This window comes from Alloalcanivorax sp. C16-1, assembly GCF_046507805.1.
Taxonomy (GTDB): Bacteria; Pseudomonadota; Gammaproteobacteria; order Pseudomonadales; family Alcanivoracaceae; genus Alloalcanivorax.
In genome coordinates, this window is sequence record NZ_JBKFTK010000002.1 from 336,655 (window position 1) to 564,659 (window position 228,005).

At 66.2% G+C, this 228,005-nt stretch carries 203 protein-coding genes, 3 tRNA genes and 1 pseudogene (2 of these 207 only partly in view); 139 read left to right on the forward strand and 68 right to left on the reverse strand.

Features of this window, described 5'->3' with window-relative positions:
• The 7 genes from ACLD0W_RS08765 to ACLD0W_RS08795 all read left to right on the forward strand — a co-directional run.
• On the forward strand, positions 1-344 hold the 3' portion of the coding sequence (locus tag ACLD0W_RS08765; protein WP_410307103.1) for an aminopeptidase. Its footprint begins 652 nt before the window's first position; 344 of the gene's 996 nt are visible here — the last part of the coding sequence; its start codon lies beyond the left edge, outside the window; it ends in the stop codon at positions 342-344.
• Positions 345-362: 18 nt separating this feature from the next.
• Positions 363-1,202 carry a rhomboid family intramembrane serine protease gene (locus ACLD0W_RS08770; RefSeq protein WP_410307104.1) on the forward strand — a complete coding sequence of 280 codons (840 nt, stop codon included), beginning with the start codon at positions 363-365 and terminating at the stop codon, positions 1,200-1,202.
• 47 nt (positions 1,203-1,249) lie between these two features.
• The gene (locus ACLD0W_RS08775; protein WP_410307105.1) at positions 1,250-2,092 is read left to right on the forward strand and encodes a TRAP transporter TatT component family protein; all 843 of its coding nucleotides are present in this window, start codon (positions 1,250-1,252) and stop codon (positions 2,090-2,092) included.
• A 26-nt stretch (positions 2,093-2,118) separates the two neighbouring features.
• The gene (gene dctP, locus ACLD0W_RS08780; RefSeq protein WP_410307106.1) at positions 2,119-3,108 is read left to right on the forward strand and encodes a TRAP transporter substrate-binding protein DctP; all 990 of its coding nucleotides are present in this window, start codon (positions 2,119-2,121) and stop codon (positions 3,106-3,108) included.
• On the forward strand, positions 3,108-3,602 hold the full coding sequence (locus ACLD0W_RS08785; RefSeq protein ID WP_410307107.1) for a TRAP transporter small permease: 495 nt from the start codon (positions 3,108-3,110) through the stop codon (positions 3,600-3,602). Before dctP ends, ACLD0W_RS08785 begins: the two co-directional genes overlap by 1 nt.
• On the forward strand, positions 3,599-4,906 hold the full coding sequence (locus ACLD0W_RS08790) for a TRAP transporter large permease (RefSeq protein WP_410307108.1): 1,308 nt from the start codon (positions 3,599-3,601) through the stop codon (positions 4,904-4,906). The genes ACLD0W_RS08785 and ACLD0W_RS08790 overlap by 4 nt, the downstream gene beginning before the upstream one ends.
• Positions 4,907-5,027: 121 nt before the next feature.
• Positions 5,028-6,284: a branched-chain amino acid ABC transporter substrate-binding protein gene (locus tag ACLD0W_RS08795; protein WP_410307109.1), complete on the forward strand. Its 1,257-nt coding sequence runs from the start codon at positions 5,028-5,030 to the stop codon at positions 6,282-6,284.
• Positions 6,285-6,327: 43 nt separating this feature from the next.
• Here the strand turns inward: ACLD0W_RS08795 and ACLD0W_RS08800 are convergent, their stop codons facing one another.
• From ACLD0W_RS08800 to ACLD0W_RS08815, 4 genes are all read right to left on the reverse strand, one after another.
• Positions 6,328-7,107, reverse strand: coding sequence for an NYN domain-containing protein (locus ACLD0W_RS08800; protein ID WP_410307110.1), 780 nt, complete (start codon positions 7,105-7,107; stop codon positions 6,328-6,330).
• A 38-nt stretch (positions 7,108-7,145) separates the two neighbouring features.
• Positions 7,146-8,033 carry a fatty acid desaturase family protein gene (locus ACLD0W_RS08805; RefSeq protein WP_410307111.1) on the reverse strand — a complete coding sequence of 296 codons (888 nt, stop codon included), beginning with the start codon at positions 8,031-8,033 and terminating at the stop codon, positions 7,146-7,148.
• Positions 8,034-8,136: 103 nt separating this feature from the next.
• A complete protein-coding gene (locus ACLD0W_RS08810; protein WP_410307112.1) occupies positions 8,137-9,129 on the reverse strand; it encodes an AraC family transcriptional regulator ligand-binding domain-containing protein in 993 nt (330 codons plus the stop codon).
• The gene (locus tag ACLD0W_RS08815; protein ID WP_410307113.1) at positions 9,126-9,740 is read right to left on the reverse strand and encodes a TetR/AcrR family transcriptional regulator; all 615 of its coding nucleotides are present in this window, start codon (positions 9,738-9,740) and stop codon (positions 9,126-9,128) included. Before ACLD0W_RS08815 ends, ACLD0W_RS08810 begins: the two co-directional genes overlap by 4 nt.
• A gap of 95 nt (positions 9,741-9,835) precedes the next feature.
• Between ACLD0W_RS08815 and ACLD0W_RS08820 the strand changes: the two genes are divergently transcribed.
• Positions 9,836-11,047 carry an oxygenase MpaB family protein gene (locus tag ACLD0W_RS08820; RefSeq protein WP_410307114.1) on the forward strand — a complete coding sequence of 404 codons (1,212 nt, stop codon included), beginning with the start codon at positions 9,836-9,838 and terminating at the stop codon, positions 11,045-11,047.
• A 99-nt stretch (positions 11,048-11,146) separates the two neighbouring features.
• The gene (gene wrbA / locus ACLD0W_RS08825) at positions 11,147-11,746 is read left to right on the forward strand and encodes an NAD(P)H:quinone oxidoreductase (RefSeq protein WP_410307115.1); all 600 of its coding nucleotides are present in this window, start codon (positions 11,147-11,149) and stop codon (positions 11,744-11,746) included.
• A gap of 103 nt (positions 11,747-11,849) precedes the next feature.
• Here the strand turns inward: wrbA and ACLD0W_RS08830 are convergent, their stop codons facing one another.
• The gene (locus ACLD0W_RS08830; RefSeq protein ID WP_410307116.1) at positions 11,850-11,993 is read right to left on the reverse strand and encodes a hypothetical protein; all 144 of its coding nucleotides are present in this window, start codon (positions 11,991-11,993) and stop codon (positions 11,850-11,852) included.
• A 351-nt stretch (positions 11,994-12,344) separates the two neighbouring features.
• Between ACLD0W_RS08830 and ACLD0W_RS08835 the strand changes: the two genes are divergently transcribed.
• Together ACLD0W_RS08835 and ACLD0W_RS08840 are read left to right on the forward strand one after the other, a co-directional pair.
• Complete coding sequence (locus ACLD0W_RS08835; protein WP_410307117.1) at positions 12,345-12,647, forward strand: type II toxin-antitoxin system RelE/ParE family toxin; 303 nt, start codon at positions 12,345-12,347, stop codon at positions 12,645-12,647.
• The gene (locus ACLD0W_RS08840) at positions 12,640-12,930 is read left to right on the forward strand and encodes an addiction module antidote protein (protein ID WP_410307118.1); all 291 of its coding nucleotides are present in this window, start codon (positions 12,640-12,642) and stop codon (positions 12,928-12,930) included. Before ACLD0W_RS08835 ends, ACLD0W_RS08840 begins: the two co-directional genes overlap by 8 nt.
• Here ACLD0W_RS08840 and ACLD0W_RS08845 read toward each other — a convergent pair.
• Positions 12,927-13,961: a YeiH family protein gene (locus ACLD0W_RS08845; protein WP_410307119.1), complete on the reverse strand. Its 1,035-nt coding sequence runs from the start codon at positions 13,959-13,961 to the stop codon at positions 12,927-12,929. The two genes, ACLD0W_RS08840 and ACLD0W_RS08845, sit on opposite strands and share 4 nt — an antisense overlap.
• A 93-nt stretch (positions 13,962-14,054) precedes the next feature.
• Here ACLD0W_RS08845 and ACLD0W_RS08850 point away from each other — a divergent pair, with 93 nt between their 5' ends.
• Positions 14,055-14,954 carry a LysR substrate-binding domain-containing protein gene (locus tag ACLD0W_RS08850; RefSeq protein ID WP_410307120.1) on the forward strand — a complete coding sequence of 300 codons (900 nt, stop codon included), beginning with the start codon at positions 14,055-14,057 and terminating at the stop codon, positions 14,952-14,954.
• Here the strand turns inward: ACLD0W_RS08850 and ACLD0W_RS08855 are convergent.
• The gene (locus ACLD0W_RS08855; RefSeq protein WP_410307121.1) at positions 14,936-15,493 is read right to left on the reverse strand and encodes a hypothetical protein; all 558 of its coding nucleotides are present in this window, start codon (positions 15,491-15,493) and stop codon (positions 14,936-14,938) included. The genes ACLD0W_RS08850 and ACLD0W_RS08855 overlap by 19 nt on opposite strands.
• Between ACLD0W_RS08855 and ACLD0W_RS08860 the strand changes: the two genes are divergently transcribed.
• Positions 15,492-15,830: a hypothetical protein gene (locus ACLD0W_RS08860; protein WP_410307122.1), complete on the forward strand. Its 339-nt coding sequence runs from the start codon at positions 15,492-15,494 to the stop codon at positions 15,828-15,830. The genes ACLD0W_RS08855 and ACLD0W_RS08860 overlap by 2 nt on opposite strands.
• Here ACLD0W_RS08860 and acnA read toward each other — a convergent pair.
• Complete coding sequence (gene acnA / locus ACLD0W_RS08865; protein ID WP_410307123.1) at positions 15,778-18,525, reverse strand: aconitate hydratase AcnA; 2,748 nt, start codon at positions 18,523-18,525, stop codon at positions 15,778-15,780. The two genes, ACLD0W_RS08860 and acnA, sit on opposite strands and share 53 nt — an antisense overlap.
• Before the next feature lie 461 nt (positions 18,526-18,986).
• Here acnA and ACLD0W_RS08870 point away from each other — a divergent pair, with 461 nt between their 5' ends.
• From ACLD0W_RS08870 to ACLD0W_RS08880, 3 genes are read left to right on the forward strand one after another with little or no spacing between them, the layout of a single operon-like run.
• Positions 18,987-19,664, forward strand: a complete 678-nt coding sequence (locus ACLD0W_RS08870) for a hypothetical protein (protein ID WP_410307124.1) — start codon at positions 18,987-18,989, stop codon at positions 19,662-19,664.
• Positions 19,665-19,708: 44 nt separating this feature from the next.
• A complete protein-coding gene (locus tag ACLD0W_RS08875) occupies positions 19,709-20,176 on the forward strand; it encodes a PH domain-containing protein (protein WP_410307125.1) in 468 nt (155 codons plus the stop codon).
• Positions 20,166-21,638: a PH domain-containing protein gene (locus ACLD0W_RS08880; RefSeq protein ID WP_410307126.1), complete on the forward strand. Its 1,473-nt coding sequence runs from the start codon at positions 20,166-20,168 to the stop codon at positions 21,636-21,638. The genes ACLD0W_RS08875 and ACLD0W_RS08880 overlap by 11 nt, the downstream gene beginning before the upstream one ends.
• 58 nt (positions 21,639-21,696) lie before the next feature.
• Here the strand turns inward: ACLD0W_RS08880 and hpaR are convergent, their stop codons facing one another.
• Genes hpaR through ACLD0W_RS08925 form a run of 9 tightly spaced genes read right to left on the reverse strand, consistent with a single transcriptional unit; the run spans position 21,697 to position 29,622 of the window.
• Entirely contained in the window at positions 21,697-22,125 is a 429-nt protein-coding gene (hpaR, locus tag ACLD0W_RS08885; RefSeq protein ID WP_410307127.1) for a homoprotocatechuate degradation operon regulator HpaR, read from the reverse strand.
• A 38-nt stretch (positions 22,126-22,163) separates the two neighbouring features.
• Positions 22,164-23,633 carry an NAD-dependent succinate-semialdehyde dehydrogenase gene (locus ACLD0W_RS08890; RefSeq protein ID WP_410307128.1) on the reverse strand — a complete coding sequence of 490 codons (1,470 nt, stop codon included), beginning with the start codon at positions 23,631-23,633 and terminating at the stop codon, positions 22,164-22,166.
• Positions 23,634-23,676: 43 nt separating this feature from the next.
• Entirely contained in the window at positions 23,677-24,483 is an 807-nt protein-coding gene (gene hpaI / locus ACLD0W_RS08895; RefSeq protein ID WP_410307129.1) for a 4-hydroxy-2-oxoheptanedioate aldolase, read from the reverse strand.
• Positions 24,484-24,493: 10 nt separating this feature from the next.
• Positions 24,494-25,297 (reverse strand): 2-oxo-hept-4-ene-1,7-dioate hydratase, encoded by an 804-nt coding sequence (gene hpaH / locus ACLD0W_RS08900; RefSeq protein WP_410307130.1) that lies wholly within the window; start codon positions 25,295-25,297, stop codon positions 24,494-24,496.
• Positions 25,297-25,686, reverse strand: a complete 390-nt coding sequence (locus ACLD0W_RS08905) for a 5-carboxymethyl-2-hydroxymuconate Delta-isomerase (protein ID WP_410307131.1) — start codon at positions 25,684-25,686, stop codon at positions 25,297-25,299. The genes hpaH and ACLD0W_RS08905 overlap by 1 nt, the downstream gene beginning before the upstream one ends.
• A gap of 31 nt (positions 25,687-25,717) precedes the next feature.
• Positions 25,718-26,581, reverse strand: a complete 864-nt coding sequence (hpaD, locus tag ACLD0W_RS08910) for a 3,4-dihydroxyphenylacetate 2,3-dioxygenase (protein WP_410307132.1) — start codon at positions 26,579-26,581, stop codon at positions 25,718-25,720.
• Positions 26,582-26,609: 28 nt separating this feature from the next.
• Positions 26,610-28,070, reverse strand: coding sequence for a 5-carboxymethyl-2-hydroxymuconate semialdehyde dehydrogenase (hpaE, locus tag ACLD0W_RS08915; RefSeq protein WP_410307133.1), 1,461 nt, complete (start codon positions 28,068-28,070; stop codon positions 26,610-26,612).
• A 2-nt stretch (positions 28,071-28,072) separates the two neighbouring features.
• On the reverse strand, positions 28,073-28,846 hold the full coding sequence (locus tag ACLD0W_RS08920) for a fumarylacetoacetate hydrolase family protein (RefSeq protein WP_410307134.1): 774 nt from the start codon (positions 28,844-28,846) through the stop codon (positions 28,073-28,075).
• On the reverse strand, positions 28,843-29,622 hold the full coding sequence (locus ACLD0W_RS08925; protein ID WP_410307135.1) for a fumarylacetoacetate hydrolase family protein: 780 nt from the start codon (positions 29,620-29,622) through the stop codon (positions 28,843-28,845). The genes ACLD0W_RS08920 and ACLD0W_RS08925 overlap by 4 nt, the downstream gene beginning before the upstream one ends.
• A gap of 99 nt (positions 29,623-29,721) precedes the next feature.
• Between ACLD0W_RS08925 and hpaA the strand changes: the two genes are divergently transcribed.
• Entirely contained in the window at positions 29,722-30,621 is a 900-nt protein-coding gene (gene hpaA, locus ACLD0W_RS08930) for a 4-hydroxyphenylacetate catabolism regulatory protein HpaA (protein WP_410307136.1), read from the forward strand.
• Between the two features lie 4 nt (positions 30,622-30,625).
• Here the strand turns inward: hpaA and ACLD0W_RS08935 are convergent, their stop codons facing one another.
• Positions 30,626-32,512, reverse strand: coding sequence for an FAD-binding monooxygenase (locus tag ACLD0W_RS08935; protein WP_410307137.1), 1,887 nt, complete (start codon positions 32,510-32,512; stop codon positions 30,626-30,628).
• 339 nt (positions 32,513-32,851) lie between these two features.
• Here ACLD0W_RS08935 and ACLD0W_RS08940 point away from each other — a divergent pair, with 339 nt between their 5' ends.
• From ACLD0W_RS08940 to ACLD0W_RS09015, 16 genes are all read left to right on the forward strand, one after another.
• Positions 32,852-33,916, forward strand: a complete 1,065-nt coding sequence (locus ACLD0W_RS08940; protein ID WP_410307138.1) for a TRAP transporter substrate-binding protein — start codon at positions 32,852-32,854, stop codon at positions 33,914-33,916.
• Between the two features lie 29 nt (positions 33,917-33,945).
• Positions 33,946-34,416, forward strand: coding sequence for a TRAP transporter small permease (locus ACLD0W_RS08945; RefSeq protein ID WP_410307139.1), 471 nt, complete (start codon positions 33,946-33,948; stop codon positions 34,414-34,416).
• Positions 34,413-35,738, forward strand: a complete 1,326-nt coding sequence (locus tag ACLD0W_RS08950; protein WP_410307140.1) for a TRAP transporter large permease — start codon at positions 34,413-34,415, stop codon at positions 35,736-35,738. The genes ACLD0W_RS08945 and ACLD0W_RS08950 overlap by 4 nt, the downstream gene beginning before the upstream one ends.
• Positions 35,739-35,964: 226 nt before the next feature.
• Positions 35,965-36,945, forward strand: a complete 981-nt coding sequence (locus tag ACLD0W_RS08955) for a PDR/VanB family oxidoreductase (RefSeq protein WP_410307141.1) — start codon at positions 35,965-35,967, stop codon at positions 36,943-36,945.
• 29 nt (positions 36,946-36,974) lie between these two features.
• The gene (locus tag ACLD0W_RS08960; protein WP_410307142.1) at positions 36,975-38,084 is read left to right on the forward strand and encodes a Rieske 2Fe-2S domain-containing protein; all 1,110 of its coding nucleotides are present in this window, start codon (positions 36,975-36,977) and stop codon (positions 38,082-38,084) included.
• Positions 38,085-38,184: 100 nt separating this feature from the next.
• The gene (locus ACLD0W_RS08965) at positions 38,185-39,330 is read left to right on the forward strand and encodes a DcaP family trimeric outer membrane transporter (RefSeq protein ID WP_410307143.1); all 1,146 of its coding nucleotides are present in this window, start codon (positions 38,185-38,187) and stop codon (positions 39,328-39,330) included.
• 197 nt (positions 39,331-39,527) lie between these two features.
• On the forward strand, positions 39,528-41,006 hold the full coding sequence (locus ACLD0W_RS08970) for an aldehyde dehydrogenase family protein (RefSeq protein WP_410307144.1): 1,479 nt from the start codon (positions 39,528-39,530) through the stop codon (positions 41,004-41,006).
• A 22-nt stretch (positions 41,007-41,028) separates the two neighbouring features.
• Positions 41,029-41,430 carry a carboxymuconolactone decarboxylase family protein gene (locus tag ACLD0W_RS08975; RefSeq protein ID WP_410307145.1) on the forward strand — a complete coding sequence of 134 codons (402 nt, stop codon included), beginning with the start codon at positions 41,029-41,031 and terminating at the stop codon, positions 41,428-41,430.
• Positions 41,423-42,307, forward strand: coding sequence for an NAD(P)-dependent oxidoreductase (locus tag ACLD0W_RS08980; RefSeq protein WP_410307146.1), 885 nt, complete (start codon positions 41,423-41,425; stop codon positions 42,305-42,307). The genes ACLD0W_RS08975 and ACLD0W_RS08980 overlap by 8 nt, the downstream gene beginning before the upstream one ends.
• Positions 42,308-42,356: 49 nt before the next feature.
• Positions 42,357-43,364 (forward strand): TRAP transporter substrate-binding protein, encoded by a 1,008-nt coding sequence (locus ACLD0W_RS08985; RefSeq protein WP_410307147.1) that lies wholly within the window; start codon positions 42,357-42,359, stop codon positions 43,362-43,364.
• Positions 43,361-43,864, forward strand: coding sequence for a TRAP transporter small permease (locus tag ACLD0W_RS08990; RefSeq protein WP_410307148.1), 504 nt, complete (start codon positions 43,361-43,363; stop codon positions 43,862-43,864). Before ACLD0W_RS08985 ends, ACLD0W_RS08990 begins: the two co-directional genes overlap by 4 nt.
• On the forward strand, positions 43,861-45,153 hold the full coding sequence (locus ACLD0W_RS08995) for a TRAP transporter large permease (RefSeq protein WP_410307149.1): 1,293 nt from the start codon (positions 43,861-43,863) through the stop codon (positions 45,151-45,153). The genes ACLD0W_RS08990 and ACLD0W_RS08995 overlap by 4 nt, the downstream gene beginning before the upstream one ends.
• Before the next feature lie 12 nt (positions 45,154-45,165).
• A complete protein-coding gene (locus ACLD0W_RS09000) occupies positions 45,166-46,110 on the forward strand; it encodes an NAD(P)-dependent oxidoreductase (protein ID WP_410307150.1) in 945 nt (314 codons plus the stop codon).
• A 57-nt stretch (positions 46,111-46,167) separates the two neighbouring features.
• Positions 46,168-47,115 (forward strand): helix-turn-helix domain-containing protein, encoded by a 948-nt coding sequence (locus ACLD0W_RS09005; RefSeq protein WP_410307151.1) that lies wholly within the window; start codon positions 46,168-46,170, stop codon positions 47,113-47,115.
• 11 nt (positions 47,116-47,126) lie between these two features.
• On the forward strand, positions 47,127-47,438 hold the full coding sequence (locus tag ACLD0W_RS09010; protein ID WP_410307152.1) for an EthD family reductase: 312 nt from the start codon (positions 47,127-47,129) through the stop codon (positions 47,436-47,438).
• Positions 47,439-47,477: 39 nt separating this feature from the next.
• Positions 47,478-48,254: a helix-turn-helix transcriptional regulator gene (locus ACLD0W_RS09015; RefSeq protein ID WP_410307153.1), complete on the forward strand. Its 777-nt coding sequence runs from the start codon at positions 47,478-47,480 to the stop codon at positions 48,252-48,254.
• Here the strand turns inward: ACLD0W_RS09015 and ACLD0W_RS09020 are convergent.
• Positions 48,217-49,194, reverse strand: a complete 978-nt coding sequence (locus ACLD0W_RS09020) for a sterol desaturase family protein (RefSeq protein ID WP_410307154.1) — start codon at positions 49,192-49,194, stop codon at positions 48,217-48,219. The two genes, ACLD0W_RS09015 and ACLD0W_RS09020, sit on opposite strands and share 38 nt — an antisense overlap.
• Before the next feature lie 138 nt (positions 49,195-49,332).
• On the opposite strand from ACLD0W_RS09020, the gene ACLD0W_RS09025 reads away from it, so the two are divergent.
• Entirely contained in the window at positions 49,333-50,322 is a 990-nt protein-coding gene (locus ACLD0W_RS09025) for an AraC family transcriptional regulator ligand-binding domain-containing protein (RefSeq protein ID WP_410307155.1), read from the forward strand.
• 17 nt (positions 50,323-50,339) lie between these two features.
• Here the strand turns inward: ACLD0W_RS09025 and ACLD0W_RS09030 are convergent, their stop codons facing one another.
• From ACLD0W_RS09030 to ACLD0W_RS09060, 7 genes are all read right to left on the reverse strand, one after another.
• Positions 50,340-52,298, reverse strand: coding sequence for a cation:proton antiporter (locus tag ACLD0W_RS09030; protein ID WP_410307156.1), 1,959 nt, complete (start codon positions 52,296-52,298; stop codon positions 50,340-50,342).
• A 2-nt stretch (positions 52,299-52,300) separates the two neighbouring features.
• Positions 52,301-52,798 (reverse strand): DinB family protein, encoded by a 498-nt coding sequence (locus tag ACLD0W_RS09035; RefSeq protein WP_410307157.1) that lies wholly within the window; start codon positions 52,796-52,798, stop codon positions 52,301-52,303.
• A gap of 169 nt (positions 52,799-52,967) precedes the next feature.
• Positions 52,968-55,007, reverse strand: coding sequence for a bifunctional metallophosphatase/5'-nucleotidase (locus tag ACLD0W_RS09040; protein WP_410307158.1), 2,040 nt, complete (start codon positions 55,005-55,007; stop codon positions 52,968-52,970).
• A 163-nt stretch (positions 55,008-55,170) separates the two neighbouring features.
• On the reverse strand, positions 55,171-56,814 hold the full coding sequence (locus ACLD0W_RS09045) for an acetolactate synthase large subunit (protein ID WP_410307159.1): 1,644 nt from the start codon (positions 56,812-56,814) through the stop codon (positions 55,171-55,173).
• A 159-nt stretch (positions 56,815-56,973) separates the two neighbouring features.
• Positions 56,974-57,210, reverse strand: a complete 237-nt coding sequence (locus ACLD0W_RS09050) for a hypothetical protein (protein ID WP_410307160.1) — start codon at positions 57,208-57,210, stop codon at positions 56,974-56,976.
• 104 nt (positions 57,211-57,314) lie between these two features.
• Entirely contained in the window at positions 57,315-58,628 is a 1,314-nt protein-coding gene (locus tag ACLD0W_RS09055; protein WP_410307161.1) for a ribonucleotide-diphosphate reductase subunit beta, read from the reverse strand.
• A 29-nt stretch (positions 58,629-58,657) separates the two neighbouring features.
• Positions 58,658-61,567, reverse strand: a complete 2,910-nt coding sequence (locus ACLD0W_RS09060; RefSeq protein WP_410307162.1) for a ribonucleoside-diphosphate reductase subunit alpha — start codon at positions 61,565-61,567, stop codon at positions 58,658-58,660.
• 569 nt (positions 61,568-62,136) lie between these two features.
• On the opposite strand from ACLD0W_RS09060, the gene ACLD0W_RS09065 reads away from it, so the two are divergent.
• From ACLD0W_RS09065 to ACLD0W_RS09085, 5 genes are all read left to right on the forward strand, one after another.
• Entirely contained in the window at positions 62,137-62,859 is a 723-nt protein-coding gene (locus tag ACLD0W_RS09065) for a response regulator (RefSeq protein ID WP_204428400.1), read from the forward strand.
• Positions 62,860-62,881: 22 nt separating this feature from the next.
• Complete coding sequence (locus tag ACLD0W_RS09070; RefSeq protein WP_410307163.1) at positions 62,882-64,513, forward strand: ATP-binding protein; 1,632 nt, start codon at positions 62,882-62,884, stop codon at positions 64,511-64,513.
• A 39-nt stretch (positions 64,514-64,552) separates the two neighbouring features.
• Positions 64,553-66,043 (forward strand): glycerol kinase GlpK, encoded by a 1,491-nt coding sequence (gene glpK / locus ACLD0W_RS09075; RefSeq protein ID WP_410307164.1) that lies wholly within the window; start codon positions 64,553-64,555, stop codon positions 66,041-66,043.
• A gap of 164 nt (positions 66,044-66,207) precedes the next feature.
• Positions 66,208-67,305: a diguanylate cyclase gene (locus ACLD0W_RS09080; protein ID WP_410307165.1), complete on the forward strand. Its 1,098-nt coding sequence runs from the start codon at positions 66,208-66,210 to the stop codon at positions 67,303-67,305.
• Positions 67,302-68,417: a GGDEF domain-containing protein gene (locus ACLD0W_RS09085; protein ID WP_410307166.1), complete on the forward strand. Its 1,116-nt coding sequence runs from the start codon at positions 67,302-67,304 to the stop codon at positions 68,415-68,417. The genes ACLD0W_RS09080 and ACLD0W_RS09085 overlap by 4 nt, the downstream gene beginning before the upstream one ends.
• Before the next feature lie 19 nt (positions 68,418-68,436).
• Here ACLD0W_RS09085 and argF read toward each other — a convergent pair whose 3' ends face one another.
• Positions 68,437-69,345 (reverse strand): ornithine carbamoyltransferase, encoded by a 909-nt coding sequence (argF, locus tag ACLD0W_RS09090; RefSeq protein ID WP_410307167.1) that lies wholly within the window; start codon positions 69,343-69,345, stop codon positions 68,437-68,439.
• Positions 69,342-70,526 carry an aspartate aminotransferase family protein gene (locus tag ACLD0W_RS09095; protein ID WP_410307168.1) on the reverse strand — a complete coding sequence of 395 codons (1,185 nt, stop codon included), beginning with the start codon at positions 70,524-70,526 and terminating at the stop codon, positions 69,342-69,344. Before ACLD0W_RS09095 ends, argF begins: the two co-directional genes overlap by 4 nt.
• Before the next feature lie 98 nt (positions 70,527-70,624).
• On the opposite strand from ACLD0W_RS09095, the gene ACLD0W_RS09100 reads away from it, so the two are divergent.
• A complete protein-coding gene (locus tag ACLD0W_RS09100) occupies positions 70,625-72,181 on the forward strand; it encodes a hydantoinase B/oxoprolinase family protein (protein WP_410307169.1) in 1,557 nt (518 codons plus the stop codon).
• An 88-nt stretch (positions 72,182-72,269) separates the two neighbouring features.
• Positions 72,270-72,599 (forward strand): Grx4 family monothiol glutaredoxin, encoded by a 330-nt coding sequence (grxD, locus tag ACLD0W_RS09105; protein ID WP_204428385.1) that lies wholly within the window; start codon positions 72,270-72,272, stop codon positions 72,597-72,599.
• Positions 72,600-72,654: 55 nt separating this feature from the next.
• On the opposite strand, the gene rnt is transcribed toward grxD, so the two are convergent.
• Positions 72,655-73,335 (reverse strand): ribonuclease T, encoded by a 681-nt coding sequence (gene rnt / locus ACLD0W_RS09110; protein WP_410307170.1) that lies wholly within the window; start codon positions 73,333-73,335, stop codon positions 72,655-72,657.
• 156 nt (positions 73,336-73,491) lie between these two features.
• Between rnt and ACLD0W_RS09115 the strand changes: the two genes are divergently transcribed.
• From ACLD0W_RS09115 to ACLD0W_RS09135, 5 genes are all read left to right on the forward strand, one after another.
• Positions 73,492-74,715, forward strand: a complete 1,224-nt coding sequence (locus ACLD0W_RS09115; RefSeq protein ID WP_410307171.1) for an argininosuccinate synthase — start codon at positions 73,492-73,494, stop codon at positions 74,713-74,715.
• 102 nt (positions 74,716-74,817) lie between these two features.
• A complete protein-coding gene (locus ACLD0W_RS09120) occupies positions 74,818-75,252 on the forward strand; it encodes an ATP-dependent zinc protease (RefSeq protein ID WP_410307172.1) in 435 nt (144 codons plus the stop codon).
• Entirely contained in the window at positions 75,249-76,157 is a 909-nt protein-coding gene (gene rimK, locus ACLD0W_RS09125) for a 30S ribosomal protein S6--L-glutamate ligase (RefSeq protein WP_410307173.1), read from the forward strand. Before ACLD0W_RS09120 ends, rimK begins: the two co-directional genes overlap by 4 nt.
• The gene (locus ACLD0W_RS09130) at positions 76,154-77,206 is read left to right on the forward strand and encodes a succinylglutamate desuccinylase/aspartoacylase family protein (RefSeq protein WP_410307174.1); all 1,053 of its coding nucleotides are present in this window, start codon (positions 76,154-76,156) and stop codon (positions 77,204-77,206) included. Before rimK ends, ACLD0W_RS09130 begins: the two co-directional genes overlap by 4 nt.
• 29 nt (positions 77,207-77,235) lie before the next feature.
• Entirely contained in the window at positions 77,236-78,363 is a 1,128-nt protein-coding gene (locus ACLD0W_RS09135) for an App1 family protein (RefSeq protein WP_410307175.1), read from the forward strand.
• A 4-nt stretch (positions 78,364-78,367) separates the two neighbouring features.
• On the opposite strand, the gene ACLD0W_RS09140 is transcribed toward ACLD0W_RS09135, so the two are convergent.
• Both ACLD0W_RS09140 and ACLD0W_RS09145 read right to left on the reverse strand, forming a co-directional pair.
• Positions 78,368-78,760: a rhodanese-like domain-containing protein gene (locus ACLD0W_RS09140; protein ID WP_410307176.1), complete on the reverse strand. Its 393-nt coding sequence runs from the start codon at positions 78,758-78,760 to the stop codon at positions 78,368-78,370.
• Positions 78,761-78,771: 11 nt separating this feature from the next.
• Positions 78,772-80,682: an AMP-binding protein gene (locus ACLD0W_RS09145; RefSeq protein WP_410307177.1), complete on the reverse strand. Its 1,911-nt coding sequence runs from the start codon at positions 80,680-80,682 to the stop codon at positions 78,772-78,774.
• Between the two features lie 155 nt (positions 80,683-80,837).
• Between ACLD0W_RS09145 and ACLD0W_RS09150 the strand changes: the two genes are divergently transcribed.
• Positions 80,838-82,127 carry an MFS transporter gene (locus ACLD0W_RS09150; RefSeq protein WP_410307178.1) on the forward strand — a complete coding sequence of 430 codons (1,290 nt, stop codon included), beginning with the start codon at positions 80,838-80,840 and terminating at the stop codon, positions 82,125-82,127.
• 7 nt (positions 82,128-82,134) lie between these two features.
• Here the strand turns inward: ACLD0W_RS09150 and ACLD0W_RS09155 are convergent, their stop codons facing one another.
• Together ACLD0W_RS09155 and ACLD0W_RS09160 are read right to left on the reverse strand one after the other, a co-directional pair.
• The gene (locus ACLD0W_RS09155) at positions 82,135-83,595 is read right to left on the reverse strand and encodes a DEAD/DEAH box helicase (RefSeq protein ID WP_410307179.1); all 1,461 of its coding nucleotides are present in this window, start codon (positions 83,593-83,595) and stop codon (positions 82,135-82,137) included.
• 171 nt (positions 83,596-83,766) lie between these two features.
• Positions 83,767-85,728 carry a metallophosphoesterase family protein gene (locus ACLD0W_RS09160; protein WP_410307180.1) on the reverse strand — a complete coding sequence of 654 codons (1,962 nt, stop codon included), beginning with the start codon at positions 85,726-85,728 and terminating at the stop codon, positions 83,767-83,769.
• Between the two features lie 168 nt (positions 85,729-85,896).
• Between ACLD0W_RS09160 and panB the strand changes: the two genes are divergently transcribed.
• The gene (panB, locus tag ACLD0W_RS09165; RefSeq protein WP_410307181.1) at positions 85,897-86,682 is read left to right on the forward strand and encodes a 3-methyl-2-oxobutanoate hydroxymethyltransferase; all 786 of its coding nucleotides are present in this window, start codon (positions 85,897-85,899) and stop codon (positions 86,680-86,682) included.
• 15 nt (positions 86,683-86,697) lie between these two features.
• On the opposite strand, the gene recQ is transcribed toward panB, so the two are convergent.
• On the reverse strand, positions 86,698-88,860 hold the full coding sequence (gene recQ, locus ACLD0W_RS09170; protein WP_410307182.1) for a DNA helicase RecQ: 2,163 nt from the start codon (positions 88,858-88,860) through the stop codon (positions 86,698-86,700).
• Positions 88,861-88,956: 96 nt separating this feature from the next.
• On the opposite strand from recQ, the gene chrA reads away from it, so the two are divergent.
• The 4 genes from chrA to ACLD0W_RS09190 all read left to right on the forward strand — a co-directional run bounded on the left by chrA (position 88,957) and on the right by ACLD0W_RS09190 (position 93,361).
• On the forward strand, positions 88,957-90,096 hold the full coding sequence (chrA, locus tag ACLD0W_RS09175) for a chromate efflux transporter (RefSeq protein WP_410307183.1): 1,140 nt from the start codon (positions 88,957-88,959) through the stop codon (positions 90,094-90,096).
• A gap of 484 nt (positions 90,097-90,580) precedes the next feature.
• Positions 90,581-91,192, forward strand: a complete 612-nt coding sequence (locus ACLD0W_RS09180) for a TetR/AcrR family transcriptional regulator (RefSeq protein ID WP_410307184.1) — start codon at positions 90,581-90,583, stop codon at positions 91,190-91,192.
• Positions 91,189-91,662, forward strand: a complete 474-nt coding sequence (locus ACLD0W_RS09185) for a DUF4442 domain-containing protein (RefSeq protein ID WP_410307185.1) — start codon at positions 91,189-91,191, stop codon at positions 91,660-91,662. Before ACLD0W_RS09180 ends, ACLD0W_RS09185 begins: the two co-directional genes overlap by 4 nt.
• A 19-nt stretch (positions 91,663-91,681) precedes the next feature.
• Positions 91,682-93,361: an acyl-CoA dehydrogenase family protein gene (locus ACLD0W_RS09190; protein ID WP_410307186.1), complete on the forward strand. Its 1,680-nt coding sequence runs from the start codon at positions 91,682-91,684 to the stop codon at positions 93,359-93,361.
• A 40-nt stretch (positions 93,362-93,401) separates the two neighbouring features.
• On the opposite strand, the gene ACLD0W_RS09195 is transcribed toward ACLD0W_RS09190, so the two are convergent.
• Entirely contained in the window at positions 93,402-94,151 is a 750-nt protein-coding gene (locus tag ACLD0W_RS09195) for a ParA family protein (protein WP_410307187.1), read from the reverse strand.
• A gap of 142 nt (positions 94,152-94,293) precedes the next feature.
• Here ACLD0W_RS09195 and ACLD0W_RS09200 point away from each other — a divergent pair, with 142 nt between their 5' ends.
• Positions 94,294-95,313 (forward strand): DUF4062 domain-containing protein, encoded by a 1,020-nt coding sequence (locus ACLD0W_RS09200; protein ID WP_410307188.1) that lies wholly within the window; start codon positions 94,294-94,296, stop codon positions 95,311-95,313.
• Between the two features lie 2 nt (positions 95,314-95,315).
• On the opposite strand, the gene ACLD0W_RS09205 is transcribed toward ACLD0W_RS09200, so the two are convergent.
• Entirely contained in the window at positions 95,316-97,028 is a 1,713-nt protein-coding gene (locus tag ACLD0W_RS09205; RefSeq protein ID WP_410307189.1) for a proline--tRNA ligase, read from the reverse strand.
• A gap of 147 nt (positions 97,029-97,175) precedes the next feature.
• Here ACLD0W_RS09205 and ACLD0W_RS09210 point away from each other — a divergent pair, with 147 nt between their 5' ends.
• Entirely contained in the window at positions 97,176-97,595 is a 420-nt protein-coding gene (locus ACLD0W_RS09210; protein WP_410307190.1) for a PaaI family thioesterase, read from the forward strand.
• Positions 97,596-97,607: 12 nt separating this feature from the next.
• Here ACLD0W_RS09210 and ACLD0W_RS09215 read toward each other — a convergent pair whose 3' ends face one another.
• The 6 genes from ACLD0W_RS09215 to ACLD0W_RS09240 form a co-directional block, all read right to left on the reverse strand.
• Positions 97,608-101,066: a translocation/assembly module TamB domain-containing protein gene (locus tag ACLD0W_RS09215; protein ID WP_410307191.1), complete on the reverse strand. Its 3,459-nt coding sequence runs from the start codon at positions 101,064-101,066 to the stop codon at positions 97,608-97,610.
• Positions 101,067-101,080: 14 nt separating this feature from the next.
• Positions 101,081-102,835 (reverse strand): autotransporter assembly complex protein TamA, encoded by a 1,755-nt coding sequence (locus tag ACLD0W_RS09220; RefSeq protein ID WP_410307192.1) that lies wholly within the window; start codon positions 102,833-102,835, stop codon positions 101,081-101,083.
• Positions 102,836-102,940: 105 nt separating this feature from the next.
• Positions 102,941-103,492 (reverse strand): response regulator transcription factor, encoded by a 552-nt coding sequence (locus ACLD0W_RS09225; protein ID WP_410307193.1) that lies wholly within the window; start codon positions 103,490-103,492, stop codon positions 102,941-102,943.
• Complete coding sequence (locus tag ACLD0W_RS09230) at positions 103,489-104,706, reverse strand: sensor histidine kinase (protein ID WP_410307194.1); 1,218 nt, start codon at positions 104,704-104,706, stop codon at positions 103,489-103,491. Before ACLD0W_RS09230 ends, ACLD0W_RS09225 begins: the two co-directional genes overlap by 4 nt.
• A gap of 96 nt (positions 104,707-104,802) precedes the next feature.
• Positions 104,803-105,096, reverse strand: a complete 294-nt coding sequence (locus ACLD0W_RS09235; protein ID WP_410307195.1) for a PA4642 family protein — start codon at positions 105,094-105,096, stop codon at positions 104,803-104,805.
• Between the two features lie 194 nt (positions 105,097-105,290).
• Positions 105,291-105,668, reverse strand: a complete 378-nt coding sequence (locus tag ACLD0W_RS09240) for an HU family DNA-binding protein (RefSeq protein WP_204429097.1) — start codon at positions 105,666-105,668, stop codon at positions 105,291-105,293.
• A gap of 255 nt (positions 105,669-105,923) precedes the next feature.
• Here ACLD0W_RS09240 and aspS point away from each other — a divergent pair, with 255 nt between their 5' ends.
• From aspS to ACLD0W_RS09395, 31 genes are all read left to right on the forward strand, one after another.
• Positions 105,924-107,687, forward strand: coding sequence for an aspartate--tRNA ligase (gene aspS, locus ACLD0W_RS09245; RefSeq protein WP_410307196.1), 1,764 nt, complete (start codon positions 105,924-105,926; stop codon positions 107,685-107,687).
• Between the two features lie 11 nt (positions 107,688-107,698).
• Complete coding sequence (locus ACLD0W_RS09250) at positions 107,699-108,433, forward strand: YebC/PmpR family DNA-binding transcriptional regulator (RefSeq protein ID WP_410307197.1); 735 nt, start codon at positions 107,699-107,701, stop codon at positions 108,431-108,433.
• A gap of 79 nt (positions 108,434-108,512) precedes the next feature.
• The gene (ruvC, locus tag ACLD0W_RS09255) at positions 108,513-109,031 is read left to right on the forward strand and encodes a crossover junction endodeoxyribonuclease RuvC (protein WP_410307198.1); all 519 of its coding nucleotides are present in this window, start codon (positions 108,513-108,515) and stop codon (positions 109,029-109,031) included.
• Positions 109,028-109,630, forward strand: coding sequence for a Holliday junction branch migration protein RuvA (ruvA, locus tag ACLD0W_RS09260; RefSeq protein ID WP_410307199.1), 603 nt, complete (start codon positions 109,028-109,030; stop codon positions 109,628-109,630). The genes ruvC and ruvA overlap by 4 nt, the downstream gene beginning before the upstream one ends.
• 6 nt (positions 109,631-109,636) lie before the next feature.
• On the forward strand, positions 109,637-110,662 hold the full coding sequence (ruvB, locus tag ACLD0W_RS09265; protein ID WP_410307200.1) for a Holliday junction branch migration DNA helicase RuvB: 1,026 nt from the start codon (positions 109,637-109,639) through the stop codon (positions 110,660-110,662).
• Positions 110,659-111,093: a tol-pal system-associated acyl-CoA thioesterase gene (ybgC, locus tag ACLD0W_RS09270; protein WP_410307201.1), complete on the forward strand. Its 435-nt coding sequence runs from the start codon at positions 110,659-110,661 to the stop codon at positions 111,091-111,093. The genes ruvB and ybgC overlap by 4 nt, the downstream gene beginning before the upstream one ends.
• Complete coding sequence (tolQ, locus tag ACLD0W_RS09275; protein WP_410307202.1) at positions 111,094-111,783, forward strand: protein TolQ; 690 nt, start codon at positions 111,094-111,096, stop codon at positions 111,781-111,783.
• Between the two features lie 17 nt (positions 111,784-111,800).
• Entirely contained in the window at positions 111,801-112,235 is a 435-nt protein-coding gene (gene tolR / locus ACLD0W_RS09280; RefSeq protein ID WP_410307203.1) for a protein TolR, read from the forward strand.
• Positions 112,232-113,113, forward strand: coding sequence for an energy transducer TonB (locus tag ACLD0W_RS09285; RefSeq protein WP_410307204.1), 882 nt, complete (start codon positions 112,232-112,234; stop codon positions 113,111-113,113). Before tolR ends, ACLD0W_RS09285 begins: the two co-directional genes overlap by 4 nt.
• Before the next feature lie 47 nt (positions 113,114-113,160).
• Positions 113,161-114,417 carry a Tol-Pal system beta propeller repeat protein TolB gene (gene tolB / locus ACLD0W_RS09290; protein WP_410307482.1) on the forward strand — a complete coding sequence of 419 codons (1,257 nt, stop codon included), beginning with the start codon at positions 113,161-113,163 and terminating at the stop codon, positions 114,415-114,417.
• A gap of 45 nt (positions 114,418-114,462) precedes the next feature.
• Positions 114,463-115,035 carry a peptidoglycan-associated lipoprotein Pal gene (pal, locus tag ACLD0W_RS09295; protein WP_410307205.1) on the forward strand — a complete coding sequence of 191 codons (573 nt, stop codon included), beginning with the start codon at positions 114,463-114,465 and terminating at the stop codon, positions 115,033-115,035.
• A 6-nt stretch (positions 115,036-115,041) separates the two neighbouring features.
• Positions 115,042-115,830: a tol-pal system protein YbgF gene (ybgF, locus tag ACLD0W_RS09300; protein WP_410307206.1), complete on the forward strand. Its 789-nt coding sequence runs from the start codon at positions 115,042-115,044 to the stop codon at positions 115,828-115,830.
• Between the two features lie 129 nt (positions 115,831-115,959).
• Complete coding sequence (gene queE, locus ACLD0W_RS09305; RefSeq protein ID WP_410307207.1) at positions 115,960-116,601, forward strand: 7-carboxy-7-deazaguanine synthase QueE; 642 nt, start codon at positions 115,960-115,962, stop codon at positions 116,599-116,601.
• A 42-nt stretch (positions 116,602-116,643) separates the two neighbouring features.
• Complete coding sequence (gene queC, locus ACLD0W_RS09310) at positions 116,644-117,312, forward strand: 7-cyano-7-deazaguanine synthase QueC (RefSeq protein ID WP_410307208.1); 669 nt, start codon at positions 116,644-116,646, stop codon at positions 117,310-117,312.
• An 80-nt stretch (positions 117,313-117,392) separates the two neighbouring features.
• Positions 117,393-117,468, forward strand: a tRNA-Lys gene (locus ACLD0W_RS09315).
• A gap of 421 nt (positions 117,469-117,889) precedes the next feature.
• The gene (locus tag ACLD0W_RS09320; protein WP_410307209.1) at positions 117,890-119,230 is read left to right on the forward strand and encodes a CmpA/NrtA family ABC transporter substrate-binding protein; all 1,341 of its coding nucleotides are present in this window, start codon (positions 117,890-117,892) and stop codon (positions 119,228-119,230) included.
• A 23-nt stretch (positions 119,231-119,253) separates the two neighbouring features.
• Positions 119,254-120,252 carry an ABC transporter permease gene (locus ACLD0W_RS09325; RefSeq protein ID WP_410307210.1) on the forward strand — a complete coding sequence of 333 codons (999 nt, stop codon included), beginning with the start codon at positions 119,254-119,256 and terminating at the stop codon, positions 120,250-120,252.
• Between the two features lie 27 nt (positions 120,253-120,279).
• Positions 120,280-121,167, forward strand: a complete 888-nt coding sequence (locus ACLD0W_RS09330; RefSeq protein WP_410307211.1) for an ABC transporter ATP-binding protein — start codon at positions 120,280-120,282, stop codon at positions 121,165-121,167.
• Positions 121,168-121,177: 10 nt separating this feature from the next.
• Positions 121,178-122,458: an NAD(P)/FAD-dependent oxidoreductase gene (locus ACLD0W_RS09335; RefSeq protein WP_410307212.1), complete on the forward strand. Its 1,281-nt coding sequence runs from the start codon at positions 121,178-121,180 to the stop codon at positions 122,456-122,458.
• A gap of 14 nt (positions 122,459-122,472) precedes the next feature.
• Positions 122,473-125,028 carry a nitrite reductase large subunit NirB gene (nirB, locus tag ACLD0W_RS09340; protein WP_410307213.1) on the forward strand — a complete coding sequence of 852 codons (2,556 nt, stop codon included), beginning with the start codon at positions 122,473-122,475 and terminating at the stop codon, positions 125,026-125,028.
• Positions 125,029-125,046: 18 nt separating this feature from the next.
• Positions 125,047-125,403 (forward strand): nitrite reductase small subunit NirD, encoded by a 357-nt coding sequence (gene nirD, locus ACLD0W_RS09345; protein WP_410307214.1) that lies wholly within the window; start codon positions 125,047-125,049, stop codon positions 125,401-125,403.
• Between the two features lie 3 nt (positions 125,404-125,406).
• A complete protein-coding gene (locus tag ACLD0W_RS09350; protein ID WP_410307215.1) occupies positions 125,407-128,055 on the forward strand; it encodes a molybdopterin-dependent oxidoreductase in 2,649 nt (882 codons plus the stop codon).
• A 351-nt stretch (positions 128,056-128,406) separates the two neighbouring features.
• Positions 128,407-129,381 carry a YbgA family protein gene (locus tag ACLD0W_RS09355; RefSeq protein WP_410307216.1) on the forward strand — a complete coding sequence of 325 codons (975 nt, stop codon included), beginning with the start codon at positions 128,407-128,409 and terminating at the stop codon, positions 129,379-129,381.
• Between the two features lie 10 nt (positions 129,382-129,391).
• Positions 129,392-130,288: a MerR family transcriptional regulator gene (locus tag ACLD0W_RS09360; protein WP_410307217.1), complete on the forward strand. Its 897-nt coding sequence runs from the start codon at positions 129,392-129,394 to the stop codon at positions 130,286-130,288.
• Complete coding sequence (locus ACLD0W_RS09365; RefSeq protein ID WP_410307218.1) at positions 130,260-131,720, forward strand: cryptochrome/photolyase family protein; 1,461 nt, start codon at positions 130,260-130,262, stop codon at positions 131,718-131,720. The genes ACLD0W_RS09360 and ACLD0W_RS09365 overlap by 29 nt, the downstream gene beginning before the upstream one ends.
• On the forward strand, positions 131,717-132,967 hold the full coding sequence (locus ACLD0W_RS09370; protein WP_410307219.1) for an NAD(P)/FAD-dependent oxidoreductase: 1,251 nt from the start codon (positions 131,717-131,719) through the stop codon (positions 132,965-132,967). Before ACLD0W_RS09365 ends, ACLD0W_RS09370 begins: the two co-directional genes overlap by 4 nt.
• Complete coding sequence (locus ACLD0W_RS09375) at positions 132,964-133,728, forward strand: DUF1365 domain-containing protein (RefSeq protein ID WP_410307220.1); 765 nt, start codon at positions 132,964-132,966, stop codon at positions 133,726-133,728. The genes ACLD0W_RS09370 and ACLD0W_RS09375 overlap by 4 nt, the downstream gene beginning before the upstream one ends.
• Positions 133,715-134,959, forward strand: coding sequence for a class I SAM-dependent methyltransferase (locus ACLD0W_RS09380; protein WP_410307221.1), 1,245 nt, complete (start codon positions 133,715-133,717; stop codon positions 134,957-134,959). The genes ACLD0W_RS09375 and ACLD0W_RS09380 overlap by 14 nt, the downstream gene beginning before the upstream one ends.
• Before the next feature lie 147 nt (positions 134,960-135,106).
• The gene (gene nadA / locus ACLD0W_RS09385; RefSeq protein ID WP_410307222.1) at positions 135,107-136,156 is read left to right on the forward strand and encodes a quinolinate synthase NadA; all 1,050 of its coding nucleotides are present in this window, start codon (positions 135,107-135,109) and stop codon (positions 136,154-136,156) included.
• A 114-nt stretch (positions 136,157-136,270) separates the two neighbouring features.
• Positions 136,271-137,236 carry a helix-turn-helix transcriptional regulator gene (locus ACLD0W_RS09390; RefSeq protein ID WP_410307223.1) on the forward strand — a complete coding sequence of 322 codons (966 nt, stop codon included), beginning with the start codon at positions 136,271-136,273 and terminating at the stop codon, positions 137,234-137,236.
• 123 nt (positions 137,237-137,359) lie between these two features.
• A complete protein-coding gene (locus ACLD0W_RS09395; RefSeq protein ID WP_410307224.1) occupies positions 137,360-139,522 on the forward strand; it encodes a TonB-dependent siderophore receptor in 2,163 nt (720 codons plus the stop codon).
• Here the strand turns inward: ACLD0W_RS09395 and ACLD0W_RS09400 are convergent.
• A complete protein-coding gene (locus ACLD0W_RS09400) occupies positions 139,519-140,961 on the reverse strand; it encodes a M48 family metalloprotease (RefSeq protein WP_410307225.1) in 1,443 nt (480 codons plus the stop codon). The genes ACLD0W_RS09395 and ACLD0W_RS09400 overlap by 4 nt on opposite strands.
• Before the next feature lie 66 nt (positions 140,962-141,027).
• On the opposite strand from ACLD0W_RS09400, the gene ACLD0W_RS09405 reads away from it, so the two are divergent.
• Together ACLD0W_RS09405 and ACLD0W_RS09410 are read left to right on the forward strand one after the other, a co-directional pair.
• Positions 141,028-141,282, forward strand: a complete 255-nt coding sequence (locus ACLD0W_RS09405; RefSeq protein WP_204429141.1) for a sulfurtransferase TusA family protein — start codon at positions 141,028-141,030, stop codon at positions 141,280-141,282.
• A complete protein-coding gene (locus tag ACLD0W_RS09410; protein WP_410307226.1) occupies positions 141,282-142,355 on the forward strand; it encodes an AI-2E family transporter in 1,074 nt (357 codons plus the stop codon). The genes ACLD0W_RS09405 and ACLD0W_RS09410 overlap by 1 nt, the downstream gene beginning before the upstream one ends.
• A gap of 51 nt (positions 142,356-142,406) precedes the next feature.
• Here ACLD0W_RS09410 and ACLD0W_RS09415 read toward each other — a convergent pair whose 3' ends face one another.
• The 7 genes from ACLD0W_RS09415 to ACLD0W_RS09445 form a co-directional block, all read right to left on the reverse strand.
• Positions 142,407-144,236, reverse strand: a complete 1,830-nt coding sequence (locus tag ACLD0W_RS09415; protein ID WP_410307227.1) for a long-chain-acyl-CoA synthetase — start codon at positions 144,234-144,236, stop codon at positions 142,407-142,409.
• A gap of 345 nt (positions 144,237-144,581) precedes the next feature.
• A complete protein-coding gene (locus ACLD0W_RS09420) occupies positions 144,582-146,549 on the reverse strand; it encodes an acetyl/propionyl/methylcrotonyl-CoA carboxylase subunit alpha (RefSeq protein ID WP_410307228.1) in 1,968 nt (655 codons plus the stop codon).
• 19 nt (positions 146,550-146,568) lie between these two features.
• On the reverse strand, positions 146,569-147,390 hold the full coding sequence (locus ACLD0W_RS09425) for an enoyl-CoA hydratase/isomerase family protein (protein WP_410307229.1): 822 nt from the start codon (positions 147,388-147,390) through the stop codon (positions 146,569-146,571).
• Between the two features lie 23 nt (positions 147,391-147,413).
• Positions 147,414-148,571, reverse strand: a complete 1,158-nt coding sequence (locus tag ACLD0W_RS09430) for an acyl-CoA dehydrogenase family protein (RefSeq protein ID WP_410307230.1) — start codon at positions 148,569-148,571, stop codon at positions 147,414-147,416.
• A gap of 157 nt (positions 148,572-148,728) precedes the next feature.
• Positions 148,729-150,339: an acyl-CoA carboxylase subunit beta gene (locus ACLD0W_RS09435; protein ID WP_410307231.1), complete on the reverse strand. Its 1,611-nt coding sequence runs from the start codon at positions 150,337-150,339 to the stop codon at positions 148,729-148,731.
• A gap of 16 nt (positions 150,340-150,355) precedes the next feature.
• Positions 150,356-151,225, reverse strand: coding sequence for an SDR family oxidoreductase (locus tag ACLD0W_RS09440; RefSeq protein ID WP_410307232.1), 870 nt, complete (start codon positions 151,223-151,225; stop codon positions 150,356-150,358).
• A gap of 120 nt (positions 151,226-151,345) precedes the next feature.
• On the reverse strand, positions 151,346-153,127 hold the full coding sequence (locus ACLD0W_RS09445; protein WP_410307233.1) for an acyclic terpene utilization AtuA family protein: 1,782 nt from the start codon (positions 153,125-153,127) through the stop codon (positions 151,346-151,348).
• 131 nt (positions 153,128-153,258) lie between these two features.
• On the opposite strand from ACLD0W_RS09445, the gene ACLD0W_RS09450 reads away from it, so the two are divergent.
• From ACLD0W_RS09450 to ACLD0W_RS09495, 10 genes are all read left to right on the forward strand, one after another.
• The gene (locus ACLD0W_RS09450; protein WP_410307234.1) at positions 153,259-153,849 is read left to right on the forward strand and encodes a TetR/AcrR family transcriptional regulator; all 591 of its coding nucleotides are present in this window, start codon (positions 153,259-153,261) and stop codon (positions 153,847-153,849) included.
• Positions 153,846-154,046, forward strand: a complete 201-nt coding sequence (locus tag ACLD0W_RS09455; protein ID WP_410307235.1) for a hypothetical protein — start codon at positions 153,846-153,848, stop codon at positions 154,044-154,046. Before ACLD0W_RS09450 ends, ACLD0W_RS09455 begins: the two co-directional genes overlap by 4 nt.
• 87 nt (positions 154,047-154,133) lie before the next feature.
• Positions 154,134-154,209, forward strand: a tRNA-Val gene (locus ACLD0W_RS09460).
• Positions 154,210-154,245: 36 nt separating this feature from the next.
• Positions 154,246-154,322: transfer RNA gene (locus tag ACLD0W_RS09465), tRNA-Asp, on the forward strand.
• Between the two features lie 669 nt (positions 154,323-154,991).
• Positions 154,992-156,365 (forward strand): hypothetical protein, encoded by a 1,374-nt coding sequence (locus ACLD0W_RS09470; protein ID WP_410307236.1) that lies wholly within the window; start codon positions 154,992-154,994, stop codon positions 156,363-156,365.
• A 134-nt stretch (positions 156,366-156,499) separates the two neighbouring features.
• A complete protein-coding gene (locus ACLD0W_RS09475; RefSeq protein WP_410307237.1) occupies positions 156,500-157,570 on the forward strand; it encodes a cyclic nucleotide-binding domain-containing protein in 1,071 nt (356 codons plus the stop codon).
• A gap of 45 nt (positions 157,571-157,615) precedes the next feature.
• The gene (locus ACLD0W_RS09480) at positions 157,616-158,506 is read left to right on the forward strand and encodes an NAD(+) kinase (RefSeq protein ID WP_410307238.1); all 891 of its coding nucleotides are present in this window, start codon (positions 157,616-157,618) and stop codon (positions 158,504-158,506) included.
• A 132-nt stretch (positions 158,507-158,638) separates the two neighbouring features.
• Positions 158,639-158,923: a DUF1315 family protein gene (locus ACLD0W_RS09485; protein WP_410307239.1), complete on the forward strand. Its 285-nt coding sequence runs from the start codon at positions 158,639-158,641 to the stop codon at positions 158,921-158,923.
• A complete protein-coding gene (gene pepN, locus ACLD0W_RS09490) occupies positions 158,923-161,556 on the forward strand; it encodes an aminopeptidase N (protein ID WP_410307240.1) in 2,634 nt (877 codons plus the stop codon). The genes ACLD0W_RS09485 and pepN overlap by 1 nt, the downstream gene beginning before the upstream one ends.
• 105 nt (positions 161,557-161,661) lie before the next feature.
• Positions 161,662-162,666, forward strand: a complete 1,005-nt coding sequence (locus ACLD0W_RS09495) for a quinone-dependent dihydroorotate dehydrogenase (RefSeq protein WP_410307241.1) — start codon at positions 161,662-161,664, stop codon at positions 162,664-162,666.
• Positions 162,667-162,779: 113 nt separating this feature from the next.
• Here ACLD0W_RS09495 and rmf read toward each other — a convergent pair whose 3' ends face one another.
• The gene (gene rmf, locus ACLD0W_RS09500) at positions 162,780-162,980 is read right to left on the reverse strand and encodes a ribosome modulation factor (RefSeq protein ID WP_138771230.1); all 201 of its coding nucleotides are present in this window, start codon (positions 162,978-162,980) and stop codon (positions 162,780-162,782) included.
• A gap of 239 nt (positions 162,981-163,219) precedes the next feature.
• Here rmf and rlmKL point away from each other — a divergent pair, with 239 nt between their 5' ends.
• Genes rlmKL through ACLD0W_RS09515 form a run of 3 tightly spaced genes read left to right on the forward strand, consistent with a single transcriptional unit; the run spans position 163,220 to position 165,906 of the window.
• The gene (gene rlmKL / locus ACLD0W_RS09505; RefSeq protein WP_410307242.1) at positions 163,220-165,334 is read left to right on the forward strand and encodes a bifunctional 23S rRNA (guanine(2069)-N(7))-methyltransferase RlmK/23S rRNA (guanine(2445)-N(2))-methyltransferase RlmL; all 2,115 of its coding nucleotides are present in this window, start codon (positions 163,220-163,222) and stop codon (positions 165,332-165,334) included.
• On the forward strand, positions 165,321-165,566 hold the full coding sequence (locus ACLD0W_RS09510) for a glutaredoxin family protein (RefSeq protein WP_410307243.1): 246 nt from the start codon (positions 165,321-165,323) through the stop codon (positions 165,564-165,566). Before rlmKL ends, ACLD0W_RS09510 begins: the two co-directional genes overlap by 14 nt.
• A 31-nt stretch (positions 165,567-165,597) precedes the next feature.
• Positions 165,598-165,906, forward strand: a complete 309-nt coding sequence (locus ACLD0W_RS09515) for a DUF6482 family protein (RefSeq protein ID WP_410307244.1) — start codon at positions 165,598-165,600, stop codon at positions 165,904-165,906.
• Positions 165,907-165,921: 15 nt separating this feature from the next.
• On the opposite strand, the gene ACLD0W_RS09520 is transcribed toward ACLD0W_RS09515, so the two are convergent.
• The 3 genes from ACLD0W_RS09520 to lexA all read right to left on the reverse strand — a co-directional run bounded on the left by ACLD0W_RS09520 (position 165,922) and on the right by lexA (position 167,880).
• Complete coding sequence (locus tag ACLD0W_RS09520; RefSeq protein ID WP_410307245.1) at positions 165,922-166,758, reverse strand: TatD family hydrolase; 837 nt, start codon at positions 166,756-166,758, stop codon at positions 165,922-165,924.
• Positions 166,755-167,141 (reverse strand): DUF1499 domain-containing protein, encoded by a 387-nt coding sequence (locus ACLD0W_RS09525; protein ID WP_410307246.1) that lies wholly within the window; start codon positions 167,139-167,141, stop codon positions 166,755-166,757. Before ACLD0W_RS09525 ends, ACLD0W_RS09520 begins: the two co-directional genes overlap by 4 nt.
• Positions 167,142-167,265: 124 nt before the next feature.
• Positions 167,266-167,880, reverse strand: coding sequence for a transcriptional repressor LexA (gene lexA, locus ACLD0W_RS09530; protein ID WP_410307247.1), 615 nt, complete (start codon positions 167,878-167,880; stop codon positions 167,266-167,268).
• Between the two features lie 103 nt (positions 167,881-167,983).
• Between lexA and ACLD0W_RS09535 the strand changes: the two genes are divergently transcribed.
• A complete protein-coding gene (locus ACLD0W_RS09535) occupies positions 167,984-168,637 on the forward strand; it encodes a cyclic nucleotide-binding domain-containing protein (RefSeq protein ID WP_410307248.1) in 654 nt (217 codons plus the stop codon).
• 14 nt (positions 168,638-168,651) lie between these two features.
• On the opposite strand, the gene ACLD0W_RS09540 is transcribed toward ACLD0W_RS09535, so the two are convergent.
• On the reverse strand, positions 168,652-169,101 hold the full coding sequence (locus ACLD0W_RS09540; RefSeq protein ID WP_204429192.1) for a universal stress protein: 450 nt from the start codon (positions 169,099-169,101) through the stop codon (positions 168,652-168,654).
• 340 nt (positions 169,102-169,441) lie between these two features.
• Here ACLD0W_RS09540 and topA point away from each other — a divergent pair, with 340 nt between their 5' ends.
• From topA to ACLD0W_RS09585, 9 genes are all read left to right on the forward strand, one after another.
• The gene (gene topA, locus ACLD0W_RS09545; protein WP_410307249.1) at positions 169,442-172,174 is read left to right on the forward strand and encodes a type I DNA topoisomerase; all 2,733 of its coding nucleotides are present in this window, start codon (positions 169,442-169,444) and stop codon (positions 172,172-172,174) included.
• A gap of 10 nt (positions 172,175-172,184) precedes the next feature.
• The gene (locus ACLD0W_RS09550; RefSeq protein WP_410307250.1) at positions 172,185-172,712 is read left to right on the forward strand and encodes a hypothetical protein; all 528 of its coding nucleotides are present in this window, start codon (positions 172,185-172,187) and stop codon (positions 172,710-172,712) included.
• Positions 172,713-172,772: 60 nt separating this feature from the next.
• Complete coding sequence (locus ACLD0W_RS09555; protein ID WP_410307251.1) at positions 172,773-173,798, forward strand: CNNM domain-containing protein; 1,026 nt, start codon at positions 172,773-172,775, stop codon at positions 173,796-173,798.
• 96 nt (positions 173,799-173,894) lie between these two features.
• Positions 173,895-174,515, forward strand: coding sequence for a TetR/AcrR family transcriptional regulator (locus ACLD0W_RS09560; RefSeq protein WP_204429208.1), 621 nt, complete (start codon positions 173,895-173,897; stop codon positions 174,513-174,515).
• A gap of 61 nt (positions 174,516-174,576) precedes the next feature.
• Entirely contained in the window at positions 174,577-175,053 is a 477-nt protein-coding gene (locus tag ACLD0W_RS09565; RefSeq protein ID WP_410307252.1) for a L,D-transpeptidase family protein, read from the forward strand.
• 11 nt (positions 175,054-175,064) lie between these two features.
• Positions 175,065-176,087 carry a beta-N-acetylhexosaminidase gene (gene nagZ / locus ACLD0W_RS09570; RefSeq protein WP_410307253.1) on the forward strand — a complete coding sequence of 341 codons (1,023 nt, stop codon included), beginning with the start codon at positions 175,065-175,067 and terminating at the stop codon, positions 176,085-176,087.
• Positions 176,084-177,355 carry a mechanosensitive ion channel family protein gene (locus ACLD0W_RS09575; protein ID WP_410307254.1) on the forward strand — a complete coding sequence of 424 codons (1,272 nt, stop codon included), beginning with the start codon at positions 176,084-176,086 and terminating at the stop codon, positions 177,353-177,355. Before nagZ ends, ACLD0W_RS09575 begins: the two co-directional genes overlap by 4 nt.
• The gene (locus ACLD0W_RS09580; RefSeq protein ID WP_410307255.1) at positions 177,339-177,908 is read left to right on the forward strand and encodes a hypoxanthine-guanine phosphoribosyltransferase; all 570 of its coding nucleotides are present in this window, start codon (positions 177,339-177,341) and stop codon (positions 177,906-177,908) included. Before ACLD0W_RS09575 ends, ACLD0W_RS09580 begins: the two co-directional genes overlap by 17 nt.
• Before the next feature lies 1 nt (position 177,909).
• Complete coding sequence (locus ACLD0W_RS09585) at positions 177,910-178,650, forward strand: S-methyl-5'-thioinosine phosphorylase (protein WP_410307256.1); 741 nt, start codon at positions 177,910-177,912, stop codon at positions 178,648-178,650.
• 26 nt (positions 178,651-178,676) lie between these two features.
• On the opposite strand, the gene ACLD0W_RS09590 is transcribed toward ACLD0W_RS09585, so the two are convergent.
• On the reverse strand, positions 178,677-179,459 hold the full coding sequence (locus tag ACLD0W_RS09590; RefSeq protein ID WP_410307257.1) for a helix-turn-helix transcriptional regulator: 783 nt from the start codon (positions 179,457-179,459) through the stop codon (positions 178,677-178,679).
• A 163-nt stretch (positions 179,460-179,622) separates the two neighbouring features.
• On the opposite strand from ACLD0W_RS09590, the gene ACLD0W_RS09595 reads away from it, so the two are divergent.
• The 3 genes from ACLD0W_RS09595 (at position 179,623) to ACLD0W_RS09605 (ending at position 184,569) form a co-directional block, all read left to right on the forward strand.
• The gene (locus ACLD0W_RS09595; protein ID WP_410307258.1) at positions 179,623-180,858 is read left to right on the forward strand and encodes an NAD(P)/FAD-dependent oxidoreductase; all 1,236 of its coding nucleotides are present in this window, start codon (positions 179,623-179,625) and stop codon (positions 180,856-180,858) included.
• 244 nt (positions 180,859-181,102) lie between these two features.
• Complete coding sequence (locus ACLD0W_RS09600) at positions 181,103-183,571, forward strand: galactose oxidase-like domain-containing protein (RefSeq protein ID WP_410307259.1); 2,469 nt, start codon at positions 181,103-181,105, stop codon at positions 183,569-183,571.
• 26 nt (positions 183,572-183,597) lie between these two features.
• Positions 183,598-184,569, forward strand: a complete 972-nt coding sequence (locus ACLD0W_RS09605; RefSeq protein ID WP_410307260.1) for a hypothetical protein — start codon at positions 183,598-183,600, stop codon at positions 184,567-184,569.
• A 69-nt stretch (positions 184,570-184,638) separates the two neighbouring features.
• On the opposite strand, the gene mfd is transcribed toward ACLD0W_RS09605, so the two are convergent.
• A complete protein-coding gene (mfd, locus tag ACLD0W_RS09610) occupies positions 184,639-188,082 on the reverse strand; it encodes a transcription-repair coupling factor (RefSeq protein ID WP_410307261.1) in 3,444 nt (1,147 codons plus the stop codon).
• Between the two features lie 157 nt (positions 188,083-188,239).
• Between mfd and tesB the strand changes: the two genes are divergently transcribed.
• From tesB to nqrM, 10 genes are all read left to right on the forward strand, one after another.
• Positions 188,240-189,115 (forward strand): acyl-CoA thioesterase II, encoded by an 876-nt coding sequence (tesB, locus tag ACLD0W_RS09615; protein WP_410307262.1) that lies wholly within the window; start codon positions 188,240-188,242, stop codon positions 189,113-189,115.
• A gap of 127 nt (positions 189,116-189,242) precedes the next feature.
• Positions 189,243-190,697 (forward strand): glyceraldehyde-3-phosphate dehydrogenase, encoded by a 1,455-nt coding sequence (locus ACLD0W_RS09620; protein ID WP_410307263.1) that lies wholly within the window; start codon positions 189,243-189,245, stop codon positions 190,695-190,697.
• A 276-nt stretch (positions 190,698-190,973) separates the two neighbouring features.
• The gene (locus tag ACLD0W_RS09625; RefSeq protein ID WP_410307264.1) at positions 190,974-192,320 is read left to right on the forward strand and encodes a Na(+)-translocating NADH-quinone reductase subunit A; all 1,347 of its coding nucleotides are present in this window, start codon (positions 190,974-190,976) and stop codon (positions 192,318-192,320) included.
• A 1-nt stretch (position 192,321) separates the two neighbouring features.
• Positions 192,322-193,581, forward strand: a complete 1,260-nt coding sequence (locus ACLD0W_RS09630; RefSeq protein ID WP_410307265.1) for an NADH:ubiquinone reductase (Na(+)-transporting) subunit B — start codon at positions 192,322-192,324, stop codon at positions 193,579-193,581.
• Positions 193,581-194,393 (forward strand): Na(+)-translocating NADH-quinone reductase subunit C, encoded by an 813-nt coding sequence (locus ACLD0W_RS09635; protein WP_410307266.1) that lies wholly within the window; start codon positions 193,581-193,583, stop codon positions 194,391-194,393. Before ACLD0W_RS09630 ends, ACLD0W_RS09635 begins: the two co-directional genes overlap by 1 nt.
• On the forward strand, positions 194,393-195,058 hold the full coding sequence (locus ACLD0W_RS09640; RefSeq protein WP_204429242.1) for an NADH:ubiquinone reductase (Na(+)-transporting) subunit D: 666 nt from the start codon (positions 194,393-194,395) through the stop codon (positions 195,056-195,058). Before ACLD0W_RS09635 ends, ACLD0W_RS09640 begins: the two co-directional genes overlap by 1 nt.
• A 21-nt stretch (positions 195,059-195,079) precedes the next feature.
• Entirely contained in the window at positions 195,080-195,700 is a 621-nt protein-coding gene (gene nqrE, locus ACLD0W_RS09645) for an NADH:ubiquinone reductase (Na(+)-transporting) subunit E (protein ID WP_204429243.1), read from the forward strand.
• Between the two features lie 21 nt (positions 195,701-195,721).
• Entirely contained in the window at positions 195,722-196,951 is a 1,230-nt protein-coding gene (nqrF, locus tag ACLD0W_RS09650) for an NADH:ubiquinone reductase (Na(+)-transporting) subunit F (RefSeq protein ID WP_410307267.1), read from the forward strand.
• A gap of 120 nt (positions 196,952-197,071) precedes the next feature.
• Positions 197,072-198,100: an FAD:protein FMN transferase gene (locus tag ACLD0W_RS09655; protein WP_410307268.1), complete on the forward strand. Its 1,029-nt coding sequence runs from the start codon at positions 197,072-197,074 to the stop codon at positions 198,098-198,100.
• 1 nt (position 198,101) lies between these two features.
• Positions 198,102-198,338 (forward strand): (Na+)-NQR maturation NqrM, encoded by a 237-nt coding sequence (gene nqrM / locus ACLD0W_RS09660; protein WP_262730313.1) that lies wholly within the window; start codon positions 198,102-198,104, stop codon positions 198,336-198,338.
• 30 nt (positions 198,339-198,368) lie between these two features.
• Here nqrM and ACLD0W_RS09665 read toward each other — a convergent pair whose 3' ends face one another.
• Entirely contained in the window at positions 198,369-199,481 is a 1,113-nt protein-coding gene (locus ACLD0W_RS09665; RefSeq protein ID WP_410307269.1) for a GNAT family N-acetyltransferase/peptidase C39 family protein, read from the reverse strand.
• A 108-nt stretch (positions 199,482-199,589) separates the two neighbouring features.
• On the opposite strand from ACLD0W_RS09665, the gene ACLD0W_RS09670 reads away from it, so the two are divergent.
• The gene (locus tag ACLD0W_RS09670; protein ID WP_410307270.1) at positions 199,590-200,729 is read left to right on the forward strand and encodes a patatin-like phospholipase family protein; all 1,140 of its coding nucleotides are present in this window, start codon (positions 199,590-199,592) and stop codon (positions 200,727-200,729) included.
• Here the strand turns inward: ACLD0W_RS09670 and ACLD0W_RS09675 are convergent.
• Positions 200,726-201,469 carry a glycerophosphodiester phosphodiesterase gene (locus tag ACLD0W_RS09675; protein ID WP_410307271.1) on the reverse strand — a complete coding sequence of 248 codons (744 nt, stop codon included), beginning with the start codon at positions 201,467-201,469 and terminating at the stop codon, positions 200,726-200,728. The two genes, ACLD0W_RS09670 and ACLD0W_RS09675, sit on opposite strands and share 4 nt — an antisense overlap.
• Before the next feature lie 150 nt (positions 201,470-201,619).
• Here ACLD0W_RS09675 and ACLD0W_RS09680 point away from each other — a divergent pair, with 150 nt between their 5' ends.
• The 3 genes from ACLD0W_RS09680 to ACLD0W_RS09690 are packed head-to-tail and all read left to right on the forward strand — an operon-like array spanning position 201,620 to position 204,726.
• Positions 201,620-202,786: a sulfotransferase family protein gene (locus ACLD0W_RS09680; RefSeq protein ID WP_410307272.1), complete on the forward strand. Its 1,167-nt coding sequence runs from the start codon at positions 201,620-201,622 to the stop codon at positions 202,784-202,786.
• A gap of 49 nt (positions 202,787-202,835) precedes the next feature.
• A complete protein-coding gene (locus tag ACLD0W_RS09685) occupies positions 202,836-204,014 on the forward strand; it encodes a glycosyltransferase (RefSeq protein WP_410307273.1) in 1,179 nt (392 codons plus the stop codon).
• A 1-nt stretch (position 204,015) separates the two neighbouring features.
• Positions 204,016-204,726: a polysaccharide deacetylase family protein gene (locus ACLD0W_RS09690; RefSeq protein WP_410307274.1), complete on the forward strand. Its 711-nt coding sequence runs from the start codon at positions 204,016-204,018 to the stop codon at positions 204,724-204,726.
• Here the strand turns inward: ACLD0W_RS09690 and ACLD0W_RS09695 are convergent.
• Positions 204,723-204,887, reverse strand: a complete 165-nt coding sequence (locus tag ACLD0W_RS09695; protein WP_410307275.1) for a hypothetical protein — start codon at positions 204,885-204,887, stop codon at positions 204,723-204,725. The genes ACLD0W_RS09690 and ACLD0W_RS09695 overlap by 4 nt on opposite strands.
• 110 nt (positions 204,888-204,997) lie before the next feature.
• Complete coding sequence (locus tag ACLD0W_RS09700; RefSeq protein ID WP_410307276.1) at positions 204,998-205,903, reverse strand: LysR family transcriptional regulator; 906 nt, start codon at positions 205,901-205,903, stop codon at positions 204,998-205,000.
• A gap of 960 nt (positions 205,904-206,863) precedes the next feature.
• Between ACLD0W_RS09700 and ACLD0W_RS09705 the strand changes: the two genes are divergently transcribed.
• From ACLD0W_RS09705 to ACLD0W_RS09725, 5 genes and pseudogenes are all read left to right on the forward strand, one after another.
• Positions 206,864-208,144 (forward strand): OmpP1/FadL family transporter, encoded by a 1,281-nt coding sequence (locus ACLD0W_RS09705; protein WP_410307277.1) that lies wholly within the window; start codon positions 206,864-206,866, stop codon positions 208,142-208,144.
• An 89-nt stretch (positions 208,145-208,233) separates the two neighbouring features.
• Positions 208,234-209,559 carry an OmpP1/FadL family transporter gene (locus ACLD0W_RS09710; RefSeq protein WP_410307278.1) on the forward strand — a complete coding sequence of 442 codons (1,326 nt, stop codon included), beginning with the start codon at positions 208,234-208,236 and terminating at the stop codon, positions 209,557-209,559.
• A gap of 216 nt (positions 209,560-209,775) precedes the next feature.
• Positions 209,776-211,989 (forward strand): Ig-like domain-containing protein, encoded by a 2,214-nt coding sequence (locus tag ACLD0W_RS09715; protein ID WP_410307279.1) that lies wholly within the window; start codon positions 209,776-209,778, stop codon positions 211,987-211,989.
• Positions 211,990-212,488: 499 nt separating this feature from the next.
• On the forward strand, positions 212,489-216,148 hold the full coding sequence (locus ACLD0W_RS09720) for an Ig-like domain-containing protein (RefSeq protein ID WP_410307280.1): 3,660 nt from the start codon (positions 212,489-212,491) through the stop codon (positions 216,146-216,148).
• 111 nt (positions 216,149-216,259) lie between these two features.
• A pseudogene (locus tag ACLD0W_RS09725) lies at positions 216,260-216,788 on the forward strand (transposase); the annotation flags it as partial.
• A 195-nt stretch (positions 216,789-216,983) separates the two neighbouring features.
• Here the strand turns inward: ACLD0W_RS09725 and ACLD0W_RS09730 are convergent.
• The 5 genes from ACLD0W_RS09730 to ACLD0W_RS09750 all read right to left on the reverse strand — a co-directional run bounded on the left by ACLD0W_RS09730 (position 216,984) and on the right by ACLD0W_RS09750 (position 221,136).
• Entirely contained in the window at positions 216,984-217,679 is a 696-nt protein-coding gene (locus ACLD0W_RS09730) for a hypothetical protein (RefSeq protein WP_410307281.1), read from the reverse strand.
• Between the two features lie 132 nt (positions 217,680-217,811).
• Positions 217,812-218,507 carry a hypothetical protein gene (locus ACLD0W_RS09735; RefSeq protein ID WP_410307282.1) on the reverse strand — a complete coding sequence of 232 codons (696 nt, stop codon included), beginning with the start codon at positions 218,505-218,507 and terminating at the stop codon, positions 217,812-217,814.
• 133 nt (positions 218,508-218,640) lie between these two features.
• The gene (locus tag ACLD0W_RS09740; protein ID WP_410307283.1) at positions 218,641-219,336 is read right to left on the reverse strand and encodes a hypothetical protein; all 696 of its coding nucleotides are present in this window, start codon (positions 219,334-219,336) and stop codon (positions 218,641-218,643) included.
• Positions 219,337-219,642: 306 nt separating this feature from the next.
• Positions 219,643-220,389 carry a DsbC family protein gene (locus ACLD0W_RS09745; RefSeq protein WP_410307284.1) on the reverse strand — a complete coding sequence of 249 codons (747 nt, stop codon included), beginning with the start codon at positions 220,387-220,389 and terminating at the stop codon, positions 219,643-219,645.
• Between the two features lie 27 nt (positions 220,390-220,416).
• Positions 220,417-221,136 carry an FKBP-type peptidyl-prolyl cis-trans isomerase gene (locus ACLD0W_RS09750; RefSeq protein WP_410307285.1) on the reverse strand — a complete coding sequence of 240 codons (720 nt, stop codon included), beginning with the start codon at positions 221,134-221,136 and terminating at the stop codon, positions 220,417-220,419.
• Positions 221,137-221,302: 166 nt separating this feature from the next.
• Between ACLD0W_RS09750 and ACLD0W_RS09755 the strand changes: the two genes are divergently transcribed.
• Positions 221,303-222,097 carry a type II secretion system protein N gene (locus tag ACLD0W_RS09755; protein ID WP_410307286.1) on the forward strand — a complete coding sequence of 265 codons (795 nt, stop codon included), beginning with the start codon at positions 221,303-221,305 and terminating at the stop codon, positions 222,095-222,097.
• 55 nt (positions 222,098-222,152) lie between these two features.
• Here ACLD0W_RS09755 and ACLD0W_RS09760 read toward each other — a convergent pair whose 3' ends face one another.
• A complete protein-coding gene (locus ACLD0W_RS09760; protein WP_410307287.1) occupies positions 222,153-222,872 on the reverse strand; it encodes a transposase in 720 nt (239 codons plus the stop codon).
• A 788-nt stretch (positions 222,873-223,660) separates the two neighbouring features.
• Here ACLD0W_RS09760 and ACLD0W_RS09765 point away from each other — a divergent pair.
• From ACLD0W_RS09765 to ACLD0W_RS09790, 6 genes are all read left to right on the forward strand, one after another.
• Positions 223,661-224,062 carry a DUF192 domain-containing protein gene (locus ACLD0W_RS09765; RefSeq protein WP_410307288.1) on the forward strand — a complete coding sequence of 134 codons (402 nt, stop codon included), beginning with the start codon at positions 223,661-223,663 and terminating at the stop codon, positions 224,060-224,062.
• A 154-nt stretch (positions 224,063-224,216) separates the two neighbouring features.
• Positions 224,217-224,609, forward strand: a complete 393-nt coding sequence (locus ACLD0W_RS09770; RefSeq protein WP_410307289.1) for a type II toxin-antitoxin system RelE/ParE family toxin — start codon at positions 224,217-224,219, stop codon at positions 224,607-224,609.
• Complete coding sequence (locus ACLD0W_RS09775; protein ID WP_410307290.1) at positions 224,590-224,895, forward strand: helix-turn-helix domain-containing protein; 306 nt, start codon at positions 224,590-224,592, stop codon at positions 224,893-224,895. Before ACLD0W_RS09770 ends, ACLD0W_RS09775 begins: the two co-directional genes overlap by 20 nt.
• 62 nt (positions 224,896-224,957) lie before the next feature.
• Complete coding sequence (locus ACLD0W_RS09780; protein WP_410307291.1) at positions 224,958-226,394, forward strand: hypothetical protein; 1,437 nt, start codon at positions 224,958-224,960, stop codon at positions 226,392-226,394.
• A gap of 120 nt (positions 226,395-226,514) precedes the next feature.
• On the forward strand, positions 226,515-226,835 hold the full coding sequence (locus ACLD0W_RS09785) for a helix-turn-helix domain-containing protein (protein WP_410307292.1): 321 nt from the start codon (positions 226,515-226,517) through the stop codon (positions 226,833-226,835).
• A gap of 104 nt (positions 226,836-226,939) precedes the next feature.
• The gene (locus ACLD0W_RS09790; RefSeq protein ID WP_410307293.1) at positions 226,940-227,326 is read left to right on the forward strand and encodes a helix-turn-helix domain-containing protein; all 387 of its coding nucleotides are present in this window, start codon (positions 226,940-226,942) and stop codon (positions 227,324-227,326) included.
• Positions 227,327-227,344: 18 nt separating this feature from the next.
• On the opposite strand, the gene ACLD0W_RS09795 is transcribed toward ACLD0W_RS09790, so the two are convergent.
• On the reverse strand, positions 227,345-228,005 hold the 3' portion of the coding sequence (locus tag ACLD0W_RS09795) for a hypothetical protein (protein ID WP_410307294.1). The gene runs 8 nt beyond the window's last position; 661 of the gene's 669 nt are visible here — the last part of the coding sequence; its start codon lies beyond the right edge, outside the window; its stop codon occupies positions 227,345-227,347.

Below are 228,005 nucleotides of genomic sequence, written 5' to 3' on the forward strand. Positions count from 1 at the left end.
GCCAGCGGGATCGGGCCCGGGACGCCTTCCTGGAGCTGGTGGGTGAGGCCCGCGACGAGCTGGCCGGCCTGTACGCCAGCGACCTGGACCCGGCGGCCATGGCGGCGGCGAAGGCGGCGCGCATCGAGGCGCTGCGGTGGGATTTCCGCGCCCGCGCGGAGCAGGTGCCCGGCCTGGACGCCTACGCCGGCTTTTTCCAGGGCGATCTGAACAATGCCCGGCTCAACGGGGTCCATGATTATTACGGTCTGGTGGGGACCTTCCAGAAAATACTGCTAAGCTGCGGCGGGCAATGGCCCTGTTTCTGGGAGCGGGTGGAGACCCTGGCCCGCGATCGGGGATGAGGCGCGACGAGGACACGCATGCTTGAACTGGTACGTATCAACAACGCCGCCGTGGCGAAACGTCTGGCCGATGTGCTGGCCCGGCGCGGCATCCACACCCGCCTGGAAGAGGGGCAGGGCGAGTACACGCTGTTTTTGACCGACCCGGCGCGCCTCGAGGAGGCCCGTGAGCTGGCGCGGGACTTTCTGGCCGACCCGGCCGGCCGCCGCTGGCAGGACGACGCCTGGCGGGCCAGTGAGCCGGTCACCGGCCTGCCCCGCGAGAAGGTGTTTACCGGTGGCGGCTGGTTCGCCAGCCTGGGGCCGGTGACGCGCACCGGGCTGATCGCCTGCGCGCTGATCTTCCTGTCCCCCTATGTCATCGGTCCGGTGCTCTATGAGGCGCTGATGTTCCCGAACCAGCCGCAGACATTGATGAGCCAGCCGTGGCGGCTGCTTACCCCGATGCTGTTGCACTTCTCCGCGCTGCACATCATTTTCAACCTGCTGTGGTGGTGCGACCTGGGGCGCCTGATCGAGCGTTTCCAGTCCAGTTTCCAATTGCTGTGGCTCACCCTGGTGGTGGCCGCGGTGTCCAATTTCGCCCAGTACCTGGACACCGGCCCGCGTTTCGGCGGGCTGTCCGGCGTGGTCTACGGGCTGCTCGGCTATCTATGGCTGTATGGCAAGGTCAATCCGGCGGCGGGGTATCAGTTGCGCCGGGAGATTGTGCTATTGATGCTGGTCTGGCTGGTGATCTGCTATGTGGGATTGTCCGGCATCGTCGCCAACACCGCCCACCTCACCGGCCTGTTGAGCGGCGCGGCGATCGGCGCGCTGGTCGGTTTGTACCGGCGCATGCGCTACTATCGCGGCTAAAAAAAGGCGCGGCCGAAAAAAACGCGGCTGAACGGATGGAGAGACGTTTGAAGCAACGAACAAGGGCCCTGGTGGTCATGGCCGGCCTGATGCTGATTCTGCAGGGCTGCGGCCTGGCCCGGGTCGGTGACAGCCTGGGGCAGGGCGTGCGTCAGAACGGCGACCTGGACACCGTGGAGGCCGGCCTGCCCAGCTACCTGCTGATGATCGACGGCCTGATCGTCAACTGGCCGGAACGGCAATCCCTGCTGCGCACCGGCGCCGATCTGTACGGTGCCTATGCCGGTCTGTTCGTGGACGACGAGGCCCGCGCCGCGCGCCTCAATGCCCGGGCGCTGGACTACGCCCTGCGTGCCGCCTGCGTGCATCGGGACGATTACTGCCGGGCCCGCGAGATGGACGTGCCCGCCTTCGAAAGCCTGCTGGCGGAAGCCGATAACGGCGATGTGCCGGTGCTGTTCACCCTGGGCAGCGCCTGGGCCGGTTACATCCAGACTCATTCCGACGACTGGAACGCGGTGGCCGAGCTGTCCCGGGTGCGGCTGCTGATGGAGCGGGTGGTGGCGCTCGACGAGGGCTACCAGTATGGCCAGGCCTACATGTACCTGGGCGTGCTCAACAGTCTGCTGCCGGCCAGCCTGGGGGGCCAGCCGGATGCCGCCCGCGACGCCTTCCAGCGCGCCATCACGTTGTCCAACGGTGACAACCTGCTGGCCCGGGTGCTCTACGCCCAGCACTACGCGCGGCTGGTGTTCGACCGTGATCTGCACGACGAGCAGCTGCGGCGGGTGCTGGACGCCGACGTGGACGTGCCCGACCTCACCTTGCAGAATGCCTACGCCAAGCGCGAGGCGCGCCGATTGCTGGACAGCGCCGACGAGTATTTTTAGTGCTTCCCGAGCACCAGGAGAAAACCATGCTGAGAACCGCCGTGGCCATGCTGGCCCTGATGCCGATGCTGGCCCTCGCCACCACCTTGAAGATCTCCACCCTGTATCCGGACGGCACCGCCGTGGTCAAGGCGCTCAAACAGGCCGGCGACACCATCGAGCAGGACACCGACGGGCGGGTATCGCTGAAGATCTATCCCGGCGGCGTGATGGGCGACGACCAGGCGGTGCAGCGCAAGATCCGCGTCGGCCAGTTGCACGGGCAGATGGCCCAGGGCGGCGCGTTCGCCCGCTATTATCGGGACAGCCAGATTCTCAATGTGCCGCTCACCTTCAATAACTACGCGGAAGTGGACGCCGCCCGCGAGAAGTTGGACCCGCTGATCAAGCAGGGTCTCGAAGACAACGGCTGGGTCAGTTTCGGGCTGGTGGACGGCGGTTTCGCCTACATCATGTCCGGCCAGCCGGTGCGCAGCCTGGACGATCTGCGTGCCCGCAAGCTGTGGCTGCCCTCCGGCGACAGCGCCTCCGCCAACGCCGCCGCCACCCTGAATTTGTCGCCCATCGTGCTGAACATCGGCGGCGTGCTCACCTCGCTGCAGACCGGTGCCATCGACGCCTTCGCGGCGCCGCCGGTGGCGGCCCTGACGCTGCAGTGGTATTCCCGGGTCAAGTACATCACCGATCTGCCGTTGCTCTACACCTATGGGCTGCTGGCCATCGAGAAGCGGCACTTCGACCGGCTTTCCGAGGCCGACCAGAAGGTGGTGCGCCGGGTGCTGGAAGGCGCCTTCGACAAGATCGACGCGCAAAGCCGCGAGCAGAACAAGGACGCCTTCCAGGCGATCCAGAACCAGGGCCTGGAGCTGGTCAGCCCCAGCGATGAACAGCGCGCCGAGTGGAAGCGCTACGCCGACAAGGCCACCCGGCAATTGGTGGAGGACGGCCAGCTCAGTCAGGGCATGCTTGATCGCCTGCACGCTCTTCTTGAGGCCTACCGGAACAGCGGTTCCTGATGCGCCGTCTGCTGGGCTGGATCCACCGCTTCGAGGACGGCCTGATCGTTCTTGTCGTGCTGATGATGGTGGGGCTGGCGGTGGCGCAGATCGTGCTGCGTAACCTGGCCGGCACCAGCCTGGTGTGGGCGGACCCGTTGCTGCGCAACGCGGTGCTGTGGATCGGCCTGCTCGGCGCCATGATCGCGTCACGCAAGGACGAGCACATCCGCATCGACCTGGCCGCCAATTTTCTGCCCGAGCGCCTGCTGCCCTGGATCACCGGCCTGGTGGACCTGTTCACCGCCGGGATCTGTCTGCTCACCGCCTGGTACGGCCTGGGCTTCGTCATCGAGGAGCGCCAGTTCGGCGGCGTCGCCTTCGCGGGTATTCCCAGCTGGCTGCTGCAGTCGGTGATTCCGCTGGGCTTCGGCGTGATCGCTCTGCGTTATCTGATTCTGTTCGGTCTGGGACTGGTGGGCCGGCGGCCGCGCATGCGGGAGCCCACGCCATGATCCTGATCGGCGCCTTGTTGCTGGTGTTGCTGGCGCTGCTGGGCGCGCCGCTGTTCGCGGTGCTGCTGGGCGCCGCCGCCCTGGGTTTCTACGCCCTGGGTTCGCCGCTGGCGGTGCTGCACATCGACATCTATCAGCTGGCGGACTCGGTGGTGCTGATGGCGCTGCCGCTGTTCACCTTCGCCGGCTTTCTGCTCAGCGAATCGCGCACCGCCGACCGGCTGATGCGGCTCAGCCAGGCCGCCTTTGGTTGGATGCCCGGTGGCATGGCGTTCGTGGCGCTGGTGGCCTGTGCTTTCTTCACCGCCCTCACCGGCGGCTCCGGCGTCACCATCGTGGCACTCGGGGCGCTGCTGTTGCCGGCGCTGGTGAAAGCCGGTTACCCGCAGCGTTTCAGCCTGGGGCTGGTGACCTCGTCCGGCAGCCTGGGGCTGCTGCTGGTGCCGTCGGTGCCGCTGCTGATCTACGGCATCATCGCCCAGCAACTGTCCCAGCAGCTGGCCATGCCGCCGGTGGAGATCGTTGATCTGTATCTGGCCGGGGTGGGGCCGGCCGTGCTGATGGTGGTGCTGCTGTATCTGTATTGCCTGTGGGCCACCCGTGCCGGCGATGCCAACGCCGCCACCGCGGTGCCGCGCCAGCCGTTCAGCGGCGCGGAACTGCGCGCCGCCCTGTGGGATGCCCGCTGGGAGCTGCCGCTGCCGCTGGTGGTGCTGGGCGGGGTATTCTCCGGCGTTCTGGTGGTCAGCGAGGCGGCGGCGGTCACCGCGCTCTACGTATTGATCGTGGAAGTGTGGCTGTACCGGGAAATCCCGCTGCGCCGGCTGCCCGGCATCACCCGCGAGGCGATGGTCATGGTGGGCGGCATTCTGCTGATCCTGGCGGTGGCCCAGGCGTTCGCCGATTACCTGGTGTACGCCGAGGTGCCCGAGCGGTTGTTCCAGTTCATCCAGGCGCACGTGCACAGCAAAATCGCCTTTCTGATTTTGCTTAATATTCTGCTGCTGGTGCTGGGCGCGCTGCTGGATATCTTCGCCGCCCTGGTGATCATGGTGCCGCTGATCCTGCCGGTGGCGCTGCGCTACGGCATCGACCCGGTGCACCTGGGCATCATCTTCGTGGCCAACATGCAGATCGGCTACATCACCCCGCCGGTGGGCATGAACCTGTTCATCGCCAGCTACCGGTTCCGCAAATCCATCACCGAACTGTTCGCCGCCACCATTCCCTTCATGCTGGTGCTGATCGTGGCGTTGCTGGCGATCACCTATATTCCCGCCCTGAGTCTCTGGCTGGTTCGTTAGGCAGGGCGGCTCCGGCCGCCTTCGCCTTGCCCTGCGCCATCGCTGGACAGCGTGTTTCTCCTGTGCACATACTGCCGGGTATGTGGTTTCAACGATTACTATAACAACTCGGGAGAAAACCATGGAAAGAAGCCTGTGGAAAACCACGCTTAGCGCTATTGTCTGTTCGTTATTATCCGTCGGCCTGGCCCAGGCGGCTCCCGCCGACAAGGACCCGGTCACCATCGCCATTATCGATCCCCTGACCGGCCCCATGGCCGGGGTCGGGCTGCCGCTGGTGGCGCACATGAAGTTCGAGGCGGAGCGTCTCAATGCCGAAGGCGGCATGGACGGCCACCCGTTCCGCATCGTCGGGCTGGACAATAAGGTCAGCCCCCAGGAAAGCCTGGTGCAGCTGCAGAAGGCGGCGGACGACGGCATCCGCTACATCGTGCAGGGCAACGGCTCGTCGGTGGGCTCGGCGCTGATCTCCGCCATCGACAAGCACAACCGCCGTAATCCCGGCGAGGAAATGCTGTATCTCAACCACGGCGCGGTGGACCCGGTGCTCACCAATGAGCGCTGTTCGTTCTGGCAGTTCCGCTTCGATGCCGGGTCCGATATGAAGATGAACGCCCTGACCAACTGGATTCAGAATCAGAAGGACATCAAGAAGGTGTATCTGATCAACCAGGATTACAGCTTCGGCCACTCCGTCTCGCAAATGGCGCGGGACATGCTGAAGGAAAAACGTCCGGACATCGAAATCGTGGGCAATGACTTTCACCCCCTGGCCAAGGTCAAGGACTTCACCCCCTACGCCACCAAGATCAAGGCGTCCGGCGCCGATGCCATTATCAGCGGCAACTGGGGGCAGGACATGGTGCTGCTCGCCAAGACCCTGGCGGACTTCGGCGTGGACGCGCCGTTCCTGACCTATTACGCCGGCAGCCCCGGCACCGTGACCCAGGTCGGCGAACGCGGCGTGGACCACATCTATCAGATTTATGCCTATTACGGCGACACCGAGGATCCGGAAATCGGCCAGCGCCAGAAAGACATGTACGCGCAGACCGACTGGGATTATTTCCTGTTCTATCCGCGTCTGACCACGATGATGGAAATGCTTAAGAAAGCCGCCGACCAGGTGGGCAGCGTGGACCCGGTGAAGATCGCGTTCGCCATGGAGGGGCTGTCCGTGGACATGGACACCGGCACCTACACCATGCGCAAGGAAGACCATCAGGTGCAGCAGCCCATGGTGCTGTCGGTGATGAAGGACGACATGCCCTATGGCGCCGAGGGCACCGACTACAACTTCGCCAAGGTGGCGCTGATTCCCGCCGAGGAAGTGGCCATGCCCACCACCTGTAAGATGCGCCGTCCGCAGCAGGACTGACGGCCGGTCGCGGCGCGGGATGCCGGCGCCCCGGCGTCCCGTGCTAGCCGGCCTTGCCGCCGCCCTTGCGCACGTTTCTTACCCGCAGGGCGTTGTTGCCACCGCCCACCGGCGCCACCTCGAACTGTTTCGGGTAGGCGCGCAGCAGATCGCTGAGCTTCTTGAAACCATAGAGGCGGGTGTCGAAGGCCGGGTTGCGCTTGTTGATGTTCTGTCCGAGCGCTCCCAGGTGCACCCAGTCTTCCTCGTCGGCGATGTCGTCGATCACCCGGGTGATCAGTTTCAGTGGCGGTTTTTCCTGATTGCCGGCGGCGGCGGCCTGTTCCTTGCCCGCGGGCTTGCCGTCGGTACCGGCGGCCCCGGTGCCGTCGTGGTCGGCGCGCAGAATTTCCGTGTAGATGAACTTGTCGCAGGCGGCCACCAGGGGCTTCGGCGTTTTACGCTCGCCGAAGCCGTAGACGATCTGTCCGCCTTCCCGCAGCCGTGCCGCCAGCCGGGTGAAGTCACTGTCGCTGCTGACCAGGCAGAAGCCATCCAGCGCCCGGGTATACAGCAGATCCATGGCGTCGATGATCAGCGAGCTGTCGGTGGCGTTCTTGCCGGTGGTGTAGGCGAACTGCTGCACCGGCTGGATCGAGTAATCCAGCAGCACCTGCTTCCAGCCGCCCAGATTGGGCTTGGTCCAGTCGCCGTAGATGCGTTTCACGGTGGCGGTGCCGTACTTGGCGATTTCCTCGAACAGCCCCTCGACAATCGCCGGCGCCGCGTTGTCGGCGTCGATCAACACCGCCAGCTGCTGCGGGGTGTCGGTTTGGTTGGCCATGGTCGGTCCCTTGCAATGGAATCCCACCACTGTACCAGTCATCCCCGCGGTCGGGTACGCGGGCCCAGGTCGAAGGGCCCGACGATCATGTCGCCGGAGTGCGTCCGGTGAAAGGCCTCGCGGGCTTTCCAGGCCTTGCCGTAACGGTAGAACGGAATGGTCGGGTAAAGGTGATGCATCAGATGGTAGTTCTGGTACATCAGCAACGGCGTCAGCCAGGCTTCCCGGCCCATGCGCATCAGGGCGGTGTGGTGGGGGTTCTGGTCCTGACGGCCGGTGTGCGGATAGTGGGGCAGCACCATGAACACCAGGCACATAAGAAAGAACGCCAGATAGGTGGGTATCAGCCACAGCGTGAGCATGTAGAACGGGGCCCACACCCAGAGGGCGGCGATGATGGCGCCGGCCACCAGCATTTCCCGCACCACCTCGGACACCTTCAGGCCCGGCAGCCGGCCCGGGTCGCGCAGAAAATAGACCACGTAGAAGTACGGCCACAGGCCCCACAAGGGCCAGGTCCACAGGCTGCGGGCCATCCAGTGGTCCGGGTCGTTCTCCTCGTTGGCGAAGCGGTGGTGGCGCATGTGCAGCAGCCGGAACAGCCGGCCCCGGCCGAACGGCACCGCCACGAAGGTGGCCGCCGCCAGTAGCCAGTCGTTCATTTTCGGGCTGCGCGCGGCGCTGCGGTGAATCGCCTCGTGGGCCGGGGTGAACAGGGCATAGCCGGCCACGCCGTTGACCACCATGCCCACCCATAGGGGCCACAGGTGGTTCATGGTCAGTACCCAGCTGGCGGCGATGGTGCCCACGCTGCCGATCAGGATCGCCACCGTGGGCCAGGCCAGGGTGGGAGACAGTCGCAGCCGCGCCAGCTCTTGTTTTTCCCGGTTCTCTTTTTCCTGATTCTGATGGGCGTCGCTATGCATCACGGGTCTCCGCCTCGTTGCGTGGACACAGTGTTTACCAGAACCGGGGCGACGGGCAGACGCGGGAATTGCCAACAGGGGGATAAAAAGTGACAGCGGCGGTTCAGGGGCGGCGAAAGTCGCCGGGGCGGGTGCCGTACCAGCGGCGGAACGCACGCCGGAAGCTGGCCACGTCGGTGTAGCCCAGCTCCCGGGCCACCGCCGCCACCGTGTAATGGGGCAGGGCCAGCAGTTCGGCGGCCCGTTGCGCCCGGGTGCGGTCGCGCAGAGCCTGGAAGGCGGTGCCCTCGGCCTTGAGCCGGCGGATCAAGGTGCGCGGGCTGACGTGCAGGGCCTGGGCCACCGCCGCCAGGTCCGGTTCCGGCTCGTCGCGCAGCCGCGCCAGTACCTGGTCACTGAGCGAGCCGTGCCGGCGCAGCGCTTCCTGGCGGGCCTCGCACTGGCGCACCGCCATCCACAGCAGCTCCCGGTCGTGGCTGGGTACCGGCTCGTCGCCGTAATGGGCGGGCAGCGTCAACGCTACCCGGGGGGCATCGAACACCACCTGGATGCCGGCGAAGGCCTCCCGGTAGAGGTCCGCGTGGGCCGGTGCCGGATAGTTGAAATGCACCGCGCCGTCGTCGATGGGGCGGCCACGCAGCACCACATGGCAGGCAAAGGCGGAGGCCAGCGCCGACTCGGTGAGAAAACGCACCGCCTGGTCCTGGGGCCAGGCGAAATCCAACCCCAGGGTGATGGTCTCTTCGTCTTCTTCCAGATGGGTGCTGAACACCCGTGTGCGGGTGTTATTGAAGCGGGCGAACAGCACCATGGCATCGCGCAGGGTGGCGCTGACCATGGCCGCCATGCCCATGGCGCCGTGCATGGCGGGCAGCGCCCGCAGGCCGGTGCGCAGGCCCAGGCCCGGGCGCGGCGACAGATCCAGAGCATTGGCGATCAGGCGGCGGGCGCCGGGCCAGTCGATGAAACCCTCGCCCTTTTCCAGGGTGGCCGCGTCGATGCCGGTGCCTTGCAACAGGGCGGCCTGGTCGGCGGCGTCCGCGTCCAGGGTCTGGGCGATCATGCGGCAATAGGTGATGGCCAGATCCGGGCTCATGGCGTCGGCACCTCCGGGGCCGGCGGTTGCGCCAGATAGCCGGCCACCATCCGGGTCAGTTCCCGGGCCAGCGCCTGCTCGCCGATCACATCGCCCTGGCTGACGTGACGCACCATGGTGAACAGCACGCTGTTGGTGACGATGAACACACGCACCTCCAGGTTCTCGATGGGATAATCCCGGTAGTGGCGCAGAAAATACAGCCGCGACAGCTCCATGAAGTGCTGCTGCAGCAGGTCCACCACCCGGTTGGTGGGCAGCCGGTGCCAGTTGCGCACCAGCTCCAGGTAGAGCCCGTCCCGGGAGCGCAGCACCGAGAAACCAAACACGATCGAGCGGTGCACCATCTCGCCCAGGTCGCTGACCGCCATCAGCGGCAGCCGCCGCAGGCCGCCGGCGATGTCCTCGGCGAGGCGGTCCAGCAGGGCCGCGATCAGGGCGTCCTTGTCACCGAAATACTGGTACAGCGACCCCACGCTGACGCCGGCCTGTTCGGCGATGCGCGCGGTGGTGGTGTCGTCCAGGCCGTGGCGCTGAATGCACAGGCCGGTGGCCTCCACCAGCGCCTTGACCATTTCCCGGGAACGCTTCTGTTGCGGTTGTTTGCGCATGGGCCCTCGAAACGCGAATTGAATGCGAATGGATATTCGCATTAACGTTCGCCCATGGGCAAGCGCCCCCGACACGCCCGCTTCAGGAGAGCACCATGAATGCACCGGCTCCCGCCGCCCCCAGCCGGGCCAGGCCGTTTGAGAAGACCGCCACCCCCACGCCGGCCTGGCTGCGCCGTTTGCTGGGCCGCGAGCTGGCGCCCAGCCGCGATGAATATCAGGCGGCCCTGGACGATCTTTGGGCCGGCGATCCGGCCATGGATGCCCTGATCGACTGGATGTACCAGTACGGCCCCGCCCGGGCCCGGCCGCTGTTCGAGACGGCGGTGCGCCAAGGGGCGGACGCGGTGCCGGACTGCCCGGCGCCGCTGAAGGCGTTCATGGACCAGCTGGCGGCGCCGGCCTGGCTGGATCCGGCACTGGTGGACGAGGGCGCCCGCTTTATTCAGGCCACCGGCCGGACGGCGCCCTATGTGCTGCGTGACCTGGCGCTGATGGGCGGCTACCTGCTGTCCGGTTTCAATCAGTCCCTGGTGCTCACCGGCGCGCTCAGCCAGGGCACCTCCCGACGCGTGGCGGAAACCGGAAAATGGTGGATCGATTGCACCGAGGAGGGCGGTTTGCTGCCCGGCGGCGAGGGCTACCGGGGCACCCTCCATGTGCGCATGGTGCATGGTCTGGTGCGTCGTAACCTGGATCGCCGGGCGGAATGGGACCATGCCCGCTGGGGCCTGCCGCTCAACCAGGTGGACATGGCCGCCACCTATCTCGGTTTTTGCGTGGTGATGCTGGGCGGGCTGCGCAAGATGGGCATTCCGGTCACCGCCCGGGAATCCCGGGCGGTGATGCACCTGTGGAAATACGCCGGCTGGCTGATGGGCGTGGATGAGCGCTGGCTGGTGGACCGGGAGCGCGACGGCATGGTGTTGCTGCACCACGCCATGATGACCCAGAGCCGCCCGGACCACACCAGCCAGGAACTGGGCCGGGCCCTGTCCCTGGAGCCCCTGTCCCAGCATTTCCGTCACTTCGCGACGTTGCGCCGGCGCTGGGCCTATCGGCGCCATCTGAGCGTGACCCGCTATTTTCTGGACCGGGAAAAGATGCGTCAGCTGGGCCTGCCGGACGGCGTGCAACCCTGGTTTCCGCTGGTTTCCCTGGCGCCGCGCCTGGTCGGCCATGTGACATTGCGGTTCGTCCCGGGCCTGCGCCGCTGGCAGCAGCGCCGTGGCCGGCGGCTGCAGAACGCGGCCCTGGGCCACCTGTTCGGCGACCAGGAACGGGGGCTGGTACGGCCCGATCTATAAAAGAATTCGATCAATCCGTTCGGCTCACCATTCTGCCTTCACGCCGTCGTTATCGTTACAGTTTCAGACTCTGCATCGACGCTGGAGAGGAACAACGCAATGAAACGGATTCTGGTGCTGTATTACTCCATGTACGGACATATCGAGTCACTGGCGGACGCCGTGGCCGAGGGCGCCCGCGCCGTGGATGGCGTGGAAGTGACCATCAAGCGCGTGCCGGAAACCATGCCCGAGGACGCCTTCAAGGCGGCCGGCGGCAAGACCGATCAGAAAGCCCCGGAGGCCAGCCCCGGTGAGCTCAAGGATTACGACGCGGTGATCGTTGGCACGCCCACCCGCTTCGGCAATATGAGCGGCCAGATGCGCACCTTCTGGGACCAGACAGGCGGCCTGTGGGCCAACGGTGCCCTGGCCGGCAAGGTGGCGAGCGTGTTCACCTCCACCGGCACCGGCGGTGGCAAGGAAACCACCATTATCTCCACCTGGCTGACCCTGGCACACCACGGTTTCGTGCTGGTGCCCCTGGGCTACGCCGACCCGGACCAGGCGCAGATGGACATCAGTGAAGCCCACGGCGCTTCCCCGTACGGCGCCGGCACCCTGGCGGGGCCCGATGGCAGCCGCCAACCCAGCGACAAGGAATTGGCCTTGGCCCGTTACCAGGGCGAGCAGGTGGCCAAACTGACCGTGAAACTCTGAGATTTGCGCTCAATGTAACAACTGTCGCTGATGTAAGAACCGAACACGCTGATTCTTACCCCTTATACCGCCCGCCCCCCGGGCGGTTTTTTTTGCCTGCCGGTCAGCGCTCCGGCCTTGTCGGGTCGCGGGTCTCCCGCAGCTGCTGGAGACGCTGCTCGAGAGCCCGCAGTTGCGCGTCCTGCTGTTCCATCAGGGCGTCGTTGGCGGACTGCCGTTGGCGCAGCGCCTCCGCCCGTTCCCGCAAGGCCCGCTGTTCGCGGCGTACCGCCTCGACCGGTGGATCGACTTGAGCGGCGGAGGGCGTCGCCCCGGCGGCCGACGGAGGGGCGCCGTTTTGTGCCGCGCCGGTCGCCCCGGTGCACAGCCACAGAACGCACACCCACGCCGGCAAGCCGCTCCTCGATAAACCCATCTCGCCGCTCCTCGCCACTCAAAACCGCAGTCTAACGCCGGATACGACAAACCGCCTAGCCGATGGCTGACAGCCGCGCTGGTCGATGTCCGATACCGGCGGCCGCCGGAGCCGGTCAGGCTGATAGGGCGGTGCTTACCGCTTGTGTGGTTTATAAACTTCATGTAGTTTAGGGACGACAGCATGAGAGTAATGCAATCCCGGCACTTCCATCGCTGGCTCGCGCGTCTGCGTGATCCGGTGGCCAAGGGCCGGTTGGTATCGGCGATCCACCGGCTGAGCGAAGGCCTGACGGTGGACACCAAAAGGGTGGGGACGGAACTTCGTGAGCTTCGTCTGCACCATGGGCCCGGGTACCGGGTTTACTTTTACCGGAGTGATAACACTCTGATTCTGTTGCTTTGCGCTGGCCACAAAGGGTCGCAGCAACGGGATATTGCCCGCGCGGAGCGCATTCTGCGCGACTGGAGGTGCGAAGATGACTGAGCGTTTTTTGCCGTTCGATCCCGCTGAGCAACTGGCGGATCCGGTGGCCGCCGCCGCCTTTATCAACGACGCGCTGGCCACCGACGATGCCGGCTATATTGCACGGGCCATGGGCGTGGTGGCGCGGGCCCGGGGCATGACCGGGCTGGCCCGGGATACCGGTCTCTCCCGGGAGCAGCTCTATCGCTCATTGAGCGAGCGCGGCAACCCCACCCTGAAGACGGTGCTGGCGGTGCTCAAGGAGCTGGGCGTCGAGATCAACCTGGTTGAACGGCGCCGCTAACTTACCCAGCCGGCGGTCAGCGCCGTGCCCGCCACCGCCAGGATCGCCGCCCACAGCAGCGCACCCAGGGCCAATGGCCGCCAGCCGGCCTCACGCAGCAGGCTCAGGTGGGTGCCCAGACCCAGGCCGGCCATGGCCAGGGTCAGCAGGCCATCGTCCACGCTGGCCAGGGCAGGGCGCAGGGCGCCGGGGATCAGGTCCAGGCCGTTGACGGCCATCGCCAGCACGAACCAGAGCGCGAAGGGCGGCACAGGCAGTCCGGGGCAGGCCGCGCCGGCGCCTTCCCGGGTGTCGCCGCGCACCGCCAGGGCCAGCAGCATCAGCGCCGGCGCCAGCATCATCACCCGCGCCATCTTGACCAGCAGGGCGGTGTCCACCAGGGCCGGCGACATGGCCTGGGCGGCCACCAGCACCTGGGCCACCTCCTGGACGGTGGCGCCGGTGAGCAGCGCGAAGTCCGCCGGATCGCCGAACAACGCCGGCCAATGGCGGAACAGCACCGGCAGCAGCAGCATGTTGAGGGTGCCGAACACCACCACCGCGGCCACCGCCATGGCACCGTCCCGGTCGCGGCCACGCAGCACCGGTTCGGCGGCCAGCACCGCCGCCGCCCCACAGATGCCGTTGCCGGCGCCGATCAATAGGGCGGCGTTGCGCGGCATGCGGAACAGCCGTGGCCCCAACCAGCCGGCCAGCAGCAGGCTGACCAGGATCTGAAGGGCGTCCAGCACCAGCACCGCCGGCCCCAATTGGGCCACCGCGTCCAGTGGGATGCGCAGGCCGTACAGTACGATGGCGGTTTTCAGCACCGGCCCCTTGAACAGGGTCAGGGCGGGTTGGGCGCGTTGACGCCAGGGCGCCGGCAGGGGCTGGGCCACCACCAGGCCGACCAGCAACGCCAGGGCCAGGGCGCCCAGTCCCCAACGCCCGGCCAGGGGCGTGTGGGCCAGGGCCAGGCCGCCGGCACCACAGGCCAATACCAGGGCGACGAACGGCCAATCGGAACGGCGGGGCAGGACGAGGGCGGTCATGGGGGCCTCCAGAGTGGGGTGGAGACGCCACTGTGACGGCGAGGCAAGAATAAATATATTTAATAATTATAAAGATATAACTAAAATAAACTTATGAATGAGACAACGTTGCGCCAATGGCGCCTGTTCCTGGCGGTGGCGGACACCGGCAGCGTGGCCGCCGCCGCGCGCCAGGTGTCGCTGACCCAGCCGGCGGTCAGTCTGGGCCTGGGCCAATTGGAGGCACGCCTGGGCGAGCGGCTGTTCGACCGGGTCGGGCGGGGGCTGCGCCTCAACGGCGCCGGGCGCCGTTTGTTGCCGGAGGCGCGGGCGCTGCTGGAGCAGGCCGCCCGGTGCGAGTCCTTGTTCCGGGAGAGCACCCTGGAAGTCACCCTGGCCGCCACCCACACCCTGGGCAATTACTACCTGCCGCCGCTGCTGGCCGCGTTTCGCCAGCGCCACCCGGAGGCGACGGTGCGCCTGGAGGTGATCAATACGCGGCGGGCGGTGGAGCGCCTGCTGGCACTGGATACCGACATGGCGCTGGTGGAGGGGCCGGTGTCGCATCGGCTGCTGGAGGTGCGGGCCTGGCGGGACGACACCCTGGTGCGGGTGGCGTCGCCGGGCCTGGCGGCGAGGTTGAGCGGACAACCGGCGGCGCGCTGGCCCTGGGTGATGCGCGAACCCGGGTCCGGCACCCGGGCGGTGGTCGAGGCGCGTCTGGGCGAGGCGTTTCCGCCGGCGGAGCGGATCATGCAACTGGGCGCCGGCGAGGCGGTGCGGCAGGCGGTGCTGGCCGGCGCCGGGGTGGGCTATGTCAGCGAAGTGGCCGCCGCCTCGGCGCTGCGGGACGGGCGCCTGGTCAGCCTGCCCGGTGCCGGCGAGCGTTTGCGCAGACCGCTCTATCTGTTGCGTCATCGGCAACGGGAACAAAGCGCCGGCGAGCGGGCCTTGCTGGCGCTGTTGCTGGAACAGCAATCACCGTCGGCTGCGCCTCAGGGCTCCAGGCCGTAGCGGCGCAGCACATCGCGGTTGCGTTGCGCCCAACGGTCGTAGCGGCTTCGCAATTCCTCCTCATCCGGCACCGGCACGCCGACCCACTGACAGCGTTGAATGACCGCCCGTTTGAAGGCGCCGTAGCCGCCGTAGCGGCGCATGGAAAACCATTTCTTGCGCCCGCGGTTGGCGGTCACCGAGAAGTTGCCGCCCAGCGGCTTGTCCCGAAACGTCACGGTGACGCCCACCAGCCCGAAAGGATTGCCGCTCTCCGTCGATTCCCCGTCGTCGCCGGCGTACAGCATCAGCGGGCGCCGGTCGCCCATGGCGGCGCGCACCGCCGGGTCGTCCAGGGCCGCGTCGCGCCAGCGGCGGGCTTCGTGAAGGGCGGCCACGCGGCTGCCATAGCGGCGATCCCGGAACGAACGCCGCCGCTGGTGGCGGCGCCCGTGTCGATCCAGATAGGGCACGGCACACCACCAGAACTCGCCGCTGTGGTTGCGATAAATGTACAAAAAGGAATGCACATGGGGCGTTCGTCTCACGGGATCCGTCATGGCTCCGACTTCCGTCCTGATCGTTATTGTTGCTTTTATGCAACAATTGGAATCAGGGCTATTAAGGCAAAGCGACCCCGTGAAAGACTGTTCCTGCTCTATATACAAGGAAAGAGCGGTCTTTTCTCAGGTGTTTGATCGTCTTAAAAAGTCCGAGGAAAAACAAAGATATTTGTCGGATCTGAGCGAGGTTTGTTTTAAACGCAAAGGTTGGGCGGGGCGTGACGCCGGAAGGCGGGCAAAAAAAGGGGGCGCCGAAGCGCCCCTCGTCCATGGCGGTGCCTTCAGCTTTTCATCATTTGCCGCAGCACGTAATGCAGGATGCCACCGTTCTTGAAATAGGTGACTTCAGCGCCGGTGTCCAGGCGGCTGATCGCCTTCACCGTGCTTTCCTTGCCGTCCTGCTTGCGGAACACCACCTCGATCTCCTGGCCCGGTTTCAGGTCGTTGCCCAGGTTGGGGATGTCCACTTCCTCGGTGCCGTCCAGGTTCAGGGTCTTGCGGGTGGTGCCTTCCGGGAACTGCAGCGGCAGCACGCCCATGCCGATCAGGTTGGAGCGGTGAATCCGCTCGTAGCTTTCGGCAATCACCGCGCGCACCCCCAGCAGGCGGGTGCCCTTGGCGGCCCAGTCACGGCTGGAGCCGGTGCCGTATTCCTTGCCGGCCACCACCACGGTGTCCACGCCGTCGTGCTGATAGCGCATGGCGGCGCCGTAGATCGGCATTTCCTCACCACCGGGCAGGTGCTTGGTGTAGCCCCCTTCGATGTCCGGCGTCATCTCGTTGCGGATCCGGATGTTGGCGAAGGTGCCGCGCATCATCACTTCGTGGTTACCGCGCCGGGACCCGTAGGAGTTGAAGTCGATGGGCTCCACGTCGTGGCCCTGCAGGTAATGCCCGGCGGGGCTGTCGGCCTTGATGGCGCCGGCCGGCGAGATGTGGTCGGTGGTGATGGAGTCGCCCAGCAACGCCAGGATGCGGGCGTTCTTCACCGGTTGCACATCGTCCACTTGCTCGGTGAGTCCGTCGAAGAACGGCGGGTTCTGGATATAGGTGGAGTGCTCGTCCCATTCATAGGTTTTGGACTCCGGAATCGGCAGGCTCTGCCAGATTTCGTCGCCGTCGAACACGCTGGCGTATTCCTTGCTGAACATCTCGGTGTCCACCGCCACCAGGGCGTCCTGGATTTCCTTGCTGGAGGGCCACAGATCCTTCAGGTAGACCTCATTGCCGTCCTGGTCGCGGCCGATCGGCTCCTTGTCCAGGTTGATGCGCACGGTGCCGGCCAGGGCGAAGGCCACCACCAGCGGCGGTGAGGCCAGCCAGTTGGTGCGCACGCTTTGGTGAATGCGGCCCTCGAAGTTGCGGTTGCCGGACAGCACCGAGGCCACCGTGAGATCGCCCTCGGCGATGGCCTTGTCGATCTCGTCCGGCAGCGGGCCGGAGTTACCGATGCAGGTGGTGCAGCCGTAACCCACCAGGTTGTAGCCGATCTGGTTCAGGTATTCCTGCAGGCCGGCCTTGGCCAGGTAATCGGTGACCACCTTGGAGCCCGGTGCCAGGGAGGTTTTCACCCAGGGTTTGCGGGTCAGCCCTTTCTCCACCGCCTTTTTGGCCACCAGGCCGGCGGCCAGCATCACGCTGGGGTTGGAGGTGTTGGTGCAGGAGGTGATGGCGGCGATCACCACGTCGCCATGGTCGAGCTGGAAGGTCTCGCCGTCCAGGGTCACTTCCACGCCGGAGCCCGGGTCCTGGTTGCCCACCGCGGTCTGGCCGCCTTCGCCCTCGAGCTTGGCGATTTCGCTGTCGTCCTTGTTCAGCTGCTCGGTGATGATGTCGGTGATGGTCTGTTTGATGCCGGTGAGCGGCACCCGGTCCTGGGGCCGTTTCGGGCCGGCCAGACTGGGCACCACCTGGCTCAGGTCCAACTCCAGGGAGTCGCTGAAGGCCGGTTCCGGGCTGTCGTTATCGCGCCACAGGCCCTGCTGCTTGCAGTAGGCTTCCACCAGGGCGATTTCGTCCTTGGGCCGGCCGGTGAGTTCCAGGTATTCGATGGTGCGTTCGTCGATGGGGAAGAACGCACAGGTGGAGCCGAATTCCGGGGACATGTTGCCCATGGTGGCGCGGTCCGCCAGGCTCAGATCGGCGAGACCGTCGCCGTAGAATTCCACGAACTTGCCCACCACGCCGCGCTCGCGCAGCATCTCGGTGACGGTCAGTACCAGGTCGGTGGCGGTGACGCCCTCACGGAGCTTGCCGGTCATTTTGAAGCCGACCACCTCGGGAATCAGCATCGCCACCGGCTGGCCGAGCATGGCCGCCTCCGCCTCGATGCCGCCCACGCCCCAGCCGAGCACGCCCAGGCCGTTGATCATGGTGGTGTGGGAGTCGGTGCCCACCAGGGTGTCCGGGTAGGCGAAGGTCTTGCCGTCGGACTCGCTGGACCAGACGCCGCGGCCCAGGTACTCCAGGTTCACCTGGTGACAGATGCCGGTGCCCGGCGGCACCACGCGGAAATTGTCGAACGCTTTCTGGCCCCAGCGCAGGAACTGATAGCGCTCTTTATTGCGCTCGTATTCCTTTTCCACGTTCTGCTCGAACGCCTGCGGGTTGCCGAACTTGTCCACCATCACCGAGTGGTCGATGACCAGGTCCACCGGCGCCAGCGGATTGATCCGCTCCGGGTCGCCGCCGGCCTTGGCGATGGCGTCGCGCATGGCCGCCAGATCCACCACCCCGGGCACGCCGGTGAAGTCCTGCATCAGCACGCGGGCGGGGCGGTAATTGATTTCACGGTCGGAGGAACGCTTCTCCGGCCATCGCACCAGGGCCTCGATGTCCTCGGTGGTGACCGTGTCGCCGTCTTCGTGGCGGAGCAGGTTTTCGAGAAGCACTTTGAGGGTGAAGGGGAGCTTGCTGAGATCACCCCAGCCCTTGTCGGCGACGGCATTGAGATCGTGGTAATGATAGGTCTTGCCGCTCACGTCCAGGGTCTTGGCGCTGTTCAGGGTGTCCTGGCCAATCCGTGTCACTGCGCACCTCCTTACGTTGGCGAAAATCTTCGTTGGCGAAAGTCGTTCGCTTGGGGGATTACCCCATGATAGTACGCCCTTGTGGCCGGCACATGAAACGGCCGGCCCGGGGCCGCGAGTTTTACACCATTTCGCAAAAGACCCGCGATTGGGGCGTTAGGGTCTGTTCACACTACTTGCATCACGCCTGCTGGATGTCATTTTGGTCTCCAGCTAGGCGGAGGGAGCGCGGTTTGGTCATTCCAAATAAGTGACCGACAACGACGCTGGAGGCCAAAAGGGCGCCAGCCCTTCGGGTTGTGGCTAAAAACCCACCCCTCCGCGTTACTCGTCGTTCATTTGGAGTCACCAAACTTCTCTCCTCGTGCCTTGATGGGTGGGCTTTTAGCCACAACAGGCGTAATGCAAGTAGTGTGAACAGACCCTAGGCTGCGCGCCCTTCAAAGAACAAAGGAAATGTCATGTACGAATGGATTCAAGAGCACAACAAGGTGCTCAGCGTCCTGATCAGCTTCGGCACGTTGCTGATCTGGCTGGTCTATGCCCAACTGCTGTACAGCAGCTATCGCCGGCAGGTGCGCCCGCGCATCGTTATCAACCGGGGCAAGCACCGGGACCTGAACGCGCTGTGCATCATCAGTAACATGAGCGCCGAATCGGTGTTCGTGGAGCACATTCTGGCGCGCCTGGAAACCAGTGAAGGCACCGTGCTGGAGGACGTCACCGAGCTGGAGCAGGAGTACGAGCAGGGCGACGAGGAAAAAGACCAGCGCGACAGCCCCACCGCCTCCCTGCGGGACAGCACCCGCCAGGGGCCGCTGAACTCCGGCGACTTCCTGCACATTGGCTCGTTCCAGGAAGTGATCCGCCGCACCCTGCGCAACCAGCGCCTGGAACGCGGTGACGACGAGGAGCCGGTGCGGCTCAAGTCGCTGACCATTCAGGTGGTGGCGATTTACGGGTCCGACGATAAGCCCATCGGCGTGGAACGCCGCTTCCTGATCGAGCACGGCGAGGACGGGCACCGCCTGGTACCGGCCACCTGGGACAGCCGCCGCATGGCCGGTCGCCGGGATCGCCGCCGTCTGCGCAATATGATGGAAATGCTGCGCCGGGAGCAATTGGCGGGCGATCAATAATCCGCTGTAATGGGCCCTTTCGCGACGGTGACGGGGGCGCACTCATGGGGTTTGAAACGGTGGACCGGAACACGGTGTCGGTCTGGCGCCTGCAGGCCCTGGCCGGGGTGGCGGTGGCCGCCCTGGCGGCGGCGGTGGCGGTGATCGGCGTGCCGTGGCTGGCCGGTTGGCCGGTGCTCGCCCCGGTGGGGCTGCTGCTGGCGGTGGCGGTGGGCCTGGCCCTGTGGCTGCCGGCGCTGGCCCACGCCCGCCTGCGCTATCGCCTGGACGAGCACGGCCTGACCATCGAGCACGGCATTCTGTGGCGCCACCGGATCATCGTGCCGCGGGTGCGCGTTCAGCACTCCGACATCAGCCAGGGACCGCTGCAGCGTGCCTTCGGCGTCGCCACCCTGCGCCTCTACACCGCCGGCAGCCGCTTCACCGTCAACAGCCTGCCGGGCCTCGCCGACGATCAGGCGCGGGCGCTGCGCCGCCGGCTGCTCGACGAGGGCGACGGCGATGCGGTATGAAGACGGCCATCCGGTCCCCGAACAGCGCCTGCATCCGCTCAGCTGGGTCTTTTATCTGTCCGGCGGGCTGGGCGCGGCGTTGCCGGCCCTGGCCGCTCTCGCCCTGGGGGCGGAGTGGGGCGGCGGCCTGTGGGTGCTGCTGCCGCTGATCCTGATCGGCCCGCTGGCCGGCCTTTGGCATCAATGGGTGTACCGCTACGACGCCGGCCCGGACGGGCTGGTGATCCGCGAGGGGCTGATCTTCCGCAACCTGCGGCAGATCGATTACCGCCGCATCGAGAACCTGGACACCCGGCGCAATCCGTTGCACCGCCTGCTGGGCGTGGCCGATGTGAAGGTGGAGACCTCCAGCGGCGGCGGCGCCGAGGCCACCTTGCGGGTGCTGTCACTGGCGCAGGCGGCGCGTCTCAGCGAGGCGGTGTTCGCCCGCCGCCGGGCCCTGGACGTGAGCACGGACACGGACGCGGCGCCGGCCGCGCGGGCGGAGGTGTTACTGCGCCTGTCGCCCGGCGAGCTGGTCCGGATGGGGCTGATTGATAACCGCAATCTGTTCTGGTTGGGCGCGGTGATCGGCTCGGTGGTCCAGGTGCTGGGCGTGGACCTGCTGGAGCGGGTGGTGGGCCCGGCGTTGCGCGATGCCGGCCTGCGCTACGTCAGCGAACTGGGCCTGGTGCTCAAGGTGCTGCTGGTGGCCGGCACGGTGATCGGCGTGCTGCTGGTGGGCAAGGCCCTGTCGGTGCTCAGCGCCCTGGTGCGCTATCACGGCTATGTGCTCGAACAGGACGGCGCCGACCTGCGCGCCCGCCATGGCCTCTTTACCCGCCACGCGGTGACCCTGAGGCTGGCGCGGGTGCAGGTGGTGCACCAACTGGCCACGCCGCTGCACCGCCTGCTCCGCCGGGTGGCCCTGCAGGTGGATCTGGCCGGCGGCGCCGGCGACCCGGAGCACGGCGACGGCGCCCGACCGCTGGCGCCGATCTGTCCGGCGGAGCGGGCCCCGGCGCTGATCCACCGGGCGCTGCCGGGGCTGGCTCGCGACGAACCCGAGTGGCGGCCGCTGTCCGCGCGCACCCGCTACCGGCTGACCCGCCTGTGGTTGTGGTGCTGGGCGCTGCTGACCTTGCCGCCGGCGCTGTGGTGGTGGGGCTGGCCGGGACTGGCGGTGCTGCCCGTCGGGCTGCCGGTGGCGCTGCTGCACGGCCACCTGTACGCCCGCTATACGCGCTGGGCGCTGACCCCGGATCTGTTGCTGTTTCATCGTGGCTGGCTGTGGCGGCGACTGGCGGTGGTGCCGCGCAACCGCATTCAGACCGTGCGCCTGAGCCGCACCCCGTTCGACCGCCGCTACCGCATGACCGCCCTGGAGGTGGACACCGCCGGCGGCGGCCTGACCAAGCGACGGGTGCGGCTCGGCTATCTGGACCGCGACGTGGCCGCGCGCCTGGCCAGGGCACTGGTGTGAGATTCATGACGCCGCCGCCCCCGTGGGCGGGCCAAACGCAAAGCAGTGTGAACGGACCCTAGGGTTCCACGCGGCGCAGCTGTTCGAGCAGCGTCATCAGGGTCTTGTAGTTGTCGGCGCCCAGCTGTCGTTTGATGCGGCGGTATTGCTCGTGCATAGCGCCGCTCATGGTATCGAACAGGCGATGGCCGGCCTCGGTGAGGGCGACGCACAGCCGGCGCTGGTCATTGGCCGGCTTCCAGCGTTTCACGTAGCCGGTTTTCTCCAGGCGCACCAGCACGCCGGTGAGACTGGGGCGCAAGATGCAGGCGATCTCCGCCAGTTCCCGGCTCTCCAGCTGGTGGTCCGGGACCTCCTTGAGGATGCGGATCACCCGCCATTGCTGTTCGGTGAGGCCGTGCTCGTTGAGCAGCGGGCGGAAAAAGCCCATGGCGGCCTCGCGGGCCTGAAGCAGGGCCACGGTCAGGGAAGGCGTGGGTTTGGCCATGCGGTCGGAGTGCTCCTCGGATGCGGCGCGGTGACGGCTTAGGGGTCCGCCACGCACAGGTATTTCAGTTCCAGATAATCATCGATGCCGTGGCGGGAGCCTTCGCGGCCCAGCCCGGATTCCTTGATGCCGCCGAAGGGGGCCAGTTCGGTGGAAATGATACCTTCGTTGATGCCGACCATGCCATATTCCAGCGCCTCCGCCAGCCGCCAGGCGCGCCCCAGATCGCCGCTGTAGAGGTAGGCGGCCAGGCCCGAAGGCGTGTCGTTGGCCAGGGCCAGCGCCCCGGCCTCGTCCTGGAAACGGAACACCGGCGCCAGCGGCCCGAAGGTTTCTTCCCGCGCCACGCGCATGGCCGGGGTCACGCCGCTGAGCACGGTGGGCTGGAAGAAGCCGCCGCCCAACGCATGGGGGCGGCCGCCGCACAAAAGCCGTGCGCCGCCGGCCAGGGCGTCGTCCACGTGGGCACGCACCTTGTTGAGCGCGCCGGCGTGGATCAGCGGGCCCTGTTGCACGTCGTCCTCGCCGGCCGGGCCCACCTTCAGTGCCTCCACCGCCCGCGCCAGCTTGTCGCAGAAGGCGTCGTGGACACCGTCCTGGACCAGAAAGCGGTTGGTGCACACGCAGGTCTGGCCGCTGTTGCGGAACTTCGAGGCCAGGGCACCTTCAACCGCGGCGTCCAGGTTGGCGTCGTCGAACACGATAAAAGGCGCGTTACCGCCCAGCTCCAGGCTCAGTTTTTTCACCGTGTCGGCGCATTGCGCCATCAGCAGCTTGCCCACCGCCGTGGAGCCGGTGAACGATAGCTTGCGCACCCGCCGGTCGCCGGTCAGGCGACCGCCGATGGCGGCGGCATCGCGGCCGGGCACCACATTGAACACCCCGGCGGGCAGGCCGGCGCGCCGGGCCAGCTCGGCCAGGGCCAGCGCCGACAGCGGCGTTTCCGGATCCGGTTTGAGCACCAGGGTGCAGCCCGCCGCCAGGGCCGGGCCGGCCTTGCGGGTGACCATGGCGCAGGGGAAGTTCCAGGGTGTGATGGCGGCCACCACGCCCACCGGCTGCTTGAGCGTGGCCAGCCGCCGGCCCGGCCGGTCGCCGGCCAGCAGCTCGCCGTTGACGCGCTTGGCCTCCTCGGCGAACCACTCGATAAAGCCGGCGGCGTAGTCGATCTCGCCCCGGCTTTCCGCCAGCGGCTTGCCCTGTTCGCGGCTGAGCAGACGGGCCAGGTCTTCTTGGTGCTCCAGCATCAGATCGAACCAGCGGCGCAGGAGGCGCGCGCGTTCCTTGGCCGGACGTGCGCGCCAGGCGGGCAGGGCGCGCTCGGCGGCATCGATGGCGCGGTCGGTGTCGGTGGCGCCGCAGTCCGCCACCTGGATGATCAGGCTCTGGTCCGCCGGGTCGCGCACCGGGAAGCGGGCGCCGCCGTCGGCGTCGAGCCATTGGCCGTCGATACAGGCCTGGTCGCGCAGCAGGCCGGTATCGGCCAGGGCCAGGGGGGCGTGGGTCATGAAGGTTCCTTGGTTTCGAGCAGGGGCCGGATGAGAGCGCCGATCAGTAAACGGACGGGCCGGCGGGCGCGGCAGGGGCGTTGTCGCCCTTGAACTCGGCGGCCAGTCCCTTGAGCGCGCCCATCAGCAGGCTGGTGTCCACGCCCACCGCCACGAACAGGCAGCCCAGTTCCAGGTAGCGCCGCGCCAGCCGCCGGTTGGCGTTGAGAATGCCGGCGGCCTTGCCGGCCCGGCGGATGCGGGCGATGGCGTCCTCGATGGCCGCCTGCACGTCCGGGTGCGCCGGATTACCCCGGTGGCCCAGGGAGGCACTGAGATCCGCCGGCCCGATAAAGACGCCGTCCACGCCCTCCACGGCGGCGATCTGGTCCAGGTTGTCCAGGGCCTGGCGGCTTTCGATCTGCACCAGCAGGCACATCTGTTCGTCGGCCTGGTCCAGGTAGCCGGGCACGCTGTTCCAGCGTGAGGCCCGGGCGAGGGCGCTGCCCACGCCGCGCACGCCGTTCGGCGGATAGCGCATGGCCCGCACCAGCTCCCGGGCCTGGTCGGCGCTGTCCACCATCGGCACCAGCAGGGTCTGGGCGCCAATGTCCAGGTACTGCTTGATCAGGGCGGTGTCGCCCACCGGCGGGCGCAGCACCGGCCGGGCCGGGTAGGGCGCCACCGCCTGCAACTGGGCCAGCAGGGTGCGCAGGTCGTTGGGGGCGTGTTCGCCGTCCATCAGCAGCCAGTCGAAGCCGGCGTTGGCGGCCAGCTCGGCGCAGTAGGCGTCGCACAGTCCCAGCCACAGGCCGATTTGCGGGCAGCCCTCGGCGAGCGTCTGTTTGAAAGTGTTGACGGGCATGTCCATCCGTTAATCCTTAAACGAACCGGCAGGCGATGGCGCCCAGGTCGTCATAGTCCACGTGGAAGGTGTCGCCGGGGCGCACCGCCACCGGCCGGGTGAAGGAGCCGCCCAGAATCAGCTGGCCCGCTTCCAGCCCCACGTCGTAGGGCGCCAGGCGGTTGGCCAGCCAGGCCACGCCCTTGGCCGGGTGATTGAGCACCGCGGCGGCGACGCCGGATTCCTCGATCACGCCGTTGCGATAGAGAATCGCCGATACCCGGCGCAGGTCCAGGTCCATGGGCCGGATCGGCCGGCCGCCCATCACCACGCCGGCGTTGGCGGCGTTGTCGGAAATGGTGTCGAACACCTTGCGGGTGACGCCGGTTTCCTGGTCCACCTGCTGGATGCGGGCATCGATGATTTCCAGCGCCGGAATCACGTACTCGGTGGCGTCGAACACATCGAAGACGGTGCAGTTCGGGCCCTTCAGCGGCTTGCCGAGGATGAAGGCCAGCTCCACCTCCAGGCGCGGCACGATAAAGCGGTCGATGGGAATGTCGGTGCCCTCGTCGAACAGCATGTCGTCGAGCAGGGCACCGTAGTCCGGTTCGTCGATATTGGAGGACACCTGCATGGCCCGTGACGTCAGGCCGATCTTGTGGCCGATCAGCGTGCGGCCATCGGCGATTTTCCTGTCCACCCAGGCGCGCTGGATGGCGTAGGCGTCCTCGATGGTGATGTCCGGTTGCTCCAGGGAGAACTGGCGGATCTGGGTGCGTTGCCGTTCGGCGTCGTCGAGCCGTTGCACGGCCTGGCGGATAAAAGCGTCGTCGAGCATCAGCGCTCTCCGTTGAGAAAGGCGTGGATGTTGTTGTGTTTAAAATTGAGATCCGGGTCCAGCTCGGTCATCTCGAAGGACACCGCCAGCAGGCGTTTTTCCTGCAGCGGCGCGAAGTGCGCCTTGATCGCCTCGAACAGGGTTTCGGCGACTTTGTTGCGCGTTTCCAGGTCCCGGCCGCTGCCCACTTTCAGGGTCATATGCACGAAGGCATAGTCGTGGGCGCCGTCGGCGATACGGTAGGTATCGTGGCGGATCGCGCGGCTGCGAATGCCGCCCAGCGGAAACACACCGGAGTCACCGAGTACCTTATGCACGGTTTCGAACAGGGCGGGAAAGTCCGCGTCGCCTTCCAGGTTGCCGCTGTATTCGGCGATAAAATGGGGCATCGATGTTCTCCTGTTATTGCTTGCAGCTCTTTTACCAGGGCAGCGGAAAAACCGCGTTGATCTGGCCGGTGCCGGAGCTGGCGTACAGCTCGGTGAGCACTTCCACCGGCCGGTCGTAGTCCTCGCCGCCGAGCAGACCCAGCAGCATGGCGGTATCGTGCATGCCGCCCTCGCCGTAGCAGTGCTCGGCGTAATCCGGGAGCATGGCGCAGAACTCCTTGAAGCGGCCCTGCTTCCACAGTTCCACCACGCGCAGATCCATCTGACGGTCGAACTCCCGGCTCCAGTTGTGCAGGTTCTGGTCCGCCAGCCGGTCGTCGGAGAAGCGGTGCGACAGGGAGCCGGAGGCCAGCACCACCACCTTGCGGTCGCTGGCCTCGATGGCCCGGCGCACGGCGGCGCCGAAGGTGAAACTGTCCTCCAGGCGGTGCCAGGCGCACCAGGAGGCAACGGACACCACTTTCAAATGCTGCTCCGGGGGCACGTCCATGTGCATGTAGCGCATCGGCACCAGGGTGCCGTACTCCAGATGCAGGCTGGGAATATTGTGGGCGCGGGTGCGCACGTCGGCGGCGTTGGCCTGCTCGGCGATCAGTTCGCCCAGCTCCGGAGCGCCTTGGTACTGGTAGTGCATGTCCTGGATGAAGTGGGGCAGCTCGTTGCTGGTGTAGATGCCCTCGAACCGTTCACCGCAGTTGATGTGATAGCCGCTGTTGACCAGCCAGTGCACGTCGAACACCAGGGCGGTGTCGGCGCCCAGCTCGCGGGCGCGGCGGCCGATTTCCTTGTGGCCGTCGATGGCCGCCTGCCGGCACCCCTGATGGGGGCCGGGCAGTTCGGACAGATACATGGACGGCACGTGGCAGATCTTGGCGGCGAGAACGACCTCTCCCATTGTTCTTCTCCTTATCGCCGCGCCGGGGTCAGACGCCCCAGCGCGGAATGTGATGGTGGCCCATGGCGACGCACACGTTCTTCACTTCGGTGAACACTTCGAAGCTGTATTCGCCGCCCTCCCGGCCGGTGCCGGATTGTTTGATGCCGCCGAACGGCTGGCGCAGATCGCGCACGTTCTGGCTGTTGATGAACACCATGCCCGCCTCGATGCCCTGCGCCATGCGGTGGGCCTTGGCCAGGTTCTCGGTCCAGACGTAGGAGGCCAGGCCGTACTGCACGTCGTTGGCCAGCTCCAGGGCGTGGGCCTCGTCCTTGAATTTACCCAGGCACACCACCGGCCCGAAGATTTCCTCCTGGCAGATGCGCATCTTGTTGTCCACGTCGGCGAACACCGTGGGCTGGATAAACTGGCCGTTGGCGACCCGGTCGGGCAGGCCCTCGGGGCGTTCCAGCCCACCGGCCACCAGTTTGGCGCCTTCCTCGATGCCGATGCGGATGTAACCGGTGACCTTTTCGTAGTGCTGGCGGGTGATCATGGAGCCCACCTGGGTGTCCGGGTTTTGCGGGTCGCCCACTTTCAGTTTTTTGGCGCGTTCCGCGAATTTTTTCACGAACTCGTCGTAGACGCTTTCCTGAATGAAGATGCGGCTGCCGGCGGTGCAGCGTTCGCCGTTCAGGGAGAAGATGGTGAACAGGGCCGCGTCCAGGGCGCGATCCAGGTCGGCGTCCTCGAACACCAGCACCGGCGACTTTCCACCCAGTTCCATGGAGTATTTCTTCATGCCGCCGTTCTGCACGATCTTGCGGCCGGTGGCGGTGCCGCCGGTGAAGGACACGGCGCGCACATCCGGGTGGCGCACCAGGGCGTCGCCGGCGCTGGACCCATAGCCCTGAATCACATTGAACACGCCGTCGGGGATGCCCGCTTCCTTGGTCAGCTTGCCCAGTTCCGCGGCGGTCATCGGTGACAGCTCGGACATCTTGAGCACGGCGGTGTTGCCCAGGGCCAGGCAGGGGGCGGTTTTCCAGGTGGCGGTCATGAACGGCACGTTCCAGGGTGACACCAGCGCGCACACACCCACCGGTTGGTGGAGCGTGTAGTTGAGCATCTGGTCGTCCACCGGGTAGGTGTGGCCGTTCATGCGCGTGCACACTTCGGCGAAGAAGTTGAAATTGTGCGAGGCGCGCGGGATCAGCACGTTCTTGGTCTGATGAATCGGCAGGCCGGTGTCCAGGGTCTCCAGCTCGGCCAGGCGCGGCACGTTCTCGTCGATCAGTTCGCCGAGGCGGCGCATCAGGCGCGCGCGCTCCTTGGCCGGCGTATTGGCCCAGCCCGGGAACGCGGCCTTGGCGGCGGCCACCGCTTCGTTCACTTCCTTTTCGGTACCGCTGGCCACCGGGCCGATCACTTCGCCGGTGGCCGGGTTGATGTTGTCGAACGTTTCCGGGCTTTCCACTTCCCGGCCGTTAATCCAGTGCTTGATCACGATCACTGCTCCTTCGCGTTCTTGAAGAATTCACTTTCGCTGAGCATGGTGTTGCGCAGCCGACCGATGCCCTCGATCTCCACGTCCACCACGTCGCCGGGTTGCACGTCCGCCATGCCCTTGGGGGTGCCGGTGGCGATCATGTCGCCGGGCCGCAGGGTCATGAAGCCGGACAGGTATTCGATCAGGAACGGCACGTCGAAAATCATGTCCGCGGTGGTGCCTTCCTGTTTCAGTTCGCCGTTGATGTAGGTGCGCAGGGTCAGGCGGTTGGGCTCGGGCACCTGGCTCCTGTCGACGATCCAGGGACCCACCGGGGTGGTGCTGTCGCGGTTTTTCACGCGCAGGTTGGGCCGGTAGTAGTTTTCCAGGTAGTCACGGATGGCGTAGTCGTTGCACAGGGTGTAGCCGGCCACGTAATCCAGGGCGTCCTCGCGGCGGACGTTGCGCGCGGTCTTGCCGATCACCGCCACCAGTTCGCACTCGTAGTGCATGTAGTCGACGCCGTCCGGGCGCCAGCTGTAGCCGTTGTGCCCGGTGTAGGCGTTGGGCGCCTTGACGAACACCAGGGGTTCCTCGGGCGCCGATTTGAAGCTCAGCTCGGCGGCGTGGTCGGCGTAGTTCAAACCCAGGGCGAACAGGGTGCCGGTGGCCGGCGGCAGCCAGGTGACCTGATCGGCGGCCAGTGTTCGTCCGTCGGAGAGAACCACCTTGCCGTCGTCGTTGACGGTGACGTCGAGCACTTCGCCCTGGTGCTGGATGCGAGCGTGTTTCATGAGCGGTCTCCTTCCCGAGCGGTGTCTTCTTCGGTCACCCGCGACACCAGGGTGCCGACCTTGTCGATCTCCACCGCGACTTCATCGCCGGGCGCCACGTCCACGCGGCCCGCCGGCACACCCGCGATCAACACGTCGCCCTGGTTGAGGGTCATGAACTCGCTCAGTTCGGCGATCAGCCGCGCCACCGGGCGCACGAATTGGGCGGTATTGCCTTCCTGCCTGAGCTCGCCGTTGACGATCAGGCGCACGCCCAGGCCGGACGGGTCGCCCACGTCGGCGGCATCGATGACCCAGGGGCCGATCGGGCAGAAGCCGTCGCGGCACTTGGCCTTCACCGCCGGCCGGTAGTAGCTGTCCTCCGGCAGGCTGAACTCGTTGACCACGGTGTAACCGGCCACATGGGCCATGGCGTCCGCTTCGCTGACGCGGCTGGCCGCCTTGCCGATCACCACGCCCAGGGACGGCCCCGGCTGCAGGCGCTCGCCGGCGGGGCGCGCCACCGCTCCGAGATGCCCGTTACGGGTGTTCGGCGTCTTGATGAACAGCACTGGCCGGGTGGGCGGCTTTTCGTAAGGCGGCTGGTTGAAGCGGTCCAGGTGCGATTCCAGCAGGGCCCGGTCATTGAGCGCGATGCCGAACACGGTGCCGGACACCGGCGGCAGCCAGCGGGCCTGGTCCGCGGCGAGGGTGTCGCCGTCGGCCCGACGCAGCCGATCACCGTCCACGGTGACGGCCGTCGATTCGCCGTTGATTTCCACGAGGGCGTGGCGCATGGGAACTCCTGTTTGTACGTTGCCGGATTTTGTACATTAATATATTAATGAATTCAAGCAAGCGTCGTGATCGGGTATGCTGGTTCGCGGAGAGCCCTTATGAACAACAACGAACCGATTCCCAACATCAACATCGGTCAGGTCTACGACCAGCGCTACGCGGACGCCGAGGTGCACTACGACGCGCTGGGACCGATGGCGGATTTCTTCGGCCGCAATATGCCGGCCCATCGGCACGACCGTTTTTTCCAGGTGCACTTCGTCAAAAGCGGTCTGGTGCGTGTCTATCTGGACGAGCACCAGTATCACCAGCACGGGCCCATGTTCTTCCTCACCCCGCCTACCGTGACCCATGCGTTCGTGACCCAGGCGGACGCCGATGGCCATGTGCTTACCGTGCGTCAGCCGCTGGTGTGGAACCTGCTGGAGGAGAGCGGTGACCTTGCCGACCCCGCCGAAGTGCGGCCGCTGTGCGTGGCCCGCGCGCAATTGGAGCCGCACCGGCACGCCGAACTGGACCGGCTGGAACGCCTGTTCGACGCGCTCGGCGACGAAGCCGCCAGCGACGGCGCCGGCCGCGAGGTGGCGGTGCGCAGCCTGGCGCGGCTGATCTTTATCCGCCTGTTCCGATTGTCGAGCAGCGCGCTGCCGTCGCAACCGGCCCGCCACGAGGACCTGGCCTTGTTCCAGCGTTTCCAGATGCTGATCGAGGAACATCACGCCCACCATTGGACCCTGTTTCAATACGCCGAGGCCCTGGACGTCACCGAGAACCGGCTTAACGAGATCTGCCGGCGCACCGCCGGCAAACCCAGTAAGCGGTTGGTGTTCGACCGACAGATTCAGGAGGCGCGGCGGCTTCTGATTTTCACCGCCGCCTCCATCAACGAGATCGGTTACCGGCTGGGGTTCAATGACCCGGCTTACTTCTCGCGCTTCTTTACCCGCGAGGCGGGCATGACGCCGGGAAGTTACCGTCGTCGCCACCGGCGCGGCTGAACGCTCAGCCCGGGCGCCGGGTATTGCCGTCGAAGAACGCCGCCAGCTCATCCACCGCCTCGAACGGCAACACCAGGGAGACGTAATGGTCCGGGCGCACCACGATCACGGCGCCGCCACGGTCGACGCCGCGCGCCTCGAAGATGTCCCGCCTTGGATCGATGGCGTAGACCTTTTCGTAGTCGGTGAGCTGGAACGGGCCCACCCGGGGTTTGAACAGCGGTGGAATGGACGGGCCGAACTCCACGTCCGCGTGGACCTGCTGATAGATCACCTTGATGTCGAACAGGCTGTCGAGATCGGCACCGTCCGGAGTAAAGCGCACCACCGGCGAGGCGGCGTCGCTGAGCATCCATTCCGCCCACCGGTCGAGACGTTCGGCGCTGCCATCGGCGAAGGCGTAGATTCGCCAGCGGCCGTCGGCGGTGGCGTGGTGACCCAGGTGCACGTCGTTGCCGTCGCACACCCGCATCACCGGCGCCGACTTGAAGCGTTTGCCCACCGCGAAGCCGGTGGCCAGCGCCTGGTGGCGGGTGTCACCGGTGATCATTGAGGGGCGATACTCGGTCATGAAACCGGCGGGGAATTCCGCGGTTTTCACATAGAAGTCCGCCAGTTCCTTGGGATCCTCGAATTCCTCGGTGGGTTTGGCCATCAGGCTCGACCACTCGCGATCGAAATCGATCAGGTTCTGCGCCACTTCCTGACGTTCCTCGGAATAGGTGGCCAGCAGGGCCGGCGGCGCCTGGCCGGACAGCACCTGGCCCAGCTTCCAGGCGATATTCCAGCCGTCCTGCATGGACACGTTCATGCCCTGGCCGGCCTTGGCGCTGTGAGTGTGGCAGGCATCGCCGGCGATGAAGACGCGCGGCGCGACGCGGTTCTCGTCGCCGGGATCCACGTCGTCGAACTTGTCGGTGACCCGGTGGCCCACCTCGTAAACCGTGTACCAGGCGCAGTCCTTCACCTCCAGGGTATAGGGATGGAGGATGCGGTTGGCCTTGGCCACGGTGGTTTCCAGGGTGGTCTGGCGAACCTGGCGGTTGTCGTCGGCGGACACCTCGCCCAGGTCCACGTACATGCGGAACAGATGACCGCCCTCGCGGGGAATGTGCAGGATGCTGCCGCCGCTGGCGGACTGGATCGCGCACTTGGTGCGAATGTCCGGGAAGTCGGTGGTGGCGAGCACGTCCATCACGCCCCAGGCGTGATTGGCCACCTTGCCCACGTGCTGGCGGCCAATGGCCTCGCGCACCTTGCTGTGGGCGCCGTCGCAGCCGACCACGTACCTGGCGTGCACGGTGCGTTCCTGGCCTTCCCGCTCGCCGCTGACGTGGCGCAAGGTGACAGTGACCGGGTACTCGGCGCTCCGGTCGATGTGCAGCGCGACGAATTCCAGGCCGTAGTCCGGCTCAATGCGTGCCGGGGCGTGGCGGGCGAACTCGGCGAAGTAATCCAGCACCCGGGCCTGATTGACGATCAGATGCGGGAATTCGCTGATCTCGCCGCTACCGTCGTCCAGCGCCACCGAGGCGCGGGCGATATGGTCCGGGTTGTCCGGGTCCGGCGACCAGAACGCCATCTCCGTGATGCGGTAGGCCTCGGCGGTAATCCGTTCGGCGAAGCCGAAGGCCTGGAACGTTTCCACGCTGCGCGCCTGGATGCCGTCCGCCTGGCCGAGCTTCAGGCGACCCGGCCGGCGCTCCACGATGCGGGTGGTGACATGGGGGTATTTGGCCAGCTGGGCGGCGGCGATCATGCCCGCCGGTCCACTGCCCACGATCAGCACGTCGACGCGCTCGGGCAGGTCCCCGGGTCGGTCGATACCGGTGCCGGCGGCGTCCTCGACACGGGGATCGCTGGAAACATAGCCGTGGTGATGGAACTGCACTGCGACTTCTCCCTTTTTGTTTTGATGAGCGTTGTTCTGATCTGCGTTGTTCTGATGGGCGCTGTTGTGGCGATCGTGTTGGTGTGATCGCGTTGCTTTTTTTCATCATCGGTGAGCCCCGCGACCAGTCCCAGGTGTTTTCCAGAGGAAAAATTGCACTTTTCAACGGTGGTGATCGCGAATGTATACCTGCCGGGGTCGCGGCGATTTTATTCGGGCCGGCGCATTGACCGGCCGCTCGCAGGCTGTTTAGTATTCATTAACAAATTAATGGTTGCGGCACGTCGGACAGGCCACGCCGCCATCGAAAACAACAAGCAAACACAGCGAGAGGTCGCCATGAAAACACCTATAAGAAACCTCCCCCTCCGGATCGCCGGCACCGCCCTGGGCCTGATATTGGGCCTCGGCGCCGCCCACGCCGACGACAGCGTTACCCTGCGTATCGAGCACTTCCTGCCGGCCAATTCCAACGCGCAGCAGAATGTGATCGAACCCTGGTGCGAGGACATGAAGGCGGCATCGGACGGCCGCATCCAATGCGAGATCTATCCCTCCATGCAGCTCGGCGGCACCCCCGGCCAATTGGCCGATCTGGCGCGCAACGGCGTGGTGGACGTGGTGTGGACGGCGCTGGGTTATTCCGCCGGTCGCTTCCCGCGCAGCGAGGCGCTGGAGCTGCCGTTCGTGCTGCCGGCCGGCGGAGAAACCGCCAGCCGCATCATCTGGGACTATTCCACGAGCTACGCCAAGGACGATTTCAAGGACTACAAGGTGCTGGCGGTGTACAGCGACGGCGGCGGCACCCTGCACACCGCGCGCAAGGCGGTGCGTAACCTGGACGACATGAAGGGCCTGCGGGTGCGGGCTTCCACCCGGCTGGCGTCCCGCTTCCTGAGCGCGGTGGGCGCCACGCCGGTGAGCATGCCGCCCTCGCAGATCGCCGACACCCTGTCCAAGGGCGTCATCGACGGCGCCCTGGCGGTGTGGGAGGTGGTGCCGCCCACCAAGCTGGACGAAACCACTTTCCACCACACCACCACCGGGCCGGATCAGGCCACCACCACGGTGACCACCCTGGCCATGCTGATGAATCAACAGCGCTACCAGAGCCTGCCGGATGATCTGAAGAAAGTCGTTGATCAATACAGCGGCGAGGCACTCACCGTGCGTTTCGGCAAGGCCTGGGACCAGGCCATCGATCAGGTGAAAAACCGCATCGCCGCCGATGACGAACACACCATCATCACCCTGGACGACGCCGCCTATCAGGCCATGCTCAAGGCGTCACAAAGCGTGGTCGATGACTGGGTCGCCAACGACGACGGTGGCCTGGACCGCCAGGCCCTGTTCGACGGCCTGCAAAAAACGGTCAAGCAATACACCCCGGAACTGGCGCGCTGAGGCGCGCCTCCCTGCGAGCGGAGTGAACCATGGCCGGCGTTATTCTGCGTCGATTGTCGCTGGGGTTTGCCCTGGCCGGTGGCGCCATCGTGCTGGTGCTGATCGTCATGTCGCTGGTGTCACTGGTGGGGCGCAAGTTGTTTTCCGCGCCGATCCCCGGTGACATCGAAGTCCTGCAAATGGCCATCGCCGTGGCGGTGACGGCGTTCCTGCCGCTGTGCGAGATCACCGACAACCATATCCGAGTGGATCTGGTGGCCGGCTTTCTGCCGGCGCCGGTGAACCGGGCGCTGCTGGCCACCGGCCATCTGCTGTTGGCCGCGGTGGCCGCCCTGATGGGCTGGCGCACCTTTCTGCTGATGCAGAACAGCCAGGATTACGGATCCACGTCCACCATGCTGGGCGTGCCGCTGTGGTGGCCCCAGGGATTGATGGTGCCGAGCCTGGCGCTGCTTGCCCTGTGCGGGCTGTACCGGGCGGCGCGGGAGGTCAGGCCATGAGCGGCATGCAAACCGGGCTGCTGGTGCTGGCGGTGCTGATGGGCCTGCTGGCGCTGCGCGTGCACGTGGGCGTCGGCATGTTTCTGGCCGGCATTCTTTGTTATGTGCTGGTTAACCACGGCGACCTGAACGCGCTGCTGTTCACCATCAATAATCTGGTCTACGCGCGGGTCTCCGATTACGACCTGGCGGTGATTCCCCTGTTCGTTCTGATGGGGCAGTTCGCCATCCACGGCGGGTTGTCCCGGGCTCTGTTTCGCGCCGCGTCCGCGTTCATCGGCCATTGGCGCGGCGGGCTGGCGATGTCCGCCGCCGGGGCCTGCGCCGGCTTCGGCGCCATCTGCGGCTCGTCGCTGGCCACCGCCGCCACCATGAGTCAGGTGGCGCTGCCGGAACTGGAAAAACACCACTACCCCAACAAGCTGGCCGCCGGCACCATCGCCGCCGGCGGCACCCTGGGCATTCTGATTCCGCCGTCGGTGCCGTTGATCGTTTATGCGGTGCTCACCCAGGAATCCATCGGCAAGCTGTTCGTGGCGGCCATCATTCCCGGTCTGGTGGCCATGCTCGGCTACCTGATCGTGATTCGCCTGGTGGCCATGCGCACCATGCGCGACGCGCCGCGCGTCCCCAAGGCGGCCTGGAGCACGCGCCTGCGCGCGCTGGCGGAAGTGTCGCCGGTGCTGCTGGTGTTCCTGGTGGTGATCTTCGGCATCTACGGCGGCTGGGCCAACCTCACCGAAGCGGCCTCCATCGGCGCCGGCGCCTGCGGCCTGTTCGCCGTGGTGCGCGGCGGGCTGCGCGGCGAGGGTCTGGTGAAAAGCCTGATCGGCACCGCCGAGGCGTCCGCCATGATCTACCTGGTGGTGATCGGCGCCGACCTGCTCAACAGCGGCCTGGCGCTCAGCCGCCTGCCGGTGGAACTGGCGGACTGGGTGCAGGCCAGCGGCATGGCGCCGTTCGCGGTGCTGCTCTCGATCCTGGTGATCTACCTGTTGCTGGGCTGCGTGATGGATTCCCTGTCCATGATTCTGCTCACCGTGCCGATCTTCTACCCGATCGTGGTGGGCCTGCCGTTCTTCGATCTCACCCAGACCGAGATTTCCATCTGGTTCGGCATTATCGCCCTGATGGTGGTGGAGATCGGCCTGATCACACCGCCCATGGGCATGAACCTGTTTATCGTGCAGAAGTTCAGCGAGCGCACCTCCCTGGCGGCGGTGAGCCGGGGCATCGTGCCGTTCCTGGGCGCCGACCTGGTGCGCATCGCCCTGCTGGTGGCGGTGCCGGCGTTGTCGCTGATGCTGTTGACCGTGATCTGAGTCCCGCCTTTCTCTCCTTCCCGCCGATACTACTCCGTCGCGGTACCGCCTTGGGCGGCGCCGCGAGCGCGTCCCTGCGTGTTGGTCATCGGTGCATGCCTCCGCGCCGCCTTGTCCACCCTTCGGGGGACGAGGATTAATGGTCTTCCTTGCTACGGTTGAGTGAGTTGAACGGTCGCCATAGACGGCCGCTACCTATAACAACTTGATGAGCAAGGCAGTTTTCATGTCAGTGCAGGATCGCCCTTTTCATTTAACGGTGTCTCGGTTCGCCGCGGAGGCCAAGGACATCGCGTTGCTTGAGTTGCGAGATCCGGAGGGGCACTCCTTGCCGGTTTTCTCGCCGGGTGCTCATCTGGAATTGGTATTGGAGGATGGCCTGCTACGGCATTACTCGTTACTCAATTGCAGTACCGAGAGAGACCGTTACGTAGTGGCGGTCCACCTGGCGCCGCGAAGCCGAGGGGGTTCCTCATTCATTCACTCCCGGGTGCGACAGGGCGACGTGATCACCGCGCATGGCCCGCGTAATAACTTTCCATTGGACGAAGATGCGCCGGGCTACTTGTTCGTCGCCGGTGGTATTGGCGTGACACCCATCCTTTCCATGGTCCGTTGGTGTGAGCGTCAAGGTAAGCGTTGGCGGCTTCTGTATGCCTGCCGAAACCGTCAACGAGCGGCATTCTATGAAACGCTCGCTGAGATGGGCGGAGATCGCGTTCAGTTCCATTTTCAAGATGAGCAGGAGGGACGGTTGCCGGACGTGAATGCTTTTATCAAGCAGCTGCCCGATGGGCATCATCTCTACTGCTGTGGGCCTGACCCCATGATGCGCGCGGTGCGTGATCATGCCGAAGAGCTCGACATCGACAGGGTGCACTTTGAATGGTTTGAAGCGCCGGCGGCGCAAGCCGGACGGGATGAGCCCCAGGGCGACGCCAGTGGCTTTGACGTGAGGCTGATGGAGCGTGATATGACGATCCATGTGCCGCCGGATTTAAGCATTCTGGAGGCACTTGAACAACAAGGCATTGATATGCCCTACGCATGCCGCGCGGGGATCTGCCGGACCTGTGAAGTGGAGGTGTGTGGCGGGGAACCCGACCATCGCGATTTCATCCTTGATGATCAGGAGAGGGGAAGCGGAAAAACCATACTGGTGTGTGTATCAAGATCAAATACCGACACGCTCGACCTTAAGATTTAGAAAAGAACAAAGTAAAAGGAGGTAACGCCATGACTCGACCGGTACGGAACATTATTGCCAGTTCGAGAAGAGCCGCCACGGCGATGGCGGATAATAGTACGCCGTTCATCTACAACGAATGGTATGTGGCCGCCTTCGGCGAAGAGTTGGGACGAGCATTACTGGCGCGCCGTATTCTGGGCCGAAGGGTGGTGCTTTATCGCACGGAAGCGGGTCACCCGGTGGCGTTGGAGGATCGCTGTCCGCACCGCTCCTTTCCGCTCTCCGAGAGTAGCCTGGAAGGCGACACCATCGTATGTGGGTATCACGGTTTTCGTTATAACACCGAGGGGGATCTGGTCGAGGTGCCCTCGCAAAATGCCTGTCCAAAAGGCATCGGTGTGCATGCTTATCCATTGGTGGAACGCGGCCCCTTGGTCTGGATCTGGATGGGCGACCCGGATCGGCTGGATGAGAGTCGTATCCCGCATCAAGAATGGTTCGACAGTGGCGACTGGGAATATTCCACCGGTTATCTGTACCACCGTGGCAACTACGTAAGCATGCATGAAAACCTGATGGATCTGACTCATCTTTCCTATCTGCACGCGGACACCATAGGTACACCGGACTATGCGGGCGCGCCTTACGATATGGACCTTACCGAGGGTAATTACAAACTGCACCGTAGAGTGGTGCCGACCCGATTGTCGCCCGTATGGGGTAAAAGTACGGGACTGGATGGTCTGGATAGTGCCGCCAGGCTGATTACTTCGGAATTCGTATCACCAGCACTGCATCGGGTGAGTGGCACCTTTTATGATTCCGCTCTGCCTGATGGCGAGCGGCCGGAGTACCGTATTTGCACGGCGCATATTCTTACCCCGGAAACCGCGCATACCATGCACTATTTCCTGGTGCATGGTCGGGATTTCGCCACCGAAGATGAACACATCACGAAGTTTATGCATGAGCAACTGTTCGCGGCCTTTGAAGAAGATGTGGTGGGTCTTGGCAAATTGGAGGATGTACTTAAGGAGCGTGATGACAGCACCTTCGAGATATCCGTGGCCAGCGATGCTCCCGCCATTGCAACACGTACCTATCTCAAGAAGCGTGCCGAGCAGGATGCGGGGCCAGCGTTCGGTGTGAACGCATAGATTTATTCTTCTTTCTCTTTCAATGAATGCCGTTACATGAAACGGCATTTTTAATATTCATAATATTAACATGTTAATAAAACTAAGAAGAGATAATGCAATGAGTATATCAAGAATTGGCTGTTTCATTATTGGTGGTGCCGTTGCCATCAGTGCCGGTAACGCAACGGCGATTACCTTCAAAGTGCAGGATACCGAAGTGGGTATCAGCGGCTACGCACGCATGAATATGACTTATGATATTGATCAGGACCTGGGAGACGCCAACGCGGTAGGCTTTGATCTGGATACCGAAGGTGACGGTGCCGGTCCGGATTGGGATATGAGCGCGGCGCAAAGCCGGATCGGCTTTTCCACCGCGACACCCTTGCAGCGCGGTACCTTGAAGACCTTTATCGAGGGTGATTTTCTGGCGTCCGGAAACTTCCGCCTGCGTCATGCCTATGGCAGCTGGAATGGTATCCTGGCGGGCCAGACCTGGGCCAATTCCTCGCTGTTTCTGGGGCGTACACCGACCCTGGATTTTCCCAGCCTGGTCGGTTATCCGGGGCATGTGAACGAGGCCCGCCAGGCTCAGGTGCGTTATACCCGCGGCGGCCTCTCCCTGGCGGTGGAAGATCCCACCAGCGACGTCCATGGCGCTGGTTCCGGCGGACGGTTGCTGTTGGACCAGAACAACACCGATACCATGCCCGACCTGACCGCCCGCTACGAGAACACGTCGTCACGGTTCCAGTACGGTGGCAGTCTGGTATTGCGCCGCCTCACCGTGGACGACGGCACTAACTCCGACTCCACTTTCGCCTACGGTCTGGCCGGTGCCTGGCGTGTGACGATTACCGACCGCACCTCCATCCAGGGCGGTGTCAACTACGGTGATGGCCTCGGTGCCTATCTGTATCGCTCCGGCGCCCCCGGCGCGTACCTGGATGGGCTGGGTGACGTGAACAGTATCGCCGGTTACGGGGGCGCCGTTGGCCTGAGCCATCGGTTGACGCCGGAGGTTGCATTCAACGCGAGCCATGGTTTCGCCAAGGTGGACTACGACGATGCTCGGGACGATCTTGGCGCCGCCACCGTGGCGGACATGGACGAGTATCGCTCCACCACCTTCATCAACGTACTTTGGACGCCAGTGCCGCGGATAATGTTCGGCGCCGAACTGGGCGTGGTCTCCATCGAAAAGGTCGATGGCGACGACGCCACCGCGAATCGCCTGATGCTGGCGGCCCAATACTCCTTTTAACCCGAGGCGGGGTGGCGGGTGGCCCGGTCCCGCCCCCCGCTTTTTTTACTTCGATCGCCCGGCCAGCGGCGCGCCGCACCGGTTGCATGGATTGGCAATCAGATTGCACGAATCCTCAATTCGGCGGCCACCAGCTGCTGCTAGGCTTGATGGAGCTCCCCCTGCCGGGCAGAACGCAACAGAAAAAGGATGATGAGATGTCGACTAAACAACCGGATCCCGGCCCTCTCCATGAAGACATGTGGATCGATGGCACTTGGTGCCGCGCCGCAGAAGACCAGCGCTTCGCGGTGTTCAACCCGGCCACCGGTGAACCTATCGCGAATGTCAGCCGGGGTGGACCGGAGGATGTGGACCGGGCCGTGCGGGCCGCCCGTGCTGCCCTGGGAAAGGCGGACTGGCGGGGCCTGACGCCCTATCAGCGTGAACGTCTGCTCCATCGCCTGGCGGATCTGGTGGAGGCCGATGGCGAGCGCCTGGCGGCGCTGGAATCCCTCAACCAGGGCAAGTTGCTGAAGTGGTCCCGGGCCATTGAGGTGGGTGGTGGCGTGCAATGGCTGCGGTACATGGCCGGTTGGGCCACGCGCATCCAGGGCAGTACCTTCGACCTGTCGGTGCCTGCTCCGGCGGGCGTGCGGTTCCGGGGGACGACCCTCCGCGAGCCGGTGGGCGTGGTTGGCGCCATCGTACCCTGGAATTTTCCGCTCGCCATGGCGATCTGGAAAATCGCACCGGCATTGGCCTGCGGCTGCACGGTAGTGCTTAAGCCGGCGGAGGAGACACCACTGACCGCCCTGCGGCTCGCTCACCTTGCCCGCGAGGCGGGAATTCCCGACGGCGTGCTGAATGTGGTCACCGGGGACGGCGCCACCGGCGCGGCTCTGGTCCGGCATCCCGACGTGGATAAGATCACCTTTACTGGTTCCACCGAGGTAGGTCGGGAAATCGGAGCGCAATGCGGGCGGGACATTCGCCGCGTGGCGTTGGAGCTCGGTGGTAAAAGCCCGGTGGTGATCATGGACGATATGGACGTGAACGCCGCCGTGGAGGCCGCCGCCGGCTCGATTTTCTTTAACCATGGACAGGTGTGCACGGCCGGTTCCCGGCTGTATGTAGCCCGTTCTCTGTACCAGCCAGTGGTGGAGGGCCTGGCGGCGCTCGCCGAGGGCCTGTCGCTGGGCGCGGGCCTGGACGACAACGCCGATATGGGTCCGATGGTGTCCGCGGGCCACCGTGACCGGGTCCGCGAACTGATCGACACAGGCCGCGAGGAAGGCGGCGAGGTACTGGCCGGCGGGGAGCGTTATGACGGGAAAGGCTACTATGTGCGCCCGACGGTTGTGGCCAACCCGCACAACAAGCCGTTGACCCTGGTGGAAAAGGAGGTATTCGGCCCGGTGGTGGTGGCCATGCCGTTCGAGGACCTCGACCAGGCCATCGACCAGGCCAACGATTCGATGTACGGACTGGGCGCGAGCATCTGGACGCGGCGCCTGGATTACGCGCAGCGAGCCGTGGAAGGCTTTCGCGCCGGCACCGTATGGGTCAATGCCCACAATCTGGTGGATCCGGCCATGCCGTTCGGCGGAGTCAAGAGCTCGGGGATAGGGCGCGAACACGGCGAAGCCGCCATTGAGGCCTACACCGAACTGAAAAGCGTATGCATGGGCTTTTGAGCCGATTTGGAGGATGCAATCAATGTCCAAAGATGAGTATGACGCCGGGCTGGCGGTCCGCTATCGGATGTTCGGCCGCTCGGTGACCGATGAGCAGATTCAGGCGGCGGGCATGATCACGCGGCCGATTCAGGACCTGGTCACCGAGCAGTGCTTCGGTGGTACCTGGAGCCGGCCGGGCCTGGATCTGAAAACGCGCAGTTTACTGACGGTGGCGATTCTGATCGCCATGGGGCGCAGCCATGAATTGAAAATTCATCTTAAGGGCGCGGTCGCCAATGGCGCCGACGCCACGGAAATTCGCGAGTTGATTCGCCACGCGGCGATATATTGCGGCCTGCCGCCGGCGGCGGAAGCCGCCTACGTCAGCGAAGCGGTGCTGGCCGAGCTGGGCGTGGAGATGGAGGAGCCGGGCCATGACTGAATCAATCACGGTGGCCTTTATCGGCCTGGGCAATATGGGTGCTCCGATGGTGGCTAACTTGGCGCGGGCCGGCTTCGACTTGAAGCTTTTTGACGTGGATGGCGAACGTGCTCGCCGACTGGCAGAGGAACATGGCGCCGCCGTGGCCGACGGTTGGGCGAATCTGGCTGATGGCGCGCGGGTAGTGATCACGATGTTGCCTACCGGCGCCCTGGTTCGGGAGGTTCTGTTGGACACCGACGGCGGCTTGGCGCGGCATCTGGCGCCGGGCACTCGGGTGGTGGACATGAGTTCCTCGGAACCTTTGGGTACCCGCGCGCTGGGTGAACAACTGGCGCACGCCGGCGTCGCGCTCGTCGATGCACCGGTGTCGGGCGGCGTGCCGGGCGCGCAAGCCGGCACCCTGTCGATCATGGCGGGCGGCGATGACAACGATATCGAGGCGGTAATGCCCGTGTTCGAGGCACTTGGCCAGCGGGTTTTCCGGGTTGGCCCGCGGGGCGCTGGGCACGCCTGCAAGGCGCTGAATAATTACGTGGCGGCGGCCGCCTACACCGCCACCGCCGAGGCGCTGGCCATAGGCACGGCCACCGGGCTGGACGACGCCACCCTGGTCGACGTGATCAATCACTCCACCGGTCGCAGCTTCAACAGCGAAGTGGTATTCGCCAAGCAAGTGGTGCCTGGTACCTACCAAACCGGCTTCGCCTTGGGGCTACTGGCCAAGGATGTGGGGATCGCCGCGGACCTGGGCCGGGCACTGGGCGTTGACGCGCCGGTGAGCACCTGTGTACAGACGCGTTGGCGTCAGGCGGTGGAGAGCCTTGGCGCCGACTGTGATCAGTCCCGGGCACTGATGGCCTGGCACGAAGAATAGGCGTACGCGCTTTCCTTTTTCCGATAATAAGAATGCTTAGGAGAACAACATGAAACCCTTCATCAAACCGCTTCTTATCTTGATGCTTTGTCTGGCCGGTACCCTGAGTAGGGCGAGTGAAACCCTGTTCGTCTCCCAATGGCTGCCAAAGAGTCACCCTCTCTACCAGGTCATGGAGCAATGGCAACGGGATGTCTCCGCGGCCACCGAGGGCGAGCTGTCGTTCAACGTGCTGCCTCAGGCCGTGGCCGCGCCGGCCGATCATTACAACGCGATTCGCGACGGCCTGGCCGACATTTCCATCGCGGTGCTGGGCTACACGCCGGGCCGCTTTCCGCTCACCAAGCTGGTGGAAATGCCGTTCATGACGCACACCGCCGAATCCAACTCGGTGGCGTTCTACCGCCTGGCCGCGCGCACGCCGGCGATGATGAAGGAGTTTCGCGACGTCAAGGTGCTGGCGCTGTTTACCCACGGTCCCGGCGTGGTGTTCAACACCCGCAAGCCGGTGCGTACGGTGGCTGACCTGAAGGGCCTGAAGTTCCGCGTTGGCGGTGGCGTGGTCAATCAGGTGGCTCAGGCGCTCGGCGCCAACGCCTCGCTAAAGCCCGCCACCGAGTCCTATGAGCTGCTCGCCAACGGTGTCATGGACGGGGTCTGGTTGCCCTTCGAGTCCCTGTACACCTATAACCTGCAGGGCCTGATCAAGCACGCCACCAGCTTCCCCGGCGGTCTTTACACCTCCACCTTCATCATCATGATGAACAAGAATCGCTGGCGGGAGCTCAACGAGACGCAACAGCAAGCGGTGCAGGAGCTCTCTGGTGAAACCTACTCCCGGGAGCTTGGTCAGGCTTTTGATCGCATGGACCGCGATGCACGGATCAAGGCGGAGAAAGCGGGCATCAAGATTATCGACGCCCCGGAGCCGCTGGTGAAGTCGGTGCGCGACGGCGTCAAGCCATTGTTGGACGAATGGAAGGAGGTGGCCGTCGATAAGGGCATTGAGGACCCGGACGCGGTGATTGAACGCTATCGCGAAGACATCGCGCAATGAAGCGATTGCGTCATCTGGTCGGTCAGCTGAATCGTCTGCTGTTGATGATTGGCGGGCTGGCGCTGTTCGCGCTGATGGTGCTGACCTTCGCGGACGTGACGGGGCGCAAGTTTTTTCATGCTATCCCCGGCGCTCTGGAGGTCAGCGAAATGCTGATGGTTTTGGTGCTGTTCTCCGGTCTCCCGGTGGTGTCCTGGCGAGGGGAACATGTTGGTCTGGACGTAATGAATCACTTCTACCGCGGCCGGCTGGATCGAATCAGCCGGTTTTTCGCCGACATGGTCTGCACGGCGGCGCTCGGCTTCCTAGGCGTGGCCTGCGCCGGCATGGCCGCGCGCACCCTGCAGGACGGGGACGTAAGCACGCACCTCCGGCTGCCGATCGGCTGGTTTATTTCCCTGATGGCGGTAATGCTGCTTATCGCGGCGCTGGTGTCGCTGATCCGTGGTGTATTGTTGCTTCTGGATGCCGCGCCGGGCCCTGGCGAGGAGGCATCATGACCGCTTCCTTGCTGGGCTTTCTGGCGGTGTTCGCGATGATGGCGTTGCGTGTGCCCATCGCGATGGCCATGGGGGTGGTGGGCTTCGCCGGCCTGGCGCTACTGAGAAACTGGGATGTATCGGTGGTCAGCACCTTGCTGGTGATCAAGAGCACGGGCTTTTCCTACACTTTGTCGGTGATCCCGTTGTTCCTGTTGATGGGTAACATCGCTGCTCGCGCTGGCATGGCCACTGAATTGTTCGAGCTGGCGCGGGCGTTTCTAGGCCACCGTCGTGGTGGCATCGCCATGGCGACGGTGGGCGCAAGCGGTGGGTTTGGCGCGATTTGCGGTTCGTCAATCGCCACTACCGCCACCATCACCAAGGTGGCTTATCCGGAGATGCGCCGGCTGGACTATTCGCCGGCCCTGATCGCTGGCACCGTGGCGGCCGGCGGTACTCTGGGAATTTTGATTCCTCCATCCACGCTGTTGATCATCTACGGCATCCTGACCGAAACCAATATTGGCAAGTTGTTCGCCGCCGGCTTTCTGCCCGGTTTGCTCACGGTTTTCTGCCTGTGCCTGATGGTGGGCTGGCGGTGCCGTCGTGATCCGTCGGCGGCGCCGACTTCCGAGCGCTATGACTGGCGGCGTCGCTGGCGAGCCTTCGGCAAGGTGTGGGGCGTGGTGGTGCTCTTCGTACTGGTGATCGGTGGCATCTACGGGGGGCTGTTCACCGCTACCGAGGGGGCCGGCTTTGGCGCTTTCGGTACCCTGGTGCTGGCCTTGGCCCGGCGTCGCATTGGCTGGTCCGGGGTGAGTGGCGCGGTGGCGGACGCCACGCGCACAACTGCCATGCTGTTCGCGATCCTAATGGGCGCGCTGATATTCGGTAATTTCATTAATTTTACCGGCATGCCCGGCCAATTGCAGAGCTTTGTTTCCGGTTTGGCTGTCAGTCCCACGGTGGTGGTCCTGGCCATCTGCGCAATCTATATCCTGTTGGGCAGCGTGATGGAGGAACTATCCATGGTGATGCTGACCGTGCCCTTGTTCTTTCCGGTGATCGTTGGCCTGGGTCTGGATCCGTACTGGTTTGGCATCGTTATCGTGATGGTGGTGATGATCGGCATGATCAGTCCACCGGTGGGCATGAACCTGTTCGTGCTGAGTTCACTGGTGCCGGAATTGCCGGTATCCACCGTCTACCGGGGGGTGCTGCCGTTCATGGGCGCGCTGGTACTGGCCCTGCTGCTGGTGATTTTGTTTCCGGACATCGCCACTTTCCTGCCTCAATGGACAAAATGATAAGGAGTCTCCGTGTCTGAAAAAGCTGTATCCGAATCCAGCCGTATCGGCTTTGTCGGTTTGGGCGTGATGGGTGCGCCCATGGCCGCGGCACTGTCCCGGGCCGGTTTTCCGCTGGCGCTCTACGACGCCGATCCGAAGCGCGCGCCGTCGCTGTCCTTGCAGGGCGCCCTGTGTTGTGACAGTTCCGCCGAGCTGGCGAGCGCCAGCGACATCGTGGTCACCATGTTGCCCAACGGCGGCGTGGTCAGCGAGGTGGTGACCATGGATCAGGGGTTGCTGGAGGGCCTGCGCCCCGGCAGCTTGCTGCTGGATACTTCCTCGTCGGAACCCTGGCTGACTCAGCAAACCGCCGCCATCCTGACCGACGCTGGAGTCCGCATGGTGGATGCTCCGGTCTCCGGCGCGGAGTGGGGCGCCAAGGCGGCCGAACTGGTGTTCATGGTGGGCGGCGGTGACGCCGACGTGGCTCGCGTGCGGCCTTTGCTTGATGCCATGGGACGTCGTACTTTTCATCTCGGCGCGCTCGGTTGCGGCCATATCATGAAGTGCATCAACAACCTGATCACGGCGATGAATCTCACCGCCACCGCCGAGGGCCTGGTGATCGGAAAGCGATACGGGCTTGATCCAGCGGTCATGACTGATGTACTTAATGAAGCTACCGGGATGTCCTGGATCACCCGGACCCATATTCAGCAGCGGGTGGTGTCGCGTACTTTTGACGACCCTTTTAAACTGGCATTGATGTTCAAGGATGTAGGCATTGCCCTGAACATGGCCCGTGACAGCGGCGTCGAACTGCCGGCCGCTTCCCTGAACCATAAGCTCTGGCAGCGGGCCTGCGACGCCAACGAGGCCGGCGCCAGCGTCAGTCGTTTCGTGGCTTGGCTGGAGACCATGACCGACACGCCGCTGACGTCGGAACGCGACGATGACGCCCGCCCGGCTCGCTGAGGAGTCGGGCGCCACCGATCCCGGGACAGAATAATAAAATGCAATTGGAGGTCGGCAATGAACGAACTGACCGCACAGGTGAGTGTGGATGGACTGGACAGCTGGCGACGCACCATGCAGTCGCACTTCCTGCGGCTTGATTACGAGTCACCTAGGCCGCGGGAATTCCGAGCCCGGGGCGTGATCGGTCGTTTCGCGAATAGCGCGGTGGCTCGGTTGGACACCAATGCCAACCGGGTGGTGCGTCGGCCTCAGTACGTTAAGGATGCGCCGGCCGCCTATTACAAGATCTTCTGGCAGATGCGGGGGGTCAGCCGTATCCAGCAGGCCTATCGCAGCTCCACGCTGAAGGCGGGAATGTGGTCGGTTTACGACACCACCCGGGAATACAGTATTGAATCCACCGACGGCTCCAGTTTCATGGTGCTGATGGTGCCGCAACTGGAATGCGACGGCTGGATGAGCAGTGTCGACGCGGTTTGCGGCCGTGCCCTGGATGGCCGTGGCGCTCCCAATATCGTGTTGTCCTCGCTCACCGGCTTGCTGTGCGACGGCGGCCTGCAACCCTCGGCGCAGGGCGCCTTGCAGGACGCCACGGTAAAGCTGATTGAAAGCGCCCTGGATGGCGAGGCCGCTGGTGCCGGCAACAATCACAAGCCGGCGGTGGGCTCGCGTTTGCAGGAAGTGAAGGCCTTCATTATCCATCACCTGGCGGATCCACGGCTCAGCCCGGATACCGTTGCGGCGACGTTCTCCATGTCGCGACGCAGTCTTTATAACCTCTTCCTGCTGGGGCAAAGCACGCCCAGCGCCTTCATCCATCAGGAACGCATGAACCGCGCCCGGGAGCTGTTGCGCGATCCCGATCGCCGCGGTCAACCAGTCTCGTCGATCGCGGTGGAGTGTGGTTTCTTGGACCCGGCGCATTTCAGCCGCGCGTTTCGCGCCCGTTTTGGTCTGCCCCCGGGCAGCTGGCGGGACCGGTTCGCCAACTTTCAATCCTAATAGGAATCCGTATGCATAAATTCATGGTGTTGTACCCGAGACCCGACGATGAAGCGCACTTCCGGCGCTACTACGCGGAAAAGCATCTTCCACTGGCCGGCACGTTACCCGGGCTTAAACGTTATGAATGCGTCTACCCCGAAGCCATGGGGCCCCATCCGTCGCCGCATTTCTGCATTTTCGAGGGCTGGTTCGAATCCGAGCGGGCAATGCGGGATGCGCTGGATAGCGAAGTGGGCCGGACGCTTGCCGAGGACGTACCCAATTACTCCCCCAAGGGCGCGCTATTGTTGTCCGCGCCGGTGGAGCCCGCGTCCGCCTAAGCCAACGACCATGAGGGGCATCGCCCTTCGGGAGGCTTCATGACCACGGTGACCAGAATATCGGAGTCCGCGGGCGGTGACCCGCTTTCCACCCTTGCGGCGGCCATGGGCAGTGATAATTTCAGCCAGGTATTGATGGACCGGCTTGGTCATTGGGTGCTATCGCAGCATTTCAGTCTGATGCGCATGGATCAGCCGCTGCCGAGCATGCTGATGGCCGGAAGTTGTTACCATGATCGCAATCTGGTGTGGCGTTGCTGGCGGGACTACAGCCACTTCGGCTATCAGAATCACGATCCCATCCTTACTTCCGTGCAGCGTGCCGGGCTGCGAGCCAACCGATTCTATATCGGTCGGGCTTGTGCCCGGGACATTCGTTTCCGCCCCTATCGGCAAGGTATTTATGAGAATACCGGGATCGAGGAAAAGCTTTCCGGCCTGCATAGGATCGATGGAGGTGCCACGGTCCTGTTCAATCTCTACCGCCACGGCAGCGAAGGGTCATTTTCCGACCGGGAGCTGAGTGCCTTTGAGGCGCTCTGCCCGGCGCTGATGAAGATTCTGCAGGGCCACCTGGCGCTGCGGGAGGCCCGCGACGTGTTAGGGGGCGACGACCGTGAGAAGCTGCGCGCCCGCTTTCCCGAGCTCACAGGCCAGGAGCTTAATGTCTGTGTGCTGATCGCCCAGGGCATGACCTACGCGGGGGTCGCCGCCACCCTTGGAATCAAGGAATCCACGGTAAAGACCCTGCGTAATCGTGCCTTCGCCCGCATGGGCATCAATTTTCGCAATCAGATCCACGGCTTTCTACGGTGAGCCCGTCGTGCCGAGACCGGGCCAGCGGACGCCGCCACTCCGGCGGCTTCCACAGATGCTTGAGCCGCTGGCCCGGCGGGCCGCGCCGGGCCATGTCGCGGAACATGTCCCGGTATTCGTGGCACCAGTTGACGATCAGACTGCGGCTGTACACCGGGCGGGTGATACCGTATTCCACCGGCTGGTCGTCCCGTTCCTCGGTGAAGGTGCCGAACAGGCGGTCGAAGACGATAAAGACGCCGCCGTAGTTGCGGTCGATGTAGTCCGGGTTGCGGGCATGGTGCACGCGGTGGTGGCTGGGGGTGTTGAAGACCCATTCGATCCAGGGGTGCAGCCGGCCCACCAGGGTGGTGTGGATAAAGAACTGGTAGACCAGGGACAGGGCGTAGCAGACGCCGATCCACACCGGATTGAAACCGATCAGCGCCAGCGGCACATAGACCAGCCAGCCGCCGTTGAAAATGTTGGTGGCGTTCTGGCGCATGGCGGTGGAGAAGTTCATGCGTTCCGAGGAGTGATGGGTGACGTGGGCGGCCCACAACCAGCGCACCCGGTGGGAACCGCGATGGAACCAGTAGAAGCAGAAATCGGTGAGCACCCAGAGCAGGGCGGCGGTGGCCAGGTTCAGCGGAATGTCCAGCAGCCGGTGGTGGTAGGCCAGGGCGAACACCGGGAAGGAAATGATCCCGGCGAACAGCAGCTCGGTGGTCTGGTAGCCGGCGCCGAGCAGGAAGTTGCGCACGGATTCCCGGGCGTCCACGCGCACCGGGTCATGGCGCAGGCGCAGGTATTCCCACAGGAACACGCCGATGAACACCGGCGTGGCCACCACGAAGATCAGCTGCCGTTGGTCCAGGGCCAGCCACGGGGAGACCGCCTGCCAGAGGGGCGCCAGGCCGCTGTCGCGCCATACGTCCTCGAACATCGCCATCAGCGTCATAGCCGCTGCCTCCTGGGTGCCTGTTGAAGATTGAACACCGATTGTGCGGCGGAGCCGGTGTGTTGGTATTGACGAACCGCGCCTTATTTTTGACAATTCACGCCAATCTGCGAGGACGCCAACCGACAAGGACCCCTGATGGCCTCTCCCATGCGGGTCACCGGCGCCTGGGTGCAGTTGCTCAGCGACTGGCTGGACCGGGAAAATCTGCCGGCGCCGGAATTGCGCGCGGTGCTCGACAGCCGCGGGCCGGCGGACATCGTCGACCTGCCGCTGTGGCGGCGGCTGCTGGAGCAGGCGGTGGCGCTGCGGCCCGGGGTACCGGCGCCGGGGCTGGCCATCGGCGCCCTGGTGCGGCCCCGCCATGTGGGCGTGCTGGGTTACCTGACGCTGACCTGCCAGACCCTGGGCGAGGTGATGCTGGCCTACCAGCGTTACGAGAGCCTGTTCTACGGGCGGGATCTGGTCCAGGTGCAGGGCGGCGAGGCGGGTATGACCCTGCGCTGGCCCGGGGAGGCCTCCCTGGGGCCCCTGGCGGACAGCGTCTCCATCGCCGCCCTGGTGACCTTCATGCGCCGGCTGCTGGAGCAGCGTCTGGCGCCATCGCGGGTGCGTTTCGTGTTCCCGGCGCCGCCGCCGGCGGAACGGCGGGCCTATCGGGCCTTCTTCGGTTGCCCGGTGGCGTTCGACGCGCCCCACACCGAGGTGGTCTTTCCGGTGTCGTTTCTTGGCCTGGGCCTGCCGCGCAGCGACGCCGGGTCCCGGGCGCTGCTGGATCGGCAGGCCGGGGCGCTGCTGCGGGCGCTGCCGGAGTCCGACGGTTTTGATCGGGCCTTGCAGCACACCCTGGTGGCCCTGCTGCCCGAAGGGCGGGTCAGTCTGACCCGGGTGGCGGCGCGCCTGCACGTGTCGCCGCGCACGCTGCAACGGCGGTTGGCCCGGCGGCGGCTGAGCTGGCAAACGCTGCTGGACCGCACCCGCGAACAACTGGCCGGGCACTACCTGGCCGATCCGTCGCTGACGCTGGGGGAAATCGCCCTGCTGCTGGGCTACTCCGAGCACAGTGCCTTCAGCCGGGCCTACCGGGGCTGGACCGGGCGCACCCCGGCCCGGGACCGGCGGGGCTGACCGGTCGGCTTTTTTAACTACCCGCCGAGCAGTTTCTCCTCCGCCGCTTCCACCGCTTCCAGGGGGCCGTAGAGGATCAGAATGTCGCCGTCGAGCAGTACCGTGTCGTCGTCCGGGTGGGCCAGGGTACGGTCTTCCCGGCGCAGCGATTGCACCTCCACCTTGCCGCCGGCCAGGTCCAGGTCGCCCAGGCGCTTGCCGATGGCGGCGGCCTGGCCGTGCACGGTAACCGCGTGCAGCAGCCGGTAGGGGTTGCCGGCCCGGTCGGCGGTGGGCAGCGATTCGCCGTGGTAGTAGCCGCGCAGCAGCTTGTAGCGCTCGCGGCGGCTCTGGCGCAGCATCGCCAGCACCTTGCCGAACGGCGTCTCCAGCATCATCAGCGCATGGGCCACCAGCATCAGCGAGGCTTCCAGCACTTCCGGCACCACTTCCGCGGCGCCGGCGGCCAGCAGCTCGTCCAGATGGGCGTCGTCGCGGGTGCGCACCAGCACGCGCAGGTCCGGGCACAGTTGATGGACGGTGTGCAGGATGCGTTCCGCCTGGCGCGCGTCATCGAAGGTCACCACCAGCAGGCTGGCCCGATGAATGCCGGCCCGTTCAAGAATCTCCTTGCGGGTGGCGTCGCCGTAAAGAATGCGCTCGCCGGCCTGGCTGGCTTCCTGGATGCGCACCAGGTCGGTGTCGATGGCCACCGCCTGATGGTGGAAGCGATGCAGGTAGCGCATCAGGTTCTGGCCCACCCGGCCATAGCCGCACAGCAGCACATGGCCGGCGGTGGCTTCATCCACCGCCGGGGTGTCCGGTTCCTGTTCCCATTGCTTCAGCAGACGGCGGGTGAGGGTGCCGCTGTGTTCCAGCAGCGCCGGGGTCACCGCCATGGTCAGCACGGTGATCGACACCAGCACCCCGGCCTGTTCGTTGCTGATCAGATCGTGGGTGACCGCCAGGGCCATCAGCACGAAGCCGAACTCGCCGCCCTGGGCCAGCAGCACGCCGGTGCGCAGGGCGGTTTCCCGGCGTTCGCCCAGCAGCCGCAGCACCACCGTCACCACCGTCAGCTTGAGCACCATCAGCAGGCTGGCGCCGATCAGGATCCAGGGCCAGTAATCGAGGAACAGGGCCGGCGACACCAGCATCCCCACGCCCATGAAAAACAGCCCCAGCAGCAGGTCCCGGAACGGCCGGATGTCGGCCTCGATCTGATGCCGGAAATGGCTTTCGCCCAGCATCATGCCGGCCAGAAAGGCGCCCAGCGCCATGGACAGGCCCAGGGCGTGGGTGACCCAGGCGGCCAGCAGCGCCAGCAGCAGGGCGGTCATCACGAACACTTCGTCGGAGCGGGCGCGGCCGGTCTCTTCCAGGGCCCGGGGCAGCACCCATTTGCCGATCACGTAGATGCCCGCGAACAGCAGCACCGCCTTGCCCAGGGTGGCGGCGGCGGTGGCCAGGGGGTTGCCGGCGCCGGGGTCGGCCAGCACCGGCAGCAGCACCAGCAGAATCACCGCCGCCAGATCCTGGAACAGCAGCACGCCGGTGGCGGCGCGACCGTAGCCGGTGTTCACCGCGCCCCGGGTGATCAGATCGCGGATCACCATGGCGGTGGAGGAGAGCGCGAAGGCGGCGCCGCCGATCAGCGCCACCGCCGGGGTCGGCGCCAGCCACCACAACAGCGCGATCACCGGCAGGGCGGTGAGCAGCACCTGCAGCGGGCCGGCGCCGAACACCACCCGGCGCAGGGCCAGCAGGCGTGGGATGGAGAACTCCAGGCCCAGGGAGAACAGCAGAAAGACGATGCCGAACTCGGCCAGATGCTGCATGCCGGCGGTGTCGCCGACCCAGCCGAAACCGCCCGGGCCGGCGAGCACGCCGGCGCCCAGGTAGGCCAGGATCGGTGGCAGATGCAGGCGGCGAAACACCACCACGGCCAACACCGCCGTGGTCAGCAGGGTCACCACCAGAGTCAGGGAATCCTGCATGGTCAGGCTTCAGCCGGCATGAAGATCAGATCCGTGGTGCCGAAATCCCGGCCCAACTGACTGAGCGCGGCGGTGAGCTGGCCACGGTGGTGGGTCTGATGGTTGAACAGATGGGTCAGGCACAGGCGCATCGGGTAACGCCGGGCCTGGCCGGTGGAGGCGGACACATAGCTCAGTTCGCCGTCGATGCGTTGTTCGCTCAGGGCGGCGGTGTAATCGAGCAGCGCCTGATCGGTGGCGCGCCGTTGCCGCTCCAGGGTGGTGAAGTCGGCGTACAGTTCCTGGTCGAGCCGGTCCACGGGAAAGGGCTGGTCGGTGAACCGTCCCAGCCACATCCGGTCGGTGAGCAGCAGATGGTTGAGCGTGCCGTGGATGGAGGTAAAGAACAGACCGCGCGCGGCTTTGCGTTCGGTATCGTCCAGCGCCGCGCAGACCGCGTAGAGCTGACCGTTCTGCCAGCGGTTATAGCGCGCCAGCGTGTGGTAATGCGCCTGCCACATATTGGTATCCCCCGGTGATCGGACCCTTTGCGGATACTGTAATCCAACCACCCGCTGAAGCGAACGCCGGGTATTCAATCCATTGCAAACCGGGCCGGCAGGCAAGGAAAAAAAGGGCGCCTGGCGGCGCCCTTGAGGTGGGTTCGGGTTGTTGTTGTTCGAGGGCCGCTCAGGGCAGCACGGTGTCGGTGCGGTCCGCCAGGTTCTGGATGCGCAGGTCCTGGTCGGTGTCGGTTTCCGCTTCGGCGTAGGGGGCGCCGGCGTCGAAGTTGGCGATCAGGTATTCCGCCAGGGCGTCCTGCTCGGTGCCGGGGGCGGCGAAGGTCGCGGCGTTGGCCCCGGTGACGGGCTCCGATTCCAGGTCGAGGCGGTTTTCCACCGGGAAGTCGAACGGGTAACCGTCGCCGCCCAGGCCGTTGCTGGCATTTTCGGTGGCCAGGAAACCCAGGGTCACCAGCCGGAAGGTGCGGGTCGGGTCGCCTTGCAGCTCACCGTTTTGCACCACGGTGTCGATGACCGCGCCGCTGTCGTCCACCACCGTCAGATTGCGTACCCGCTCACCGGCCTGGTCGATGTCGTCGCCGTTGGCCTGGCTGCGCAGGCCCGGGCGCGCCGGGTCGAAGCTGAAGCGCAGACCCGCCACCTGCGGGAACTGGCCGGCGCTGCCTTCCACCTTGGCCACGCCGTGTTCCAGCAACTGGTACAGCTCCCGGGCGGTGACGTCGCCGATGGTCAGGCTGTTGTTGAAGCGCAGGGAGCCTTCCAGATCAAACTGGGAGATGTCGCCTTGCTGCTTGCCGGCGCCTGGGTTGGCGGCGGGCGGGTAGAACGCCAGCTCGTCCTCGGAGGTGGAACCCGGGGGATAGATGAAATAGCCAATGTCGTCGCGGATGCCGCCGCCGTTCTTGATGGAAATCCGTACGTTGGCGTCGTACTGGCGGGCCAGCCACAGGTTGGCGTCGGCGGTCAGGTTGCCCAGGTTGGTTTCCTGGGTGCGCACCTGGCTCCGGCGGCCATCCAGGTAAACGCTGGTGGCGCCGATGATGTTGCCGTCCCGTTCGGCGAGCACTTCTTCCAGGGCGGTGGCGATGGTGTCCACGTCGCTGTTGACGGTGCCTTGCAGTGCGCTGGCCATGGCGTCGTCGGCGGCGTAGGCGCCGTTGACCGAGTCGTCCAGGCGGTTGGTGAGCAGCACGCCGTTGTCGTCGAAGGCCACCACCAGGCGGCCCACGTACTTGTAGTCGCCGTCGGTGTTGACCACCAGCACCGGCTCGCCGGCGGCGGAGGTGAAGCTCAGCGGATAATCATCGGCGGCGCTGTCGCCGTCCAGCAGGCGGTCATTGTCGTCGGCGAGCAGGGTGTTGGAGCCGCCGGCGACGATGATGTCCACGCCTTCCAGCAGGGTGGCCAGTTCCTTCTCGATGCTGATGGTCTGCATGTGGGCGAGCAGGATGATCTTGTCGATGCCGTCATCGGTGAGGGCGTCCACCGCCGGTTGCAGTTCCGCGGCCAGGGCCGGTACGCCGCCGCTGCCCGGGCGCACGGTGATGTCGCCGGTGCTGGTGATGTTGCCTAGGGACGGGGTGGAGGCGCCGATCACGCCGATGCGTTGGCCGGCCACTTCCAGGGTGCCGTAGCCGGCCAGGCCGTTGGGGATGCTGTTCAGCGGCTGGCCGTTCTGCCGCACCAGGCCGCTCAGATTGGCATCGGCGCTGAAGCCCAGGTTGGCGCTCAGATAGGGGAAGCCGGCCCCCGGGTAGTTGCCCTCGGCGCCGATGATGGTGGCGAATTCCCCGGTGCCGCCGTCCAGGTCATGGTTGCCCACGGCACTGGCCTGCAGGCCCATGGCGTTGAGCATGGCGATATCGGCGCGGCCGTTGCCCGCCACCGCCACCCCGGGTACCGGGTTCATGGCGTCGTCGGCGGCGGCGAAGTAACGGGGGCCGGGAATATAGTTGTCGCCGGAGCTGAGCACCAGGGTGTGGTCCGGGTGTTCGGCGCGCAGAGCGGCGAGCACCGCGGAGAACGGCCGCACGTTCTGCAGCGCCCCGGTGGCGCCGTCCATGTCGGCGAAGTGCAGCAGCTGCAGCTGGAAGCCGCTGTCTTGCGCCGGCGGCGCCGTATCGTTGTCGTTATCGCCACCGCAGGCGGTGAGGGCGAAGGCCGCCAGCATCGCGGCGGTCAGCTTTCCGAGAGCATGGGTATTCATCGGCAAACCTTTCCATTGATGTTCGAATTGATCAGCGAACATCAGCTAAGCAGTGCCGGATGAAACAGGGGTTACCGTAATCGGTCGGAATTATGGCAGGGCGGGGAGGGTGGGGCAGGGGGGAAAAGGAGACGCCGCCCCGGACGGGACGGCGTCGCCGGGCTCACACCTTGCTGCTGAGCTCGCGGATTTCCTGGTTGAGAATGCGGTCGTTCATGGTGTAGTCCACCGGCACGTCGATCACGTGCACGCCACCGGCGGCGTAGCATTCCTCCACCATCGGCGCCAGGCCCTCGGTGCTGTCCACGCGATGCCCCTGGGCGCCGTAGGCCTTGGCGTAGGCCACGAAGTCGGGGTTGTGGAAGTCCAGGCCGAAGTCGTGGAAATCCATCTGCTTCTGTTTCCACTTGATCATGCCGTAGCCGTCGTCGCGCAGGATCAGGATCACCAGATCGAGGCGCAGGCGCACGGCGGTTTCCAGTTCCTGGGAGTTCATCATGAAGCCGCCGTCGCCGCACACCGCCATCACGCGGCGCTCCGGGTGCACCATCTTGGCGGCCATGGCCGAGGGCAGGCCGGCGCCCATGCTGGCCAGGGCGTTGTCCAGCAGCACGGTGTTGGGGTGGGTGGCCGGGTAGTTGCGGGCGAACCAGATTTTGTACATGCCGTTGTCCAGGGCGATGATGCCGTCGCTGGGCATCACCTTGCGGATCTCATGGACCAGACGTTGCGGCAGGATCGGGAAACGGTCGTCCCGGGCGCCCTCGGCGATGTGCTTCTGGAGGGCGTCGCGGACCCGGTGGAAATCGGCGAAGCCCCAGTGCTCCTGGGGTTCCAGCCGTTCCTTGAGCTGCCACAGGCTGTTGGCGATGTCGCCCACCACTTCGATCTGCGGGAAATAGACCGGGTCCACCTGGGCGGAATTGAAGTTGATGTGCACCACGGTGGCGCCGCCGGGCTGCATGAAGAACGGCGGTTTCTCCACCACGTCGTGCCCGACGTTGATGATCAGGTCGGCGGCGTCGATGGCGCGGTGCACGAAGTCGCCGTCGGACAGCGCGGTGTTGCCCAGGAAGTGGGCGCCGGTTTCGTCCACCACGCCCTTGCCCATCTGGGTGGTGATGGCCGGAATGCCCAGTTTCTCGATGAACTGGCGCAGCATCTTGCTGGTGAGCTTGCGGTTGGCGCCGGCACCCACCACGATCAGCGGCTTGCGGGCGCCGCTGATCGCTTCCACCGCGCGGCAGATGGCCTTGTCCTCGGCGATCGGCCGGCGCGTCAGGCTGGGCTCCAGCACCGGCATGGTGGAATGCTCCCGGGCGATGTCCTCGGGCAGTTCCAGGTGGGTGGCGCCGGGCCGTTCCTCCTGGGCCAGCCGGAACGCCTCGCGCACCCGGGCGGGAATGGTGTCGCCGCTGACCACGGTTTTGGTGAACTTGGTCAGCGGACGCATCATGTCGACCACGTCGATGATCTGGAACTGCCCCTGCTTGCTGGATTTGATTGGCTTCTGGCCGGTGATCATCACCATCGGCATGGCGCCGAGCTGGGCGTAGGCGGCGGCGGTCACGAAGTTGGTGGCGCCGGGGCCCAGGGTGGACAGGCAGGCGCAGGCCTTGCCGGTGAGGCGGCCGTAGGTGGCGGCCATGAAGCCGGCGGCCTGTTCGTGACGGGTGATCACCAGTTTGATGGAGCGGGAGCCGCGCAGCGCCTCCAGCAGATCCAGGTTCTCCTCGCCGGGAATCGCGAAGACGTATTCGACGCCCTCCGCCTCCAGCGCCCTGACGAACAAATCAGAAGCTTTCATGCAGCTCTCCTTACCGGCGCGCGACGGGGGCACCCGGGGCTTTCAGGTCGGTGTGTGAAGTGAGGGTACTATAACGCGCCGGCGCGGAGCGGGGATACGGAAAGTACGGACGCGCGCCGGTGACGGCGGCGTGAACAGAGCGGGGCGCGGCGGCGTGGTTCAGTGCCAGGTGCCCTCGGTGTTCTCGCATTGTTCGAGAAATTCCTCGGCGCTCATTTCGATGGTGTCTTCGTCGTCGTCATCGCCGTCGAGGTGGGCGCTGACCTGCTCCTTGAGCCGGCCGACCACGGTGGTCATCATCGCCAGGGTTTCTTCCACCTGCTCAATGGCGGAGAGCAGATCGCGGGCTTCCTCGTGGAGGTCGTTCTGGAAGTCGTCGTCTTGATACTGGCTCATGGGGCCTCCGTGAAGGGGTCCGGTTATGGTGCCAAAGGACGGCGACGGGGAAAACCCCGCCGCCGTCGCTTCGGGCACGGAAATCCGGAACCCGGTCCCAGGACTCAATCCCAGGAGAGCGCGCCGCCCACCTGGTATTCCGTAACGCGGGTTTCGAAGAAGTTCTTCTCTTTCCGCAGGTCCATGATCTCGCTCATCCAGGGGAAGGGGTTGGACACGCCCTTGAACTGCTCGGGCAGGCCCAGCTGGGTGAGCCGGCGGTTGGCGATGAACTGCAGGTACTCTTCCATCATCGCCGCGTTCATGCCGAGCACGCCGCGCGGCATGGTGTCGCGGGCGTACTGGATTTCCAGCTCGGTGCCTTCCAGGATCATCTGGGTGGCCTTGTCGCGCATGGCCTGGTCCCACAGGTGCGGGTTTTCCAGTTTGATCTGGTTGATCACGTCCACGCCGAAGTTCACGTGCATGGACTCGTCGCGCAGGATGTACTGGAACTGCTCGGCCACGCCGGTCATCTTGTTGCGGCGGCCCATGGACAGGATCTGGGTAAAGCCGCAGTAGAAGAACACGCCTTCCAGCACGCAGTAGAAGGCGATCAGGTTCTTGAGCAGCGCCTTGTCGGTTTCCACGGTGCCGGTGGTGAAGGCCGGGTCGGACAATTCGCGGGTGTACTCAATGCCCCACTGGGCCTTCTTGGCCACCGAGGGAATCTCCCGGTACATGTTGAAGATCTCGCCTTCATCCATGCCCAGGGACTCGATGCAGTACTGGTAGGCGTGGGTGTGGATCGCCTCCTCGAAGGACTGACGCAGGATGTACTGGCGGCATTCCGGGTTGGTGATCAGGCGGTAGATGGCCAGCACCAGGTTGTTCGCCACCAGCGAGTCGGCGGTGGAGAAGAAGCCCAGGTTGCGCTTGACGATGCGGCGCTCGTCCTCGGTGAGGCCGCCTTCCTTCTTCCACAGCGCCAGGTCGGCGTTCATGTTGATTTCCTGGGGCATCCAGTGGTTGGCGCAGCCGTCCAGGTATTTCTGCCAGGCCCAGTCGTACTTGAAGGGCACCAGCTGGTTGAGGTCGGCGCGACAGTTGATCATGCGCTTGTCGTCCACCTCCACCCGGCCGGCGGTGCCTTCCAGCTCGGCCACGCCCTCGGCGGCGTCCATGCGGGCCACCGCCTGCTGGGCGCGGGCCACCGCGTCGGTCAGGGCTGCTTCGGTGCTTCCTCGCAGTTCGTCGTGTCCGGGCTGTCGTTCTGCTTCTTGAGTTCCTGCATGCGCAGCACTTCCCGCTGCCGGTGCTTGAGGTGCAGGTGCCTTTTCCTCAGATACCGGCTCAGATTGCGGCGGCGTTGTGCCGGCACGGCCGTGCTGCTTGGGGGTCGGCGTCTCTTGCGCATGAAAATCGTCCCAGCTGAGCATGTGTGTCTCCTTCCGATTCGTTCAGTGCGTTACTGGCAGGCTTCGCAATCCGGGTCGTCGATGGAGCAGGCCTGGGGCACGTCCGCCGCCTGGCTGAACTCTCCGTCGGCGGCGCTCGCGCCGGCCGCGGCGGCGGGGGCTTCACCGCCGCCGGAAGACACCCGATTGAGCTTGCCGTCGTTGATGGTGGACTTCTCGGTCTGGGTGGCGCCGATGGCGCGCAGGTAATAGGTGGTCTTCAGACCCAGCAGCCAGGCCATCTTGTAGGTCACGTCCAGCTTCTTGCCGTTGGCCTCGGCGATGTACAGGTTCAGGGACTGCGCCTGGTCGATCCACTTCTGCCGGCGGCTGGCGGCTTCCACCATCCAGCGCGGTTCGATCTCGAAGGCGGTGCGGAAGCGTTCCTTCAGGTCCGCCGGCACGCGCTCGATGGGCAGCACGGAACCGTCGTAGTACTTGAGGTCGTTGACCATCACGTTGTCCCACAGGCCGCGCTCCTTGAGCGCGTTCACCAGGTACGGGTTGACCACGGTGAATTCGCCGGACAGGTTCGATTTCACGTACAGGTTCTGGTACGTGGGCTCGATGGACTGCGACACGCCGGTGATGTTGGCGATGGTGGCGGTGGGGGCGATCGCCATCACGTTGGAGTTGCGCATGCCTTTCTTGGCGCGCTCGCGCACGCTGTCCCAGTCCAGGGTCTGGCTGCGGTCCACCTTGCAGTATTCCTCGCCGCGCTGCTTGACCAGGATGTCGATGGAGTCGATCGGCAGCACGCCCTGGCTCCACAGGGAACCGTCGAAGCTCTGGTAGGCGCCGCGTTCCTCGGCCAGGTCGGCGGAGGCCTGGATGGCGAAGTAGCTGACCGCCTCCATGGACTGGTCGGCGAACGCCACCGCTTCCGTGGAGGCGTAGCTGTAGCCCTGCTTATAGAGCGCGTCCTGGAAGCCCATGATGCCCAGGCCCACCGGCCGGTGCTTCATGTTGGAACGTTCCGCCTGGGGCACGCTGTAGTAGTTGATGTCGATGACGTTATCGAGCATGCGCACCGCGGTTTTCACGGTGCTGGCCAGCTTGTCACGGTCCAGGCCGTTGTCGCCGACGTGCTGGGCCAGGTTCACGGAACCCAGGTTGCACACCGCGATCTCGTCCTTGTTGGTGTTCAGGGTGATCTCGGTGCACAGGTTGGAGGAGTGCACCACGCCCACGTGCTGCTGCGGGCTGCGCAGGTTGCACGGGTCCTTGAAGGTGAACCAGGGGTGGCCGGTTTCGAACAGCATGGAGAGCATCTTGCGCCACAGATTAGTGGCGGGCAGACGCTTGTAGAGCTTCATGCGGCCGTCGCGGGTCATCGCTTCGTATTCTTCGTAGCGCTTCTCGAACGCTTCGCCGTACAGATCGTGCAGGTCCGGCACGTCGTTGGGGCTGAACAGGGTCCAGTCCTGCTCGTTGATCACCCGCTTCATGAACAGGTCCGGAATCCAGTTGGCGGAGTTCATGTCGTGGGTACGGCGGCGATCGTCGCCGGTGTTCTTGCGCAGCTCGATGAACTCTTCGATGTCCATGTGCCAGGTTTCCAGGTAGGCACAGACCGCGCCCTTGCGCTTGCCGCCCTGGTTGACCGCCACGGCGGTGTCGTTGACCACTTTCAGGAACGGCACCACGCCCTGGGATTTGCCGTTGGTGCCCTTGATGTAGGCGCCCAGCGCGCGCACCGGGGTCCAGTCGTTGCCCAGGCCGCCGGCGAATTTGCTCAGCATGGCGTTGTCGTGGATGGCGCTGTAAATGCCGGACAGATCATCGGGCACCGTGGTCAGGTAGCAGCTGGACAGCTGCGGACGCAGGGTGCCGGCGTTGAACAGGGTCGGCGTGGAGCTCATGTAGTCGAAGCTGGAGAGCAGGTTGTAGAACTCAATGGCGCGCTCTTCGCGCTGCTCCTCACGCACCGCCAGACCCATGGCCACGCGCATGAAGAAGCACTGCGGCAGCTCGATGCGGGTGTCCTTGTGGTGAATGAAGTAGCGGTCGTAGAGGGTCTGCAGACCCAGGTAGGAAAACTGCAGGTCGCGCTTGCCGTCGATGGCGGCGCCCAGCTTGGCCAGGTCGAACTCGGCCAGTTCCGGGCTCAGCAGTTCGTACTCGATGCCTTTTTCCACGTAGGCGGCCAGCGCCTTGGCGTAGAGGTCTTCCATCTCTTCCTGGTTGGCGCGTTCGGCCACGCCCAGGTATTGCAGGGCCTCGGCGCGGATCTTGTCCATCAGCAGCCGGGCGGTGACCTGGGAGTAGTTGGGCTCCATCTCGATCATGGTGCGGGCGGTCATCACCATGGAGGTGTTGACGTCCTTGATGGAGACGCCGTCGTACAGGTTCTTGACGGTTTCGGCGATGATCTTGTCCGGGCTGACCTGTTCCAGGCCGTGGCAGGCCTCGTGCACCAGGTGCTCCAGGCGGGCCATGTCCAGCGGCGCGCGGCTGCCGTCTTCCATGGTGACGGACATGTCCACCTTGTGCTTGGGTTCGGGCAGGTCGCGGGCGCGCTCGGCGCGTTTGCGGGCCTGCTGGTCGCGGTACAGGACATAATCGCGGGCCACCTTGTGCTCGCCGTTACGCATCAGCGCCAGTTCCACCTGGTCCTGAATTTCCTCGATATGAATGGTGCCGCCGGAGGGCATGCGACGCTTGAAGGTGGCGCTGACCTGCTCGGTAAGGCGCTCCACGGTTTCGTGGATGCGCGAGCTGGCCGCCGCGGTACCGCCTTCCACGGCCAGAAAGGCCTTGGTGATGGCCACGGTGATCTTGTCGTCGTCGTAGGAGACCACCTTGCCGTTGCGCTTGATCACGCGCAGCTGGCCAGGGGCGGTGGCCGCCACGTCGCGTTCCGCATCGTCGCCGGCGTGAACGCCGGGATTGGCCTGATCACGGTTCATATCCGTCTGCATGATGCCCTCTCCGTCTGTGTGCTTTGGCTTTGCTTATGTCTGTCGGGTGCTGTTTGTCCGTTTGCCGGACGGCGTTTAGCCGTCTGGCGGGTGCTCGCGCCGCCGGTCTCCGGTCGGCGATGGCGGGGGCCGGGAATGCGGTCCGGCGGCGCAAACACCATATGTAGTATCTCGATTCGTGCTTCGCAGGTCGGGTGGGGCGGCCCTGGGCGTCCTCGGGAGCCGTAAGCGGCTGATCCGACGGCGTTTTTTCGGGGGCGGAAAAGAATCGGCCCGGCATCCCGAAAAAAGGTTCCAAAACCCAATATCTTGGGGTCGCTGCCCGATACGGCTACAAGTTATAGGTGAGACAGGCCATTTGCAACCTTTCCGGCTGGGGAAATCCTGTGGATAATTTGTGGGGTTTTGTGGGCAATCCGGGGGCCGGTCTCCGGGGCGCTTGGGCCGGCCCGGCAAACCCTATATATTGTGCCGCGCGGGCGCGCCGTTTCAGTTGCCGGGGCGCACCGGTATGCGTATAAAAGAATGCGAACGGCCCACAATACATAATTGATAAGGACAAGGACGGGATGACCACCGTGCAGGATAACCCGCCGACCATCATGATCGTGGAAGACGACGAACGTCTCGCCGATCTCACCTGTGAATATCTTCAGTCCAACGGCCTCGACGTCACCGTGGTGAGCGACGGCGAGGAAGCGATCCGCCGCATCCGTTCCGAGCAGCCGGATCTGGTGGTGCTCGACCTGATGCTGCCGGGCGCCGACGGGCTCACGGTGTGCCGTGAGGTGCGCGGCGCCTTCAAGAACCCGATCCTGATGCTGACCGCGCGCACCGACGACATGGACCAGGTGCTGGGCCTGGAAATGGGCGCCGACGACTACGTGGCCAAGCCGGTCAAGCCGCGGGTGCTGCTGGCCCGCATCCGCGCCTTGCTGCGGCGGGTGGAAACCGACAATGAGCGTGACAGTTCCCCGTCGCGCCTGGAATTCGGCGCCCTGGTGATCGACAACTCCGCCCGCGAAGTGACCCTGCGCGGCGAGTCCGTGGATCTGACCAGCGCCGAGTACGACCTGCTGTGGCTGCTGGCTTCCAACGCCGGCACGGTGCTGTCCCGGGAAACCATCTTCGAGAAGCTGCGCGGCATCCAGTACGACGGTCAGGACCGCTCCATCGACGTGCGCATCTCGCGCATCCGCCCCAAGGTGGGCGACGACCCGGAGAACCCCAAGCGCATCAAGACCGTGCGCTCCAAGGGCTACCTGTTCGTCCGGGAAATGAGCACCGGCTGATCGCCGGGGCGGAGCACCCCCTTTGAGCAGCATCTTCGTCCGTATCTACGGCGGTATCCTGGTGGCGCTGCTGATCATCGGCGCGCTCACCTATGCCGGCGTGGAGCTGGTCAACGACTACCGTTCCCTGCTGTACCGCGAGCGCATGGCCAAGGGCACCTTCTACTTGATGGCCGAGGGCTACCGGGGGCAGGACACCGCCGGCCGCCAGGCCTGGTCGCTGCACCTGAGCCGGCTGTTCGGCGCGCCGGTGGCGGTGGACGACCGCGCCGGCCTGCGACTTTCCTATCGCGAGGCGCTGCATCTGGATGAGGGCCGGGTGGTGCTGCGCGGTAACGGCGACGCGTCCACCGTGGACGTGCTCTATGCCCTGCCGGACGCGCCCCTCTACCTGCGCGCCCGTCTCAACCGCCTGTCCGAACAACAGGCCCGGGCCACCGCCCGGCTGGTGCTGGATTATCTTGGCGAGCGCGGCGGCGGCGACGCGGCCCTCGACCAACTGCGCCAGCATTTCGGTTATCCCCTGCGGCTTCAGCCGGCCTCGGAATTGCAACTGGATGGCGAACAGCGCCAGCGGCTGCTGCGTGGCGAGGCGGTGTTCAGTCTCTCCGACAGCACCAGCCGCGACGCCAGCGTGCGGGTGCTGATGCCGGTGGACGGCGGCGCCGACGCGGTGCCCCGGGTGCTGGTGCTCGGCCCCATGTACCTGTTCGATCCGTTCCCCTGGCAGCTGCTGGCCATCGCCGGCGTGCTGGCGCTGTTGCTGGTGGCGGTGTCCACCTACCTGCAGGTGCGCCCGCTGCAGACCCGCCTGCGGCGCCTGGGGCGCGCCGTGAAACGCCTGGGCGGTGGCGACCTGGCCGCCTACGCGGACGTGCGCGGTAACGACCCGATCGGCCAGGTGGCCTCCACCTTCAACGGCATGACCGCCCATATCCGGCGCCTGATCGAGGCCCAGCGGGAGATGACCCGGGCGGTGTCCCACGAGCTGCGCACGCCGGTGGCGCGGCTGCGTTTCGGCCTGGAGATGCTGGCCGACTGCGAGTCCGCCGAGGAACGCCGGGACAAACTCAACGCCCTGGACCGGGACATCGAACAGCTCGACCAGCTGATCGATGAAATCCTCACCTACGCGCGGCTGGAGGAGGGCACCCCGAACATCGACTTCCAGCCGGTCTACCTGCGCGAGATCTGCGAGCAACTGGCCGGCGAGCTGGACGGCATCCGCGGTGACATCGCCATCGAAGTGGAAGGCGACGCGGACCTGACCGTGGACGGCGATCCGCGCTATCTGCACCGCATTCTGCAGAATCTGGTCACCAACGCGCTGCGCTACGCCGCCTCGCGGGTGCGCATGACCCTGCGCGAGGAGGGCGGCTACCGGGTGCTGGACGTGGACGACGACGGCAAGGGCATTCCCGAGCATCAGCGCGAGCGGGTGTTCAAACCGTTCGCGCGGCTGGACAAGAGCCGCCACCGGGCCAGCGGCGGTTACGGCCTGGGCCTGTCCATCGTCAAGCGCATCATCGAGTGGCACGGCGGCGAGATCCGGGTGTCCGAGAGCGACTGGGGCGGCGCGCGCTTTCGTGTCATTCTGCCCCGGCATCAACGACAACAACACGTATTGGGGCGCGGCCAGGTCACGCCGGAGTAGCGTCTGCCGCGCGCCCCCTGGACTTGCAGCGGAGGCATGATGTCGTCTTTTATTCTCGCCATCGACCAGGGCACCACCAGCTCCCGGGCCATCGTGTTCGATCGCGACGGCGAAACCCTGGGCCAGGCGCAGAAGGAATTCCGGCAGCACTTTCCCCGCGACGGCTGGGTCGAGCACGACGCGGCGGAAATCTGGAACGACGCGATTACCCTGTGTCGGCAGGCGCTGCGCAACGCCGGCGTGGAGGCGTCGGACCTGGCCGCCATTGGCATCACCAATCAGCGCGAGACCACGGTGCTGTGGGACCGGCGCACCGGCGAGCCCCTGGCCCGCGCCATCGTCTGGCAGGACCGGCGCACCGCCGACACCTGCCAGCGCCTCAAGGACGACGGCCACGAAGCCCTGGTGCGCGAGCGCACCGGCCTGCTGCTGGACCCCTATTTCTCCGCCACCAAGCTGGCCTGGCTGCTGGACCATGTGGACGGCGCCCGCCAGCGGGCCCGCGACGGCGAGCTGGCGTTCGGCACCATCGATTGCTGGCTGCTCTGGAAACTGACCCACGGCCGCGTGCACGCCACCGACGCCACCAATGCGTCCCGCACGCTGCTGTTCAATATCCATACCCAGCAATGGGACGACGACCTGCTGGCGGTGTTCGACATCCCCGCCGCCCTGTTGCCGGAGGTGCGCGACAGCGCCGGGGAGTTCGGTCGCACCGACACCGCCCTGCTGGGCGCGCCGGTGCCGGTGGCCGGCATCGCCGGGGACCAGCAGGCGGCGCTGGTGGGCCAGGCCTGTTTCGAACCCGGCATGGTCAAGAGCACCTACGGCACCGGCTGCTTCATGGTGATGAACACCGGCGAGGCGGTGACCTCGGAAAACCGCCTGCTGACCACCGTCGGCTACCGGCTCAACGGCCGCACCACCTATGCGCTGGAAGGCTCGATCTTCGTCGCCGGCGCCGCCATCCAATGGCTGCGCGACGGCCTCAATCTGATCTCCCACGCCAGCGAGACCGAGGCGCTGGCGCGGCGGGTGGGCTCCGCCGGCGGCGTCTATCTGGTGCCGGCCTTCACCGGCCTGGGCGCGCCCTGGTGGGACCCCCACGCCCGCGGCGCGCTGCTGGGCCTGACCCGGGACACCGGCATCGCCGAGGTGGTCACCGCCGGTCTGGAAGCGGTCTGCTACCAATCCCGGGATCTGCTCGAGGCGATGGCCGCCGATTGCGGACAGCGGCCCACCACCCTGCGCGTGGACGGTGGCATGGTGGTCAACAACTGGCTCGGCCAGACCCTGGCCGACGTGCTCGGGGTGCGCGTGGACCGGCCCCGGGTCACCGAGACCACCGCCCTGGGCGCCGCCTACCTGGCCGGTCTGGGAGTGGGCCTGTTCGAGGACCTGGATGCGGTGGCCAGCCACTGGCAACGGGACCGGGCCTTCCAGCCGGCGCTGGACGAGAGTGAACGGGAGCGCCGTTATCGGGGCTGGCGGGACGCCGTGAAACGCGTCTGTTCGGATAACCGGTCCTGAAAAGTCGACCAAAAAATGTGAATGGCCTCACATTTTTAACTATCATTCCTTCGGGTAACCGGTGTTCTGCTGACTCATAATCCAGCTCTCCCGCCGCGCGGCGGGAGGGCAACTCCATGGCAGCACCGTTCGCGTCCGTGTCGATGGCCTGGGGGAAGGATCGTATGCGTGGTTGGCACGCCGTGCCCGGCGAACGCCAGGATCTCTATTTGCGGCGGCTTGCCTTCGCCCTGCTGGTGGGCGGCGGTGCCCATACGCTGGTCTGCTGGCTGATTTTGCAATGGGGGTTCTTCCACGGCGGCGACGTCGCCTTCGCCGCGCTGTTCCTGGTGATCTGGGGAGGGCACCTGGCGCTGCTGGGGTTCGCCGGTCTGCGCTTCAACCGGCGCCTGGAGGACCCGTCCATGACCGAGCCGCTGATGGTCTGGTCGACGGTGGCGCTGCTGCTGTCGGTGGCGTTCGTCCAGGAAGTGCGGCTGGCGGTGATGAGCTTCTTCTTCGCGATCCTCCATCAGGGCGTGTTCCGGGTACGGCGCCGGCGGGTGGCGCGGGCGGCGGCCGGCGCGGTGGCCGGCTACGCCCTGGTGCTGCTCCATCTGCAACTGAACGGCGCGCTGCCACGGCCGGTGGCGGAGTGGGGCCAGTGGCTGCTGTTCGCCCTGATCACCCTGGCCATGGTGCTGCTGGCCAGCGAGATTTCCAGCATCCGCCTGCGTTTGCGCGAGCGTAACCGCCAGCTCTCCGACCTGCTGGAGCGCATCCAGGACCTGGCGATCCGGGATGAACTCACCGGCCTCTATGCCCGCCGTCATGCCATGGAACTGCTCGACAAGGCCTGCCGTCAGGCGCGCCGGGGCGGCTTTCTGCTGGCGGTGGCGTTCGTCGACCTGGACCATTTCAAACGCATCAATGACCGCTACGGGCACCAGTTCGGCGACCGGGTGCTGGTGCGCTTCGCCGAACTCACCCACCGGTATCTGGGCGAAAAGGACATCGTGGCGCGGCTGGGCGGCGAGGAGTTTCTGCTGGTGATGCCGGTGATCGACCTGGCCCAGGCCCGCGACAGCGTCACCGGCCTGCTCGATGCGCTGCGCGCCCAGCGGTTCATGGCGGCGCCGGCGCTGGAAGTGACCGCCTCCGTGGGACTCACCGTGGTCGGCCAGAACGAAACCCCGGACCAGGTGATGGCGCGCGCCGACCACCTGCTCTACCGCGCCAAGTCCGGCGGCCGTGACCGGGTAATGACGGCGGGCCCGCCATGAAGACGCCGGACGACTGGCGCCGGGTACGGCGGCTGACCGTCAGCGAGCGGCGCCTGATGCGCCGCCACGGGCGGGCGGTGCTGTCGGTGGCGGCGCTGCACGTGCTGCTGACCCTGCTGCTGTGGTGGCTGGGGGTGCTGCAGCTGGCGCCGATCCTGCTGGTGACGGTGATCGCCGGGCTGCTGGTGCCGGGGCTGGTGTACCTGGGGTTGATTGAGCTGGGGCTCACCGCCGAGTGGCGGGAGCCGAGCCTGTCGATGCCGGCGGCGGTGATTTTGCTGGCCGCCTTTCTGACCACCGGCTTCGGCCTGGACGAGGCGCGCATCAGTGCGTTGATGCTGTTTTTCCCGCTGCTGCTGCTGGTGTCGTTCCGGCTCGGTGCCGGCGGCCTGCTGGCCCTGGCGCTGTTGGCCAGCGTCGGCTACCTGGCGATGCTGGCGCTGGCCTGGCACTACCACGGCCTGCGCCTGAGCCCGACCCTGGAGGCCCTGCAGTGGCTGGTGTTCACCCTGGTGAGCGTGAGCTTCGCGGTCACCGGCAGCGGCGTCAACGGGCTGCGCCGGCGACTGGCGGTGAAGAACCAGGCCCTGGCCGATGCCCTGGAACAGGTCCGTGATCTGGCCATCCGTGACGATCTCACCGGCCTGTTCAACCGGCGCCATATCCTGCAGGTGCTGGAACATCAGAAGGGGCTGGCCGACGGCGGCATCTATCCGTTCTCGGTGTGCTACGTGGACCTGGATTATTTCAAGGCGATCAACGACGCCTTCGGCCACGGCTGGGGGGATCGGGTGCTGCGGGACTTCGCCGATTTTGCCCTTACCGACCTGCGCGGCGGCGATTACCTGGCGCGGCTGGGCGGTGAGGAATTCATCATGGTGCTGCCGCAGAGCACCCTGGAAGGCGCGGAGCTGGCGGCGGAGCGTCTGCGTAAGGGCTGGGGGCAGCGGGATTTCCGCGCCCTCAACGGGCCGCCCACGGTGAGCCTGTCCGCCGGGGTGGCCTGTTATCGGCCGGGGGAGAGCATCGATCAGTTGATCGCCCGGGCCGACCACGCCCTCTATCTGGCCAAGAGTCAGGGGCGGGATCGGGTTTGTCGCGAAGAGCCGTAGGCGCGGCCGGGCGCCGCGCTTACTGGCCGGCCAGCAGGAATTCCAGCAGCGCTTTCTGGGCGTGCAGACGGTTTTCCGCCTGGTCCCAGACCACCGAGCGGGGGTCGTCGAGCATGTCTTGGCTGATTTCCTCGCCCCGGTGGGCGGGCAGGCAGTGCATGAACACGGCCTGCGGATCGGCCCGGTCCATCAGCGCCGGGCTGACCTGATAATCGGCGAACTGCCGGGCCCGTTCGGCCTGCTCTTCTTCCTGGCCCATGGACGCCCACACATCGGTGGACACCAGGTGGGCACCGGCCACCGCTTTCACCGGGTCCCGCTCCAGGGTTACCCGGTGGGCGAATTCCTCCATCAGCGCCGCCGGCGGATCGAACCCTTCCGGGCAGGCCACGGTGAGAGAGAAATCAAATTGCTCGGCGGCATTGATGTAGCTGGCGCACATATTGTTGCCGTCACCGATCCACACCACCTTGCGGCCCTGAATGGCGCCCCGGTGTTCCATGTAGGTCTGCATGTCGGCGAGCAGCTGGCAGGGGTGGAACTCGTCGGTGAGAGCGTTGATCACCGGCACCCGGGAATACTCGGCGAACTGCTCCACGGTGTCGTGATCGAAGGTGCGGATCATCACCGCGTCGACCATGCGCGACAGCACCCGGGCGGAATCCTCCACCGGTTCACCGCGGCCCAGCTGGGTATCCCGCGGCGACAGGAACACGCTGGCGCCGCCGAACTGGGTCATGGCCACTTCGAAGGACACCCGCGTGCGGGTGGACGACTTCTCGAAGATCATGCCCAGGGTCTTGCCACGCAACGGCTCGTGGAACTGGCCGGTGTGCAGCATGGTTTTCAGCTCCACCGCCCGTTGAATCAGATAGCCCAGTTCCTTGGGGGTCAGGTCCATCAGGGTAAGGAAGTGACGGGTGCTCATGGGCGCTCCGAATCACGGGCGAATTCGACCAGCACCCGGCTCAGGGTGTCGGCGAGAAAATCCAGTTCCTGGTCGTCGATCACCAGCGGCGGCAGCAGGCGCACCACCGAACCGGCGGTAACGTTGATCAGCAGGCCGGCCTGGCGGGCGCGGCCCACCAGGTCGCCGGCGTCGCGGTCCAGCTGGATGCCGATGATCAGACCGCGGCCGCGCACTTCCCGGACCATCGGCAGATCCGCCAGCCGCTCGCGCAGGGCGGCGCGCAGCCGCTCGCCCTTGGCGGCGACGGTGGGCACCACCTCGTGCTCCAGGGTCTCCACCACCGCCAGGGCGGTGGCGCAGCCCAGCGGGCTGCCGCCGAAGGTGCTGCCGTGGCTGCCCGGACCGAACAGCTCGGTGGCGGCGCCGGCCACCAGACAGGCGCCGATGGGAAAGCCGTTGCCCAGCCCCTTGGCGGTGGTCAGCACGTCCGGCCGCACGCCTTGTTCCAGGCAGGCGAAGTAGCCGCCGGTGCGACCGTTGCCGGTCTGGATTTCGTCCAGCATCAGCAGCCAGCCGTGGCGGTCGCAGCGCTCGCGCAGACCGGCCAGGAAGCCGTCGTCCGGCACCCGCACGCCGCCCTCGCCCTGGACCGGCTCGGCCAGCACCGCCACCACATTGGCGTCGCCGGCGGCGGCGTCCACCGCCGCCAGGTCGTTGTAAGGCAGGGTACGGAAGCCTTCCACCAGGGGCTCGAAGCCTTCCTTGACCTTGCGGTTGCCGGTGGCGGACAGGGTCGCCAGGGTACGGCCGTGGAAGCTGTTTTCCATGACCAGCACCACCGGGTGCTCGATGCCGCGACGGCGGGCGTGCAGGCGCGCCAGCTTGATGGCGGCCTCGTTGGCCTCGGCGCCGGAATTGCCGAAAAACACCTTCTCCATGCCGGCCAGGCGGCACAGCCGCTCGGCCAGGGCTTCCTGGGCCGGAATCCGGTACAGATTGGAGGTGTGCACCAGCCGGGCGGCCTGTTCGGACAGCGCCCGGGTCACCGCCGGATGGGCGTGGCCCAGGTTGCACACGGCGACGCCGGCGACGGCGTCCAGGTAGCGGTTGCCGGCCTGGTCATAAAGCCATACCCCTTCGCCGCGCTCGAAGGCGACCGGCTGCCGGGCATAGGTGGGGATCAGGAACTGCTCGCTCATTGCTTTCTCACCAAACGAAAAACGGCAGCCTTGGCTGCCGGGTGGACTGTGGATAATACTGGTGGACGGCATGTGACGCAATTGGCTCAATAGTGACCATGAACCCGATCCAACTGAGCATCTTCGCCAACCGCCTGTCCGGAATCTGCGACGAAATGGGCGCCTTGCTGCGCGCCAGCGCCCTGTCGCCGAACATCAAGGACCGGCTGGATTTTTCCTGCGCCATTTTTGACGCCGGCGGCGGGCTGTGCGCCCAGGCGGCCCATATTCCCGTGCATCTGGGGTCCATGGCCTACGCCATGGCCGACCTGGTGGAGGGCCGCCACTGGCGGCCCGGTGACCTGCTGGTGGTCAACGACCCCTATCTGGGCGGCACCCATCTGCCGGATGTGACGGTGGTGGCGCCGGTGTTCCTGGGCGAGCGCCTGGTGGCCTTCACCGTGACCCGCGCCCACCACGCCAACATCGGCGCCAACAGCCCGGGCTCCATGCCGGTATCGCGGACCCTGGACGAAGAAGGGCTGGTGATCGCGCCGCAATGGCTGAAGCGCGCCGGCGCCTGGCAGGTGCCGCTTTGCCGGCGTCTGGCCGGGCTGGCGGAGGACCCCGGGGCCGACGCGGCGCCGCTGGATGTGCCGCGCTTCGCTGACTTCGCCGCCCAGGCCAGCGCCTGCCAGGCCGGCGCCCGGCGGCTGGCGGAACTGGTCGCCGAGCGCGGCGCCGACGCCCTCGACGACGCCCTGACCGCGCTCAACGACTACGGCGAACGGCGCATGCGCCAGCGGCTGACCGATCTGGCCGACGGCGTCTATCGGTTCACCGACCTGATGGACGACGACGGCCAGGGCCAGCGGGACATTGCCATCGCCGTGACGCTCACCGTGGACGGTGACCGGGCCCATCTGGATTTCACCGGCACCGCCGCGCAGGTGGCCGGCAACATCAATTGTCCGCTGTCGGTGGCGGCGGCCGCCGCCTGGTATTGTTTCCGCTGCCTGCTGCCCGACGACGCGCCGTCCTGCGCCGGCCTGTTCCGGCCCATCACCCTGGCCGCCCCGGCGGGCAGTCTGGTCAATGCCCGGCGCCCCGGGGCGGTGGCCGCCGGCAACGTGGAAACCAGTTCGCGCATCGTCGACGTGGTACTGGGCGCCCTGGCCGGCGCGTTGCCGGCGGCGATCCCGGCGGCCAGCCAGGGCACCATGAACAATCTGGCCATGGGCGAGGGCGGTGAGCGGCCCTGGGACTACTACGAGACCATGGCCGGCGGGCAGGGCGCCCACGCCGGCGGCGATGGCCTGTCGGCGGTGCACAGCCATATGACCAACACCCTGAACACGCCCATCGAAAGCCTGGAAGAGCATTATCCGTTGCGGGTACTGCGCTATGCGCTGCGGCGCGGCAGCGGCGGGCCCGGCCGCCACCGGGGCGGCGACGGCATCGAGCGGGAACTGCAATTTCTGGCACCGGCCCGCTTCACCCTGCTCACCGAACGCCGGCGGCACCGGCCCTGGGGGCTGGACGGTGGCGGGCCCGGCGCCGCCGGTGAAAACCGGCTTAACGGCGAGACCCTGCCGCCCAAGCACGCCGGGCGGGCGGTGGCCGGCGACCGGTTGTGGCTGGCGTCCCCCGGCGGCGGAGGCTACGGGGCGATGTGAGCGGCGGGGCCTTGTAAAGGCCGCGGTGAACCCCCATTCTCTGCACACTTCACCGTTTCCGACACACATTCCGACCCAGGTGGTTTCTATGGACGATGTGATTGCGGTCATCAAGGACCAAATCGCGAAGAACCCGGTGCTGCTGTACATGAAAGGCACCCCCCAGTTTCCCCAGTGCGGTTTCTCCGCCCAGGTGGTGGAAGCCATGACCAGCGTGGGCAAGCCGTTCGCCTACGTGAACATTCTGGAAGCGCCGGAGATCCGGCAGAACCTGAAGGAATTCGCCAACTGGCCGACCTTCCCGCAGCTGTGGATCAGCGGCGAGCTGGTGGGCGGTTGCGATATCGTGATGGAGATGTACCGGTCCGGTCAGCTCAAGGAGCTGGTGGACGGCGCGGCGGTGGAAGGCGACGCCTGAGCGTCCTGTTCACCCGCCCAGCAAAAAGGCGCCGATCCGGCGCCTTTTTTTGTTCCTAATCCAGGGCGTTGGCCAGGGTCGGCGGCATGGCGCCGGCCGCTGGCGGCGGCCAGCCGCCCAGGTCGCGGAAGCGGTTGACCATGGAACAGAACAGCTCGGCGGTGCGGGTGGCGTCGTACAGCGCGGAATGGGCGTCGCGCTGATTGAAGGGGATGCCCGCCGCCTCGCAGGCCTTGGCCAGCACGGTCTGGCCGTACACCAGCCCGGCCAGGGTGGCGGTGTCGAAGCTGGAAAACGGATGAAACGGATTGCGCTTCACGTCGGTGCGTTCCGCCGCCGCGTTCAGGAAACCCTGATCGAAGAAGCTGTTGTGCCCGACCAGCACCGCCCGGTTGCAGCCGTGGTTCTTGATCGCCTTGCGCACCGGCGCGAACACGCCCTTGAGCGCGGTGTCCTCGTCCACGGCGCCGCGCAGCGGGTTGTGCGGATCGATGCCGGTGAAATCCAGCGCCGCCTGTTCGATATTGGCGCCGGGGAAGGGGTCCACATGAAAATGCACCCGGGTCGAGGGGCGCAGGTAACCGCGGGCATCGATATCCAGCAAAACCGCGGCGATTTCCAGCAGCGCGTCGGTGCGGGCATCGAAGCCGCCGGTTTCCACATCCACCACCACGGGCAGGAAGCCCCGGAACCGTAGCGCCAGGGAAGGGTGCTTGTCGCTCATGCCATCTCCCATCAAAGCGCGCTCATGCTACCCCATTCCCCGGCGCCGGGACAGGTGACGGCGGCGGACCGCCACGGGTACAATACGCGGCCCCGCGGGGCGGGCCGATCGGCGCGCCCGGCCCCGTTCGTTTTATCAGTGTTTCTCGCATCAGTTCTGGAGTGTGGCATGTCGGATATCAACAAGGTGGTGCTGGCCTATTCCGGGGGCCTGGATACCTCGGTGATCGTCAAGTGGTTGCAGGAGACCTACAACTGCGAAGTGGTGACCTTCACCGCCGACATCGGCCAGGGCGAGGAAGTGGAGCCCGCCCGCGCCAAGGCCCAGGCCATGGGCGTCAAGGAAATCTACATCGAGGACCTGCGCGAGGAGTTCGTGCGCGACTACGTGTACCCCATGTTCCGCGCCAACACGCTGTATGAAGGCGAATACCTGCTGGGCACCTCCATCGCCCGCCCGCTGATCGCCAAGCGGCTGGTGGAGATCGCCGCGGAGACCGGCGCCGACGCCATCTCCCACGGCGCCACCGGCAAGGGCAACGATCAGGTGCGCTTCGAGCTGGGCGCCTATGCGCTGGCCCCGGGCATTCAGGTGATCGCCCCCTGGCGCGAGTGGGACCTGAACTCCCGCGAGAAGCTGATGCAGTTCTGCGAGGACCACCAGATCCCGGTGGATTTCGCCGGCAAGAAGAAAAAGTCCCCGTACTCCATGGACGCCAACCTGCTGCACATCTCCTATGAAGGCGGCAACCTGGAAGATCCCTGGTGGGAAGCGGAAGAGGACATGTGGCGCTGGAGCGTGAGCCCGGAGAGCGCGCCGGATCAGCCCACCTACATCACCCTGACCTACGAAAAGGGCGATATCGTCGCCATCGACGGCGAGCGCCTGAGCCCCGCCGATGTGCTCAGCAAGCTCAACAAGCTGGCCGGCGACAACGGCATCGGCCGTCTCGATATCGTCGAGAACCGCTACGTGGGCATGAAGTCCCGGGGCTGCTACGAAACCCCCGGCGGCACCATCATGCTGCCGGCGCACCGTGCCATCGAGTCCCTGACCCTGGACCGGGAATCCGCCCACCTGAAGGATTCGGTGATGCCCAAGTACGCCGAGCTGATCTACAACGGCTACTGGTGGAGCCCGGAGCGCCTGGCGCTGCAGAAGCTGATCGACGCCACCCAGGACAACGTCAACGGCGACGTGCGCATGAAGCTGTACAAGGGCAACGCCACCGTGGTGGGCCGCCGCTCCGACAACGACAGCCTGTTCGACGCGTCCATCGCCACCTTCGAGGACGATGCCGGCGCCTACGATCAGAAGGACGCGGAGGGTTTTATCAAGCTCAACGCCCTGCGTCTGCGCATCGCCGCCAAGAACGGCCGCAAGCTGTCCTGACGCGGCCCTGACGCGGCCAGCCCCCTGAGCGTTGCGGCTAGCGCCGGCCTGGCTCCCTGTGTAGGCTGCCGGTAAGCCAAAGCAGGGAACAGGAACCCCCGGATGAATAAAACCACCGTGGGCTGGCGCGAATGGGCCAGCCTCCCGGACCTGGGTATCAAGGCCATCAAGGTGAAAGTGGACACCGGCGCGCGGACCTCCGCGCTGCACGCTTTCGAGGTCGGCAGCTTTGAACGGGACGGTCGCGAATGGATTCGCTTTCGCATCCACCCGTTTCAGGATTCCGATCAGGTGCGCGAGTGCGAGGCGCCGCTGCTGGACCGGCGGGTGGTGTCCGATTCCGGCGGCCACCGCGAGGAGCGCCCGGTGATCCGCACCCTGCTCGCCCTGGGCGGGCGCCGCTGGCCGGTGGAGATCACCCTCACCGACCGCGAAACCATGAAATTCCGCATGTTGCTTGGGCGCACCGCCATGGATCAGTTGGTGGTGCATCCCCAGGCGTCTTTTCTACTCGGCGGTAACGAGCGTCAACCATGAAGATTGCGATTCTGTCCCGGAACAAGCATCTCTATTCCACCCGCCGCATGGTGCAGGCGGGGCAGGATCTGGGGCATGAGATGCACGTCATCGACACCCTGCGCTGCTACATGAGCATGGTGTCCCACAAGCCCGAGATTCATTTCAAGGGCGAGGTGCTGGAAGGCTTCGACGCGGTGATTCCGCGGATCGGCGCCTCGATCACCCAGTACGGCACCGCGGTGCTGCGCCAGTTCGAGATGATGGGCGTGTTCCCGGTCAATGAATCGGTGGCGATCTCCCGCTCCCGGGACAAGCTGCGCTCCCTGCAGCTGCTGTCGCGCAAGGGCGTGGGCCTGCCGGTGACCGGCTTCGCCCACTCCCCGGATGATATTCCCGACCTGATCAGCATGGTCGGCGGCGCGCCGCTGGTGATCAAGATGCTGGAAGGCACCCAGGGCATCGGCGTGGTGCTGGCGGAAACCCGCAAGGCGGCGGAGTCGGTGATCGAGGCGTTCATGGGCCTGAACGTGTCGGTGATGGTGCAGGAGTACATCAAGGAAGCCGGCGGCGCCGACATCCGCTGCTTCGTGGTGGGCGGCAAGGTGATCGCCGCCATGAAACGCCAGGCGCTGCCCGGCGAGTTCCGCTCCAACCTGCACCGGGGCGGCAGCGCCAGCCTGATCCGCATTACCCCGGAAGAACGGGCCACCGCCGTGCGCGCGGCGCGCATCATGGGCCTCAACGTGGCCGGCGTGGACATCCTGCGCTCCAACCATGGGCCCCTGGTGATGGAGGTGAATTCCTCGCCGGGGCTGGAAGGGATCGAGACCGCCACCAATAAGGACGTGGCCGGCATGATGATCAAGTTCATCGAGACCAACGCCCGTCCCAACCGCACCCAGACCAAGGGAGCCAAGGGTTGAGCCGTAGCGAAAAAGTGGCGCCGTTCGAGATCAACGGCGTCACCGTGCAGCCGGGTACCCGCGCCAAGGTGGAGTTGCCGCTGGCGCAGCTCTATACCCAGACGCCGCTGAACGTGCCCATCCATGTGATTCACGGTCGCCGCCCCGGGCCGGTGTTGCTGGTCAGCGCCGCCATTCACGGCGACGAACTCAACGGCGTGGAGATCATCCGCCGGTTGCTGCGCCATTCCGCGCTCAAGCGGCTCAACGGCACCCTGCTGGCGGTGCCGGTGGTCAATGTGTTCGGCTTTATTCACAAGACCCGCTACCTGCCGGACCGCCGTGACCTGAACCGCAGCTTCCCGGGCTCCGAAACCGGCAGTCTGGGCGCGCGCATGGCCTGGCAGTTCAAGACCCAGGTGCTGGACCGGGCCACCCACGCGGTGGACCTGCACACCGGTGCCATCCACCGGGCCAATCTGCCGCAAATCCGCGCCGATCTGTCCAACGACGACACCGCCGCCATGGCCGCCGCCTTCGGCGTGCCGGTGGTGATCAACTCGGTGCTCGGCGAGGGCACCCTGCGCGAGGTGGCCGAGGCCCAGGGCATTCCGGTGATCACCTACGAAGCCGGCGAGGCGCTGCGTTTCGACGAAAGCTGCATCCGCGCCGGGGTCAAGGGCGTGCTCAACGTGATCCATCACCTGGCCATGACCGGCCCGCGCAAGACCCGCGCGCCGCTGGAGCCGCACATCGCGCGCTCGTCCAGCTGGGTGCGGGCGGAACGGGACGGCGTGTTCCTGCCCCTGGTGGCGCTGGGCGCCTGGCTCAGGAAAGGCCAGCTGATCGGCCGCATTTCCAGCCCCTTCGGCGGCGAGGACGTGCACATCGAATCCCCCTGCGCGGGCATTCTGGTGGGACGCAACAATCTGCCGCTGGTCAACGAGGGCGAGGCCCTGTACCACATCGCCCGCTTCGAGGAAGTGCGCGAGGTGGCCCAGAACCTGGAGGTGTTCACGTCGGACATCGAACGGGGCCCGGGCCTGGCCGGCGAGCCGCCGATTGCTTAGCCGTCGATGGCCGCGTTTCTGGAGTGTCGATGAATCTGCCCACCCCCCGCCGCCTTTATCACGGCCTGCGCAAGATGCTGCGCTTTCTGGCGCGGCCGGCGCGGCGTGGGGGGCATCGTGCCGGTCGCGTGATCCAGACCTACCGGGGCTACGGCTCGCGGCGCTCGGTGTTTCTCATCGGTCGGGTGTTCCGCCAGCCCGGGCTGGGGCTGAATCTGCGTGAGGGGCCGGTGGACGACGTGCTCAACATCATCCGGCGCACGGTGCGCTGGGGGGTGCATGACGCCCATCTGACCGTCACCGTGGGCGCGGTGAGCGTCGACGTGATCACCGACCGGGACGGCTATTTCCACGTCACCCTGGATGTGGAGGCCAACCGGGACTGGCCGGACCAGGCGTTCTGGCAGCAGGCGCGCCTGCGGTTGCACCCGGGGCACCGGGAGGGGGAGCAAGAGCCGGTGGAAACCAGCGCCGACATCTATATCCCGCCCCGGGACCTGGACTGCGCGGTGATCAGCGACATCGACGACACCGTCATCTACACCGGCGTGGCCAGCAAGCTGACCATGATGTACCAGCTGTTCGTGCTCAAGGCCCGCCACCGCACCGCCTTTCCCGGCGTCTCCGCCTTCTACCGGGCGCTGTTCCACGGCGACACCGGCGAGCGCCGCCGGCCCATGCTGTATGTGTCCCGCGGGCCCTGGAGCATCTATGACGTGCTCGAGGAATTCTTCCACCTGAACCGTATTCCCCACGGGCCGATCCTGTTCCTGCGCGAGTGGGGCGTGACCCTGCAGCGGCCGCTGCCGATCCGCGCCAAGGACCACAAGGCCATGCTGATCCGCCGCATGCTGGCGATCTACGATCAGGTGCCGTTCGTGCTGATCGGCGACAGTGGTCAACGGGACCCGGAGGTGTACGCCGAGCTGGTGGACGAATTCCCGGACCGCATCCGCGCCATCTACATCCGTCATGTGCACCGGGGCACCGGCCGCGACCGGGCCATCCAGGCCCTGGCCGAACGCACCGCCGCGCGCGGCTGCGATATGGTACTCACCCGGGACAGCCTGGAAATGGCCCAGCATGCCTTCCGCCATGGCTATATCGCGCGGGATGGGTTGGAGGAGGTGCGCGCCGACTGTCGTCGGCGCGGTTAACGGGTCACTGTGTTTTTTCCACGGTGCCGCCGGCCTCCCGCCACGCCTTGAACCCCCCTTCGATGTCGCACACCGGCCCGAACCCCATGTCCATCAATTGCGCGGTGGCCAGGGCGGAGCGGTGGCCCAGGGCGCAGAACAGCACGAAGCGCTGACCGCTGGCGAAGTCGGCTTTGTGGTAGGGCGAGTCCGGATCCACCCAGAATTCCAGCATGCCGCGGGGCGCGTGCAGAGCGCCGGGCAGGGTGCCCTCGCGTTTCAGTTCGCGCACATCGCGGATGTCCACGAAGCGCACCGCCGGGTCATCGGCCAGGTCGCGGGCCTGTTGCGGGGTGAGCCGCTCGATGCGGGCCTCCGCCTCGGCCACCAGATCGGCGACCTTTTTCTTGAGTGTCATCACGGACTCCTTCAGTTCGCTCGGCCCGGGCGTCGCACCAGACCTTCCTCCAGCAAAGTGCGGGCGATCTCGTCGAGAATCGCCGGGTCGTCGATGGTGGAGGGCAGCGGGAAATCCTCACCGTTGACCATTTTGCGCAGGGCCGCGCGCAGGGTCTTGCCGGAGCGGGTCTTGGGCAGGCGCTTGACGACCAGGGCCCGCCGGAAGCGCGCCACCGCGCCCACCTGCTCACGGATCAGCGCCACCAGCGCCTGCTCCACCTGTTCCGGAGTGGTATCGACGCCGTCCTTGAGCACCACCAGGCCCACCGGCACTTCGCCGCATACCTCGTCGTGCATGCCCACCACCGCCGATTCCGCCACCGCCGGGTGGGTAGCGAGGTGCTCTTCCATGACGCCGGTGGACAGCCGGTGCCCGGACACGTTGATGACGTCGTCGGTGCGTCCCATGATGTGCACGAAACCGTCCGCGTCCAGGTAGCCGCCGTCGCCGGTGTGGTAATAGCCCGGGTAGGTGTTCAGATAGGCGGCCAGGTAGCGGTCGTGGTCGTTCCACAGGGTCTGCGCGCAGCCCGGCGGCAGCGGCAGGCGCAGGGCGATGGCGCCCTCGGTGTCCGCCGGCAGCACCTCGCCGGTCTCCGGGTCCAGCACCACCACTTCATAGCCGGGCACCGCCCGGTTGGTGGAGCCGGCGCGCACCTCCGCCTCGCCGTGGCGGGTCAGCGGCGCGGTCACCGGCCAGCCGGTTTCGGTCTGCCACCAATGGTCATAGACCGGGCGCCCGGTCAGGTCGCTGAGCCACTGGTAGGTGGGGGTGTCGAGCTTCTCCCCGGCGACGAACAGATGCTTGAGGCTGGCGGTATCGTGTCGCCGGAACAGCTCGCCGTCCGGGTCTTCCTTGCGAATCGCCCGGAACGCGGTGGGCGCGGCGAACAGGCCGTTGACGCCGTGCTCCGCCACCACCCGCCAATAGGCGCCGGCGTCCGGGGTTTTCACCGGTTTGCCCTCGTAGAGCACCGTGGTGCAGCCGCCGATCAGCGGCGCATAGACGATGAACGAGTGGCCCACCACCCAGCCCACGTCGGAACAGCCCCACCAGACTTCCCCCGGCTGCATGCCGTAGATCTCGCGCAGGGCATAGAGCTGGGCCACCGCGTGGCCGCCGTTGTCGCGCACGATGCCCTTGGGTTTGCCGGTGGTGCCGGAGGTGTACATGATGTACAGCGGCTCGTCGGCGGCCAGCGGCACCGGGTCCGCCGGGGCACTGCCGTCCACCACCGAGCGCCAGTCCTGGAAGCCCAGGGCGTCCAGGTCCGCCGGCGCCTGCTCACGTTGCAGCACCAGCACCTGTTCGACCCGGTGGCTGGCCTTGTCGAGCGCGCCGCGCACCAGGGCGGTGTAGTCGATCACCCGGTCGATCTCGATGCCGCAGGAGGCGGTGAGGATGGCCTTGGGGCGGGCGTCGTCGATGCGGATCGCCAGCTCATGGGCGGCGAAGCCGCCGAACACCACCGAGTGCACCGCGCCGATGCGCGCGCAGGCGAGCATGGCGATGGCCGCCTCCGGCACCATGGGCAGGTAGATCACCACGCCGTCGCCCCGGTCCACGCCCAGGCGGCGCAGGGCGCCGGCCAGTTCCGCCACCCGGTCGCGCAGTTCGCGGAAGGTGAAACGCTGGATCCGGTCGGTCACCGGCGAGTCGTAAATCAGCGCGGTCTGGTCGCCACGGCCCTGTTCGATCTGATGGTCCAGGGCCAGGTAGCTGGTGTTCAGCTGCCCGTCGCCGAACCAGCGATGGGTGCCGTCCTCGAGGGTCTCCAGTATCCGTTCCGGGGCCCGGTACCAGGCCAGTTGGCGGGCCTGTTCCGCCCAGAACGCCGCCGGGTCCCGGCGCGCCTGGTCAAAGGCACTGCGATCGCTCATCTCCCGCTCCTTGCAGTCTTGTTGTTGTGTGGCCTTGTTTCTGGCCGCGCTGCTCCATGCAAGCATCCCGCAAAGGGTCATGCCAGTAGACCATAGTCGGCCCGGTGCCGAGAGGGTATCCTTGCCGCCCGGTTCACATTTCGAGAGCTTCACCCATGTCCCGACCGACCGCCGCGCCGGCCAATTCCACCGGCCGCATCCTGTTCGCCAGCCTGGCCGGCACCACCATCGAGTTCTTCGATTTCTATATTTACGCCACCGCCGCGGTGCTGGTGTTTCCGCCGCTGTTCTTCCCCGGCGCCGATCCGGCGGCGGGGATGCTGCAGTCCCTGGCCACCTTCGCCATCGCGTTCTTCGCGCGGCCGCTGGGCTCGGCGTTGTTCGGGCATTTCGGCGACCGGTTGGGGCGCAAGGTCACGCTGGTGGCGGCGCTGCTGACCATGGGGGTGTCCACGGTGGCCATCGGCCTGCTGCCCACCTATGCGCAGATTGGCGTGCTGGCGCCGCTGTTGCTGGCGCTTTGCCGGTTCGGGCAGGGCCTGGGGCTGGGCGGTGAATGGGGTGGGGCGGTGCTGCTCGCCACCGAGAACGCGCCGCCGGGCAAGCGCGCCTGGTTCGGCATGTTTCCACAGCTCGGCGCGCCGCTCGGGTTCCTGCTGTCCGGCGGCTGTTTCCTGATTCTCACCGAGGTGCTCAGCGACCAGCAGTTCTTCGCCTGGGGCTGGCGCATTCCGTTTCTGCTCAGCGCGCTGCTGGTGCTGGTGGGGCTGTACGTGCGGCTGAAGATCGAGGAGACGCCGGTGTTCCGCCACGCTCTGGACACCCAGGAGGAGGTCAAGGTGCCGATGGCGCGGGTGATCACCCATCACACCAAGGCGCTGGTGCTGGGCACGGTGGTGGCCATCGCCACCTTCGTGCTGTTTTATCTGACCACGGTGTTCGCGCTCACCTGGGGCACCACCGCCCTGGGCTATTCCCGGGAAACCTTCCTGGTCATCCAGTTGCTGGCGATTCTGTGCTTCGCCGCCACCATTCCGTTCGCCGCCCTGTTCGCCGACCGTCACGGCCGGCGCCGCACCCTGATCTGGGTGACCGTGGCCATCGCCGTGTTCGGGCTGCTGTTCGAGCCGCTGTTCGGTGGCGGTTCACTGGTGGGCGTGCTGCTGTTCCTGGCGCTGGGGCTGGGCTTGATGGGGATGACCTACGGGCCGCTGGGCACGGTGCTGTCGGAGTATTTCCCGACCCGGGTGCGCTACACCGGCGTGTCCCTGGCGTTCAATCTGGCGGGGATCTTCGGCGCTTCCCTGGCGCCCTACATCGCCACGGCCCTGGCCACCCGGTTCGGGTTGCAGGCGGTGGGCTATTACCTGGCCGGGGCGGCCCTGCTGACGCTGGTGGCGCTGCTGGCCACCCGGGAGACCCGCGACCAGGATTACGGGCGCTGATCGCGGCTTAGCGGGACGTGTTGCCGCCGCCGTTACCGGAGGGACGACGGCGCCGGCGGCGGCGCTGGCCGTCACCGTTGCCGGGGCGGGCGCCCTCGGTGTTGCCGCTCCTGTTGCCGTCGGCCTTGCCGGCGGCGTTGGCGCCGCCCTGACCCCGGCCACGACCGCCACCGGCGTTGCCACCACGACCGCCGCCACCGCTGTTTCCACCCCGGCCACCGCCGCCGTTGCCGCCACGACCGCCGCCGCCGTTGCCGCCGTTGCCGCCACGACCGCCGCCGCCACCGCCACGGCCGCCCATGGCCGGGGCCCGGCCCGGGCCCGTGGTGGGCAGCGGTTCGCCGGGCTGGAAGCCGTCCAGGGCGCGCCGTTCAATGGGCGTGCGGATCAGCTTCTCGATGTCGAACAGCAGCTTGCTTTCATCGGCGCTGACCAGGGACACGGCCTGGCCGCTGGCGCCGGCCCGGCCGGTACGGCCGATCCGGTGCACATAGTCTTCCGGCACATTGGGCAGGTCGAAGTTGACCACCTGGGGCAACTGTTCGATGTCCAGGCCACGGGCGGCGATGTCGGTGGCCACCAGGGCCCGCACGCTGCCGTCCTTGAAGTCCGCCAGCGCCCGGGTGCGGGCGTTCTGGCTCTTGTTGCCGTGGATCGCCGCCGCTTCGATGCCGTTGCCCACCAGTTGTTTGGCGAGCCGGTTGGCGCCGTGCTTGGTGCGCGTGAACACCAGCACCTGGAACCAGTTTTCGTCGGTGATCAGGTGGCTGAGCGCCGCCGCCTTCTGGTTCTGGTCCACCGGCACCACCCACTGGCGTACCCGCTCGGCGGTGCTGTTGCGCGGGCTCACGTCCACTTCCGCCGGGTCGTTCACCAGGCTCTTGGCCAGGGTGCGGATGTCGTTGGAGAAGGTGGCCGAGAACATCAGTGTCTGGCGCTTGGCCGGCAGCAGCCGGAGCACCTTGCGGATGTCATGGATAAAACCCATGTCGAGCATGCGGTCGGCTTCGTCCAGCACCAGGATTTCCAGGTTGTCGAAGCGCACCGCGCCCTGCTGGTGCAGGTCCAGCAGCCGGCCGGGGGTGGCCACCAGCACGTCCAGGCCGCCCTTGAGGCGGTCGATCTGCGGGTTGATGCCGACGCCGCCGAACACCACCGCCGAGCGCACGTTCAGGTGGCGGCCGTACTCGCTGACGCTCTCGCCCACCTGGGCGGCCAGCTCCCGGGTCGGGGTCAGCACCAGGGCACGGGCCTGGCGCGGCGCCCGGCGGCCGCCCTCCAGCCGCTGCAGCATGGGCAGGGTAAAGCCGGCGGTCTTGCCGGTGCCGGTCTGGGCGGCGGCCATCACGTCGCGGCCGGCCAGCACGGCGGGAATCGCCTGCGCCTGAATCGGCGACGGCTGGCTGTAGCCCTGCTCGGCGACCGCACGCAGCAGGGGTTCGGATAAACCGAGGGAAGCAAAATCCATAAAGAGGGGTATTCCGAAAACTGGAGGGGGAGGAAAGGCGGTGCAGACTAACGGATTGCGCGGCGGAGTACGAGGGGTTTTTGGTGTCGGGAGGGGGAGGTCGCGGCCAAAGCCGCTCCTACGGGGGGCGATCCCCGGGGCGTAGGAGCGACTTTAGTCGCGATAGGCGGTTTACCGGTTAATCAGGGCCAGCTCCGCGTCCTGTTGCAGCACCACCCACCAGCGGTGGCCGTGATCGGCGTCGAAGCCCACCAGGGGCTGGCCGTCACAGGTGGCCGGGCGGGTCGGCGTGCTGGTCAGCATGGCGGCGTCGAACGGTTGCTCCACCACGCAGTCGGCGCCGGCGATGGCCTGCCAGCCCTCGTCGGTGAGCCAGCCCAGGGTCAGCGCCGCCGGGTCGCGGCCCTCGGGGGCGTCGAAGGTGAGCGCGTAGGCGTCGGATACGGCGGTGGCCAGGTCCCAGCTCTTGCTGGCGGTGGCCGGCAGGGCGTGCGGCTGCTTGGTGGAGCCGTCCGGCTGACTGCCCGGCAGGCCGGTGTCCGCTTCCAGGTCCTTGGCGGCGCCGTAGGCGCTGGAGTAGGTGCCGGTCTGGTTCTGGGTGCCGCTGACGATCAGCACGTCCGAGGCGGTGTCGCCATTGGCCGCTTCCCAGCTCATGGTGACCAGTTCCTTCAGGTCGATGGTGGTTTCCGGAATGTCGAGCACGTTGGCGTCGTCGGCATTGGGCACCACCCGGTTTTCCGCGTTCAGGTTGGGCGTCCAGCTTTCGTTCATCTGGAACAGGAACTGATAGGCCAGGCGGGCCAGCTCGATGACCGAGCCGGCGCGGCTGAAGCCCGGCGTCACTTCCATGTCGCGGGTGCGGCTCTCGACCCGGTTGAAGGTGTCGTTGATGCCGCCCACCATGCGCGCCACGCTACCGTCGTGGGCCAGGCAGTCGTTGCTGATGTACTGGCTGTCCAGGTACATCACCGGTCGGGTGCCGTCCGGAATCGAGGTCGGGTAGACCAGACGCTCGCAGCGGTTGCGGGTACGGGAAAAACGATCCATCAGCTTCCATTGCGGGTCGGCCAGCTCCTTCTCGCCGTCTTCATTGGCGCCGATGGTGTGCTCGGTGTACCAGGACTGGTAATCCACCCGGTCGCCGTCGAAGCTCAATACCGAGGCGTTCACGTCGTAGGCGGTGGAGCCGTTGTCCAGGGTGTTCATCTTCTGCGACACGATGCGCTGCACCAGCTCCCGTTCGCCGTAGCGGAACTCGTAGCCCTTGTAGGAGGCATTGCCGGACATGATCTGCATGTACTGGGGCAGGCGGTAGTTACCGTCCTCCACGGTCCAGGAGGTCGGGTCCACCCAGATCGGTGCGGTGATCACCGAACGCTGGTACATGTGCTCGTGACCCTGTACCCAGATCACGTCGTATTTGGAGAAGAAGGCGCGGATGTCGTCCCACTTGTCCATCAGGTGATTGTCGCCGGCCACGCCCTCCACGATCATTTCGCGGGTCTCGCCGTACTTGGCGCCGATCAGACCGTCGTGGCTGGCGATCACCAGGTGATCGAACTCGCCCTCGTGGGCGGCCACTTCCTGTTTGATCCAGTCGAAGGCGATCGGCAGGTTGTAGTACTTGAGCAGGAAGATCATCACGTTGCCGCGCATCACGTAATAGTTCAGGTACTGCGCGCCGGCCATGTGCACCGCATCGTCGGGGATGTAGTGCTTCATGTTCTCGATCCATTCCACGGAATAGGCGTAGCTGTCCTCGTGGTTGCCCATCAGCGGCAGGAACTCGATGCCGGCGTCCCGGTAGCTCTGCGCCACCGAGGTCCATTGCTGGAATTCGCGGGTGGTGCCGTGGTCGGTGAGGTCGCCCACCGGGATCACGATGTTGGCGCCGAGCTCGGCCTCCTTGTCGAGCACCGCTTTCATCGGGTGGATGGACACATTGTCGCCGCCGCCCTGGGTATCGGGCAGCAGGCCGATGCGCACCGCGGTACGTTCCGCCGGCGGCGTGCCGCCGTTGCCGCCGCCGTTGTCGACGTTGCCGTTATCGGAATCGGACGAATCGCCGCCACAGGCGGCCAGGGCCAGCGCCATGACGATGGCGGCCGCCCCGTGAAGAGAAAGCTTCATTGTTGTTCCCCAGTAAAACCCATAAAAGAAAGGAGGAGCGCGGGCGCTCCTGAAAGCGCTCACAGCTTGCCCGGGGAAAGCGACACTTCGATCACCGCCAAATGAATTTTATTTGAAGGCGGCCCGTGCTATGAAAGAGCTCCTTGACGCCTTCAGCGAGGACGGATCATGAAGTTGCAAGCCAGCGATTTTGTCGCCCGCAAGGGCCACCAGCCGATCGCCATGCTCACCGCCTACACCTGCCCGGTGGCGCGCGCCCTGGAGCGTGCCGGCATTCCGGTGATTCTGGTGGGCGACACCGTGGGCATGGTGGAAATGGGCTTTGACAGCACCCGCCACGTCACCCTGGAACATATGGAATATCACATCGGCGCGGTGCGCCGCGGCGCGCCGGACACGCACATCGTCGGTGACCTGCCGTACCGCACCGACCGCGATCCGGACACCGCCCTGGCCAGCGCCCGGCGGCTGCTCGCCGCCGGCGCCGACAGCGTCAAACTGGAAGGGGACAAGTACGAGGTGATCCGCCATCTGGTGGCCAGCGACATTCCGGTGTGTGGCCACACCGGGCTGTTGCCGCAGACCGCCCAGGGCTTCGCCAAGGTCGGCCGCAGCGACGCGGAGGCGCAGCGGATTCGTCAGGAAGCGAAAGGCATCGAGGAGGCCGGTGCCTTCATGATGGTGATGGAACACATCCCCTATGAGCTGGCGGGCATCATCACCGCCGAGCGGGGCATCCCCACCATCGGCATCGGCGCCGGCCCGGACTGCGACGGTCAGGTGCTGGTGATCAACGATGCCCTGGGGCTGGGTGATTACTGGCCGCCGTTCTCCAAACAATACGCCGGCGCCAGCGACACGATTCTCGACGTGGCCCGGGCGTTTTCCGGGGAGGTGGCGTCGCGGGAATTCCCCAACAACATCATCAAGCTGACCGGCACCGGGCGGGGCTAACGGCGATCAAAGCCGCTAGGAGTGGGCGAGGATCGCCCGGCGCACGCAGTGCAGCACCCCGGTGGGGTAGTCGTCGCTGAGAAACTCGCGCACCTGCCGGTAGCTGAAGCTGTCGTCGCCCAGATTGGGCTGGGCCAGCAGGGCGTCCTGGATGATGCCCAGCTCCGCCGGAGGCAGGCCCAGGGCCTGTTCCAGATCCAGGCGGCCATCCGCCACCAGGTCCGCCAGGGCCCGGTAGACCTCCGCCTCGCCCAGGCCCTGGCGGCGGGCGATGGCGTCCGGGGTCATGCCGGCCCGGGCCAGGGCTTCCAGTTCGTCCTGGTCGCCGTCCGGGGCGCGGCGCGGGTCGCGTACCTCGGAGGCGCCGCCGCTGTCCCGTTCACTGGCGGCGCCCTCGTTGAGCACCGCCAGGAAGGCGTCGCCGTAGGCGTCCAGCTTGCGGTCGCCGACGCCGCTGACGGCGGCCATTTCGTGGCGGTCCCGGGGGCGCAGGGCGAGCATGTCCATCAGGGTGGCGTCGTGGAAGATCACATAGGGCGGCACCCCTTCTTCCTCGGCCAGCCGCTTGCGACAGGCACGCAGCGCTTCCCACAGGGTGCGGTCGGCATCGGCCACCTGGGGTTTGTCGCGGCGGGTGCGTTCGGTGGCCTTGGCGGTGTCCTTGCGCAGGTGCAGCACCTGCTCGCCGCGCAGGTAGGGGCGGCAGGTTTCGGTGAGCTTGAGCGCGCCGTAGCCCTCCGCGTCCACCGCCAGCAGCCCGCGTGCCACCAGTTGCCGGTAGATGGCGCGCCACTGGCCGGCGGAGAACTCGCCGCCGATGTTCCAGGTGGAAACGTGGTCGTGGCCGGCGGAGGCCACCTTGTCGCTGCGATTGCCGGTGAGCACGTCCACCAGATGGTTGACGCCGAAGCGCTGGCCGGTGCGGAACACGCAGCTCAGGGCCATCTGCGCTGCCTTGGTGGCGTCGAAGGTCTTGGGCGGGTTCAGGCAGGTGTCGCAGTTGCCGCAGGGTTTCTCCAGCTCCTCGCCGAAGTAGTGCAGCAGCGCCTGGCGGCGGCAGTGGGTCACCTCGCAGAGCCCGAGCATGGCTTCCAGCCGCTGGTTCTCGTGGCGCTTGAACTGCTCGCCGCCTTCCGACTGGGCCTGCATCTGCTTGTGGCGAATGGCGTCTTCCAGGCCATAGGCCATCCAGGCGGTGGCCGGGCTACCGTCGCGGCCGGCGCGGCCGGTTTCCTGGTAATAGGCCTCGATGCTCTTGGGCATGTCCAGGTGCGCCACGAAGCGCACGTCCGGTTTGTCGATGCCCATGCCGAACGCCACCGTGGCCACCATCACCAGCCCCTCCTCGCGCAGGAAGCGCTGCTGGTGGTGGGCGCGGGTGCGGCCGTCCAGGCCGGCGTGGTAGGGCAGGGCGGCGATGCCTTGCTGGTTGAGCCAGTCGGCGGTCTGGTCCACCTTGTTGCGCGACAGACAATAGACGATGCCGGCGTCGCCGGGGTGCTCGGTGCGCAGCAGCCGCAGCAGCTGGCGGCGGGCGCCGTCCTTGCGTTCGATCCGGTACTGAATATTGGGCCGGTCGAAGCTGGAGACGAAATGGCGCGCCTCGGTCAGGTCCAGCCGTTCGGCGATCTCGGCGCGGGTGCGCGGATCGGCGGTGGCGGTGAGGGCGATGCGCGGCACCTGGGGAAATTCCCGGTGCAGCAGCGACAGCTGCAGATAATCGCTGCGGAAATCGTGGCCCCACTGGCTCACGCAGTGGGCCTCGTCGATGGCGAACAGGGCCAGCGGCGACTGGTGCAACAGTTCCAGGGTGCGCGGCTGGATCAGCCGCTCCGGGGCCACGTACAGCAGGTCCAGCTCGCCGCGCCGCACCTGTTCCTGCAGGGCGAAGCTCTGCTCGCCGGTGAGCGTGGAATTGAGGAAGGCGGCGCGCACGCCCAGGGCGTTGAGCGCGTCCACCTGATCCTGCATCAGCGCGATCAGCGGGCTGACCACCACGCCCACGCCGTCGCGCACCAGCGACGGAATCTGATAGCACAGCGACTTGCCGCCGCCGGTGGGCATCAGCACCAGGGCGTCGCCGCCGCCGGCGACGGTGTCGATGATGGCGGCCTGCTCGCCGCGAAATTCGTGGTAGCCGAAGACGTGCTGTAAAACGGAGAGGGGATCGCGTTGCATGGCGGCGAGTATACCCGCCCGCCGCGGGCCTGACATCCGCGGGACACGAAGACGGGCTAATCTCCTACACCGTGACGAGCATTTTTGGAACCGCGTATGTGGATGGTCTTTCGGGAGTTTCTGTGGCTGGGCTGCGTCAGCTTCGGCGGGCCGGCGGCCCATGTGGGTTATTTCCACCGCCGCTTCGTCACCGGCCTGGGCTGGCTGGATGAGGCCACTTTCGCTCGTCTGATGGCGCTCACCCAGTTCCTGCCCGGGCCGGCCTCCAGCCAGTTGGGCTTCGCCATCGGACGGCACCGGGCCGGCCTGGCCGGCGCCGTGGCCGCCTTTGTCGCTTTCACCCTGCCGTCCTTTCTGCTGATGCTGGCCCTGGCGGTGTACGCCGCCCACCTGCCGGACACCGTACTGGACGGGCTGGCGCGCGGTCTGAAATGGCTGGCCGTGGTGGTGGTGGCCGACGCGGTGCTGACCCTGGGCGGCAAGTTCTGCCGGGACCGCCTGGCCCTGGCACTGGCCCTGGCCACCGCCGTGGCTCTGTGGCTGTGGCCGGGCATCGCCACCCAGCTGGGGGCGCTATTGGCGGCGGCCCTGATCGGCCAGGCTTATCGGCGGAGCGGGCAGGGCGAGCCGGCCACCGGCACCGCCACCCCGCGCCGCTGGCCGCTGCTTGCCTTCGCCCTGATCTGGGCGCTGTTGTGGCTGTTGCCGGGGGACGGGCTGGCCCGGCTGGCCGGGGAGTTCTACAGCGCCGGCGCCCTGGTGTTCGGCGGCGGCCATGTGGTGCTGCCGCTGCTGCAGGGGCTGGTGGGCGAGCGCCTGGGCGAGGACGCTTTCCTCACCGGCTACGCCGCCGCCCAGGCGGTGCCCGGGCCGATGTTCTCCCTGGCCGCCTACCTGGGTGCCCTGCTGGCGCCGGGGGCGCCCTGGCTGGGGGCGCTCACCGCCACCCTGGCGATCTTCCTGCCCGGCTTTCTGCTGGTGCTGGGCCTGGCGGATGCCTGGCAACGCCTGGCCGCCCGCCCGGCCCTGGCCGGCGCGGTCACCGGCATCAATGCCGCCGTGGTGGGGCTGCTGCTGGCGGCTTTGTACGATCCGGTATTTCGTTCGGCGGTGCACGGGGGCGTGGATCTGGTGTGGGTGGGGGTGGGGTTTTTGTTATTACGGTGGGGTCGGGTGCCGTTGGTCTGGCTGGTGGTCGGCATGGCCGGGTTCGGGTTGGTGGTTGAGTTGGTTTGAGGTCTTTCTCTCCAGAGGGGGCCGTTTCGGCGTGTTGGGCCCATCCCGGACACGCCGTGAACCCGTCCCTGGGGGCTCGTTTCAGACATCCATGTCTTCAACGGTCCGGGATGGGCCCAACACGCCGAAACGCCCGAGCGAAAGCCAGCCCCCGGTGGGGGGTAGAGGCGGCGGCTTCGTAGAGGGTGGTGAGGTTAAGATTCCCGCCAATCCGCTCTGGAGGGTTCGTTTCCCCAACCCACCCAAAGCGGCGGCGATTCACCACCGAGCGTGGGGGTAAGCGGGGCGCCTTGCCGGGCCCCTTGAGAACAGGACGTTCGAAAGGGAGCCCCCAGGGACGGGTTCACGGCGTTCCCGGCAAGGCGCCCCGCTTACCCCCACGCGCCCCTCTGGAGGGAACCACCAACCCCACCCAGACCCGCCGCTTGCCCCAAACCCGGAATGATGATTCAATCCTTCAAACATCGGAACCGGGATTCCATTCATGGCCTATCGAGAAACCGCGCAAATCAAAGCCCGCAAGGCCGCTCAGCGGGACCATCTGCTGGCCACCGCCGAGACCCTGGTGCGGGCCGGTGGGTTCGCCGCCATGACCATGCAGGCGGTGGCGGAGCGGGCCGGGGTGGGCGTGGGCACGCTGTACCGGTATTTCGACAACAAGGCGACCCTGGCCGCCGCCGTGTTCGAGGCCGCCACCGCCCGGGAAGTGGCGGCGGTGGATCAGGCGCTGGGACGGGAGGGGCCCGCCGCCGAGCGGTTGGAGCGGGCGCTGCGGGTGTTCGCCCGGCGGGCGCTGGCGGCGCCCCGGCTGGCCTGGGCGCTGATCGCCGAGCCGGTGGAACCGGAGGTGGATGCCGCGCGGCTGCGCTACCGGGCCGCCTACGCGGATCTCTACAAGCGGGTGCTGGATGAAGGGGTGGCGCGGGGCGAGCTGCCGCCCCAGTCCACCGCCCTGGGCGCGGCGGCCCTGGTGGGCGCCATCGCCGAGGCGCTGGTGGGGCCGTTGTCGGCGCCGCTGGCCGACGCCGGCCTGCCGGACCAGTTGACCGCCTTCGCGCTGCGCGCGGTGGGCGCCGAGACCGGGGGCCGGGCATGAAGAATCCGCTCAAGGCGCTGTTTTCCGGAGCCGCTGGCCTGCGCCGGGGGCTGCTGCTGTACGGGCCTTTTCTCGGCGCCGGGGTGCGCGTGGACGAACTGAGCGCGGATTTCCGGCGGGTGCGGGTATCCATGGGCATGCACTGGTACAACCGCAACTATGTGGGCACCCACTTCGGCGGCAGCCTGTACAGCATGACCGATCCCTTCTACATGCTGATGCTGATGAACAACCTGGGCCGCGACTATGTGGTCTGGGACAAGAACGCCCGCATCGACTTCGTGCGCCCGGGCAAGGGCAGGGTGTTCGCCGAGTTCGAGCTCACCGAGGCGATGCTCGATGAGGTCAAGGCCGCCACCGCCGGCGGCGACAAGTATCTGCCCACCTGGCCGGTGACGGTCGTCGATGGCGACGGCAACACCGTGGCCGAGGTGAGCAAAACCCTGTACGTACGACGCAAGCGCGCGTGACGCGCCGGAGGATGGCACCATGAACGCCAAGCACGAGGAGCTTAACGTGGACGCCCTGGCCAGCACCCATGAGGTGTTCAACCAGGCGCCGCCGCTGGAAAACTACGACGCCTTCGCCGGCGACACCGCGCTCAAGGAGGCGGTGGTGCGCGAGGGCGGCGACCGGGCGCTGGACGATCTCAGCCGTTACGGCCGCGAGACCACCCGGCCGGAGGTCATCGAATGGGGCTACCAGGCCAACGCCAACAAGCCGGAATTCGAGCCCCACGACCGTTACGGCCACCGCATCGACCGGGTCAATTACCACCCGGCCTACCACCACCTGATGAACATGGCCCTGCGCGAGGGCCTGCATTCCTCGCCCTGGACCGACCCGGGCCCCGGTGCCCATGTGGTGCGTGCCGCCAAGTACTATATGCACGCGCAGATCGAAGGCGGCCACGGCTGCCCGGTCACCATGACCTTCGCCGCCGTGCCCAGCCTGGCACTGACCCCGTCCATCGCCGAGCGCTGGCTGCCCAAGGTCACCGCCCGGGACTATGACCCGCGCAACGTCAGCCATAACGACAAGCAGGCGCTCACCATCGGCATGGGCATGACCGAGAAACAGGGCGGCTCCGACGTGCGCGCCAACACCACCCACGCCCGTCCGCTGGGCGCCGAGGGCCCCGGCCAGTTGTACGAGCTGGTGGGGCACAAGTGGTTCATGTCCGCGCCCATGTGCGACGCCTTCCTGATGCTGGCCCAGGCCCCCGGCGGGTTGAGCTGCTTCCTGGTGCCGCGCTGGCGCGACGACGGCAGCAAGAACCCGCTGCAGGTGCAGCGTCTGAAGAACAAGGTGGGCAACGTCTCCAACGCTTCCTCCGAAGTGGAGCTGCGCGGCGCCCACGGCTGGATGGTGGGCGAGGAAGGCCGTGGCGTGCCGGCCATCATCGAGATGGTGGCCATGACCCGCTTCGACTGCATGATCGGTTCGTCCTCCAGCCAGCGTCAGGTGATGGCCCAGGCGGTGCACCATGTGGCCCATCGCGCCGCCTTCGGCGAGACCCTGCTGGACCAGCCGCTGATGCGCAACGTGATCGCCGACCTGCAGCTGGAAGTGGAAGGCTCCGTGGCGATGACCTGGCGCATGGCTCGCGCCCTGGACAACCAGGACGACGAACACGAGAAGCTGTTCGCCCGGCTGGGCGCGGCGGTGGGCAAGTACTGGATCTGCAAGCGCACGCCGCACCACGCCTATGAGAGCATGGAGTGCCTGGGCGGCAACGGCGTCACCGAGAACTTCATTCTCGCCCGGCTGTACCGGGACGCGCCGATCAACGCCATCTGGGAAGGCTCCGGCAATGTGCAGGCGCTGGACCTGCTGCGCGCCATGGGCAAAAGCCCGAAGGTGCTGGACGCCTGGTTCGCGGAACTGGCCGGCGCCCAGGGCCGCGACGCGGTGCTCGACAAAGCGGTCAACGACCTCAGAAAAGCCCTGGCGGACACCGACGATCTGCCGTACCGCGCCCGGGACCTGGTGGACCGCATGGCTCTGACCATGCAGGCCGCGCAGCTGGTGAAAGCCGGTAACGACGCGGTCAGCGAAGCCTTTATCCGCGCCCGCCTGGACAGCGGCCACACCCGCAACTACGGCAGCCTGCCGCGGGGGCTGGACGTGGACACCCTGGTGCGCCGCGCCAATCCGCTGGAGATATGAAGCGGCAAGCTTGAAGCTTGCAGCCTGAAGTTTGCGGCTCCTAAAGCTTCAAGCGCTCCGCCACCTCGAACCACATGGCCCGGTAGGCCTGGGCGGCCGGGGTATAGGGCGCGATCTCGCCCACCGGCGCCTGGTGGTCGCCCATCTGCTCCACATGGGTGGCGTAGGGCACCCAGGTTTTCAGGCCATCTTTCATTTCCGGCGGCCGCTTGACCAGCATCTGCACGTGCAGATCGCGGCGCCGGTCCACCATATTGAAGAAGGGCACCACCCGCAGGTGCTTGAATTTCTTGTCGTCGAGCCAGTCCAGCACCTGCCGGAAGGCGCGCAGGGACAGATGGGTGGGAATCACCGGAACGAACAGGTAGTCCGCCGCCGCGAAGATGCTTTCCGCCAGCGGGCTGAGGGTGGGCGGGCAGTCCAACACCACCAGCTCGTAGGATTCACCGAACGGCGCGATCAGTTCCTTGAGCCGGTTCTTGGCGCCGCCGCCTTCCGCCAGTTTGACGTCGGCGTTGCGCATGCTGATGTCGGCGGGGATCACATCCAGATGGGGCCAGCGGGTCTCGCGCTTGAAGCGGCCCGCCGGCTGTTTGCCCTTGAGCAGGCCCCCGGCCTTGTAGCCCGGGCTCTGGTCGTCCACGCCCAGATAGAAGCTGGCGGCGCCCTGGGGATCCAGGTCCCAGACCAGGGTGCGATGCTTCCAGCGGGCCGCATGCCAGGCCATGTTCACGGCCGTGGTGGTTTTGCCCACCCCCCCTTTCAGATTGTAGAAGGCGATGGTCTGCATGAGATGGTTTCCGGTTTCCGCGGTCGGCTTCCGAGGCTAGCATGAAACGCGGGGTATCTCACCGGCGGCGCCTTGTGGTCGCCGTCGTCAGCCGGTTTAATAGCCGGTCCAGGGAAGCCGACCACGGGCGCGGGAGAGCGGGGTGACCGTCGACAAACGTTACCAGGTGTACATCAGCACCACCTATCCGGATATGCAGTCCGCCCGCCAGGCGCTGATGCTGCCGCTGCTGGACCTGGGACTGATGCCCATGGGAATGGATTTGCACAGCACCGAGAGTCATAACCTGATGCCCGTGGTGCAGCGCATGATCGACGACAGTGACTACTTCGTGATCCTGCTGGGCGGCCGCTACGGCACCCTGTCGCCGCTGGGCCTCAGCTACACCCACCGCGAATACATCTTCGCCGCCACCAAGCGCAAGCCGGTGGTGAGCTTTATCCACGATGACCCGCTTAATCTGCCGCCGGACCAGCGCGAGCCGTCCCGGGAGGGCCAGGTGCGCCGGGACGATTTCGCGCGGTTGCTGGAAAACAAGACGCTCAGCTTCCGCTGGCGGGACGAGAGCGATCTTGGTGCCCGGGTGGCCCAGGTGATGCCCGACATCATGCGCCAGTACCCGGCGTCGGGCTGGGTGCCGGCGGGCGCCCGGAGCGGCGCCGGCGACGCCCGTGGCCAGGCCCTGGCCCGGCGGGTGGCGGAGCTGGAAAAGGAGCGGGAGGAATGGCTGGCCGCCCAGCGCGCGCCGCTGCGTGGCCTGGCCCGGGGCAGCGATCCGCTGGGTCTGGAGTATTCCTGCAACGTCTACGAAGGCGGCGACTGCAAGATGGCCATGACCCGTTGCGAGCTGGACTGGGACCGGGTGTTCGCCTGCGTGGCGCCGCTGATGCTGAATCCGGTGTCCGAGCCGGTGATGCAGAAGGCGCTGGAGGATTACATCGCGCGCCGTGCCCTGCAGGACGTGACCAAGGATTTCCCCAAGGCCCACGCGGTGCGCAACGTGGTGCTGGCGGGCCACGCCTTCAACCAGGTGAAGGTGCACCTGCGCACCCTGGGGCTGATCACCAAGACCTCGGAGACCGACAGCCGGGGCCTGCCGCTGTGGCGGCTCACCGCCCAGGGCGACAGCACCATGAGTCAGGTGATCGCCCAGCGGCGGTAGGGCTATCCCTTCAGCTTTTCCGTCAGAAATTCCACGATCCCATCCACCGGAACGTCCGTGTTTTCCGCGTCGGCCCGGCCCTTGTATTCCAGAATGCCGTTGTCCATGCCCCGTTCGGCGATCACCACCCGGTGAGGGATGCCCAGCAGTTCGCTGTCCGCCAGCTTGACGCCCAGCCGTTCCTTCTCGCGATCGTCGAACAGCACTTCCACGCCCGCTTCGCTGAGCTGCTGGTAAAGCTGCTCGGCCAGTTCCCGTTCGCGGGGGCTTTTCTTGATGTTCACCGGCACCAGGGCGACCTGGAAGGGCGCGATGGACCGCGGCCAGATAATGCCCTTGTCGTCGTGGTTCTGCTCGATGGCGGCGGCCACCACCCGGCTGACGCCGATGCCGTAGCAGCCCATGGGCATCACCACCGCCTTGCCGTTTTCGTCCAGCACCTTGGCGCCCAGGGCTTCGGAGTACTTGGTGCCGAGCTGGAAGATGTGGCCCACCTCGATGCCGCGCTTGATGGTCAGCGTGCCTTTGCCGTCCGGGCTGGGGTCGCCCTCGCGCACCTTGCGCAGGTCGGCCACCTCGGGCAGCGCCACGTCGCGCTCCCAGTTGACGTTGAAGTGGTGCTTGCCGTCCTGGTTGGCGCCGGCGGCGAAGTCGCTCATCACCGCCACGCTGCGGTCCACCACGCAGGGAATCGGCAGCCCCACCGGACCCAGGGAGCCGGGGCCGGCGCCCACGGCGGCGCGGATCTCTTCCTCGCTGGCGAATTCCAGCGGCGCGGCCACCGCCTCTAGATGCTCCGCCTTGACGTCGTTCAGCTCGTGGTCGCCGCGCACCAGCAGCGCCACCAGCCCGCCCTCGGCGCCCTTGACCACCAGCGTCTTGACGGTCTTCTCGATGGCCAGACCAAACTGCTCCACCAGCTGTTCGATGGTTTTGGCGTCGGGGGTGTCCACGGTGTTCATTTCGGCGCCGGGGGCGGCGCGCTCGCCGGTCGGCGCCAGCGCTTCCACCAGCTCCACGTTGGCGGCGAAATCGGACTGGTCGGAGAAGGCGATGTCGTCCTCGCCGGAATCCGCCAGCACCTGGAATTCATGGCTGGCGGCGCCGCCGATGGCGCCGGTGTCGGCCTCCACCGGACGGTACTCCAGGCCCAGACGATCAAAGATGGCGCAGTAGGCGCCGTGCATGATCTCGTAGGTCCGCTGCAGCGACGCCTCGTCGATATGGAAGGAGTAAGCATCCTTCATGGTGAATTCGCGGGCACGCATGATGCCGAAGCGCGGCCGGATCTCGTCGCGGAATTTGGTCTGGATCTGATAGAAATTCACCGGCAGCTGCTTGTAGCTGTGCACCTCGTTACGCACCAGATCGGTGATCACTTCCTCGTGGGTGGGGCCCAGGCAGAAGGGATTGTGGTGGCGGTCGGTGAAGCGCAGCAGCTCGGGCCCGTAGGCCGGCGCGCGCCCGGATTCCTCCCACAGCTCCATGGGCTGCACCACCGGCATCAGCACTTCCTGGGCGCCGGCGCGGTCCATCTCCTCGCGGATGATGCGCTCCACCTTGCGCAGCACGCGCAGACCGGTGGGCAGCCAGGTGTACAGACCGGAAGCCAGTTTGCGGACCATGCCGGCGCGCAGCATCAACTGGTGGCTGATGACCACGGCGTCGGAAGGGGTTTCCTTGACGGTGCCTAGCAGGTATTGGGAGGTGCGCATGGGCGAAGCGAATCCGTATCAGTGGGTGAAAAGCAAACCGGCATTCTAGAGCAGCCATCGGCTGCAAGCCACACGCCACGGCTTGCGGCGTGCCGCCCGCCGCTTTATGTTCCGGGTTCGTTTCGGGGAGAGAACAGGAAGAGAACCATGCTGACGGCCAAACAAGTGGAAGCGCTGATCCGCGGCGGGTTGCCGGCGGCGGCGGAGCAGGGCGTGGTGGTGGAAAGCGTGGACCGCAACCGGGCGCGGGTGCGCTACCGGTTCGACCCCTCCATGGTGCGCCCCGGCGGTACCGTGTCCGGCCCCACCCTGATGAGCCTGGCGGACGCGGCCATGTACGCCGCCATCCTCGCCAATCTGGACGGCCAGGAAATGGCCGTGACCCAGAACCTGAACATCAACTTTCTTAGCAAGCCGGCCCCCGCCGACCTGATCGGCGACGCCGAGATCATCCGCCTGGGCCGGCGCTCCGCGGTGCTGGAGGTGCGCATCTACAGCGACGGCGTCGAGGCCATGGTGGCCCATGTCACCGGCACCTACGCGATCCCGGCGGCGGATCGCGGCTAACGCCGCGAAGGGTTACCGCAGCTCTTTTTCCCAGATCAGGTCGATGGCCTGTTCCTTGCTGCTGGACTGGGCTTCCAGGTGCAGGGTGCGGGTCAGGGTGTAGCGCAGCATCACCGTGGAGATGGCGTCGAACAGACCCACCGCGTAGGTCAGATAGAGCCGCTCGGAAAGCCGTTTGCCGAGCATCAGGGCGGCGTCCTCGGTTTCCCAGTCGCTGCCGATGGAGATTTCGTCCAGGCCCAGGGTATCGCCGATCTTGCGGGTCACGCCGGCGCCTTTCTGCAGACCGTACAGCGCCAGCGCCTGGGCCACCTTGGCGGCGTCGCTGTCGGAACCGCTGTTGAGCGAGCGGCCGGTGATCAGGTAGGACATGGCCTGGCTTTCCTCCACCGCCGGGTCGGAGAAAATGCGGGCGTCCGGCTGCTGCAGGGTGCCGGACAGCTGCACGCCGACCACCTGGTTTTCACTGGGAATGCGGCGGATGGCGCGAATGTCCAGGGCCGGGTTGTCCGGCGCGCCCTGGAACAGCAGCCGGCCGTTCTCGATGGCCAGATTCTGGCCGTAGGCGCGATAGCGGCCTTCCACGATCACCAGTTCACCGTCCAGCTGGGCGGGCTGGCCCGGCTGCTGGGTGACGCGCAGATTGCCGTTCAGGGTGGCGGTCAGGCCGAAGCCCTCGAAACGCACCTTGTCGCCCAGGCCCACGGACACCGCCATGGCCAGGGGCAGGCCGCTGCTCTGCTCGGCGCGGGCGTCCACCAGCACCTGGTCCTTGCTGACGGTGACCGCGCTTTCCGGCAGCTCCCGGGGCTTGAGATCGGCTTCCGGAATGTTCAGGTCGCCGGTCAGACGCAGCACGTCGCCGTCGCCCTCCAGTTTCAGATCCGGTGAAACGTACACCACCGCGTCGCGGCGGTTGGTCACTCGCAGGCGGTCGCCGGTGACGGTCAGTGACAGGGCCAGCGGCGACCGGGTGGGCGCCCAGCTTCCATCCAGATTGAGGGTGCCGTCGCCGAGGCCGGCGCGGCCCTCCAGCCGCAGGGTGCCGGTGGCGTCGCCGCGCACGCTCAGGCGTACCCGCTCGGCGGTGATGCCCAGGTCCGGCACCGTGGCGCGGCCGTCTTGCAAAGCCAGTTCGCCGCTCACCGCCGGCCGCGCCGGATTGCCGGCCAGCGTCAGGTCGCCGGTGAGCCGGCCGGCCACCTCGCCGACCCGTGGGATCAGCGGCGCCAGGTCCGCCAGGCTGGGCACGTCCACGCGGATGTCGCCGTCCATGGGCGCTTCGGCATCGAGGCCGGACGCCACCCGGGCGTGCAGTTCGCCCTGGTCCGCGATCACCAGATCCAGCTGGTTATTGAGGCGGTTGTCTTCCAGCGTGCCCTCCAGCCGCGCGTCGCTGAGACGGAAGGTGGCGGGTTCTTCCAGGGTGGTCAGGGTCAGCTCGGTGCCGTCCAGGCTCAGCCGCCACTGCCCGGAGAGGGCATTCAGGGTGCCGCCGATCCGGCCATCCCCATTCAATTCGCCGCGCAGGGCGGTGCCGTCGCCGAGCCAGGGTTCGGCCAGCGACAGGGGCAGGGCGGCGATGCTGACCTGGCCGTCCACGGCGCCGCCCCGATGGCTGCCCTCGGCGCACAGGCGCCCGCCGGCGCTGCCGGCCAGGCACAGGGTGTCCAGGCTCTGCCGGTCGGCGCCCAGCTCGAAGGGCGCCGGTTGTTGCAGTTGCCAGGTCCCGGCGCGGGGCTGGCTGAGCCGCCATTCGCGGATTTCCCCGCGCCAGCGGTTGCGGGCATCCAGGCCGGCGTTCAGCGCCAGCCGGGTATCGGCGTCGTCGGCGCGGGCGGTGAGCACCAGTTGGTGATCGCCGCGCCGGCCTTCCAGGTCCAGGGTCAGGGCGTCCACGCGGGTGACGCCGGCCTGGGTCAGATCGTCGCCGCGCAGGGCCAGGCTCATGGCCGCGTCGCCCGGTGTCAGGTTCTGGAAGCGCGCTTCCAGGGACGCCAGGTGCCAATCCTGGTAGCCCAGCGCCTGGCCCCGGGCGGTGCCGCTCAGGCGCGGGGTTTTCAGGGCGCCGCGCAGTTGCCAGTCGGCCTCCAGCTGGCCGGCGGCGGGGGCATGCCAGCGGCTCAGCCGGGCCACGCTGATCCGGCCGTCCAGGTTCCACTGCTCGCCGATGCGGCCACCGGCGCGCAGCCGGTCCTCGCCCCAGCGGCCGTCCAGGGTCACGGTCAGATCGCCGCCGGCGGGCTGGTCGGCGCGGCCGGTCAGGGTCAGCGGCGTGCCTTTCAGGCTCCCCTCCAGGCGCAGTGGATCGGCGCCCACGCTCCAGTCGTCGGCGCCGCGCCAGTGGCCCCGGGTGCGGGTGTCCAGGGCCAGATCGGCAGGCCACTCCGGCGCCACCACCGCCGGATTCAGGTGGCGGCCCCGGGCGTCCAGGTCCCAGGCGATGCCGTCGGCGTAATCCAGTTGTCCGGCCAGGGTCAGGGTCTGCTGCTCGCTGGTCATCGCCAGCCGGGTGAGCACCAGCCGTTGCAGGCCCGCCTGCCCGGCCAGTTGCAGATGGATGGGATGGCCATCGGCGGTGAGGTCGGCGGCGCCGTCCACGTCCACCGCTTCCAGATTGCCTCGGGTGGTGAGCCGGCCGGCGCCCAGGGCCACCGGTACCGGCGTCTCCACCGGCAACGCCTGGGCCGGCCAGGTATGGGTGAGGTCCAGGCTGACCTCACCGTCCCGGTAGCCCAGGTCCCCCTCGGAGTCGAGCCGGGCCGGCGCGCTCAGCCGGTGGGTCAGGTGCAGTTTTTCCGGGGTGCCGCTCAGGATCAGGCGGCCGGCGGTCTCGTGTTGCTGTTCGGCTTGCGCCGGGCGGCGCCAGTCCAGTTCGCCGTCCAGTTGATAGGGTTGTTCCAGCTGGCCGTTCAGGCTGGCCTCCAGCCGGGTGTCCTGGACCGTCAGGGCCAGGGCCGGCAGCGCCAGGTCATCGTCGGCGGCCAGATCGTCGCCGCGCACATCCTCGATCACCAGCGGCGCGTCGCCGTTCAGGGTGAACCGGCCCAGGCGCAGCTGGTCCACGCGCACGCCCAGGGGCGGCGCCAGGCGGTCGGGCAGCGCGAACGGCGGGGCGTCCGGATCGGCGGGCTCGCCGGCGGGCAGGGTCAGGGTGATGGCGTCGGCGCGCAGATGGCGCAGTTGCAGCCAGCCGTACCAGAGCTGGCGCGGGGCCGCTTCCAGATCCAGGCCGTCGATTTCCACCGCCAGGGTCTGGTCGTCGCTGCCCTGCCGGTAGCTCAGCCGGTCCACGGTCACGCCGTTGAGCAGGCTGCCCCGCCAGTTCTCCACCACCAGTTCGCCGGGCAGGTAGGGGCGGGCCCGTTCCAGCAACCAGAGGTTGCCGGCGCGGGTGCCGAGCAGGCCGAACAGGGTGCCCAGCAACAGCAGCGGGATCACCAGCAAAAGGATCAGCAGAACTCGTCTCATCCGTGCGCCGCCGCTCACAGGTCCGGCCCCATGCTCAGGTGCAGGCGCCAGTCCCGGTTTTCCTCCACGCCGCGGGCCAGATCCACCCGGATCGGACCCAGCGGCGAGCGCCAGCGCACCCCGAAGCCGGCGCTGCGCTCGATCTCGTAGTCGTCGAAATCGTTGAAGGCGTTGCCGGCGTCGCCGAACACCGCCACGCTCCAATTGTGGGTGATCGGGTAATCGTATTCCACGCTGCCCACCAGCAGGTGGCGGCCGCCGATCACGTCGCCGTCGTCGTTTTTCGGGCCCAGGGATTCGTAGGCGAAGCCGCGCACGCTGGCGTCGCCACCGGCGAAGAAACGCAGCGAGGCGGGCAGCTCGGTGACGTCGCTGACGTCGGTGAAACCGAACTCGCCGCGGGTGATAAAGCGACCCTTGAACACCGGCAAGATCAGTTTGCCCCACAGGTCGTACTGGACGAAGGTGGCCGACGAGGACAGCGCCTTGTGGGCGCCACGCACCTTGCCGCCCAGCCGCCAGCCGAAGCGCGGGTAAACCGGATCGTCGGATTTCACCCGGCTGAGCTGGAAGCCCGGGATCACCAGCTCCGCCTGGTCCACCTGGTCGGCCACTTCGTAGGTTTCCCGCAGATACTCGATGGACGGCGTGGCCACCCAGCCGGAGTCCAGCTTGACGATGTAATCGGCGCCGACGCTGAAAATTTCGCTGTCGGTGGTGTCGGTTCGTTCGTTCACGTAGCTGGTGCGCAGCTCGAGCTTTTCGTTGAGCGGGTCGCTGAGCGGAATGGTGTAGCCGGCGCCGACCCCCTGGCGCACCCCGGACAGTTCGGTCTCCGCCCGGGCCTTGTGGCCGGCGGCGTTGACGCGTCGGTTCTCGATCCCGAGCCGCACCCGCGGACCGGTGTCGGTGCTGACGCCGACCCCGGCCAGCAGCGCCCACTTGTTGCGCGGCGTGAAGTGCAGGGTGATGTCGATGGTGCGGTCGGCCTGGTCGGGCTCGCCGCGCTCCACCCGCACGGCGCTGAAATAGCCGGTGCCCAGGTAGGCCTGCTGCGCCGACAGCAGGCGCTCGTTGCTGAACGGCTCGCCGGCGGCGAAGCCCAGGTAGGCGCGCACCAGACGGTCCTTGAGCCGGGTGTCACCGGCCAGGGTCACCGAGCCGAAGTGATAGCGCGGGCCGCTGTCCAGGTACAGCACCACCCGTGCCCGGTGCCGGTCGCGGTCCACCTCGAGGCGGTGTTCGGTGAGCGCGCCCTCGGCGTAGCCGCGGTTGATCAGCAGCTGCTGCAGGGTGCGTTTGAGGGCTTCGTAGCGGTCATGGCGCAGACGTTGTCCTTCGCGCAGGCCGCTGTCGTCCACCGCCCGTTGGAACGCCGGGTCGCTGGCGGCTTCGCCCTGAATGCGGATGTCCGGCCCGGTGAGCAGCGTGGGCGGTCCCGGGTCCACGGTGAGCGCGAGCCGGAAGCAGTGGTCGTCGTCGGCGTTGGTCCAGCGCGGCGTCAACACCGGCTGATAGAACCCCAGGGCCTGCAGAGCGCTGCGCGCGTCGTCGCGGACCTGACGGCGGATCAGCGTTTGCTGGCCGGGGCCGGGCCGGCACGGGTAGCGGCTCAGGTCCACCAGGGTGCGCACATTGGCGGCCACGCCCTCGGGCAGTTCGCCTTCCAGGGTCAGTTCCGGCTGCTCGTCGGCCCGGGACGGCGAGGTAAGGGCCAGGCCCAGCAGGGTGGCGAGGGCCATCAGGGTTAACAGGCTGTGACTGCTCATTACCGCCTTTCGGGTCCCGGTCCGTTGGGAAAAGAATCGAGCCCGCATTGTCGGCAAGCGGGTCCGTCGGGGGCAACCCCAAAACGTTATTTACGGCGAGAAAGCTCAGTCGCGTTCGAAGTGTTTGGGGCTGGGCCGTTTTTTCAGCCGCCGCTGCAGGGTGCGGCGATGGATGCCAAGAGCGTCGGCGGCCCGGGAGATATTGCCCTGGTGGGCGTCAAGAACCCGTTGAATGTGCTCCCACTCCAGCCGTTGCAGCGAAGGGGGCGCGTCGGGCAGGGCTTCCAGATCGCCGGGGTCGCGGGCCAGGGCGTCGAGAATGTCGTTGGCGTCGGCGGGTTTGGTCAGGTAGTTGCGGGCGCCTCGTCGGGTGGCGGCGACGGCGGCGGCGATGCTGCCGTAGCCGGTCAGCACGATCACCCGGCACTCGGGAAAACGGGCCAGCAACGGGGCGATCAGATCGAGGCCGTTGTCGGCGCCCAGATTCTGGTCGAGCACCGCCGCGTCCAGGGCGGGCAGGGTGGCCAGCAGCCGCCGGGCGCTGGCCAGATCGGCGGCCCAGTGCACCTCACAGCCGTGGCGGGTCAGGGCGCGCTGGGTCTGGCGGCCGAGAATGTCGTCGTCTTCCAGCAGCAGCAGCGACGCGGGCACGGTCATGGGCCGGCCTCCGGGGCGGGCAGGGGTGTCGGCGATTGCCATTCAATACGAGCCTGGCTCCACTGGTGGTGGAAGTCCAGCCGCAGGGTGGCGCCCAGCACCTCCAGGGTGGCCTCCACCAGGGCCAGGCCCACGCCCAGGCCCTCGCGATCCGTGGGCCCTCGCTGGCGCGGGCCGTCGTCGCTGATCTGCAGCACCTGGCGCTGGCCATGGTCTTCGAGCCGCACCACCAGCCGTTCGGCGCCGGCGTCGATGGCGTTGTAGCCCAGGTTCGCCAGCACCCGGAACCAGTCCGGCGCCGGCGCCAGGATGCGCCTGGTGTCGCCTTCCACGGTCAGTGCCAGGGTCGGTTGCAGATGACGCAGGTGCAGACGCAGCCGCTCGCACAGGGTGCCGTAGTCGCAGCGTGGCGGCAGTTCCGCGTCGGTCTGGCGCAGCCGCTCGGCGACCCGTCGGGCCAGCGTGCCGATCTGGGTCAGATCCTCGCGGGTGGTGTCCGGCAGGCCCGGTTCCTGAAGCGCGTTGTCGGCCAGCATCACCAGGCTGCTCAGTGGCGTGTTCAACTCGTGGGCCTGGTGCGCCAGGGTGGCGGCCACCTGATAGAGCCGCTCGCGGCGGCCGGCCAGTTCCAGCAGCCGTTCCTGCTGGCGTTGCTGGTCGCGGCTCAGCGTCTGGATCACCTGGCCAAGCAAGGTGAGCACCCCGGCCAGGGCCACGAACACCACGCTCATGCCGAGGCCGTGGGTGGGGCTCAGCTCCCGGCTCAGGGCGTGCAGGGTGGAATGCGGATCCGGCGCGCTGTGCCACAGGCCCACCACCAGATAACCGGCCAGGGTCAGCGCCAGCAATCCCCAGGCCCCGCGCGACGGCTGGGTCAGGGCCGCCAGCAACAGCGGCACCAATAAATAGAAGGACAGCGGATTGGCGGCGCCGCCCAACTGCTGCACCACGATCAGCACCGCCAGCAGATCCAGCGCCAGCTCCACCCCGAGCAGGGTGCGCTGCCGGGAAGCACGCACGTTGAGCGAGCACACCGCCACCAGGCTCGGTACCAGCAAGGCGGCCAGCCCGAGCAGCACGTTGGGCGGCGGCAGCAGTTCCGGGGAAACGCGGCGCAGGGTCAACAGCGCCAGCGCCAGGCTCAGCACCAGCAGGCTGCGCAGAGCGATCAGGCGACGGCGCCAGACGCGATGGACGTTGGGGAGGGCGGTCATGGGGGCAGATTGTAGCGCGCCGGCGCGGGAAGGGATGTGGCGTTTTGCCGCAGGCCGGCGGAGCGGGGCCGCCGGCCCCGATCGCGGGAGCGCGGATCAACCGCCGGCGCGTTCCAGAATCGCCACGAACGGTTCGCTCTTGCCGTGGCCGCGCACGATCTCGAGCAGGGTGCGGCCTTCCGGGTCGGTGGCGCGGATATCGCGGCCCTGTTCCTGGAAGAACGCCACGAAGCGCTCGAAGTCCTCGGCGCGCAGGGCGCGGTAGGCCTTGAGCAGCACATGGAAATCCGGGTCCTCGCCTTGTTCCGTCGGGAAGTCCAGAAACACCTTGATTTGTTCGTCGGTCATCGGTTCGCCGATGACTTTTTGTTTGTCCTTGCGTTCAGCCATGGAAATGCCTTTGCTCCAGCCTGCGGGTCGGGCGCCGATTATAGGGGCGGTGGCGGTGGAATGACACCGGTGGGCGTGGCGGGCCGGCGGGCGTGGCGGGAAGGAAAGCGGGTGGAACGAGGCGGGGAGGGCGGCAAGGCGCCGGACCGGATGGGGCGCTCCGGGCCGGCGCGGGGGCCGGCCCGGTGGCCGGATTACTGCGCCATATCCTTGAGCTTCTTGAGCGGGCGAACCTTGACCACGGTGCGCGCCGGCTTGGCGGCGAAGGTGGTTTCCGCGCCGGTGAAGGGGTTGATGCCCTTGCGCGCCTTGGTGGCGGGTTTCTTCTGGGTCACTGCCTTGAACAGGCCCGGCAGGGTGAACTGGCCGGCGCCACGCTTCTTCAGGTGACCTTCCATGATGTCGGTCAGCTCGTCGAAGACGGCGTTGACGTCTTTCTTGGTGAGGCCGGTGGTTTCGCTGATCTGGGTGATGATCTGGGATTTGGTCATCGGGTCGGTGATGGTCTTGACCTTACGCGTGGCGGGTGCCGCTGCGGCCTTCTTCGCCGTTGCCTTTTTCTTTGCAGCCATAGGATCGCTTACCCCTTTGGTAGTACTCGTGGTTGGTGACTCGTAGTGGTCATTTCGGTGCGCATCCAGTTATATGCCAAGCAAAACCCGGGTACAAGGCGTGCAGCCCCTATTTTTTGTGTGTTTCGGCACGAATTGAGGTTTGCGCACGGGGTTAGCAGGGCCAACCGTGAATCGCTATACTAGCCGCCTTTTCAGCCACCCCCCGACGACGCGCCGGGGTGGTCTCTTCGGATACAACGACGGACAGTGGAAATGCGTAGCCATTATTGCGGTGATTTGCGGGCCTCCCACGACGGGGAAACGGTACGGCTGTGCGGTTGGGTGCACCGCCGCCGCGACCACGGCGGGGTGATCTTCCTGGACGTGCGCGACCGCACCGGCCTGGTGCAGGTGGTGTTCGATCCGGACACCGAGGACGCGTTCGCCCTGGCCGACAAAGTGCGCGGCGAGTACGTGCTGCAACTGGAAGGCCGCGTGCGCCTGCGCGACGAGGCGGTCCGCAACCCGCGCATGGCCACCGGCGACATCGAGGTGCTGGGCAAGAGCGTGACCATCCTCAACGAGGCCCAGACGCCGCCGTTCGAGCTGGACGAGTACTCCGCCGCCGGCGAGGAAGTGCGCCTCAAGTACCGCTACCTGGACCTGCGCCGTCCGGAGGCGCTGAAGCGCTTCCAGTTCCGCTCGCGGCTGACCCACGCGGTGCGCGCCCACCTGGAAGGCCAGGGGTTCATGGACGTGGAAACGCCGATCCTGACCCGCGCCACCCCGGAAGGCGCCCGCGATTATCTGGTGCCCAGCCGCACCCACGCCGGCAGCTTCTTCGCGCTGCCGCAGTCGCCGCAGCTGTTCAAGCAGTTGCTGATGGTGGCCGGCTTCGACCGCTACTACCAGATCGCCAAGTGTTTCCGTGACGAGGACCTGCGCGCCGACCGCCAGCCGGAATTCACCCAGATCGACCTGGAAGCTTCCTTCGTGGAGGAAGACGACATCATGGCGATCACCGAGGCGATGGTGAAAAGCGTGTTCAAGGACATGCTCGAGGTGGACCTGCCCGAATTCCCGCGCATGACCTACGAAGAGGCCATGCGCCGCTACGGCTCCGACAAGCCGGACCTGCGCGTGCCCCTGGAACTGATCGACATCGCCGACCTGATGGACGGGGTGGAGTTCAAGGTGTTCGCCGGCCCCGCCAAGGACCCGAAAGGCCGGGTGGTGGCCATGAACGTGCCCGGCGGCGGTGACCTGAGCCGCAAGGAAATCGACGAGTACACCAAGTTCGTCGGCATCTACGGCGCCAAGGGTCTGGCCTACATCAAGGTCAACGATCTGGCCGCCGGCGCCGAGGGCCTGCAGTCGCCGATTCTCAAGTTCCTCACCGAGGAAGCGATCCAGGGCATCCTGGCGCGCACCGGCGCCGCCGACGGCGACCTGATCTTCTTCGGCGCCGACAAGGCCAAGATCGTCAACGAAGCGATCGGCGCCCTGCGCGTCAAGGTCGGCCACGAGCGCGGCCTGGCCAAGGGCGACTGGGCGCCGCTGTGGGTGGTGGACTTCCCCATGTTCGAGGAGGAAGACGGCCGCTACTACGCGCTGCACCATCCGTTCACCATGCCCAAGTGCGACCCGGAAGAGCTCAAGAGCAACCCGGAAGGGGCGCTGTCGCGGGCCTACGACATGGTGCTCAACGGCACCGAGCTGGGCGGCGGCTCGATCCGTATCCACCGCCCGGAGATGCAGCGGGTGGTGTTCGAGGCCCTGGGCATCGGCGACCAGGAAGCGGAGGAGAAATTCGGCTTCCTGCTGGACGGCCTGAAATACGGCGCGCCGCCCCACGGTGGCCTGGCCTTCGGCCTGGACCGCATGGTGATGCTGATGACCGGCGGCGACTCGATCCGCGACGTGATCGCCTTCCCGAAAACCCAGACCGCCGCCTGCCTGATGACCGACGCCCCGTCGCCGGTGGATAATCAGCAGCTTCGGGAAGTGGGTATTCAGGTTCGCAAAGACGATAAATAAAGGGAGCGGATATGGCAGGTCACAGTAAATGGGCCAATATCAAGCACCGTAAGGCGGCCCAGGACGCCAAGCGCGGTAAGATTTTCACCAAGCTGATCCGCGAGATCACCGTGGCCGCCCGCATGGGCGGCGCCGAGATCAACGACAACCCGCGCCTGCGCGCGGCGGTGGACAAGGCGCTCGGCAACAACATGACCCGGGACACCATCGACCGGGCCATCAAGCGCGGCGCCGGCGGTGACGACACCTCCAACATGGAGGAGATCACCTACGAAGGCTACGGTAAGAACGGCGTGGCGGTGCTGGTGGAAACCATGACCGACAACGTCAACCGGACCGTCTCCGAGGTGCGCCATGCGTTCTCCAAGTTCGGCGGCAACCTGGGCACCAGCGGCTCGGTGGCCTTCCTGTTCACCAAGCGCGGCGAGTTGTTCTTCGAGCCCGGCGTGGACGAAGAGAAGCTGATGGAAGCGGCCCTGGAGGCCGGCGCCGAGGATGTGGAAGAGAACGAGGACGGCAGTTACCTGGTGATCACCGCCCCGGACCGCAGCTTCGGCGACGTGACCGACGCGCTCAAGGCGGCGGGTCTGGAAGCCGCCGACGCGGAGGTGACCATGCACCCGTCCACCCGCGCCGATCTGGACGCCGACACCGCCGAGACGGTGAGCAAGATGATCGACCTGCTGGAAGACCTGGACGACGTGCAGAACGTCTACACCAACGCCAACTGGCCGGACGACGAATAACCATCGCTCCTACTGGACATAAGAACAGCAGGCAGGTTAGATAGACCTGCCTTTTTTATATACAGGCCACAGGCGCACCATGACCATTCTGATGGGCATCGACCCCGGCTCGCGCCACACCGGCTATGGCGTGATCAGCCAGGTGGGCAATCGCACCACGGTGGTGGATTTCGGCACCATCAACACCACCGGTGCCGAGATGGCCCCCCGGTTGGGGCAGATTTTCGCCGGGCTGCGCGAGGTGCTGGCCCTGCACCGGCCGGACGAGGTGGGCATCGAAAAGGTGTTCATGGCCCGCAACCCGGATTCCGCCCTGAAACTCGGCCAGGCCCGTGGCGCCGCCATCACCGCGGTGGTGCAGGGCGGCGTGCCGGTGTTCGAGTATTCCGCCCGCCAGGTCAAGCAGGCGGTGGTGGGGCGCGGCGGCGCCGAGAAGGGGCAGGTGGCGGAAATGGTGCGTCATTTATTGAAGCTGGATAAAAGGCCGCAGGCGGACGCCGCCGACGCCCTGGCCATCGCCCTTTGCCACGCGCACATGCGGGTATCGCTGGCGCGGCTGGGCGGCGCCTCCGCGGTGCGGCGAGGACGGGTACGATGATCGGACAACTGAAAGGCACCCTGCTCGACAAGCGCCCGCCCCGACTGCTGCTCGACGTGGGCGGCGTCGGCTATGAGGTGGAAGCGCCGATGACGGTGTTCTACGACCTGCCGGAAACCGGTGGCGAGCTGCTGCTGCACACCCATTTCGTGGTGCGCGAGGACGCCCAGCTGCTGTTCGGCTTCGCCAGCCGCTATGAGCGGGAGCTGTTCCGCAGCCTGATCAAGGTCAACGGGGTGGGGCCGAAGATGGCGCTGGCGATTCTGTCCGGCATCGAGGCGGACCGGCTGGCCGCCTGCATTCGCGACCAGGACACCACCTCTCTGGTGAAGGTACCCGGCATCGGCAAGAAGACCGCCGAACGGCTGGTGATCGAGATGTCCGACCGGCTCGACAAGCTGGACGGCGCCCCGGCGGCGCTGCCCGGCCGGGTGGCCCTGGACGCCGCCCCGGACGCCCGCGCCGATGCGCTGGCGGCGTTGGAGGCGCTGGGCTACCGCAATAAGGAAGCGGCCGCCGCCGTGGCGCGGGCCGCCGAACAGGGCGACGACAGCAGCGAGGAGCTGATTCGCCGCGCCCTGCGAACTCTGGCAAGGTAAGCGTCCATGGACAACGAGCGTCTGATCACCGCCGGCGCGGCGGACCCGCGCGAGGAACAGCAGGACCGCGCCATTCGTCCGGCCAGCCTGGCGGACTACCACGGCCAGCCGAAGGTGCGCGAGCGCCTGGAGATCTTTATCGACGCCGCCCGCGGCCGTCGCGAGGCGCTCGATCACACCCTGATCTTCGGCCCGCCGGGCCTGGGCAAGACCACCCTGGCGCACATCATCGCCCGGGAAATGGGCTCGGAGCTGAAGTCCACCTCCGGCCCGGTGCTGGAAAAGGCCGGTGACCTGGCCGCCATCCTCACCAACCTGGAGGAGGGCGACGTGCTGTTCGTGGACGAGATCCACCGCCTGTCCCCGGTGGTGGAGGAGATCCTCTATCCGGCCATGGAGGATTACCAGCTCGACATCATGATCGGCGAAGGCCCCGCCGCCCGCTCCATCAAACTGGACCTGCCGCCGTTCACCCTGGTCGGCGCCACCACCCGCGCCGGCCTGCTCACCGCCCCCCTGCGTGACCGCTTCGGCATCGTCCAGCGCCTGGAGTTCTACGGCGTGGAGGACCTGTCCGGCATCGTCACCCGATCCTGCGGGATTCTCGCCATCCCCATCGACGAGGACGGCGCCCTGGAAGTGGCGCGCCGCGCCCGGGGCACCCCGCGCATCGCCAACCGGCTGCTGCGCCGGGTGCGCGACTACGCCCAGGTGAAAAGCGACGGCCGCATCAGCGGCCCGGTGGCGGAACGGGCCCTGGACATGCTGGAAGTGGACAGCCACGGCCTGGACGGCACCGACCGGCGCCTGCTCAACCTGATGATGCACAAGTTCGACGGCGGCCCGGTGGGGCTGGATTCCCTGGCGGCGGCGCTCAACGAGGACGCCGGCACCCTGGAAGAGGTGGTGGAGCCGTACCTGATCCAGCAGGGTTTCATCCAGCGCACCCCGCGCGGGCGCCTGGTCACCAACCACGCCTGGCGGCATTTCGGCCTGTCCAGCCCGGCCCGCGACGACGATTTGTTTAAATGAGTGAAAAATCTTCTCGAACTTCGGAATTTGCCCTACCGGTCCGCGTCTACATCGAAGACACTGACGCCGGTGGCATCGTCTACTACGTGAACTATTTGAAGTTCATGGAAAGGGCGAGAACCGAATATCTGCGTTCGCTGGGCTATCAGCATTACGGCCTGGCGGAAGAGAACTACCAGTTCGTCGTGCACTCCTGCCAGGTCCGCTACCGCAAGCCCGGCCGGATCGACGACGACCTGCGGGTAAGCGCCCGTTTGACGCACCTGGGCCGCGCCACGCTGATGTTCGCCCAGCAAGTGACCCGGGACGGGGAACTTTTGTGCGAGGCGGAGATCAAGGTGGCCTGTGTCAGCGCCGACGGCATCAAGCCGACGGCTTTGCCGGCGCCCTTGTATGCAACCTTCAAGGCTCAAGTCGAGGAGTTGGGGTAAATGGATGAAACGTCGTCCAGTATGTCGATCCTGTCGCTGGTCACCAATGCGGGGCCGGTGGTTCAGGTGGTCATGCTGGTGCTGCTGCTGGCATCGCTGATTTCCTGGTACATGATCGTCAACCGCTACCGCGTGCTGGGCCGTGCCCGTCGCGCGGACAAGGCGTTCGAGGAAAAATTCTGGTCCGGCGAAGACCTCTCCAGCCTTTATAACCAGGTGCGCAAGAAGCCCAATCCGGATTCCGCCAGCGAGGCGGTGTTCCGTTCCGGCTTCCAGGAATTCGTGCGGCTGTCCAAGTCCACGCGCGGCCCGGACGCCATCATGGAAGGCGCCCAGCGCGCCATGCGGGTGGCGCTGCAACGGGAACAGTCCCGGCTCACCAAGCACCTGCCGTTCCTGGCCACGGTGGGCTCCACCAGCCCCTATATCGGCCTGTTCGGTACCGTCTGGGGCATCATGAACTCCTTCCGCGCCCTGGCCAACGTGACCCAGGCCACCCTCAGCGTGGTGGCGCCGGGTATCGCCGAGGCGCTGGTGGCCACGGCCATGGGCCTGTTCGCGGCGATCCCCGCGGTGATGGCCTACAACCGGTTCGCGTCCCAGTCCGAATCCCTGTTGGGTGACTGCGAGGTGTTCGCCGAGGAGTTTTCCTCGGTGCTGCACCGCCAGGCCCATGGCCGCGACGCTTGAGCCACGGAGGCCCGCTTATGAGTGGTATACGGGTTCGCAAGCCGCGCAAGATGATGGCCGACATCAATGTGGTGCCTTACATCGACGTGATGCTGGTGCTGCTGGTGATCTTCATGGCCACCGCGCCGATGATGACCCAGGGGGTGTCCGTGGACCTGCCGCAGGCGGACAGCGCGCCGATTCTCAACAACGACGAACCGGTGATGATCACGGTGCGCGCCGACGGCAGTTACCACATCAATGTGGGCGAGGACGGCGGGCAGACCGCCTCCAGCCTGGACACCGTCAAGGGCCACGTGCTCACCATCCGCAAGCAGAAACCCAAGACCCTGTTCCTGGTGGAAGGTGACCAGAACGTGCCCTACGGCAAGGTGGTGGTGCTGATGTCCGAGCTGCAGCGGGCCGGGGTCACGAACGTGGGGCTGGTCACGGAGCCGCCGGGGCGTTCATGAGTGATCGCGGGGTTGCCGCCGGCTTCTCGGCGCTGTTGCACCTGGTGGTGCTGGGCCTGATGGTCTTCACCTGGTCCTCGGACCCGGAACTGCGCCGGCCGCCGGATATTCCGCCCCACGTGATGGCCACGGTAATGGAAGAGACCCGTCGCGCCCCGGACGCCAACACCACGCCGGCGCGGGAGGAGAAGGACCAGAAGGCCGCCCCGGAAAAGGCGCCGGAACCGAAGCCCGAGCCCAAGCCGGAGCCCAAACCCAAGCCGAAGCCGAAGCCGGAACCCAAACCGGAGCCGAAACCGAAGCCGGAGCCCAAGCCCCAGCCGAAACCGGAGCCGAAGAAAGAGTCCAAGCCCGAGCCAAAACCTGAGCCGAAGCCCGAGCCAAAACCGGAACCGAAAAAGACGGAACCGAAAAAGGCCGAGCCCGAAAAGCCGAAGCCGAAGCCGGAGAAAGCCAAGCCGGCGCCGGAGTTCGATCAGCCCAGCATGGAGGAGTTGATGGCGGAGGAAGAGCTGGAAATGGCGCGCAAGAAGCGCGACCAGGTCGCCGAGAACCCGGGCTCCGGCCCGGCGGACAGTGATGTGACCGAGGAAACCGCCAGCTACGAGGACGCCATCCGCAACGCCATCTCCCAGCGCTGGCGGATTCCCGGCAACTACCGCAACCGCAATGACCTGAGCGTGCAGGTGCGGATTCAGGTGATTCCCGGCGGCGAGGTGGTCAATGTGCAGGTGGCCAAGTCCAGCGGCTACCCGAACTTCGACGATTCGCTGGTCAACGCCGTGCAGCTGGCCAGCCCGCTGCCGGTACCGGATGGCAAACAGTTTGAGCAGTTCCGTACTTTCGTGATCGTTTTCAGTCCCAGGGATGTGCAATGATGCGAATTATCAACGCCCGAACCGTCGTCGCCCGCGCCGCCGCCGTCATGGCTCTGACCATGCTGGCGCTCAGTGCCCGCGCCGAATTGATGATCCAGATCACCGAGGGCCGCGTGGACGCGGTGCCGATCGCGGTGGTGCCCTTTGCCGGGGCCGCCGACGCCCCGGAAAACATTTCCGATATCGTGCGCGCCGACCTGCACCGCAGCGGCCAGTTCAAGACCCTGGAGCCCGGCGACATGCTCAGCCGGCCGACCAGCGCCGACCAGCTCAGCTACCGGGATTTCCGCGTCCTCAATCAGGAATACGTGGTGGTCGGCAGCATGCAGAAGACCGATTCCGGGGCCTATGAGGTGCGCTACGGGCTGTACGACGTGGCCCGGGGAAAGCAGCTGATGACCGAGAGCTACCGGCCGCCGGCGTCGCAGCTGCGGGACGTGGCCCACGCCATCTCCGACCGCATCTACGAGGAGCTCACCGGCATCCAGGGGGCGTTCTCCACCAAGATTCTGTACGTCACCTTCAACCGGGGCACCCAGAATCCGTACCAGCTTCAATACGCCGACGCCGACGGCGCCCGGGTGCGCACCATCGTGCGCAGCAAGGAGCCGATCATGAGCCCGTCCTGGTCACCGGACGGCTCCAAGATCGCCTATGTGTCGTTCGAGAAAGACGGCCTGCCGAAGATCTACGTGCACGACCTGGCCAGCGCCCAGCGCCGGGTGGTGGCCCAGTACAAGGGCATCAACGGCGCCCCGGCCTGGTCCCCGGACGGCCAGCGGCTGGCGGTGACCCTGTCCAAGGGCGGCAACCCGGACATCTACAGCCTGGACCTGAACAGCGGTGCCCTGGAACAGCTCACCGACCACTACGGCATCGACACCGAGCCGCGCTGGATGCCGGACGGCGAACACCTGGTGTTCACCTCCAGCCGCTCCGGCGGGCCGCAGATCTATGAGCTCGACATCAATGACAAGTCCACCCGCCGGGTGTCGTTCGAGGGGGCCTACAACGCCCGCCCGGACGTGACCCCCGACGGTCGTTATCTGGTTTATGTGCACCGGCGGAACGGCTCGTTCCATGTCGGTGTGCAGGACCTCCAGCGCGGTACGTTCGATATCGTCACAAAGACTGATATGGATGAATCGCCCAGTGTTGCGCCCAATGGAAGTATGATAATTTACGGGACGCAATACCGGGGTACGGGGGTCCTGCAAGCCGTGTCCATCGACGGGAGAGTGAAGGTGGAGCTTCCGTCGAAGGAAGGGGAAGTCAGGGAACCGGCCTGGTCGCCGTTCCTCTGAACGGATCTCAGAGTTCCAATACAGGAAATCAATAGGAGTTTTCGTATGCGTTCGTTCATTAATCCGTTTCTTGCCGTGATTCTTGCTGGCCTGCTGGCCGCGTGTTCCAGCACCCCCACCGAGGAAGATACCTCTTCCACGGATACCATGGGTCAGAACACCCAGACCACGCCGACCACTCCGGTCGAGCGTCCCAAGCCGTCCAAGCCGGAAACCAGCTCCATTCCGCTGACCGCGGAAAACTTCCACAACCATCCGTCCAACTATGACGGCACCACCGACACCCGGGTGATCTACTTTGCCTTCGACAGCAACACCGTACCGGCGGCCGCGTTCGAAAGCCTGCGCGCCCACGCCAAGTACCTGAAGGAAAACCCGAACGCCAAGGTGCGTCTGGAAGGTCACGCCGACGAGCGCGGTACCCGTGAGTACAACGTGGCTCTGTCCGAGCGTCGTTCCGAAGCGGTTCAGAAGTTCCTGCGCGTACAAGGCGTGAGCGCTTCCCAGCTGGAAACCGTTGCTTACGGCGAAGAGAAGCCCGCCGCTTTCGGTCACACCGAAATGGACTGGGCTAAAAACCGTCGCGTGGTACTGAACTACACCGCCGGCCGTCCGTAACCGATGATGAGCTTCAAGCAGGTATTCAAACACGCCACTCTGGCGTTCCTGCTTGCCGGCCCGGCGGTCTGCGCCCAGGCGCAGTCCACCGGGCCCCTGGTCGTGGAGGAGCGTGGCTCCTCCGGCGACCGGGGTTCGGCGAACCCCGCCACCGCCGGCCAGGGCGGTGATGAGGGCCTCTACGTGCTGATGCAGCAGATCGAGCAATACCAGGAGCAGATCCAGGGCCTGCAAGGGCAGGTGGAGGAATTGCGCCACGAGCTGGATCGCCTCAAGGCCGCCGAACGCGAGCGCTACCTGGACCTGGATACCCGTATCAACGCTCTGGTCGATCAGACCAAGAACGCACCTCAAACCGATGCCGAAGCCGGCGACGACGGTGGCAAGAACAGCGCCCCCGCCGATCCGGAAGCGGATCGCGCCGCCTATACCGCGGCCCGTGGCAAGCTGCTCGAACGGGATTTCGACGCCGCCGCCACCGCCTTCGAAAACTATCTCAAGGATTTCCCGCAGGGGCAGTTCCGCGCCCATGCGCATTTCTGGCTGGGCGAGGTTTACAGCAACCAGAAGACGCCCCAGCTGGACAAGGCCCGCCAGCAGTTCCAGACCGTGGTGGACGAATACCCCAACCACAGTCGCGCGCCGACCAGCCTCTACAAGCTGGCCAGCCTGCAGGCCCAGGCCGGCAACACCTCGGAAGCCAAGGTCACGCTGCACAAGCTGATCAAACAGTTCCCGGACGCATCCGAAGCGGAGATGGCCCAGGCCATGCTCAAGCAGCTCGGCGGTAACTGAAAATCGGATCGCGGCTGAAGCGGATCCGCTTCAGCCGCGATACGCTCCGGGCGCCCGCCGCCGCCCACCTATCATTTCCGCCGCACAGGCCCTAGAATCCCCGACCCAGTCCCCAAGCCCGGAATTACCGTGGAACTGCGCGTCACCGAAATCTTCCATTCCCTGCAGGGCGAAGCCCGCACCGTGGGCCGGCCCACCGTCTTCGTGCGCCTGACCGGCTGCCCCCAGCGTTGCGTCTGGTGTGACACCGAATACGCCTTTCAGGGCGGCGAGAAGCGCTCCCTGGACGACATTCTCGACCAGGTGGCCGAACACGGCGCCCACTACGTCACGGTCACCGGCGGCGAGCCCCTGGCCCAGCCCAACTGCCTGCCGCTGCTCACCGCCCTCTGTGATCGGGGCCACGAGGTCAGCCTGGAAACCGGCGGCGCCATGGACATCGCGCCGGTGGACGAGCGCGTCTCGGTGGTCATGGACCTGAAGGCGCCGGGCTCCGGTGAGCAGCACAACAACCGGCTGGACAACATCCCGCACCTGCGCCCCCACCACCAGGTGAAGTTCGTGCTCGCCGACCGGCGGGACTATGATTGGGCACGCTTCATGCTGGACCAGCACCAACTGGCGGCGCGCGTCTCCGACGTGCTGTTCTCGCCGGTGCACGGCCAGCTGAGCGGTGCCGACCTGGCGGACTGGATCGTCGCCGACCGTCTGCCGGTGCGCTTCCAGCTGCAACTGCACAAGCTGCTCTGGAACGACGCCCGCGGCCGCTGAGCCGATCAACGCGCGCCTACGAAGCCGAACAGGAGAATCGCCATGAACACCGCCGTGGTGCTGCTTTCCGGTGGCCTGGATTCCGCCACCTGCCTGGCCATCGCCCGCCACCAGGGCTATCGCTGCCATACCATCGCCTTCGACTATGGCCAGCGCACCCGCTCGGAGCTGGACGCCGCCGCCCGGGTCTCCAGGACGCTGGGCGCCGAATCCCACCGGGTCATCGAACTGGGCCTGGGCGCCATCGGTGGCTCGGCGCTCACCGATCACGCCATCGAGGTGCCGGAGGAGGGCGGTGACGGCATCCCGATCACCTATGTGCCGGCCCGCAATACCGTGTTCCTGTCCCTGGCCCTGGGCCTGGCCGAGGTGGTCGACGCCAGTGCCATCTACATCGGCGTCAACGCGGTGGACTACTCCGGCTATCCGGACTGCCGGCCCGAGTTCATCGACGCCTTCCAGACCCTGGCGGGGCTGGCCACCAAGGCCGGCGTGGAGGGCCACCCCATCGAGATCGCCACGCCCCTGATGCACCTGTCCAAGGCCGACATTATCCGCCGTGGCACCGAGCTGGGCCTGGACTACGGCCTCACCGTGTCCTGCTACCAGGCCGACGCCGACGGCCGCGCCTGTGGCCGCTGCGACAGCTGCCGCCTGCGTCGCCAGGGCTTCGAGGAGGCATTGATCAAAGATCCAACGATCTATCAATGATCCGGCGCCAATCGAGAAAAAATTCCGCCCTAACCCTTGTCATCCGGAAATAAATCCGTATTATTTGCGCCTCGTTCGACGGGTCGTTAGCTCAGTTGGTAGAGCAGTTGGCTTTTAACCAATTGGTCGATGGTTCGAGCCCATCACGACCCACCAAACCCCGAAAAAGCCCGCCTCCGGCGGGCTTTTTTCGTTGCGGGCCGGCCGCCGCCGGCTCACCGCGTTCCGTGGCCCTCCCTGCATGGCTCCCCGCACCGCTTCAGCGCACCACCACACCGCACGGCGCCCCGTTTTGGCGCGATCCCCTGGCCACGGGCGGCCCCGTCAACGGCGCCAGGCCGGCTCAGGGGCTGGCATGGAAATTGAATATCTCCGGTTGAGTTGATGATTCGCGGGCCGGCCGACGCAGGCGGGCCCGCTCACAAGTTGCGGTTAGAACGAGCAAAGGCGCTCACCACGGAAACGTGGTGGGCGTTTTTTTTGCCAATCGCAAAGAGCCGATTGATAGGAGAAAGCCATGTGCAAGGCCCGTTTTCGGAAACGATCCGCCCCCGGCCGGTGGTTGGCCCGGTGGCTGATGGCGGGTCTGGCGGTGCTGAGCAGCGCCGGCCTGTCCGCCGCCGAGCCGGCCATCGGCTGGCCGGAGAAGCCCCAGTTGACGCTGGGTTTCATCAAGCTCACCGACATGGCGCCGTTGGCGGTGGCCTACGAGAAAGGGTTCTTCGAGGACGAGGGGCTGTACGTCTCGCTGAAGGCCCAGGCCAACTGGAAGGTGCTTCTTGACGGGGTCATCGATGGGCGGCTCGACGGCGCCCACATGCTCGCCGGTCAGCCGCTGGCCGCCACCATCGGCTATGGCACCAGGGCGCCGATCATCACCGCGTTCAGCATGGATCTGAACGGCAACGGCATCACCGTGGCCAATTCGGTGTGGGCGGAGATGAAGAAGAACATCGAGCACCGGGACGGCAAACCGCTGCACCCGATCAGCGCCAGCGCCTTGAAACCGGTGGTCAAGGCGTACCGGGATCGCGGTGAGCCTTTCAAGATGGGCATGGTGTTCCCGGTCTCCACGCACAATTACGAGCTGCGCTACTGGCTCGCCGCCGGTGGCATCCACCCGGGGTTCTACGCGCCCGCCAACGGCGATACCTCCGGGCAGCTGCAGGCCGAGGTGCTGCTGTCGGTGACGCCGCCCCCGCAAATGCCGGCCACCCTGGAGGCCGGCACTATCCACGGCTATTGCGTGGGCGAGCCCTGGAACCAGCAGGCGGTGTTCAAAGGCGTGGGCGTGCCGGTGATCACCGATTACGAAATCTGGAAAAACAATCCGGAGAAAGTGTTCGGCGTCAGCGAAGCCTGGGCCCGCAAGTACCCCAACACCCATGCCCGCCTGATCAAGGCGCTGATCCGCGCCGCCAAATGGCTGGACGAGAACGACAACGCCAACCGCCCCGAGGCGGTGCGGATGCTCGCCAAAAGCGAATACGTGGGCGCCGACGAGGCGGTGATCGCCAACTCCATGACCGGCACCTTCGAATACGAGAAAGGGGACGAGCGGCCGATCCCGGATTTCAACGTGTTCTTCCGCCACCACGCCACCTACCCCTACTACTCCGACGCCATCTGGTACCTCACCCAGATGCGGCGCTGGGGCCAGATTCCGGAGCAAAAGGACGATGACTGGTACCTGGAGACGGCGCGCCGGGTGTACCGCCCGGATATCTATGCGGTGGCCGCCCGGGCGTTGATCGAGGAAGGCCGGATGCAGGGCTCGGACTTTCCGGATTTCGACCGCGAGGACGGTTTCAAACCGCCCCAGTCCGGGTTCATCGACGGCATCACCTACGACGGCCGTCGCCCCAATGCCTATCTCGATAAATTCGCCATCGGCCTGAAAGACGACCAGCGCCCGTAGCGCGGTGGCCATAGGAGAGTGAGATGACTTCGATCAGCCGGCAAACCGGACTCAATCCCTGGCTCAAGCTGTTGCGCGGGCACCGGGCGGTGTCCCCGCGGGCGCTGGGCAATGTTCTGCTGGTGCCGCTGGCCGGCATCGCCGTGTTCCTGTTGCTGTGGGCCCTGGCGGCGCCACGCATCCATACCTCCCTGGGCGCCTTTCCCGGGCCGCTGGATGTGTGGGGGCAGGGCGCCGCATTGCTCGAGGAACACGCCGCGGAGCGCCGCGAGGAACAGGCTTTCTACGAACGTCAGCGCGCCCGCAACGCGGAGCGCAAGGCGATGGATCCGTCCTACCAGCCGAGGATCTTTCCCTACACCGGCAGCGCCACCTTTCTCGACCAGATCCTCACCAGCCTGATGACGGTGACGGCGGGTTTCGTGCTGGCCTCTCTTCTGGCCATTCCCCTGGGCATCCTGATCGGCCTGAGCCGCACTCTGTATCGCGCCTTCAACCCGGTGATCCAGTTGCTCAAGCCGGTGTCGCCGCTGGCCTGGTTGCCCCTGGTGACGATGGTGGTGAGCGCCGTCTATGTCAGCCAGGACCCGCTGGTGCCCAAGTCGTTCATCACTTCCATGGTCACGGTGATGCTGTGCTGCCTGTGGCCCACCGTGATCAACACCGCCGTGGGCGTGGCCGGCGTCGACGCCGATCTCAACAACGTGAGCCGGGTGCTGCGGCTGGGCTGGCTCACCCATGTGCGCACCATCGTGCTGCCGTCGGCGATGCCGATGATGTTCGCCGGCCTGCGCACCTCCCTGGGGATCGCCTGGATGGTGCTGATCGCGGCGGAAATGCTGGCGCAGAGCCCGGGCCTGGGCAAGTTCGTCTGGGACCAGTTTCAAAACGGCAGCTCCGAATCGCTGAGCCGGATCATGGTGGCGGTGATCACCATCGGGGCCATCGGCTTTCTGCTCGACCGGCTGATGCTGGCGGTGCAGAGCCTGGCCGCCTGGGACAAATCCACGGACCCGCGCTGAACCCGCCGCGCGAGAGGAGCCCTTGTCATGAGCAACTACCTCGACATCTCCAAGGTGAGCATTGATTTCCCTTCGCCGCAGGGGCCGTTCCGGGCTCTGGACGCGCTGTCGCTGCGTATCCGGAAAGGCGAGTTCGTGTCGCTGATCGGCCACTCCGGCTGCGGCAAGTCCACGGTGCTGAACATCATCGCCGGCCTGCTGCGGGCCAGCGAGGGCGGCGTGGCCCTGGACGGAAAGGAAGTGAACGAACCCGGTCCGGACCGGGCGGTGGTGTTCCAGAACCATTCGCTGCTGCCCTGGCTGACCGCCTACGAGAACGTGCAGCTGGCGGTGCGCCAGGTGTTTCGCGGCCGTATGGGCAAGGCGGAGATGCGCGACTGGGTGGAGCACAACCTGAACCTGGTGCACATGGCCCACGCCCTGCACAAGCGCCCGGGCGAACTGTCCGGCGGCATGAAGCAGCGGGTCGGCATCGCCCGTGCCCTGGCCATGCGTCCCAAGGTGCTGCTCATGGACGAGCCGTTCGGCGCGCTGGACGCGCTCACCCGGGCGCACATGCAGGATTCGCTGATGGAGATTCAGCGCGAGCTGAACAATACCGTGGTGATGATCACCCATGACGTGGACGAGGCGGTATTGCTGTCCGACCGCATCGTGATGATGACCAACGGCCCCGCCGCCACCATCGGCGAGGTGCTCGACATCGACCTGCCGCGCCCGCGCAACCGCGTCACCCTGGCCGAGAACAGCGCCTACAACCATTTCCGTCAGCAGGTGCTGCGCTTCCTCTATGAGAAGCAGCGCAAGGTGGTGGAGATGCCCCGCGAAACCGAAACCGGAGCCGGCGGCGCCGGCACCCCATCGGTGCGCGGCAAGGTGGCCGGTCTGGTCGACCGGCTCGGCCGGCGGGCCTGAGGGGGCGGTCATGAATGACGAAATCACCGTCTCAGGCAATCCGCGCCGGCGCCGTCTGCTGATCGTCGGCAATGGCCTGGCCACCGACAGTCTGATCGACCACCTGGGCACGGACCACGACTGGTCGGTGCAGGTGCTCGGCGACGAACCGGTGCGCCACTACAACCGCATCATGCTGTCGCCGTTGCTGGGCGGAGAAATCGATCTGCCCTCGATCTCGCCGCGCGATGAGAGCTGGTATCGGGCGCGCCGGGTCACGGTGAGTCCGGGCAAGCGGGTCACGGGCATCGACCGCCGCCGGCGGCGTGTGCTTTGCGACGACGGCGAACGGATCGACTACCACACCCTGGTGCTGGCCACCGGCGCGCGGTCGTCGCTGCCGCCGCTGCCGGGCGTCGGGGCCCTGGCCGGGGTCGGCGGCTTCCGGTCCCTGGAGGACGTGCGGCGCCTGCGTCAGCACTGCCAGGCGCGGCCGGGTACGCGGGCGGTGGTGATCGGCGCCGGCCTGTTGGGCGTGGAGGCCGCCGTCGGCCTGCGTCGTCTGGGCGCCGACGTGACCCTGGTGCATCGCCGCCCGGTGCTGATGAACCGGCAGCTCGACGCCAGCGCGTCGTCTTTGCTGGAAGCGTCCCTGGCCGCCCGGGGTATCCGGGTACGCACCGGTTGCGACCCCAGGCGTCTTCTCGGCGACGGCTCGGTGAGCGCAGTTGAAGTGGAAGAGGGCGGTGCGGCGGAAACGCTGCCCGCCGATCTAGTGGTGTTCGCCACCGGCATCACGCCGAACCGGGAGCTGGCGCAAGCCGCCGGCCTGGAGTGTGGCGCCGGCGTGCGCGTTGACAGCGCCCTGCGGACTTCCGAGCCGCACGTTCATGCCCTGGGCGAATGCTGCGAATTCCAGGGCAACACCTACGGCCTGGTGGCACCGGTGCGGGCACAGGCCAACGTCCTGGCCCGGGTGCTCCGCGGTCAGCACGCCCGTTATTGCGATCCTTCCCCGGTCACCCGCCTCAAGGTCAGCGGCCTCGATATTCACAGCATGGGGCAGGTGGAAGCGGAAACCGGCCAGCAGAGCCTGTGGCTCAGCGACGCCGCCGCCGGTGTTTATAAAAAACTGATTATCGAAGACGGCCGCCTGCGCGGCGTGCTGCTGGTCGGTGATGTGCGCCACGGCCAGTGGTACGCCGAGGCCCTGCAAAGCGACCGCGACGTCAGCGCGCTGCGCGACATTCTGCTTACCAACCCGACCCGTGACGACTCAGCCGCGACCGGTGTTTCGGTCGACGTGGCTTAACAGGAGGCAAGACCATGACGGACGACAACCCCGTACTCCCCACCTCGGGCAACCTGGTGATCATCGGCAACGGCATGGTCGGTCATCACCTGGTGAAGACCCTGGTCGAGCAGGGCGACGCCAGCCCCTGGACGATTCATGTGTTCGCCGGCGAAAGCCGGCCCGCCTACGACCGGGTGCATTTGTCCGCGTTGTTCGATGACCGGACCCCGGAGGACCTCTGCTTGTCCCCGGCGCGGTGGTATCGGGACAACCGGGTGACCCTGCACCTTGACGACCCGGTGGTGGAGATCGACCGGGACACTCAAACCGTGATGACCGCCGGCGGCGTGCGGCAGGATTACGACGCCCTGGTGCTGGCCACCGGTTCCTATCCGTTCGTGCCGCCGATCCCCGGCCACGAACAGGAAAACTGCCTGGTGTACCGCACCGTGGACGACCTGGATGCCATCAAGCGCCTTGCCGGCAACGCCCAACGCGGGGTGGTGGTGGGCGGCGGCCTGCTCGGCCTGGAAGCCGCCAACGCCCTGCGGCTGCTGGGGCTGGAAACCCATGTGGTGGAATTCGCGCCGCAATTGATGCCGGTACAGCTGGACGAAACCGGCGGCGCCCTGCTGCGCCAGGAAGTGGAAGCGCTCGGCGTGCACATCCACACCGGCCGGAAAACCGAGCGGATCGACGCCGGTAAAACCCACGCCCTGCGCATGAACTTCGAAGGCCACGAGCCCCTGGAAACCGACCTGATCGTGTTCTCCGCCGGCATTCGTCCACAGGACGCTCTGGGCCGTCAGGCCGGCCTGACCCTGGGCGAGCGCGGCGGCATCGTGGTGGACAACCAGTGCCGCACCTCGGACCCGGCGATTTTCGCCATCGGCGAATGCGCGCTCTGGAACAACCAGATCTTCGGGCTGGTGGCGCCGGGCTACACCATGGCACGCACCGTGGCCGCGGTGCTCAACAACGAAGCCGGCGATTTCACCGGCGCCGATATGAGCACCAAGCTCAAGCTGATGGGCGTGGACGTGGGCTCGGTGGGCGATGCCCAGGCGCGCACCGCCGGTGCCCGTTGTTACCGCTTTCAGGACGAGGTGGCCGGTGTCTATCGCAAGCTGGTGGTCAGCGAGGACCGGAAGTACGTGCTCGGCGCCATGCTGGTGGGCGATTGCGGCGCCTACGACACCCTGCTGCAGTACATGCTGAACGGCATTCCGCTGCCGGACAATCCAGCGTCGTTGATTCTGCCCGCCGGTGACACGCCGCCGGCGCTGGGCGCCGACGCGCTGCCGGACGGCGCCACCATCTGCTCCTGCCACAATGTGTCCAAGGGCGCCATCAACGCGGCGTTGGATGGCGGCTGCTGTTCCCTGGGCGACATCAAGGACGCCACCAAGGCGTCCACCGGTTGCGGCGGTTGCGCCGCCTTGCTGAAAAGCGTGGTGGACGCGGGGCTGGAAGCGCGCGGGGTGGAAGTGAACAACCATCTTTGTGAGCACTTTGCCTATTCGCGCCAGGAGCTTTACCACCTGATTCGCGTGGGCGGTTTGAAAAGCTTCAGCGCGGTGCGCGACGCGCACGGCCAGGGTCTGGGTTGCGACATCTGCAAGCCGACGGTGGCCTCGATTCTGGCCAGCATCCACAACGACTACATCCTCGAACCGGAGCACGTGGGGCTGCAGGACACCAACGATGTGTTTCTCGCCAACATGCAGAAGGACGGTACCTATTCCGTGGTGCCGCGGGTGCCGGCCGGTGAGATCACCCCGGACAAGTTGATGACCCTGGGCCGGGTGGCCGGCAAATACGATCTCTATACCAAGATCACCGGCGGCCAGCGCATCGACCTGTTCGGCGCGCGCCTGGAGCAACTGCCACTGATCTGGGAAGAACTGATCGAGGCCGGCTTCGAGACCGGCCACGCCTACGGCAAGTCGGTGCGCACGGTGAAGTCCTGCGTCGGTTCCACCTGGTGCCGCTACGGCGTGCAGGACAGCGTCGGCATGGCGATCTTCCTGGAGCACCGCTACAAGGGGCTGCGCTCGCCGCACAAGCTCAAGTTCGGCGTGTCCGGCTGTACCCGGGAATGCGCCGAGGCGCAAAGCAAGGACATCGGCGTGATCGCCACCGAGAACGGCTGGAACCTGTACGTGTGCGGCAACGGTGGCATGCGCCCACGGCACGCGGATCTGTTCGCCACCGACCTCTCCGATCAGGCACTGGTGCAACTGGTGGACCGGGTGCTGATGTTCTACGTGCGCACCGCGGACCGTCTGCAGCGCACCTCGGTGTGGCTGGAAAACCTGGAAGGCGGTCTGGATTACCTGCGCCAGGTGGTGATCGACGACAGTCTCGGCATCGCCGAGGAGCTGGAAGCGCAGATGGCCGTGGTCCGCGAGCGCTATCAGTGCGAGTGGCGCACCACCATCACTGATGAGCAGAAGCTCAAGCGCTTTCGCAGCTTCGTCAACGCGGACACCCCGGACCGGGACATCCGCTTCGTGCGCGAACGGGGTCAGCCCCGTCCCGCCACCGAGCAAGACCCTTTGAACCGCATCGAGACCGTCAGCGTTTGAAACGGAAGGAGCACGATCATGTCATGGCAGCACATTTGTACCCGTGAGGACCTGGTGGCCGGCGGCGGCGTGGCCGCGTTGGTGGATGGCGAGCAGGTGGCACTGTTCTATCTGCCGGATCAGTCGCCGCCGCTGTACGCGATTGGCAACCGCGACCCCATCGGCGGCGCCAACGTGCTGTCCCGGGGTATTGTCGGTGACGTCAACGGCGAGCTGGTGGTGGCCTCGCCGCTGTACAAGCAGCACTTCAGCTTGCGCAGCGGCATCTGCCTGGAGCAGGGCGAGGTGGCGGTGCCGGTCTGGGAGGCGAAGCTGGACGGTGACCAGGTGTCGCTGCGACCGCCGGCGGCGGCGCTCCACCGGACCGGCACCTGAGCCATGTCCGAGCGCGTCCCGATGACCGAAACCACCTGCCCGTATTGCGGCGTGGGCTGCGGGGTGGCGGTGCAGGGCGCCGGCCGGAGCGTGGCCGGCCTCGAATCCCATCCGGCCAACCGGGGCCGGCTCTGCGTCAAGGGCACGGCGCTCCCCGACACCCTGGACCTCCGCCATCGGCTGCTGCACCCGGAGGTGGACGGGGCCCGGGTGGATTGGGACACGGCGCTGGATGAAGTGACCCGCCGGTTGCGTGACACCCTGGCCCGGTACGGCCCGGACAGCGTCGCCTGCTACGGCTCCGGGCAGCTGCTGACCGAGGACTATTACGTCGCCAACAAATTGATGAAAGGGTTTATCGGCAGCGCCCATATGGACACCAACAGCCGGCTTTGCATGGCGTCGGCGGTGGCCGGCTACAAGCGCGCCTTCGGCGGCGATAGCGTGCCCGGCTGTTATGAAGACCTGGACCAGGCCGACCTGCTGGTGCTGGCGGGTTCCAACGCGGCCTGGACCCATCCGGTGCTGTATCAGCGCATGGTCGCCGCCAGGAAGGCACGGCCCGACACCAGGGTGGTGGTGATCGACCCCCGCCGCACCGCCACCTGTGACCTGGCCGACCTGCATCTGCCATTGCGCCCGGGGGCCGACGGCCTGTTGTTCAACGGCCTGCTGGCCTGGCTCGCCGGGCACGGCCACCTGGATCGGGACTACATCCGCGCGCACACCCGCGGCTTCGACGACGCCCTGGCCCGGGCCAAGGCGGACAGCGGTTCGCTGGCCGGCCTGGCGCGCCGCTGTGATCTGCGCGAAGCGGATATCCGCACGTTCTTTCAGTGGTTCGCCGAGCGCCCGCGCACCGTCACCTTCTACTCCCAGGGCATCAACCAAAGCGCCACCGGCACCGACAAATGCAACGCCATCATCAACTGCCACCTGGCCACCGGCCGGGTGGGCAGGCCCGGCGCCTCGCCGTTCTCCATCACCGGCCAGCCCAACGCCATGGGCGGCCGCGAGGTGGGCGGCCTGGCCAACCAGCTGGCCGCGCACATGGACTTCGCCGCCGATGATGTGGACCGGGTCAAGCGGTTCTGGAACGCCCCCCATATGGTCGGCGAACCGGGCCTCAAGGCGGTGGACCTGTTCCAGGCCGTGGCCACCGGCCGGGTTCGGTTTATCTGGATTCTTGCCACCAATCCGGTGGTCAGCCTGCCCGAGGCGGACCGGGTGCGCGAGGCCCTGCGACGGTGCCCCACGGTGGTGGTGTCCGACTGCATGGCCGATACCGACACCGTGCGAATGGCGGACATCAAACTGCCCGCCCGCACCTGGGGCGAAAAGAACGGCACCGTCACCAATTCAGAGCGCTGTATTTCCCGCCAACGGCCTTTCCTGGACGCGCCCGGCGAGGCGCGCCCGGACTGGTGGGCGCTGGCCCGGGTGGGCCGCCGTCTCGGTTACAGCGAGGCGTTCGCCTGGGAACACCCCGCCCAGGTGTTCGCCGAGCACGCGGCCCTGTCCGGGTTCGAAAACGAGGGGCGCCGGGCGTTCGACATCAGTGGCCTGGCGACGCTGGACCGGGCCGGCTACGACGCCCTGGCGCCGGTACGCTGGCCGGTCAACCGGCACTGGCCGCGGGGCCGCCAGCGGCTGTTCGGCGACGGCCGCTTTCACACCGACGACGGTCGCGCCCGCTTCGTGGCGATCACCGCCGCGCTGCCCGAGGATCCGCCCCTGACCGGGGAGTTGATCATGAACACCGGCCGTATCCGCGATCAGTGGCACACCATGACCCGCACCGGCAAGGCGCGGCGGTTGCTCCAGCACATCGGCGAACCCTTCGTCGCCCTGCACCCGGAGGACGCCCGCCGTCACCGCATCGAGGACGGCCAGCTGGCCACCGTGGAAAACCCCCTGGGCGCGATTACCGTGCGCGCGCGAATCACCGCCGACCAGCGTCGCGGCGAACTGTTCGTGCCGATGCACTGGAGCGGTCCGTTCAGCGCCCGCGCGCGCCAGGGCGCCCTGGTATCGGCCACCACCGACCCGCTGTCCGGCCAGCCGCAATCGAAATTCTCCCGGGTCCGGGTGACGCCCCGCGCGGTGCGCTGGCAGGGCTTTCTGATCACCCGGGCCCGGCACCATGACCCGGACTGCCTGTACTGGAGCTACAGCCCCCTGCCCGGCGGGCACCTGTTCGAGCTGGCCGGCGACGATGACCCGGATCGGGCCCGCCAGCGCCTGGCCGCTCTGATCCGGGACCCCGGCGAGGGGGAAGAGCCGCAATGGCTGGAGCTGCGGGACCCCGGCGCCGGCCACTTTCGCCGGGTGGCGGTGCGGGACGGCCGCCTGATCGGCGCCTTGTTCATTCATCCCACCGGCGCGCTGCCCGGCCGGGACTGGCTGATCGGCCTGTTGCAACGGAAGCGGCTGGAGGACCATGAACGGCGGGCGCTGCTCGGCGGCGAAGCGCCCCACGGCGGCGCCGGGGACGGGCCGGTGGTGTGCGCCTGTTTCCAGGTCGGCGAGCGCGCCATCCGGGCGCGCATCGACGCTGGCGACGGCAGTGTGGAAGCGCTGGGCCGGTCACTCCGCTGCGGCACCAATTGCGGCTCCTGCCTGCCCGAGCTGAAACAGCTGCTGCAAAGCTGAGGCAAAAAACGCCGGGAGCGTTTTGGCGGGAAAATCGCTCCAGCTGAGCCGCGCCCCTGATGGAGAGAGACTTCCCGCCAAAGCAAAAAAAAAGGCCACCCGGGGGAAGGTGGCCTTGGGGGATCCTTCATTGCCTGAAGGAAGGGGGATACGCGTCGCTTAACGCCCTGGGGGAGGCGGTGACCATCCGTGGCCGGCGACGCAGATTTACTGTCTCACGATTTCCCGCCGCCGTGTGTAAAACAGCTTTAAATGTGCCCCCCGAAAAACCCGCCCGCGCGGCTTCACAATCCGTTCATCGTTGCCCATCCAAACTTGTACAAGTTCAATCACTTGTACAGGTAGACCGTCATGGACCGCGATCACCGCTCCGCACCGCACGACGACCGCATCCCGGTGGGCATCAGCGCCTGCCTGCAGGGCCGCGAGGTCCGCCACGACGGCGGACACAAACACTCCCGCTACTGCACCGAAGTGCTGTCCCGCTACTTCCGGTTCCACTCCCTGTGCCCGGAAATGGGGGCCGGCCTGACCACGCCCCGGCAGGCCATGCACCTGGTGGACACCGACCAGGGTGTGCGGCTGAAGGCGACCCGGGGCGACCGGGACTTCACCGACCTGATGACCGGCTTCGTGGACCGCACCCTGGACGGGCTGGCCGGGCTGCGCGGTTTCGTGCTGATGGCCAAATCGCCGAGCTGTGGCATGGAGCGCATCCGCGTCTACCGGGAGGACGGCGAAGTGGGCCGCCGGGATGCCAGCGGCCTGTTCGCCGGCGCGCTGATGGCGCGCTATCCGCTGATGCCGGTGGAAGAGGAGGGCCGTCTCAACGACGACCGCCTGCGGGAGAACTTCGTGGAGCGGGTGTTCGTCTACGACGACTGGTGCCGCCTGCGCGAGCAGGGGCTCACCGCCAAGGGCCTGATCGAATTCCACAGCCGCCACAAATTCCAGCTGCTGGCCCACGGTGAGGCCACCTACCGGCGCCTGGGGCCGATGCTGGCGGACCTGAAGAGCCGGCCCCTGGACGAGATCGCCGACGACTACATCGGCGCCTTCATGCCGGCCATGGCCCAACGGGTGTCACCGGGCGCCCACGTCAACGCCATGCTGCATCTGGCCGGCTTCCTGCGCGATCACCTGGACGACGCGGACCGGCGCCTGCTGCACGAGCAGATCGAGGCCTACCATCGCGGCGACGTGCCGCTGGTGGTGCCGATGACGTTGCTGCGCGGGGCGCAGCGCAAGGTGGCGCAGCCCTACCTGGCCCAACAGCAGTATCTCAATCCCTACCCGGACGCTCTGGGTCTGCGCAACCGTGTCTGAGGCATCGTCCATGAGTACCCCGGATTACAGCATCCAGGCGATCGGTGAGCTTACCGGCGTGTTGCCGGTGACGCTGCGCGCCTGGGAGCGGCGTTACGGCCTGATCCGGCCGGCGCGCACGGCGCGCGGCCACCGCCGCTACAGCGACGCGGACCTGCACCGCATTCGCCGCATTCTGGCCTGGCTGGAGCGGGGCCTGCCGATCGGGCAGGTGCGCGCGCTGCTGGACGGCGAGGACGCCCCGGTGCTGGCCGGCGATCCCTGGCGGCGCGCCGTGGAGGACGGCCTGGCGGCGCTGGAGGCCCGCAATGTGCGGCGCCTGGAGCAGTGGTTCCAGGGTCTGGTGGCGGACTATGCGCTGGACAAAGTGCTCACGCATTGCTGCGACCCGTTGCGAGAGCATCTGCGGTCGCGGCCGGACGGCGCCGCCGCGCGCCTTCTGCTGGACAGCGTTTTACGCCAGAAACTGGGCGGCCGGGCGCTGGCGCTGGCCCCCGACCGCCGGGACCCGGCCTGGCTGGTGCTGGCGGTGGGCGACCCGCTGCCGGCGCTGAGCCGGGCGGTGGCGCGCGGGGCGCCGGTTTGGTGTCTGGAGGACGCGCCGCCCTGGAGCGCCCTGGCGTCCTGGCTGGCGGACCCGCGCACGCGGGGCGTGCTGTGGGTGCTGGGCGAACATCCCGGCCGGCGCCGCGCCGACCAGCTGTGGCCCGCCGACGCGGTGCCTCACTTGCCGGTCTGGTGCACCGGCCCGGCGCTCACCGATGAACTGATCACCCCGCCCTGGCTGCGGCGGGTGCCCGGCGACCGGGCCGCCCTGTACGCGGCCTGGGACGCCGACCTTCACCACGCGGACAACGAACACGCCGATAAACAAGGAGATGCCGGTGCGACTGGTATGGTTTCGTAACGACCTGCGCTGTCACGGACACACGCCTCTGACCCAGGCGCTGGCCGGCGGCGATCCGGTGATCGCCCTGTATCTGCTGTGCCCCCGGCAGTGGGACGACCACGACGTGGCACCGCTGCGCCGCTGGTACCTGCTGGAAAGCCTGCTGGAACTGGGCGACACCCTGGCGGCCAAGGGCATCGACCTGCACGTGCGGGACGCCGGCGATTTCGACGGCGCCGTGGACACCCTGGCCGGGTTCGTGGCGGAGCAGGGCGTGCGCGAAATTTTCTGCAACCGGGAGTACCCGCTCAACGAACTGAACCGGGACCGGGCGGTGGCCCGGCGTCTGGAGGAGCAGGGCGTGCGGCTGCACGGTTTCGACGACGGCGTGCTGGTGCCGCCGCGCACCCTGAGCACCGGCAAGGGCACGCCGTACACGGTTTTCACCGCCTATAAGAAGCGCTGGGACCAGTGGATGGACGACGCCGATCCGGGCGCCTTGCCGGCGCCGGCCTGGCCGGCTTCGTCCGGTGCCGCGAAGAAAGGGCGTTTCCATGGCCGCGACCGGGTCGAGTCGCTGCGCGACGATCTGGACCTGCCGGACACCCTCACCGCGCCCTGGCAGCCCGGCGAAACCGCCGCCTATCGGCAGCTTTACGATTTCGTCGAGCACCAGCTGGGCGACTACAAACGCTACCGGGACTTTCCCGCCGAGCCCGGCACCAGCGGCCTGTCCACGGCCCTGTCCGCCGGTACCCTGGCGCCGCTGGACGCCTATCTGGCGGCGCGTCGGGCGCTGGCCGACAGCGGCGCCCGGGAAGGCGCCGCCACCTGGATCGGTGAACTGGCCTGGCGCGACTTTTACCGCCAGATCATGCATCGTTTCCCCCGGCTTGCCACGGGGATCCCGTTCCGGCCGGAAACCCGGCTGCTGCAATGGAACGACAACGACGCGCATTTCCAGGCCTGGTGCGAAGGACGCACCGGTTACCCGCTGGTGGACGCGGCCATGCGCCAGCTGGTGCGCACCGGCTGGATGCACAACCGGTTGCGCATGTTGACCGCCATGTTTCTCAGCAAGCATCTGTTTATCGACTGGCGCAGGGGCGAACGCTTTTTCATGCAGCATCTGATCGATGGCGATTTCGCCAGCAACAACGGCGGCTGGCAGTGGAGTGCCTCCACCGGCACCGACGCGGCGCCGTACTTCCGGGTGTTCAGCCCGATCCGTCAGAGCCACCGGTTCGATCCGCAGGGGCGCTTTATCGCCCGCTACGTGCCGGAACTGGCGGAACTGGACGACGACACCATCCACGAGCCCTGGAAGCAGCCGTTGCTGTGCCCGGACTATCCGGCGCCCATCGTCGCGCACAAGGGCGTCAAGGAATTCGTGCAGAAGGCGTTCCGCCAGGCCGGCGACGCCTGGCGCCAGCAGGAGAACAGCCAATGAGCCAGCGCATCGCCATCATCGGCGCCGGCATCAGCGGGCTCACCGCCGCCTGGTATCTGGGCGGGCGGCACCGGGTCACGGTGTTCGAGGCGGAGCCGGAGCCCGGCGGCCACACCTACACCCTGGATGTGCACCGGGACCACGGCGACTTTGCCGTGGACATGGGCTTTATCGTCTTCAACGACCGTACCTACCCGAACTTCGAAGCGCTGCTGTCGGAGCTGGACATCGGCCGGCAGCCCACCGCCATGGGCTTCGCGGTGAGCGACGCCAGCCAGAGCGTGGAATATTGCGGTGACGGTCTGCGCGGTTTCTTCGGTCAGCGCCGCAACTGGGTGAGTCGTCGTCACTGGCGCCTGCTCGCCGACATCCTGCGTTTCAATCGGGAAGCGCCGGCGCTGCTGGAGCAGCAGGAAGGGGAACAGCCGCTGGGGGAATACCTGCGCGCCCGGGGCTATGGCGAGGCGTTCCGGCGCCACTACATCCTGCCCATGGGCGGAGCGATCTGGTCCTGTTCCCTGACCCAGATGGAGGCGTTTCCGGCCCGCTTTTTCGTGCGCTTCTTTATCAACCACGGCCTGCTGGCGCTGCGCGACCGGCCCCAGTGGTACGTGGTGCCCGGCGGCTCGCGCAGCTATGTGACCGCCCTGCGGCAGCGCTGCCAGGCGGAGATCCGCACCGCCACGCCGGTGCGCCAGGTGCGCCGCGACGACCAGGGCGTGACCCTGACCCTGGACGGTGCCACGGAGCGGTTCGATCAGGTGATCCTGGCCTGCCACAGCGACCAGGCCCGGGCGCTGCTGGCGGATCCGGACCCCCGCGAGCGCGACTGTCTGGCGCGCTTGCCCTATCAGAGCAACGACGTGGTGCTGCACACCGACACCCGGCTGCTGCCGCGCCGCCGCCGGGTCTGGTCCAGCTGGAACGCGCTGCTCGGCGACGCCGCCGACGACCAGCCGGTGCAGGTCACCTACAACATGAACATTCTGCAGGGCCTGGACGCGCCGGAAACCTTCTGCGTGACCCTCAACGCCGGCGATCGCATCGACCCGGCGCGCATTCTCCACCGGGTACGCTTCGACCATCCGTTGTTCACCCTGGACGGCCTGGCCGCCCGGAACACCCTGCTGGCGGACAACGGTGCCCGGCGCACCTGGTTCTGCGGCGCCTGGTGCCGCAACGGCTTTCACGAGGACGGCGTGGCGTCGGCGCTGGCGGTGGTGCGCGGCCTGGAGAAGACGCCGTGATTGCGCGCTTCGCGCTGGCCCGCGGCCACGTCTGGCACCGTCGCTTCGAACCGGTGGACCATCGCTTCCGCTACCCGCTGTGGCTGGTGTGGTGCGACCTGGACGCCACCGATGAACTGATCCGGCGTCACGCCGGATGGGGGCGCCGCTGGCGGCCGGTCACTTTCCGGGACCGGGATTTCGTCGATCAGGAGGACCGCGCGGTGGGCGCCAAAGTGCGCGCCAAGGCCGGCGAGCTGGGCCTGGACTGGCGTGCCGGCCGGGTCTGCATGCTCGGCCAGTGGCGCACCTTCGGCGTGCTGTTCAATCCTCTGGTTTTGTATTTTCATTTTCCCGACGGCTCGGACAAACCGGACGCGGCGGTGGCGGAAGTGCGCAACACCCCCTGGCGGGAGCGGCATTTCTATCCGCTGCGGTTCCGTGACGAGAACGGCGAGCAGGTGGTGGAGCACGACAAAAATTTTCACGTGTCACCGTTTCTGCCGTTGGCGCTACGCTACCACTGGACCCTTCACGCCCTATTTCCCGCTTTGCGCCTAACGTTGCGGGATCGGGACGGCGAGCGGACGGTGTTCGCCGCCGGCCTGGATCTGGCCATGCTGGAAGCCCGCCCGCCGGCGATGACGGCGGTGATCGCCCGCTTCGGCGCCCAGGGTGTGCGCACCCTGGCGGGGATTTACTGGCAGGCCTGGAAACTCTGGCGAAAAGGCGTGCCGTTGTACGCGCACCCGGAACGGAGAAAGACACATGATGGACGGTGAAAAAGCTCTGGCGACTCAGCGCCCGTCCTGGATGCAGGGTGTGGCGAGAAAGCAGGTGCAGGCGCACCTGGCGAAGCTGCCCCACGGCGGCGTGACGCTGCGCGAGCCGGACGGGGAAGTGGTGGTGATCGGCGACGCGGCGTACTTCGGCGCGGAGATCGAAATCCATCACTGGGACACCTACCGGGCAATGATGACCGGCGGCTCCCTGGGCGCGGCGGAAGCCTATATGGCCGGCGCCTGGGACAGCCCGAACCTGCTGGCGGTGATCCGCTATTTCGCCACCAACGTGGAGGCCATGCAGGCCCTGGAAGGCGGCGCCGCGCTGCTGGCCCGGCCGGCGCTGAAACTGCTGCACACCCTCAACCGCAATTCCCCGGCGGGCTCGCGCCGCAACATCGCCGCCCATTACGACCTGGGCAACGATTTCTTCGCGCTGTTTCTGGATCGCAGCATGATGTATTCCAGCGCGGTCTACCCGGATGCGGACGCGGACCTGGAAACCGCCTCCGAGTACAAACTGGAGCGCATCTGCCAGCGCCTGGAACTGGCCCCGGGCCAGCACCTGCTGGAAATCGGCACCGGCTGGGGCGGTCTGGCCCTGCACGCCGCCCGTCACCATGGCGTGCGGGTGACCACCACCACCATTTCCCGGGAACAGGCCCGCTACGCCCGCGAGCAGGTGCGCGCCGCCGGTCTGGAAGACCGCATCGAAGTGCTGGAACAGGATTACCGGGACCTGCGCGGTCACTACGACCGGGTGGTGTCGGTGGAAATGATCGAGGCGGTGGGCCACCAGTATCTGGACGGCTATTTCCGCGTGCTCGGCGAGCGGCTCAAGCCGGACGGCTTGCTGCTGCTGCAGGCGATCACCGTGCCCGACCAGCGCTATGCCTATGCCCGCGACCGGGTGGATTTCATCAAGCGCTATATCTTCCCGGGTGGCTTCCTGCCGTCGGTGTCGGTGATGTGTCAGGGGCTGCGCGACAACACCGCGCTGACGCCGCTGGGGCTGGAAGACATCGGCGAGCATTACGGTCGCACCCTGGCGCACTGGCGCGAGCGCTTCCTGCGCGCCCTGCCCAGGATCCGCGAACTGGGCTTCGACGAGCGCTTCTGCCGGATGTGGGATTATTACCTGTGCTACTGCCAGGGCGCCTTTATCGAGCGCGCCATCAGCACCGTGCATCTGCTGGCGGCGGGACCCGGGTATCGCCCCTCCAGCGCCTGACCCGGGCGGCCTGCGTCGCTTTTGACCATGGCCGGGGTGCCGCGCTGATCAATATGGTATAGTTTGCCGTCCGCGCCCCGGTGGCCACCCCGCCGGCGGTGTCCCAAGACCCAGAACAAAGCCCCCTATCCGGGGCGGTATTGCCGTATGACTGCACAGGCTCAAGAGATCGTGCGCGCCCATCTGGCGGGCACCGGGGAACAGCCCGAACTCACCGACGATCAACGCGCACTGTACCGGCGCCGCATTAAGGAACGGTTACAGCAGCGCGACGCGGTGATGGTGGCGCACTATTACACCGACCCGGAAATCCAGGCCCTGGCCGAGGAAACCGGCGGCTGCGTGGCCGACTCCCTGGAGATGGCCCGCTTCGGCCGCGACCACCCGGCCAGCACCCTGATCGTCGCCGGCGTGCGCTTCATGGGCGAGACCGCCAAGATTCTCAGCCCCGAGAAACGGGTCTTCATGCCCACCCTGGAAGCCACCTGTTCCCTGGACATCGGCTGCCCGGAAGACGAATTCGCCGCCTTCTGCGACCAGCACCCGGACCGCACCGTGGTGGTCTACGCCAACACCTCGGCGGCGGTGAAAGCCCGCGCCGACTGGGTGGTGACCTCGTCCATCGCCGTGGAACTGATCGAATACCTGGACCAGCGCGGCGAAAAAATCCTGTGGGCCCCGGACAAACACCTGGGCAGCTATGTGCGCGCCAAGACCGGCGCCGACGTGCTGTGCTGGGACGGTGCCTGCATCGTCCATGAGGAATTCAAGGCCCAGGGCCTGCTCGACCTGAAGGCCGCTCACCCGGGCGCGGCGGTGCTGGTGCACCCGGAGTCGCCGGCGGCGGTGGTGGAGATCGCCGACGTGGTGGGCTCCACCTCGCAGCTGATCCAGGCCGCCACCGAGATGGCCAACGACCGCTTTATCGTCGCCACCGACAAGGGCATCTTCTACAAGATGCAGCAGCTGGCCCCGCACAAGACCTTCGTGGAAGCGCCCACCGGCGGCAGCGGCGCCCAGTGCCGCAGCTGCGCCCACTGCCCGTGGATGGCCATGAACGGCCTGGAAAACACCCTGGCGGTGCTGGAAGACGACAACGGCTGCGGCCAGGAAATCTTCGTCGACCCGGCGCTGGCGGCAAAAGCCATGAAGCCCCTGGACCGCATGCTCGACTTCGGCGCCCGCCTGAAGCGCTGATCCCCCCGGCCGGCCACCGCGCCGGCCTTTTTTGCTTTTGAAAATCATTCTCATCGGCTGTAAGGTAACGCCCGCTTCGCCCCGTTCGGGGAGAGAATCCGGAGATCCCGACCCTTGCCACCGTCCGCCGAGCGTTACTCTCTGTCCGCCCTCAACCGCCTGGGTGCGCCCCACGGCGCCGATTACCTGTTGCTGAACGACGGCGGCGACCGGGATGTATTGGAAGGCAGCGTGGTGCAGCGCGACCTGGCCTTCGGTGGGCTGCTGGTGCTGTCGCGCGTGCGCGCTCTGCGCTCCTACGAAGCCCGTTCCCGGTCGGAATTCCGCTTGTCACTGGCGTGGTTGGGGCAGGGCGAGGCGCACCTGCGCACGCGCCGCGACGGCCCCCTGCGCATGGTCGGCGACACGGCGGTCACCATGCTGGAAACCGGCGATGGGCCGATACACGCTTCGCACCCGGCGGGCCCGATGCTGCAGGGTTTGAACCTGTCGGTCCGGGACATTCAGGGGCTCACCGACGAGCGCCTGCAGGACCGGCTGACGGCTTTGCGTCGGAGCCGCTCGCGGCTGGCTCCCTGGCGCATGCCGCCGGCGCTGCGGGACGGGGTGTGTTCCCTGCTGGAAGGGTATTGGGAAGACGATCTGGCGGCGCTGCTTTGGGAAGGGGTCGCCCTGCAAATGCTCGCCCACGCTCTCAAGGCCCTGGATGACGGCCCGGCGGCGGACGCCGTGTCCGAACGGGACCGGGGTCTGTTGCGCCGGGTCCATGAGCGGCTGGTCGAGGAACCGGAGGCACCCCACACCCTGGCTTCCCTGGCGGCGTTGGCCTGCATGAGCCCCAGTGCCCTGCGCGCCAAGTTCCCGCGGGTCTACGGGCAAAGCGTGTTCGATTGCCTGCGCCGCCAGCGCTTGGAACGGGCCGGGCGCTACCTGCGGGAGGGGGCCTCGGTGCAGCAGGCCGCGCACTTCGTGGGTTACCGTCATGCCAGCAATTTCACCACCGCGTTTCGCGCGCACTTCGGAATGCCTCCCGGTGCCTGGCGCCGGGATCGGGTTCCCCGCCCGGCGCGTTCCCAATAACCTTTCCGGCGTTGTTCATAACCCCGCGCTCTGCCCATAAAGAATAATTCTCATTTACTTTTATGAGTCGAGGAGTAAGGGGCGATGGGGCGTGCTGCGCATTATTGGTTTTGGAAACCGGGTGTGTTCGGGCTGACCATGCTGGTCGGTGGGCTGGGCATGGCGCCCTGGGCGGCGGCCAGCGACGACGGCCGTGATAGTGAAGGTGGGCGGAAGCAGGCGCTGGCGCCGGTCACCGTCTCCGCCGGAGATCTGGCACTGGAAAACAGCAGCGAGGAGCGTGGCGGTTACACCATGGGCGCCACCCAGAGCGCCACCGGTCTGCTGCTGGCCCCACGGGAGACACCGCAATCCGTGAGCATCATCACCCGCCAGCAGATCGAGGACGAAGGGCTGGAAGACACCCGCGAAATCCTGCGCCGGGCACCGGGGGTGTCACTGACACGCAGCGACAGCAATCGTTATTCGTTCTCGTCCCGGGGCTTCGGCATCAGGCAGTTCCAATTCGATGGTCTGCTGACGCCGATTTCCAACTACTGGAATTTCGGTGCCACCGACATGGACGCCGCGATCTACGACCGGGTCGAGGTGATTCGCGGCGCCACCGGTCTGATGACCGGTGCCGGTGAGCCCTCGGCGCTGGTCAATTTCGTTCGCAAGCGCCCCGGTCCGGATTTCGCCGCCCGCGGTGCGCTGTCGGTGGGATCCTGGGACGCCCGGCGCGCCGAGTTGGACCTGACCCTGCCGATCACGGACGACGGCCGGGTGTCGTCCCGGGTGGTCGCGGTGCGCGACGACAGCGAGAGCTACATGCGCCTGTTCGATGATGACCGGCGCACCCTGTACGGCGTGGTCAGTGCCGAGCTCACGCCCCGCACTTTGCTGGTGGCCGGCATCGAGCATCAGAACAACCACAGCAACGGCATGGGGGCCGGCTTCCCCATGTTCTACAGCGATGGCACCCGCACCGACTTCCGGCGCTCGGTGGTCAATAGCACCGACTGGGCGACGTTCGAGACCACCTCCACCACCGCCTTCCTGGATCTCACCCAGGCACTGGGCAACGGCTGGCAGCTGCGCGGCGCCTTCAGCTACAACGAGGGCGACTATTTCATGGAATACCTGTTTCGGGGCGGCTATCCGGACCCGGACACCGGCGAGGGCATGAGCGGTTCGTTCACCAAATACGACGGCGACCGTCATTATCACCAGATGCACCTCACCGCCACCGGGCCGGTGGAGGCCTTCGGCCGGTTCCATGAGGTATCGGTGGGTTGGATGAACATCAAGGACGACTACCTGATGCGGGCCGCCTATCCGGTCAACGCGCCGGACATTGGCGGTTTCTTCGACAGCGACGTGCCGCGCCCGGAATGGGGCCCCTATGGCGACGTGGACGACAGCGTTATTCGCCAGCGCGGTGGCTACGCGGTAACGCGGCTGTCCCTGGCGGACCCGCTGCACGCCATCGTCGGCGCCCGCGTCAGCCAGTGGGAAATCGATCAGATGTATTTCGGTTCGCCCACCGATTACCGTGTCAGCGATGAGATCACCCCCTACGCGGGCCTGATCTACGACTTCAACCGGACCTATTCCGGTTACATCAGCTATACCCAGATTTTCCAGCCGCAGGGCAACCGGGACGCACAAGGCGACCTGCTGGACCCGGTGCGCGGCGTGAGCCAGGAAGTGGGCCTCAAGGCGGAGTGGATGGCTGGCCGGCTGATCGGCGCGCTGGCGGCCTACCGCATGGAGCAGGACAATCTGGCGGAGGAAATCCCCGGCGCGTCCCAGCCCGGGCGACCGGACGCGCCGGCCTATCGGGCGGTGGACGGCGCCACCGTGGAGGGTTTCGACATGGAACTCAGCGGCGAGCTGACGGACCATTGGCAGCTATCCACCAGTTACACCCACTTCACGGCCAAGGATGCGGACGGCAAGACGTTGAACCGCACTCACCCGCGCAGCCAGTTCAAACTGTTCACACGCTACCAGCCACCGGCACCGCAACGTCGTCTGACGTTGGGCGCCGGGGTCACCTGGCAGAGCGGTTTCTCCCGCTACACCTCGGCGCGGGTGCCGGTGCAGGGCCGTACCAAGGTCGGCCAGGGCAGCTACGCGCTGGTGGATCTGATGGCCCGTTACCAGATCACGCCGTCGCTGAGCACCACGGTACGGGTCAACAATCTGTTTGATCGCGAGTACTACACCCAGGCGGGCTTCTACGATCAGGCCTGGTGGGGGGAGCCGCGCAGCGCCACTTTGTCGCTGCGCCTGGATCTCTAGAACTCTTCCTTGGAGAGCCGCTCCATTTCGTCCCGGCGGGCACCCAGCTTGCTGCGCAGGGCGAACTGGTCGCCGGCTTCCTTGAGCGCGAACTCCATCTGCCGCAGCGCCTGGTCGTCCTGGCCACGCAGGAACAGCACCTCGGCGCGGGCCCGGTGGGCGCGCGCCTGGTCGCCGGTGTTGCCCCAGGCGTCGGCGGCCATGGACCAGACACTGGGATCGCCGGGGCGCGTCAGCGCCAGTGGCTCCAGCAACGGCAGGGCCTTCTCCGGCTGCTTGGAGAGCAGGTAGGCGCGGCTCATCAGCAGGGAACTGGCGTAGTCCCGGGGGTTGATGTCGAGCACCCGGCGGCCCCGCTCGATCACCTCTGGATAGCGGCCCTGATCCAGATCCACCTCCATCAGACCGAGCTGATACCAGGGCTGGAAGCCGTCGCCTTCGGCGATCAGGTCGTTGAAGCGCTGGCGGGCGGCGTCGTAGCGGTCGGCGCGCAGTTCGGTGAGCGCCAGACCGTAGCGGGCGGCCCGCGCCTCCAGCCCGTTCGCTTCCTTGAGCCGTTCCTGGAAATACTGACGGGCCCGTTCCGGCGTCTCGAAATAGCGGGCCTGCACCCGCGCGCGCACCAGCTCGAAGGGCAGGCTGGGGGCGGCGTCCGGGTGCGGCAGATTGCGCGCCCGGGCGCGGGAATCCGCCACCCGCTCCGCGGTGAGCGGGTGAGTGAGCAGGAATTCCGGCGGGTCGCCGGCGAACCGCTGCTGTTCCAGCATGCGCTCGAAGAAACGCGGCATGGCGGTGGGGTCCATGCCGGCGTTGGCCAGGGTCTGCATGCCGACCCGGTCGGCCTCGTATTCATTCTGTCGGGAGTAGGCCAGCTGTGCCTGGATCGAGGCGGCCTGGGTGGCGGCCATGCCGGCCATGCCGGCGTCGCCGGCACCGGCCACCGCCAGGGCGATGCTGGCCAGCATGGCGGCCATCACCGCCGGGCCACGGCGCTTGGAATCCAGATAGCGGCGGGCGAAATGACGCTGGCTGACGTGGGCGATCTCGTGGGCCACCACCCCGGCCACCTCGGCCTCGTCGTGGGCGTTGAGAAACAGGCCGGCGTTGAGGCCGATGACACCGCCGGGCACCGCGAAGGCGTTGATGGCGCTGCTGTTGATCACCACGATGTCCAGGTCCGGTTCGTTCAGGTCGCTGTAGGAGGCCAGCCGGTAGACCAGGCTTTCCACGTACTCCTGCACCAGGGCATCGTCCATGATCGGCGTCTGGCCGCGCAGCTGGCGCAGCCAGGCGCGGCCCAGGCGGTGCTCCTGATCCGGGGACATCACCGCCACGGTGGGGTCGCCCAGCTCCGGCAGGTCGCTGGCGGACTGCGCCTGGCCCGCCGCCGATAACAGGCACAGCAGGAACAACAGTGTCAGGCGGGTGACGGCGATCAAAGCGAACTCCTCTGAACTATATTGACCAGTACTTTATAATGACCGCCCTGGCGCAAGGATCACACCATGGACACAACATTTTTGGATGCCCGCGGCCTGAACTGCCCGCTGCCGCTGCTGAAGACCCGCCAGGCACTGCGAGGCCTGGCGCCCGGTGCCTTGCTGGAAGTGGCGGCCACCGACGCGGGGTCGGCCCGGGACATTCCCGAATACCTTCGACAATCTCCCCATGAGCTGGTTCGCCGGCAGGATGACGACCGGGAATACCGGTTTCTGATCCGCCGCGGCGAGGAAGGCCAGGGGCCGGAGCGGGGACGCTGATGCTGGACGTGTTCAAAGGCTGGTTCAACACCTGGTTTTCCGATGACGAGGCGGTCTACCTGCTGGTGGTGCTGCTGGCCGGCTTCGCCGTGGTGTTGCTGTTCGGCGGCATGCTGGCGCCGGTGCTCACCGCCCTGGTGCTGGCCTATCTGATGCAGGGGCTGGTGACCCAGCTCAACCGGGTGGGGCTGCCGCCGGGGCTGTCGGTGAACCTGGTGTTCCTGCTGTTCCTGGCGGCCCTGACCATGGTGCTGGTGGTGGTGCTGCCGATGGTATGGCGGCAGACGGTGCTGCTGGTGCGCGATCAGTTGCCCTACATCGTGCACAACGCGGAGACCTGGCTGCGGGCGCTGCCGCAGCGCTACCCGGAAATGATCTCCATGGAGCAGGTCAACACCCTGGTCAACATCACCCAGCGGGAGATGGCCCAGTTCGGCCAGTCGGTGCTGACCCTGTCCCTGTCGTCGATTCCCAACCTGCTGGACATCCTGGTGTTCCTGGTGCTGGTGCCGGTGCTGGTGTTCTTCTTCCTCAAGGATCGCCAGCAGCTGGTGGGCTGGGTGCTGGGCTTCCTGCCGCAGCGGCGGCGCATTCTGTCCCATGTGTGGGACGAGATGGATCAGCAGATCGCCAACTATGTGCGCGGTAAGGCGGTGGAAATCCTGCTGGTGGGGGCGGCCACCTTCCTGGCGTTCCTGTTCCTGGGGCTCAACTACACGGTGCTGCTGGCGGTGCTGGTGGGCTTCTCGGTGCTGATCCCCTATATCGGCGCCACCATCGTCACCCTGCCGGTGGCGGCGGTGGCCTACCTGCAGTTTGGCTGGAGCGGGGATTTCGCCCTGGTGATGGTGGTGTACGGGGTGATCCAGTTTATCGACGGCAACATTCTGGTGCCGTTGCTGTTCTCCGAGGCGGTCAATCTGCACCCGGTGGCGATCATCACCGCCATTCTGTTTTTCGGTGGGGTGTGGGGGCTGTGGGGGGTGTTCTTCGCCATCCCGCTGGCCACCCTGCTGAAAGCGGTGATCAACGCCTGGCCGCGCCGGCCGTTGCCGGCGGAACCGGAGGGGTAGGGGACGTATCGCGGCTGAGGCGGCGTACCGCTTCAGCCGCGATACCCGGCGTCAGAAGCGGTACTGGCCGCCGTCGATGCCCTGCTGGATTTCCGGGGTGAGCGGCTGGTAGGCGCTCTCGCCGGGCAGCAGCACATAGACCGGATCGTCCACTTTCTCCAGATCGTATTTCTCTTCCTTGAGCTTGTTCTTCTGGTGCTTGAAGGTGCCGGTGGTTTCCACGCCGTGGTCGGTGATGCGCAGGAACACCGGAACCGCGTAGGGCGGCAGCTCGCGCTGCACCTCGGCGGTCAGGCCGGCCCAGTCCACCTCGCCGTGGGGCTGGTTGAGACGCAGCTCCGCCATGCCGGCGCGGCCGTTGGTGCCGGGAATTTCCACCCCGTAGACCACCGATTCCACCACCGGGGCGGTGCCGTCCAGGATCTGCTCCACTTCGGTGGTGGACACGTTCTCGCCTTTCCAGCGGAAGGTGTCGCCCAGGCGGTCCACGAATTGGGCGTGGCGGAAGCCGATGTCACGCATCATGTCGCCGGTGTTGAACCAGGCGTCGCCCTTCTTGAACACATCCCGGAAAATCGCCTTCTCGGTTTTGTCCTGATCGGTGTAGCCGTCGAACGGGGTCTTGTCGGTGATCTCGCCGAGCATCAGACCGGATTCGCCCTTGCCCACCTTGATCATATGGCCGTTCTTGTCGCGCACCGGCTCGTCCGCTTCCTTGTCGTACTTGACGATGGCGTAGCTGACCGGGGAGAAGCCCACGGTGTTGTCGAAGTTGAACACATTGGTGAAGGCCACGTTGCCCTCGGAGGAGGCGTACAGCTCCACCACGCGCTCGATGTCAAAGCGGTTCTTGAACTGCTTCCAGATGCTCGGGCGCAGGCCGTTGCCGACGATCACCTTGACCGGGTTGTTGGCGTCGTCCGGCTTTTCCGGTTGTTCGTGCAGGTAGCGGCACAGCTCGCCCACGTAACCGAAGGCGGTGCAGTTGTGCTTGCGCACGTCGTCCCAGAAACGGCTGGCGGAGAACTTGCGCGCCACCGCCAGGCCGCCGTGGCCGGCGATCACCGAGGCCCAGCAGATCACCATGCCGGTGGCATGGTAGAAGGGCAGGGTGCAGTAGAGGCGGTCGTCCTTGCCGAGGCGCACGGCGGAGAAGCCGAAGGCGCCGTAGGCTTTTTCCCAGCGGCCGTGCTTGAACACCACCGCCTTGGGCAGGCCGGTGGTGCCGGAGGTATAGATGTAGAACAGCGGATCGTGCAGGAAAGTCTGGTGGGTGCTGGCCGGGTTCTCGCTGGAGCAGTCCTTGATCTCGGTGGCGAGATTGGCGAAGCCTTCCGGCGCGGTGCCCGGGTCCGCCAGGGTGTCCTGGTCGGCGAAGTAGAAGAAGTTTTTCTTCAGGTCCAGGTCGTCGCGGATTTCCTGGATGGTGGCCACCAGCTCCTCGCCGACGATCACCGCCTTGGGTTCCACCAGGTTGACGCTGTGCACCAGCACCTTGCCTTTCTGGGAGGTGTTCAGCAGCGCCGCGCAGACACCCAGCTTGGCGCAGCCCAGCACGGTGACCAGCAGCTCCGGGCGGTTCTCGATGTCCACCGCCACGGTGTCGCCTTTTTTCAGGCCGATGGAGGCCAGGTAGTCGGCGATGCGGTTGGCCCAGGCATTGAACTGCTTGTAGGTGAGTTCCCGGTCCTCGTAGAGAATGGCGACGCCGTTGGGGTTCTGTTCGGTGGCGTGCTCGAAGGCCACCCCCAGACCCAGCGGGGTGGTGGCGTCGGTGTTCTTACTCATCTTGGAACCCTTGATGAGACCGGGCAGATTGCCGATCACCTCGGGCACCTTGGACAGCAGCTTGGGCAACGTAATCACGTCGGCGTTGCTCATGGGATCTCCATTAATCCGTGTTCTTGGAATGCCCGGGTCGTGCCGGGAGCTCGGGTCGGCGGCCCCGATCATCGGAACGGGTCGCCAAAAAACGTCTCAAAAGCGGTGCCCGCCAGGGTTCGGAAAGCGGGGATACCTTAACGCCCGTTTCGTATACCAGCAAGCAAACCCAGGCCCCGAGCGCGACCCGCGAGTCGCACCGAAGCCGGGGTTATTGAAGCACACTCTGGCACCATCGTCCCGCCTTGGGGACAGGTCCGCTTGTCATCCGGTGACACCCACCCTGGGTGCCGTTTCTGGCGGGCCCGGGGCGCATTCCATTGCGCGTCCGCCCGTCGCCACCGTTCAGGGGGCGTCGGGCGTCACGGTGACCAGTACCTGCTGTCGGCGCACCTGGTCGCCGGCGGCGGCGTTCACCGCCTCCACCACGCCGTCACAATCCGCGCTCAGAGAGTGCTCCATTTTCATCGCTTCCAGTACCGCGATAACTTGGCCGCGGGTGACCCGGTCCCCTGTCGCCACGGTCACCTCGGTGAGCGCGCCGTCCATGGGCGCCTGGATGCGACCGGATCCGGGGCCATCCGCGCCGGCGCCGGCGCGGTGAGTGCGATCCTCGAACACCACCCGCAGAGCACCGTCCTGCAGCCACAGGTGATCGCCGTCCCGCCACCAGCGGTAGCGGCGTCGTACCCCGTCCAGGGTGGCCACCAGGCCACCGTCCCCGTCCACCTGCTCCAGGGTCACCGCCGGGCCGTCACGCAGGCCGGAGGGGGTCAGGTAGAGGGTGCGTTCCTCTTCACCGGCGGCCAGCACCAGGGGCTGGGCGCCCAGGCCGCTGGAATGCCAGCCGGCGTAGCCGCGTTGCCGGCCGTTGTCCCGGGCGCGCCCGGACGTTCCGGTGTGCCCGAACAACAGAGCGGCCAGGCCCCACAGGGCGTCCGGCGGCGCCAGCGGCCGCAACGCCGGGTCGTCGGCGAAGTCGCCGCCGATAAAGGCGGTGGTGGCCTGCCCGGCGGCGAAGCGGGGGTGGCGCAGAATCGCCGCCAGGAAGCGGCGGTTGTCGTCCAGCCCCATCAGCTCGGTGTCCTCCACCGCCCGGATCAGGCGGCGGCGGGCCTCGTCGCGGCTGGCGCCGAAGGCAATGATCTTGGCCAGCATGGGGTCGTAGTGGCTGCCCACCCGGGCGCCTTCGATCAGGCCGTGATCCACCCGCACGCCCTCGCCGGAGGCCGGGCGCCAGCGGGCCACGGTGCCGGTTTGCGGCAGATAGTTGTGGGCCGGGTCCTCGGCGTAGAGGCGCACCTCCATGGCATGGCCGGTGAGCGCCACCTGTTCCTGGGTCAGCGGCAGCGGCTCGCCGGCGGCCACCCGCAGCTGCCAGGCCACCAGATCCTGGCCGGTGACCAGCTCGGTGACCGGGTGCTCCACCTGCAGCCGGGTGTTCATTTCCAGAAAATAGAAGTCGCCGTCCTCGGCGAGCAGGAATTCCACCGTGCCGGCGCCCACGTAATCGCAGGCCCGGGCGGCGTTCACCGCCGCCTCGCCCATGCGCGCGCGCAGCGCCTCGTCCACCGCCGGGGAGGGCGCTTCCTCCACCACTTTCTGGTGGCGCCGCTGCACCGAGCAGTCCCGCTCGCCCAGATGGATCACATTGCCGTGGCGGTCGCCGAACACCTGGATTTCCACGTGGCGGGGATTGATCACCGCGCGCTCCAGAATCAGTTCGTCGTTGCCGAAGCTGCTTTTCGCTTCCTGGCGGGCGCTTTTCAGCTGGGCGCCGATATCGGCGGCGTTGGTAACCACCCGCATACCCCGGCCGCCGCCGCCGGCGCTGGCCTTGATCATCAGCGGCAGACCCACCCGTTGGGCCTCGCGGATCAGGGTGTCGTCGTCCTGGGCCTCGCCCTGGTAGCCGGGCACGCAGGGCACGCCGGCGTCCTGCATGGCGATCTTGGACAGGCGCTTGGAGCCCATCAGGCGGATCGCCGCCGGCGGCGGGCCGATAAAGGCCACGCCGGCGGCGGCGCAGGCCTCGGCGAAGTCCGCGTTCTCGGACAAGAAGCCGTAACCCGGATGCACCGCGTCGGCGCCGCTGCGCCGGCAGGCGTCCAGCAGCGCCTCGCTGTTCAGGTAGGAGCGGGCCGCCGTGGCCGGGCCGATGCACACCGCTTCGTCGGCCAGGGCCACGTGCCGGGCGCCGGCGTCCGCCTCGGAAAACACCGCCACCGTGCGGTAGCCGAGGGATTGCGCCGAGGCGATCACCCGGCAGGCGATTTCGCCCCGGTTAGTGATCAGTACTTTCTCAAAGCTCATGGCTGTTGCTTCTCCCCGCTCATGGCTGTTCCTTATGATCGGCCCAGGACGGCGCCCGCTTCTGCACGAAGGCGAGGGTGCCTTCCTGGCCTTCGTCGCCATTGACCGCGTCGGCGAATTCCCGGGCGGCCCGGTCCAGCAGTTCGTCCATGGGCATCTGGTCCACGTCCAGCACCAGGGCCTTGGTGGCGCGGTTGGCGCCCGGGGCACAGCGGCGCACCTGGGTGAGCAGTTCGGCCAGCGTCTTGTCCAGTTCCTCGGCGGAATCCGCCACCTCATGGACCAGCCCCAGGGCCAGTGCCCGGTGACCGTCGAAGCGCGCGCCGGTGAGCGCCAGGCGGCGCGCCTGGGTGAGCCCCAGGCGTTGCACCACGAACGGCGCGATCTGCGCCGGAATCACGCCCAGGCCGGTTTCCGGCAGGGCGAAGCGGGCGTCGCCGGCGGCCAGGGCCACATCGGACACGCAGGCCAGACCGAAGCCGCCGCCCATCACCGCCCCTTCCAGCACGGTGACCAGCACCGCCGGCAGCCGGTTGGCGCGGGTGATCATTTCGCCGAAGCGGCGGTTGAGTCGGAAGAACGCCTCGCGGTCGCCCTCGGCGGCTTTCTGACGGGCGCCGGCCATGTCCTTGATGTCGCCGCCGGCGCAGAAATGGCCGCCGGCACCGCGCAGCACCAGGGCGCGCAGGCCGGCGTCGTTCTCCACCGCCTCGAAGGTGGCCATCAGCTCCTCCACCATGGCCAGGCTCATGGCGTTGCGCGCCTCTGGCCGGTTCAGGGTGACGTGCAGCACGCCACCGTCGCGGGTCAGGGTGATGGCTTGGGTCTCGGGTAGCTTCATTGGCTTGTTCACTTTCAACTCGGTTATTTCTTTTTACCCGGCAGAATGCCCATGGTTTTGCAGATGATGCCCAGCATCACCTCGTCGGCGCCGCCGCCAATGGAGGCCAGGCGGCCGTCGCGGTACAACTGGCTGGCCGGGTTGTCCCACATGAAACCGTTGCCGCCCCAGTACTGCATGCAGCCGTCGGCCACTTCGCGCAGCAGGCGGCCGGCCTTGAGCTTGGCCATGGACGCCAGGCGCAGTACGTCGCCGCCGTTCACATAGGTCTCGCAGGCCTGCCACACCAGGGCACGCAGCAGTTCCACCTCGGTCTGCAACTCCGCCATCTTGAAATGCACCGACTGGTTGTCGAGCAGCGACATGCCGAACACCGGGCGGGCGCGGGCGTACTCGATGGTGTCGTGGATCAGATTGTCGCAGCCCTTGAGCGCGTTGGCGGCGCCCCACAGCCGTTCCTCCTGGAACTGCATCATCTGCATCATGAAGCCCATGCCTTCCTGGCCGATCAGATTGCTTCGCGGCACGCGCACGTCGTCGAAGAACACCTGGGCGGTTTCCGAGCTGCGCATGCCCAGCTTGTTGAGCGGCTTGTCCACGGTGATGCCAGCCGCGTCCTTGGGCACGATGATCAGCGACTTGTTGATGTGCGGCTTGTCGTCGGAGGTATTGGCCAGCAGGCAGAAAAAATCGGCGCTGGGGGAGTTGGTGATCCACATCTTGGTGCCGTTGATCACGTAGTCGTCGCCGTCTTTCTTCGCGCTGGTCTTGATGTTGGCCACGTCGGAACCGGCATGGGGCTCGGACACCGCGATGGACGCCACCATGTCCCCGGCGATGGCCGGCGCCAGGTAATCGCGTTTGAGCGCCTCGGAGCCGAAGCGGGCCAGGGCGGGGGTGGCCATGTCGGTCTGCACGCCGATGGACAACGGCACGCCACCGCAGGCGGCGCCGCCGATTTCCTCGGCCACGATCAGACCGTAGGAATAGTCCAGGCCCATGCCGCCGTACTCCTCCGGCTTTGTGACCCCCAGCAGCCCCAGGTCGCCCATCTTCTTGAACACCTCATGGATCGGGAAACGGCCCGCCGCTTCCCATTCCGGCACGTGGGGGTTGATCTCTTTCTCGACAAAATTGCGCACCGTGCGGCGCAGTTCTTCGTGTTCCTGGGTAAACAGCATGGGTTTGCTCCTGGGCTTTCGCGTTCGTTAAAACCGTTTCGTTTTTGTCCGGCAAGTTAAAAGTTCAAAGTTAAAAGGGCGGCTTCGTGGCTGGTACCGGCAGGGCCTCTCGGCGGAGTCGCCCTTTCAATTTTTCACTTTTCACTTTCAACTGCTTTTATAGCCTCGCCACGCCAAACGTAGTGGCGCGCAGATCCCGTTCCTCTGCCTGCCGGAAAATATCCAACACATACGCCAGGACTTTCCGGGTGTCGCGGGGGTCGATGATGCCGTCGTCCCACAAGCGCGCGGTGGCATAGAGGGCGGTGGATTGGGCGTCCAGTTTCTGGGCGGTGCTTTGCTGCAGCATGTCCAGCACCTTTTCGTCCGGTTCCAGGCCGTTGGCTTTCTGCTTGGCCTCGGCGACGATGCGCAGCACCATGCCGGCCTGCTGGCCGCCCATCACCGCCACCCGGCTGTTGGGCCAGGCGAAAATAAAGCGTGGATCCAGCCCGCGCCCGCACATGGCGTAGTTGCCGGCGCCGTAGGAACCGCCCACCAGAATCGACACCTTGGGCACCCGGGCGTTGGCCACCGCCTGGATCATTTTCGAACCGTGTTTGATGACGCCGTTCTGTTCCGCGTCGGTGCCCACCATGAAGCCGGTGGTGTTGTGCAGGAACAGCAGCGGCCGGCCGGTCTGGTCGCAGAGCTGAATGAACTGGGCGGCCTTGGCGGCGCCGCGCGGGGTGATCGGGCCGTTGTTGCCGAGCACGCCGATGGTGCGGCCTTCGATGTCGATCCAGCCGCACAGGGTGGCGGCGTCCCAGTCGTTCTTGAAATCGAGAAAGTCCGAATCGTCGGCGATGCGCGCGATGATCTCGCGCACGTCATAGGGCTTGCGCGCGTCGGCGGGCACCACGCCGAGCAGCTCCTCGGCGTCATGGCGGGGCGGTTTCCAGTCACCGGCCCGGGCCGGCGTGTCCTTCAGGCCGAGTTTCTTCATGATATCGCGGGCGTGGCGGATGCCGTCCGCGTCATTCTCGGCCAGGTACTCGGCGGTGCCGGCCTGGCCGGTGTGCATTTCCGCGCCGCCCAGTTCCTCGTCGCCGGCAATTTCCCCGGTGGCGGCTTTCAGCAGCGGCGGCCCGGCCAGGAACATCTTGGCGCGGTTGCGCACCAGCACCACATAATCCGACAGGCCCGGCTGGTAGGCGCCGCCGGCGGTGGCGTTGCCATGGACCACGGTGATCTGGGGCACGCCGGCGGCGGACAGCCGCGCCTGGTTGGCGAAGGTGCGCGCCCCTTCCACGAACACTTCCGAGGCGTAGTTCAGATTGGCGCCGCCGGATTCCACCAGACTCACCATGGGCAGCCGGTTTTCCAGGGCGATCTTCTGCAGGCGCAGGGTTTTGTGCAGCCCCGACGGCGTCACCGTGCCGCCCTTGATGGCGGAGTTGGAGGCGGTGACCAGACAGCGCACGCCGCACACATAGCCGATGCCGGCGATGGTGCCGCCGCCGGCTTCGGTGCCGTCCTTGTCGTCGTGCATCTTGTAGCCGGCCAGGTTCATCAGGCTGAGAAACGGGGAGCCCGCGTCCAGCAGCCGGGCCACCCGCTCATGGGGCAGCAACTGGCCCCGTTTCTCGAACTTTTCCCGCTTGCCCTCGGCGGTGTCCACCACCGCCTGTTCGATGGCGCGGAACTCGTCCACCGCGCGCAGCAGGGCGGCGCGGTTCTGTTGGTAGGCCTCGCCGTTGGGGTCGAGGACGGAGTCGAGCACGGTCATGGCGTGTCCTTGTGGTTCAGTCTTTCAGCACGGCGGGCGTCACGGCCCGGTGGAAGCCGTCGTAGGGCCGCGAATTGCGATGGTCGGGCAGCGGAAACATGGCCACGTTGCCCTGGCTGGCGGCGCCGTCGATGCGCAGGGTGTCGCCGCTGATAAAGGCGGCGCCCTCGCACAGCAAGAAGCAGATCGCCGAGGACACTTCCGCCTCCAGGCCCAGGCGTTTCAGCGGCACCGCGTCGCGCAGGGTCTTGATGGTGCGCTGCATGCTTTCCGGGTAGGTATCCATGCCGGAAGAGGCGATCCAGCCCGGCGCCACCGCGTTCACCCGCACCCCGCAGCAGGCCCATTCCAGGGCGGCGGTCTTGGTGAAGTTGTCCATGCCGGCGCGGGCGGCGCCGGAGTGGCCCATGCCGGGCATGCCGCCCCACATGTCGGCGACGATGTTGACGATGCTGCCGCCGCTCTGGTTCATGCCCTGGGTGAACACTTCCCGGGCCATCAGAAAGCCGCCGGTCAGGTTGGTGCGGATCACCGTTTCCCAGCCTTTCTGGCTGATCAGCGCCACCGGCGAGGGGAACTGGCCGCCGGCGTTGTTGACCAGACCGTGCACCTGGCCCACGGCCTGGTAAACCGCCGCCACGGTGTCGCGCACTTTCTCTTCGTCGCGGATGTCGCAGGCGAAGGGCAGCGCTTCGCGGCCGGTGTCCTCGCGGATTTCGTCGGCCACCGCCTGCAGTTTTTCCGGCTTGCGGCCGATCAGCACCACCCGGGCGCCCAGCGCCGCCAGTTCATGGGCGGTGCAGCGGCCGATACCGGAGCCGCCGCCGGTGACGATCACGGTTTTGTCGGCGAACAGGTCGTCGCGGAATACGGAACGGTACGGCATTCAGAATATCCTCACTGCAAAAATTCAAATCGGCTGGCCACGAATGGCCGGCTACAAGCCGCAAGCTACAAGCGGCAAGCAAACCGGTGGCACGGCCAGCTTGCCGCTTGCGGCTTGCAGCTACCCGAGTGCTTTAGCGATCTCTTCGCTCACCGCGATTGGCATATCCAGCAGCTGCTGGGCGAACGCCTTGCCCTGGGGGTCGATGCGCAGGCTGGCGATGCCGCCGCCGCCCAGGGCATGGCGCAGCAGGAAATTGAAGGCGTCGAAGCCGGGCAGTTCCCAGTGGCTGACGCCGCCGGTTTCCGGATCCAGCACATGCCGCATGTACTCGGCCACCGCGTCGTCGCTGAGCGCGGCGCGCAGGTAGGGCACGTATTCCGGGCGGCGTGCCATCACGCCGATGTTGGCGTGGTCGCCCTTGTCGCCGGAGCGCGCCCAGGCCAGTTTCACCAGCGGCACGCTGGCGGGTCCGCTGGCGGTGTCGGTGCCCTGGCTGGCGGGCAGGGTGGTCGGATCCAGGGGCTCGCCCACCGGCACGCCCACTTCCATGGGCCGGCCTTCCAGGTCCACGGTGGCGGTCACGTCCACCTTCGGCACCAGGGTGGAGAACAGGCGGATGCGCGGCATCGGCTTGGGCCGGCCGCCGACCAGCCCGGACAGCCCCGGCGCCATGCCGGTGGCGGCCTGGGCGATTTCCCGGGCGAACAGGCCCAGCGCCTTGCGATCGTCGTGCAGGGCGGCGATTTTCACCACCACCTCGCGGGTGTCGCCGCGCCGGGCGTGGGCGCCGTAGGTGGTTTCGCTGCCGAGAATCTCCACGCTGGTGTCGCGGAACGGGGCCAGCCCCAGTTGCTCGAACAGGTGGCCGGTTTTGGTGAGGATGGCGTCGGCCACTGCCTGCCCCTTGGCGGGGGCGTCCAGGCCGGCCATCAGAAACGACACGGTGATGCGCTGACCGTCGGGCCAGGTGGCGGACACCTTGTAGCTGTCGGTGGGCGGCCGGCCTCGGGCGCCGCTGACCCGCACCCGGTTGTCGCCGTCCTGCTCCAGGGTGACGCCGGTGAAGTCGCACACCACGTCGGGAAGAATATAGGCCCGCGGGTCGCCGATTTCGTACAGCACCTGCTCGCCCACCGTGGCCCGGGTCACCAGGCCGCCGGTGCCCGGCGGCTTGGTGACCACGAAATGGCCGTCGGCATAACACTCGGCGATGGGAAAGCCCATATTGTGGAAGTCCGGCACCTGCCGCCAATCGGTGAAGTTGCCGCCGGTGCACTGGGCACCGCACTCGATCACATGGCCGCACAGGGAGCCTTGGGCGAGCTTGTCGTAGTCGTCGTCGGCCCACTGGAATTCGTGCATCAGGGGCCCCAGGGCCAGGGCGGAATCGGCGATGCGGCCGGTCAGCACCAGGTCGGCGCCGGCGTCCAGGGCCGCCTTGATCGGCAGCGCCCCCAGATAGGCGTTCATGGTCACGGTCATGGGCGGCAGCGGCGCGCCGCTGTCCAGCTCCTTGCACCCGGCGAACCGATCGCGCTGGCCGTTCAGGTCGTCGCCTTCCACCAGGGCGATTTTCAGGTCCACGCCGGCGGCCTCGAACACCTTGCGCAGGGCGTCGCGGCAGGCGCGTGGATTGACCCCGCCGGCGTTGCTGATCACCTTGATTTTCCTGTCGCGGATGTCCCGGGCCAGCGGCGCCATCACCTGGTCCACGAAATCGTGGGCGTAGCCGGCGTTCGGGTCCTTCATGCGCGCGCCGGCCATGATGGAGAGCGTCACCTCCGCCAGATAGTCGAACACCAGATAGTCGATGTCCCCCTGGCGGACCAATTGAAAGGCGGCACTGTTGGTGTCGCCCCAGAAACCGGCGGCACAGCCGATGCGAACGGGTTCGGTCATGGAAACGGGTCCTGATTGCCGTGGTTCGGATGTTTCCGTAAGCTACCAAGCAAGCGCTTGGTTTGGCAAGAGCCATGCTTGCAGCCGTCGAGACGCGACGATTTAATGCGCCCCTGAGTAAGGAGCCCTTCATGCCCGACAACCCGTCCATCCACGGTATCGACGATTCGCCCCGCGGGCGCCTGCTGAGCGCCGCCGCCCGGCTGTTCCGCGACAAGGGCTTCGACCGCACCACGGTGCGCGACATCGCCGCCGCGGTGGGCATTCAGAGCGGCTCCATCTTTCATCACTTCAAAAGCAAGGAGAACATCCTCTACTCGGTGATGGAAGAGGTGATCCGTTTCAATACCGAACGGTTGCGCCAGGCGGTGGCCGCCGCCGACACGCCCCGGGAGCAGCTGCGCCATCTGATCAGCGCCGAACTCACCGCCACCGTGGGCGACACCCACGAAGCGATGACGGTGATGGTGCAGGAGTGGCGCTGCCTCAGCGAGGACAACCAGCGCCGGGCGCTGGCCCTGCGCGATGTCTACGAGCGCCTGTGGCTGGACGTGCTGGGCCGGCTGCACGAGCAGGGCGTGTTCCGCGCCGACCCGTTCATTATCCGGCGGCTGCTCACCGGCATGATCGGCTGGACGCCGAACTGGTTCAGCACCAACCGGCGGCTGTCGCTGGACGATCTGGCCGAGATCATTCTCGAGCGGGTGGTGGGCGAGCCATGATCGGCAACGGCTTCGCCTGGGGGCGCCACACCATCATCGAGGAAGGCGAGCTGGACCCGGCCACCTGGCAGCTGCGGGTGGCCCATTATCTGGTGGCGGGCCCGGACGGCCGGCCGCTGCCGGGCCGGTTCGCCAGCCTGGAGGCCGCCAAAGCCTTTATCGAGGGGCGGGAAGAGGGCGGTACGGGCAATTTATGAACGAACGGTGTCCACCGGGTAAAAAAGCCGTTGACACCCGGGGCCCAATCCCTAAAATGGCGCCCACTTCGCAACGCGAAGCCCAGAGGGTGGTTAGCTCAGCTGGGAGAGCATCTGCCTTACAAGCAGAGGGTCGGCGGTTCGATCCCGTCACCACCCACCAGTTTCCCAAGTCGGGCCCAGGCCCGCGGGGAGAGTCGGAGCGGTAGTTCAGTTGGTTAGAATACCGGCCTGTCACGCCGGGGGTCGCGGGTTCGAGTCCCGTCCGCTCCGCCACTTCTTCATGATCTTTTCTCCTTGATAGACATTTGCAGTGATTTTGGCGCCGGCTGTCTCAGCCGGCGCTTTTTGTTTGTCCGGCGCCCGCCGGGAACTTTTCTCCCCCCGTTCCCCTCCAAATTCCCACGCGGCCACTGGAACGGCCGTGTTCATCAAACCGTCACGAGCTGGCTTTTAGACTAATCGGCAAGTAACGGATGAAAAAGAAACGACCAAACAGAAACAACGAAAGAGAAAGAAAAGGAGTCCCTCCATGGACGAATATCTGGAAGACCAACTCGAAGAGAAATTGTGGCTGGAAAGCTTCGACGAACTGGACGATGAACTGTGCGACGACGGTGTGGAGCTGTGAGCTCCGGCCCCCGTCGCCTCTGATTTCCCGCCCTCGCCGTTTTCTCCCTCCCCGCTCCACTCTCAATACCTGCAATCCGACCATACCTTCAATCTGACCGGTCCCGCGCCCGACGGCGCCCACGCCCGCTTTGCGTTTGGTGATCCGCTTCCTTGTTTTGCCGTGCCGCCGCTGTCTATGCTGCGGCGATCCGGAACGCCGTCCGAACGGGTTCTTGGCGAGCAGGGGGCTGACCGAAAGGGGCACGGAGTGACGCCGCGCGTCACTCTTTTCAATAAAAAGCGGCAACCGATAACAACGAAAGGGAAGGCGTTATGGCGGTCTCGTCCGTAACTTCCGAAGCCATTCTGTTCTTCGAGCGGGGCGGCATCGGCAAAAGCATGCTGTTCGCCGATTTCGAAGCGATTCTGGACGGCATGGTGGGGGTGCCGGAGTACGCCGGGCGGGAAATGCGCGGCGCCTACTGCGTGGTCAACGGCCGGTTGAAGGTCAAGGCCCTGGTGCTGTTCCTGATTGATTTCGACGCCGACGGCATGGCCGATCACACCTGGAACGTCCCGCTGCGCCATCTGGCCGAACACGGCGGCCCCGGGCCGGACATGGGCGCCGGGCCAATCCGGCTGGCCTGCCGCAGCCAGTGCCCGGTGGCCTGGCACCAGGACCAGCTCTGGGACCCCTCCATGAAGCCCGGCGCCAACGATTTCGTGGCGGCGCGGGATCTGCTGCGTCGGCGCGGCGCCAAGATGGGCCTGGAAGTGGACGAGGACCTGCCGCCGGACGGCGAGGTGCCGACCCTGGCCGGCCAGGTGCCCACGGTGCGGCCGGTGCGCGAGGAGGGTGACCCGGAGCGGGTGCGCCTGGCACGGACCATCAAGGAGCTGCGCCTGCGTATCCATACCCTGGAGACCGGGCAGAAGGAGGAGCTGGCGCGGCTGCGCTACGCCCGCCAGCAGAAGGAGGAGATCCTCAGCGCCCAGTTGGAAAAAGTGCTCACCCAGTTCAAGACCCTGAAATCCCAGAACACCGCCCTGCGCGAGCAGAACGACTCGCTCAAGGCCCAGGCCGAGGCCCTGCGGGGCAGCCTGGAGGAACAGGCGCGCAGTCTGGAAGAGCAGGCCGGCCGCGACGCGGCGCGGGGCAGCCGGCTGGAGCGCCTCACCGAGCAGTACAAACTCAATCTGGAGCAGCGCTTGGACGAGGAGCGCGCGCGGCTGGCCGGCGAGATCCACAGCCGCGAGATGGACGTGCTGAACCGTGACGAGGTGATCGGCCAGCTGCGCGCCGAGATCGCCGATCTCAAGCGGGACCATCTGCAGGTGGCCCATTCCGGCGCCAGCAAGATGCTGGAGAAGCTGGAGGACCTGGGGCTCAGCTTTATCGCCTTTCACCCCGGCGCCGGCCATGTGTCGGTGGGCGCCGGTCAGATCGCCGATTACATGAACAACCCCCAGGCGTTCGCCGCGCGCAAGTGCCTGGTCACCGAGGACCACTACCGGGCCTGGCTGGCCCATTACGAGAACCCGGTGTGCCAGGTGGCGGTGGGGCCGGAGCAGACCCCTTGCGGCAAGCGGGTGATCCGCGTGGACGTGCCCAATCAGTTCAAGCCCGGCGTCTCCGATTGCAACTCCAACCGGTGCCCCCATTGCCGCTCGGATTCGTCCATCGACAATGTTTTGAGGTTTCGGTAGAGGGTGTTGAGGTTTCGGTGAGAGAGGCCCGAGAGCCCGCCGTGAGGGATTGGTAAGTTTTTTGCAGGGTACGCGGTGAAGCGTACCGAAAAAGAATCCGAAACAGCCTTTGAAACAGAGGGGAAGGGGTGGTCATGGCCCAATCCATCGACAAGCGCCTGCTGCAGACCTTCGTGCCGGTGAACGCGCTGTCCGGCGATCAGCTCGACTGGCTGCTCGACCAGCAGGAGGTGCGTCGCTACGAAGCCGGCGACATCCTGTTCCGTCAGGGTGACCGGGACAACACCACCATCTATCTGCTCAGCGGTCAGGTGGAGCTGTTCAGCGAGCGGGGCGAACGCAGTGTGGTCAGCGCCGGCGACGGCGCTTCCTGGCACCCGCTCGGCCATTTCCAGCCGCGCCGCGATGACTGCCGGGCGCTCACCGAGGTGAGCGTGGTGCGCTTCGACAGCTTTCGCCTGGACACCATCCTGTCCTGGGACCAGTCCGCCGGCTACGTGATTCTCGACATCAACGCCAACGCCGCCTACCAGCACGACCGGGAGTGGATGATCCGGCTGCTCAAATCCAACCTGTTTCACCGCGTGCCACCCACCAACATTCTGGAGATTTTCCGCCGTCTGCACGCCCGCCGCTGCAAGGAGGGCGAGGCCATCGTCCGCCAGGGCGAGGAGGCGGACTGCTGCTACATCATCAAGGAAGGCGTGTGCGAAGTGGCCATCGCCCTGGGAGGCCAGAGCGAAGCCACGCCGGTGGCGATGCTGGAGGAGGGCCAGTGGTTCGGCGAGGAGGCGCTGCTCTCCGGCAAGCCCCGCAACGCCACCGTGACCATGGCCACCGACGGCGTGCTGATGCGCCTGGACCGCCAGGATTTCGACGCCCTGCTGCGCGAGCCGGTGGTACACACCGTCAGCGCCGGCGAGGCGCGGGCCCGCATCGCCGCCGGTGGCCGCTGGCTGGACGTGCGCACCGGCGACGAATTCGATCAGCAGCACCTGGCCGCCGCCGCCAATATGCCGCTGGGCGCCCTGCGCCTGAAATCCCGGCTGCTCGACCCGGGGCGGGCCTATGTGGCTTACTGCGACACCGGCCGGCGTAGCGCCACGGCGGCATTTTTGTTAAAAAACGCCGGTCTGGACGTGTTCGTGCTGGATGGCGGCCTGAACGCCAATACTGATACCCTGCACGAATACCTTACCGAATAGCCGTTCCCGCACCCCGGGGCCGGCGCTGGCAACGGGCCCCGGAACGTGACCCAAGAGAAATTCCGCGTGATCGGGCTGATCGCCCGCTCGGAAAGCGAACAGGCGCTGTATTCCATGCGCCAGCTGATCCATTTTCTGCATGGCCGGGATTGCACCGTGATCCTGGAGAAGGGCATTGCCGACAGCCTGCCGGAGATGGGGCTGCAGGCCGCCAGCGCCGCGCAGATGGGCGACAGCTGCGACCTGGTGATCGTGATCGGCGGCGACGGCAGCCTGCTGGGCGCCGCCCGCGCGCTGGCCCGCTATGACATCCCGGTGCTGGGCATCAACCGCGGCCACCTGGGCTTTCTCACCGACATCCTGCCCTCGGAGATCGAATCCAGGGTGGGCCAGGTGCTGGACGGCGACTACACCACCGAGCGGCGCTTTCTGCTCGACATGGAAGTGCGCCGGGGCAAGACCGTGATGGGGCAGGGCAGCGCCCTCAACGACGTGGTGCTGCTGTCCGGTGACAGCGTGCACATGATCGATTTCGAGCTCAACATCGACGGCCACTTCGTCTACGCCCAGCGCTCCGACGGCCTGATCGTGTCCACCCCCACCGGTTCCACCGCCTACGCCCTGTCCGGCGGCGGCCCGATCATGCACCCGCGCCTCAACGCCATGGTGATGGTGCCGCTCAACCCGCACACCCTGACCAGCCGGCCGCTGGTGGTGGACGGCGACAGCGAGATCAAGATCAAGATCACCACCGAGAAGGTGAATCCGCTGGTCAGCTGCGACGGCACCGCCGGCGTGCGCCTCCAGGTGGACGACGTCATCGCCATCCGCAAGAAGCCCCACCGCCTCCAGCTTATCCACCCCCCCGGCCACGACTTCTATCAGGCCTGCCGTTCCAAGCTGGGCTGGAGCACGCGCCCCGGCGACGGCCACTGAACCCCCATCGCGACTGAAGTCGCTCCTACACCGGAGCAAAGTCGTAGGAGCGGCCGGCGCGCAAGCCGCGGGCCCTTGCATCCTGTATCCTTACCCCCATCCATAACGCACCGTTTTCGACAGGTATCCGCGATGTCTTCCGCCCCTTCCTTTGACCAGATGATCGATGCCATGACCCTGGAGGTCTGGCACAACATGCGCACCGCCGTGGAGACCGGCCGCTGGCCGGACGGTCGCCAGGTCAGCGACGAACAGCGTCAGTTGTGTCTGCAGGCGGTGATCGCCTGGGAGGCGCGCAATCTGCCCGAGGAAGAGCGCACCGGCTACGTGCCCAGCCACTGCAAGAGCCAGGGCGACGCCGAAACGTCCGAGCAGCCGGTCTCCCTGCGACCGGCGGGCCGCCAAGGAGATCACTGATGAGAGATGGACAACCCAACCCGGCCACCCGACTGGCGGACTATCGGCCGCCGGCGTTTCGGGTGCCCGACACCCGCCTGGACGTGGACCTGCGCGACGGCCACGCCCTGGTCACCGCCCACCTGAACGTGGAGCGCAATCCGGATCGGGACGACCGCCCCGACGAGCTGGTGCTGGACGGCGAACACCTGGACCTGCGCTCGGTGGTGCTGGACGGTCGCGAGCTGGCCCCGGGCGACGACTACCGCCTGGACGGCCCCCGGCTGATCATCCCCGGCGTGCCCGAGGCGTTCTCGCTGACCACCGTGGTGCGCATCGAGCCGGAAAAGAACACCGCCCTGGAGGGCCTGTACCGCTCCAACGGCATGTACTGCACCCAGTGCGAGGCGGAGGGCTTCCGCCGCATCACCTTCTTCCCGGACCGGCCGGACGTGCTCAGCCGCTTCACCACCACCATCCACGCGGACAAGGGCGCCTACCCGCTGCTGCTGTCCAACGGCAACCCGGTGGACGCCGGCGACGAGGCGGACGGCCGCCACTTCGCCACCTGGGAAGACCCCTTTCCCAAACCCTGCTATCTGTTCGCCCTGGTGGCCGGTGATCTGGCCTGCCTGGCGGACACCTTCACCACCGCCTCCGGCCGTGAAGTGGCCCTGCGCCTGTACGCCGAGCACCGCGATCTGGACAAGCTGGACCACGCCATGGATTCGCTCAAGCGCTCCATGGCCTGGGACGAGAAGGTGTTCGGCCGCGAGTACGACCTGGACATCTTCCAGATCGTGGCGGTGAGCCATTTCAATATGGGCGCCATGGAGAACAAGGGCCTCAACATCTTCAACACCTCCTGCGTGCTGGCCCACCCGGCCACCACCACCGACGCCGGTTTCGAGCGGGTGGAATCGGTGGTCGCCCACGAGTACTTCCACAACTGGAGCGGCAACCGGGTGACCTGCCGGGACTGGTTCCAGCTCAGCCTCAAGGAAGGCTTCACCGTATTCCGGGACCAGGAATTCTCCTCGGACATGAACTCCCGGGCGGTGGTGCGGGTGGAGAACGTGGACTTCCTGGTCAACAACCAGTTTCCCGAGGACCAGGGCCCCATGGCCCACCCGGTGCGGCCCGCCGAGTACCAGAAAATCGACAACTTCTACACCCTGACGGTGTACGAGAAGGGCGCCGAGATCGTGCGCATGCAAAGCGAGCTGCTGGGCGCGCGGGACTTCCGCCGCGCCACCGATCTGTACTTCGAGCGGTTCGACGGCCAGGCGGTCACCTGCGACGACTTCGTCGCCTGCATGGAGCAGGTCTCCGGTCTGGATCTGGAGCAGTTCAAACGCTGGTACTCCCAGGCCGGCACGCCGGTGCTCACCGTCGAGGATGAATACCGGGACGGGGAATACCGGCTCACCTTCGAGCAGCACACCCCGGCCACGCCGGGCCAGCCGGACAAACAACCGCTGATGGTGCCGGTGAAGCTGGCGCTGCTGGACGGCGAGGGCGCCGCCCTGCCGCTGGACGACCAGGGTCGCACGGAAACCGTGGTGATCCTGCGCGAGGCCCGGGAAACCCGCAGCTTCCCGGTCGCGGCCCGGCCCACCCCGTCGCTGCTGCGCGGCTTTTCCGCGCCGGTGTCCCTGCGTTACGACTTCGACGAAACCCAGCTCAACACCCTGCTGGCCCACGACAGCGACGGCTTCTGTCGGTGGGACGCGGCCCAGCGCCTCTACTTCGCCGCCCTGGCGCGGGTGGTGGAGGGCGGCGAGACGCCGGCGGATCAGGTACCCCGGCTGATGCCGGTGATCGAACAGGTGATCGCCCGGGCCGACGAGGACCCGGCCCAGGCCGCGCTGCTGCTGACCCTGCCCTCCGAGAACGCGGTGGGCGACCGGCATACGCCGCTGCACCCGCAGCGGGTGCACGCCGCGGTGAGCGGCCTGCGGGCGGCGCTGGGCGAGGCCCTGGCGGACGCCTGGTGGCGGCTGGCCGAAGGGCTCCGGGAAAGCGACTACCAGGGCGACGGCGCGGCCATGGGCCGGCGCCGCCTGCGTCAGGTGGCACTGGGCTACCTGGCCGCCGCCGCCGGCGCCGGCCTGGTGGACCCGGAACCGCTGGTGGCGCACCTCAGCGCCACCCTGGCGGCGCCCACCTGCATGACCGAGGAACTGGGCGCCCTGCGGGCCCTGGTGCACAACCGGCTGCCCGGCCACCAGGCCGCCCTGGAGGCCTTCGGCGAGCGCTGGAAGGACGAACCCCTGGTGATGGACCAGTGGTTCGGCGTGCAGGCCACGGTACCCGGCGCGGACACCGTGGCCCGGGCGGAGGCGCTGCTGGCCCATCCGGCCTTCGAGTGGACCCTGCCCAACCGGGTGCGGGCGGTGATCGCCACCCTGGTGAACGCCAACCCCTCCGCCTTCCATGCCCCGGACGGCAGCGGTTACCGGCTGTTTGCCCGGGCCCTGAAAAAGCTCGACGGCATCAACCCGCAGATCGCCGCCCGGCTGGCCAACGGCGGCGCCCGCCTCAAACGGCTGGAGCCGGGACTGGCGCAACAGCTCGGCGACGCCCTGCGCGAGCTGCGCCCGGGCGCCTCCGCCAATCTGGCCGAGGTGCTGGGCCGCATCCTCGACGCCTGACCCGATCGCGGCTGATGCGTACCGCTTCAGCCGCGATCCTCCCTCCGTGCCCCCGCCGCGTCGCTGGCGTATACTCCCCGCGCCGATTCGTCTGGAGCCGCCCCCGTGCTGTACCGCCTTGCCCGCCCTCTGCTGTTTTCCCTGTCCGCCGAACAGGCCCACGACCTGACCCTGGACCTGTTGCGCCGGGGCGCCGGTCGGCTGCTGCCCGGCGCGCCGCCGGCGCGGCCGGTGACGGTGATGGGGCTGTCGTTTCCCAATCCGGTGGGATTGGCCGCCGGGCTCGACAAGAACGGCGACTGCATCGACGGGCTGGCCGAGCTGGGCTTCGGTTTCCTGGAGGTGGGCACGGTGACGCCACGGCCCCAGCCGGGCAATCCCAAGCCGCGCCTGTTCCGCCTGCCCGAGGCCGGCGCCATCATCAACCGCATGGGCTTCAACAACCACGGCGTGGACGCCCTGGTGGCCAATGTGCGCGCCAGCCGCTATCAGGGCGTGCTGGGCATCAATATCGGCAAGAACAAGGACACCCCGGTGGAGCGGGCGGTGGACGACTATCTGATCTGCCAGGAAAAGGTCCACGCCCTGGCCAGTTACCTGGTGGTCAATGTGTCTTCCCCCAACACGCCGGGCCTGCGCAGCCTGCAGCACGGTGAGGCCCTGGACGGGCTGCTCGGCACCCTGCGCGAGGCGCAGACCCGGCTGGACCAGCACAACGGCAAACGGGTGCCCCTGGTGATCAAGATCGCCCCGGACAACAGCGAGGATGAGCTGGCGGCCATGGCGGAGGCGTTCGTGCGCCACGGCATCGACGGGGTGTGCGTGGGCAACACCACCCTGGAGCGACCCGGCGTGGAGCGTCTGACCCACGGCGGCGAGCAGGGCGGCCTGAGCGGCGTCCCTCTCAAGCCCATCGCCGACCGGGCCCTGGAGACCATGGCCCGCGCCCTGGATGGCCGCCTGCCGATCATCGGCGTGGGCGGCATCCAAAGCGACGCCGACGCCCTCGACAAACGGCGCCTGGGCGCGGAGCTGGTGCAGGTTTATTCGGGGCTGATCTATCAGGGGCCCGGATTGGTCCGGGAGATTGTGCGGGGTTGGCCCCATTAAAAAGGGCCCGGGAGGGGCCCTGTGGGGTCGACGCGCGAAGCGCCGGCGCTGATCGGTAAGACTGGTTGTTGCGGTCAGGTCCTTTTAAGTGGGTTGCGGTCGCTGTGTAGCCTTTAAACCCTGAGAGTGTGTATGCCGGCGACGCCGACCATGCCCTGAATCTGGTCGGTGCGGCCTTCACGCCATCCGCGCATCCAGTTACCGCGAGCCTCCAGTGCGCCGAAAGGGCAGAATTCCCTGGGTCTTCCTCTGAAGCCCGCCTGATAGCCCCGGCTGTAGGCCCGCTCGTCACGGTTGCGTTTTTGTCGCTTCATAGACACTGTCCTCTTTTTCGTCGATCGCAGTGAAAGAACCTGCGCTCGCCGGGACAAAAACCGCCGCCCCGACCGGCACGTTCTCGAAAGCCTCACCTTGAGTATCCGAGAGCCGGGGGCGCCTGTCGAATAACAACTGGCCATAATGAAAGCGCGTGTTAAGCGCATGACGCATAATGGACACTTTGATGAAATGGGCTGAAAAATCAGCGCCATCAAGTACTTAAAAGGCAAAATCGATGGATTTCGTGATCACCTGTCTGCCTGGCCTTGCCCCGCTGCTCGCCGATGAGCTGGCGGAACTGGGCATGACGGTAACGGATCAGGGCCAGGCCCATGTGGGCATCAGCGGCCGCCAGCAGGACGCCCTGCGGGTGTGCCTGTGGTCGCGGCTGGCGGAGCGGGTGTTGCTGCCCCTGGCGGAACTGACCGTGGCCCCGGAAGAGGCCCCGGAGAAGCTGGCCGCGGCGGTGGACTGGCGCGCTCTGGTGGCCCCCGGCGGCGCGGTGCACCTGAGCCTGGACCACGCCAAGGGCGTGCGCGGCGACAGCCGGGTCAGCGGCAAGCTTCTGCTGCGGGCGCTGCCGCCGGACATCACCGTCAGCCCCCGGGAGAGCGGCGCCAGCGCCCTGCGCGCACGGCTGGACAGCGACACCGCCCGGCTGTGGCTGGACCTGGCCGGCCAGCCCCTGCACCGGCGCGGTTACCGGCTGGCCGGAGGCCGCGCGCCACTGCGGGAGAACCTGGCGGCGGCGCTGCTGCGCGCCGGCGACTGGCACCGTGAAGCGCGCCCGGAATTGCTGATGGACCCGTTCTGCGGCAGCGGCACGGTGCTGATCGAGGCGGCCTGGATGGCCGCCGGCGTGGCCCCGGGCGCGTTGCGCAAGGACTACGGTTTCCTCAATTGGCGGGGCTGCCGCCAGGCGCTGGCCGAGGAGGCCCTGCGCGAGGCCGCCGCCAGCCTGGAGAACAAGGCGGCGCTGCCGGCCCTGAAAGGTTTCGACGCGGACCCGGACGCGCTCAAATACGCCCGCCATAACGCGGAGCGCGCCGGCGTGGAGGGTGCCATCCACCTGGAACGCCGGGAGCTGGGCGCCCTGCGGGCGCGGGATTTCGCCAGCCGCGAAGGGCTGGTGGTGACCAACCCGCCCTGGGGCGAACGCCTGGATCAGCAGGAGCAGGCCGCTTGGCTGTACGCCGGTCTGGGCCGGCTGCTGGGCGAGAAGGCCCCGGCCTGGCGGGCGGTGCTGCTGGGCGCCGAGGTCACCGCCCTGGACCGGGCCGGCATGGACCTGGAGTCCCAATGGAAGGTGCGCAACGGCGCGCTCACCAACTTTATCCGCCTCAGCCGGCCCCGGGCGCCGCTGCCCCAGACGCCGCTGCAGGTGGGCGACACGCCCGGTTTCGAGCTGCCGGAGCCGGCCTCGCCGCTGTTCAACCGACTGCGCAAGAACGGCAAGCACCTGCGCCGCTGGATCGACCGGGAGGACATCCAGGCCTACCGGCTCTATGACCGGGACCTGCCGGAATTCAACGTGGCGGTGGACGTGTACGGCGATCAGGTGCTGGTGCAGGAGTTCAAGGCGCCGTCCACGGTGGATCCGGACAAGGCCGCCCAGCGCCGCCAGTGGGCGGTGAGCGCCACCCGCGCCGCCCTGGGCGTGCACCGCGAGCAGGTGCATCTGCGCACCCGCGAGCGCCAGAAAGGCCGCAACCAGTACCAGAAGCAGGCCACCCAGGGACGCTTCCGGGTGGTCCGCGAGGGCCAGGCCCGCTTGCTGGTGAACCTGGAGGAGTACCTGGACACCGGCCTGTTTCTGGACCACCGGCCCATGCGCCTGCGCATCGCCCAGGAAAGCGCCGGCAAACGCTTTCTCAATCTGTTCGCCTATACCGGCGCCGCCACCGTGCAGGCCCTGGTGGGCGGCGCCCGCCGGGCGGTGACCGTGGACACCTCGCGGCGCTATCTGGACTGGGCCGGCTGCAACCTGGCCCTGAACGGCTTCGCCACCGACCGCCACCCCACGGTGCGTGCGGACGCCATGGGCTGGCTGGAGGAATGCCGCGAGCAGTTCGATATCGTGTTCTGCGACCCGCCCACCTTCTCCAACAACAAGGACCGGGACGATTTCGTGGTCCAGGACCAGCACGGCGAGCTGATCCGCCGCATCATGAAACGGCTGGAGCCCGGCGGCGTGCTGTATTTTTCCTGCAACTACCGCCGCTTCGAACTGGAAGAGAGACTGCGCCGCTGGTACGCGGTGGAGGACCTGACCGCCTGGAGCCTGCCGGAGGACTTCCGGCGCGGCGGCGCCATTCACCACTGCTTCGCGATCCGTCATGCCCAGGACTGACGCCCCGCAACTGACCCTCTATACCACCCTCGGCTGCCATCTTTGCGAGCAGGCCGAGGAGCTGGTGCGCACGGTGCGCCCGGACGCCCGGCTTCACGCCGTGGACATCGCCGAGGACGATATGCTGATCGCCGAATACGGCGAGCGCATCCCGGTGCTGCGCCGGGGCGACCGGGAGCTGGGCTGGCCGTTCGGATTGCTGGACGTGAGCGCGCTGCTCGCCGATCCCTGATCCGGCGGGCGCGACTTTTTTTGGAGTGACCATGGAAAAGATCACGGTCAAGAAACTGACCAACCGCCATGTCGACAAGGTGATTCTGCGTTCGGTGGTGATTTCCATCTGCATCGTGCAGGTGGAAATCGACGGTGTGCTGTACCAGGTGGTGGACGAGCAAGGCCGGATCGTGCGTTTCAACGGCCCGGAACACGCCAACAACGTGCTCAGCCGCATGACCACCGACCGGGCGGTGCTGCTGCACCAATCGCCCTATGCGGAAATGGCCGGCCAGCCGGAAGGCGAGCCGGCGCCGCCGCTGGAAGTGGACTTCAACTGGCGGGCGGACCGCGCCTGAAGAAGGATCGCGACTTCAGTCGCGATCCGGAGCTGGCAGGTTCAAAAAACGGTAGGTATTGGCCAGAGTGCGGGCCGCCAGCTCCGCTTCCTCCTCACCGCGCAGCGCCGCCAGCCGGCGGCCGATCCAGGGCAGATGGCAGGGCTCGTTGCGGCGTTTCACCGCCGGTGCCTCCGGCAGGTCCCGGGGCAGCAGATAGGGCGCGTCCGTTTCCACCAGCAGCCGGTCGGCGGGAATGTCCGGCACCAGCGCGGCCAGGTCCTTGCCGCGCCGCTCGTCGCACACCCAGCCGGTGATGCCGATGTAGCAGTCCAGGTCCAGATAGTCGTAGAGCGGCCGGCGCTGGTCGGTGAAACAGTGCACCACGGCGGCGGGCAGCCGGTCGCGCCAGGCGCGCAGCAGGGGCAGAAAGCGCGGATGGGCGTCGCGCTGATGCAGAAACACCGGCAGCTGCTTGTCCGCCGCCAGCGCCAGCTGGCTCTCGAACGCTTTCTCCTGGTCCGGGCGGGGTGAAAAGTCCCGGTTGAAGTCCAGGCCCATCTCCCCGGCGGCGGCCACTTCCGGCTGGTCCAGCAGCCCGGCCAGTTCCGCCCGGGCGTCATCGTCGAAGCAGCGCGCGTTGTGCGGGTGCACGCCGGCGGTGGCCAGCAGCCCCCGGTCGGGAAAGTCCCGGCACAGAGCCAGGGCCTGCCGGGACTCCGCCACGCTGGTGCCGGTCAGCAGCATCAGCTCGACGCCGGCCTGGCGGGCACGCTCCAGCACCGCCTCGCCGTCATCGCGAAACTGCCGGTCGCCCAGATTGACGCCGATGTCCGCCCAGCGGGCGGTCGGGGTGCCTGCCGTGATACTCATGAAGCGGGGCGGGGCGTGGGCTGCAGCCGGGCCTCCAGCTGCTCGCGCAGGTCTTCCACGCGACGCCGGTTGGCGCCCAGATCCCAATAGCCGATGCGCGAGGCGGAGCGTACTTCGATGACGCCGTCCTCGTGCACATAGAAGGTCACATCGTCCACGAACCGCAGGATGCGGGTGGTGAAGCGGGCCTCCACCCGGGCGGGTCCCACCGCCCGGTGGCTGACCCGGGGCCAGTCCTCCAGCACCGCGTCGAGCAGCGCCAGGCTGTCGGCACGGGTGCCGGCGCCGGGCAGGGGCGCCACCCGATGGCGGTCGTCATCCGCCAGGCTGGACACGCAATTCGGTGACGACGGACAGGGGGCAAGCAAACGGGTGTCCGACATAATCGGTCTCTCCACTGACCTTTCAGTACTCTGGATTCGGGCCTCTTCTCGGGCGCCCTGGCAGCCGGCCGACACCGTCATGGCGAGCATCAACCCGGCCAGGCACAGGGCGGCGGCGATCTTTCTAGTGACGGTTCGGATCACGGATCAGTCCCACGAAAACACCTTCGATCATCAGTTCGTCCGCCGGCACCCGGATCGGCTCGTAGGCCTCGTTGGCCGGCAGCAGGGTGGCGTTGGACTTGTTCAGTTTAAGGGTTTTCACCGTGACCTCGTCGTCAATGCGCGCCACCACGATCTCGCCGGACAGGGCGGTCTGGCTTTTGCGCACCGCGATCAGGTCGCCGTCGAAGATGCCGGCGTCGATCATACTGTCGCCCTGCACCTTGAGCAGGTAGGTGGGGCGCTGCCGGAACAGGCCCTGGGGCACCGGCACGGTGCGCTCCACGTTCTCGATGGCCTCGATGGGCGTGCCGGCGGCCACCCTGCCCACCACCGGCAGCTCGTCCTCGTGCTCCAGCGCCGCTTCCAGCAGCTGGATGCCGCGGGAGCGGTCGCTGTGCAGACGGATGTAACCCTTGCGTTCCAGCGCCCGCAGGTGATCGGAGGCGGCGTTCTTGGACTGGAAGCCCATGCGCTCGGCGATTTCCGCCCGGGTCGGGGCCATGCCGGTTTCCAGCCGCGAGTCGCGGATGCAGTCCAGCACCTGTTGCTGGCGTGCGGTTAGCGTGCTGCTCATAACGTTCTCCTGGAGTGTCTCGGACACTGATAATATGAACAGTATTATATGTCCAGTGTTTTTGGAAGTACCATGGAGCCCATCAGGGGGGAGAAGGGAACCGATGCGACAGGCGAACTGGCAGCAAACGGACCGGTCACGGGTGGAGACACTGCTTGCCGGCGTGCCGTTTTTCAATGAGGTGGCCCGGGACGATCCGGCCCAGCGGTCGCGGTTGCTGGCGCGCACCGAACTGGTCGAGGCGGCCCCCGGGGACACCGTGATCCGCGCCGGGGAGGTGGAGTCCAGCCTGTATTTTCTGCTGCGCGGCCAGCTGGTGGTACTGGACGATGCGCCGCCGCACGCGGTGCTTTATTACGTGTCGCCGGGGGAGGTGTTCGGCACTCTTTCACTGTTGCTGCGGCGCGCCCGCAGCGCCACCATCCAGGTGGCGGACGCGGCCCGGGAAGCGGTGCTGGCCAGGCTGGATTTCAATGATTTCGACGACGATCGCGACACGCCCTATACCCTGGCCACGCGATTGGCGTTTTTTCACATGCTGGTGCACCAGATCCGCTGGGCGGTGGAGGTGCGGCGCATGCAGAGCCCGGACGCCGGCCTGGCCGCCGACCTGCGCAAGGTGCCGGTGTTCACCGGCGAGCGGGACAGCGAGGCGGAACTGGCCTCATTGCGGGACCAGGCCCGGGCCCTGGCGGATTTGCTGTACCGGTGGAATCATCGCCCGCCGGGGACCACCGGCAACGCCCAGCTCACCTGACCGGCCGGCCCGGTCTATTCCTTCTTCTTGCGATCCATCTTCACCGCCAGCACGTCGCAGTGGGCGCCGGGCACCAGGCCGCGGGCGGTGGAGCCCAGCAGCAGGGCCAGGCCGCTGCGGGTGTGGCTGCCCACCACGATCAGATCGGCGTCCAGGCCGTCGGCCTTGTCGACGATGGTCTTCTCGATGGAGCCCAGCTCCACATGCACCCGTTCCTTGGGCACCTGATATTGGCGCGCGTAGTTGCAGGCGGTTTCCCGCGCCTGCTTGACCAGGCCGCTCTGCAGGTCGGTCACGTCCATGGGCACGTCGGCGCCGTAGGCCAGCGCCAGCGGCTCGATCACATGGATCAGATGCAGTTCGCCCTCGGTGCCGGCGATCACGCCGGCGGCGCGGGCCAGCACTTCCGCGGACTCGTCGCTGCAGTCGATGGCCACCAGGACCTTGCGATAGGGTGCGGACACGATGTTTCTCCAGTGGCTCGGTGTCGCTTCCGAGTATAACTTGCCCGGCGCCCGCCGCCAGCCCGCCGTTGAAGGGTGCCCGGCGAGGGCGGCAAAGCCTTGCCTGGCGCGGCTTCGGCGGCCTTGACGGCGGCCGCCGGCGGGCACCCGGTCGGGGCCCGCCGGGCGGTCCGCGCTTGACCGGACAATACCGGCGCTGTCTAAATAGGCGCCCGCCGGGGCCGTGAAGGCCGCCCGGCGGCACCTCCGGACACTTGGACCGGCACGGCGATCCCGTGCGGCCCACGGGTTTTACGGAGGTTTCTTTTGGATATCCGCATCATGATCGGGTGAGCAACGAATGGGTAAGTCCCTTGTAATCGTGGAGTCGCCGGCCAAGGCCAAGACCATCAACCGCTATCTGGGCGACGACTTCGTGGTCAAGTCCAGTGTCGGCCATGTGCGCGACCTGCCGGTGAGCGGCGGCGCCAAGAAGACCACGCCCAAGGAGCGTGCCAAGGAGGCCGCCTATACCCGGTCACTGCCCAAGGAAGAACGGGAAGCCTATAAAAAGAAGAAGGCCCAGGCCCAGCTGATCAACCGCATGGGGGTGGACCCGGAACACGACTGGGACGCCCATTACGAAATCCTGCCCGGCAAGGAAAAGGTCATCGACGAGCTCAAGCGTCTGGCCGCCAATGCCGACCGCATCTACCTGGCCACTGACTTGGACCGCGAAGGGGAGGCCATTGCCTGGCACCTGCGGGAAGTGATCGGCGGCGAGGGCGAGCGGTTCGACCGGGTGGTGTTCAACGAGATCACCAAGAAGGCCATTCAGGCCGCCTTCGAGAAACCCGGCAAGCTGGACATGAGCCGGGTGGAAGCCCAGCAGGCCCGTCGCTTCCTGGACCGGGTGGTGGGCTTCATGATCTCGCCGCTGCTGTGGGAAAAGATCGCCCGGGGCCTGTCCGCCGGCCGCGTGCAGTCGGTGGCGGTGGAGCTGGTGGTGGAGCGCGAGCGCGAGATCCGCGCCTTTACCCCGGAGGAATTCTGGGAGCTGCACGCGGACACCCACAGCACCGCCAAGGCCAGTGACGAGATCCGCCTGCAGGTGACCCGCCACAACGGCGACAATTTCCGCCCCAACAACGGCGACGACGCGGCGAAGCACCGCGCCGCCCTGAAGGCCGCCGGCCAGCTGACCATCACCCAGCGCGAGGAGCGGCCCACCCGCTCCAAGCCGCCGGCGCCGTTCATCACCTCCACCCTGCAGCAGGCGGCCAGCACCCGGCTGGGCTTCGGCGTGAAGAAAACCATGATGATGGCCCAGCGCCTCTACGAGGCCGGCCACATCACCTACATGCGGACCGATTCCACCAACCTGAGCGCCGACGCGGTCAATGAGTGCCGCGCCTGGATCGACGACCAACTGGGCAGCCAGTACCTGCCCGAGAAGCCGATCAGCTATTCCAGCCGCGAGGGCGCCCAGGAAGCCCACGAAGCGATCCGCCCGTCCGACGTGAAGCGCGAAGCCAGCGGCCTGAAGGACATGGAGCGCGACGCCCAGCGCCTCTACGAGCTGATCCGCCGCCAGTTCATCGCCTGCCAGATGCCGCCGGCGGAATACCTGAGCACGACGATCACGGCGGAAGCGGACGGCTACGAGCTGAAAGCCCGTGGTCGCATTCTCAAATTCGACGGCTGGACCCGTATCCAGCCCCAGGCCTCGCGCAAGGGCCAGGAAGACACCGTGCTGCCGGACCTCAAGCAGGGCGACGTGCTGGCGGTGGACGACATCGAGGCCACCCAGCACTTCACCAAGCCGCCGGCCCGCTACACCGAGGCCAGCCTGGTCAAGGAACTGGAAAAACGCGGCATCGGCCGCCCGTCCACCTACGCGGCGATCATTTCCACGATTCAGGACCGGGGCTATGTGCGGCAGGACAACCGCCGCTTCTACGCCGAGAAAATGGGCGACATCGTCACCGACCGGCTGGTGGAAAACTTCCCCCATCTGATGGACTACAACTTCACCGCCGAGATGGAAGAAACCCTGGACGAGATCGCCGAGGGCAAGCGCGGCTGGCGCGACGTGCTCGACGAGTTCTACCGGGACTTCCTGGCCAAGCTGGAAGCCGCCCAGGGCGAGGGCAGCGGCAAGCAGGCCAAGGGCGGCATGCGCGCCAACCTGCCCACCGACACCGACATCGAGTGCCCCAAGTGCGGCCGGCCGATGCAGATTCGCACCGGCTCCACCGGCGTGTTTCTCGGTTGCTCCGGCTACAGCCTGCCGCCGAAGGAGCGCTGCACCGCCACGCTCAACCTGCTGCCCGGTGAGGAAGCGGTACGCGCCGACGACGACGAGGAAGCGGAAACCAACGAGCTGCGTCGCAAGAAGCGTTGCCCGAAATGCGGCACGGCCATGGAATCCTACCTGATCGACGAGAAGCGCAAGCTGCACATCTGTGGCAACAACCCGGACTGCGACGGCTACGTGGTGGAACCGGGCGAGTTCCGCATCAAGGGCTACGACGGCCCGACCCTGGAGTGCGAGAAGTGCGGCAACGAAATGCAACTGCGCACCGGTCGGTTCGGCAAGTTCTTCAAGTGCACCAACGACGACTGCGGCAATACCCGCAAGCTGCTCAAGAACGGTGAGCCGGCGCCGCCCCGCGCCGACCCCATCGACATGCCGCACCTCAAGTGCGAGAAGGTGGACGACCACTATTTGCTGCGCGACGGCGCCTCCGGCCTGTTCCTGGCCGCCAGCCAGTTTCCCAAGAACCGGGAAACCCGGGCGCCGCTGGTGGAGGAAATCCAGTCCGTTGCCGACAAGCTGGATCCCAAGCACAAATACCTGGCCGAGGCCCCCGCCGAGGACAGTAAGGGCCGCAAGGCGATGCTGCGCTACAGCCGCAAGGCCAAGGAGCAGTACGTGATGACCGAGGAAGACGGCAAGCCCACCGGCTGGTACGCCTTCTACCGCGACGGTCACTGGGACGTGGAAGAGAAGAAAGCCGCGCCCAAGAAAAAAGCGGCGGCCAAAAAGAAAAAGGCCGCGGCGAAGAAGAAAGCCGCCTCGCGGCGCGGTTGAGGGGCCGACCATGTCCCGAATGGTGCGAGAAAGCGAAATCAGCGGCCTGCGTGAGCGGCTGTTCTTCGCCCGCAGTCTGTTGAAAACCCTGAACGCCGACCCGGAGGCGGCGGCGGGGCCGCGGCTGGCGCTGCGCGGCGGCGTGGTGTTTCACCTGTACTCGGTGCTGGTGGGCATCGCCCGCCAGGCGGCGCGCAGCTACCAGGTGCGCGGCTACGAGGACCTGATCAGTCTGGCGGCCCTGGAGCAGGCGTTCGCCGCCGCCGCCGTGCAGGCCCCGGAAATGGGCCTGCTGGCCCGGGCCCGGGCGGACCGCGCCGACCTGGTCTGCTGGCTGGACCAGGAAATGCGCGCCGCCGTGGGCGCCGCCGGCCTGGCCCGGCGGCCCACCGCGCCGGAGGAACGGGACGCCCTCAGCCTGCGCGCCGAGGATCCCTACGCGCCGCTGGCCCAGGGCGACCTGGAGCGGCTGGCCGGCGCCGCCGAGCGGGTGGCGGAACTGATTGAGCAATGCGCTGCCTACATGGAAGAATGGTGACCCTTACCACCCCGAGCCGCCGGCCAAAATAGCGGTGCCCCCTGGCCACGCCCGATATTGATGACACTGCTGATCGTTTTTGCCGCCGTCTCCATCGGTTTTTCTTTTCTGTGTTCCATTCTTGAAGCCGCCCTGTTGTCCATCACTCCCAGCTACATCGCCGGGCTGAGGGACGAGAAGCCCGTTCTGTTCCGCCGTCTGCGCCGTCTCAAGGACGACATCGACGACCCGCTGGCGGCGATTCTGACCCTCAACACCGTGGCCCACACCGCCGGCGCCACCGGCGTCGGCGCCCAGGTGGCGGTGGTGTTCGGCGAAGCCTACCTGGGCGTGGCCTCGGCGGTGATGACCCTGGTGATCCTGATCTTCTCGGAGATCATCCCCAAGACCATCGGCGCCAAATACTGGCGCTCCCTGGCGCCGGCGCTGCCGCCGGTGCTGCGCGTCATGGTGCTGGTGCTCAAGCCGTTCGTGTGGCTCTCCAAGCTGGTCACCCGCCAGTTCGGCACCGGTGAACCGGACACCGACATCCGCGCCGAGCTCAAGGCGATGGCGGAGATCGGTCGCGACCAGCAGGCCCTGGACGAGGACGAGCGCCGGGTGATCACCAACATCCTCAACCTGCACGAGATCAAGGTCGGTAAGGTGATGACGCCGCGCACCGTGGTGCGCAGCCTGCGCCCGGACGACACCGTCGACCCGGTGCGCCAGCAACTGGTGAACCAGCCGTTTTCCCGCTACCCGGTGATCAACGAGCATGACGAGGCCCTGGGCTATGTGCACAAGAGCGATCTGCTGGATATGGAAGGCAGCCGCAAGATCGGCGAAGTGATGCGCGGCATGACGCCCTATCGGTCGACCATGAACATCGAGTACGTGTTCGGCGAGATGCTGCGCCAGCGGCAGCACCTGGGCATGGTCTACGACGAGCTGGGCACCTGGGTGGGGCTGATCACCATGGAGGACGTGATCGAGACCATTCTCGGCCAGGAGATCATGGACGAGACCGACAACGTCTCCAACCTGCGCCGTTACGCCAAACAGCGCTGGAGCCGTCGGCTGCGCAAACGCGACCGTCCCGGCTGACGGCGACCGCGATGGCGCCGTCCGTCCCTTGACCTGCCCGGCGGCCAAACGTATGTTTCAAACGTTTGTTTTCCGACCTGTCCGGCGCGAGGTGCCATGTCTCAGTCCGATACCGTCCAGCGCATCCTCGATGCGGCGGAAGTGCTGTTCGCCCAGAAGGGATTCGCCGAGACCAGCCTGCGCGCCATCACCAGCCGGGCCGGCGTCAATCTGGCGGCGGTGAATTACCACTTCGGTTCCAAGGAAGCGCTGATCCAGGCGGTGTTCGAGCGCTACCTGACGCCATTCTGCCAGGCCCTGGACGCCAAGCTCCAGGAGCTGGAGGGGCAGGGCGCCGCCGACCTGGAGAAGCTGTTCGGCGTGGCCTCGCGGCTGGCGCTGGGCTCCCACGGCGACGAGCCGCGCCGGGCGATGATCTTCTTCCGGCTCTCCGGCCAGGCCTACAGCCAGCCCCAGGACCACCTGCGCGCCTATCTGCGCGAGCACTACGGGGCCGTGTTCCGCCGCTTTCTGGCGCTGCTGCGCACGGCGGTGCCGGAGGTGCCGCCCATGGAGCTGTTCCTGCGCGTGCACTTCAGCCTGGGCGCGGTGATTTTCACCCTGTCCGGCATGGAGTCCCTGCAGACCATCAGCAAGAAGGATTTCAACACCGACATCACCGCCGCCCGCATCACCCAGCAGTTGCTGCCGTTCGTGGTCGGCGGCATTCGCGGCTGACCCCGCCGCGACAGGGTTCCCGCCGTTCCCGCCGTGCGCACGATTGCTGTATCGTTGCGCCATGCACATCATCGTTTCTCTGGCCGACCAGACCCTGACGCTCGACGGCGCGGGTGGCGGCACCACCGTTTACCCGGTGTCCACCGCCGCCGCCGGCGCCGGTTGCCATCAGGGCAGCAACGCCACGCCCCTGGGGCGCCATCTGGTGCGCGCGCGCATCGGCGACCGCCTGCCCCCGGGGGCGGTGTTCCGGGGCCGCCGCTTCCACGGCGAGATCTACGACCCGGCCCGGGCCGCCGAGCGCCCCGGCCGGGACTGGATCCTGAGTCGCATTTTGTGGCTTGGGGGGCTGGAACCGGGCCGCAATCAGGGCGCGGACGTGGATAGTTTCCGGCGCTTTATTTATATTCACGGCACGCCGGACAGCGAGCCCATGGGCGCGCCGGCGTCGCACGGCTGCATCCGCATGCGCAACACGGATGTAATCGCACTCTTTGCCCGGGTGCCGGTGGCCACGCCGGTGACCCTCGTCGAATAAAGACCTATTGCATGCAACCACACAACGAGATCCAGCCTCTGCTGATGCTGGACCTGGAAGGCCTTACCGTCACGGACCAGGAACGCGAACTGCTGCGCCATCCGGCGGTGGGCGGCCTGATCCTGTTCAGCCGCAACTATCAGGCGCCGGACCAGCTGCACCAGCTGGTGCGCGCGGTGCGCGCCGAGCGCCCGGACATCCTGATCGCGGTGGACCAGGAAGGCGGCCGGGTGCAGCGCTTCAAAACCGAATTCACCCGCCTGCCGCCGATGGCCAGCCTGGGCCGTTACCTGGACCGTGATCCCGAGGCGGCGCTGGCGGCGGCGGACCTGCTCGGCGAACTGATGGCCGACGAGCTGCGCGGCTTCGACATCGACATCAGCTTCGCCCCGGTGCTGGACCTGGACCACGGCCACTCGGCGGTGATCGGCGACCGCAGCTTCCACGCCGACCCGCGACAGGCGGTGGCCCTGGCCGGCGCCTTCATGGACGGCATGGCGCGCGCCGGCATGGCCGCCACCGGCAAGCATTTCCCCGGCCACGGCCATGTGGCCGCCGACTCCCATCTGGAGCTGCCCGAGGACCCCCGTGACCGGGACGCCCTGCGGGACGACCTGTGGCCGTTCCGCGCCCTGGCCCCCCGGTTGGACGGCATCATGCCCGCCCATGTGCGTTATCCGGCGGTGGCGCCGGAGCCCGCCGGTTTCTCCCCGCACTGGCTGGGCCAGGTGCTGCGCGGCGAGTGTGGCTACCGGGGGGTGATCTTCTCCGACGACCTGGCCATGGCCGGTGCCGCCGAGGCCGGCGACTACCCCCAGCGCGCCGAGGCGGCGCTGGCGGCGGGCTGCGACATGGTGCTGGTGTGCAACGACCGGGCCGGCGCCGTGCAGGTGATGCAGTGGCTGGAGACGCAATCGTTCCAGGGCCGGGTGCCCGCCGCCGCCCTGCGTGGCCGGCCCCGGGCGCCAATGGCGCTGAGCCGCCGCCACCAGGCCGGTGACGTGGCCGACCTGTTGATGAAGGACGCGCGATGAACTGGCAAACCCTGACCGATTGGCGTCAATTGCTGGAGTGGCCCGGCCCGGACACCGACACGGTGGTGTGGCTGAGCCAGGTGTTCGCCGTGGTGTTTCTCACCGTGGCCACCAATTTCATCCTGATGCGGGTGATCGACATCATCGATCACTTCAGCAGCAAGACCCAGAACCTGTGGGACGACGCCCTGCTGGAGGCGGCCCGGGTGCCGGTGCGCCTGCTGCTGTGGGTGGTGGGCCTGTCGGTGGCGGCGGAGATGCTGCAGTCGGTGTCCGAAAGCGCCATCTTCGAGTACGTGGCGGAAGTGCGCCGGGTGGCCTTTATCGCCATCATCGCCTACTTCCTGACCCGCCTGGTCACCAACGTGGAGACCAACCTGGTCAACCCGGACCGGGTCAAGAAGCCGATGGACAAAACCACCGCCAACGCGGTGGGCAAGCTGCTGCGCATCTCGGTGCTGATCACCGCGCTGCTGATCATTCTGCAGGCCCTGGGCTACAGCATCTCCGGGGTGCTCGCGTTCGGCGGCGTGGGCGGCATCGCCGTGGCCTACGCGGCCAAGGATCTGCTCGCCAACTTTTTCGGCGGCATGATGGTGTACCTGGACAAGCCCTTCAAAGTGGGCGAGTGGGTGCGCTCTCCGGACCGCGCTATCGAAGGCACCGTGGAGCACATCGGCTGGCGGCTGACGCGCATCCGCACCTTCGACCAGCGGCCGCTGTACGTGCCCAACTCCCTGTTCACCACGGTGGTGCTGGAAAACCCGTCGCGGATGCTCAACCGCCGCATCAACGAGAAGATCGGTATCCGCTACGACGACTGGCAGGCGATGCCGGACATCGTGGCGGCGGTGCGCAAGATGCTGATCGACCATGAAGACCTGGAAACCGACTACCGGACCCTGATCGTCAACTTCGATCATTACGGGGATTCCTACATCGAGTTCTTTATCTACACCTTCACCAAAACCACCGACTGGGTGCGTTATCACGAGATCAAGCAGGACGTGCTGATGCGCATCATGCACATCGTGAACGATCACGGCGCGCAATTCGCGTTCCCCACGCGCACCCTGCACATGCACGCCGATACCGCCCCGCCTCGGGATGACGCCGGCGACGACCCGGACCCTGAGTCGGGCGACCACGACGAGGCGCCCTCGGCGCGGCGCGGTGTCGCCCGGGGCGCGAACCGTAACCGGCGCGACCGCCGCCAGGGCTGGAAAGGCGAACAGGATCAGGAGACAGGCGATGACGACGGCGAATGAGCTGAAGAACGAACTGATGCGGGTGCGCCGCGAGGCCCGCGAACTGCATTCCCACGATGACGTTCAGGCGGCCATCGGCCGGGTGGCGGTGCAGCTGACCACCGATTTTTCCGAACGCTTTCCGGTGTTCGTGACGATCATGAACGGCGGCATCGTGTTCGCCGGGCAACTGCTGACCCGGCTGGACTTCCCGCTGGAGGTGGATTACCTGCACGCCAGCCGTTACCAGGGCGAAACCAGCGGCGGCGATGTGCAGTGGATCGTCACTCCCACCGCCAGTCTGGCCGGCCGCGACGTGGTGATCCTCGACGACATCCTCGACGTGGGCAACACTCTGCTGGCCATCATCGAAGCCTGCAAGGCCCAGGGCGCCGCCAGCGTCAGCACCTGCGTGCTGGTGGACAAGGTCCACGACCGCAAGGCCCGCCCGGGCCTGAAAGCCGACTACACCGCCCTGGAGGCGGAAGACCACTATCTGTTCGGCATGGGCATGGACTACAAGGGCTACTGGCGCAACGCGCCGGGCATTTTCGCCCTCGACGAGGAAGGCTGAGATGCTGGCGTTCATCGGCGGCACCGGCCTGACCCGCATCGAGGGGCTGACGATCCGCAAGCACCACGCCATCCGCACCCGCTTCGGCGAGGCCTCGGCGCCGGTGGTGGAAGGCGAGCTGAACGGCGCGCCGGTGCTGTTTCTGGCCCGCCACGGCGATCCCCATGTGCGCCTGCCCCACCAGGTCAACTACCGGGCCAATATGCTGGCCCTGAAGGAAGCCGGCGCCAGCGAGATCGTGGCGGTGAACGCGGTGGGCGGCATCAGCGCCGACACCGGCGCCCTGGTGGTGCCCGAGCAGATCATCGATTACACCTGGGGCCGTGACGGCACCTTCTTCGACGATCCGGACGAGCCGCTGGTGCACGTGGATTTCAGCTGGCCGTTCGACGCCGCCCTGCGTGAGCGGCTGAAGGCGGCCCTGGCCGCCGCCGGCGCCCCCTGGGTGGACGGCGGCTGCTACGCCGCCACCCAGGGGCCGCGCCTGGAAACCGCCGCCGAAATCCGCCGTCTGGAGCAGGACGGCAACACCATCGTCGGCATGACCGGCATGCCCGAGGCGGTACTGGCCCGGGAACTGCAAATCCCCTACGCGATGCTGTCGCTGGTGGTGAACCCGGCGGCCGGCAAGGCCGACCGGGAAATCACCATGGCGGAAATCGAAGCGGTGCTGCACGGCGGCATGGCGCGGGTGCGCGCGGTGCTGGCGGCCCTCGCCACCGCCACGGCCTCGCTGCCGTAGGGGCGGTCGCTCAGTGTCCTAGCCCCTCAATGCCCCAACCACAGCGCCATCAGTTCGGCGCGGCTGCGCACGTTGAATTTGCGGAAGATCGTTTTCACGTGCTGATGGGTGGTGTGCGGGCTCTGGTTGAGGTCGTCGGCGATGGCCTTTTCCACGCCGCCACCAAGCAGCGGTTTCAGCACCCGCCGTTCGGCGGGGGTGAGCGGCTCCTCGGCGATCAGCCGGCCGTGGCCGAGATGCAGCTGGCGGTTGAACCAGGCCAGGCTGCGCAGGGCGTAGGCGGCGATCTCCAGGTCGGCGCGGCGGAACGGCGCCTGGCCGCGCAGCCGGTCGAACATAAAGAAGCTTTCCAGATCCTCGTTGACCGGCAGAATCACGAACAACCGGTCGATGATGCCGCGCCCCAGATAGTGCAGCTGGTAAGAGCGCCCCTGGTAAAACGCCTCGGACACCTGATCCGACAACAGGCTGGCGCGGAACCGGCCGGCCTGGCGCACATGGGCGAAGGTGGATTCGTCCGGCTGCTCGCGGCCCTGGTCCACGCCGCTCACCGCCTTGCGGTAGGCGGCCTGGTCATTGGGCAGCTCGCCGTGAAACACCACCGAGGCGGGGCGCCAGCCGTTCAGCGGATCCTTGGCGTTTTCGCTCAGGCGGATCGCGCACAGCCAGCAACCGTGGCGGCTGTCGATCAGATCGCCGATACCGGAAAACAGCGCATGCAGATTGCTGTCCGGATCCGAGGCGGGCCGTTGCCCCAGGTGGTCCCACAGCCGATGCACGGCGGCCTGGGTGGGGTCGTCAATGGTCATAGGCGTTTTTTGAGTGGCGGATGAACGTTCCCGGCGGCCCGGATAGTGGCACAGCCGGGGAGCCGCCGCCAGCGCGCCCCCGGTTCCATGTGGCTGCCGTGCCCGCTATGCTGCGCGCCGATGGCAGCGGATCGTCCCCGGACAAAGAACGAAGAAGTGGCCAATGAAACAGCAACACTATGACGTGGTGATCCTGGGGGCCGGGGCGGCGGGCCTGATGTGCGCCGCCACCGCCGGCTACCGGGGCCATTCGGTGCTGGTGCTGGACCGCGCCAACAAACCGGGCAAGAAGATCCTGATGTCCGGCGGCGGGCGCTGCAACTTCACCAACCTGAACACCACGCCGGCCCATTTCACCTCCGCCAACCCGCATTTCTGCAAATCGGCCCTGAACCGCTATTCCCCCTGGCATTTCCTGGAACTGGTGGAGCGCCACGGCGTGGAGCACGTGGAAAAAGCGCCCGGGCAGCTGTTCTGCGCCGGTTCCAGCAAGGACATTCTGCAAGTGCTGCTCACCGAGTGTGAGTGGGCCGGCGCCGAGGTGCGTCTGAACACCGAGGTGACCCACCTCAACGGGGTGGCGGTGGACGGCGAGGGCGCCGCGCCGGGGCTGGCGGAGCGAGTGGCCGAGGGCTTTCGGCTGCGCACGGAAGCGGGCCCGGAGATCCTCGCCCGGCGGCTGGTGGTGGCCACCGGCGGCCTGTCCATTCCCACCCTGGGCGCCGGGCCGTTCGGCTACCGGCTGGCGGCGCGCTTCGGCCTGCCGGTGCGGCCCACCCGCCCCGGGCTGGTGCCGTTCACCCTGCAGCCGGCGGACAAACGCTGGCTGGCGGAGCTGGCCGGGGTCAGCGCCGAGGTGGTCGCCGAAGCCGGCGGGCGCCGCTTCGCGGAGCCGCTGCTGATCACCCACCGGGGTCTGTCCGGGCCGGCCATGCTGCAGGTCTCCAGCTTCTGGACCCCCGGCGAACCGGTCACCGTGGACTGGCTGCCGGCGCTGGCGGACCCGGCCGCCGACCTGCGCGCGGCCCGCGCGGCGCAGCCCGGCGCCGGCGTGGAAAAATGGCTGCGCGGCTTCATGTCCCAGCGGCTGGCCGGCATCCTCACCGAGCACTTCGACTGGGGTGGCCCGCTGCAGCACCACGGCAATGAGCGCCTGGCGGAGATCGCCGCGGTGCTCAAGGGCTGGCGCTTCAAACCCTCCGGCACCGAGGGCTACCGCACCGCCGAAGTGACCCTGGGCGGCCTGGACACCGACGCGGTGTCCTCCAAGACCTTCGAGGCCAGGGCGGTGCCCGGCCTGCACTTTATCGGCGAGGTGCTGGACGTCACCGGCGAACTGGGCGGCTTCAACTTTCAATGGGCCTGGGCCAGCGCCCACGCCGCCGGCCAGGCGCTCTGACCACGGCACGAGCGTGCCATCCCCGCTCCACAGAAACGGGCCGTTTTGTTTGCCCTGTCGCCGCCGCGTGAAACTTTTACGGTAGTTCGGTAACCCGCTTTCTCCCATCGGTATGGATGCGTCGGAATGTGGTAATTCCGTGCCCGAACGCTCACGACGCCCGCCGCTCTCCCGGCGCAGACTCGATCCATCGTGGCCTGACCGCGACTCCAATGACATAACAATGACAGCCGGAGAGAGCATCATGGGACATCTGGAACGGCTTATCGGTTTGAGTCTGCTGGCCGGCGCGCTGGCCGCCTGTGGCGGCGGCGGTGGTGGTGGCGGCGGTGACACGGCGGTGTCCGGCGGCGGTGACGGTCCGGTGGACGAGGGCACGCCCCGGGCCGAGGATCCGATGGACCCGGCGCCGGCGCCCCGGGGCGCGTCGTTCGCCGGCCGCGAATACCAGTGCCAGGGCGACGGTTGCCAGCTGGGCCAGTTCGCCGGCCCGTTCGCCGAGCCCACCATCCGCTACAGCGACGCCAGCACCGGCGATAACCTCAAGGTGGTGACCACCGACGACAAATGCCTGGAAGACAGCGAGGGCGACCTGCGCTGCAAGCCGGCGGCGGGGTCCATCGCCTTGCTGCCGGACAACCGGCTGGTCTACTTCAACGCCCTGGAAGGCACCGAGAACGTGGAGTTCTCCATCGTCGCCGAGTTCGGTTTCGTGGCGGTGAACGACCAGACCCGGGTGCTCAATCTGGGCCCCGCCGGTCCCCAGGACAGCATCAGCTGGGAACGGCCCTCGCCGGTGCGCGGTGGCGCCAACGTGGACGGCAACGACAGTGACACCCTGCTGCCCGGCAAGGAGCTGACCGACGCGGAAAGCACCCCGGGCAACGACGGCGCCCTGTTCTGCGCCGACGTGATCCAGCTGGCCGACGGCCGCATCATGGCGGTGGGCGGCACCGACTACTACACCGAACCGTCCCTGGGCTCGGTGTTCCCCCAGGCCCGCGACGTGCTCGGGTCCATCGACAACGAGATTCCGCTGCCCAGCAACTTCGGCGAGATCAGCGTGCCGGACGACATCGGCGTGGTGGAACTGGAAGGCCTCAAGGACGCGCGCATCTTCGATCCGGCGGACAACAGCTGGACCCAGACCGGCCACATGATCCACGGCCGCTGGTACCCGAGCCTGGTGACCCTGCCCGGCGGCGACATCTTCGTGGCCAGCGGCGTCACCAAACTGCTCAAGCCGGTCTACACCGGCGCCCTGATCGGCGGCGAGAGCAGCGGCCTGCGCGAGCTGCTGCAGTCCGCCGACAATGTGCGCGCCAGCGAAACCTACGACCTGCAAAGCGGCACCTGGAGCGAGAACGGCGAGCGCCCCCTGCCGGGCCTGGACAGCACCGCCGGCAAGCCGCTGCCGCTGTACCCGCGCCTGCATCTGCTGCCCAACGGCCAGGTGTTCTACAACGCCGCCGGCCAGGCCTTCAATCCGTTCGGCCAGTCCTACAACCAGGCGCAATGGAACTTCGTATCGGTCTACGATCCCGAGCAGGAACTGTGGACCGACCTGGGCTACGCCGGCCTCAACGTGCAGCTCGACGAGCTCGGTCTGGAGCGCATCACCCATGCCCTGACCCTGACCAGCCCGAATCTGCTGGAGGATCTGATCGGCACCGGCGAGGGCCTGCTCAGCGGCCTGCTGGGCGACCCCCTGGGCAGTCTGGAGCAGGTGCAGAACCTGCTCGGCGACGTGGCCGACCCGCAGGTGGCCAACCGGCTGCTGGGCGCCGGCTTCCGGGGCTCCACCTTCTCGATCATGATGCCGCTGCGCCAGAACGGCGCCGGTGAGTACGACACCGCCCGCTTCCTCACCGCCGGCGGCGTGGTGGGCGCGGTGGCGGCCACCAGCCCGGGCAGTTACCTGGCGGTGCCCAATGCGCGCATGGACACCGTGGAAGTGAACGTGCCGGACACCGAAAGCGGCATGCGCTATTCCTCGGAAATCGTCGGCAACCTGAACGGCCCGCGCTGGTACTCCACCGCCGTGCTGCTGCCGGACGGTTCGGTGATGGCCTTCAACGGCGCCAACCGGGACGAGGTGGTGCTGCCGGGCTCCGCCAACCCGGTGCAGGTCACCGAGCGCTTCGACCCGAACACCGGAACCTGGACGCCCATGGCCAGCTCCCTGAACCCGCGCACCTACCACAATACGGCGCTGCTGCTGCCGGACGGCCGGGTGCTGGTGGGCGGCCACGCGCCGATCAATACCGCCTACCTGTTCAGTCTCAACCTGGAGGAGCTGGGCTTCTCGCCCAACGACGGCCGCGACCCGTCCTTCGAAATCTACAGCCCGCCCTATGTGTTCAAGGACCGCCCGGAGATCCTGTCCGCCCCGACGGAGGTGTCCCACGGCGAGGCCATCGACATCCAGGTGGACGACGCCGCCGCCATCAACGAGGTGCTGCTGGTGCGCCGTACCAGCCTGACCCACCTGGTGGACGGCGATCAGCGTACCGTGGTGCTGCCGCACACGGTGGGCGACGGCCAGGTCAGCGTGACCATTCCGGGCAACGCGGCGGTGGCCCCCGCCGGCCATTACCTGCTGTTCGTCAATCGGGTGGCCAGCGATGGCTCAGCCATGGTGGTGCCGTCCACCGCCGCCTCGGTGCAGGTGCTGCTGCCGGATGCGGCGCCGACCCTGTTGGTCCGACAATAGCTGGCCCGGCAATGAGGAGCGCGACCATGACCGTTCGATTCCGTTTTGCCGGCCTGCTGGGCCTGGCCGGCCTGCTGCTGGCCGGCGCCGCCGGCGCCCACGGGCCGGAAGCCAAAGCCGTGAAGGCGCGGCTGGACCCGTTACCGGCGGCGCTGGCCGGCGTCGACGCCCAGGTGCAGACCACGGTGGCGCCGCAGCTGGTGGTGGCCAACGACAGTGACCGCACCCTGGAAATTCTCGATGGGGAAGGGCGTGCTTTCCTGCGCATCGACCGGGGCGGGGTGCTGGCGGACCTGGCCAGCCCGGCCTGGTACCGGGGCCAGACCGCCGCCCGGGGCGTGCCGCTGCCGGATGGCGTGGCCCAGGACGCGGCGCCGCGCTGGGCCAAGGTCAACGACCGGCCCCACTGGGGCTGGTTCGACCCGCGGCTGCGCACCGACGGCGTGGCGGTGCCCCACGATCTGGAGCACGCCGGCCGGCCGGCGCGGCTGGCCGACTGGCGGGTGCCGGTGCGGCGGGCCGGCGAGGCCAGTGCCCTGGCCGGGTCGTTCCGCTATGAACCGCTGCCGCCGGGACGCTTTCTGTCCCGGCTCACCTCCGACCCGGTGCTCACCGAGCGGGTCACCGTGACCCTGGCGCCGGGCACGGTGCCGGCGCTGCACCTGCACAATCAGGGGGAGAAGCCGGTGGTGGTGGCGGACGCCAGGGGCCGGCCCTGGCTGCGCGTGGGGCCCGGTGGCAGCTTTCTGAACGCCGCGCCGGAGGCCGCCGAGGCGAAGTGGGTGAAGGTGGCCGGCGGGCCCCGCTATACCTGGACCGAGCCGCGCGCCGCCTACGCCGAGCGCTGGCCGTCGGCGGCGGTGCTGGACGCCGGTGAGCGGGCCCGGGTAAGCACCTGGACCCTGCCGGTGACGGTGGGGGACACGCCGGTGGCGGTCACCGGCGAGGTGCTGTGGGTGCCGGGTGAGCGGGTGGCCGACAGCGGCCACCATCATTAGCGCCGACGCCGATCGCGACTGAAGTCGCTCCTACAACACCCCTCGCCGTAGGAGCGACTTCAGTCGCGATCAACCACGGCCGCCGGCCAACCGCTCCAACACCTGCTCCACCACCTCGAAGCGCTCGGCGGCGGTCTCCGACTCCAGCTCGAAGCGCAGGGTGCTGGCGCCCTCCAGCTTGTAGAGATTGGGCCCGGACTGCACCAGCTTGACGATGGTCAGCGGGTCCACCGGGGTGCGCTCGGCGAACTCCAGCTTGCCGCCGCGCGGGTGGGCGTCCAGCCGGGTGATGCCCAGGGCCTCGGCGCGCTGGCGCAGGGCGGTGACCCGGAACAGATTCTTGAGCGGATCGGGCAGCAGCCCGAAGCGGTCGATCATCTCCACCTGCAGCTCTTCCAGCTGTTCCAAGGTCTTGCTGCCGGCGATGCGCTTGTACAGCGTCAGGCGGGTGAACACGTCCGGCAGATAATCCTCCGGGATCAGCGCCGGGATGCGCAGGTTCACCTCCGGCCCGCCGGACAGCGGCCTGGCGGTGTCCGGCTGCTCGCCGTTCTTCAGGGCTTCCACCGCCTGCTCCAGCATCTCCATGTACAGCGAGAAGCCGATTGCCTCCATGTTGCCGTGCTGTTCCTCGCCGAGCAGCTCGCCGGCGCCGCGGATCTCCAGGTCCTGGCTGGCCAGCACGAAGCCGGCGCCCAGGTCGGTGGCCTGCTCGATGGCCTCCAGGCGCTTGAGGGCGTCCTTGGTCATGGCCCGGGGGCTGGGGGTGATCAGGTAGGCGTAGGCCTGGTGGTGGCTGCGGCCCACCCGGCCACGCAGCTGATGCAGCTGGGCCAGGCCCAGCTTGTCGGCGCGCTCGATGACGATGGTGTTGGCGCTGGGCACGTCGATGCCGGTTTCGATGATGGTGGTGCACACCAGCACGTTGAAGCGGCGGTGGTAGAAGTCGCTCATCACCGCTTCCAGCTCGCGCTCGCGCATCTGCCCGTGGGCGATGCCGACGCGGGCGTCCGGCACCATCTTGCGCAGTTCCTCGGCGGTGCGCGCCATGGTGTCGATGTCGTTGTGCAGGTAATAGACCTGGCCGCCGCGCAACAGCTCGCGGAGGATCGCCTCCTTGATGGCGGTGTCGTTCTTCTGCTGCACGAAGGTTTTCACAGACAGGCGTTTTTGCGGCGGCGTGGCGATAATGGAAATATCGCGCATGCCGCTCATGGCCATGTTCAGGGTGCGCGGAATCGGCGTGGCGGTGAGCGTGAGAATGTCGCACTCGGCGCGCAGCTCCTTGAGCCGTTCCTTGTGGCGCACGCCGAAGCGGTGTTCCTCGTCGACGATGATCAGGCCCAGGTCGGAGAACGCCACTGATTCCTGCAGCAGCTGGTGGGTGCCGACGACGATGTCCACCTTGCCGGCCTTGAGCCGGTCGAGCACATCGCTCTTCTCCTTGGCGCTGCGGAAGCGGGACAGCACCTCGATGTTCACCGGCCAGTCGGCGAAGCGGTCGACGAACGATTCGTAGTGCTGCTGGGCGAGCAGGGTGGTGGGCACCAGCACCGCCACCTGGGTACCGCTCTGCACCGCCACGAAGGCGGCGCGCATGGCCACCTCGGTCTTGCCGAAGCCGACGTCGCCGCACACCAGCCGGTCCATGGGTTTGGCCAGCTGCATGTCGCTGATCACCGCGCGGATGGCCGCCTCCTGATCCGGGGTTTCCTCGAACGGGAAACCGCTGGCGAAACGCTCGTAGTCTTCCGATTCGACGCCGAAGGCGCGGCCCTGGCGGGCTTCCCGGCGGGCGTAGGTGTTGAGCAACTCGGCGGCCACGTCGTTGATCTTCTCGGCGGCCTTCTGGCGCGCCTTGGTCCATTGCTCGGTGCCCAGGCGGTTGAGCGGCGGGCTGTCGCCGCCGCCGTAGCGGCTGATCAGGTGCAGGGAGGACACCGGCACGTAAAGTTTGTCGCCGCCGGCGTACTCCAGCAGCAGGAATTCGTGCTCCTGGCCGTGCACCGCCATGTGCACCAGGCCCTGGTAGCGGCCCACGCCATGGTCCAGGTGCACCACCGGTGCGCCGATGCTGAGCTCGCCCAGGGAGCGGATGCCCAGTTCGTTGCCGCTGTCTTCGCTGGTGCGTCGGCGGCGGCGCTGCATCACCCGCTCGCCGTACAGCTCGCTCTCGCTGACCACCAGCAGCTGGTGGTCCGGCGCGTAAAAGCCGGCGTCCAGCTCGCCACGGGTCAGGTTCCAGCGTTGCGGGTCGGCCAGGAAGTCCGCCCAGCCGTCCTTCAGGGACGGCTGGATGCCGATCTTCTGCATCAGCTCCAGCAGCGCCTCGCGGCGCCCGGCGGTTTCCGCCACCACCAGGATGCGCAGATCCGGACGGGCATCGGCGAAGGCGTGCAGCGGCGTCAGCGGGTTGCCGGCGCGCGGGTCGGCGGCCACCTTGGGCGCCGCCTCCACCCGGAACGACACCGCCCGCTCGCCGTCGCGCTGGCGGGCCCGGGGCAGCCGCTTCCAGGCGCCGTCCAGTTCATCCGGGCGCAGGAACAGCCGGGCCGGCGGCAGTACCGGCCGGTAAATATCATGGCGGCGCTGTTCGTAGCGGGCGCTGACTTCGTCCCAGAAGTGCGCGGCGGCCTCCTCGCAGCCGGCCATTTCCAGGGCGCGGGCGTTGGCGGGCAGGTAATCGAACAGGGTGGCCTGGCTGTCGAAGAACAGCGGCAGATAGTATTCCAGCCCCGGCGCGGCGATGCCCTCGGACACCTCCTGGTAGAGCGGCACATGGCGCGGGTCCACGTCGAAGGTGTCGCGGAAGGCGGTGCGGAAGTGGCGGATGCCCTCGGCGCTGAGCGGGTACTCGGCGGCCGGCAGCAGATTGATCTCGGTGACCTGACCGGTGGAGCGCTGGGACTCCGGGTCGAACAGGCGCAGGGATTCGATGTCGTCGTCGAACAGCTCCACCCGGAACGGCTGCGAGGTGCCCATGGGGAACACGTCCATGATCGCCCCGCGCACCGCGAACTCACCGTGTTCGTAGACGTTGTCGCGCTGCCGGTAGCCGCAATCCACCAGCCGGGCGCGGGTGGTCTCCATGTCGAAGGGCTCGCCGACGCGCAGCATGAAACTGTTGCCGGCGATGTGCGACGGCGGCGCCAGCCGCTGCATCAGGGTATTCACCGGCACCACCAGCACGCCGTGGCGGGCGCTGCTCAGCCAGTTGAGCACGCGGATGCGGTCGCTGACGATGTCCTGGTGCGGGCTGAACAGGTCGTAGGGCAGGGTTTCCCAGTCCGGGAACAGCATCACCGGCAAATCGCTGCCCGCGAGATAGAAGCTGAGGGCGTCGGCCAGTTGCTGGGCGCGGCCGCTGCCGGGGGCCGCCACCAGCAGCGGGCCGTCCAGGGAGCGCGCCACCTGGGTGAGCACCGCCGCCAGGCTGCCGTCGGACAGACCGCGCCAGTCCTTGAAGTGCTCGTTGCCGGCGGGGAACAAGGGGGTATCGGGTAACAGCGTCATCGTGCCTCCATCGAGGGCGCGCATTGTAGCGCAGTCCCGTGACGGCTTCATGAGGGGATCGGCGCCCGGCGCCGGGGTGTCGGCGGGAGCGGTGGTTCGACCGCGAAACGCTGGTCTGTGGTAGCATCGCGCCGCTCGGTATACGCAGAGGCCAACAATGAAAGAATCGGTTCGGGAATTGATGCAGCGCTTCAATCTGGAAACCCTGGAGAACAACCTGTTCCGGGGCCAGAGCGAAGCCAACGGCCAGCGCAGCATCTTCGGCGGCCTGGTGGCCGGCCAGGCGCTGCTGGCGGCTTCCATGACGGTGCCGGAGGACCGGCCGGTGCATTCCCTGCACGCCTACTTCCTGCGCCCCGGCGACATCCGCCGGCCGGTGATCTACGACGTGGACCGTATCCGCGACGGCCGCAGCTTCACCACCCGGCGGGTGAACGCCATTCAGCACGGACGTCCGATTTTCAGCCTGTCCACCTCCTTCCAGGTGGAAGAGGAGGGCGCCCGGCACCAGACCTCGATGCCGGACGTGCCGGCGCCGGAGGACCTGGAGAGCGATGAGTCCGCCCGCCTGCGCATGGCCGACCGCATTCCCAAGCAGTTCCGCGACGACTTCCTGCGCGAGCGGCCGCTGACCTTCCGCCCGGTGACGCCGCGCAATGTGTTCGAGCCGGAAACCCGCGAGCCGCTCAAGCAGTTCTGGTTCAAGGTGGACGATACGGTGGAGGCGGACCGCATGACCCAGCGGGCGCTGCTCGCCTATTGCTCGGACTTCGGCTTCATGGGCACCGCCATGCAGCCCCACGGCATGACCTTCTGGCAGGGCAATATGCAGTGCGCCAGCCTCGATCATGCCATGTGGTTCTACGACGATTTCCGTATCGATGACTGGCTGCTCTACCATTGCGAGAGCCCCGGCGCCGCCGGCGCCCGCGGGCTCACCTTCGGCCACATCTACCGCCGCGACGGCGTGCTGGTGGCGTCGGTGGCCCAGGAGGGCCTGATGCGCCTGCGCCCCGGCGAGGAGCCGGTCTGATCACAACGACCCCCGGATCGCGGGGCGGCTGGATGCGGCTGGCGATTGGCGCTATCATGCGCGCCCCCAGGCCTGTCCCCCTGGCGGCCCGGACCCCGACCTGCAGACCCTGACTGAGAGGCGCCCCGTGAACAAACTGGAAGACCACTTCGGACGCTGGAAAAACCGCGAAGAGATCGCCGAAGCCATGATCCCCATGATTGGCCGGCTGTATCGGGAGAAGAATGTGACCACCCAGGTCTACAGTCGCTCCCTGGTCAACAAGTCCGTGATCCAGATCCTCAAGGATCACCGTTTCGTCAAGCAAATCGAGGCCAGCCTCTCCGAAAACGGCCTGTCCGTGGTCGACTCCTTCCCGATCCTGCAGGAAGTGGCCAAGCTGGACATCGGCCCGAGCCGCATCGACATCGGCAAGCTGGCGGTGGCCTACAAGAAGGACGACAAAGGTCTGTCCCTGGAAGAGTACGTACGCCAGGAACTGGCCGAAGCGGTGGACCAGAAGGTCGACCTGCCCGGCCAGAAGGACGTGGTGCTGTACGGTTTCGGCCGCATCGGCCGGCTGCTGGCCCGCCTGCTGATCGAGAAGACCGGTTCCGGCGACGGCCTGCGCCTGAAGGCCATCGTGGTCCGTGAGTCCGGCAAGGAAGACCTGCAGAAACGCGCCAGCCTGCTGCGCCGCGACTCCGTGCACGGTCCGTTCGCCGGCACCATCGCCGTGGATGAGGAAGAAAACGCCATCATCGCCAACGGCAACTACATCAAGGTGATCTACGCCAACGATCCGTCCAAGGTGGATTACACCCAATACGGCATCAACGACGCCATCCTGGTGGACAACACCGGCAAGTGGCGGGACCGGGAAGGCCTGTCCCAGCACTTGCAGTGCGCGGGCGTGGCGCGGGTGATCCTGACCGCACCGGGCAAGGGCGACCTGAAGAACATCGTGCCCGGCGTCAACCACGACATGGTGGAAGACTCCGACACCATTCTGTCGCTGGCGAGCTGTACCACCAACGCCATCGTGCCGCCGCTGAAGGCGCTGAACGACAAGTTCGGCATCGAAGTGGGCCACGTGGAAACGGTGCACTCCTACACCAACGACCAGAACCTGCTGGACAACTTCCACAAGGGCCCGCGCCGTGGCCGCGCCGCGCCGCTGAACATGGTGCTCACCGAGACCGGTGCCGCCACCGCCGCCGCCAAGGCGCTGCCGGATCTGGCCGGCAAGCTCACCGGCAACTCCATCCGGGTGCCGACCCCGGACGTGTCCATGGCGATTCTGAACCTGACCCTGGGCAAGGAAACCACCCTGGAAGAGCTGAACGAGTACCTGCGCTGGGTGAGCCTGCATTCGCCGCTGCAGCGTCAGATCGACTTCATCAGCAGCCCGGATGCGGTGTCCACCGACTTCGTCGGCTCCCGTCACGCCGCCGTCATCGACGCCGAGGCGACCATTGTCAACAATGGCCGTCACTGCGTGCTGTACGTGTGGTACGACAACGAATTCGGGTACAGCTGCCAGGTGGTGCGCCTCCTGCAGCAACTGTCCGGCGTGGAGTATCCGCGTTACCCGAAAGACTGACCGGTTAGTGGAAAAAGCCCGCTTCAGCGGGCTTTTTCTTGCGAACATTTGGGGAATACCCACAAGGTCAATCCTGGCATCCGGACCGTGCGGTCATTATAATGTCGCGCGCCGGCCCCGGCCGGCTTCTCCGGAGCTGGGTGCCCGGTACCTCCCGAACGGGTGTTCCTGACGCTTTCTACCGGTTTTCGCGCGCCTTCCCGCCTCCCCGCCAACCAGCGGTCCCCGGGGAATGCGCCGCTCGACTTCAGCAACACGCAACGTGGGCGAGACACTATGATCAAAATCAAGAAGGGGCTTGACCTGCCCATCGCCGGCGCACCGCGCCAGGCGATCGAGGAAGGTCATCAGGTCCGTTCTGTGGCCGTGCTTGGCGGCGACTACGTGGGGATGAAACCGACCATGGAGGTCCGCGAAGGCGATACGGTGAAGAAAGGGCAATTGCTCTTCACCGACAAGAAGACCGACGGTGTCCGGTACACCGCGCCCGCCGGCGGCAAGGTCCTGGCCGTGAACCGCGGCCACAAGCGCGTGCTCCAGTCCGTGGTGATCGAGATCGCCGAGCAGGAAGAGGAAATCACGTTCTCCGCCCACGCCCCCGAGACCCTGGGTGGCCTGGACCGCGAGGCGGTCCAGCAGCAGTTGGTGGAATCCGGTGAGTGGACCCTGCTGCGCACCCGGCCCTTCGGCAAGGTGCCGGCGCCGGGCAGCACCCCCAACTCCATCTTCGTGACCGCCATCGACACCAACCCCCTGGCCCAGGACCCGGCGGTGGTGATCAAGGAAAACGAAGAGAGCTTCCGCCACGGCCTCACCGTGCTGACCCGTCTCACCGACGGCCCGGTCTGGGTGTGCAAGGCACAGAAGGGCGATCTGCCGTCCTTCGCCGAAGGCCAGGTGCGGGAAGAGACCTTCGCCGGCAAGCACCCGGCGGGCAACGCGGGCACCCATGTCCATCACCTGGACCCGGTGAGCCTGAAGAAGACCGTCTGGACCCTGGGTTACCAGGACGTGATCGCCATCGGCAAACTGTTCGTCGACGGGCGCATCAGCACCGACCGGGTGACCGCCCTGACCGGCCCGCAGGTGAAGACGCCGCGGCTGCTGCGCACCCGCGTCGGCGCCAGCCTGGAAGACTTCACGCGCGGCGAACTGAAGGACGGCGACAATCGCGTCATCAGCGGCTCGGTGTTCAACGGACACCACGCCCGTGGCCCGATGCTGTTCCTGGGCCGCACCGCCAATCAGGTGACGGTGCTGCGTGAAGGCCACGAACGCGAACTGCTGGGCTACATTTCTCCCGGCGGCAACCGTTTCTCGGTGATGAACATCTACCTGTCCAGGCTGATGCCGGGCAAGCGCTTCAACTTCACCACCACCACCAACGGCAGTGAGCGGGCCATGGTGCCGATCGGCGCCTACGAGGAAGTGATGCCCCTGGACATCCTTCCCACCCAACTGCTGCGCTCGCTGATCGTCGGCGATACCGACTCCGCCATGGCGCTGGGCGCCCTGGAACTGGTCGAGGAAGACCTGGCCCTGTGCACCTTCGTGTGTCCGGGCAAGTACGAGTACGGGCCGATCCTGCGCGACAACCTGACCACGATCGAGGTGGAGAGCTGAGATGGGTCTGAGAAACTACATCGACGACAAAATCGCCCCGCATTTCCACGAGGGCGGCAAGTTCGAGAAGTACTACGTCTTCTTCGAAATGTTCGACACCATGCTGTACAGCCCGGACTCGGTGACCCGGTCCGCGGCCCACGTGCGTGACGGCATCGACCTGAAGCGGATCATGATGACGGTCTGGTTCGCCACCTTCCCGGCGATCCTGTTCGGTCTCTACAACACCGGCTACCAGGCCAACCTGCAGATCACCGAGTTCGGCTACGACGCCATCCCCGGCTGGCGCGCGGACCTGGTGATGGCGCTCACCGGCTTCGACTACCAGAGTTTCTGGGCCAACATGCTGCACGGCCTGGTTTACTACGTGCCGATCCTGGTCGTCGTCTACCTGACCGGCTTTTTCTGGGAAGCGCTGTTCGCCTGGAAACGCGGCCATGAGGTGAACGAGGGCTTCTTCGTCACCGGTATCCTGTTCACCCTGATCCTGCCGCCGGCCATTCCGCTGTGGCAGGTGGTGTTGGGCGTGTCCTTCGGCGTGGTGATCGGTAAGGAAGTGTTCGGTGGCACCGGCAAGAACTTCCTCAACCCGGCGCTGGTCGGCCGTGCCTTCCTGTACTTCGCCTACCCGGCGCAGATGTCCGGCGACTCGGTATGGACCGCCGTGGACAACTTCTCCGGCGCCACGCCGCTGAGCCTGGCCGCCTCCGGCGACCTGAACTTCTCCGCCGGCCTGGCCGAGAACGCCCTGAACGCCGGCGCCAACGGCGCCACCCAGAGCCTGGCCTGGATGGACACCTTCCTGGGCGGCATCCAGGGCTGTATCGGTGAAACCTCGGTGATCGCCATCGCCCTGGGCGCGGCCTTCCTGCTGTTCACCAAGATCGCCTCCTGGCGGATCATGCTCGGCGTGCTGATCGGCATGGTGGCCATGAGCGGCCTGTTCAACGTGCTGGGCAGCGACTCCAACCCGATGTTCGCCATGCCCTGGTACTGGCACCTGACCGTGGGCGGCTTGGCGTTCGGCCTGGTGTTCATGGCCACCGACCCGGTTTCCGCCTCCATGACCAACACCGGCAAGCTGATCTTCGGCGCGCTGATCGGCGTGATGACGGTGCTGATCCGGGTGGTCAACCCGGCGTTCCCGGAAGGCATCATGCTGGCGATCCTGTTCGGCAACCTGTGCGCCCCCCTGATTGACTACTTCGTGACCCAGGCGAACATCCGTCGTCGCCTGCGTCGCACCGGCGGAGCGGTGTAATGGCTGGAAGCAAAGATAGCGTAGCAAGAACCCTCACGGTCGCGTTCCTGGTCTGTCTGGTGTGCGCGGTGGTGGTGGCCACCGCCGCGGTGAGCCTGCGCCCCGTGCAGCAGAAGAACCAGACCCTCGACCGCCGCGTGAATATCCTGCAGGCCGCCGGCCTGTATCAGCCCGGCATGGACGTGGAAGCGGCGTTCAAGACCATCGATCGCAAGTTCGTGGATCTGGAAACCGGTGAGTACGTGGACAAGCCGGACTCCTACGACCAGCTCAAGGCGGCCAAGGACCCGGATCAGAGCGAGCGCCTCGATCCCGAGGACGACATCGCCGGGATCAAGACCCAGGCGGACGTGGCCGAGGTGTTCCTGGCCCGGGACGACGCCGGCGACCTGACCCGCATCATCCTGCCGATCCGTGGCTACGGCCTGTGGTCCACCCTGTACGGCTTCATGGCCCTGGAATCCGACGCCAAGACCATCGCCGGCCTGGGCTTCTACCAGCACGGCGAGACCCCGGGTCTCGGCGGCGAGGTGGACAACCCGGCCTGGAAGGCGCTCTGGGAAGGCAAGAAGATCTATGACGAGGACGGCGATATTGCCATCCAGGTCATCAAGGGTACCGTGGACAGTGGTACGCCCAACGCGGAGAACAAGGTGGACGGCCTGGCCGGCGCCACCCTGACCAGCAAGGGCGTGAGCCACCTGGTACGGTTCTGGGTCGGCGCGAAAGGCTTCGGCCCCTACCTGGAACGCATGCAGAACGGCGAAGCCGGTGACGGTTCCGAGGCCGGCGAAACTGGAGGAGAGGCGTAATGGCGGAGAAGACAAAGGACCTGTTGTTCGGTCCGATTTTCGACAACAACCCCATCGCGCTGCAGATCCTGGGTATCTGCTCCGCGCTGGCGGTGACCAGCAACCTGAGCACCACCGTGACCATGTGTATCGCGCTGACGTTGGTGACCGCGTTCTCCAACTTCTTCGTGAGCACGGTGCGCAACGTGATCCCGTCGAGCATCCGCATCATCGTGCAGATGACCATCATCGCGTCGCTGGTGATCGTGGTGGACCAGTTCCTCAAGGCCTACGCCTACAGCATCTCCAAACAGCTGTCGGTGTTCGTCGGCCTGATCATCACCAACTGCATCGTGATGGGCCGCGCCGAGGCGTTCGCCATGAAGAACGCGCCGATTCCTTCCTTCATGGACGGCGTGGGCAACGGTCTTGGTTATTCGGTGCTGCTGCTGACCCTGGGCTTCGTGCGTGAGCTGTTCGGCGCCGGCAGCCTGTTCGGCATCCAGGTGCTGCCGACCACCGCCGACGGCGGCTGGTACGCCACCAACGGTCTGCTGCTGCTGCCGCCGAGTGCCTTCTTCCTGATCGGCTTCTTTATCTGGGCGGTACGCGCCTGGAAACCGGAGCAGGTGGAAGAGGACGACTTCAAGATGAAGCCGCACAGCCGCGTCAGCGACGCGTTTTAACGGCCAGAACGGGAGCTCATCATGTTTGAACATTACGTCAGCCTGTTCGTCCGCGCCGTTTTCGTGGAGAACATGGCGCTGGCCTTCTTCCTGGGGATGTGTACCTTCATCGCCATCTCCAAGAAGATCGGCACCGCCATCGGTCTGGGTATCGCCGTTATCGTGGTGCAGACCATCACGGTGCCGGTGAACAACCTGATCCTGCACTATCTGCTCAACGAGGGCGCTTTGTCCTGGACCGGCATCGACGCGCTGGCCAACCTGGACCTGCGCTTCCTGGGCCTGCTCAGCTACATCGGCGTGATCGCGGCGATCGTGCAGATTCTGGAAATGACCCTGGATAAGTACGTGCCGAGCCTGTACAACGCGCTGGGCATCTTCCTGCCGCTGATCACCGTGAACTGCGCCATTCTGGGTGCTTCCCTGTTCATGGTGGAGCGCGACTACAACCTGGGCGAATCCGTGGTCTACGGCATCGGCGCCGGCACCGGCTGGGCGCTGGCCATCACGCTGCTGGCGGGCATCCGCGAGAAGCTGAAGTACAGCGACGTTCCCGACGGCCTCAAGGGGCTGGGCATCACCTTCATTACCGTGGGTCTGATGTCACTCGGGTTCATGTCCTTCTCCGGCGTGCAACTCTAAGGGTAAGGGGAGAGCGAGAACATGGGTTTTGAAATCATTCTCGGCGTGGTCATGTTCACCGCCATCGTGCTTGCGCTGGTGGCGGTGATCCTGATGGCCCGTTCCCGCCTGGTGATCAGCGGTGATGTGCACATCGACATCAATGGCGAAGCCGATAAAGGCATCGACGTGCCCGCCGGCGGCAAGCTGCTGGGCACCCTGGCGGACCAGGGCATCTTCCTGTCCTCCGCCTGTGGCGGCGGCGGCACCTGCGCGCAGTGCAAGTGCCAGGTACTGGACGGCGGCGGCGACATCCTGCCCACCGAGGAAGGCCACTTCACCAAGGGCCAGATTCGCGACGGCTGGCGCCTGAGCTGCCAGGTCAACGTCAAGCAGGACATGAAGATCAAGGTGCCCGAGGAATTCTTCGGCGTGAAGAAATGGGAATGCGAAGTCGTTTCCAATCCCAACGTGGCCACCTTCATCAAGGAACTGACCCTGAAGCTGCCGGAAGGCGAGAACGTGGACTTCCGCGCCGGCGGTTACGTGCAGCTGGAATCTCCGCCCTACGACATCGATTTCTCCAACTTCGATATCGAAGAGGAATTCCGCGGCGACTGGGAGAAGTTCAAGTTCTTCGACCTCAAGGCGAAGAGCAATGAAACCGTGGTGCGCGCCTACTCCATGGCCAACTATCCGGAAGAGAAGGGCATTCTCAAGTTCAACATCCGGATCGCCACGCCGCCCCCGGGCGCCAAGGACATTCCGCCGGGCCTGATGAGCTCCTACGTGTTCAACCTGAAGCCCGGTGACAAGATCACCGTGTTCGGGCCCTTCGGTGAGTTCTTCGCCAAGGAAACCGACGCGGAGATGGTGTTCATCGGCGGTGGCGCGGGCATGGCCCCCATGCGCAGCCACATCTTCGACCAGCTCAAGCGTCTGCACTCCAAGCGCAAGATCAGCTTCTGGTACGGCGCCCGCTCCATTCGCGAGACGTTCTACTCCGAGGAGTACGACCAACTGGCCGCGGAGAACGACAACTTCGAGTGGCATCTGGCGCTGTCCGATCCGCTGCCCGAGGACAACTGGGAAGGGCCCACCGGGTTCATCCACAACGTGGTCTACGAGAACTACCTGAAGGACCACCCGGCACCGGAAGACTGCGAGTACTACATGTGCGGTCCGCCGATGATGAACGCCTCCGTGATCAAGATGCTCGAGGACCTGGGCGTCGAACCGGAGAACATCATGCTGGATGACTTCGGTGGGTGATTGAACGTCATCGCGGCTGAAGCCGCTCCTACAGGTCAATGTAGGAGCGGCTTCAGCCGCGATCCGGCCGACGATGGCCCCCGCCACCTCTCCGACATCCTCCACCCGATCAACACACCCATGCCAATCCCTCTGACCCGCTTCTTCCCCCTCCTGGCCCTTCTGGCGCTGCTCGCCGCCTGCGACGACACCACCGATCGCCTGTCCGCGCTCAACGGCCCCACCATGGGCACCACCTGGTCGGTGAAATTCACCGGCACCCCCACGGAGGGCGTGCCCGCGCTGCGGCAATCCATCGAGGCGGCCCTGGAGCAGGTCAACGCGGACATGAGCACCTACCGCGAGGACGCCACCATCAGCCGCTTCAACCGCGCCGAGGCGGGCCGGGCGGTGACCCTGTCCGACGATTTCGCCCAGGTGCTGAACGAGGCCCTGACGATCTCCGCGGACACCGACGGCGCCTACGACGTGACCATCGGGCCGCTGGTCAACCTGTGGGGCTTCGGCCCGGACCCGGAGCGCTTCGAGCCGCCGCCGCAGGCGGAGGTGGACGCGGCCCGGGCCCGGGTGGGCTGGCAAAAACTGGCGCTGAACGGTGATCAACTGACGCAGCCCGGCGGGGTCTATCTGGACCTGTCGTCCATCGCCAAGGGCTTCGCCGTGGACAAGGTGGCCGGCGTGATGGAACAGGCCGGCATCCGCAATTATCTGGTGGAGATCGGCGGCGAACTGCGCGCTTCCGGCCAGAAGCCCCAGGGCCAACCCTGGCGCGTGGCGGTGGAGCGGCCGATTGTCGGCGTGCGCGAAATGGACAAGGTGATCGCCCTGCGTGACCTGTCCATCGCCACCAGCGGCGACTACCGCAACTTCTTCGAGGTCGACGGCAAGGTGTATTCCCACACCATCGACCCGCGCACCGGCTACCCGGTGGGCCACCAGCTGGGCTCGGTGACCGTGTTACACTCCAGTTGCATGGTCGCCGACGGCCTGGCCACGGCGCTCACCGTACTGGGGCCGGAAAAAGGGCTGGCGTTCGCCCGCGCCCGTGAACTGCCGGTGCTGTTCATTGTCCGAGGGGACGACGGTCCCGAGGAAATCATGACCGACGCCTTCCGCCGTATTCTGGAAGGTGAAGCAGGAGGAAACTGATATGTTGGGTACCATTCTGGCCGCGTTCGTCGTGCTGGGCCTGCTGTTCGCCGGCATGGCCATCGGCGTGATCCTGTCCAACAAGCCGCTCAAGGGCTCCTGCGGCGGGCTCGCCGCCCTGGGCATGAAGGACGGCTGCGAAATCTGTGGCGGCGACAAGGACGCCTGCGAGGAAAACACCCGCCAGGTCAGCGCCAAACGCGCCGCCGAACTGGGCCGCGACGTCCTTAAAACCTGATTCCGAGCCGCCGCGGGGGTTCCACCGCGATCAACGGTGGTCCGGGCGACCGACGATGACGGCGGTGCGCAGGCGGGACTGGCCGTAGCGGGTCATTTTTTCGAAGCGGTCCCGGGTAATCGGCACGTGCTGGCAGTCCAGGGGCACCTGATCGTCCGCCGGGTCCGGGTCGTGGATGTAGAAGCATTCCTGGTCCGCGCCGCTCACCACCACCCAATGGGGCGCCTTGCGCCCGTCCAGCCGCCAGGTGCTGATCAGCACGATGGCCACCTCGCCGTGTTTCAGGGCCTTGTCCAGGCGCGCCGCGGTGAGTTCCCGGTAGCGCACCGGAATGCCCCGTTCACGGACCTCTTCCTCGAAGTGCTCGTGCACCGTCTCGATCACCCGTTTCTTGTTCTCGTCGCGCACTGAATCCAGAAACAGCGGGCCGCGCTGGTTGCAATAGACCTGGGCGGTGAGACCGCGGGCCTCGGCGGCCAGGGCCAGGCCCAGCGGGTGGCAGCCGCCGTGGCCGGCGGTCATGAAAATGGTGGTGGCTTCGCGCCAGATCAGCAGTTCCTCCCGTTCCCGGGGGGCGCGCTGGAGCAGGGCGGCCAGGGCCATTTGCAGGCAGGCGGGCCCGCAGGTGAACTCGGTGCTCTGCCGCACCCAGGGGATTTCCCGGCCGGCGTGGCGCTCCGGCGTATAGTGCAGGCGCTTCTGGTAACGCAGGGCGTCCTCGTGATCCTCGTAATAGTCCGGCGTGGAGCCGAACAACTTGTAGCCGCGCCGCTCGTACAACCGGATGGCGCCGGCGTTGTCGCGACGCACCTCGAGGCGCAGGTAAAGACGCTTCTCCTCGTGGGCGTATTGCTCGGCGGCGTCCATCAGGGCATCGCCCAGACCCTGGCCACGCCAGGCCGGGTCGGCGGCGATGGAATAGAGCCGCGCCAGGCGCGTGCCCCGTTGCAGGATCACCAGGGCATAGCCCGCCAGGCTGCCGTCCGGCGCCGACGCCAGGATCAGGCCGGAGTGGGCCTGGCGGATCCAGTGACGGAAGCTGCGCCGGGACAAACGGTCGCTGTCGAAGCAGCGCCGCTCCAGGGCGGTAAGGGCATCCAGATCATCGGGCAGGGCGGGGCGCAGGGTAAAAATGGAATTCATGAGGTCATCCGGGGAATTCGGCACCAGCATAAAGCCCCGACGGGCGGCGATGCCAGTGCTTTTCCATGCCCGGTCGCATCGTCATAATGGCGCGATAAGGAGATCGAAATGCCCGTATCACCCGCTCCCTCGCGGGGGCTGATTCTGTCCGGCGGCGGCGCCCGCGCCGCCTATCAGGTGGGCGTGCTCAGCGCCATCGCCGACATGCTGCCGCCCACCGCCAGCAATCCCTTTCCGATCATCTGCGGTACTTCCGCCGGTGCCATCAACGCCGCCGGTCTGGCCGCCGGCGCCCACGACTACCGGCTGGCGGTGCGCGGCCTGGAGCAGGTGTGGGCCAACATGACCGCCGAGCAGGTCTACCGCACCGACATCGGCGCCTTCCTGCGCAGCCTGCTGCGCTGGATGTTCAGTTCCGCCGCCGCCGGCCGGGGCACCACCCGCAGCGCGCTGCTGGACAATACGCCGCTGAAACGGCTGCTGCGTCTGGTGATCAACTTCCAGCGCATCGGCCAGAGCATCGACCAGGGCCACCTGCGCGCGCTGTCGATCACCGCCTCCAGCTACGCCTCCGGGGAATCGGTGGCGTTCTTTCAGGGCGCCGACGATTTACAGGAATGGAACCGGGCCCGGCGGCTGGGCCGGCGCTCCACCATCGGCGTGCAGCATCTGCTGGCGTCGGCGGCGATTCCGCTGCTGTTTCCGGCGGAAAAAGTGGACGGCCGCTACTACGGTGACGGGGCGGTGCGCCAGCTGGCGCCGGTGAGTCCGGCGCTGCACCTGGGCGCCGACCGGCTGCTGGTGATCGGGGTGTCCGGCAATCCCACCGCCGAGCACCAGCGGCAGTTGAGCGGCTACCCGTCCCTGGCCCAGGTGCTCGGCCATGTACTCGACAGCGTGTTCGTGGACACCCTGGAAGGGGATGTGGAGCGGCTGGAGCGCATCAATCGCACGGTGCAGGCGCTCAGCCCGCGGGCCCGCAATCAGCACGAAATCCAGCTGCGTCAGGTGGAGGTGCTGAAGATCTACCCGTCCCAGCCGCTGGACGAGATCGCCGCCGAGCACAACAAGGAACTGCCGCGCACCTTGCGGTTCTTCCTGCGCGGCGCCGGCGCCACCCGCTCACCGGGGGCCTCGGCGCTCAGCTATCTGCTGTTCGAGCCCGGCTTCACCGGGCGGCTGATGTCGCTGGGGTACCAGGACGCCAAGGCCCGGGAAGAAGAGATCCGGGCGTTTTTGAAGGATTAACGCCGCTTTTTCCGAAAGTGCGCCATGAAGCTGGTGGGGAAGTCGGTGATGATGCCGTCCACCCCCAGCTTCGCCAGCCGCTGGGCCTCGGCCAGATCGTTCACCGTCCAGGTGGAGACCTTCAGGCCGCGCCGTCGGGCGCGGCGCATCAGCCCCTCGTTGACCAGGGTGTGCTTGGGCATCAGCCAGGTGCAGCCGAGTGCCGCCGCCCGGCGGGTGGGCTGCTGGTAGCGGTACTCCGCCACATAGCCGCGCTCGATGCGCGGCGTCATGCCGCGCAGCATGCGCAGAAAGCCGGCATGGCTGGAGGTCACCACGACCCGCTCGTGCAGGCCCTGCTCGTCGATCAGCCCGACCAGCTGATGGGCCAGCCGATGCAGCAGGGGCGAGTCGGCGCCCTTGACCTCGAACTGGAACCGCATGGCCGGCCCGCACAGGGTCACCACCTCGCGAAGGGACGGGATGCACACCGGGCTGTGCCAGCCCGGTGTGTTCTGGCGCGCGTCCAGCACGCCCAACTGCGCCAGGGTGTAATGATGGGCCTTGCCGCGTTCGCCGGTGGTGCGGGTGACGTTACGGTCGTGCACCACGATCAGGTGGCCGTCCCGGGACAGGCGCACGTCCAGTTCCACTTCCGTGACGCCGGCATCCAGCGCCACCTGAAAGCCCGCCAGGGTATTTTCCGGGGCCTCGCCGCGGGCGCCGCGATGGCCGACGATGGTGGGGGTCGTCGTACTCATGGTTCTCGTATCGTTGCCGGCCGGACCGCCGGGTCGCCGCGCATTGTGCCGGGGTGGCCGGGATGGCATCAATAGGCAGGGCGCCATTGTCATGGAAGCGTCACCTGACGCCTGCTAGGGTTGGCGCTTCGCGATCGGACGGAGACCTGAATGGGGTCCCTGCTCAAGAGTTACGCGGTGCTGTTCCTGCGCTCCTGGAACCCGGATTACGACGGCACCGTGACCGGCGTATCGCCGCGCCGCTGGCTGGTGATGGCCGCCTTCTGGCCGCTGTTCCTGCTGCTGCAGTTGATCAACGGCGCCTTCCTGCTGCTCGATCACCTGCTGTTTCCAGACTTTCGCCGCGTGGCGGTGCGCGCGCCGGTGTTCGTGGTGGGCGTGCCGCGCAGCGGTACCACCTTCCTGCATCGCCTGCTGGCCGGCGACCGGGAACGGTTCACCACCACCGCCCTGTGGGAGCTGATCTTCGCCCCTTCGATCTGCCAGCGGCGCCTGTGGCGCGGCCTGGGGCGGCTGGACGGGCTGTGCGGCCGGCCCCTGGGGCGCCTGCTGCATGCCCTGGAGCGGCGCGCCCTGGGCGGGCTGGACGACGTGCACCAGACCGGCCTGCGCGACCCGGAGGAAGATTATCTGGCGCTGCTGCCGGTGCTGGGCTGCTTTCTGCTGGTGCTGGCGGTACCCGATCCGCGCCTGTGGCGGCTCACCTTTGCCGACCGGGACCTGCCGGAGACGGACAAACGCCGCCTGATGGCCGCCTACCGGCGCTTCGTGCAGCGCCATCTCTACGTGCACGGCGACCGTCTGACTTTCCTTTCCAAGAACCCCTCGTTCACGCCGCTGATGGCCACTTTGGCGGCGGAATTTCCCGACGCCCGCTTTATCGGCTGCCTGCGCAACCCCACCGAGGCGGTACCCTCGCAGATCAATTCCATCGTCATCGGCGCGCGGATTTTCGACGGCCGCGACACCGCCGACTACTGGCGCGAGGGCTTCCTCGGCATGCTTGATTACTACTACCGGCACCTGCTGGAGCAACTGGACCGGCTGCCGCCGTCCCGCCGCGCCCTGTCGCGGATGGAGCAGCTGGCGGCGCGGCCGCTGGCCACCGTGGAGGGTTTCTACGCGGACTTCGGGCTGACCCTGTCGCCGGCCTACCGGGCCTGGCTGAGCGTCCAGGACGAAAAGGCCCGTGGCTACCGCAGCGGCCACCACTATTCGCTGGAGAACCTCGGGGTGGCGCCGGAACGGCTGATCGACACCTTCGGCTGGGTCTATGAAAAATTCGCTTACCCTTTGCCCGCCACTGAACGCCGGTGAGGTTTCTCTTGTCACAAATCAGACATAAGTGGTACTCATACTGCCTGCTATGAATACAAACGAGCTGCGCGTACTTTTTGTCGTGGACGCCATGAAGGGCCGCAACGGGGTGGGCGCCTACTTTCAGGATCTGGTCGCCCATCTGGACGGCAAGGTGGCCCGGGCCGAGCTGGTGTGTCCCAGCCTGGAGGAGCCCCATCCCTGCCAGGGCGTGTCCATGCCGATCCCCGGGGACCCCACCCAGCGTCTGTTCTTTCCCAAGATGCGTGAGCTGACCGCGCTGGTCTGGGAAATGAAACCCCATGTGATCGTCATCCCCGGCCCCGGCATCTTTTCCCTGGGCGCCTACTGGGTGGCCCGCAAACTGGGCATCCCGGTGTGCGTCACCTTCCAGACCGACTATGACCGTCTGGTGCAACTGTACTGGGGGCCGCGCCTGGCCAGGCTGGCCGGGGGCCTGCTCAACTGGCTCAACCGCACCCTGTTCCGGGGCTCCAGCGCGGTGGCCACCATCTGCGAAAGCATGATCGCCGACGCCCGCGCCGCCGGCGCCCGCCACCCGCAACTGGTGGGCACGCCGCTGGGGCCGGAGTTCGTCAACCGCGCGCCGGCGCCGCTGGCGGAACCGCTGGACTCGGTGCTGTACGTAGGCCGGCTGGCGGCGGAAAAGAACCTGGAACGCTTCCTGGCCATGGCCGAACAACGGCCGGACTGCCGCTTCACCGTGGCCGGCGACGGCCCGCTGCGGCCGCTGGTGGAAGAACACGCCCGGCGCCTGCCGAACCTGCACTTTCTGGGCTGGTGCAGCCGGGAACAGGTGGTGGAGCAGCTGGACGCCCACCAGGTGTTGGTGCTGCCTTCGTCGGTGGAAGCCTTCGGCACCGTGGCCCTGGAAGCCCTGGCCCGGCAGCGGCTGGTGATCACCACGCCGGTGTGCGGCATCAATCAATGGCCAGCGCTGGCCCGGGTGCTGACGGTGGCCGAGCCGAACGAAAGCCTGGCCGATACCCTGGCACGCCTGCGGGCGCTGACGCCGGCGGCCCGCCGGGAGCGGGCCGAGGCCGGTCGCCGCGCCGCCCTGGCCATGAACCAGGGCGCCGTGGACGGCTGGCTGCAGGTGCTGCAGGGCTGTGCCCGGCAGGGCGCGGTGCTGCCCAAGCCGCGCCGCTCGCCCACCGTGGCGGTGCTGCGCCGGTTGAGCACCCATCAGGCGCGGCCCGGACTCTGACGTGTCCCTGGCCGGCCTGGTTTCGATCCACGATGTGATGCCGGAGACCCGTGAGCGGGTCGCCGATCTGCTCGAGCGGCTGGCCGCCGTGCCGCCGGAGCACGTGACCCTGCTGGTGGTGCCGGGCAAGGATTGGCGCGATGACGACCTGGACTGGTTGCGCGACCTGGCCGCGCGGGGCTACCCCCTGGCGGGCCACGGCTGGCGGCACCGCTGCGATCCGCCGAAAAGCCTGCACCATCGCCTGCACAGCGCGCTCATCTCCCGTGACGTGGCCGAGCATCTGTCCCTGGACGCCGCCGGCATCGCCGCCCTGATCCGCGATTGCCATCGCTGGTTCGTCGAGCACGGCCTCACCCCCTCACCGCTGTATGTGCCGCCGGCCTGGGCGCTCGGCGCCATTGATCGCCACGCGCTGGCGGCCCTGCCGTTCCGCTACTTCGAAACCCTGGGCGGCGTCTACGACGCCCGCGAGCGCCGTTTCCACCGCCTGCCACTGGTGGGCTTCGAGGCGGACAACGCCTGGCGAGCGGCCAGCCTGACCGTCTTCAATCACTGGAACCTGGGGATGGCGCGGGCCTTCGGCCGGCCTTTGCGGGTGTCGATTCACCCGGGGGACTTGTCGTTGAGGTTGGGAGGGCAGGTACTGCCCTGGATAGGTCGTCTGGCGCGGACCGAACGTTATCCGGACCTGACGCCGGCCACCGATTAGCCGCGGATAGCGGTGGGGCGGCGCGCCTCGGAGCCCGTATCCACTTCGGAACTGAGCGTTTGCCCCTGACCATCCTGGCTGTCACTGGCCGCGCCGGATCCGGGCATGTAGAACAACGTCACCATCAGCAGCAGGCCGCGGGTCGCGATTCTTTTATTCATGGTCTGGCCCCCCGTGTGTGGTCCATCGACAGCGGCATGTGGCGTAATGCCATGATGGCGGCGGCCAGCTTAGAGCGGGGCACGTGAAGACTCCGAGAGGAAACGACCCTTCAGCCCGCCTGCTCCAGCCGCTCCGCGTTCTCCTCGATGAAATCCACGAACGCCCGGGTCTTGGCCGGAATCAACTCGCGGCCGGCGTACACCATGTAGAAGTCCAGGTCCGGCGCCCGGTATTCGGGCAGCAGCCGCACCAGCTCGCCGTCGTCGAGCTGGCTCTGGATGTCGGAGAGGCTTTTCAGGGCGACGCCACGACCTTCCAGTACCCACTCACGCAGCGTCTCGCTGTTGTCGGTGATCAGCCCGCCGCGTACCCGCACGGTGTGGCGCTTGCCGGCGGCGTCCTCCAGCACCCACTGGTCCTTGAAGGCGCCGGGGCAATCCAGGATCAGACAATCGTGCCGCTGCAGGTCCCGGGGTTCCCGTGGGGCAGGGTGGTGGGCCAGGTAGTCCGGCGACGCGCACAGCACGCAGGGATTGCGCATCAGGCGGCGGGCCACCATGGAGGAATCCTGGGGCTCGCCCAGCACGATGGCCACGTCCACCAGATGGGAGGAGGCCGCCGGGTCCAGCTCGCCGAAGTTGAGTTGCACGGAAAGTTCGGGGTAGCGGTCCGAGAATTCGCTGACCAGGGGAACGATATGCCTGCGGCCCAGGCCGATGCTGGACGCGATGCGCAGGGTACCCTGCGGGTGCTGGCCGGCCTGGCTGACCTTGGCGACCACGGTGTCCAGTTCGCCCATCAGCCGCTCCACGTTCTCGTAGAGATCACGCCCCTCGTCGGTAAGCTTCAGCCCCCGCGAACTGCGCACCAGCAGCCGGATACCCAATTGCCGCTCGATGCGGCTGACGTATTTACTGACGGATGCCACCGAAAGCTCCAGTGCTTTCGACGCCTCCGACAGAGTCCCCGCCTTGACCACCGCGACGAAGATAGTGAAATCCGCAAGCCGTTTCATGGTCTGTCCCTTTTTTTGTTTTACACCAAAACTGGTTTTTATGCGTCCTGGAAAAAGGCGCTTTCGGTGTCGATCCTTCCGTGAGACCTGCCAAGTATGGCATAGGGCCCGCGGGCCAGCCATAAACCTCAGAAAACAATGTTTTTATCATCACGGAACAGACCGCCAGTGACGATGCCCGCCGCGCCGGCCTTCTTGGTCGCGGCGCCCAATGCCGGTATTAGCACGTTACCAAAGCCAGCATGTTCCAAAAGATAACACCTGTAAACAAAAAGGGTCGGGCATCGAAGGTGACCCGGGAGCCCTCGTTTTCCCAATTAATTCCCGCAGAAGTATACATAACCATCATGTACGTTTTTCGCTTTGCCGGTATCCGCAAAGCCCGGAATTGCCATAAACCGGGTTTTGGTGTTTACATCCGTACTTGCAAAATCAAGGGGTAGGGTTGCAACTTCTGCTGCCTTTAAGGTTTGCCAGGACGCCAGGAAAAAGGGGACAGACATGGCCCAGGAGATACATGTTTACAGGCGTACCCGTGACAAACTAGGATTTCGCCAAGCCGACCCGCGCGGCGGTGCGCCCGATGTGGTACGTCAAGGGCGCTCCCCGGCCTCGACAACGCGGGCAATTAAGGAGTCACGGCGGACAGCGTGACCAACAACAACAACCAGGAGGTGGAGAACGCATGTTGCATGCGCTCTCGAGCCCGGAGACCGGCTCCCCTTTCAAATTCAATGATTTTTCGCTGTTGCCGCGCTGTTGCGGGTTCCGCTCTAGCCGTGGAGACCTTCGCACGTGGCGCTGTGATCCTTACTCGAAAAGTAATAGCTGTGTTAAACGTTGAGCTGCGGTCTCCCGGCTGCGTTCATGAAGAAGAACAACATCAGGCAGAAAGGTTGTCTAACTATGAAAAAATCGATAATCAAAACAATCCTGTTGCCCGCGGGAACGATGATGCTGATGAGCACGCCCGCGCTCGCCAACATGGGTAACACCGGCAGCACCTATGGCCTTTTCCCCTCGGACATCGCCTCCGCTCAGGCGCTGTCCCTGTTCAACACCTCCACCTCCGCCACGTACTACAATCCGGCCAACCTGGCGGTGGAGCGGACCAGCGAGATCACCGGCGCGATCTTTCACGCCGAGCACGATCTGAACGTGGACAGCAGCGACCCGAACTACTCGGGCAACGTGCTGGACACGCCTTCACAGCAAGTGATGCTGGGTCTCAAGGCGGACCTGAGCGGCCTGATGAAATCCGAACATCCCATTTATCTGGGCTTCATCGCCGGGGTGGAGAAGTTCGGTAAGGAAATGGTGGCGTTCACCTCCAGCGCCGAAGGCAATAACGCCCAATACCTGCAATACGACCGTCAGCCGCTGTTCCTGGCCGCCGGTATCGGTTCCAACGTATGGCGCGGCATCAAATTCGGCGCGGCCCTGCAGGTCACCCTGCACAATGATGCGGAACTGACCATCAGCAATAACCTGGCCGGTGAAACCGAATACGAACGCCTGAACGTGGAATCCCGCTCCAAGTTCCGCCCCGTGGTCGGCCTGACCATGAACGTCGGGGAAACCTTCTGCCGCATCAAGGGCTGTTCGCTGGATGGCCTGGACATGGCCCTCAACTACCGCGCCTCCACGGACTCCCAGACCTCGGTGGACGCCAATGCTCAGATTCCGGGTGTGATCCCCAGCCCCGGTGTCGATATCGACGTCTATAACGTCATCGACTCCTACCAGCCGGCGATCACCACCGCGGGCTTCCGCTACGACTTCGGTCGCTGGCGCCTGGGCTTCACGGGTGAATACCAGCAGTGGTCCGATCTGGGCAGCGACCTGGCCGATGACACCATCAAGGATCAGGCTGGCCTGGAATTCGAAGACATCTTCATCCCCCGTGTCGGCCTGGAAGTCGACCTGAACGACGTCTTCATGCTGACCTCCGGCGTGGCCTGGGAAAAGTCCCCCCTCAAGGGCAGCTCTTCCCTCGACGTCAACTATGTGGACGCCGACCGTCTGGTCGTCGGCCTGGGCCTCAGCGCCAACCTGAAGCATGTACCCATGATCGCACACCCCGTGATCCTGAACGTCGGCTACCAGTTCCAGCAGCTCGACGAGCGGGATTTCGATCTCAGTGAGTCCAAGGGCGTTGGCAATCCCAACGTTACCTACGCCAACGTGAGCACCGATGGTGAGGTCCACGTGTTCGCCGGCTCCATCTCCCTGAAGTTCTAACGGGCTAAACGAATACGGTGGGTACCATAATGAAAAACGACAAGTACAAATACGAGAATAAGCAGAACAGGGTTGAGAGGTCCGCTTTTATGAGCCGCAATTCGATCACCACGAATCTGTTGTCCGCGGGTGTCATGCTCGCGCTGAGCTCCACCGCCGCCGCCGGGATGAGCAATGCGCCGTCCACCTTCGGTATGTTCCCGTCGGATGTGGCTTCCGCGCAGGCGTTCTCCATTTTCAGCAGCAGCGCCAACGCGGTGTACTACAACCCGGCGGCGCTGGCCCAGGACGGCCGCGGCCAACTGACCGGCGCCATCCTCCACGGTGAGCCGGATCTTGGCTACAAGGACGCCGTCGGTGGTCCCGCGCGCAGCGGTCGGATTACCGATGAGCCGTCCCAGCAGCTGATCCTGGGTCTGAAGGCCGACGCCAGCGACCTGCTGACCACCGGCCACCCGATCTATCTGGCACTGATGCTGGGCAGCGAGGAATACGGCCGCGAAATGCTGGGTTTCAGCTCGCAGACGTCGGACTCCGGGCAATACCTGACCTACGGGCGCAATCCGCTGTTCCTGAACGTGGGCGCGGCCACGCCGATCTGGCGCGGTATCGACTTCGGCGCGGCCATCAACATTACCCTGAACAACAAGGCGGACCTGGACAGCCAACTGGAACTCAACGGTGAAACCCGCCAGGAAGTTCTGAATGTCTCCGCCGAGACCGTCTACCGGCCCAACGTCGGCTTCAACGTTGCCCTGGGCGAGACGTTCTGTCCGGACGGCTGTTTCCTGGATCGAATGAGCGCCGCCGTCGCCTTCCGTGGCCATTCCCAGACGGAAACCTCGGTGGACGCCACTCCGGTGGTGAACGGGTTGATTCCCGGTGGTCTGCCGCTGCGCGTGGCTAACGTGATCGAGGGTTATCAGCCGGACATCTACAGCGTTGGCCTGCGCTACGACATGGGTCGTGCGCGCCTGGCCTTCACCGGTGAATTCCAGCAATGGTCTGATCTGGGCGACGAGTTCAGCAGCGACACCATCAAGGACCAGGGCATGCTGGAGTTCAAAGACACCTTCGTGCCGCGCGTGGGTCTGGAGTTCGACTTCACCGACGCTCTGATGCTGACCACCGGCGTGGCTTTCGAAGAGTCGCCCCTGGACAGCGATGTGTCCCCGGACGTGAACTACCTGGACGCGGACAAAGTGGTAATTGGCGTGGGTCTTTCCGCCACGTTCAAGAACCCGCCGCTGCTCGCCTGGCCGCTCACCGTGGACCTGGCGTATCAGTACCAGCAGCTGGATGAGCGCCGCTTTGACATTGTAACGACCAACACCGCGTCGAGCGGCACGCCGACCTCCCTGAAGACCGACGGCGACGTCAATGTCTTCTCCGGTTCGGTAACGCTCAAGTTCTGATGAACACCGGGGCAAGCGTGCTTGCCCCGGGTTTTTCAGTGGACAGCCCCAGGAGTACTTGACGCCTGATCAAAGCATAAGAATTACGAGACTCTCAGAACAACAATTCACTCGATTGCACTTTGCGCGACGAAGGAAAAAGCGCTGATGCTTCGCTCGATGGACTGAGCGAAACATCAGTGTATCCCCTCGCAAGCGCAAAGGAGGACTCGGTCCATGAGAACAATAGCGTCCATCGTTTGCGCCATGGTGGTACTGACCGGCTGTGGCGGCGGCGACAGTGACACACCGATTGGCCAGGAGGCCACTGCCCCGAAAGCGGGCCTTTATTTTTCCTATCCAGCCGACGGGCAACAGCAAGTGCCGGTATCGGCGCCGGTCGTTCTGCGCTTTTCCAGCCCTGTTGGCGTGACCAGCGAGGCTGTCGGTGATCTCATCCAGCTCAGCGATGACGACGGAAACAGTACCGACTGGCAAGCGGTGAGCGTCACCGATGATGGTAGAAGTCTTCTTCTTTATCCGGATGGGGATCTGACGCCCATCAGGGCCTACCACCTTGATATCGACGCCATTGAATTGGCGGATGGCATGACCTCGCCCCGCACCCTGCGGTTCTCGACCCGGGCCTTGCGCGAAGGGCCCAAGGAATGGGTGGCTGAGGACGAGTTCCGATTGGTTCGGCGGTTGCCCCAGGACGAGGACCTGGATGTGCTGGACTTCAGCACCTTGCGGTTGCAGTTCAGCCAGCCCCTGGAGCGGTCCACCGTCGATTACGGTCTGGACCTGGATGATACCGTGCAGATCACCGACAGCGCCGGCGATCTGGTGGACGTGCACATGGTCGCCAGTGGCCCTTATCTGACCCTGGACCCGGTTGAGGATCTGCGCGCCGGCGAGACCTATACCCTGACGCTGAAGAGCACCATCGAATCCGGTTACGGGGAAGTGCTGGCCACCGAGTCCGGGGCTGGCGCGGATATAGCCTATCGTTACTCCTTCGTACCCAAGCCCACGGCGCCGCGCGTGGATATGGTGCAGGCCATTCCGGATACGGAGGATACCCAATCCCCACTCACTGGCCGCCAGATCAATCAGGTACCGGTGGTTTCCACTTTGCTGGGGGCCGACAGCGTCACCCAGGCAGAGGGGATGTTGAGTGCTGAGCTGGCGTTCGTCCCTGATTATCCACGTGCCGTGCCATTGCGCGTCGACCGCGCTTCACGCATCGAAGGGGAGAGCATCCCCGTAAAGCTGGGCGGCGTGGTGTTCCTCTACGATACCGGCACGATCCGGTTCGATTTCATCACCGATGCCAGCGGGTACATGATCCCTAATCCCTACAGCAATAACGACGATGCGCCACGCCAGATCCGCCTGTGGATGGACATGGCGATTACCGCCGAGGATCCCCGCGCGAACGCTTCCATCACCCAGGACCTGACGCACGTGGAACTCGTCGGCGCCGCCCAGGTCCGCGACGGGAGAATGAACATCGACGCGGTGGGTGTGGTGGAGCCGCTGCTGCAGGGCGCCGAGTACGCCTCCAGCCTGTTGAGTTTTCACATGGAGGAAGTACCACCCGGCGAAGAACAGCAGGGGGCTGCCCCGCAAATGCGGATTCAGCGGGTGGCCCTCCAAGGAACGGGTGACGAGTCCATGACGACGTCGCATGAACCTTCCCCCTCAACATCCTCGCCCACGTCAGTGCTCGCCGTTTACCCCGGTTATCCCTGTGTCATGGAGAGCGCCGCCGCGACGCGCAATCTGGCCGCCGGCCTTGCTGGCACCTGTGTTACCGATGGCAGCGCGGTGCCGTTAATGTCGTTGGCCGGCAATCGACCCATCGCGTTGGGGTTGTCCCGGCCGCTGGATCGCAACGATATGGAAGGCCGCCTTTCCGTAGCCAGAATCGATGAAACCGGCCAGGTGCTGGAAAGCGACGTGCCTGGCGAACTGAACGTCGAAGGCGGCCTGGTCACCTATATGCCGCACCACCCCTGGCGAGTGGATGCGCTGTACCGCTATCGGTTCGTCGCGCCGGAAGGCGCTGATCTGGTTCAGTATTTTCGTGGTGCCGCGCCCACGGCCAGGCCGCTGCGTTACCTGTCGACGGTAGCCGCGGAAGAGAGGGATGAGAGCCAGGAGGCGGGCATGTTCCTGGAGATCGGCGAACCGCGGAACGGTGCCGTCCGGGTTTCCATATGGCCAGGTACCTTGTCGGATGGCGCGGACCACACCGCCGCGCTGATGAGTTACCCCGTCCCCGGCCGGGCGGAGCCTTTGACCGGCCGGATTAGCGAAACGGAGAACGGCGCCGTTTTCAGCATGGGCGGCCCCACGGATCTGGCGGGCCCGCTGATCGTGCTCGATGACGGACGTGTCGCCGTGGAACTGGACGCGCGCAACTACATTCTGACGGCGGTGAAATAAGGCAGAGCGCCCAGACCCGGCAACATATGTAAACGAAGAAGGCGGCCGAAAGAGGCTGGTAAACAAAAAGTCATCTTCAAGGCTATTGCGATTTTAACATTTGGAGAAAAAAGGGACAGATTGTATTCGCAAATATAAGGCGGATTTTTCCATAACGCTATGTTTTTAAAGAGAATTGTTTTTGACGGTAAGGGAGGTGTAGCTTGTCTCTGAAAACCCCGTTTAACGGCTCTTCTGCCTATACAAGGGTAAGGACGCGCCGCTATTCTCAGGATGTTAAGCGTGAACGTGTTTCCACTTCAGGTTGAGGGTTCAAGAAAATACATCGCGCAGGAAAACTCTATTAAAACAAGGACTCGCGCTCCATCTTCTGCCCTGATTAAACGGCACCGATAGACGCGACGGCTGATTCGAAGACAAGCCGAACAAAAAGACGTTGATAACAATGAGGTCAAATATGAAACGTCGAGGAGCGACCATGATAAGAAAGATAGCGCCAGTGGCCGTGGCCTTGCCCGCGGCCATTCTGCTGGTCGCCTGCGGGGGCGATTCAAGCAGCCCCAGCGGCAGCGACGGGCAGGCAGCGCAAAATTCGCTGATCTATTCCTTCCCGCTGCAGGACCAGCAGGAAGTGCCCACGCCCACCCCGGTGGTGCTGCGCTTCTCGCAAAGCGTCTCCGGTATGGGCCTGGAAAATGACGTGGTGCTGCGCCACAACGGCGACGCGGTACCCGCCCAGGGCCGCCTGGCCGACGGTGGCAAATCACTGATCCTGACGCCGGCGAGCAAGCTCGACTATCACGCCGACTACGTGGTGGATCTCCCCGACAATGTTGAGATCAACGGCGCCCAGGACATCCGCTTCAGCACCCGGGCGGCGGAAGAGGGCATCAAAGCCAACGTCATCGCCGACGACACCCTCGACGTCATGCGCACCCTGCCCAGCGGTGGCGAGCAGGACCCGATGATGGACTTCTCCACCATCCGCATGCAGTTCACCCAGCCCCTGGACCAGCAAACGGTGCGCTACGGCCAGGGCGGCAACAACACCCTGCGTCTGGTGGACGGCGACGACAACGTCGTACCCGCCTGGGTGGTGGTCGATGGCCCCTACCTGACAGTGGATCCCAAGGAAGACCTCACCCCGGGCGAGACCTACCGCCTGGTGTTCGAAAACAACGGCGTGCAAAGCACCTACGGCGAAAGCTTCGCCTTCGCCAACGGCAACCGTTTCCGCTTCAACCCGGCCAGCTCCTTGGCGGAAGGCACCGATCCCAGTGAACGGCCGCAGCCGCTGGTACAACGCATCACCACCCCGGGCGACCAGGGCACCGGCAACGGCCTGTCCCCGCTCACCGGCGAGGAAATCAACAAGATTCCGGTGAACGCGGTACTGCTCGGTGACAGCGAAACCACCAACATGGCCGCCACCCAGCAGGAAGGCGACGTACTCGGTGACCTGGCGTTCCTGCCCCGTTACCCCCGCGTCTCCCCGCTGCGCATCCGCCGTGGCACCCTGCTCACCGGCAGCAGCATCGACGTGAAAATCGGCGGTGAAGTGGAAGCCGGCTTCGACAGCGGCGAAGTGCGCGTGCACTTCCTGTCCGACGCCAACGGCTACCTGATCCCCAACATCTACGATCCGGAAGGCCCGCGCATGGTGCGCCTGTTCATGGACGTGGCCATGAGCACCGAGGACGCCATCGCCAACGGCGGCGTGACCCAGAACATCACCCACCTGGAACTGATCGGTACCGTCAGCACCGACACCGGCGCCGGCGTCATCGACATCAACGCCGTGGGCGTGGTGGAACCGATGATCCTGGGCCTGGAACGTGGCTACGGCACCCTGAGCTTCCAGCTGCAAACCTACCGTGACCAGACCCCGCAACTGGTGGACCAGGTGCGTCAGCAACAGAACGACACCGTGGCGCCGGAACTGCAGAGCTGGACCATGGGTGACAACATCCTGACCGGCGACAACAAGGCCGTGCTGGCCAAGCCCGGCGACCCGATCATCCTGAACTTCGACGAGCCCATCGAACCGGGCAGCATTGAAGGCAAGGTGCACGTCTTCGACGCCACCAACCAGGAAATGGACATCCGCTATCACGTGGATGGTGCCGCGGTGGTAATCCAACTGAAGGAAACCACCCAGGAAAATGGCGAAAGCACCAAGGTGACCCAGCCCGGCTTCCAGCTGAGCCCGGCGGAGAACCCGAACGTCTACCGCGTGGAAGTGGACGGCGCCACCGACCTGGCCGGCAACATGGCCGTTGGGATGCCGCTGATCGAGCAGTTCGAGCTGGCGACTATCGTGCCGGATTATGATCTGACGGACCCGGAGGTTTCGCCGTTTTACACGCCGGCGGATACCTGGATTGCTCGCCGTCAAACGACACATGCACCAGTGATCCTGGCCGCTTATCCCGGCTTCCCCTGTGCTCTGCTTCCTGAATTTCTGGCTGCTGGGGGGAACACCGGGCTATTTGGCGCCGGCTCAGCCGAGTTGACGGATATAGGGCAAACATATCGTGACCTCGCTAATGGCGTTGCTGGTATGTGCGCTGGGGCCGCACCGGCCATCACCGAAGGCACCGAAAGAGAAAATCGTCCTGCAGATGATCGCATTCCGGTGATGGATATGCCTTCTAATTGGCCGATAATCGTGGCGTTCGGTAAGGAAATCGATCCGGCTACCGTCGTATTGGGCGAAACTTTCAAAGTGGAACGAATTGACGAGAATGAGCAGGTGCTCGGTGAAGTGGACGGCACGGTGGAGATGTCCGACATGACCCTGCGTTTCCAACCGGCGGAGCCTTGGCAGGCTGACGAATTGTATCGCTACACGTTGAAATCATCCGGTTGGGCCCTCTGCCGAACCGGGATTAATCCGGATTTCCGCATGGTTGCGAATGATGCAACAGAAATTAATGGCTGCGGCAGTGATGGCTCTTCGAGCACTATCGTGGCTTCTTCCGACCACCGGGCTTTTGAATGTGGTGTGGATGCAATATGCGACAATGAAGGGCTGCCGCTGCGGACTATGCCGTTGGGTACTAGCACTGCGAGAAAGAGAAATCCGAATAGCACTTTCAGGAAGTATAACGAAGTCACATATGGCCCCTCGATAACAGCTGGTGGGCCGGAGATGGTTCAATTCTTCCGGGGGGCAATGGCGAGCTCCAATGTGTTGCAAGTCTTGCGGACACAGCCTGTCGCGGATACAAATCGCAACTTTGCCAGTGATCGTTCTAATCTCGGTGCCGGGGACGATGATATTCCTGAACTCATTAACTTTTTTGTTATGAATACTGGTGGCGACCCCGAAAGTTCACGGTTTGTGGCGGCGGGGGAGTTTGACTTTGACATCGAGGAATACGGCCCTGCAGGTCCTCTGCAGGCGGGAGATCCAGGTTATGGCCTGTATCCCGACTATGATCCTGGTGGCGTTAAACCCGCGAAAAACAGTGCTAAAATTCTTTCACGATATGATTCGCAAGGTCCGGCATTGGCGTTGAGTGGCGCAAATGTCGGCTGTAGTTACGATTCGGAGTTTGATATAGGCAACTTCACCAGTTCTGTCGGCACTCCTTTCGAATGTCCGGAGAATAAGTTTACCTATCTGATCTCGGCCGCAATCGCGGAAGTGACGGATGAAGTGGATGCCAATGGTCGCGTAAAAGTGAAACTGTGGCCGTCTATTGTTATGGGTACTTCTCTGGATTTCTATATTGATACGAATGTGTTTGGCGCGGTGTTTTACGCAGCTGGCACTCTCTCCGGACCACAGGTATTGCGGATGCGTTATGAGGGTGCTAACAGCAATGAGCCTGTCACCGGTTGGATTTCCGAGCAGGGGCAAGGTCCGGTGCTTGGAATGGATATGAACCTTTATGTCGATGCTCCCTATGCTTTTGAATGGGATCCCATTACCAACCCGGGGGATTTGAAGTCCTATGAGATAGGGATGAGTCTTGAGGGCGGCGTGACGTTCCTGGATGACGGTCGTATGGAGGTTGAGCAATACAATACCAATGCCGTGGATCTCTTTATCGATGTATGGGATGCTGGCAATGGAAATAATGCCGGGTATTTGGATCTCTTTATTCCTGAATATGGCAACAGAATCAACATGATTTCTGAGCCTATCAAATAGCGTTTGACTAATATCTAGAAGATTAAGGGTCCCGAGAGGGGCCCTTTTTTTTGGGTTTGACCCGTTCTGAATAGAGTGGACACATTCCAGCCCTGATTGTGGGAGAGCGTTATGAATCAACGGGTTAAACATACGCAGCGAGATTACACCCTGGCCTTTAAACAGGCGGTGGTGGACGAGGTGGAGCGCGGTGAGTTGACCTATAAGCAGGCCCAGGCCCGCTACGGTATTCAGGGCCGCTCGACGGTACTAAAGTGGTTACGTCGATATGGCCACCAGGACTGGAGTTCTGGCGCCCCCCACCGTGCGAGTCGGAGCCCTACCGTGGCGAAGTCCCCACCTACCCCAGAGCAGCGGATCAAGGAGCTTGAGGAGAAGCTGCGTCTGGCCGAACAGAAGGCCGAGTTCTTCGAAGCCGTTGTCGATGTCATGGAGAAGGACTACGGGGTGACGGTAAAAAAGCGGCCCGGCAAGTCCTCACGCAAGAACGCGTTGCCGGATTGACCGTTGGCAGGGCGTGATTATCTGTTCCAGGTGCTTCTGGCGGCGTCTATTGGTACCCCGGTGGCAGGTCTACTACAAGACCACGCACAGCCATCACCGCTGCCGGCGTCACCAGAACCTGCTCAAGGCGAGCCCGGGGTCGCCAGCCGGCCGAATCCGGTTTGGCTGGTAAGCGCCCGATGCGGTGCATCGGGCATTCTGATAAGGAACAGGTGTACCTATTCCAGGGCTAGACAGTGAAGGGCGATATTAATGGTGGCTAGGCACCCTATGCCAAATTCTCTAGGCGGTGGCGGTCCACCGGCGCCTTGGTAATCCAATCCTATCTATTCTAGCGAATATCCAGAGAGGTGGCGTTCGTCACCGTCAGAGTGCCGTTTGCCTCACAGCCTTCGTCATCTTCGTCACATGAGTAGATCGCGGACGAGAAATCGAGGCGGGCACCTATGCCTGGGGTGAAGAGCAGGCCATGCATATGGCCTCCAGTTATACGAGTAATACCAAATGTGCTGAAGTCGATGGGGCCGATATTGCTGTTGTAGGTGGTTGCGTTAGCCACATAGGGAATGAGGTTTTCGCAGCTGTCATTGAACGGGCAATGGCTGCTGATGCTGGTGTCTTTGGTGTACCAGGGGAACCCCTCCCATCCGATAAGGGCGCAGTAGGCGCCTCCTGACATGCTGGCTGAATTCACCCGTAGGCCGATGCGCCAGTTGCCATCTTTGTCCTGACATTTCTTTATTTGGGCTCCCCAGGTCCAGGTGCAGTTGAAGTTCAGGCCGCTACAGCCCCATGTCGTTGCTCCGCTGAACTCAAAGTCCTCGCCGTTGGTTGGCAGGCCGTGCCATTCTCCGGCGTAGTCGCCGGAGCCGTTGAAGAGATAGGTGGTACCGCTTACCTCGGCTTCGATGCAGGGTGCCGTGCCACCGCCTTGGCAGGGGCCAGTGTCCCAGTCTGCAGCCGCAAGGCTGGACAGCGACCAGGTGGCCGCAGCGAGAAATGCTGAGAGTAGAAGGTCCCGTTTCATGTTTTTATCTCCTTGATCGTTCAGGTAGGCCCACCATGAAAAACGCCCCGGTTGGCCGGGGCGGGAGAAGAAGGCGTCCAGCGCCTTGTCTCCAAGGGCCGGGCGCTGGAGCCAATGTTACGGCACTTCTTGTTACTGGATATCCAGTGAAGTGGCATTCGTTACGGTCAGGGTCCCGTTTATTGAGCAGCCTTGATCCTCATCGTCACAGTCATAGAACTGCGAGTTGAAAACCAAATTTGCGCTAGTGCCCGGGTTAAACACGACTTCGTGTAGGTGGCCGTTTTCAACTCGTGGGGTACCAAAAATAATATGATCAATAGCGCCTAAGTTATTGGTATAAGAAGAAGCGGTCGCATCGTAGGCAGTAAAGTTAGAGCAGTCATCAGTAAACGGGCAGTGGCTGCTGTTAGCTACATCTTTGCTATACCAAGGGAAACCGCTCCACGTCAATAATCCGCAGATAAAGCCGCCAGTCATACTGGCCGAGTTCACTTGGAGTCCTATGCGCCAGTCATCATTTTCGTCCTGGCATTTCTTTATTTTTACTCCCCAGTTCCAGGTGCAATTCGCGTTCAGACCGCTGCAGCCCCATGTCGTTGCTCCGCTGAACACAAAGTCTTCACCAGTGGTGGGCAGACCGTGCCACTCCCCGGCATGGTCACCAGTGCCGTTGAAATGGTAGGTGGTTCCGCTTACCTCGGCTTCGATGCAGGGCGCCGTGCCGCTACCGGGGCAGGGGCCTGTATCCCAGTCCGCCGTCGCAAGGCCGGGCAACGACCAAGTGGCCGTAGCAAGAAATGCTGAGAGCAGAATTTTCCTTTTCATGGTTTTATCTCCTTGATCTTTCAGGTAAGCCCACCATGAAAAATGCCCCGGTGGGCCGGGGCGGGAAGAGAGGGCGTCCAGCCCCTAGTCGCGTAAACGACCGGAGCTGGCGCCACTATTGCTGTGTTTTCTGTTACTGAATGTCCAGGGAAGTAGCGTTCGTTACCGTCAGGGTCCCGTCCACGGTACAACCTTGGTCGCTTTCGTCACACCCGTAGAACGAGGAGTCGAAATCGAAGTTGGCACCGGTACCCGGGGTGAAGGTTACGCCGTGCACATGGCCGCCGCTAACACGGGAAATGCCGAAAACGCTGATGTCGATGGCGCCGAAATTGCCGGTGTAGCTGGATGCACCCGGGGTGTACGGGATGAAGTTGTCGCAGTCATCGGTGAACGGGCAGTGGCTGCTGATGCTGGCGTCCTTGGCGTACCAGGGGAAGCCGCCCAGAGTAACAGCGCTACAGCCGAAGCCGCCGGATACGTTGGAGGAGTTCACCTGCACGCCGATGCGCCAGTCCCCGTTGGAGTCCTGGCACTTCTGAACCTTACCGCCCAGGGTCAGGGTACAGTTCAGGTTCAGACCGCTACAGCCCAGCGCCGTCGCGCCAGCGAACTGGAAGTCCGCACCGGTGGTCGGCAGGCCGTGCCATTCGCCGGCATGGTCGCCCGTGCCGTTGAAGTGGTAGGTGTTGCCATTAACCACGGCTTCGATACAGGGAGCGCTGCCGCCGCCCGGGCAGGGGCCGGTATCCCAGTCCGCTGCCGCCATGCTGGACAGTGACCAGGCGGCCACGCCGAGAACTGCTGAGAGAAGAAGTTTCGTCTTCATGATGAGTCTCCGTAATTGTTTGTATGTCGGATACTGCGGTTTGTACCGCCAGTTCAACGTAGCAAGGATTTTTTACGGAGGCTTGTGTTTAAAATGGCCAGCGTTTCGTTATTTTTAGCATTCTCTTTACATTCAGCGACTTAACGTTCTTCTTGTGACCCGGGATGTGGAGGTGCCGCTTTTAAAAAGAAGGGGAAAACGATGTTTTCCCCGGGAGAGGCTACTTAAAAGAGAGAAGTGAACGGTTTCTCAAAAAGATAAAAAAGGCCCGCGCGTCGGGGAAGAGCATGCGGGCCAGGGTTTAAATCAATTGATGTTGGCGGTGTCATTAATCCCGGCAATCACTTCTTTCGGCGACATATATCCGCCCAGATTACGGCCGTCCGGGCTGAACACCGAGGGGGTGCCGCTTACACCCAGGGTTTGTGCCATTTCGTACTGCTCGGCCACCGGTGCCCGGCAGGGCATGACTTTCTGGGTAAAGGGTTGGCCGGCGAAGGCGTCATTCAGGGCGGCCTGTGGATCCTCCGCGCACCAGATTTTGGCCAGATCGTGGGCCACCGGGGTATTGATGCCCGAACGCGGCAGCGCCAGGTAGTGCACGGTGATGCCCTGCTCGTTCATCTCGTCCATGTGCGCGTGGAACTTCTTGCAGTAGGGGCAGGTGGTGTCCGTGAACACATAGATTTCATACTTTTCCTCGCCGCTGGCGGGGTAGGTGATGGTGGTGCCCGGATTCACCGCCTGGAGCATTTCGGCCCGGTCTTCCTTCTCCCGGCGTTCGGTCAGGTCCACCAGGGTGTCGTCGGAGAACACCATCAGCCGACCGGAGAAGACATGGTCGCTGCCCGGCGAGCCATAGATGAACTTGCCGTTGCTCAGCTTGATTTCCTTGATGCCCTCCACCGGGCTGTCGCTGATGCTTTCCACGCTCAGGTTCGGGTTGGTGACCGCCAGGGCTTCCGCCACCCGCTCACGGAGATCCGCCGTGGCCAGGCCGGGGAGGACCAGCGCGATAAACAGAACGTTCAGAATAGAGTGATATGGTCTCATGGGTGTGCCCCCTTCCAATGGTGGTTATCAGCTTCTGTCGATCACTTCGACCAGTTCCAGTTCGTAGATCAGGGTGGATTGCGGCGGAACTTCCTGGCCGCGGCCCTGCTCCCCATAGGCCAGCTCCGGCGGCAGGAAGATGCGCCATTTGTCGCCTTCCTTCATGTGCAGCAGCGCCTGCTGCCAGCCGGGTATCAGCACACCCATATTCATGCGCACGGGCTCACCACGGGCCAGGGTGCTGTCCACGAAGCTGCCGTCGATCAGCACGCCGGCGTAGTTCACGCGCACCGCATCGCCGGGTTTCGGGCTGGCGCCGCCCTCGGAGGCTTGAAGGACCTCGTACTGGAGGCCGCTTTCCATGGTTTTCACGCCCGGACGTTGCTTGTTTTTCTCCAGGAAGGCCCGGCCGGCCGCCGCGTTGCGTTCCATGGCCTGGCGCTTCAGTTCCTGTTGTCGTGCGGTGACTTCTTTCTGGTAGGCGCCGGAGGCTTCGCTGGCGGTTTCCTCATCGAGCAGCAGTTCGTTGCCCTTCAGCTTGTCCTGCAGTGCCAGCAGGAACAGGTCCGTGTCCAGATCGTTTTGGGCCAGGCTGTTTTCAAGTTGCCCGCCCAGAAACATGCCGGCGGCGTACGAGGCTTTTTGCTGGGTGGTTTCCAGTTCCGGGGCGGTGCCGGTAGCGGCCGGGTTGTGGCTGCACCCCGCAAGAAACACCAAGGACAGGGCGCCGAGGGTAAGAGTCCTCATTTTTCCTCCTGATTGTTTTGTTGGATATCGTTCTGATATCAGGCTGATGTGTTCGAACGTGTTGCCGGTGTTGTTCTCCGTGTTGTCCTCAATAAAGAGAGGTATATATTATTTAAGTTCCTTGTAAAACACGTTGGATGACGCGGATTTTTGTCGGGTGCCTATGTTGAGTCAGAAGATTGCTCTTAAATCGTTGTTTCTGCTGGTATTAATTTTTTCATTCATTATTTTCTTTTACGTCAAAGGGAATAATGGCACGGACAATGCGCCTGAAGAGACGCCGCGGGCGGCTTTAACGATGCCGTCGAAGTCCGGTGTGTCGGCGCCACCGGTGTCGCCGCCGAGCACGGTGCCGGCAAAACCGGTTACACCGTTGAAAATGCCCAGCGAGCAGGCTTTGGCCCTGCTGGCTATCTTTCAGGCCAACAGCCCGCTGGCGTCGGCGGTGATCAGCACGGAAGGTTACGGTGCCTATCAGTACCGCGTGGGCGGGGTCTTGCCCGATGGCGGGGTGCTGACCGCCATCCAGCCGGCGGAAGTGCTGATTTACCGCAACGGCAGACAGATCACTTTGCGTATTCCGTCCATGGGCGGTGGTGCCACCACCTCCAGTGTCGAGACCGGGCCGGTGGCGCCGGACCACCCCAAGCTGCCCTGGCAGGTGGTGGACTTTATGAACAAGATGGACCTGACTGCGGTCAGCGATGATGCGCCGGACGGTTATCTGGTGGGGGAGGGTTTCCCCAAGAGCGGTACCGAGGAAGTTGGGGTGAAGCCGGGCGATACCATCGTGGCGGTGAACGGCTATCCGGTGGGGGAATATCACAGCGACTATCTGGTATGGCTGTCGTTCAAGGATCAGTACCGGGCCAGCGTGTTGGTGCGTCGGGAGAATGGAGAGGAATTCTCGTTCTACTTTCCGGATGATTTGAAGAGTGTGAGTGTGACGCCGGGGGGGTGATCCGGACACGCTGCTCTCCGGCCAAGACTGGCCGGAGAGCGCGAGTCGGCGGGTTCTAGCCTTCTTCCGTGGAGAAGTCGTTGGGGTTTTTCTTGCGTCGCGGCCGGCCCGGGCCGCGGTTCAGCGCCAGAATCCCGTACTTGCGGTAGACGTATTCCACGAAGCGCTGGGAACCGGTAAGCCGGTTGCGGTACAGGGCGGTATTGATCAGATCCATTTCCTTCTCGTCCAGGCCGTTACGCATGTACGTCTTGAACGCGTCGGCCCGTTCCTCGATGTCGTCGCCGAGGCGGGCATACTCCTCCGGATCGTCCAGCCAGTATTGGTCGGTCTTGCCCAGCCGCATGCGGTAGCTGCTGTTCTGGTAATGGTAGGCGCTACCGGCCAGCTTGTGCAGCACGGGCAGGCGTTCCACATAGCAGATACACGCCATCAGCCAGTTGCCCGGTTCGATGGGGCTGGCGCGAAAGCGGGCCTCCCAGGGTGAGCGTTCGCCGTAGACACCGCGTCGCCGCAGGGACGTACGGCAGGTCAGGGCCTTGATAAAGGTTCCCAGAAGGTTGGGGTTTTCGTGGGGCGTGGCCACCAGGTGAATCCGGTCGGGCAGCAGCGTCCACGCGTGCAACTCGACGTTGTAAACATCACGCAGTTCGCGGAGTTGGCTCACGAAGTGCCGATAGTCCGCCTTGTCGTGAAACACCTGTTCGCCCTTGCGGGCCTTACGCAGCACATGGTGAGGTACATCAGCAAGCAATAAGCGCTCCGTGCCAGTCATGATCGTCTCCTTCCAGTTGTCCTTTGGTTTTTTATTGACGATTCGGGGGCCTGGCTTATTGAGCCAGGCCGGACATTCCGACTTCGCTCTTCGGCCAGTGGTCTCCCGGATCGGGCCATGCAGGGCTCGGGCCCCGCCGATGGCCGGGACTACAGGGTGTTCGCGATGTTCTTCCGACGGGTACTGCGCAGCAAACGCTGGGAGGGTCGGATATGAGAGTCTCTACTTCGGAGTATCATGGGACCTCCTCGGTATCCGGTTTTCGGGGCTGAAAAAAAGCAGGTGCGGCGGGCCTTTCCTTGTGCCGGCGCCGCAGGGCTTAACAAGCCACGTTTACCGGGAACGTCTTGTTGTTTTTTATGTGATACGAATCTCCCTTTTAATCCTGCACCCCGTTGTCTTTCCTTGCCGGGGCGCGCCGCGCGTTTTTGCACGGTCTGTAAACCCTAATCGATAATTGCGTATCGGAGAATGTCATTTTCTGAAAAGGCACTTTTTGCCTGATGAAAAAGCGGCGATTTATGGTACCGTATTGCCAATAAATTCAATGACTTATACATCTTGTGCGATAAGACTTGACCCGACGAACGGTATCAAAATCCCGATAAGCGGTAGGTTTTGGTAAATCGTCTTGACTCATGGGACAGGGAAACCCTGGTTTTACCACGGAAACCCCGCGTTCTCGGGGCTTTGAAAGGTGAAGAGCGTCGATGTTCCCCCTCAGAAAGCTCGGAACGGGCATATTAGCGGTCGTTTTATTTACCCCGTTGGCGACCGGTAATGAGTCCTTGCCGCGCGATTTACTTTGTGTCGGTGACCCGCAAAGACCGGTGCGGGTGGAAGTGGCGTCCACCCCCGAGCAGCGTGCTCGGGGTTTGATGGAGCGCGACCGTCTGGCGGCGAACGCGGGCATGTTGTTTCGCTTCGATCCGCCGGCCACGGCGGAGCAGGGGTTCTACATGTACCGCACGCGGATTCCGCTGGACATTGCCTTCCTGGACGCCGACGGCCGCATCCTCGACATCCAGACCATGACCCCCTGCGACAGCCGCGTGGCCGTGCTGTGCCGCGTGTACCGCCCCGGCGAGGGCTACCACCAGGCCCTGGAGGTCAACGCCGGCTACTTCCAGCGCCACGGCATCCGCCCCGGCGACCGCGTCCGCCCCGCCCGGGGCGACACCTGCCGTTAGACCGGCCGGACGAAGTGGCTTACAAGCCGACACCCAAATCTCCTACAGCAGACTCCGATATCGCCTCATGACCCCGACGGGGCGGTTCGCGCACGCTCTTTGTCTGGCCGGAAATTCAACGATTTCCGAATGTGGCACTGGGTGGTATGATTGGATGAGTGTGCGGATTTTCAAGAACCGTACGTTTGCCCGCTGGGCGCTGAGCGAGCGCATCCCTGACTCAGCTTTGGTTAGGGCTGTCGCGGAGATGGAGGCCGGTTTGATCGATGCCCGACTCGGGAGTGGTCTCTGTAAGAAGCGGATTCCGGTCGGAGCAAGGGGCAAACGGGGAGGAGCCAGGGTGGTGTTGGCGTTTCGGGCCAGTCGCCGGGCCATCTTCCTATTCGGTTTTGCCAAGAATGAAAGATCGACCCTCTCTGTATCAGAGCAGAGAGCGTTAACCAGGCTGGCCCGCGAGCTGTTGAGCTATGGCGATGTTCAGATCGAGCAAGCTTTGCGGCACCGAGCGATCATTGAGGTAACGGACGATGGCAGCAAAGATTCTTGACGCGGTTCATGGGACCGCCCGCGATTTGGCCGCGGCGGGCGTGATGGACACGACGACATTACGCGAATTTGATGCGCTCTGTTTGCCGGCCGTCAAGCACCTGCAAGCCGCAGATATTCGCCGACTTCGCAGGCGTTACAAAGTCAGTCAGGCGGTATTCGCCGCTTACCTGAATACGTCATTATCCACGGTCCAGAAGTGGGAGCGTGGCGATAAAACCCCCAACGGCATCTCGTTGAAATTGCTCAATCTGGTGGAGAGCAAGGGGCTGGAGGTACTGCTTTAGCCAAGCCCGGATTCGGGGTATGGTCATTGATGAAATCCGATTCCGAGAATAAGAAAAGCCCTATGCAACCACGTCCCGCTTCCACCCTGGCCTTGCTCCGCGATACGGACGCGGGGATGCAGGTTCTGATGCTCCAGCGCACCCATAAAGCCGTGTTCATGCCCGGGTTCTATGTGTTTCCCGGCGGGGCGGTGGACGCGGACGACCAGCGGCTGGCCGGGCGCCAGACGGTGCGCGGCCACGACGCGGCGTCCGCCAATGCGCTGCTGGGCGTGGAGGAGGGCGGTCTGGGTTATCTGGTGGCGGCGCTGCGTGAGAGTTTCGAGGAGGCCGGGCTGCTGCTGGCCCGGGACGGTGGCGGCGCCTGGCTGGGCGCGGACCATCCGGCGCTGGCGGCACGCCATGCGGTGGCGGCGGGCGAGGTGGCGCTGTCGTCGGTGTGCGGCGAGCACGGGCTGACCCTGGCGCTGGACCGCGTCGCCTATCTGGACCATTGGGTGACCCCGCCGGGGCCGCCGCGTCGCTTCGACACCCGTTTTTTCGCCGCCGAGGCGCCGCCCGGGCAGGTGCCCGACCACGACGGCCAGGAGACCATCGACCATTGCTGGCTGACCCCCGCCGAGGCGCTGCGCGATCGCCGCGAGGGTCGCCGGGAGTTCGCCACGCCGACCATCGCCGTGCTGCGCAAGCTGGCCGAGTTCGAGTCCGTGGACGCGGTGCTCACCTACGCTCGCGAGCAGCGGCCAAAGGCGTTTCCCACCCGTCCGTGGCCGGCGCTGAAGCGCGGTGAAACGGTATACGTGGAGCCGGGGCGGCCGGCCTACGACGAGCTGGTGCGGCTGGACCCGGAGGGGCAGGGGCGGGCCCGCGCCGCCATTGAGCCGGGGGAGTGGGTGCGTCTGGGGGAGCATCTGTGGCGGCTCACCGCCGACCCCGAGGGCGACGGGCCCGGCTTCAACAGCTATCTGCTGCGCCGGGACGATCAGGTGCTGCTGGTGGACCCGGGGCCGGGGCCCGGTGCCCATCTGGAGCGGCTGATGGCGGCCTGCGCCGGGCGCCGGGCCACGGTGCTGACCACCCGGCCCGGCGATCAGCGCGCGGCGCTGGCGGCCCTGCGCGCGGCCACCGGCGCCACCCTGGTGGGGCTGCAGGCGGACGCCGACCAGCGGCCGGCGGCGGGCCGGCCGTTCCGCTGTGCCGGCTTCGAGCTGACGGTGCTGCCCCTGCCGGGGCAGGCGCCGGATCATCAGGCGCTGCTGTGGGGCGAGGAAGGCATGCTGTTTTCGGGCACCGCGGTGCTGGAGCGCTCCCTGGCGCGGGGCTATTTGCCGGCGGCGGACAACGACGCCTATGTGGATGCGTTGGGCGCGCTGCTGGAGGCGCGGCTGAACTGGATCGCCCCGGCGCGGGGTTTTTTGATGGGCCATCCGCACAAGGTGATCGATCACCTGATGACCCAGTGCCTGAGCCGGGTGGGGCGCCCGGCGGCTCAAGCCTGATCACGGTTTTCCTACAACGCCGTACGCCATCGCTTACATCGCAACGCCCGGATCTCCTCTTCCTTCGCGCCCCCGCGCCGCCCATCCTGGCGGCAAGCCTGTTCAGCCAGGGAACCCGCCATGTCGGAGGATCGCACCCCCTACCGCACCCGCACGCCCGGCCCCACCGAGACCTGGGTGGACCGCCTGTTGGAGCACAGCCGCGCGGAGCTGGCCCGCTTGCCGCTGGACACCGAACTGGACGGTACCCACCTTACAGCCGTGCTGCGCCTCACCGGCCTGGACCGTTTCCAGCTGGCGCGGCTGCTCGGCGTCGACCTCGCCACCCTGGAGCGCTGGGAGCGCGGCGTGGGCGTCCCGCACGGCGCCGCCCGCACGGTGTTGCTGGTGGGCCTGAGTTTCCCGGAGGTGCTGAGGGCCTTCTTCCTGACCCACAATTAAACTTTTGCGCTCTTTTCTATTGATTCGCCAGCCGTGCAGAGCGAACCTTTGCGAATCAAGCAAAGGTCACAGTGCGAAGAAATCACAAAAAAGAGGAGAGCGGCATGGACATCGGGGCGGGTTTGAAGCGTCAGCGGCTGGCGCGGGGGGCTACCTTGAAGCAGATCGCCGATCTGTGCGGTACCGACGCCGGCAATTTGTCCCGGGTGGAGCGCAATATCCAGGACGTGAGCTTCCAGCGGCTGTCGCGCATTTGCGCCGCCATGGAACTGCGGGTGGTGGATTTCCTGACCCAGGTGGAGCACTGGGAAAACGCCACCACCCTGCCGCCCAGCGCGCTCACCAAACGCCTGCGCGCGATGATGCGGCTGTTCGGCGCGGTGTCGCGGCGCGACCAGATGCTGCTGCTGGCCCTGGCGCGGGGCATGGCCCGCGCCGGTAACGACGAGGACAAGCCCCGTGGTCGCCGCCGGGGGCCTCCGCTGGCCTGAGCGCCGGGCCCGCCCGGCTCAGTGCCGGGTGGCGAGCATGGCGATGGCCGCCAGGGCCTCCGGGTCCCGCTCCTTGAGCCGGTTGGCGATGCCGTGCTGGAAGAAGTACCGGAAGTCCGGTTCGTCCTGGGCCGCCAGCAGGCAATCGTCGCCGGGCAGCACCGGGGTCTGGGTGACCCGGTCCTCGTCGGCCACCATGGCGCTGGCGCGGCCGTCGGGGAACAGCCGCCAGCTCACCACTTCCATCAGGCTCAGGGTCTCGAACTGGTCCTCGGAGAACACCGCGTGGGTGCCGATGGTATCCGGGATCTCCTGCACGCCGGTCTTGCCGAAGAACGCCACCGCCTCGTCCAGCTCGCGCACCTTGTGGGGCGGCGCCTCGCGGAACAGATAATCGCTGCCCGGCAGCCGGTAGCCTTCCCAGCGGCCATTGAGCGGGTCGGCCAGATCCGGGGCGGTCACCAGCTGCTTGAGCCACGGCACCACGGCCACGGTGTCGCCGTTGTCCAGGCGCGCCCAGGCCAGGATCTTGATCGAGAACAGGGTGTCGGGGTGCTGGTCGTTGGCATAGAGCAATTCCATGCCGTCGTACTCGGGAGAGAGTCGAAGAATCGGCGGCGAGGAATCCCGCCGTCGGGGGATAAACGGCAACACGTTGTTGCCGCGAGGGTCACGCCGG

Coding starts and splice junctions, on each gene's coding strand:
- ACLD0W_RS09600 (WP_410307259.1), top strand. CDS start 181,103: ATGGGACATCTGGAACGGCTTATCGGTTTGAGTCTGCTGGCCGGCGCG.
- ACLD0W_RS08810 (WP_410307112.1), bottom strand. CDS start 9,129: ATGAGCCCGGATCTGGCCATCACCTATTGCCGCATGATCGCCCAGACC.
- ACLD0W_RS09750 (WP_410307285.1), bottom strand. CDS start 221,136: ATGAGGACTCTTACCCTCGGCGCCCTGTCCTTGGTGTTTCTTGCGGGG.
- ACLD0W_RS09775 (WP_410307290.1), top strand. CDS start 224,590: ATGGCAGCAAAGATTCTTGACGCGGTTCATGGGACCGCCCGCGATTTG.
- ACLD0W_RS09365 (WP_410307218.1), top strand. CDS start 130,260: ATGCCGGTGCGACTGGTATGGTTTCGTAACGACCTGCGCTGTCACGGA.
- ACLD0W_RS09700 (WP_410307276.1), bottom strand. CDS start 205,903: ATGAAACGGCTTGCGGATTTCACTATCTTCGTCGCGGTGGTCAAGGCG.
- ACLD0W_RS09485 (WP_410307239.1), top strand. CDS start 158,639: ATGTCTTCCGCCCCTTCCTTTGACCAGATGATCGATGCCATGACCCTG.
- ACLD0W_RS09050 (WP_410307160.1), bottom strand. CDS start 57,210: ATGAGCCAGTATCAAGACGACGACTTCCAGAACGACCTCCACGAGGAA.
- ACLD0W_RS09520 (WP_410307245.1), bottom strand. CDS start 166,758: ATGAGTATCACGGCAGGCACCCCGACCGCCCGCTGGGCGGACATCGGC.
- ACLD0W_RS08820 (WP_410307114.1), top strand. CDS start 9,836: ATGAATGCACCGGCTCCCGCCGCCCCCAGCCGGGCCAGGCCGTTTGAG.
- ACLD0W_RS08835 (WP_410307117.1), top strand. CDS start 12,345: ATGAGAGTAATGCAATCCCGGCACTTCCATCGCTGGCTCGCGCGTCTG.
- ACLD0W_RS09015 (WP_410307153.1), top strand. CDS start 47,478: ATGACCACGGTGACCAGAATATCGGAGTCCGCGGGCGGTGACCCGCTT.
- ACLD0W_RS09060 (WP_410307162.1), bottom strand. CDS start 61,567: ATGCAGACGGATATGAACCGTGATCAGGCCAATCCCGGCGTTCACGCC.
- ACLD0W_RS09695 (WP_410307275.1), bottom strand. CDS start 204,887: ATGAATAAAAGAATCGCGACCCGCGGCCTGCTGCTGATGGTGACGTTG.
- ACLD0W_RS09675 (WP_410307271.1), bottom strand. CDS start 201,469: ATGAGTACGACGACCCCCACCATCGTCGGCCATCGCGGCGCCCGCGGC.
- tolQ (WP_410307202.1), top strand. CDS start 111,094: ATGGATGAAACGTCGTCCAGTATGTCGATCCTGTCGCTGGTCACCAAT.
- ACLD0W_RS09730 (WP_410307281.1), bottom strand. CDS start 217,679: ATGAAACGGGACCTTCTACTCTCAGCATTTCTCGCTGCGGCCACCTGG.
- ACLD0W_RS09100 (WP_410307169.1), top strand. CDS start 70,625: ATGAACCCGATCCAACTGAGCATCTTCGCCAACCGCCTGTCCGGAATC.
- ACLD0W_RS09510 (WP_410307243.1), top strand. CDS start 165,321: ATGCCCAGGACTGACGCCCCGCAACTGACCCTCTATACCACCCTCGGC.
- ACLD0W_RS08985 (WP_410307147.1), top strand. CDS start 42,357: ATGAAACCCTTCATCAAACCGCTTCTTATCTTGATGCTTTGTCTGGCC.
- hpaI (WP_410307129.1), bottom strand. CDS start 24,483: ATGGACATGCCCGTCAACACTTTCAAACAGACGCTCGCCGAGGGCTGC.
- ACLD0W_RS08965 (WP_410307143.1), top strand. CDS start 38,185: ATGAGTATATCAAGAATTGGCTGTTTCATTATTGGTGGTGCCGTTGCC.
- ACLD0W_RS09005 (WP_410307151.1), top strand. CDS start 46,168: ATGAACGAACTGACCGCACAGGTGAGTGTGGATGGACTGGACAGCTGG.
- ACLD0W_RS09515 (WP_410307244.1), top strand. CDS start 165,598: ATGGAAAAGATCACGGTCAAGAAACTGACCAACCGCCATGTCGACAAG.
- ACLD0W_RS09115 (WP_410307171.1), top strand. CDS start 73,492: ATGTCGGATATCAACAAGGTGGTGCTGGCCTATTCCGGGGGCCTGGAT.
- ACLD0W_RS08995 (WP_410307149.1), top strand. CDS start 43,861: ATGACCGCTTCCTTGCTGGGCTTTCTGGCGGTGTTCGCGATGATGGCG.
- ACLD0W_RS08980 (WP_410307146.1), top strand. CDS start 41,423: ATGACTGAATCAATCACGGTGGCCTTTATCGGCCTGGGCAATATGGGT.
- ACLD0W_RS09145 (WP_410307177.1), bottom strand. CDS start 80,682: ATGAGCGATCGCAGTGCCTTTGACCAGGCGCGCCGGGACCCGGCGGCG.
- ACLD0W_RS08960 (WP_410307142.1), top strand. CDS start 36,975: ATGACTCGACCGGTACGGAACATTATTGCCAGTTCGAGAAGAGCCGCC.
- rmf (WP_138771230.1), bottom strand. CDS start 162,980: ATGAAGCGACAAAAACGCAACCGTGACGAGCGGGCCTACAGCCGGGGC.
- ACLD0W_RS08800 (WP_410307110.1), bottom strand. CDS start 7,107: ATGGCCAACCAAACCGACACCCCGCAGCAGCTGGCGGTGTTGATCGAC.
- ACLD0W_RS09555 (WP_410307251.1), top strand. CDS start 172,773: ATGACACTGCTGATCGTTTTTGCCGCCGTCTCCATCGGTTTTTCTTTT.
- ACLD0W_RS08855 (WP_410307121.1), bottom strand. CDS start 15,493: ATGACGGATCCCGTGAGACGAACGCCCCATGTGCATTCCTTTTTGTAC.
- hpaR (WP_410307127.1), bottom strand. CDS start 22,125: ATGGCCAAACCCACGCCTTCCCTGACCGTGGCCCTGCTTCAGGCCCGC.
- ACLD0W_RS09120 (WP_410307172.1), top strand. CDS start 74,818: ATGAATAAAACCACCGTGGGCTGGCGCGAATGGGCCAGCCTCCCGGAC.
- ACLD0W_RS09455 (WP_410307235.1), top strand. CDS start 153,846: ATGATCGGCAACGGCTTCGCCTGGGGGCGCCACACCATCATCGAGGAA.
- ACLD0W_RS09335 (WP_410307212.1), top strand. CDS start 121,178: ATGAATGACGAAATCACCGTCTCAGGCAATCCGCGCCGGCGCCGTCTG.
- ACLD0W_RS09040 (WP_410307158.1), bottom strand. CDS start 55,007: ATGAATACCCATGCTCTCGGAAAGCTGACCGCCGCGATGCTGGCGGCC.
- ACLD0W_RS09350 (WP_410307215.1), top strand. CDS start 125,407: ATGTCCGAGCGCGTCCCGATGACCGAAACCACCTGCCCGTATTGCGGC.
- ACLD0W_RS09630 (WP_410307265.1), top strand. CDS start 192,322: ATGGGTCTGAGAAACTACATCGACGACAAAATCGCCCCGCATTTCCAC.
- ruvC (WP_410307198.1), top strand. CDS start 108,513: ATGACCATTCTGATGGGCATCGACCCCGGCTCGCGCCACACCGGCTAT.
- ACLD0W_RS09425 (WP_410307229.1), bottom strand. CDS start 147,390: ATGAAGCTACCCGAGACCCAAGCCATCACCCTGACCCGCGACGGTGGC.
- ACLD0W_RS09445 (WP_410307233.1), bottom strand. CDS start 153,127: ATGACCGAACCCGTTCGCATCGGCTGTGCCGCCGGTTTCTGGGGCGAC.
- ACLD0W_RS09035 (WP_410307157.1), bottom strand. CDS start 52,798: ATGTGGCAGGCGCATTACCACACGCTGGCGCGCTATAACCGCTGGCAG.
- ACLD0W_RS09760 (WP_410307287.1), bottom strand. CDS start 222,872: ATGACTGGCACGGAGCGCTTATTGCTTGCTGATGTACCTCACCATGTG.
- ACLD0W_RS09210 (WP_410307190.1), top strand. CDS start 97,176: ATGCTGACGGCCAAACAAGTGGAAGCGCTGATCCGCGGCGGGTTGCCG.
- ACLD0W_RS08815 (WP_410307113.1), bottom strand. CDS start 9,740: ATGCGCAAACAACCGCAACAGAAGCGTTCCCGGGAAATGGTCAAGGCG.
- panB (WP_410307181.1), top strand. CDS start 85,897: ATGAAGTTGCAAGCCAGCGATTTTGTCGCCCGCAAGGGCCACCAGCCG.
- ACLD0W_RS09740 (WP_410307283.1), bottom strand. CDS start 219,336: ATGAAGACGAAACTTCTTCTCTCAGCAGTTCTCGGCGTGGCCGCCTGG.
- ruvA (WP_410307199.1), top strand. CDS start 109,028: ATGATCGGACAACTGAAAGGCACCCTGCTCGACAAGCGCCCGCCCCGA.
- ACLD0W_RS09080 (WP_410307165.1), top strand. CDS start 66,208: ATGCGTGGTTGGCACGCCGTGCCCGGCGAACGCCAGGATCTCTATTTG.
- ACLD0W_RS09235 (WP_410307195.1), bottom strand. CDS start 105,096: ATGGCTGAACGCAAGGACAAACAAAAAGTCATCGGCGAACCGATGACC.
- ACLD0W_RS08785 (WP_410307107.1), top strand. CDS start 3,108: ATGCGCCGTCTGCTGGGCTGGATCCACCGCTTCGAGGACGGCCTGATC.
- ACLD0W_RS08975 (WP_410307145.1), top strand. CDS start 41,029: ATGTCCAAAGATGAGTATGACGCCGGGCTGGCGGTCCGCTATCGGATG.
- ACLD0W_RS09220 (WP_410307192.1), bottom strand. CDS start 102,835: ATGAGCAGTCACAGCCTGTTAACCCTGATGGCCCTCGCCACCCTGCTG.
- ACLD0W_RS08840 (WP_410307118.1), top strand. CDS start 12,640: ATGACTGAGCGTTTTTTGCCGTTCGATCCCGCTGAGCAACTGGCGGAT.
- ACLD0W_RS09250 (WP_410307197.1), top strand. CDS start 107,699: ATGGCAGGTCACAGTAAATGGGCCAATATCAAGCACCGTAAGGCGGCC.
- ACLD0W_RS09045 (WP_410307159.1), bottom strand. CDS start 56,814: ATGAAAGCTTCTGATTTGTTCGTCAGGGCGCTGGAGGCGGAGGGCGTC.
- nqrM (WP_262730313.1), top strand. CDS start 198,102: ATGTTGGGTACCATTCTGGCCGCGTTCGTCGTGCTGGGCCTGCTGTTC.
- ACLD0W_RS08925 (WP_410307135.1), bottom strand. CDS start 29,622: ATGCGCCACGCCCTCGTGGAAATCAACGGCGAATCGACGGCCGTCACC.
- ACLD0W_RS09195 (WP_410307187.1), bottom strand. CDS start 94,151: ATGCAGACCATCGCCTTCTACAATCTGAAAGGGGGGGTGGGCAAAACC.
- ACLD0W_RS08945 (WP_410307139.1), top strand. CDS start 33,946: ATGGCCGGCGTTATTCTGCGTCGATTGTCGCTGGGGTTTGCCCTGGCC.
- argF (WP_410307167.1), bottom strand. CDS start 69,345: ATGAGCACCCGTCACTTCCTTACCCTGATGGACCTGACCCCCAAGGAA.
- ACLD0W_RS09735 (WP_410307282.1), bottom strand. CDS start 218,507: ATGAAAAGGAAAATTCTGCTCTCAGCATTTCTTGCTACGGCCACTTGG.
- ACLD0W_RS09205 (WP_410307189.1), bottom strand. CDS start 97,028: ATGCGCACCTCCCAATACCTGCTAGGCACCGTCAAGGAAACCCCTTCC.
- ACLD0W_RS09355 (WP_410307216.1), top strand. CDS start 128,407: ATGGACCGCGATCACCGCTCCGCACCGCACGACGACCGCATCCCGGTG.
- hpaD (WP_410307132.1), bottom strand. CDS start 26,581: ATGGGAGAGGTCGTTCTCGCCGCCAAGATCTGCCACGTGCCGTCCATG.
- ACLD0W_RS08850 (WP_410307120.1), top strand. CDS start 14,055: ATGAATGAGACAACGTTGCGCCAATGGCGCCTGTTCCTGGCGGTGGCG.
- ACLD0W_RS09095 (WP_410307168.1), bottom strand. CDS start 70,526: ATGAGCGAGCAGTTCCTGATCCCCACCTATGCCCGGCAGCCGGTCGCC.
- ACLD0W_RS09770 (WP_410307289.1), top strand. CDS start 224,217: ATGAGTGTGCGGATTTTCAAGAACCGTACGTTTGCCCGCTGGGCGCTG.
- tolB (WP_410307482.1), top strand. CDS start 113,161: ATGGCTCTGACCATGCTGGCGCTCAGTGCCCGCGCCGAATTGATGATC.
- hpaH (WP_410307130.1), bottom strand. CDS start 25,297: ATGCTCGACGACGCTTTTATCCGCCAGGCCGTGCAACGGCTCGACGAC.
- ACLD0W_RS09430 (WP_410307230.1), bottom strand. CDS start 148,571: ATGCTGTTTACCCAGGAACACGAAGAACTGCGCCGCACGGTGCGCAAT.
- ACLD0W_RS09470 (WP_410307236.1), top strand. CDS start 154,992: ATGGCGGTCTCGTCCGTAACTTCCGAAGCCATTCTGTTCTTCGAGCGG.
- ACLD0W_RS09440 (WP_410307232.1), bottom strand. CDS start 151,225: ATGCCGTACCGTTCCGTATTCCGCGACGACCTGTTCGCCGACAAAACC.
- ACLD0W_RS09580 (WP_410307255.1), top strand. CDS start 177,339: ATGACGACGGCGAATGAGCTGAAGAACGAACTGATGCGGGTGCGCCGC.
- ACLD0W_RS08870 (WP_410307124.1), top strand. CDS start 18,987: ATGTACGAATGGATTCAAGAGCACAACAAGGTGCTCAGCGTCCTGATC.
- tesB (WP_410307262.1), top strand. CDS start 188,240: ATGAAAGAATCGGTTCGGGAATTGATGCAGCGCTTCAATCTGGAAACC.
- nqrE (WP_204429243.1), top strand. CDS start 195,080: ATGTTTGAACATTACGTCAGCCTGTTCGTCCGCGCCGTTTTCGTGGAG.
- ACLD0W_RS09410 (WP_410307226.1), top strand. CDS start 141,282: ATGCTGGACGTGTTCAAAGGCTGGTTCAACACCTGGTTTTCCGATGAC.
- ACLD0W_RS09745 (WP_410307284.1), bottom strand. CDS start 220,389: ATGAGACCATATCACTCTATTCTGAACGTTCTGTTTATCGCGCTGGTC.
- ACLD0W_RS09655 (WP_410307268.1), top strand. CDS start 197,072: ATGCCAATCCCTCTGACCCGCTTCTTCCCCCTCCTGGCCCTTCTGGCG.
- ACLD0W_RS09565 (WP_410307252.1), top strand. CDS start 174,577: ATGCACATCATCGTTTCTCTGGCCGACCAGACCCTGACGCTCGACGGC.
- ACLD0W_RS09155 (WP_410307179.1), bottom strand. CDS start 83,595: ATGGATTTTGCTTCCCTCGGTTTATCCGAACCCCTGCTGCGTGCGGTC.
- nirD (WP_410307214.1), top strand. CDS start 125,047: ATGTCATGGCAGCACATTTGTACCCGTGAGGACCTGGTGGCCGGCGGC.
- ACLD0W_RS09370 (WP_410307219.1), top strand. CDS start 131,717: ATGAGCCAGCGCATCGCCATCATCGGCGCCGGCATCAGCGGGCTCACC.
- ACLD0W_RS09225 (WP_410307193.1), bottom strand. CDS start 103,492: ATGACCGTGCCCGCGTCGCTGCTGCTGCTGGAAGACGACGACATTCTC.
- ACLD0W_RS09230 (WP_410307194.1), bottom strand. CDS start 104,706: ATGACCGCCCTCCCCAACGTCCATCGCGTCTGGCGCCGTCGCCTGATC.
- ACLD0W_RS09185 (WP_410307185.1), top strand. CDS start 91,189: ATGAAGAATCCGCTCAAGGCGCTGTTTTCCGGAGCCGCTGGCCTGCGC.
- ruvB (WP_410307200.1), top strand. CDS start 109,637: ATGGACAACGAGCGTCTGATCACCGCCGGCGCGGCGGACCCGCGCGAG.
- ACLD0W_RS08955 (WP_410307141.1), top strand. CDS start 35,965: ATGTCAGTGCAGGATCGCCCTTTTCATTTAACGGTGTCTCGGTTCGCC.
- glpK (WP_410307164.1), top strand. CDS start 64,553: ATGTCGTCTTTTATTCTCGCCATCGACCAGGGCACCACCAGCTCCCGG.
- ACLD0W_RS09635 (WP_410307266.1), top strand. CDS start 193,581: ATGGCTGGAAGCAAAGATAGCGTAGCAAGAACCCTCACGGTCGCGTTC.
- ACLD0W_RS09405 (WP_204429141.1), top strand. CDS start 141,028: ATGGACACAACATTTTTGGATGCCCGCGGCCTGAACTGCCCGCTGCCG.
- ACLD0W_RS09705 (WP_410307277.1), top strand. CDS start 206,864: ATGAGCACGCCCGCGCTCGCCAACATGGGTAACACCGGCAGCACCTAT.
- ACLD0W_RS08970 (WP_410307144.1), top strand. CDS start 39,528: ATGTCGACTAAACAACCGGATCCCGGCCCTCTCCATGAAGACATGTGG.
- rnt (WP_410307170.1), bottom strand. CDS start 73,335: ATGGGAGATGGCATGAGCGACAAGCACCCTTCCCTGGCGCTACGGTTC.
- pal (WP_410307205.1), top strand. CDS start 114,463: ATGCGTTCGTTCATTAATCCGTTTCTTGCCGTGATTCTTGCTGGCCTG.
- ACLD0W_RS09085 (WP_410307166.1), top strand. CDS start 67,302: ATGAAGACGCCGGACGACTGGCGCCGGGTACGGCGGCTGACCGTCAGC.
- rlmKL (WP_410307242.1), top strand. CDS start 163,220: ATGGATTTCGTGATCACCTGTCTGCCTGGCCTTGCCCCGCTGCTCGCC.
- ACLD0W_RS09325 (WP_410307210.1), top strand. CDS start 119,254: ATGACTTCGATCAGCCGGCAAACCGGACTCAATCCCTGGCTCAAGCTG.
- ACLD0W_RS09450 (WP_410307234.1), top strand. CDS start 153,259: ATGCCCGACAACCCGTCCATCCACGGTATCGACGATTCGCCCCGCGGG.
- ACLD0W_RS08920 (WP_410307134.1), bottom strand. CDS start 28,846: ATGAAACACGCTCGCATCCAGCACCAGGGCGAAGTGCTCGACGTCACC.
- ACLD0W_RS08860 (WP_410307122.1), top strand. CDS start 15,492: ATGGCTCCGACTTCCGTCCTGATCGTTATTGTTGCTTTTATGCAACAA.
- ACLD0W_RS09670 (WP_410307270.1), top strand. CDS start 199,590: ATGCCCGTATCACCCGCTCCCTCGCGGGGGCTGATTCTGTCCGGCGGC.
- ACLD0W_RS09150 (WP_410307178.1), top strand. CDS start 80,838: ATGTCCCGACCGACCGCCGCGCCGGCCAATTCCACCGGCCGCATCCTG.
- ybgC (WP_410307201.1), top strand. CDS start 110,659: ATGAGTGAAAAATCTTCTCGAACTTCGGAATTTGCCCTACCGGTCCGC.
- ACLD0W_RS09285 (WP_410307204.1), top strand. CDS start 112,232: ATGAGTGATCGCGGGGTTGCCGCCGGCTTCTCGGCGCTGTTGCACCTG.
- ACLD0W_RS09585 (WP_410307256.1), top strand. CDS start 177,910: ATGCTGGCGTTCATCGGCGGCACCGGCCTGACCCGCATCGAGGGGCTG.
- ACLD0W_RS09640 (WP_204429242.1), top strand. CDS start 194,393: ATGGCGGAGAAGACAAAGGACCTGTTGTTCGGTCCGATTTTCGACAAC.
- nqrF (WP_410307267.1), top strand. CDS start 195,722: ATGGGTTTTGAAATCATTCTCGGCGTGGTCATGTTCACCGCCATCGTG.
- ACLD0W_RS09420 (WP_410307228.1), bottom strand. CDS start 146,549: ATGAGCTTTGAGAAAGTACTGATCACTAACCGGGGCGAAATCGCCTGC.
- ACLD0W_RS08950 (WP_410307140.1), top strand. CDS start 34,413: ATGAGCGGCATGCAAACCGGGCTGCTGGTGCTGGCGGTGCTGATGGGC.
- ACLD0W_RS09605 (WP_410307260.1), top strand. CDS start 183,598: ATGACCGTTCGATTCCGTTTTGCCGGCCTGCTGGGCCTGGCCGGCCTG.
- hpaA (WP_410307136.1), top strand. CDS start 29,722: ATGAACAACAACGAACCGATTCCCAACATCAACATCGGTCAGGTCTAC.
- ACLD0W_RS08795 (WP_410307109.1), top strand. CDS start 5,028: ATGGAAAGAAGCCTGTGGAAAACCACGCTTAGCGCTATTGTCTGTTCG.
- ACLD0W_RS09710 (WP_410307278.1), top strand. CDS start 208,234: ATGAGCCGCAATTCGATCACCACGAATCTGTTGTCCGCGGGTGTCATG.
- ACLD0W_RS09715 (WP_410307279.1), top strand. CDS start 209,776: ATGAGAACAATAGCGTCCATCGTTTGCGCCATGGTGGTACTGACCGGC.
- ACLD0W_RS09330 (WP_410307211.1), top strand. CDS start 120,280: ATGAGCAACTACCTCGACATCTCCAAGGTGAGCATTGATTTCCCTTCG.
- ACLD0W_RS09665 (WP_410307269.1), bottom strand. CDS start 199,481: ATGAATTCCATTTTTACCCTGCGCCCCGCCCTGCCCGATGATCTGGAT.
- mfd (WP_410307261.1), bottom strand. CDS start 188,082: ATGACGCTGTTACCCGATACCCCCTTGTTCCCCGCCGGCAACGAGCAC.
- ACLD0W_RS09135 (WP_410307175.1), top strand. CDS start 77,236: ATGAATCTGCCCACCCCCCGCCGCCTTTATCACGGCCTGCGCAAGATG.
- tolR (WP_410307203.1), top strand. CDS start 111,801: ATGAGTGGTATACGGGTTCGCAAGCCGCGCAAGATGATGGCCGACATC.
- ACLD0W_RS08880 (WP_410307126.1), top strand. CDS start 20,166: ATGCGGTATGAAGACGGCCATCCGGTCCCCGAACAGCGCCTGCATCCG.
- nadA (WP_410307222.1), top strand. CDS start 135,107: ATGACTGCACAGGCTCAAGAGATCGTGCGCGCCCATCTGGCGGGCACC.
- pepN (WP_410307240.1), top strand. CDS start 158,923: ATGAGAGATGGACAACCCAACCCGGCCACCCGACTGGCGGACTATCGG.
- ACLD0W_RS08790 (WP_410307108.1), top strand. CDS start 3,599: ATGATCCTGATCGGCGCCTTGTTGCTGGTGTTGCTGGCGCTGCTGGGC.
- aspS (WP_410307196.1), top strand. CDS start 105,924: ATGCGTAGCCATTATTGCGGTGATTTGCGGGCCTCCCACGACGGGGAA.
- ACLD0W_RS09415 (WP_410307227.1), bottom strand. CDS start 144,236: ATGAGCAACGCCGACGTGATTACGTTGCCCAAGCTGCTGTCCAAGGTG.
- chrA (WP_410307183.1), top strand. CDS start 88,957: ATGTGGATGGTCTTTCGGGAGTTTCTGTGGCTGGGCTGCGTCAGCTTC.
- ACLD0W_RS09380 (WP_410307221.1), top strand. CDS start 133,715: ATGATGGACGGTGAAAAAGCTCTGGCGACTCAGCGCCCGTCCTGGATG.
- ACLD0W_RS09525 (WP_410307246.1), bottom strand. CDS start 167,141: ATGTCGGACACCCGTTTGCTTGCCCCCTGTCCGTCGTCACCGAATTGC.
- ACLD0W_RS09785 (WP_410307292.1), top strand. CDS start 226,515: ATGTCGGAGGATCGCACCCCCTACCGCACCCGCACGCCCGGCCCCACC.
- lexA (WP_410307247.1), bottom strand. CDS start 167,880: ATGAGCAGCACGCTAACCGCACGCCAGCAACAGGTGCTGGACTGCATC.
- ACLD0W_RS09320 (WP_410307209.1), top strand. CDS start 117,890: ATGGCGGGTCTGGCGGTGCTGAGCAGCGCCGGCCTGTCCGCCGCCGAG.
- wrbA (WP_410307115.1), top strand. CDS start 11,147: ATGAAACGGATTCTGGTGCTGTATTACTCCATGTACGGACATATCGAG.
- ACLD0W_RS09590 (WP_410307257.1), bottom strand. CDS start 179,459: ATGACCATTGACGACCCCACCCAGGCCGCCGTGCATCGGCTGTGGGAC.
- ACLD0W_RS09475 (WP_410307237.1), top strand. CDS start 156,500: ATGGCCCAATCCATCGACAAGCGCCTGCTGCAGACCTTCGTGCCGGTG.
- dctP (WP_410307106.1), top strand. CDS start 2,119: ATGCTGAGAACCGCCGTGGCCATGCTGGCCCTGATGCCGATGCTGGCC.
- topA (WP_410307249.1), top strand. CDS start 169,442: ATGGGTAAGTCCCTTGTAATCGTGGAGTCGCCGGCCAAGGCCAAGACC.
- ACLD0W_RS09575 (WP_410307254.1), top strand. CDS start 176,084: ATGAACTGGCAAACCCTGACCGATTGGCGTCAATTGCTGGAGTGGCCC.
- ACLD0W_RS08845 (WP_410307119.1), bottom strand. CDS start 13,961: ATGACCGCCCTCGTCCTGCCCCGCCGTTCCGATTGGCCGTTCGTCGCC.
- ACLD0W_RS08805 (WP_410307111.1), bottom strand. CDS start 8,033: ATGCATAGCGACGCCCATCAGAATCAGGAAAAAGAGAACCGGGAAAAA.
- rimK (WP_410307173.1), top strand. CDS start 75,249: ATGAAGATTGCGATTCTGTCCCGGAACAAGCATCTCTATTCCACCCGC.
- ACLD0W_RS09685 (WP_410307273.1), top strand. CDS start 202,836: ATGAATACAAACGAGCTGCGCGTACTTTTTGTCGTGGACGCCATGAAG.
- ACLD0W_RS08890 (WP_410307128.1), bottom strand. CDS start 23,633: ATGACCCACGCCCCCCTGGCCCTGGCCGATACCGGCCTGCTGCGCGAC.
- recQ (WP_410307182.1), bottom strand. CDS start 88,860: ATGCAACGCGATCCCCTCTCCGTTTTACAGCACGTCTTCGGCTACCAC.
- ACLD0W_RS09560 (WP_204429208.1), top strand. CDS start 173,895: ATGTCTCAGTCCGATACCGTCCAGCGCATCCTCGATGCGGCGGAAGTG.
- nirB (WP_410307213.1), top strand. CDS start 122,473: ATGACGGACGACAACCCCGTACTCCCCACCTCGGGCAACCTGGTGATC.
- ACLD0W_RS09160 (WP_410307180.1), bottom strand. CDS start 85,728: ATGAAGCTTTCTCTTCACGGGGCGGCCGCCATCGTCATGGCGCTGGCC.
- ACLD0W_RS09190 (WP_410307186.1), top strand. CDS start 91,682: ATGAACGCCAAGCACGAGGAGCTTAACGTGGACGCCCTGGCCAGCACC.
- ACLD0W_RS09065 (WP_204428400.1), top strand. CDS start 62,137: ATGACCACCGTGCAGGATAACCCGCCGACCATCATGATCGTGGAAGAC.
- ACLD0W_RS09025 (WP_410307155.1), top strand. CDS start 49,333: ATGGCCTCTCCCATGCGGGTCACCGGCGCCTGGGTGCAGTTGCTCAGC.
- ACLD0W_RS09140 (WP_410307176.1), bottom strand. CDS start 78,760: ATGACACTCAAGAAAAAGGTCGCCGATCTGGTGGCCGAGGCGGAGGCC.
- ACLD0W_RS08990 (WP_410307148.1), top strand. CDS start 43,361: ATGAAGCGATTGCGTCATCTGGTCGGTCAGCTGAATCGTCTGCTGTTG.
- grxD (WP_204428385.1), top strand. CDS start 72,270: ATGGACGATGTGATTGCGGTCATCAAGGACCAAATCGCGAAGAACCCG.
- ACLD0W_RS09030 (WP_410307156.1), bottom strand. CDS start 52,298: ATGCAGGATTCCCTGACTCTGGTGGTGACCCTGCTGACCACGGCGGTG.
- ACLD0W_RS09435 (WP_410307231.1), bottom strand. CDS start 150,339: ATGACCGTGCTCGACTCCGTCCTCGACCCCAACGGCGAGGCCTACCAA.
- ACLD0W_RS09550 (WP_410307250.1), top strand. CDS start 172,185: ATGTCCCGAATGGTGCGAGAAAGCGAAATCAGCGGCCTGCGTGAGCGG.
- ACLD0W_RS09180 (WP_410307184.1), top strand. CDS start 90,581: ATGGCCTATCGAGAAACCGCGCAAATCAAAGCCCGCAAGGCCGCTCAG.
- ACLD0W_RS09055 (WP_410307161.1), bottom strand. CDS start 58,628: ATGCTCAGCTGGGACGATTTTCATGCGCAAGAGACGCCGACCCCCAAG.
- ACLD0W_RS09680 (WP_410307272.1), top strand. CDS start 201,620: ATGGGGTCCCTGCTCAAGAGTTACGCGGTGCTGTTCCTGCGCTCCTGG.
- ACLD0W_RS09790 (WP_410307293.1), top strand. CDS start 226,940: ATGGACATCGGGGCGGGTTTGAAGCGTCAGCGGCTGGCGCGGGGGGCT.
- nagZ (WP_410307253.1), top strand. CDS start 175,065: ATGCAACCACACAACGAGATCCAGCCTCTGCTGATGCTGGACCTGGAA.
- ACLD0W_RS08770 (WP_410307104.1), top strand. CDS start 363: ATGCTTGAACTGGTACGTATCAACAACGCCGCCGTGGCGAAACGTCTG.
- ACLD0W_RS09535 (WP_410307248.1), top strand. CDS start 167,984: ATGCGACAGGCGAACTGGCAGCAAACGGACCGGTCACGGGTGGAGACA.
- queC (WP_410307208.1), top strand. CDS start 116,644: ATGAACACCGCCGTGGTGCTGCTTTCCGGTGGCCTGGATTCCGCCACC.
- ACLD0W_RS09240 (WP_204429097.1), bottom strand. CDS start 105,668: ATGGCTGCAAAGAAAAAGGCAACGGCGAAGAAGGCCGCAGCGGCACCC.
- ACLD0W_RS09010 (WP_410307152.1), top strand. CDS start 47,127: ATGCATAAATTCATGGTGTTGTACCCGAGACCCGACGATGAAGCGCAC.
- ACLD0W_RS09215 (WP_410307191.1), bottom strand. CDS start 101,066: ATGAGACGAGTTCTGCTGATCCTTTTGCTGGTGATCCCGCTGCTGTTG.
- ACLD0W_RS08905 (WP_410307131.1), bottom strand. CDS start 25,686: ATGCCCCATTTTATCGCCGAATACAGCGGCAACCTGGAAGGCGACGCG.
- ybgF (WP_410307206.1), top strand. CDS start 115,042: ATGAGCTTCAAGCAGGTATTCAAACACGCCACTCTGGCGTTCCTGCTT.
- ACLD0W_RS08875 (WP_410307125.1), top strand. CDS start 19,709: ATGGGGTTTGAAACGGTGGACCGGAACACGGTGTCGGTCTGGCGCCTG.
- ACLD0W_RS09780 (WP_410307291.1), top strand. CDS start 224,958: ATGCAACCACGTCCCGCTTCCACCCTGGCCTTGCTCCGCGATACGGAC.
- ACLD0W_RS09360 (WP_410307217.1), top strand. CDS start 129,392: ATGAGTACCCCGGATTACAGCATCCAGGCGATCGGTGAGCTTACCGGC.
- ACLD0W_RS09625 (WP_410307264.1), top strand. CDS start 190,974: ATGATCAAAATCAAGAAGGGGCTTGACCTGCCCATCGCCGGCGCACCG.
- ACLD0W_RS09020 (WP_410307154.1), bottom strand. CDS start 49,194: ATGACGCTGATGGCGATGTTCGAGGACGTATGGCGCGACAGCGGCCTG.
- ACLD0W_RS08940 (WP_410307138.1), top strand. CDS start 32,852: ATGAAAACACCTATAAGAAACCTCCCCCTCCGGATCGCCGGCACCGCC.
- ACLD0W_RS09595 (WP_410307258.1), top strand. CDS start 179,623: ATGAAACAGCAACACTATGACGTGGTGATCCTGGGGGCCGGGGCGGCG.